This window comes from Roseibium sp. 10G30-5 (assembly GCF_055809635.1).
Window position 1 is genome coordinate 2,332,501 of record NZ_CM147918.1, and the last position, 230,686, is coordinate 2,563,186.

Consider the following 230,686-nt stretch of genomic DNA (forward strand, 5'->3'; position numbering starts at 1 on the left):
GGCTCGCTTTTGCCGATCGTTCGCTTCTTCGCCAAGTCCGCAGACATCTCCATTGGCACCATGGATATTTCGCTCGCTGGCCGTATCCTGGCGAATTTTTCCGACTATCTCACGGATGATCAGAAGCAGTCGGATGATCTGGCCGCTCTCGGCAAACTTGTGACGGCTCCGGAAGCCAATATCATCAAGTTGCCGAACATCTCCGCGTCTCTGTCGCAGTTGAATGCGGCGATCAAGGAGTTGCAGGGACAGGGCTATGCGATCCCGTCCTATCCGAATGATCCGCAGACCGATGAGGAAAAGAAGGTCCAGGCGATTTACAATTCCGTCACTGGATCGGCCGTGAACCCGGTGCTGCGCGAAGGCAACTCCGACCGCCGCGCACCGAAGGCCGTCAAGGATTACGCCAAGAAGCATCCGCATTCGATGGGCGAGTGGCTGCCGACGTCCAAGACCCATGTTGCGACGATGGGAAAAAACGATTTTCGCGACAACGAAAAGTCCCTCACCGTTTCGGCTGACCAGGTTGGTGCAGCCAAGATCGAGTTTCAGAGTGCTGACGGCACCATTCAGGTTCTGAAGAGCAATCTCGATTTGCAGGCGGATGAAGTCATCGACGCCACCATGATGAGTGTAAAGGCGCTGGATCGTTTCCTTCAGAAGGAAATCGCCGATGCCAAGGAACAAGGTGTTCTGTTCTCGGTGCATCTGAAGGCGACGATGATGAAGGTCTCTGACCCGATCCTCTTCGGCCATTGCGTACATGCCTTCCTGAAAGACGTCTTCGACAAGCATGCAGGCGTGTTCGCCAAGCTGGGCGTTAACCCGGACTACGGCATTGCCGATCTGGAAGCCAAGGTTGCGACCCTGCCAGACGCAGAGCGTCAGCAGATCGAGGCTGACATCAAGGCAGCACTCGATGCGGGTCCCGACATGTATATGGTCAACTCGGACAAGGGCATCACCAACCTTCATGTGTCCAGTGACGTGATCATCGATGCATCCCTGCCAGCACTGATCCGTGCCGGTGGCAAGGGTTGGGGCCCCGACAACCAGCAGCATGATGCAAAATGCGTGATCCCCGATTCCAGCTATGCGGGCGTCTATCAGGCTGTGATTGACTTCTGCCGCGAAAACGGCGCACTTGACCCAGCCAAGATGGGTACTGTCCCCAACGTTGGCCTGATGGCGCAAAAGGCGGAAGAATACGGCTCGCATCCGCAAACTTTCAAGGCAGCTTCAAACGGGTTCATCCGCGTTGTTGATGCCAAGGGCGAAACGCTGCTGGAGCATGCTGTTGAAGCGGGTGACATCTGGCGCATGTGCCGCACCAAGGACGCTCCGATCCGCGATTGGGTCAAGCTGGGCGTGACGCGCGCGCGTCTGTCCGGCACACCGGGCATCTTCTGGCTGGATCAAACGCGCGCTCATGACGCAGAGCTGATCAAGAAGGTCAACGCCTATCTGCCCGAGCACGACACCGCTGGCCTTGATCTGAAAATCATGGCTCCGGAAGAGGCTGCGAAGGTTTCTGTCGAGCGTATCGCGCGCGGCGAGGACACGATCTCCATCACCGGCAACGTGCTGCGTGATTATCTGACCGATCTGTTTCCGATCCTGGAAGTGGGCACCTCGGCGAAAATGCTTTCCATCGTTCCGCTGATGGCTGGCGGCGGCCTGTTCGAAACCGGTGCCGGCGGGTCTGCACCGAAACACGTTGAACAGCTGGTGGAGGAAAACCATCTGCGCTGGGATTCGCTTGGCGAGTTCTGCGCGCTCGGGGCCTCGCTTGAGCATATGAGCAACACTCGTGGCAATCAGAAAGCCGCTGTGCTGGCTGACGCGCTCGACAAGGCCATTGGCCAGCTGCTGGATGAAGACAAGTCGCCGCGTCGCAAGACCGGTGACCTGGACAACCGTGGCAGCCATTTCTACCTTGCTCGTTTCTGGGCGGAAGCACTGGTGGCACAGGACGTCGATGCGGATCTGAAGGCGCAGTATGCTCCGATTGCCAAGCAGCTTGCTGACAATACCGACAAAATCCTGGCCGAGCTGAACGGTGTTCAGGGCAAGCCGGTGGATCTTGAGGGCTATTATCATGCGGCCGACGAAAAGGTCTCCGCAGCCATGCGTCCGAGTGCCACGCTCAACAGCATCATCGCCTGAGTGGGCGATTGATCGGAATGACGTTTTGAGGCGGCTTCGGCCGCCTCTTTTCGTTTCGGCGCACAAACTCTGCTGTCGAGTTTGAAAGCAAGGAGTGGAGTGTACGACGACTTGCGCTCTGCCAACTTCGGTTTCAAGATAGTTCCCTTGAAAGGCCGCGACAATGACACCGAAAGAGTCTCTCTCTGACAGACAGCCCTCTGCGATAGAAGCGGATCCGCGATGGGCGCGGGTCGTGGCGCGGGATAAATCCGCCGATGGCACGTTCTGGTTTTCTGTTCTGACCACGGGGGTCTATTGCCGTCCATCTTGTCCTTCGCGCACAGCCAAACCGGAAAACGTGCAGTTGCATGACACGCTGGAAAGCGCGCGCGCAACCGGGTTTCGTCCTTGTCTGCGATGTAAGCCTGAGGGGCCCGGGGCAGATGCTGAACTGGCTCAAATGGTTGCACGGGCTTGCCAGCGTCTGGAGACGAGCGAGACAGAGCCAACACTGGAAGAGCTTGCCAGTTCCGCGGGGCGCAGCCCGGGCTACTTTCACCGTCTTTTCAAATCTCTGACGGGTTTGACCCCAAAAGCTTATGCGCGGGCGCATAGGGCCATCAGGCTGCGGAACGGCCTGCCGGCGAGTGCATCCGTCACTGAGGCGATGTATGAGGCTGGCTTTAATTCCAGCGGCCGCTTTTACGAAAATACCAACGACATGCTGGGCATGACGCCGTCGCGATATCGGCGCGGGGGTCTCGATGAGGAGTTGCGTTTTGCGATTGGCCAAACCACACTTGGCGCACTTCTGGTCGCCTCAAGCGCTCAAGGCGTGGTTGCGATCTTGCTTGGTGATGATCCAGACGTCCTTTTGCGGGATTTGCAGGACCGCTTTCCCAAAGCAACCCTGCTTGGGGCCGATGCCGCCTATGAGCAGCTTGTCGCGCAGGTGGTGGGGTTGGTGGAAGCGCCGAAGCTCGGCCTGAAATTGCCGCTGGATGTGCGCGGCACCGCCTTTCAGCAGCGTGTGTGGCAGGCGCTTCAGGATATTCCAGTCGGAGAAAAAGTGTCTTATTCAGACATTGCCCGGCGTATCGGCGCTCCTTCGTCTGTTCGTGCAGTCGCTGGAGCTTGTGCTGCCAATAAACTGGCAGTTGTCATCCCATGTCATCGAGTGGTGCGAAACGATGGTGCCTTGTCTGGCTACGCCTGTGGGCATCGAGCGCAAGCAGACCCTTCTAGAGCGCGAAGAGAAACAGGCTGTGTGAGAGATCTTGCGAGAAATATTCTGATTTCTGAACGCAGACGGGCGGACAGACGGTATGCAAAAGCCCGGGCGTTGAAGACTGCCCGGGCTCTCGTTTTGTTGTCGATTATAAGGTCTTAGTAGACGGTGACGTCGAAGCCAAACCACTTTTCAGACAGCTTTTTGATGGTGCCGTCCTGCTTGGCTGCGGTGATGGCCTTGTTGAACATGGCCTTCAGATCGTCAGAACCCTTGCGCAGACCGATGGAGCTGCCCATGCCAAGCATGCCGCCCTGGAAGCGGGGGCCCGCCTGGATGAGGCCTTTGTTGGCCGGATCCTTGGCAGCGGTCGAGATGTAGGCCATGGAGGCGACAACGGCGTCAATACGACCGGACAGCAGATCAAGATCGTGCTCCTGGGTCTTGCCGTATTCGCGGATGTCGGCCACATCAGAGAAATACTTTTGCAAGAAGCCTTCTGCGATAGAGGAAGACTGTACGCCGATGACCTTGCCCTTGAAGAAAGGCTTGATTTCGTCGATGGCCTTCTTGGCTTCTTCCGGGTTGGACGCCAGCGGGAATACTTTGCCCTTGAGTGGCATCTTGGCCAGCGAAGAGCCTTCCATCACTCCGAAGGTCTGACCTGTCGAGCCGTAAGGCTGCGTGAAGTCGATGACCTTTTCGCGCTTCTTGGTGTGCGACATGCCTGACATGATGGCGTCGAACTTGCCAGCCTGAAGTGCCGGAATAATGCCCTTCCAGGCCTGAACGACCCAGACGCATTTCACGTCCATGCGCTTGCAGAGATCCTTGCCAAGATCGATTTCAAAGCCTTCGAGAGAGCCGTCAGCCTTGGTCGAGTTCCAGGGAGGGAATGCGCCTTCGGTGCCGATGCGAACGGTTTTCCATTCCTTGGCCGCAGCCGGAACGGTCATGAGAGCGACGGCCGTCAGAGCAGCCCCCACCATACGGGTCCATGTTTTCATTGTGTATTTCCCCTTCTGTTATTCATTCCCGGCGCAATGACCGGGTGTGATCGCCAGCCGTGTTATGCGGCGATGAACTTCTGGAACCGCTCGGTTCCCTTGCCGCCAAAGAGATCGGCGGGGCTTCCTTCCGCATCAATCTGTCCCTGGTGCAGGAAGACAACGCGGTTCGAAACATCGCGGGCAAAGCCCATTTCATGGGTGACGACCAGCATGGTGCGGCCTTCGTCAGCCAGTTTGCGCATGACTTTCAGCACTTCCCCCACCAGCTCCGGGTCGAGCGCTGATGTCGGTTCGTCGAACAGCATGACGTCGGGATGCTGCGCCAGAGCGCGGGCAATGGCGGCACGTTGTTGTTGCCCACCAGAGAGATGCGCGGGATAGAAGTCGCGTTTTTCCGCAATGCCGACCTTGTCGAGAAGGTCTTCGGCTTCCTCGATGCATTCCTGCCTGTTGCGGCCCTGCACATGCACAGGTGCTTCGATGACGTTTTCAAGAATGGTCTTGTGTGACCATAGGTTGAACGACTGGAACACCATGCCGACGCGAGAACGAACTCTGTCGACCTGCTTGCGGTCGGCTGGCTTGACGCGGCCCTTGCGATCTGTTGTCAGGGTGATGCTTTCGTTGCCGACGGTCACCAGACCTGAGGTTGGCGTTTCTAGCATGTTGATGCAGCGAAGCATGGTCGACTTGCCGGAGCCGGAGGCGCCGAGAATGGAGACCACTTCGCCTTCATGGGCTGTCAGATTGACCCCCTTCAGGACTTCCAGTGCGCCAAAGGACTTGTGAAGATCTGTCAGGTTGACCGCGATCTTCGGGGTCGCCGTGCTTGAGTTGGTCACGTGCGTTCTCCCAGAGGTTCTCTTGTTGGCATGATCGTGCCCTCGTTGGGGCGTTCGCGCAGGTGTGGCGTGAGCCAATGTTCGAGCGCAAGGATGATCCGCGTCAGGATGAAGTTGATGGCCAGGTAGATCAGTCCGGCAACGGCAAAGACCTCGATGACCCGATAGGTTTCCGAGACGAGTTTTGCGGCCAGACCGGTGATCTCCATGATGGTAATGATGGAGGCGAGTGAAGTGGCCTTGACCATCAGGATCAGTTCCGTGCCATAGGCAGGCAGAGCCTGACGAATGGCCACGGGCAGTATGATGCGACGGAACAGCAAAATGCCGGACATGCCGCAGGCGCGCGCGGCTTCGATCTGACCATGCGGAACGGACAGAAGGCCACCGCGAATGACTTCGCTGGCATAGGCGCCCGTGTTCAGCGACAGGGCGATGATGGCGCACCAGAAGGGCTCGCGCAAAAGCGGCCAGATGAACGAGGCGCGCACTTCCGGAAACTGGCTGAGGCCATAGTAGATCAGAAAGATCTGCACCAGCAGGGGCGACCCACGAAAGGCAAACAGATAGGCGCGAGCAATCCAGTCCAACGGTTTGATGCCAGACAGCCGCATTATGGCCAGTGTCAGGGCGATCACCGCCCCAATCGCCGTCGACAGCAGGGCCAGCGCCAGTGTCATTGGTACGCCGGGCAGAAGAGTTTTCAAGGCTTCCCAGAGCAAAGGCGAAATCCATCAGCTTCTCCTCACGCCGCGATTATAGTGACCCTCGGCGGTGCGGAAGGTGAGGCTGGAGATGCTGGTGATCACCAGATAGAGCACGGCTGCGGCAAAGTAGAAGTCAAACGGCTGACGGGTTGACCCTGCGCCCACCTGGCTTTGCCGCAGCAATTCCACCACGCCTGTGACGGACACGAGCGCGGATTCCTTCAAGACGATCTGCCAGACATTGCCGAGACCGGGGAGGGCGTGTCGCAAAACGAGCGGTGCGATGATCCGCCGAAACCGCATGAACCGTGGCATGCCGGTGGCAACCGCAGCCTCGATCTCGCCCTTGGAAACCGCTGTGTAGGCACCGCGGAACACTTCCGTGTGCTGCGCGCCGGATGTAATGCCGATGGCGAGGGCGCCTGCAGCAAAACCCGGCAGTCCGATGAAGCCGTCCGAGCCGAACAGACGTCCGATCCAGGTGAGAAAAGCGCTGCCGCCGAAATAGAACAGATAGATGACCAGCAGGTCGGGGATGCCGCGCAAAACGGTGGTGTAGATGTCGGCCGCAATCCTTGCTGGTCGGTTTCCGGCAATCTTGGCATAAGCTGCCGTCGCGCCGAAGACCGAGCCGATGAGGAAGCCGCAGATGGCAAGCACAAGGGTCACGAGGGCCCCCGTGACCATCGCAGGTCCCCAGCCGCCGGGGCCAAAGCTCATCAGTTCATAAAAGCCCGGTTGTTGCATCTCTGGTCCGTGGCTCGTCTCCGGTATGCGGGAGATCGGTGAAAGGTAAGGGTGTCCGGAGGGTACCCCGGACACCGGAAGAATGCAGGTCCATGGGACCCCTGCCTAGTTGGAGGCGGACCCATCAGGTGTCAGGTCCAGCTTGCTCCACTTCAGCGACAATTTGCGGATGGTGCCATCCTTGGCTGCCGCATCGATGGCCTTGTTGAAGAGCGCCTTCAGATCATCGGATCCTTTACGGACCCCAAGCGCCACACGCGTTGCCAGCACCGACCCCTTTACCAGAGGCCCATCCATCTTCAAGTCATCATTGCCAGTTTTCGCCAGCATTGCCTTCTCATAGATGCCGCTGTCAAAGCCAACGTCGATACGGCCAGATTTCAGATCCAGGTCGCGATCACCCGAGCTTTGATAGGTGCGCACGGTAACTTTCTTGCCAAAATAGGCATTGATCAGACGCTCCTGGCTTGTCGAGCCGACGACGCCGACGATCTTGCCATCAATCATCTGCCCGATTTTGTCCATTACGGGGTCAGCTTTGGCCTTGTCGTTGAGGTCGAGTTTTTCACCGGTCATCGGCATTTCCGGGAAGGCTTTCGGCACAAGGAAAGAGGCGACCCCATTGGCATAAGGTGTCGTGAAATCGATGACTTTTTTACGCTTTTCATTGATGCCGATTGTCATGATGACATCGTATTTCCCAGCCTGAAGGCTTGGAACCATACCTTTCCAGGGGCCACTGATCAGTTCGCACTTCAAATCGACGCGTTTGCAAAGGTTCTTGATAAGGTCGACGTCAAAGCCGGCCAGCTTGCCGTTTGCGTCCATGGTGTTCCAGGGCGGAAAGGCGCCTTCGATACCAACCTTGACCGTGGTCCATGTCTTGGCATAGGCGGGGCCTGCGGCACAGCCCAGGACTGCCGTTGCCATTGCAGCCAGAATTCTTGCTGTCTTGTTCATGCTGATACTCTCCGGGTGATCGATGTCTTGTGCATCGTTGGTTTGATCTTTGATTGGATCATGCCGCATCGATCTCCCGACGTGCCTCTTTAAGGGCATGAGTCAGGCGATTGCGGGCACGCCGTGCGGTCACGGCCTGAAAGGGCTCATCAGGAGATCCTTTAGGCAAAGCTGCCAGCGCTTTGATCGGACCAAGGGCTGGCCATGCCGGATGCGGCAGCGCAGCGTCATGCACAAACCGGTCGCCGTGGGTGTAATTCAGCGGCACGAGGTGGCGCCCCGCACGCATCACAGCCTGATTGAACGTACTGGCAGCTTCAATTCCATTGATCTTTTTCGTGCGCTTGGCAAATTCAATCACGCTGGCGTGCAGAGCCTGCAATCTGCTTTGTGCCAAAGACAGGTCGAATCGGTCGCCCAGTGAGGCTTCGAGGTCAGACAGCACGACGCCAAGCGCATCGCAGTAGGGGCTATAATCAATCGGGAGGATCCGCGCGCATAGAAGTTCACGCAGTACGTCAACAACAATGCGCGTGTCACGGGTCAGATTGTCAGGATCGATATGGTCTGCCGTGTCATGTGGGGTGTGCCACCACCAACCAAGCGCGGTCAGCATTTTCACAGGACCCGGGGGCTGATGTGAAAGCGAGCCGAACATGGACGGAATACCAACGCCCCAAAAGGATTGATCCGCGGCGCGCCCTGGCGCCGCCCAGCGTGTAGCTGGCCGGTCTCATCTTTGATGGCGCGATGCGCCAGTGGCTGCAATTCGTCAATGACCCCGGAGTTGGTGAGGATCGTTGCGCCTTTGCCGCCGGTCGAATCGACATTCACGTGGGCGGCGCAATTGCGATCCAACTCGTCGAAATACTCCTCCGCGTACCATGCCGAGCCTGAATAACGACCGTGGGAATGGCCGGACCAGAAGCATAGACGTAGGTTGCGGGTCAACTGCTCCTTGTTGGCGGCGAATATCCGGGCAGCTTCCAGCATCGTTGCGTTGGCGCCGCCGTTGTCCATGACACCATAGTGCCAAGTGTCATGGTGACCAGAAAACAGGATAAACGGTGTTTCTGGATCTGCAACAAGGAGATCTGCTTGCAAGATAGGAGTCTTGCGCCAGCCTGTATCAACGTGGGTGTAAAGTGTTGCCGTGACCGTTTCACCAGCTCGGCAGCGCTGTCGTAAAGGATCACCATCCGCTTTGCGAATGGTGCAGATCGACGTCGTTGGAAGATCCTTTAAGGTTTCACTGGAGGGGCTTCCCCATACCGGTGACACACACATTTCATAGAGGTTTTCATTGGGGCTAATGTGAAGTTCACCAATGGCGCCACGACGGGATGCAAGGTCAGCGACGTCTTCCACAGCGATGCCGTCGACAAGCACGATTTTGCCATGCACATCCGTCGCATCGAAATCGGCTTGCGTGCCTTCTCCCACGTAGACCAAGGTCTGCAGTCAATCCCGCTTCTGGAGTGGGGCGGGCCATGGAGTGGGTGATGCAATCAAGCGGAGTTCCATCAATGGTGACGGAGGCATTGCCTGGAAGGCTGATATAGGCATCATGCAAGATCATGCGGGTTTGAAAGCCGTAGGCCGTCATTTGCTCTTGCAGATAAGCAAAGCTTTCCCGCTCTTCCTCGGTGCCAGACAGTTTGACCCGCTTGGAAAATTCACTGATGTGCGCCATCAGGCGATCACGGTCGACACTGTCTTTCAGGAGAGAAGAGAGGGAAAGGGTCATTATTCGGCAGCGTCCTTGAGGTCTTCTTCCGGCAGTTCCGGGTCGCAGTCGTGGGGGATCGGGTTGACGAAGGGGCGTCCGTTGAGGCGCTCTTTGAAGTCAGCCTTGGCCGCTTCGATCTTGGCCGGATCAAGGAATAATTCGGTAGCGGTTGCCGCCATCACCTTGGCAGCGTGCTCCATACCTTTGTGGGCGGCTGGCATTTTGCCCTGCGCTACAAGCTGCCAGGAGTGCCCCGGTGTGCCGATGGCATAGGTTGCACCGCGCATCTGCACAGTTGGCACCACCCAACTGACGGTGCCCACGTCTGTGGAACCGACATGCGTGCCATCGCCAGCGCCCAGCGGCGTAATGCTGTCGCATAGCGGCACGTCGAGTTTTGGCGTGCGACCAAAGCGTTTGTATGCGGCTTCGATGTCTTCCTGCGACAGGGTGCCTTGAATTTCCTTGGCGAAGGCACGATCCGCATCATCAAACTGTGGCGGGCCGAGGCGTTCCAGACACTGGTGCATCAACTCTTCCAGCGGAGCGTTGCCGATCAGGTTGGCGTCACCGCTGACGATCTTGCTGTCGACGCGGGTTTCTGTCATCAGGGCAGCGCCTGCGGCAACCTTTTCAACGCGCTTGACCAGCGATTGCATGGCAGGCAACTCGCGGTCGCGGACCAGATAGCGCACAACGGCGCGTGGCTGCACCACATTGGGGGCAACTCCACCCGCATCGATGACGGCATAGTGAATGCGTGCGGTCGACGGCATATGCTCGCGCATGTAGTTGACGCCAACGTTCATCAACTCGACGGCATCCAGCGCAGAGCGGCCCAATTCGGGCGATGCTGCCGCGTGAGCTGCGCGGCCATTGAAGGTGAAGAGCAATTCGTTACATGCCAGAGAGATCGGCTTGTTGACGCCAGCGAAAGGGGCCGGGTGCCAGGAAATAGCAATATCGACATCATCGAACACGCCTTCGCGCACCATGAAGCCTTTGGCCGAGCCGCCTTCTTCTGCCGGGCAGCCGTAATAGCGCACACGGCCCTTCATGTCGTTTGCCGCCAGCCAGTCCTTGACAGCTGCCGCTGCCAGCATGGAGGCCGAGCCGAGCAGGTTGTGCCCGCAGCCATGACCATTGCCATTGTCTTCAATCGGGCGCTTTTCGGCAACGCCGTGTTCCTAGCTCAGGCCGGGTAACGCATCATACTCGCCCAAAATGGCAATGACCGGACCGCCTTCGCCAGCTTCGCCCATGACGGCAGTTGGCAACCCGGCAACGCCTGCTTCGGTGCGAAAGCCGTGTTTTTCCAGCATGGCAAGATGTTCGCTGGCCGAGCGCTTTTCGGTGTAATTCAGTTCCGGCATGCCCCAGACACGATCGGCAAGGGCGCAGAAGTCCGGCGACAGAGTGTCGACGTTGGACCAGATCTTTTCGCCATTTTCCATCGGTGGACGTTTCCTCTTAAAACAGCACTGTTATTGTTTTCAGGTGAGTGTGTCGCGCCCCAAGAGGCGATCGCCGAGTGGGGCGAGGGCCTGAAGCAGGACTATACTTTCACCAAAATTGGTACCAATATACTGCACGATTTCTACAGTTGCGCAATCGTTAGGTTGGTCTAAATTTCAGGCAGCAACGCTGAAGGATCAGTCACCAGAGCGTCAGAGTGGAACGGGAAGCCCATGAGAGACAAACAGGACAAGGATGCCGTCGCCGAGCGTCTGGCGGCCGACATTCAGGCGGGACGGTTTTCGCCGGGGTCCTGGCTCAAGCAGATCGATTTGCAAAAAAGATATGACGCGTCGCGCTCAGGCATCCGCAAGGCTCTTGAAAATCTGGCAAGCAAGCGGCTGGTGCAATATGAGCCGAACCGGGGCTATTATGTGCATGAGGAGGATGGCGCGGCCGCGGATGAAATTCGCGATGTCCGCATCATGCTTGAGACGGCCGCCGCAGAATTCATGGTTGCCCATGCCAGTCAGGCGCAGATCCATGACTTGCGTCGTTGCGCTGACGCCTTTCTTGCCCTGCTGCCGGGCGGCACCATCATGGACATCTACGAGGCAAACTTACGGTTTCATACCGCCTTGCTTGCCACAACGGGCAATGCCAGTCTGGTTGAGCTGGTCGCTGATTTACGTTTGCGCACGCCGCCTGCGCCTGCATCGCAGTGGTCGACGCGTGAGCGGATCGAGCAGTCGGGTCAGGAGCATTTGCAAATGGTGGATGCTTTGGAGGCGCGCGATGCACAACGCCTTGAGGCAATCATTCGCCGCCACATCGTGCAGCCATCGGCTGAGGTCAGCCAATCTGCAAGTCGCATGGCGGTTGGCGGATGAGGCTCGATGCCGTGCCGCCTGCTGGGGTGACGCATAAAACCCCGGGCGCAGCAATGCACGTCCAGGGGAGTTGCTTCCGTATGGTCTGACCTGTCCGGAATAGCGTCAAATCGAGCGTGATACGGCTCTAGCTGTTGGCGCGGTAAGCGTCCGGAATGGTGAAAATCTCATCGGCGCGACCGTAGCCGCCGTCCTTGACTTCCTCGATAAGCACCATCGTATGCGGTCTTGCCGCTTCGCTCATGTACTCGACAAGCAGGTCGGTGGTGCGGTGCACGAGTTCTTCTTTCTGTGTTTTGGTAAGGGCGGCTTCCGGTGTCTTGATGTTGACGAACGGCATAAGTATTTCCTTTTGTTTAGGCCGTGGGATGGAGGAGGTCGGCAAGGCCAACCTGCGGCCGAGCGTCTGCTGACATCGCGCGCAAGTCGCTGGACGCGCCCGTAATGAGAACGCTTTTCATCAGACGACACCTCCATTTGCGCGCAGGGTCTGGCCATTGATCCAGGCAGACTGCGGGCTTGCGAGAAAGCGTACGACGTCGGCGATGTCATCTGGCTGGCCAAGACGACCGAAAGGATTCACCCCGGCGATTTTCGCAACCAGCTCGTCGCTTTTGCCGGTCATGAACAGGTCTGTCTGCACAGGGCCTGAGGGCAACGGTGTTGACGCAGATGCCACGAGACCCAAGCTCCTTGGCGAGGATTTTCGACATGGCCTCGATCCCGGCTTTCGTTGCGGCATAAACGCCGTACCCCGGCTGGTAGAGGCCAACCACGGACGACGAAAAATTGATCAGTCGGCCGCCGGCACGCAGACGTTTTGCGCCTTCGCGCATACCGCGAAACACGCCGCCAAGATTGATGGCAATTTGCTGTTCGAAAGCGTCGTCGGATGTCTCTGCAATGGGAGAGAGAGCCATCATGCCGGCGTTATTGACCAGAATGTCGACATCGCCGAAGGCTTCCTCGGCCGCATCGAATAGATGTGGCAAGCTCTCTGGTGTTGAAATGTCCGCTTGGACGGCCCGCGCGCGTCCGCCGAAAGCTTCGATATCGGCGACCAGCGCCTGCGCTGGCGCGACACTGCGCGCATAGTTGACGATGACGGCAATACCGTCCTCTGCGAGTTTGCGGGCAATCGCAGCACCAATGCCCTTGGAGGCGCCAGTCACGATGGCAACGCGAGATGTTTGATCAGTCATGGGGATCTCCTGTGTGTGCTCAGAAGATAGATCTTTGTAAAAATCAAACAATCACATGAAATTTGACATCAGAATTCGATTATGACTAACAATTAGGATGGACCGACTTGATCGCATGCAGTTGTTTGTCAGGATTGTGGAACTGGGGAGCTTCGCTCAGGCCGCCAGCGAATTGACGCTTGCCCGCTCCTCGGCGACGGCGGCCATCAAGGCGCTGGAAGCGGATCTTGGAACGCGGCTTCTGGCGCGGACGACCCGCCACGTCGCCACCACGCTGGACGGGGATGCCTACTACCAGCGCTGCCTGTCGATCCTTGCAGACTTTGACGAAGCGCACAGTGTCTTTCAACAGGATGCGCCACGCGGTCTCTTGCGAATTGATGCGCCCGAACGACTGACACGCACGTTTTTGTTGCCGCGCCTGCCAGCATTTCTGGAGCGCTATCCTGACCTGAGCCTGCACTTCGGACAGACGGACCGGTTGGTGGATCTGGTGCGCGAGGGGATTGATTGTGTCATCCGGGCCGGTCTGCCGGAGGACAGCAGCATGATCCGGCGCACACTGGGAGAGCTTGAGGAAGTGACCTATGCGAGCCCTGCTTATCTCGCGGCCTATGGAACGCCGAAAACACTGGAAGATCTGGAAGGGCACCAGATGATCGGTTTCGTGTCATCGCGCACCGGTCAGGTGATCCCGTTGGAGTTCACCGAGGGAGAGAACGTTGTGACGCGGATGTTGGCACACCGTGTGACGGCGAACAACGCCAATACGGTGGCAGAACTCTGCGCTGCTGGATTTGGCCTGATCCAGGCACCGCGTTATCGGTTTCAAGATGAACTGGCGCGCGGTGAAATGGTTGAGGTCTTGCCGGATATGCCGCCACAGCTAACGCAGCTGAATGCGATCTACCCGCAGAACCGACAATTGTCGCGCAGGCTGCGTGTGTTTCTGGATTGGGTACGCGAGATCTTCGTCGAAGCGTAAAGGGTCATGCGCCACGGTCTGTCTGGGGCTGTCCGGCAGGTTGATCCGCCTGTGATCCAAAACGCTCGCGCAACATGGCGATCAGTTGGCGCAAACCTGAAGGGGGTTGGCGGCGACTGGGGTAATACATCGCAAAGGGCGGGCCTTCGGAGGCCCATTCGGGCAACACCAATTCCAGCTGGCCCGATTTCAGGTCCGCCTCGACACGCCATTTGAGCGTATAGGCCAACCCGACACCGCCGACCGCTGCCGCAATGGTGTAGTCCGTGTCATTGGCGCTGAGGGGGCCGGTAACATCCAGATGCAGCATGTGCGGACCATTGCCCAACTCCCACGGGTAAGCGGTCCGGTCTCCAATGCGCATTTGGATGCAAGGATAGGTCAGCAGGTCTTGCGGCGTTCTCGGGCGACCAAGCCGGTCCAGCAGGGCTGGGGCCCCTACCACCACCCAGTCCAGTGGCGGTGTCAAGTTGGCAGCAATCATGTCGCCGGGGATATAGTCGTGGTAGCGGATGCCCGCATCATAACCGCCAGCGACAATGTCGACTGGATGATCATCAACGATGACATCCAGATGGATCTGCGGATAAAGTGCGGCGAAGTCGGGAAGCACGGGCGCCAGCAGCATGCGGGCCGCGTCATGCGGTACATTGAGACGCAAACGACCGACCGGATAGCGCCGATGGATATCCAGCGTGCCCAGGGCGTCGGCGATGGTCTCAAACCCTTTGGTCAAGCGTTCTGCCAATGCGAGACCCGCATCTGTTGGCACGACGGATCGGCTGGAGCGATTGAGAAGCCGAACCTCCAGCGTGGCTTCCAGCCGACGCATGCGGTGGCTCAGGGCCGAGGCGCTGACACCCAGCTCAATGCCCGCAGCGGTAAACCCACGGTGCCGCACAATGGCAAGAAACGCCTGCAAATCCGCAAGATCCGGACCGGATTGAAATGCCATTGGCTGCTTACTCCTCATCTCTACGTTGAGCAAAAATAAACGAAGAACCCCTTTCGCGGCAAGTTGGATGCAGTATGTTCAATCAAGTAATGATGACAGGACCTTGCAGGTCCTGTCAGAACGGACAATTTACCTCCCTGACACCTCACTTTGGAGGGTTTCATGATGCATCCAGCTATTCAAAAAAATCAGGTCGCAGTGATCACGGGCGGCGCCAGCGGTATTGGCCTTAGCCACTGCGCGTTCCTTGGCGCAGGCAGGTATGATTGTCCTGCTGGCGGACCTTCCGGGCAACAAATTGGATCAAACGTTGGCCGATTTGAATGCCGCGGGTCTCGCGGTGCATGCACAGCCAACCGATGTGTCTGATCGGGATCAGGTCGTCCGCCTCAAGGCCGCGGCGGATGCGTTGGGCCGCGTGTCTGTTGTTATGAGCAACGCGGGACGTGAAGGCGGCGGCTCTCTTTTTGCTGATGAAGACGTCTGGCGGGCCACACTGGACACCAATCTTTGGGGCGCACTGAATTGTATTCAGGCCTTCGTGCCGGACTTGATGGCAGCGGACTATCCCGCAGCGATCATCTGCACGGGGTCCAAGCAGGGTATTACGTTGCCACCGGGCGATACGGCCTACAATGTCAGCAAGGCAGCGTTGAAGGCTCTGACGGAATCCCTATCGCACGATCTGGTGCAGAAGACTGGTGATCGTGTGTCTGCTCATCTTCTCATTCCCGGCTTTACTTATACCGGCCTCACCCGTGCCAACGGTGCGACCGAGAAGCCTGCTGCTGCCTGTAGAGCCGGAGCAGGTTGCGGCCTTCTTGCTGGACGCAATGGCCAAGGGCGATTTCTATGTGCTGTGTCCTGACAATGAGGTCGACCGTGCGACGGATGTGGCACGTATGCGCTGGGCCGTGTCGGATATTGCTGAAAATCGCCCGGCTCTGTCACGCTGGCATCCCGATTATGCAGAGGCCTTCAAGCGCCATATGGACAGTGAGACCTAACATTTAGGAGCCGCCGCCTGATATTTGCATCCGCTATCGTGTCTCGGGCAAGGTGGCGGGTGGCATTTGCTAAGAACACAGAACACCTGGAGGAATTTCAATGAGTTATGTACCCGCCGACACTCGTTACGAAGCGATGCCTTATCGCCGTTGCGGCAATTCCGGTCTCATGCTGCCAGCTATCTCGCTTGGCCTTTGGCACAACTTTGGCCACGACACGCCGCATCAAACCAAGCGTGACATTTTGCACACTGCCTTCGACCATGGCATCACCCATTTCGATCTTGCCAACAACTATGGCCCTCCTGCAGGCAGTGCAGAAGAAGCCTTTGGTGACATTCTGCGCAAGGACTTTGCGGGCTACCGCGATGAACTGGTGATTTCGTCAAAGGCTGGTTACGACATGTGGCCGGGGCCCTATGGCAACTGGGGCAGCCGCAAATATTTGATCGCGTCTTGCGAGCAGTCTCTGAAGCGGATGGGGGTCGACTATGTCGATATTTTCTATTCGCACCGCGTCGACCCGGAGACGCCGCTGGAAGAAACCATGGGCGCACTGGATAGTCTGGTGAAACAGGGCAAGGCGCTTTACGTCGGCATTTCCAGCTATAATTCAGAGCGCACCCGTCAGGCAGCGGCAATCCTGAAGGATCTTGGAACACCGTGCCTGATCCATCAGCCGAGTTACAACATGATCAATCGCTGGGTTGAGCATGACGGTCTGAAGGAAACCCTGAGCGAGCTCGGCGTTGGGTCGATTGCCTTTACGCCCTTGGCGCAAGGCATGCTGACAGGCAAATATCTGAACGGCGTGCCGGAAGGCTCACGTGCGACACAGGGCAAGAGCCTGAAACCGAACATGCTGACGGATGAAGCGATCTCGCGGCTTAACAAGCTGAATGATATCGCCAAGCGTCGTGGCCAGACGCTGGCTCAGATGGCAATTGCCTGGGTGTTGCGCAACAACGGCATCACCACAGCTCTGATCGGTGCATCGCGGGCCGAACAGGTGATTGATTGCGTTGGCGCGACCAAGAACCTGGAGTTCACCGCCGACGAATTGGCCGAAATTGATACACATGCGGTCGATGAAGACATCAACCTTTGGGAACGCTCGTCCAGTTCTTAAGATCAAAAAGCTGCGGCATCTTTCGGTGCCGCAGCTTTTTTGTGTTGCTGACTATCTTGCAACGACGCAGGACGCTAAATCGGCGCGCCTTCTTGGACGTCAAAACCGCTGCGATCTGTGGGCGGCAGGGAGCTTAACCCGGTTAAGCCGCACTGGCAGGGTCGGCCGAGGACTGGTTGAAGAGCGCCATATGCGTGTCCCCCCAGTTTTTGAGAGCGTGCAGAATCGGCTTCAATTCAAGCCCCATGTCGGTCAGCGAGTATTCCACTTTGGGGGGCACCTGAGCGTAGACCTCGCGGTGAATCACGCCGTCAACTTCAAGTTCGCGCAACTGATTGGTCAACATGCGTTGCGTCACGCTGGGCATGCGACGGCGCAATTCGTTGAACCTGAGCGTGCCCTCATTCAGCAAGTGCCACAGAATCACTGATTTCCATTTGCCATCGATCAGACTGATGGCAGCCTCGACAGAACATCCGGGCGAGCAGTCAAAACGGCTGTGCGGCAGCTTGGTCATTTTACAGTATCCTTTTTGATACTATGTGCAATTTTTGTGCGTATTTCATTTTTATGAGAGTACTCTAAGTTATGTCCATCAGCAAATGGAGATGAAAATGAAAGCCGTTGCTTACAAGACACCAGGTGCCATCGAGCGCGATGACGCTCTGGTCGATGTGAACCTGCCAGATCCGACGCCATCTGGACGTGATATTCTGGTTGAAGTCCGCGCTGTGTCGGTCAATCCGGTCGATACCAAGGTCCGTATGCGGGCAGGCGCTGCGGATGGGGACTGGAAGGTGCTGGGCTTTGATGCCTCGGGCATGGTACGGGCCGTTGGCTCCGATGTGTCGGCCTTCAAACCGGGCGATGAAGTCTGGTACGCAGGCACTTTCAACCGTCAGGGCACCAACAGCGAATTGCATCTGGTGGACGAACGTCTCGTCGGTCACAAGCCAAAGAGCATCGGCTTTGCCGAGGCAGCGGCCATGCCTTTGACCACGCTGACCGCCTGGGAAATGCTGTTTGATCGGCTGGACGTGCGCAAGCCTGTAGCGGGAGCGGCCAACGCCGTTGTGATTATCGGCGGTGCGGGGGGCGTTGGGTCCATTGCCATTCAGCTTCTGCGCAAGTTGACGGATCTCACAGTCATTGCCACGGCATCACGCCCTGAAACGCAGGCTTGGGCCAAGGAGCTTGGCGCGCATCATGTGATCGATCACAGCAAGCCGTTGGCCGCCGAAGTCGAGGCCCTTGGCCTTGGAGCGCCGGGTTTCGTGTTTTCGACCACCAATACGGACCAGCATCTTGAGCAGATCGCCGAATTGATCGCGCCGCAGGGCCGTTTTGGTCTGATTGATGATCCTGGTGCCGTTGCAATCAACCCGTTCAAGACCAAATCGGTGTCCGTGCATTGGGAATTCATGTTCACCCGCTCGATTTTCGAGACGGCAGATGTGGCTGAACAGGCTGTGATCCTCAACGAAACTGCGAAGCTGGTCGATGACGGCAGCATTCGCACAACACTGGTCGAGACGATGGGGCGCATTGATGCGGCAACCCTGAAAAAGGCACATACCTTGATCGAAAGCGGCAAAGCGCGCGGTAAGGTCGTTCTTGAGGGGTTCTAAGGGGTATGCATCCTTGACGCTATAATGAGGTCAGAAAGCCGTGCCTTGCAAAACCAAGGCGCGGCCTTTGTCTCTGCGAGATATCGTCAGATCGGAACAGGCGCCACGACCACATTGAGACCCCGCGACAACATTCTGTCGATTTGGAGGGCAGGAAGACCGCTGTCGACCACGATCATGTCGAAGTCGGACAGATCGCCTGCTGCATAAAGTGCGCGATTGTCGAAGGCGGTGTGGTCGACAAGCAAAAAGCGCCGCGTCGCACTTGCCATCATGGCGCGTTTGGTTTCGACCGCTTCTGGTGTCGGCTGGAAGAACCGACCCTCGTAGATGGATTCCGCCGACATGATCACCACATCGGCCTGCAAGTTGGTAATCTCGCGCAGGGTTTCCGGTCCGTAGAAGCTGTCCTGCCAGAGTTGGTAGCGTCCTCCAAGGCCGATCAGGGTGATGTCGCTCAAACCTTTGAGCGTGTTCATCAAGGCCAGCGAATTGGTGATTGCAGTCATCGGAACATGGCTTTCCAGAAAGGTGGCCATCTCTTTCACGATTTCGGTATCATCGAGAAAGAGCGACAGACCGGGAGACAGAAATCCGGCAGCGGTCTCGGCAATGGCTATATGCCGCGTTCTGATATCGCTTGTTGCCGCGGCGGGATCGGCTATGGCGCTCGCCGGACTGGTGGCCGAAATAAGCCCGCGCGCCTTTGAAACCATGTCGCGGGCAACCAGATCGTCAATATCTCGATGTGCCGTCATGAGGCTGATGCCAAAGCGACGTGTAATCTCGTCAATGCGAACGGTTCCGGCGCGTTGCACCATGTCGACGATCAAATGCCGACGCGCAATCTGTCTTGCCTGACGGCTGTCCGTCGAAATGGGCAAGGGGCCCGGTTTGAAAAGGGGATCGTCGCCAGACACGTGAATGCTCGGTCCTTGTGGAAGCTCTTCTTCAGATACCCGTAATTGTCGTGCTTGTAAAAGAGCAAGACGACGGAGGGTGTTCCGGCATCTGCGCATCTCGCGAGACTTCAGCAATGTTTTAAATGACAACAGGGGCGCGATAACCGCGCCCCTGTTGCAGGTTTCCTTATGGGAAAGCTTACTTGGACAGCGTGAACGGTGCTGTGTACTTGTCGACGTTGTCCTTGGTGATCAGCAGGCAGTCGAAGAGCTGCTTTTCTTGATCAACACCGGTCTTGCCGGTCTTGATGAACTCGTCAGCTTCCTTCACGGCCTGGGCGGCAAAAACGGCAACTGGCTGCAAGACAGTGTACTGCAATTCACCCTTCTTGATGGCTGCAACTGCATCCGGTGAGCCGTCAAAGCCACCAACCTTGACCTGGTCGAGCTTGCCAGCTTCCTTCAGCGCGGCGATTGCGCCGAGAGCCATTTCATCGTTACCGGAGATCACGCCTTTGATGTCCGGATGAGCCTGGAGCATGGACTGCATTTTCTGGTAGCCCTTGGTGCGGTCCCAATCGGCCACTTCCTGAGCAACCTTCTTCAGGTCCGGATACTGGCTGAGAACGGTTTCATAGCCGTTGGAGCGGGTGGCCGCGTTGTTGTCCGAAGGATTGCCGAACAATTCGACGTAGTTGCCTTCTTCACCAACCGATTCAACCCACTGCTGTGCCCCGATAGCGGCTCCTTGTGCGTTGTTGGATACGAGCTGTGCCTTGGCCAGACCTTCCTGGTTGATTTCAGCGTTGATCAGGAACACCGGAATGCCGGCTGCAACGGCTTTTTTCACGGCACCAACGGAGCCATCGGCATTGGCTGGGTCAAGGATGATGGCCTTGGACTTGTTGGTGATGGCCGTATCGACCAGTGTGCTTTCGGTGTTGGTGTCGCCCTTGTGGGCGCTGACCTTGGCATCATAGCCGAGCTTTTCTGCCGTTGCCTTGGCCACTTTGCCCTCGGTAAACCAGTAGGGGTTTGCCGGATCGTTGACGATGATCGAAATCAGACCATCGGCAAAGGCAGGTGTCGCAGCCATGGAGCCGGCAATGAGCGGGGTTGCCGCTGCCGCTGCAATCAAGGCTTTTCTTGCAAGTTTAAACATTCAAATTCCTCCCTGGGGTGTTGAAGCCGCCGCTGTGGCGGAGTTTCCCGCTCCCTGTCTCCTCGCGGAGCGGGGAAAGTCTGCGGCATCAGCCCTTGCGAGCCTTGCCGCCGTATTGGATCGAGTTCATCAGCACGGCGAGAACGATGACCGCACCGGTAAAGACGGTTTGCCAGTAAGACGACACGCCAATGATGACGAGGCCGTCCGACAGAAACCCGATGACGAAGGCACCTAGCATCGTGCCGCGAATGGTGCCGCGACCGCCGGTCAGGGCCGCCCCGCCGATGACCACGGCCGCAATGGCGGTCAACTCGTAAGTCATGCCTGCCGTGGGCCCCGCCGATGTGAGCTGGGATGACAGCACCAGACCGGCCACAGCCGAAAGAATGCCTGACAGCGTATAGACGGAGATCTGCACACGCTTGACCGGAACGCCGGACAGTTCGGCAGCATGCGCATTGCCGCCGGAGGCATAGAGCCAGCGACCGTAGGCCGAGCGACTGAGCATCAGCCCCGCAATGATGGCCAGCACGATGAGCACCAAAACGCTGATTGGAATACCGCCGAGGCGATTGAAGCCGAGCCAGTCGAAACCAGTGTTGCCAAGCGCTGGATCACCGGAAAGATTGTTGTAGGTCAGGCCGTTGGTCATCAGCAGCGCGACGCCGCGCGCCACATACATCACCCCTAGCGTGGCAACGAAGGCGGGCACCTTGAACCAGGCGATCAGGACACCGTTGATGGCTCCGACGAATGCGCCAAGGACGCAGGTCAGAACAACAACCGCCCAGACCGGGGGATACAGTGTGTAGCCGAGCGCATCCAGCACGACACCCTGCATCTGAAAGCCCGCGACCACACCGGACAACGCCAGCGTTGATCCGACCGACAGGTCGATGCCGCCATTCAAAATGACCAGCAACATGCCAATGGCCAGGATCCCGTAGATTGCCACATGCGATGACATGATCAGGAAGTTGGACACGGTGAAATAGTGGGGCGACAGAAACGAAAAGACCGCGATGATGACGATCAGCGCAAAGAAGGCGCGGCCTTCCAGCAACAGAAGTCCGATATTGAGACCTTGAGATCGGGCTTTCTTTTCAGCCGGCGGAGTAGTGACGCTAGAATCCGTCATGGTCTGATCTCCATCAGGCGACCACGGCTTCGCCCGAGGCGGCCATGATCTTTTCTTTGGTTGTTGTTGAATCGAACTCCGCAACGATCTTGCCGCGGTGCATGACAAGGATCCGGTGGGCGATCGACAGGCACTCGCCAACTTCGGACGTGGAGTAGATGACGGCCAGGCCGTCGCGGGCACGCTCTGCCAGAATGCGGAACACCTCTGCCTTGGCACCGATGTCGATGCCGCGGCTGGGTTCATCCAGCATGATGACGTGCGGATGGGTCGCCAACACCTTGCCAATCACGACCTTCTGCTGATTGCCTCCGGAGAGTGAGCCTATCGGCGCTTCCGGCCCCGAGGTCTTGACGGTGACCTGACGGATGCTGTCATCAATCAGGTTGCCTTCAAGTTTGCGGGAGGTAAAAATTCCCCGGGTGAAATTCATGATCGAGGCAAGGGACAGGTTCTGGCCAACCGACATGGTTTGCACCAGACCGTCACGCTGGCGGTCTTCCGGGACAAGCGCGAGGCCATCGCGGATGCGCTCGGCGATGGTGTGGGAGGAGACCTCGTTCCCTTCCAGGAAGATCTCGCCGGAAGACTGGCGCAGCCGTCCGGCAACAGTTTCCAGAAGCTCAGTCCGGCCTGCACCCATCAATCCGTAGATACAGACGATTTCACCGGCCTTCACGTCAAGCGACAGCTTGTCGACGACATTATAGTCAGCTCCTGAAGGATCCGGCACCGTGAGATCGCGCACGGAGAGGGCGGTCTCGCCAAAGTCATAGCCGGTCGGTGGTGATCCGAGATCATAGTTGTCGCCCACCATGTTGCGCACGATCCACGCCAGATCAATCTCGGCGCGCGGCGCATAGGCGGTCATGGCTCCATCGCGAAGCACAACCGCATGATCGGTGATCTGCAATGCTTCTTCCAGATGGTGCGAAATATAGACGATCGACACGCCACGGTTGGTCAGGTCGCGGATGACCTTGAACAGCACTTCCACCTCACTGGCTGACAAGGCCGATGTTGGCTCATCCATGATCAGGATACGGCTTTCGTAGGAGATCGCCCGTGCGATTTCAACGATTTGCTGCTGGCCGAGACGCAAGTCCTCAACCGGGGTTCGCGGATCAATGTCTTCTTCGAGTTCGGCCATCAAGGCGCGTGTCTGGCGATCTTCCTCGGCATAATCGACACCGGTCGGCCCGGAGATCTCACGACCCATGAAGATATTGTCGCGCACCGGCAGATTGGGTGCCAGGCTCAATTCCTGATGGATGATCGAGATGCCGCGATCACGGGCCTCAGCGGCAGACGCGAAGGTTACTGGCGCGCCGTCCAGAATGATTTCTCCCGCAGTTGGCGTGGTGACGCCGGACAGAATGCGCATGAGCGTTGATTTGCCAGCGCCATTCTCGCCGAAAAGCGTCGTCACCTGACCACGGTGGATGTGGAAGTTAACACCCCTCAACGCCTTGATCGGACCATAGAACTTGGCAACATCACGGGCAGCAAGGACAACTTCGTCATCTGGTGTGACCGCTGGAATGGGATGGGTCATTGGACGCTCAGCTCCGTCGGCGTGATCAGCCAGTTTTTCGGATTGATCAGGCGGAAGGCTCCAGTGAGCTTGATGGTTTTGCCAGTCAGCGAGGAGCGGTCGAGATCGCTCAGAAGGGCTTTCTTCATGGCGCGATTGATGCCTGATGCAGCGTTCTGATATTCGATCTGGTTCTTGAAATCGCCAAAAGCGATATTGCCCGGGACATCGCGCAGGACCGTACCGTTGATGGCCGGACCCGTCTGGACCCGAATGCGCACCTTGTCTGGAACGCCGTCAACCTTGATGTAAAACAGGCCGGATTTCCCTTCACCGACGACGCCCGTCAATGTGACCGGAATAATCGAGCCGGTCGAAGAAGCGGTGCCATAGGTCTTGGCGAGTTTGGCCTTGTCCTCAAGCGCCAGTGGTCCGATCTTGCTGGCCTCAACCGCGTGGGCAGCAACGTATTTCTGAATGATCGGGAACTGCTTTTCACCATAGGCGTCAGGTGAGAAGCCTTGCTTGGCGACATCTTCCGCCGAACCGATCTTGACGGCGGTCGTGTCCATTGCAATTGCGCCAAGAACGGCGATGACCGCGACAATGCCGACGATCCGACCATATTTCGGGCGGGATTTTTTCGCACCGCCGAACCTGGTATCGGTCTGGGACATGGCTCTTCTCCAACGGCATTTCGGGACGAATGCGCCCGTTCAGGCGACTCGTATTGTTAGATTTGTGATAGAAGGACGGAGCTTTTTCGTCGGCTTGCACAAATGGCTGTCAGCCCACCTCAGGCGACAAAACACGGCAAGTCGGCGCAATGATGCGACCGCCTGTTCTATCGAGACGTGAAGATGGGAAAGGATGATTGTGCGACGCATGCCGCAACTCCGGCTGCGTTGCAATCCGTGTTGCGCAAGGCAAATGGTGTCATATCGATCCTCCCAGAACGCAGTAGCGTCCATTTTGCTTGGTTTTTCAGAGGGAAATGCCATTTGATGGCACCTCTCCCACCCTCTGAAGCAATCGGATTGCTTGGCGCAATCCTTTCGATTGATGTCACCTTATATGAAATAAATTACTGTGTCAGTAAAAAAATACATGCAAATGTGAAATCTATGTTATATATGATGAGGTCATTACCGGGAGCTTGCGCAGAACACGGAGGATGTTTGGCGAAGCCTTCATGGGGTCCGGGCGGCTGCGTCCGGTGGAGGATGAAATGTCAGTTGGTCAGAGCTTCTCAAGTGAAGATCTGACTGGCGATGGGAGGTCTCATGTCGACACCTGATATTGTGATCGGGATTGATTCCGGTACGTCCGTGGTCAAGGCCGTGGCCTTTGATCTGACCGGACAACAGCTTGCTGTTGCTTCGGTGGCCAATGTCTATGACACAGGCGATCAGGGTGCGGTAACGCAGAGTATGGCTCAGACTTGGGACGATTGTGCGGCAGCCTTACGTGCTTTGGCGGGCAAGGTCGACAATCTGGCGCAGCGCACTTCGGCAATCGGCGTCACGGCTCAGGGCGATGGAACGTGGCTGGTTGACGGTGACAACAAGCCTGTCGGGGATGCCTGGCTTTGGCTCGATGCACGCGCCGCGCCGACTGTCTCGCGCCTTGACGCAGGTCCGTTGAGCCGCCAGCGGTTTGAAAAGACCGGCACCGGTTTGAACACTTGCCAGCAGGGCGCGCAACTGGCGCATATGGACCGGCACATGCCAGAGCTTCTGGAACGGGCAAGCGTCGCACTGCATTGCAAAGATTGGCTCTATCTCAACCTGACGGGCGTTCGGGCAACGGATCCGTCGGAGGCGAGCTTCACCTTTGGAGATTTTCGCAAGCGCCAATACGACAGCACAGTCATCGAGGCACTGGGGCTGACGCATCGCCGCGCGCTCCTTCCGGACATCATTGACGGCACGGAGGTTGCTCACTCCTTGAGCGCCGAGGCCGCTGCGCAAACGGGTTTGCTTGCAGGCACTGCCGTGTCGCTGGGCTATGTCGATATGGTTATGACGGCGCTGGGGGCCGGGGTCTATACCGGCAGCACTGGCGTCGCGTGTTCCACCATCGGATCCACGGGTGTGCATATGTATGCGAAGGCCTCTGCCGATGTAACGTTGAATGACGAGGGAACAGGCTATGTCATCGCGCTGCCTGTGGCTGGTGTGGTGACACAGGTACAGACCAACATGGCTGCAACGCTTAATCTGGATTGGGTTCTTGGTCTGGCGGCAGATATTCTGTCACAGGTCGGCCAACCGGTAACGCCTCGCGATCTGCTCGGTCGTGTGGATGAGTGGTTGTCACAAAGCTGCGCTGGGTCTGTTCTCTATCATCCGTATATTTCCGAGGCTGGCGAACGAGGGCCCTTTGTCAACGCCAGCGCGCGCGCCGGCTTCATCGGCCTGTCTGCCGGCCATGGTTATCCTGATATGGTGCGGGCGGTCGTTGAAGGGCTCTGCATGGCGGCGCGGGATTGCTATTCGGCGATGGGCGATCTGCCGCGAGAGATCCGCCTCACTGGCGGCGCTGCGCGCTCCGCAAGCCTGCGCGCCATTCTTGCTGCCTCGATCAATGCCCCGGTGCGAGTGTCCGCCCGAGATGAGGCAGGAGCCGCCGGTGCGGCCATGATGGCTGCGGTCGGTGCCGGTGTTTATCCGGATATGCAAACCTGCATTTCCGACTGGGTGTCGCCGTTGCTGGGAGCTGCTGAAGCGCCTGACCCGGCGCTGGTGCCTCTTTATGACGATCTGTTTTCCGCCTTTTCTGACGCAAGGCATGGCCTTGTGACCACATGGGACCGGCTGGCCGAGCTGCGGCATTCCGCAGATGCCACGCCGTCGATGCCCGACACTGCCGTCCTGGGAGCATGACATGAGCACCGAAACACAGATGATCGACCTTTTGGTGATTGGTGGCGGCATCAATGGTGCCGGGATTGCCCGCGATGCTGCCGGACGCGGGCTCTCGGTCTGGTTGTGCGAGAAAGATGACCTCGCTCAGGGCACATCGTCGCGCTCCGGCAAATTGGTGCATGGCGGATTGCGCTATCTTGAGTACTACGAATTTCGGTTGGTGCGCGAAGCCTTGATCGAGCGCGAAGTGCTCATGAATTCGGCCAGCCACATCATCTGGCCGATGCGTTTCGTGCTGCCGCACAGCCCTGAAGATCGCCCAGCCTGGTTGGTTCGCCTCGGGCTGTTTCTCTACGATCACCTGGGTGGACGCAAGAAGTTGCTCTGGCACGCGCACGCTCGACCTGCGTCGCGACCCGGAAGGCAATCCGATCCTTGATAAATACACCAAGGGCTTCGAATATTCCGATTGCTGGGTGGATGATGCGCGGCTGGTGGTGCTGAATGCGCTGGGCGCAGCCGAGCGTGGCGCGCGCATCCTCACCCGCACAGCAGTTGTCAGCGCAAGGCGCGACGACGGTGCGTGGAGCATCACCATGCAAAATTCCCTGACCGGGGAAACCTCAATGGTGCGGGCAAAGTGTATTGTCAACGCGGCCGGTCCCTGGGTTTCCAATGTCATTCAGAATGTCGCAGGCTCCAATTCCGCGCGCAACGTTCGTCTTGTCAAGGGCAGCCATATCGTCGTGCCGAAGTTCTGGCAGGGTCAGCAGGCCTATCTGGTGCAGAACCATGACAAGCGGGTGATCTTCATCAACCCTTACGAGGGCGACAAGGCGCTGATCGGCACAACCGATATTGCGTATGATGGCAGGGCCGAAGACGTCGTGCCGGACGAGAGCGAGATCGACTATCTGATGACGGCGGTGAACCGTTACTTCAAGGAAAAGCTGCGCCGCGAGGATGTGCTCTACTCCTTTGCAGGTGTGCGTCCACTGTTCGATGATGGCAAGGGCAACCCGTCTGCGGTGACCCGCGATTATACCTTCGATCTGGATGAAACTGGCGACATTCCGCTGATGAACGTCTTTGGCGGCAAGATTACCACTTTCCGGGAACTGGCCGAGCGCTGTATGCACAAGCTGCATAAGGTGTTCCCGCAGATGGGCAAGGACTGGACGGTGAATGCACCGTTGCCGGGAGGTGAAATTCCCGGTGCTGACTTCGAGAGTTTCATCGAGACGGTGCGTGCCGCCTATCCCTGGATGCCGCGTGGCTTGTTGCGTCACTATGGCCGTTGTTATGGTGCGCGCACCGAGCGCGTGGTCGGATCGGCCTCTGGCATCGACCGGCTGGGCCGTCATTTCGGCGGACATCTGTATGAAGCAGAGGTGCGCTATCTGGTGTCGGTCGAGTGGGTCCTGAACGCTGAGGATGTCCTCATGCGCCGCACGAAGCACGGCCTGCATTTGAGTGAGACCGAAAAAGCCGCCTTCACGGCGTGGTTTGACGCCGAATTTGCTCAAACCGCCGCCTGACCCTCGCGCATTCGATCTGACTGGGACCCTGTTGCCATGCCCTTGACGTTATCGCTGAATACCAATCCGCTGGTGAACCGGTTTGCGGATCCCGATGATCTGATCGAGACGGTTGCGCGAGATCTGAAGATCCGCGACCTGCAATTGACGCATGAATTTATCAACCCAAGTTGGCCTGCGCCGGTGATTCGACGCCTGACCCGGCAAATGAACAGCGCTTTGCAGCGCACCGGTGTCAGGGTGACAAGCGGCATGACAGGCCCTTATGGCCGCCTCAACCATTTCGGCCATCCGGACAGGGATGTTCGTCGTTACTACGTCGATTGGTTCAAGACCTTTGCAGATATAACCGCGGACCTGGGCGGCACGTCGGTCGGTACCCAGTTTGCGATCTTCACCTATAAGGATTTTGACGATCCTGCGCGTCGGGAGGACTTGATCAAGATCGCCATCGACTGCTGGGCCGAAGTGGCGGACCATGCCAAGGTGGCCGGGCTGGAGTATGTCTTCTGGGAACCGATGAGCATTGGCCGCGAATTTGGCGAAACCATTGCAGCTGGCATGGCCCTGCAGGATCGCCTGACAGCAGCACGCCTGGCTATCCCCATGTGGATGATGGCGGATATTGATCATGGCGATGTGACGAGTCCCAACGCCGATGATTATGATCCCTTTGCTCTGGGCACGCGCCGTGCCCAGGTCTCGCCGATCATTCATATCAAGCAAAGCCTGCTCGACAAGGGCGGGCATCGCCCGTTTACGGCAGCATTCAATGCAAAGGGGCGCATCCACCCCGAGCCTTTGCTGAGCGCGCTGCATGAAGGCGGGGCGACGGACAACGAGATTTGTCTGGAACTCAGCTTCAAGGAGCGCGAGCCTAACGACCGCGACGTTGTTCCGCAGATTGCGGAAAGTGTTGCCTTCTGGGCCCCGCACATTGACACAGGCGCGCAGGATTTGAATATCTGACGCAAGGCTCTTCACGATCAGGCGCGAGCCGTTGACAGAAGAAATGACAGGCCCGGCAATCGGGTCGGGTGAACAGGATGGCAGGGATGGTGCGAAAAGTGAGGGAGATCGATCCGGAGGAGTCGCTTGCGACTCGTGCGGCGTGGCTTCACTACGCCGGAGGGCTGACACAGGCCGCCGTTGCCAAACGTCTTGGCGTTGCTTCGGTCAAGGCTCATCGTCTGATCCAGCGCGCCGTATCCGATGGCGTGGTCAAAGTGTCCATTGACGGCGCGATCATCGAGTGCGCCGAGCTGGAAGAGCGTTTGTGTGATCGGTTTGGTCTGGATTTTTGTGATGTCGCGCCGGATCTGGGCGAGACGGACATGCCGCTGCGGGCCCTCGGACAATCAGGAGCGGACTTCCTGCGCCGCGAAATCGAGCGCAAGGAACACAAGGTCATTGGTCTTGGTCACGGTCGAACCCTGTCCAACGCAGTGCGCCAGATGGTCCGTGTTGATGCCGGAGAGGGAGTGCAATTCGTTTCGCTGCTGGGGGGCTTACCCGCAACTATGCCGCAAACCCTTATGACGTGATGCACCGACTGGCAGAGAGAACCGCTGCGCGTGCCTACGTCATGCCAGTGCCTTTCTTTGCCAATTCGGCGGAAGATCGCGAAGTGTTGCTGGCCCAGCGTGGGGTGCGGGATGTGTTCGACATGGCGAATGCCGCGAATATCAAACTGGTGGGCATTGGCACGGTCAAGGCGGATGCGCAACTGGTCATGTCTGGCATGATCGAAGTGCGGGAGATTGAGGAAATCAAGGCAAGCGGCGGCGTTGGCGAAATGCTTGGTCATTTCTTCGACGCCAGTGGCCGTATTCTGGAAACGACCCTGACGGCACGCACGCTCGCAGCAGCTCTGGAAAGTTCCAGTGACAGCCATATCATTGCGATTGCTGGAGGCGCGGAAAAAGTTGAGGCGATCCGGGCGGTTTTGCGCAGTGGTCGCTTGCGCGGGTTGATCACCGACGAGGCGACGGCGCAGGCATTAACCTGCGACTGAGCGCCAGACACGGTAGGCAGATATATTTATGAAAAAGGCGGGAGTGATCCCGCCTTTTTTGTTTGATGTTTGGGGTTGGCGGGGGGCTCCTCGGCCTTAGCCTATGAGGGCCTTGGCACGCGCCACGATGGCCTGTTTGGTGATTCCGAATTCCTCATAGAGGCGTTCTGCCGGCGCCGAGGCGCCAAAGCCGTCGAGGCCGATGGCGTTGTCTTCGCTGCCGACATAGCGCGCCCAGCCAAGTTTGCCAGCCGCTTCAACGGAAATACGCGGTGCATCGCCCAGAACCTCGGCACGGTAGCTTTCCGGTTGTGCATCGAAGAGTTCCCACGACGGCATCGATACAACGGCAACTGACAGGCCTTGTCCGGCCAGCTCTTCGGCGGCTTCAATGGCCAGAGAGACTTCGGTGCCCGTGCCGATCAGCGTCACGTCGCGACCTTCGCCGAACTGGCGAATGACATAAGCACCCTTGGCAGTGAGGTTTTCATCACCGCTTTCCAGACGCAGCTGGGGTACGCCCTGACGCGACAACGCCAGCAAGCTGGGAGCTGCGGTTTCGCGCAACGCATAATCCCAGGCTCAGGGTTTCGACCGTATCGGCCGGGCGGAACACCATCAGATTGGGGATTGCTCGCAGAGACAGCATATGTTCGACCGGCTGGTGCGTGGGGCCATCTTCCCCAAGGCCGATGGAATCATGCGTCATCACATAGATCGTGCGGATCCCCATGAGTGCCGACAGGCGAATGGCGTTGCGGGCATAATCTGAAAATACCAGAAAGGTGCCGCCATAGGGGATAAGCCCGCCATGCAGAGCAAGGCCGTTCATGGCGGCGGCCATGCCGAACTCGCGGACACCGTAGCCAATGTATCGGCCCGCTGTTTCACGCGAAAACTGACTGTCCACGGCGGCAACGCGGGTCAGGTTCGATCCAGTCAAGTCAGCGGAGCCACCGATGAGCTCCGGCAGCGCCGGGGCGAGGGCCTCAAGCGCCATCTGGCTGGCCTTGCGGGTTGCGACCTTCTGCGGTTTGGCAAAGAGAGCTGCGCGAGCGGCTTTCACAGCGGCATCATAACCGGTCGGCAGATCACCCTTGATGCGACGGGAGAACGAGGCGCGCGTGTCTTCGCTCGTCTCGCTAAAGGCTGTTTCCCAAGCCTTGCGAGCATCCTGACCTCGTTCACCAATCTTGCGCCACTTAGCTTCAAGCTCCGCCGGGATCTCGAAGGGGGCTGCGGTCCAGCCAAGCGCTGCCTTGGTGGCTGCGGCTTCTTCTGTGCCAAGGGCCGAGCCATGGGCGGCTGCCGTACCAGCCTTATTGGGCGAGCCGAAGCCGATCACCGTCTTGAGGTCGATCAGGGACGGTTTGTCGGTCACTTGCTTTGCGGCGGTCAAAGCGGCATCAACTGCCGATGCATCATGTCCGTCACAACTCTGGACATGCCAGCCACAAGCGGCCAGACGGGCCGGAACATCGTCGGAGAAAGAAATCGAGGTCGGGCCGTCGATGGTAATAGAGTTATCGTCGTAGAGGACGATCAGCTTGCCCAGCCCCAGATGCCCGGCGAGGCTGATGGCTTCCTGACCAATGCCTTCTTCCAGACAGCCGTCACCCAAAAACACATAGGTGTGGTGGTCGACAAGCGTATCGCCAAACTCTGCGGACATGCGGCGCTCTGCCATCGCCATACCAACGGCGGTGGCGACGCCCTGACCCAACGGCCCGGTGGTCGTCTCGATGCCTTTGGCGTGGCCGTATTCCGGGTGGCCTGCGGTGATGGAGCCCCACTGGCGGAAGTTGCGCAACTGATCCGTCGTCATGTCTTCATAACCGGTCAGATGCAGCAAGCTGTAGAGCAGCATGGATGCATGGCCGTTCGACAGGACAAAGCGATCACGGTTGGGCCAGTCCGGGTTGCTCGCATCAAATCTCAGGTGATTGCGAAACAGAACCGTTGCGGCATCCGCCATGCCCATTGGGGCACCGGGATGGCCAACGCCTGCGGCCTCAACAGCGTCAATGGACAAGGCGCGAATGCAGTTGGCAAGAGCGAAGTTCTCAGGGTCGAGCGCCGCTTTCGACGCGACGAATGTGTCAGTGGGCATTGCAGGGTCCTCCACGTTGATGAGAAAGGGGTATCGAAGAATGTCACAAAATGAAATATAAAAATCACATAAAAAATTTGATTTTGTGACTTTTGATGTTAGAAAAATATCGCCCGGATGGGAGCGGGCCTCAAGGAGAAACTCGTGAAGCGCGACGATCGCAGACTGGCAATCATGGACATGCTCGTGGAGCACAGGGCTGTCGACCTCGATGAACTGGCGCAGCGATTTTCTGTTTCCCGGATGACCATCCACCGCGATCTGGATGAGTTGGAGCAGGCTGGTGTCTTGCGCAAGGTGCGCGGCGGTGCAACGGCTGATGCCGGCACCCAGTTCGAGAGTGACTTCCGTATTCGCGCCCGTCAGGATGGCGAACCCAAGGATCGCATGGCGCGTGCGGCGCTGGATCTGGTCGAGCCCGGCATGAGCATCATCGTCAATGATGGTTCGACTGCTGCCGTGCTGGGCGCGCGCCTTGTTGAAAAGCGTCCTCTCACCGTGATTACAAACAACGCCGCCGTGATCGATGCCTTGCGCGGTGAAACCGGCATTACGCTGCTGGCACTGGGCGGTCAGTATTCGGCCAAGTTCAATGCCTTCTTCGGTGTTGTGACGGAAGAAACCCTTGGCCGGCTCAAGGCGGATATTGCTTTTATTTCGACGCCGGCCGTGGCCGGTTTGCAAGCCTTTCATATGGACGACGATGTGGTGCGGGCCAAGCAGGCGATGATGGCTGCGGCCACACGCTGCTGTTTGCTGGTCAATCATGCCCGATTTGGGCGCACCGCGCTGCACCTTCTGTCCGACCTGTCACATTTCAACTGGATCATCACCGATGCGTCCCCCGATGCAGACGCCACGGCGGCGCTCAAGGCGGGGCAGATTGGTGTGACTGTCGCAAGGATCTGACCCATGGCTTCACTGCACACCAGCGCCCCCGACTTTTGGGTTGGGACAAGCTGGAAAATGAACAAGACGCTGGCCGAGGCGCGCCAGTTTGCCGAGCGTCTGGCTGCAACGGATGCGAAGCGTGATCCGCGGATCCAGCGGTTTGTCATTCCGTCTTTCACCGCCGTTCGGGAAGTGAAGGCGTTGCTTGGCGCGGCCTCGGTCAAGGTTGGTGCGCAAAACATGCATTGGGATGATGCGGGGGCACTGGACCGGCGAAGTCTCGCCCTTGATGCTGACCGATTGCAATCTGGATCTCGTGGAATTGGGTCATTCGGAGCGCCGCGAACACTTTGGGGAAACGGATCTCACGGTCGGGCTGAAAACCGAAGCTGCCGTGCGCCACGGTCTGACGCCGCTGATCTGCATTGGTGAAACACTGGCAGAGCGCGAAGCAGGCCGTGCCGCAGAGGTTTTGGAAACGCAGGTGCGCGGCGCGCTCGGAGCTTTGTCGGACGACCAGAAACAGGCCGAGATCCTGTTTGCCTATGAACCTGTCTGGGCCATTGGCGTCAATGGTATTCCGGCCTCGTCCGACTATGCCGATGATCGGCAGGCGGAGATTATCGCGGTGGCGCAAGACGTTCTTGGACGGCGCATTCCCTGCCTGTATGGCGGGTCGGTCAACCCCGGAAACTGTGAGGAATTGGCAGCCTGTCCGCATGTCGATGGCTTGTTCATCGGCCGGTCAGCCTGGGACGTCGAGGGCTATCTCGACATCCTGGCGTTGTGTTCTGCTAAACTTGGAGGAAAGTGACATGAAAATTGCGATTGCTGGCGACAGTGCAGGCGAAGGCCTGGCGAAAATCCTGGCCGATCACCTGAAAGGCACTTATGAGGTCGAGGAGATTTCCCGAACCTCCGAGGGGCCGGATGCATTCTATGCAACCTTGTCCGACCGTGTGGCGTCGCAGGTGGTGGAAGGTAAGTATGACCGTGCCATTCTTGTCTGCGGCACGGGCATTGGTGTTTGCATTTCCGCAAACAAGGTTCCCGGCATCCGTGCGGCCCTGACGCATGACACGTATTCTGCGGAGCGTGCAGCGTTGTCGAACAACGCCCAGATCATCACCATGGGTGCGCGCGTCATTGGGGCGGAAGTTGCCAAGACCATTGCGGACGCTTTCCTGAAAGAAACGTTTGATATCAAAGGTCGCTCGGCTGGAAATGTTGCAGCCATCGACGCCGTCGATGCAAAGTACCACGCAAGCTGACGGAGCCTCACTTCTCCGTAGCCGAAGACAGGGATCAAGGTCTGTTTTCGGCTGCGATCCGTCGGCTGTCTAATTCTGGAAGGCGGTTGCGATGCTGAAACTCCCCAATGATGAACCCTCGTCGGCAGAAACGCTGTCGGACTATCTGAAGCGTCAGACGCAGATGGCCGGTGTGGCCGAAATCGTTGCGGCGATCGCAGCCTCGCTTGGTCCAATTGCCGAACGGCTGGCTGTGGGCGGTCTTCCGGGCGATCCGGCGGCCATCGTTGGAACGAATGAAAGCGGTGACCGGCAAAAAGCGCTCGACCTTCAGACCCATGTCTACATGGTTGAGGTGTTGAAAAAAGCCGGTGTGCGGCAGGTTCTCTCTGAAGAAGCCGAAGACGTTATTCTGCTCAATGCGGATGGGGCCTTTGATGTTGCCATCGACCCGATTGACGGCTCGGGAAGCATTGGTACAGGCGCGCCACTCGGCACGCTGTTTTCCGTTCTGGCGGCAGATGATGCGGGTTTCCTGCGCAATGGGTACAGTGTTCTGGCGGCAGGGTACGCCTCGTTTGGTCATTCAGCTGACTTGGGGTTCAGCCTTGGCGAAGGGCTGTGTCTTGCCGTTTATGATCCGGCTGTTGGTGACTACCGCATGTGGCGGGAAGGGCAGATGTTGAAACCGGCGTCGCGTGCGCTGGCCTACAATGCGTCCAATCAGCGTCGTTGGTCCCCGGCCATGCAGCGTTACATTCAAGACGCACTGGCGGGCAGCGATGGACCGCTCGGCGGTGATTTCAACATGCGCTGGCTTGGCGCTGCCGTGGGCGATTTGCACCGCATTGTCTTGCAAGGCGGCATGTTTCTGTATCCCGGTGATAGCCGCCCCGGCTACGAGAATGGCCATCTGCGACTTGTCTATGAAGCGATTCCAATTGCCTTTCTGATGGCTCAGGCGGGTGGCAAGGCAACCGATGGCACTCAACCGATTCTTGAGCGTGTGCCCACAAGTCTGCATGAAAAAGTGCCGCTGATGTTTGGGTCGGCAGAGACGGTCGATACTTTGATGACTTACCTCGGTGGCGGCGTGTAACAGACTCTGCTCGCGCCTGATGTGCAGGGCACCATCATTGGGTTTCGGAGCAGACCATGATTATGCCGTTCTTGCGCTCGATATTTCACATTGGCTCAGGATCGCGGGTATCTGCTGTACGTGCTGAAAAGGTTGGCGTTGAGCCAAGCCTGCGATGATATTCAATGGGATGGGAGGCCCGCAGATGACGAAAACCCAGAAACTGATCAATGATGGCAATGCGGCCGTGGACGAAATGCTGGACGGTGTTCTGGCTGCTCATGCGGATCATTTGTGGCGACCGGAGGATGCGCCGCGTGCGGTGATCGCAAAGTCGGGTCCGCGGCCCGGCAAAGTGGCTGTGATCATTGGCGGCGGATCCGGTCACGAACCCTCATTCCTGGGGTTTGTCGGCAAGGGGCTTGCTGATGCGGCGGCTGTCGGCAATGTCTTCGCCTCACCACCGCCGCAGCCGATCATTGACGCCGCCAAGGCGGCCAACGGAGATGCCGGTGTGCTGTTCCTGTATGGCAATTACGCTGGCGATGTGATGAATTTTGACATGGCGGCGGAATTTCTCGAAATCGACGGGATTGAAGCCCGCACGGTGCTGACCACGGATGACATCGCCTCAGCGCCGGTCGATCAGGCCGGAAAGCGTCGCGGTGTTGCTGGCAATGTCTTCGTGTTCAAGGTAGCGGGTGCGGCGGCCGACAAGATGTATTCCTTCGACGAGGTCGAGCGTGTGGCGCGTCGTGCCAATGCGCGCACCTTCACGATGGGTGTGGCGCTGTCGCCCTGCTCCCTGCCGCAGACCCGCAAGCCAAATTTCGAATTGCCAGCCGGTGAAATGGAAGTCGGCATGGGCATCCACGGCGAGCCGGGCGTTCGCCGTGGTCCGCTGGGCAGTGCCAATGAGACGGTCGATGAAATGATGGACGCGCTGCTTGCCGAGATGAATCCCGCAAAAGGTGATCGCGTTGCTGTGCTGGTCAATTCGCTGGGCGCAACACCGCTGATGGAACTTTACATTCTTCATGCGCGTGTTGCTGCGCGGCTGAAGGCGGCGGGGCTTGCAGCCCATAAGGTTCTGGTCGGGCCATATTGCACCTCGTTGGAAATGGCAGGTGCGTCCATCACCTTGATGCATCTGGATGACGAGCTGACAGAGCTTCTCGATCATCCGTGTGACTGTGCCATGTTTCGGGAGGGTTGAAATGAGTATGTCTTCAGAGGATGTCAAAGCCTTGTTCGTAGCATTGGCCACGAAGATGAGCGAAGAGCGCGATCACCTGTGCCAGCTTGACGGCGTGATCGGTGACGCGGATCACGGCATTGCCATGGAACAAGGCATGACGGCAGCTTCCAAGGCCGCGTCGGAGGTAACCGAAGGCGGCTTGCAGGGCGTGTTTAATGCTGCCGCCAAGGCGTTTCTCAATGCGGTCGGAGCGTCCTCGGGGCCACTGTATGCAACCGCCATGCTCCGGGCGGGCAAGGTGGCCGGAACAGAAAGCTCTGCCCCCAAGGAACTGGTCGGCGATATGATCATCGCCATGCGCGATGGCATCCAGCAACGCGGCAAGGCGGAGCCTTGGCCAGAAAACCATGTTGGATGCCTGGGCTCCTGCAGCCGAGGCTGCCGCTTCGGGTGCATCTTTGCAAGAGATTGCCACAGCCGCTCAAAAAGGCGCAGACGCGACCACCGACATGGTGGCACAAATGGGTCGGGCGGCTCGTTTGGGAGATCGAAGCCGTGGCAACCCCGATCCGGGTGCCGTTTCCGCCGCCATGATCATCACCTGTATGTGCGAACACTTCGACCGTTGAGCCTTGAAGGGATGGCGGTCGTGGAGTTTGCCTTGGCAGGGACTGGTTCCCTGAAATTGGATGTGCCAATATATGCGCCGCACCATTAGGGAGCGCGTCTGTGCTTGTCCATCCGTTTGATGATCATCCTGATCGAGTTCATATGAAGGCACTGGTCACATTCGGTGGCCTGGTTGCCTGCAATATCGCGGCCTGGGTTTGGGTCTGGACCGCCTTTTCCGGGCATCCGGCCCTGCTGGGAACAGCGCTTCTGGCGTATATGTTCGGCCTGCGTCACGCCGTCGATGCGGATCATATCGCGGCCATCGATAATGTCGTGCGCAAGCTTGTGCAAGAAAAGAAACAGCCGTTTTCAACCGGTCTGTTCTTCTCGCTCGGCCATTCCAGTATTGTTTTCATTGCCTCATTCCTGCTGGCGATCACGGCAACAGCTATGCAGGGCGAACTGGAAGCGTTTCACCAGATCGGCAGCGTGATCGGCACCACGGTGTCCGCCGCTTTCCTCATGCTGATCGGGCTGGTCAACCTCGTCATTCTGATTGGCTTGTGGCGGACTTTTCGGCAGGTGTGCGGCGGTGCCCCTCTGGTGGACGAAGAGCTGGATACGCTGTTGTCTGGCCGGGGCTTTCTGGCGCGTCTGTTCCGGCCCATGTTCCAATTGGTGTCACGCTCCTGGCATATGTATCCAATCGGGTTTTTGTTCGGGCTGGGCTTTGATACGGCAACGGAAATCGGGCTTTTGGGCATTGCGTCCGCGCAGGCCGCGCAAGGCATGTCCTATTGGACAATCATGATCTTCCCGACCTTGTTCACGGTCGGCATGGCATTGGTCGATACGCTCGACAGTGCACTGATGACTGAAGCCTATGGGTGGGCGCGCATCAATCCGGTTCGCAAGCTCTGGTACAATCTGACGATGACCTTCGCCTCGGTCGTTGTGGCGCTTTTCGTGGGCGGCCTGGAAACCTGTGGCTTGTTGATCGACAAGCTGTCGTTGCAGGGCAGTGTCTGGGCGTTCATTGGCCACCTGAACGATGATATGGTCAACATCGGCTATGCCGTCGTTGGCCTGTTTCTGGCCAGTTGGGTGGTGTCTCTGGTCTGGTACAAGGTTCGGCGATATGGTGATCTGGGAACGGCGTCGCCGTCCTGATCGCGACATGCTGTGAGCGTCAGCATTCCACCACATTGACGGCCAACCCGCCGAGGCTGGTTTCCTTGTAGCGCTCATTCATGTCCAGGCCGGTCTGGCGCATGGTTTCAATGCAGGCATCAAGCGAGACAAAATGGCTGCCATCCCCCATGACGGCCAATGAGGCGGCGGTGACGGCTTTGACTGCGGCCAGCGCATTGCGTTCAATGCAGGGCACTTGTACCAGCCCGGCAATCGGGTCGCAGGTCATGCCGAGATGATGTTCCAGCGCAATCTCTGCCGCATTTTCCACCTGGTCCGGTGTGCCGCCAACAACTGCGGCAAAGCCTGCGGCTGCCATAGCCGAAGCTGACCCGACTTCCCCCTGACAGCCGACTTCCGCCCCCGAAATCGAGGCATTTGACTTGATAATCCCGCCGATGGCCGCAGACGTCAGCAAAAAGGTGCGAATGCCCTCGGCGTCGGCCCCCTCGTAAAAGCGACTGTAGTATTCAAGCACTGCTGGCACGACTCCAGCCGCCCCGTTGGTGGGCGCGGTCACGACACGACCACCGCCCGCGTTTTCCTCGTTTACGGCCATGGCAAAGACGGACATCCAGTCGTTGGCAAGCAGCGGATTGGCACGGTTGGAGCCTTCCTGCGCCTGAAGATGCTCTCGCAGCGCTTTGGCGCGGCGTTTGACCTTCAGGCCCCCCGGCATGATCCCGTCTTGCGTCATGCCACGGGCGACACAGTCATGCATTGTTTGCCAGATGCGGTCGATGCGGTCGTTCACGTCCTTGCGCGACAGATGCGCTTCTTCATTGGCGCGCTTCATTGCGGCAATCGACAAGCCGCTGTCGCGCGACATTTGCAGCATTTGTCTGGCGTTGGCGAAGGGAAACGGCACTGTTTCCTTGTCCTGACCGATGGGCAGCGGACCGGGTGCGTTCAGCTCCTCTTCGGAGACGACAAAGCCGCCGCCAACGGAATAATACACGCAGCGCAGGATGATCTCTCCTGTCGCGTCGAGCGCTTCGAAGGCCATGCCATTGGTATGACCTGGCAGCATCGTCTTGCGGTCCAGGAGAAGATCATGGTCGGGATCAAACGCATAAGCTGGATGGCCTGCGGGGTGCACCTGTTTGCTCTCTAAAGCCGTCTGGTAAATTGTCGCCATGTCATCGGGATTGATCGTGTCTGGAGCATAGCCGGACAATCCGAAGATCACGGCACGATCCGTCGCATGGCCGACGCCCGTAAAGGCCAGAGACCCATGCAGGGAGGCTCTCAGCCGTACGGCTTGTTGCGAGCTTGCGTGTTGTTTGATGGCGCTCAGGAACGTTGCGGCTGCGGTCATTGGGCCCATGGTGTGTGAGCTGGAAGGGCCGATACCGATTTTGTAGAGATCGAAGATGGACAGAAACACGTGGTTCTCCGTTCCCGGTAGGTCTCAAGAGGAGGGCTGCCCGCAGGCTTGAGCGTGAAAGAGGAGCCACTGGCGTGACACTAATCGGCCTGTACGTGCAAGAGCTTTCTGATGAAAAGTGGGCGTTTCCATCAGGTAGTGGCAGATTTGGAAACCGTGGTTTCCGAGTTTGCGTCTCTTCATGCCTCCTGCGAACGCATTTCTTGGTAAAACTAACAGTTATTCGTCAGATTCTTGTTTTCTGTGTTTTATGCAAGGAAAAGTGTCACAGGGAACCTTCGTTTTATATAAAGTTGTAAATCTTTTATTTGTAGATTTGGCGCGAGTGAAGGGCCTGTTCTTCAATTCGGCAGGCCGTGATTTAAGTATTTTATCGCGCTTTTTTTCAAGGGGAGTCTGTGAGCGAAATGGGGATGTTCCAGTTTTGCTTTTCTCCCGGCAATCGTCTTTAGCGTCGGGGGAATTATGCGCGCTTCAAGGCTTTCCATGCAAAAACGCATTCTTTTACTGATTATTGCCAGCGTGCTCGTCAGCACAACAGTGATCGGGGGAATGGCTGTTGAGCGAATTTATAATGTAACTTTTGCGTTGCAGCGTGAGAAGCTTGCCAGCCAGACCCGGTTGATGGCCCAGCGGTTTCAATTGTCCTATGATCAGGTCGGCAAAGACCTGAAGACGTTATATGGAACACCGTCCATTCAGGGGTTGATACGCTCAGCTGCGAATGGCGGTGTAGACCCGAAAGATGGTTCGACGACCGAGGAATGGACCCAGCGTCTGGAGACGATTTTTGTTTCTCTCTTGCAGAGCGAAGGCAGTTACTTCCAAATTCGCTTCATCAGTTTTGCCGATAACGGACAGGAGCTCATTCGCGTTGATCGCCGAGGCGAGCGGATCGTTCGCGTTATCACGTCGGATCTGCAGAACAAGGCCGGCGAACCTTATTTTTCACGCGCCCGTATGGCCCCGCCGGGTAAAGTCATTTTTTCTGATCTATCCTACAATCGGGAAGAAGGATCGCGAGACCCGCGCAACATTCCGACGATCCGCGGTATGATGCCTGTCTATACACCCAATGGGCGGGCGTTCGGGTTCCTGGTGATCAATGTGGATGATGAGCGGTTTTTGCAGGAGGCGTTGAAGACGATCTCTCCTGAAAAGAAGACCATCGTGGCGATCGGGGACCAGAGCTACATTGAATATGATCCAGAGGCGACGTCACCAGTCGGTCGGATGAAGTTGTCACAGGATCCTGACTTCAAGTTGCCGCCGGAATTGCAGATGATCGACAGCCAGTCACCTGAAGAAGGTCTGGTGCAAAAAGACGGGGTGACGTCATTTCATGTGCGAGTGAATGGTAACTCGCAAAACAACATCCCAAGCCTGACTGTTTTTTATGAAGAAGCGACGGGTATTTTTTACCGAAGCCTGCAAGAGGCGCGCCGCCTGATTGTCGAAGTCGGGCTCATTATGATCCTGGTGTTCGTGGTCATCGCCTTGATTGTTGCGCGACGCATGATGATGCCGTTCAAGAAGATGGTAGACATCATTCTCACCGCTCCGGACAATCGATTGGTCGACGAGTTGCCGGTGCAGCTCGATGACGAGGTTGGGGATCTGGCAAAATCGTTCAAGCGCCGCACTTTGCAGTTTCTGGAAAGTGAAGAGCGCGCGTTGACCATCGTCAACTCCGTGCATGATGGTCTGATGGTGTTTGATGAAAACGGCGTGATTACCCTGCTCAATCCGAGTTGTGAACGCATGTTCGATTGCAAGGCGGAAGATGTTGCGGGACAACGCTTGTCGGCATTACTGGTGAGTGAGCACATCGAGCAGGCCTTGCTGACGGACATCAGGGTTCTGGGACAGGGGGAAGGATCTTCCTTGCTGCGCGAGCTGGATATGACGACCCGAAGCGGCAATGACATTGCGGTTGAAATATCGGTGTCTCAGGTGGGGCTGAATGGAAGTCGGATCTACACCGCTATTCTGCGCGACATCCGGCAGCGACGCGAAATGGATCGGATCAAATCTGAATTTGTGGCAACAGTCTCGCATGAATTGCGTACCCCGTTAGCCTCCATTCGTGGATCGCTCGACGTGATTGATGGCATGATGGCAGATGATTTGCCCGCTCAGATGACCGGGATGTTCCAACTCGCGCGCAAAAACACAGAACGCCTTGTGACACTGGTCAATGACATTCTCGATTTTGAGAAGCTGGCCAGTGCCAAGATGGGGTATTCGCGCAGACTTGTAGAGTTGCACGAAGAGGCCGCGAAGACTGTCTCCATGTTGAAATGGGCCGAGGCCGAGACGGAAGTCCGACTGCTGTGGGACGAAACGGATGAGCGTGTTTTCGTCTTCGTAGACCCGGCACGCTTGCAGCAGGTTTTGACCAATCTGCTGTCCAATGGGTTGAAGTTTTCAGAAGATGCCAGTCGCGTTGATATTCAGATCAGGGTTCATAATGGTCGGGCACGGGTGCTGGTGACGGATGAGGGAATTGGCATCGCGGACGAATATCGGGATCGGATCTTCCAGCCGTTCTTGCAGATTGATTCCACAATCTCGCGTCAGCATCCAGGCACCGGTATGGGCCTGTCTATTGCCCGGCGTCTTGTTGAGGATATGGGCGGGGCCATGGATTTCGAGAGCACACCTTGGTGAGGGCTCATGCTTCTGGTTCGAGTTTCCGTTGGCAGATCCCGAAACGGTGCACATGCAGGATGTGGCAGTAACCGAGGCGTTGCAGGATGATCGCCGTCCTCGCGCGTTGCATCTCGAGGCGGATCCGGTTTTCTCAGACCTTCTTGCCAATGTCATGCAGCAAGACCTGAGGATTGTGAATGCCGCGAGCCTGGCAGCCGCGCGCGAACTCATGGCTGACAACGTGTATGAGGTGCTGATTTTGGGCGATGACCCTGCTGACGGGTCGTCTTTGGCCGTGCTGGATCAGGCAGGCAAGGCAAATGGCTTTATCGTCGTGTCGCTCGCCGACGCTCAGGAGCGCGATACGGACCTGCGCGTTGACCTCTTCCTGAGGAAGTCCTCGACAGAGTACAGCGAAATTCATCGCCGTTTGCAGGCGCTTCTGGCGGCGCATCATAACCCGGAAGATTCAGCCGCATAGAAAAGAACTGCCGTGGCGCATTTCTGTCAGCCAGCGCCTTAGGCACACACAATGGCGTCCTGTTCGGGGCTTGTGTGTACGGGACGGCGTGAGCCATTGGGCGGTTGTCAGGCGATCTGCCGGCCTTCCATCAGCTCCCGCACACGTTTGGCGAGATACATCGCCTCGAACGGCTTTTGAATAACCCCCAGAACGTCTTGCTGAGACAGTTCCTGAAGCTCGCTTTCGAGCACCTTTGCCGTGATGAAAATGACGGGCGTCTTGCTGGTTGCAGGGATCTTCTTGAGCTCTTTACGGGTGGTAATCCCATCCATCTTGGGCATCATGATATCCAGGAGAACGATGTCCGGGTGCCAGTCCGCGGCAACAGTCAGCGCTTCGTGGCCAGAGCAGCAATACCGAATGTCAAAATCGTCGTCTATACCGAGGCAGATGACGGCAATCGAACAGATATCTTCTTCATCATCGACATAAAGCACCTTCGTCGGCATGTAGGGATTTCCTTCCCGATTGTGCGGGCAAGTGCAATTGGCTGCCTTGCTCGGCGTAATTATAGATCTGCTGTCATATGACAGCAATTCCACATCTTGACATGAGGGATGTTGCGTACATCTCTGGGTTGCACCAATGTGTGTTGCGGTTATTTTCTAATCGTGTCCGCTTAAAAATGTGCCTTGACCAATATGCAGGCAAATTACTACGCTTTGATCTGAGACGCACAAGAGACGCAGACTGGTATGCATCTGCGCGCGATGTAAGCCGTTTCAGGTTTTGGCAGAAAGATCGGCGATCTTGGGTGGTTTGTTCGATGTTTGAAGGTCAGGGCCGTAACAGGAGAGGATTGGGGAATGGTTTGGGGTTCATTGAAGGCGTTAAGTTTGTCTGCGGTGCTGGTGGCAGGTGTTATGGCGCCGGCTCATGCGGCTGAGGACAAGCTGACGTTGCAGCTCAAGTGGGTCACACAAGGCCAGTTTGCAGGATATTACGTCGCCAAGGACAAGGGCTTTTACAAGGATGCGGGTCTGGACGTTACGATCAAGCCCGGTGGCCCGGACATTGCTCCACCTCAGGTGATTGCAGGAGGTGGCGCCGATGTGGTTGTTGACTGGATGCCGTCAGCCCTCGCATCACGCGAGAAAGGCGTTCCACTCGTCAATATTGCACAGCCATTCAAGAAGTCCGGCATGGAGCTGACGTGCCTGAAGGAAAGTGGCATCAAGACGCCGCAGGATTTCCCGGGGCATACTCTCGGCGTCTGGTTTTTCGGCAATGAATACCCGTTCCTGTCTTGGATGGCGCATTTGGGCATTCCGACGGATGGGGGCCCCAAGGGGGTCAAGGTCTTGAAGCAGGGGTTCAACGTTGACCCCCTGTTACAGAAGCAGGCCGATTGTATTTCCACGATGACCTACAACGAATATTGGCAGGTGATTGATGCCGGTGTTCCGGCCAGCGACCTCAAGGTCTTCAAATACGAAGACGAGGGTGTCGCAACGTTAGAGGACGGGCTCTATGTGCTTCAGGACAGCCTGAAAGACCCGAAGATGGTCGATAAGCTTGCCCGCTTCGTCAAGGCTTCCATGAAGGGATGGGCCTACACGGCAGACCATCCGGAAGAGGCGACCGACATCGTACTTGAGAATGATGCCACCGGTGCGCAGACGGAAGAAGTGCAGCTGCGCATGATCAAGGAAGTTGCCAAGCTGGTCGACGGATCAGATGGAAAACTGGACATGAAAGCCTACGAACGCACCGTCGACACGCTGTTGTCGGGCGGTTCGGATCCGGTCATCACCAAAAAGCCCGAAGGGGCCACCACTACGGTTGTGACCGACAAGATGTAACGGTGCCTCAATGGAGGGGGCAAAGGTGCATGCGGGTGTCTTGAAGAGAGCGGGGCCGTGACCGGTTCCGCTCTTTTTGTATTTCCAACAGTGCTGATCAAGTCGCCTTGGGCGGCTTTCGGGCATAAAAAAGGAGCGGCAGATGAACACTGCCGCTCCAGTCTGGCTGCTCTTTGCAGGCCTTGGGGTTACTCGGCAGGTTCGACTGCCATCGGGTTATTCGGGTGGGTTGTCCAGTTTGCGTAAGTCTCGCGCACCGGGATGTTGGTTCGCGGATCAACCGATCCCACCGGCATGGCTTCCATGGTGATGCAGTCTTCGACAGGACAGACGTTGACGCAAAGATTGCAGCCGACGCATTCTTCGTCCTTCACTTCAAAGTGACGAGCGCCCTCAACAAGATCCGTGATGGCCTGATGTGAGGTGTCTTCGCAGGCGATGTGACAGCGTCCACATTTGATGCAGAGATCCTGATTGATTTTCGCCTTGGCAATGTAGTTCAGGTTCAGGTGCTGCCAATCGGAGCAATTCGGAATAGCCCTGCCGACCACCTTGTCAACAGATGCGTAGCCCGCGCCGTCCATCCAGTCGCTCAAACCTTCGATCATGTCTTCGACGACCTTGAAACCATAGGTCATGGCAGCCGTACAGACTTGCACATTACCGGCGCCAAGGGCCATGAACTCGGCCGCATCCCGCCAGTTGGTCACGCCGCCGATGCCGGAAATAGGCAGGCCATAGGTGGCTGGATCTCTTGCGATTTCGGCCACCATGTTCAGTGCGATTGGCTTGACGGCAGGGCCGCAGTAGCCGCCATGGGCCCCTTTCCCGTCCACTGTCGGGGTCGGGGCCATCGCATCCAGATCCACGCCAACGATAGAGTTGATCGTATTGATCAGCGACACGGCATCGGCCCCGCCCGCGTTGGCGGCTTGTGCGGGCTTGCGAATATCGGTGATGTTTGGTGTCAGCTTGACGATGACCGGCATCCGGGTGTGTTTTTTGGCCCAGCGGGTGACCATCTCGATGTATTCCGGTACCTGGCCCACGGCAGATCCCATGCCGCGCTCGCTCATACCGTGCGGGCAGCCGAAATTCAGCTCCACGCCATCAGCTTCCGTGTCCTCGACGCGCTTCAGGATGGAAATCCAGCTGTCTTCCTCGCAAGGCACCATCAATGACACGACAAGTGCCCTGTCCGCCCACTTGCGCTTGACCTCCTTGATCTCGCGCAGATTGACCTCCAGCGGACGGTCGGTAATCAGTTCGATGTTGTTGAGGCCGATGAGCTGGCGATCCTTGCCATGGATTGCGCCGTAGCGAGGGCCATTGACATTAACGACGGGCGGATCTTCGCCCAGCGTTTTCCAGACGACACCGCCCCATCCGGCCTTGAACGCGCGTTCGACGTTATACGCCTTGTCGGTGGGGGGCGCGGAGGCCAGCCAGAACGGGTTGGGGGACTTGATGCCGATAAAGTTGCTTCTAAGGTCGGCCATTTCGAACTCTCCTGATGGACACCGGCTCAGGCCGAAAGATAGGTATGGATGGATTGTGCCGCAGTCTTGCCGTCCTGCACGGCGGTCACCGTCAGATCTTCGCCGCCGAGACTGCAATCGCCTCCGGCCCAGACCTTGTCGAGCGAGGTGCGGCCATCCGCGTCAATGCTCAGGCGTCCGGCAGAAAGCTCTGTCGATGTGGCGGATCCGTTCAGGTCTCCGGTTTTAAGTGCTTGTCCTACGGCTTTGAACACCATGTCGGCGGGCAGTCGGAGGATGTCACCGGTGCCTGTCAGGCGACCTGTGGCGTCCTCGGTTGTGCGTTCCAGGTCGATGGCTGTAAGGTGGTCCTTCTCACGGATCAGGGCATGTGGCTGCGCCCATGTCAGGATTTTGACGCCATTTGTTTGTGCCAGGTCTTGTTCATAGCCACTGGCGTTCATCCGGTCTTGTCCTCGCCGATAGGCGATGGTCACATCGTCAGCCCCAAGGCGTTTGATTTGCACGGCAATATCAACCGCTGTCATACCGCCACCGATGACGACCACACGACGCCCGACCGGCAGCTTCGACAGGTCATCGCTCTGGCGCAGCGTCTCGATGTAATCGACGGCATTGAGAACCTGTCCGAGGTCTTCGTCTTCCAGACCCAGCGCATTGACTGCGGCAAGGCCGATGCCCAGGAACACCGCGTCATAAGTGTCGCGCAGATGCGCCAGCGACAGGTTCACGCCCAGCGTCTTGCCGGTTTCGATGCTCATGCCGCCAGTCGCCAGAATGAATTCAACCTCACGGGCCGCGAAATCATCGACGGATTTATAGGAGGCTATGCCGTATTCGTTGAGGCCGCCGGCTTTTGCTCGCGCTTCGAACAGCGTGACGTCGTGACCGTGGACGGCCAGAGCGTGGGCACAGGCGAGACCGGCTGGACCTGCGCCAACCACGGCCACCCGCTTTCCTGTCGCTGGGGCGCGCTCAAATGGCGGGCGTGTGTGCCCATCCATGTAGTGATCTGTGGCGAAGCGCTGTAATTGGCCAATGCGAATGGGCTTGTCTTCTGCAACATTGCGTACGCAGACCTGTTCGCACAGGGTCTCTGTCGGGCAGACACGGGCGCACATTCCGCCCATGATGTTTTCCCGGAAGATCGTCTTCGCGGCGCCATCCGGATTGCCCGTTGAAATCTGGCGAATGAATTGGGGGATGTCGATGCTCGTCGGACAAGCCTGCATGCACGGTGCATCATAGCAAAAGTAGCAGCGGTCAGCTTCCACCAACGCCTCATGTGCATCCAGTCTTGGGTGCAGGTCGCTGAAGTTGTGAATGTACTCTTCGTCAGACAAACGCCCCGATGCGATGTCTGGAACTGCAGGTGTCTCGGCCATTTGACCTCCGGAAGAAAGGTGATGTCATCACGTTTCGCCCTCTTTCTTTGTGGTGAAGAGGATCTTGTCCGGTATTGGGAAATTTTTTGAACGACTAGTCAAATATTTTTATTTGCGAATATTATATGAATAAAATAATCATATTTTATTAGATAGGAAATTCAACAGGTTGTCACAAAACGAGCAGTTGCGTAAAATAATGGCACGCCTCAAAATTGCGCGGTAAACTGCCCCTCGCGCGTTTGTCACGCGCAAGGAATAAGATTTACGGTGTCGCGAAAATCACTCTGGTGGAAACCACAATCGCGCGCTGTCTGCGCCGCGATCAATGATGACGTGATGATTGGCGAAGACGCGATAGGGGTGGCTCCAATTGCCGTCGGGCCACCGAACACGGATTTGTGCACGCTCTGCCACGCCCAGACCGAAGTGGAGGAAGGTCATCTGGCCCGAGGCATGTCCGCCCCCAACCTGCACATCCCGCACGATGCTGCGGTTCCCGATCTTGACGCTCACCTTGGCGCCGACCGCATTCGGGTTGGGCGCGCGGGGTTGGTGCAATTCCACCGCCAGCCAATTGCCCAATGGCTTGGGGGTATCAGCATTGCCTGCACCGACATTGCGAAACAGGCTGGCACGATGAGACCGGTTGACCACGACAAGATCGAGCAGCCCATCCATGTTGAAATCGGCCAGCCCCGCGCCACGTCCCCGTGTTTTAAGGGCAATGCCGGCAATGTCGCCAACCTCGACGAACTTCTCGTTCCATTGGCCGAGCAGCAGGTTGTCCGGGTCATAGGCCGCAAAGTCCTGCATGGCTTCAACATTACCCTTGGCAATGAACAGATCCCATAAGGTGTCGTTGTTGACGTCCTCGAATTCGGAATGCCATCCGGTCGACGGGCGGAAGTCTTTGCCCGTGTAGGGGCGATGGGCGGTGACGCCGCGATCAAAGGCGATGTCCTGATAGACGGGCAGCACCTCGTCACTTTCATCGTCAAGCGTTTGCAGCTTGGTATCGCCCATACTGGTCAGCGCATATTCCGGGTAGCCGTCAACGTTGAGGTCGATGGAGGCAATGCCCATCCCCCAGATCTTGAGATGACGCCACCCGTCCGAGCGGCGATAGGGCCGCGGCGGGCGGCCTGGATGCACGGCCCAAAGCTGCTCTTCGCCACCGCGATAGTATTGACGATCATTGGAGACGCGCAGCGATGGCTCACCAGAGCGGTTCCAGTCGGTGAAGAGCATCGACAGACTGCAATAGCTCTGGGCTTAGGCGAAAGGGATCACTGTAGTCGGGCTCCTGTGCGTCCTTGGTTTGCGGCTGCGGGCGAAACAGATAATTGTCGCTGCAAGTGCCCCAGGGTGAACCGGGGGCGGAGCGGTCAACATAGTTGCCGATCGCAAGCGTCGGAAAGCTGTTGCCAGTTTCCCATGTGGCAGAGAACGCTGTCGTCCAGTCACGTCCACCGTCAAAATGGGCTGTACGATTGTCCTTGGCAAAGTGACAGGCACCATCGCCTTTCAACAGCAGGTTCTCGCCCAGACGCAACACGACCAGATCCATATGTCCGTCGTTATTGTAATCCAGAGGATAGGCGCCGAGCACCCGCGTCACTTGGCTTTCACTCAAGCCCGTCGGCGTTTCCTTGAATTTTAGCGCTCCACCAGTAGGGCTTTCATTGACGTAAAGCGCCGCCGGTGTGGTGCCGCCCGCCATGAACAGATCAGGCCGCCGGTCCCCATTGCAATCAAGAATGGCGACGCCCCCGCCAACAAAATATTCCCAGGGGCCGGTATAAGCGTGATCAATGCCAGCGGCGACCGCCTGTTCGACAAAATGCGGCACAGGTGCCTTCGAGACGGCGCGTTGCGCGCCCTTCTGGTCGGTTGCAGAGGCGGCCGAGATCAGGCCGCCAAGCAGCAGAGCCGCCATGGCAGTGGTTATGAAAAGGGGGCGAACGATCAAATAAAGCGGGGTCATTTTGCAATCTCCAGGGTTCTGAGAAATGCAATCATGCTTTGGCGTCCGTCTTCGCTCAGGGCTTCATAGGCATCCCGCGAGGCCTTGGCCTCACCGCCATGCGCCAGAATGACTTCGTTCAAGGTTGGCAGATCGCCACGATGCCCATAGGGCGCGGTGCTGGCCACGCCCCAGAGTTCGGCGGTCAGAAACACGTCGCGGGCGACAAATCTCTGGCTCAACAGTTCATTGCCCAAAATGTCATTGGCTGGATCGGTGATTTTGTGTCGCTTCAGATCGCCGTAAAGGGGAACAAGGATGCGGCCTTTTGCATCACGCGGCAGAGCCTTGACCCAATCATACTGCGCCAGATCAATACGGATCGGGGTCTTGACCTCACTTGAGCGCAAGGTTCCTGCGTTCTCGTAGGGGTTGGGATCGACAAACGTCAGGTTATCCAGCGGCAGGGTGGGCTTGTGACAGGCGGTGCAGCCGATTTCATCAAACCTTTGTTCGCCTCGCGCGGCCGCTTGTTTCCAGATCTCGGGCAGATCGGTCTTGCGGGTTGGTGCGGGCAAAGTGGCCTGCCAGGCCACCAGCGCGGAGACTTGCGCCGGGCTTAACTCGTCGTCGATGTGGTCACCGTCAAAGTCTTTTGTGCCGGTCCATTCTTCGCCGAACCTTTCGGTTGGCTCCATACCGGTGTGCTGATTCAAGGCATTCACCGTGAACTGGCGCAAGGAGCCGAATACGCCTTTTTGGCCAAAGGGCCGGATCATCAAATCAAGATCGACCCCGTCAAGCTGGCTGATGTCGACGGTGCCGTCAGGGTTAGCTGTCAGCTTTCCGAAGGACACGCCCTTGGAGGACAGCTTGATGACCACGCTCTTGTCTGTCGCGCGGGCGTCCTCCAGTCCTTTGCGGCGCTGGGCGCGCAGGTCCGCAGTCATTTCGCGGGCAAGCAACTCCACAAGGCCGGAACCTTGCAACGCGTTGGTGCCGCGTTCATTGGAAAATTGCGGATCGGTTGTGTCGAAGTCGGCGCTCTCGAATCCTTCGGAGACGAACACATTGGCGGTGAAATCCCCTGCGCCACCGGGCACGGGCACAGAATGACAACTGGCACAGGCGTTGGAGTCCGGGCCAGACAACCGCATGAACGGATGACGGGGCGGGCGTCGTCGCCTTGGTGGGAATAATCGCTTGTGTGGCGTTGGGGCGTCCAGCTCCTTCCTCGTGAGTGAACTTGCCCTCGAACAGGGTTTCACCCAGATCAAGCAAAGGCTGCGGATCCTTTGCCGCTTGTCGCGCCAGTGCGTCGAAATCCGGGTTCTGATGCAGCACTCTTTCATCCCAGGGATACATCTTGGACGGTGCCGGTACATCTGATGCGCCCGCTGTGGGAGCGGAGGCGGCAGGGCTTTCGGCTGCGGCGATCAGTGTCGATTGAGCCAGTGTAACACTGCAAAGCAAGCCCAGAATTGACTTGCTGACCCAACGTTTGGGCAAGGAAGGTGCCTGGATCATGAAGTCTCCTCCGCTGAAAGCGGGTCCGCCGCCTCTGGCGCAACAGTAACGCTGTGCGCGACCGCGCGTTGTCCCGTGTTGTCAAGGTGATCGAGCGCCCGAATGCGTAAGCCAAGGCCGATATAATCGTCCTCCCAGGGCATGACGTCGATTTGTCGGTTTTGGCGCAGATCCCTCACGAGCGCTTCCTCCAGATTCTTGCGCATCGAAGGTTCCATGAAGGCGTAAGCCTCGGTTACGGCCCCTGTCAGGACAACCCGTTCCGGGTCCAGAATGGCGATCAGCCGAGCGATACCATAGCCAAGCGCCTTGCCCGCCTGGGCAAAGGCATTGAGCGCACTTTCATTCCCGGCCCCGGCTTCGCGGATGAGTTTTTTCAAACCGGCGATGCCTGCTGGAATGTCATCGGGTGGCGTGGCATCCGGCAGGTTGAGCGCCATGCGCACCAGCCCGTAGTCCGAGAGATACGCTTCAAGGCAGCCGTCCTTGCCGCAGCGGCACCGCGCGCCGTCCGGCATGTGGTTGGCATGGCCGAATTCCGCCGCCATGCCATTGGCTCCGGAAAACAGGCGATTGTCGATGTAAAGGCCCATACCAACGCCATAGTCCAGCATGACCACGGCAAAGGTGCCTCTGTAACGCGCTGGATCACTCCAGTGCAGCGCTTCGGTGATCATATTGGTATCATTCGACAGGGTACAGCGCGCATTGAAGGCCCGTTGGACAGGCTCGACGATGGGAATCGGCCCGGAGTGCAGGGCAGGACTCCAGGTCACCTGACCGCTGTGTGTCTCCACAACACCTTGCGCTGCAATGCCGATTTCGCGGATGCACAACGGGTCGATCTTTGCGTCATCCAGAAACTGGTGAATGCAGGCCACAAGAGTGGCCGGGAAAGTGCCCGGGGTGGCTGAGGCGCTGGAAAATCCAACCGTCTCGCTGGACACGGTTGCACCTGAGTAATCCGCCAGATTGAAGTGCAGACGATTGACGGAAATGCGCAGGCTCAGCACATGAGCGGCTTGCGGGTTCAGGCGCAAAAGCGCGCGCGGACGCCCTCGGCTTTGCGGCAGTTTCGTCGGATTGTCCGGAATGGATTCAATCAGACTTTCGGCCAGCAGGTCCGATGTAATGGCGGTTATGGTCGCCGGGCTCAACTGCGTCAGGCGGCCCAGATCAATACGTGCTAAGGCGCCAAATCGCCTCAGGTTTTTCAGTATAATCTGTCTGTTCTTGCGCCTGATCAGGTCATGGTCAGTTCTTTGTGCCATTCCTCCCAGATCGCCTTGGTTTTCAAGACGACTCCTCCCCGAGATTATTTGCGTTTTGTTGCATTGCGAAATGAAACTGGCTTTTTATATTTCTGGCCAGAAGCAAATTCATGTTGACAGTTGCGGTTGTTTAGAGCAACTTTTTTTTGGGCATCGAAAAAAATAGATCGATTATGCCCGCTGGGATGACCTCGGCTCCCGAGGAGGTAAGTGGCGCCGGGTTAACCCAATTTGTATTGAGGAGGAGAATTCATGTTTAAGACGTCGACGATTTTGGCCGGTCTGATGCTTTCTGCCAGCCTTGTCTCCTATGCCCATGCCGCTGATTTGACGGTTGGCGTGAGCTGGTCGAACTTCCAGGAAGAACGCTGGAAGACAGATGAAGCTGCCATCAAGAAAGAACTCGACAAACTGGGCGCGAAGTATATTTCCGCCGATGCTCAGAGTTCATCTTCGAAGCAGGTCTCTGACGTTGAGGCCCTGATTGCACAGGGCGCAAACGCACTGATCATTCTGGCTCAGGATTCCCAAGCAATCGGCCCGGCTGTTCAGGCTGCTGCCGACGAAGGCATTCCAGTGGTCGGATATGACCGCCTGATCGAAGATCCGCGCGCCTTTTACCTGACGTTCAACAACACCGAAGTTGGTCGGATGCAGGCCCGCGAAGTTCTCAAGGAAGCTCCTGAGGGCAACTACGTGATGATCAAGGGCTCCCCGACCGATCCGAACGCAGATTTCCTGCGCAAGGGTCAGCAGGAAGTTCTTCAGGACGCCATTGATTCCGGCAAGATCAAGATTGTTGGAGAAGCCTACACCGATGGCTGGTTGCCTGCCAACGCGCAGCGCAACATGGAACAGATCCTGACGGCCAACGACAATAAGGTCGATGCGGTTGTTGCCTCCAACGACGGCACCGCCGGTGGCGCTGTGGCTGCGTTGACGGCGCAGGGCATGCAGGGCATTCCAGTGTCCGGTCAGGATGCTGACAAGGCCGCTTTGAACCGGATCGCCCGCGGCACACAGACCGTCAGCGTCTGGAAGGACTCGCGCGATCTCGGCAAGTCGGCTGCGGACATTGCAGTGGAAATGGCCAAGGGCAAGTCTCTCGCGGATGTCTCTGACTCCGAAGAGTGGACATCCCCGAGCGGCAAGAAGCTACGTGCTCGCTTCCTGAAGCCTGTGCCGATCACCAAGGACAACCTGAGCGTCGTCGTCGATGCAGGTTGGATTTCCAAGGATGAACTGTGCTCAGGGCGTCAGCAAGGGCCCAGCCCCTTGTAACTGATCACATCATTAGAATTGCCCGGCATGTGGCCGGGCAATTTTCATACTTGCAATACGACCGTTTCGGTCCGCCTTGTCTCACCCAGCCTAGTCTCTCGGGAGCCAGATTGTACTTGTGACAAGCGTCGCCGGGGCGCGACGGGTTTCCACTCAGGAGTTATCTGATGTCTGATCAGACCCTGTCAGGCAAGAAAAGCTCGACAGTCAGCAATTTCTTCTCCGCCCTTCAGATCGACACGCGCCTTCTTGGAATGATTGGTGCTTTCGTCGTGCTCTGTCTCGTGTTCAACACGTTCACGGACGGGCGGTTTCTGACCCCGCGAAATATCTTCAACCTGACCATCCAGACCGTTTCGGTCGCCATCATGGCAACCGGTATGGTTTTCATCATCGTTACCCGCCATATCGACCTGTCGGTGGGCTCGTTGCTCGCCACCGTGTCGGCCGTGATGGCCATGACGCAAACCCAGTTTTTGCCGAATACCCTCGGTCTTGGCATCGACAGCCCGATCTTGTGGATTGCGGCGATTGTTGCGGGCCTGGTGATTGGCGGACTGATTGGCGCCTTTCAGGGCTGGCTGATCGGGTATCTCGGCATACCGGCTTTTATCGTCACGCTGGGTGGCCTGCTCGTGTGGCGAAACGCGGCCTGGTTCATTACCGATGGTCAAACCATTGGCCCGCTTGACCCGACGTTCAAGAAGCTTGGCGGTATCGAGGGTACGCTTGGTGAAACCTGATTCCTGGGTGTTCGCCGTCGCGGCCTTGCTGATTGCGCTGGCGGCGCAATATTATTCGCGTCGGCGCAAGATGACGCATGGCTTTCCGGTCAAGCCGGCTTGGGCGGAGGCTGTCCTGTCGGCCTTGATGACATTCCTCATTCTGGGGTTCGTCTGGACCCTGACGGCCTATCAGATTCCGGCAGCGCGTTTGCGTCGTGTCTTTGCAGCGCATGGCGAGACCATGCCTGACGGCTACACCACCGGATACGGCATTCCTTATTCGGTGCTGTTGCTGATCGTCGTGGCTGTTGTGATGACGGTGGTGGCGCAGCGCACGCGCCTGGGTCGCTATATCTTCGCAACTGGCGGCAACCCGGATGCAGCCGAATTGTCGGGCATCAACACCCGCTTTCTGACTGTCAAAGTGTTTGCCATCATGGGGGCGCTTTGTGCTCTGGCAGGTGCTGTCGCTTCGGCACGTCTTGGCTTTTCCACCAATGACATCGGCACTCTTGACGAGCTTCGCGTCATCGCCGCCGCGGTGATTGGCGGTACGGCTCTGGCCGGTGGTGTGGGCACCATCTACGGTGCCATTCTGGGGGCCCTGATCATGCAGTCGCTGCAATCCGGCATGGCCATGGTGGGCGTCGATGCGCCCTTGCAGAACATTGTCGTCGGCATCGTTCTGGTTCTCGCCGTCTTCGTCGACATCGTTTACCGCAAGCGCACGGGAGACTGATCCATGACAACTCCTTTGGTTGAAATGAAAAATATGCGGATCTCCTTTGGTGGGATCCACGCGGTCGATGATGTGTCTGTCGATCTGTATCCGGGCGAGGTTGTCGGGCTTCTTGGTCACAATGGCGCGGGGAAATCCACGCTGATCAAGATCCTGTCCGGCGCCTACAAGGCCGACAGCGGCGAAATCCGCGTCAACGGCGAACCGGTGACCATCACCAGCCCGCGTGATGCGCGGGCCCTCAACATTGAGACGATCTATCAGACACTGGCTCTGGCAGATAATCTTGATGCGGCATCAAATCTGTTCCTCGGCCGTGAACTCGTCACCCCGATGGGGTTCGTCGATGATGACCGGATGGAAGCTGAAACCCGCAAGATCATGGGACGGTTGAACCCCAACTTCCGCAAGTTCCATACGCCGGTAAAAGCTCTGTCGGGCGGGCAGCGTCAGTCCGTCGCCATTGCCCGTGCGGTGTATTTCAACGCCCGCATCCTGATCATGGATGAGCCGACAGCCGCCTTGGGCGTCCATGAAACGCAGATGGTGTCGGAGCTGATTCAGGAACTGAAGAAGCAGGGCATTGGCATCTTCCTTATCAGCCACGACATCCATGACGTGTTCCAGTTGTGCGACCGTCTGGCGGTGATGAAGAACGGTCAGCTCGTCGGGTCTGCGAAGACAGGCGATGTAACCGATGATGACGTGTTGGGAATGATCATTCTCGGCAAGTGTCCGGCCAATGCGACGCCGGGCCCTGGTGCGTTGACGAGCAGCGACGCAACTGTCTGATAAGAATTATTGATGGCCCGATTTTGTCACGGTGGGTTTACTGCCTTGGCAAATCGGGCCATCAATTTGTCTGGATTTTCGCGAAGGGTCTGCGTGGATTCGACGATTTGACCGGCATTTCGGGTCGGTTGTGTTTCAGTGCTTCAAATGACCAAAGAAGAGACAAAGCATGTTTATCGGCCTCGATATCGGAACCAGTTCTGTCAAGGCAATCCTGATCGACCAGGATCAGCGCCTGATTGCCCGAGGCCACTGCGCCCTTGACCGTCGAGCGGCCAGCGCCGGGCTGGTCGGAGCAGGATCCAGATAGCTGGTGGACTGCCGTTGTCGATGTGATGGATCGCATTGCGGCTGAAGCGCTAGGCGAAATGGCTGCCGTGCGTGGTATCGGCCTGTCAGGGCATATGCACGGTGCAACGTTGCTTGGGGCTGATCACAAGCCGTTGCGTCCCTGTATCTTGTGGAACGACGGGCGGTCGTCCAAGCAGTGCATCGAACTTGAACAGCGGGAACCAAAATTCCTGACGCTGGGCGGCAATCGTGTCATGCTGCGCTTCACCGCGCCCAAGTTGCAATGGGTGCGTGAAAACGAACCGGACGTTTTTGGCAAGGTTGCCAAGGTCTTGCTACCGAAAGATTATGTTCGACTGTGTTTGACTGGTGAGTTTGCCAGCGACATGTCCGACAGTGCAGGCACGCTGTGGCTGGACGTTGCGCGTCGTGACTGGAGCGACGACTTGCTGGCCGCAACGGGTCTGACGCGCGACCACATGCCGCGTCTTGTTGAAGGGTCTGACGCAACCGGAACGCTTCTCGCCGATCTGTGCAGCCGGTGGGGGCTTGCAAAGGCCCCTGTCGTGGCCGGCGGCGGTGGCGACAATGCCGCGTCCGCGTGTGGCGTTGGCGCAACAAAACCCGGCTCTGCCTTCGTATCGCTAGGCACGTCCGGCGTGCTGTTTGTCACCAATGATCGGTTTTCGCCAAATGTCGACAGCGCGGTGCATGCCTTCTGCCATGCAGTGCCTGATACCCTAGCACCAGATGGGCGTCATCCTGTCGGCAACCGACAGCCTCAATTGGCTATCCAAGACGCTGAATGTCTCTCCGGCGGATCTGACGGGGGAACTTGGGCTGGTCACAGGCCCGTCCGACGTGGCTTTCATGCCCTACTTGGGCGGAGAGCGGACACCCCATAACGATGTGAACATTCGCGCAGGATTCTTTGGCATTGGTCATGAAAGTGATCGCAAAGTGCTGACGCATTCCGTACTGGATGGTGTGGCGTATGCCTTGAAAGACTGCCTTGTAGCGCTTCAGGCTGCGGGGTCCCGTGTTGATCGTCTGACAGCTGTGGGGGGCGGTGCCAGATCTCAGCTCTGGTTGAAAATCATTGCCAGTGTCCTCAATGTCAGCGTTGATGTACCCGCCGATGGCGATTTCGGCGGCTCGCTTGGCGCGGCCCGTCTTGGGGCCGCTGCTGCGGATGGATTTTCTCAGGATATTTTCACAGCTCCTCCCTTGAGTGCCAGCGTTGATCCAGAACCTGCTTTGGTCGCCGCCTATGAAGATGGCTATGCCAAGTGGCGGAGCTTGTATCCGGCGCTGAAACAGGCCGGTTTCTGATCTGAAACAAGGTTTGACAGTTTGGGCCCTGCCATGCATCGCGTGTGGCGGGGCTTTGTTTTCAAGACGACCTGAAACTGTGCTGAAAAGACAGGCAGTGCGCGGGATCGGGATTCGTTGGAGAGCCTTTCCCCTTGATTGCCGAGGTTGGATTGCCTAGTTGCTGTGCGAGTAGAGCCGTTGCGGATTTTTTTGTTCGCGAAACTTGGAAAAATGCTAACCGGCATCTTTTATCCTGCTGCCGGAGTACCTAACAATGGCGGATGATGACACTGTCTAAGCTCACGCCGGATATGGCGCTTTTTCTGGATTTCGATGGAACGCTGGTGGATTTGGCACCACGTCCCGAAGATGTGCATGTGCGCGAGAACCTCGTTGCTTCGTTGGGCCATGTTCAGCAACTCCTCGGCGGTGCCCTCGCGATTATTTCGGGACGGCCGATTGCCGAGATTGATGGCTTCCTGGCCCCCCTTCATCTCTCCGCTGCCGGACTGCATGGTCTTGAGACGCGCTCTCAACTCGATCATCCAGTTCAAAGCCGTCCGACTTCGCCTGAACTGCTTGATCTGAAACGAGCGATCACTGCGTCGGGGCTTTTGGAAAAAGGTGCGCGGCTCGAAGACAAAGGCCCGGCCATTGCAATGCATTTTCGTGCAGTTCCCGAGCTTGAGGGCGAGGTTTCGGCCTTTCTTCAGGAAACCATATCGCATTTGTCGGAGCTTCATCTGATCCACGGCAAGATGGTGATTGAGGCCAAGCCCAATGTGTCGGACAAAGGTGTTGCCTTGCGCTCGTTCATGAGCAGCGCACCATTCCAGGGCCGTCAGCCTGTGTTTATCGGCGATGATGTGACTGACGAGGATGGTATCAGGGCAGCGCAAGCCGAAGGTGGTTTTGGCATCAAGGTTGGCGATGGCCCCAGTGATGCGCATTACAGATTTAAGGACGTCGCAGCAGTTCACGAGTGGCTGGCTGCCCCTAATGACAGTTTAGTTTCGGAGATTTCGTGAATGGCTTGGACTGATCCCGTTCGCCATGGAGCCCTCGCTCGATCTGGCCATGATTGGCAATTGCTCTTTTGCCGGGCTTGTCGACAAGATGGGCAAGATCGTTTGGTGCTGTCTGCCAAGATTTGACGGCGACCCCGTGTTCCATTCGCTGCTTGGCACCAATGGTGAGGAAGGCGATGGCGCCTTTTCCATCGAGCTGGACGGCGCTGTGCGGTCTGAGCAGGAATACGTCCAGAACACGGCGATCGTGAAGACCCGCGTTTTCGATGCCAATGGCAACGGAATCGAGATCACCGATTTTGCACCGCGCTTTGTGCGCAACGGCCGGACCTTCCGCCCCAATGCCATTGTGCGCCGGGTGCATACACTCTCTGGTCATCCACGCATTCGTGTACGCTGTCGTCCGCGCTTCGCCTGGGGCAGTCTTGATCCGGAAGTTACCTTTGGTTCCAATCACATGCGTTGGGTTGGCGATGGTATGGCATTGCGTATGACGACCACCGCATCGGTGACGTATGTGCGTGAGGAAACGCCGTTCCTTATGGATGGCCCCTTGTCGTTCTTCCTCGGTCCGGATGAATCGCTGACCGATCATCCCGAGCGGCTGTGTCGTGATTTCGAGGAAAACACCGAGATCTTCTGGCGTCGCTGGACCCGTCGTCTCAGCTTGCCGCTGGAGTATCAGGAAGCGGTCATCCGCGCCGCCATCACGCTGAAGCTGTGCACCTACGAAGAAACCGGTGCGATCATTGCTGCAGCGACCACCTCCATTCCGGAAGCCGATGGCACCGAGCGCAACTGGGATTACCGTTATTGCTGGCTGCGAGATGCTTTCTTTGTGATTCGGGCGCTGAACTCTCTGTCGGAAATGGAAACGATGGAGAATTATCTGCGCTATCTGAACAACATCGTTGCTGTAACCCAAGGGGGCTATGTGCAGCCCTTGTTCGGCATCGGGCTGGAAGCAAAGCTGGTGGAATCTACCGTTGATCTGCCCGGTTACCGCGGCAATGAACCGGTACGTGTCGGCAATCAGGCCTATGAACATTTCCAGCATGATGTTTATGGCAATATCATTCTGGGCGCGTCGCAGGCTTATTTTGACAAGCGCTTGCTGCATCAGCCGGGTCTGGATGATTTCCAGCGTCTGGAACAGGTGGGCGAACGTGCCTTTGCCATGCATGACCAGCCGGATGCGGGTATCTGGGAGCTGCGGACCCGCGCGCGCGTCCATACCTCTTCGTCGCTGATGTGTTGGGCGGCCTGTGATCGTCTGGCGAAGATCGCTCATAACTTCGAGCTGGTCGACCGCGCGGCCTATTGGAAAGAGCGGGCCGAAACGATCCATGCGACCATCTGCAAGCGTGGCTGGAATGATGAGATCGGAGCCTTCGTCGAAAGCTTTGAAGGGTCCGACATGGATGCCTCGCTGCTGCTGATGGCCGAGGTTGGCTTTTTGCCCGCCAATGATCCGCGCTTCGTGGCAACAGTCGAAAAAATCGGCGAAGTGTTGCGTCGGGGCAATCATCTGTTCCGCTATCACGCTGCGGATGATTTCGGCACTCCCGACAATGCCTTCAACATCTGTACCTTCTGGTACATTGATGCATTGGCGCGGATCGGCCGAAAGGACGAGGCGCGCGAGATCTATGAAACAATGCTTGCCAGCCGAAATCATGTCGGCCTCTTGTCGGAAGACACTTCGCCCGGCACGGGAGAACTCTGGGGCAACTTCCCCCAGACATATTCCATGGTCGGTATCATTAATGGTGCAATGCGGCTAAGCTCGAGTTGGGGAGACGTCGTCTAAGGAGGATGATCGACTTCAGGCAGCTTTCGGCGCCTGTTCGGTTTTCTCTTTGATCCGTTGAACGGAACGCGTCGGCCCCGGTCGGCGCGTTTTTATTTTGCGTATCAAAGCAGGAAAAGGGGACAGTGTGAGCAGATTGGTGGTTGTGTCGAACCGTGTGGGTCCGATGAAAGACACCGGGCGGGCAGGTGGTCTTGCCGTGGCGCTTGTCGACGCCCTTCTCAAGACCGGTGGCCTCTGGTTCGGGTGGTCCGGAGATGTTTCGGAAGAAGGAACGTTCGGAGGGTTGCAGGAGCAGAAACAGCGTACCGTCCGTATGGTTCAACTGGACATGACACAGGCCGACTATGATGATTTCTATGCCGGTTACGCCAACAGAACTCTTTGGCCCATTCTGCATTACCGGCTTGATCTTGCTGTTTTTGATCGCCGCTTTGAGCAGGGCTACCGCCACATCAACAACCGCTTTGCGACGCGTCTGCGGCCCTTGCTGGAGCCTGACGATGTCATCTGGGTACACGACTACCATTTCCTGACGTTTGCTGCCGAATTGCGGCGCATGGATATCAACAATCCACTCGCGTTTTTTCTGCATATTCCTTTTCCTGCCCCTGAAATTCTGGCTGCATTGCCTAATGCAGCTGAGATCGTCAAGGATATGCTGGCTTACGATCTCGTCGGCTTTCAGACACGGCGTGATGCAGATAACTTTCGCCGCTTTGTGGTCGAGGAACTCGGCGGCCAGTATCTCGATGATGACACTCTGAAATGGGGAGATCGTGAAGTTCGGGCCAAGGCCTATCCCATCGGCATCGATGCTGATGGTTTTTCCAAATTCGCCATGTCGCCGGATGCCCGACGCCATTCGGCCCGTCTGGAAAAGCTTCTGGCAGGTCGTCAGCAGATCATCGGGGTGGATCGTATAGACTATTCCAAAGGACTGCCCGAACGCTTTCACGCCTATCAACGGCTTCTGGAAGAATACCCGGAAAACCGAGGTAATTTGTCTTTTATGCAGGTTGCACCGCCATCGCGGGCCGAACTGGACGCCTATATCGACATTCGCCGCGAGCTGGACGAACTGACCGGGCACATCAACGGGTTGTTCGCTGATCTTGATTGGACACCGATCCGCTTTCTGACCAAGTCCTTTCCGCGTCGTGCGCTGGCAGGTATTTACCGGGCCAGTCGGGTCTGTCTGGTGACACCCTTGCGGGATGGCATGAACTTGGTCGCCAAGGAGTATATCGCGGCACAGCGCGCGGAAGATCCGGGCGTTTTGGTCTTGTCACGTTTTGCCGGTGCGGCGGAACAGATGCCCGAAGCGTTGATTGTCAATCCGCATCATGCCACGGCAGTGGCTGGCGCGCTGCAGACAGCAATCAATATGCCGATGGAAGAGCGCCGCGCCCGTTGGCAGGCCATGTTTGACCGCTTGTGCGAGAATGATGCAATCGCATGGTCGGGCAGCATCATGGATGACGTGCGCCGGATCAAACGGTAAATCCGCTTTAGGCAGAGAGGCGCATAAATTGAAAACGGCGGCCCGAGAGCCGTCGTTTTCTGTTTGGACAAAGACATAATAGGACAAGACGGGCGTCAGACGCGGCGTTCGACCATCATCTTCTTGATTTCTGCAATTGCCTTGGCCGGGTTCAGACCCTTCGGACATGCCTGCGAACAGTTCATGATCGTGTGGCAACGATACAGGCGGAACGGGTCTTCGAGGTTGTCGAGACGTTCGCCGGTTGCTTCGTCACGGCTGTCAATCAGCCAGCGATAGGCCTGAAGCAGCACAGCTGGACCAAGATAGCGATCGCCGTTCCACCAGTAGCTCGGGCAGGACGTTGAGCAGCACGCGCAGAGAATGCACTCATACAGACCGTCAAGCTTGGCACGGTCTTCATGTGACTGAAGCCATTCTTTTTCCGGCGGGGGAGACACCGTCTTCAACCAGGGCTCAATGGAGCGATGTTGCGCATAGAACTGGTTGAGATCCGGGATCAGATCCTTCACCACCGGCATATGCGGCAGCGGGTAGATCTTGACGACCTTGCCCGAAATCTCGTCCATCCCTTTGGTGCAGGCGAGTGTGTTCGTGCCGTCGATATTCATCGCGCACGAGCCACAAATGCCTTCACGGCACGACCGACGAAATGTCAGGGTCGGGTCGATCTTGTTTTTGATGTAGATCAGACCATCCAGAACCATCGGCCCGCAATCATCCTTGTCGATGAAATACGTGTCGACTTTCGGGTTGGTGCCGTCATCGGGGTTCCAACGATAAATCCGGAATTCCCTCAAGTTGGTGGCATCGGCGGGTTTGTCCCAAACCTTGCCTTCCTTCACCTGTGAGTTCCGGGGAAGCGTCAGCTGAACCATTTTTCATCGCTCCGCGTTACGGCCCTGGTTTCGCGTCCGGGCCACATCACACCAATCTTCAAGCAGTAAGCTCGAAGACCGAGTTGTCATTTGTTTCACCAATCGATCGATACCCGAAGGCGCAGAGCGCCCCGGTACAGTCTTCCTGCCAAACCGACCGGCAATTTGTTTCGAGCATGATGACCGAGGGCCACAGAGACCGGTCGACACTGCGCAGATATGGCAGGATCACTCGGTCTTCGAAGCCTTCGACATCAATCTTCATTACGTCGATCCGGGCAATTGCGTGCTCGGAAATGACATCCGCCAGCGGGCGTACCTGAACCTCTTGCGGGGTCCATGTGCCTGTGGCCTGAGCATCCACCAGGTCCTGAACCACGGTAGCAAACCCGATATTGCTCTCTTCCAGCCACAAGGACAAAGTGCCTGCTGTCTCGCCAACGGCGATCAGGGCAAGCTTGACGCTGTGCTCCAGATCGTTGGCGGCCAGATTGAAAACCAGCTTTGCAGCCGTATCCGGGTTGGCCTCAATCGCAAGAACATCGGCGCCGGAGCGGGCTGCGAACAGACTGTAGCTGCCCACATTGGCCCCGACATCGACGAAGCTGCTGCCCTGTTTCAGAAACGGGCGCAGGAAGCCATGCTCGGCCCGTTCAGGCAAACGCCCCTTGGCCAGCATCTTGCGGTCGTCGTAGTTCTGACCCGGATAGAGGCGGAACCGAAGTCCGTCCGCCTCCAGGTCATATGGTCCCTTGAACAGCCGCGACACGACACCCCGGATGCGCAGGCGCAAAGACTGGGCGAGATCACGACGATCCGCCAGTGTCCAGGCCAGCCGGACCAGCCCGCCGGCACGATATGTGCCGAAGGGACTGACCGTATCCATGTTTGTCGCTTGTGCGTTCAAGACCGGACCTTTCCTTAGTAGACGCGCGCTTTTGGCGCGATCTTCTTGGGGTCGATGCCGCCGTCTTCGTGCTTCGTCAGCGGATCGATGACAACCGGACGGTAGTCCAGCTTCACGTCACCTGCTTCGTTCACCCAAGCCAGAGTATGCTTGCGCCATTCTTCGTCGTTACGGCCATCAAACGGACCGTCCTTGTAGTCCTCACGGGAATGCGCACCGCGGCTTTCCTTGCGAGCTTCCGCGCCATAGACCGTGGTGATGGCATTGGCCATCAGATTGTCAAGCTCAAGCGTTTCCACCAGGTCCGAGTTCCAGATCAACGAACGGTCGGAGACCTTGATGTCCTTCAATTCGCCCCATATGGCGGACAGGCGCTGACACCCCTGTTTCAGGCTTTCCTGGGTCCGGAACACAGCTGCATCATCCTGCATGGCGCGCTGCATCTTGTCGCGCAGATCTGCCGTCGGAATGGATCCGCTGGCATGGCGAACGCGGTCGAAGCGTTCCATGATCTTTTCGCAAGACGCTTCGTTCGGTGTCGGAACAGCAGCCTGCGGGTCGATGACTTCGGCGGCCTTGATGGCAGCAGCGCGGCCAAAGACCACCAGATCGATGAGCGAGTTGGATCCCAGACGGTTGGCGCCGTGGACCGAGGCACACCCGGCTTCGCCAACAGCCATAAGGCTAGTGCTGAATACGGTTGGGGTTCTCGGAATCGGCGTTAAGAACCTGGCCCCAATAGTTCGTCGGGATGCCACCCATATTGTAGTGAACCGTTGGCAGGACCGGGATGGGCTCCTTGGTCACGTCAACACCAGCGAAGATGCGTGCGGATTCGGAAATGCCCGGAAGACGTTCTGCCAGCAGGGCCGGATCCAGGTGATCCAGGTGCAGGAAGATGTGATCCTTGTCCTTGCCGACGCCACGTCCTTCGCGGATTTCCATGGTCATGCAGCGCGAGACAACGTCACGGGACGCCAGATCCTTGGCCGAAGGGGCATATCGCTCCATGAAGCGTTCGCCTTCGGCATTGACCAGATAGCCGCCTTCGCCGCGTGCGCCCTCGGTAATCAGACAACCGGAGCCGTAGATGCCCGTCGGGTGGAACTGAACGAATTCCATGTCCTGCAATGGCAGGCCTGCGCGGGCCACCATGCCGCCACCGTCGCCGGTGCAGGTGTGGGCCGAGGTTGCCGAGAAGAAAGCGCGACCATAACCGCCGGTGGCCAGAACGACCATCTTGGCGGAGAACCGGTGGATCGTGCCGTCATCGAGGTTCCAGGCGATCACGCCCTGACACACACCATCTTCCGACATGATCAGGTCGAGTGCGAAATACTCGATGTAGAACTCAGCGTTGTTGCGCAGCGATTGGCCGTAAAGCGTGTGCAGAATGGCGTGACCGGTCCGGTCGGCCGCCGCGCAGGTGCGCTGCACCGGGGGACCTTCGCCGAAGTTCTGCATGTGGCCGCCAAAGGGGCGCTGATAAATGCGGCCGTCCTCGGTGCGCGAGAATGGAACGCCGTAGTGTTCCAGTTCGTAAACCGCTTTCGGGGCTTCACGGGTGAGATACTCCATGGCATCGGAATCCCCGAGCCAATCTGAGCCTTTCACCGTGTCGTACATGTGCCATTCCCAGCTGTCCGGCGTCATGTTCTGCAAGGAGGCTGCGATGCCACCCTGAGCTGCCACCGTGTGGGATCGGGTCGGGAATACCTTGGTAATACAAGCTGTTCTCAGGCCCTGTTCGGCCATGCCGAGCGTGGCACGCAAACCTGCACCGCCAGCACCGACCACTACGACGTCGTACTTGTGTTCGACGAACTCATACGTCTTGGCCATTCGGGTTAGCCTCCAAAGCCGATTTTAAGCACAGCAAACATCGTGCCGAAGCCGACAAGCGCGCAGAAGAAGACGTTGCCCATCACGCAGAGAATTTTCATGCCTTCAGAGTGGATGTAATCCTCGATGACCACCTGCATGCCCAGCTTCATGTGATAGACGCCGGACAGAATAACCAGCAGCATGATGATCGCGATCAGGGGGTTGCCAAGCGTTGCCCGGACTTCTTCGTAGGTATCGCCCTGCATCGAAATAACGAGGATGACGAAAAAGGAAATCAGGAACACATTGGCCAGGGCCGTGAGACGCTGCATCCAGAAATGCGACGTTCCATCCTTGGCCGAGCCAAGCCCTTGGACCTTGGCGAGAGGGGTGCGCATATCGCTCATATCAATCTCCCTCAATGAACCATGAGTGCGATGACCCAGAGCAGGATCGTGATCACGACAGATGCGACGATGGTGGCCTTCGCCATCCATTCGCGCGTCTCGCGCTCAAATCCCTTGCCCATGTCCCACACGAAATGACGCAAGCCGCCAATCATGTGATGCACGAGAGCCCAGGTGAAACCGAACATGATCAGACGACCGATGATGGATCCATAGATCCCGTTGACGAACTCGAAATAATCGGGACCGCTGGCAAGGGCAATAAGCCACCAAGCCAAAAACAGTGTTCCGACATAGAGTGCGAGACCGGTGATCCGGTGAACGATCGACATAACCATTGTAAGAATTGGCTTGTAGATCTGAAGGTGGGGCGACAGCGGGCGATTGCCTCGCAGGTCGGCATTGGGCATTGGAAATCTCTCCCTCACAACACCATCTTACGTTTGCGTAAGCGTAAGCAAGAAAACGCGTTCTCTTGAGCGTTTCTAGCGCCAACACTGGTCGGCGTCAAAGCTTGATCATAAGGATTTTTCTACGAAAGAAGTTACAAAATCCAGAATCAGAGCAAACTCATTGGATTTCTGCGGGTTTTTGTGCTTCGCAGCGTAACACGAAAGATTTTGAAGGCGATGCACAAAGTCGATTTGACGTCGCGGTAGGGTGGGTTTCTTTAACGTGAACGTAAGGTTCAAGTTAAAATAACTGATTTGCTCTGCAGTTTCTTGAAGAGATGTACCATCAGAATTGTCGCGAAAATGGGCGTAATCAGGTTCAAAATGGGCACAGCCAGAACGGCGGCGATCAGTAGACCTGCCATGAACACGCTGCCGCTATGGCGCTTGCGCAGCAATTTGGCTTCTGCCGAGGTCATAAAGCGGGTTGCGGCAAATTCGAAAAATTCCCGGCCGAGCAGATAGCCGTTCACCGCAAAGAAGGCGATGAGATTGACGCCCAGGATGAACAAAAGCAGCAGTGCAAACAGGTTTCCGATAATGACGATGCCGGTAAACTTGATCGCCTGGACCATGCCGATCCAAATGGAGACGGGCGTGCCGGGCCGGTCCTGCGGATAATGCTGCTGCTCAACGATCTCGGCCACTTCATCCTGAAACAAACCGGCGAGAAGAGCCGAAATTGGCGCGACCAGAAAACTCAGCGCGAAAATCGCACCAATCCCCGTCAGGATGGTCAGCACCGTGGACAACCATGGGTAAGGCAGGACAACCAGCGAGGCGACAAGACCTTCCAGCAGAATCCAGATGACCACCAGAACAGCCAGCGTCGCTCCAAGAACCTTGAGAAAGATTTTGCGGAAGGGTGGTTCGAAAACCTGGGCGATGGAACGTAGGGCAATCGAGATCATGCAGCACTCTCGGGTCAATCAAGGGACGATAGCGAAGGTGGGGGGCTGGTGACGGCCTTGCAAGATCGACGCACCCCTTCCGTGTTGGTCAAAACCGCGTGCGGGCCTTCAACGCCTGCGACAATGTTCCCTCGTCAAGGTAGTCGAGTTCGCCACCAACCGGTACGCCATGCGCCAGCTTGGTGACATTGACATTCAATCCGTCCAGTTGATCCATAATGAAATGCGCGGTCGTCTGGCCTTCTACCGTGGCGCTGATCGCCAGAATGACTTCGGCAATATGCGGGGCGCGGCATCGTTCCACCAGAGAGGTCAAGTTCAGATCCTCCGGGCCAATGCCATCCAGCGGCGACAGCGTGCCACCAAGAACATGATAGCGTGCATTGAGCGCTGCGGCGCGCTCCAGCGCCCAGAGATCGCCGACATCCTCAACCACGACCAGCACGCTTTCGTCCCGCTTGGGATCGGAGCATATGGAGCAAGGATCCATTGTGTCGACGGTTCCGCAAACGGAACAGACACCGATGCTCTCGACCGCAACACTCATGGCCTCGGCCAGCGGCACCAGAAGCTGTTCCTTCTTCTTGATCAGTTGAAGGGCGGCGCGGCGGGCCGATCTGGGGCCGAGACCCGGCAATCGGGCCAACAACTGGATCAGCCGTTCAATTTCAGGACCGGCAACGGGTGTTTTAGCCATCGGGTCTCAGACCTGTCGTGACAGAATGCGGAAGGACAACGGGGACCCGCCGCGCTGCTGCGCCAGATCCGATTTCGCAGATGTCCGGCTCAGAACGGCAACTTCATGCCGGCTGGCAGGCCCATTTCACCCATCAGCTCCTGGGTCTTTTCCTGCATCATTGCTTCCGCCTTCACCTTGGCTTCCGCGTGTGCGGCGACAATCAGGTCTTCTAGAATCTCGACATCATTCTCGCTGAAAATGGACGGGTCTATTTTCAGGCCGCGCATATCACCCTTGCCGCCGAGGACCACGGTGACCATGCCGCCCCCCGAAGAGCCTTCAACCTCGATTTCAGCGAGGCTTTCCTGCAGGCCGCCCATCTTTTCCTGCATTTGCTTGGCCTGTTTCATCATTTTGAGGAAGTCCATGTCCGGTCCTTTCCAGTGTGCTTCTGCGGTGAAGGGGTGCGTCAAGCGCACCATCCCATGTGCTGTCTTTGGTGTTATCTTCGTCCGAGCGCGCTCAGCGTGCGGAGGTCGTCGCCTAACGCATCGGGGTATCAGAGATCGCTGTCGTCATCGTCGCCGAGTGCTTCTTCAAGAAGTGGATCATTCAACGGCATGTCGGCGAGATCATCCTCGCGGTGAACACGCACATCAACCACGCGTGCGCCCGGAAACTTGCTCAGAAGAGCCGCCACCGTTGGGTGCGCCTTGGCATTCGACAAGATCTGCTGCTGATTGGCTTCTTCTTCTTCGTGGATGGTTGGACGGCCGGGATGGCGGCTGACACTGACGATCCAGCGGGTCCCGGTCCAGTCGGTCAGCTTGCGGCCAAATTCGCCTGCGATGTCGGGGCCTGCGTCCTCAGTTGGCTGAATTTCAATGCGGCCCGGTTCAAATTTGACCAGCCGCATCTGCCGCATGATGGCGACTTTCATCGGCACATCACGCTTTTCCGAGGCGAGATCTGCACAATCGCGCAGGGTTTTGAGAACCGGCCCGGCAATGGGCACTTGTGCGGGCTTTTGCTGTCCGGGATCAGGACGTCGCTGCGGCTGCGCGGCTGCACCGCCTGCAATGGATTGCAAGCGCGGAGCATTGTCGAGAGGCCGCGACTGACCCATCTGGCTGGCTGCACCATGTGTAGATTGCGCTGTTGTCGGGCCTTGCCCGTTCGGCGCAGCATTTGGTCCCATATGCTGTGGTGCGCCGGTCGGTTGCTGTGCCACGGCCTGTGCGGCCTGCTGTGCGTTCCGTGTGCCGCCTCCCGAGGGGCCGCCAGAGATGCCGCCGCCGGATGGGCCTGCGGCACCACCGCCTGCCGGAGCACCGCCAGAGGTGGGCCCCTGCGGCAGAGTGCCGTTGCGCAACATCATCAGCGCTTCGCCGGGGTCGGGCAGGTCGGCAGCATAGGCGAGGCGTACCAGAACCATGTCGGCCGCTGCCAGTGGTTTCGGCGCAGTCTGCACTTCCTGAATGCCCTTGAGCAAAATCTGCCAAGTCCGTGACAGAATGCGCATGGAGAGCTTTTCGGCGAACTCCCGCCCACGCAAGCGCTCAGTCTCGGTCACGGAGACATCGTCGCCAGCTTGCGGCACAACCTTCATGCGGGTGACCAAATGGGTAAAGTCGGCCAGATCCGTCAGCACGACCGCCGGATCGGCCCCCACCGTATATTGCGCGGAGAGTTCGTTCATGGCGTCGGCGACATTGCCGGACATCAGATGATTGAACAGGTCAATGACACGAGCGCGATCGGCCAGCCCGAGCATGGAGCGCACATCGTCTGCCTCAATCGCACCGTCGCCATGCGCCATGGCCTGATCAAGCAGCGACAGGGAGTCACGCGCCGAGCCCTCTCCGGCGCGGGCGATCAGTGACAGGGCATCATCCGCGATGTTGATGTTCTCAGCATCGGAGATACGGCGCAAAAGGCCCACAAGCTTGCTCTGGTCGATGCGACGCAGGTCAAACCGCTGGCAACGTGACAGAACCGTCACCGGAACCTTGCGGATCTCGGTTGTCGCAAAAATGAATTTCACATGCTCCGGCGGTTCTTCCAGTGTCTTCAACAGACCGTTGAAGGCCGCATTGGAGAGCATGTGCACTTCATCGATGATGTAGACTTTATAGCGTGCCGTCGCAGGGCGATAGCGGGCGGCGTCGGTAATCTCGCGAATGTCGCTGATGCCGGTGTGGGAGGCGGCATCCATCTCGATCACATCGACATGGCGGCCTTCCATGATGGCGCGACAATGGACGCCTTCCTGTTCCAGGCGCACGGTTGGCTGATTTATTCCGCCCGGCACTTCGTAGTTCAGACCACGCGCAAGAATGCGGGCGGTTGTCGTTTTGCCGACACCGCGCACCCCGGTCAGCATCCAGGCTTGTGCAATCCTGCCTGTGTCAAACGCGTTTTCCAGCGTCTGGACCATAGGCTCCTGTCCCACCAGATCTTCAAAGGTCTGGGGCCGGTACTTGCGCGCAAGCACCCGATAAGCATTGTCTTGCGGGGTTTTAGGGCCGGTTACGGCGCCTGCGTCCGCTTGCGGAAAGCCAGTGTCATCCATGCGCGCAACATAGCGTTATTTGTAGGGGTCTGTCCCGCCTTGAAACCAGTTTTTTGTGAAAGTTCTTCGTGTTTGGACAAGGCATGCGTCCTTCAGGGAGCTGCCAGGATGCGGCTGCCGGACAAAGCGTACGAAGAGGCAAGAGAAAGGGTGGGAGGCTGGCACGATGACCCGTACCGAAGCTCGTTAGGGCTGCTTCCTTCCGGACCTGACCCGATTGGCGAGTGGTTCGTCCACCACCAACCTCCCGAGCGCCTTATATCAGCAACCACCCCATCTTTGGCAAGAGGGGTGATGAAAAACTTTCCGCGAGGTTGCGGCAGGACTGACAACTTGTGCAGGAGTCGTTGGCCTTGTCCCTTTGCGAAAGATGGCAGACAGAGAATTGGTGCGTCTTGCAGTGGTAACTTGGTGCTGGCTTTGCCATAGTCGAGAAAGCTGAAAGATGAGAAAAATCATGACTACATTTCAACTGGACTCACGTCTGGAGGTCGACAGTCTACCGGTCTCCGACCTTCCCTTGTGCAGCCTGCGCCTGATGCGCGACAGCACATTCCCATGGCTTCTTCTGGTGCCGCAACTGCCCAACCTTGAGGAAGTCATCGATCTGTCTGAGCCGGACAGGCAGCGCCTGATGGCCGAAATCAGTCAGACCAGCCAAATTCTGAAGGATCTGACGGGCTGCGATAAATTGAACGTCGGAGCCCTTGGCAACCATGGTCAGGCAGCTCCACGTTCATGTGATAGCGCGGTTTGAGAGGGACGCTGCTTGGCCGGGGCCTGTCTGGGGAGCAGTGACGCCCAAATCCTACGCACCCGATGCCGCCGACGATCTGATTGCGCGTCTCCGCGCAGCCCTTCAATCGTAAAGCAAAGCAGCCCTCGCCGAGGCGATGGGGTCGCAAACAAGGAAAAATGATGAGTTTGGGAGAGGAAATTGTGTCTGCCTCAATGAGTTTTGTCGATAACACCCTGGATCGGCAGGCCAACCGTCGCTCCGACAGTGTCTGGATGGCGGACCGTTTGCGCCAGCCAGATGCGCGGGTGATCCTGGAGACGTCTGGTCGGTTCCTGTTAGGGCCGGACTTGACCGACATTGGCTTTTCCCCGGCTCAGGCCGAAGCTCTGGGCGCTGATCTGGATGCCCTTGTCTTTCTGGGCCAAGGCAAAAACGCAACGCGCCCTTTGTTTGCCACTTCCGTTGTCATGGAAGACGAAGAGTTGGACGCGCGCAGTGATGTTGAGGCGTTCGATTTGCGACCGCTCGCCGGGCAGAACAACTTCTCGGTACAAGAAATCAGCCTTTTGGCGCAGGCGCGTTCGATGCTGCATTGGCACCGCACGCATCTCTTTTGTGCCCAATGTGGCCAGCCGACGAAGATGCAGGATGCGGGATACCGCCGCGGCTGCCCGTCATGTGAAGCGCAGCATTTTCCGCGCACCGATCCGGTTGTCATCATGCTGATTACCGATGGCGATCGTCTGCTGCTGGGCCGTCCGCCGCGCCTGTGCCGAAGGCGTCTTCACCACGCTCGCGGGCTTTATGGAGCCGGGGGAAACCATTGAACAGGCGGTGCGCCGTGAGACGATGGAAGAAGCCGGCATTGAGGTTGGCGAGGTTCAGGTGCTGGGCAACCAGCCTTGGCCGTTCCCGGCCAACCTCATGCTGGGGTGTATCGGTCGGGCAACATCAAGCGAGATCACGATGGATGAGGTTGAGATGGAAGCCTGTCGGTGGTGCTCACGGCAGGAAGTCAAACAGATGATTGATCGTACTCACCCTCAGGGCGACCACATTCCGCAGTCAATCTCCATTGCATCGTGGTTGATTCGCGGTTGGTCCGCAGGCACCTTCGACCTGTCTACGGACTGACTTGGCAATGAAAAATGCGGTTGGGGGCATCATGAAGAACGAACGAGCAATCGGAGAGCGCCGAGCGACGAGAAAGCTTTGCTGGAAAGCCGGAGTGCTGTCGCTGCTGGTTGTCTCATCTCCGACGTTGACCGTGCAGGCTGCGTCGGCATCGGCTTTGGACACAGCCTTCCATCGTTATCTCGAAAAAACGGTGCGACCGGATGCTCTCAAGGCTGGTGTCCAGCCGCAGATGCTGGACAAGGTTCTGAAAGGCCTGTCTTTGAATACACGCTTGCCCGGACTTGTCAGGCCGGGCGGCAAGGGACAGCCACCCAAAGTCAATTATCAGGCCGAGTTTCGGGAGCCAGAGCGGTATTTCCGCGACAGCCAGTTTCAAGCGCTGGTGGGGCCGGGCGTTGCCCTGAAACGCAAATATGCGATGACGCTCCGCCAGATCGAGCAGAAATACGGCGTTCCGGGGCGTTTTGTTTTGGCGGTCTGGGCGCGCGAATCCGCTTATGGTCGAGCCAGTATTCCATATGATGCGATTCAGGTGCTGGCGACCCGCGCCTTCATGGGGCAGCGTCCGAAGGTCTTTGAAAACGAGCTGATTGATGCTCTCAAAATCCTTCAGAATGGCGATGTAAAACGCGCCGATATGAAAAGCTCCTGGGGTGGTGCTATGGGACAACCGCAATTTTTGCCGAGTAGTTTTGACAGGTATGCCGTCGATTTTGACGGAGATGGTCACCGAGACATCTGGACCTCTGCGCCAGACATCATGGCGTCTATTGCCCATTTTCTGGCAGAGCACGGCTGGCAGCGCGGCAGCGACTGGGGCTATGAAGTGCGCGTTCCGGCCTCTGTGTCCTGCGCGGGCGAAGGCCCGGATCATCGTATGCCGATTTCAAAATGGCAGGCGATGGGCATCACGCGGGTGAAGGGGCGCCATTTTTCAAGTCACCAGCTTGGCGAAGACGCCAGCTTGCTGATGCCGGCTGGTCGATATGGCCCAGCCTTTTTGGCAACGCGCAATTTCTATGTGCTGAAAGAGTACAACGAGAGTGATACCTATGCGCTGTTTATCGGTCATCTGGCCGATCGTTACAGCCATAATGTTGGCTTCGCCGGGGATTGGAAATCGGTAAAGCCTGAAACTCGTGGCGCCGTGCGCGCGTTGCAGCTCAAACTGCAAAAGCAGGGTTATGACGTTGGTGGCGCCGATGGATTGATCGGCTTCAAGACGCGCCGGTCCATTGGCACGGCACAGCAAAAAGCCGGTCACGCCGCGACTTGCTGGATTGACTAAAGGCCTGCGTGGGGTACGGCATGCCCGCTGACAAGCCGTGGCGCGTGTAGGCGACATGCAGCATCATCCTTCAGCCATATCGTGCTGTTGCTTATTGGCTCACCACGGTGTCATCTTCGGTTGAAGTTGCTTCAAGATGCAGGGCAGCGGCCATTAGCGCCTTGGTGTAGTCGGTCTGCGGACGGTCAAAGATTTCGTCCGAAGGTCCTGCTTCGACCACCTTGCCGTTTTTCATCACCACCACGTCATTGGCGAGCGCGCGCACCACTTTCAGGTCGTGTGAGATGAACAGATACGCCAAACCATGGCGCTTCTGAAGGTCTCGCAGAAGATCGACAACCTGCGCCTGCACACTCATATCCAGCGCGGACGTTGGCTCGTCCAGCATGACGAACTTTGGTTCAAGCACCATAGCGCGGGCAATCGAGATACGCTGACGCTGGCCACCGGAAAATTCATGCGGATAGCGAAAGCGCGTGGCAGCATCGAGCCCCACTTCTTCCAGTGCCGCTGCAACTTTGTGGTCGCGTTCCCTGGATGACAGCTTGGGAAAGTGCACCTGCAACCCTTCGCCCACCACATCAGACACCGACATGCGCGGTGACAGAGCGCCGAAGGGATCCTGAAAGACGATCTGCATGTCGCGGCGCAAGGGCCGCATGTCCTTCCACGAGCGACCTTGCAAGGCATGATCGCCGAACTGGATCCGGCCTTCGGACGAAATCATTCGCAAAATCGCCAAGCCTAATGTGGTTTTGCCTGACCCACTTTCTCCAACAATGCCAAGAGTTTGTCCTTGCCGAACTGCAATGTCGATGCCGTCGACCGCCTTGACGTGACCGACCGTCTTGCGAAAGAAGCCTTTCTTGATCGGAAACCAGACCTTGAGGTTATCTGTCTTAAGAACGATCGGGCGGCTGTCGTCCGTGCGTGGTGGCTCGCCCTTTGGCTGTGCCGACAGCAGGTGCTGGGTATAGGGATGCTTTGGCGCATCAAAGATCTCGCGGACGTTGCCGCGTTCCACGATCTCGCCTTTGGTCATGACGCAGACGCGGTCGGCAAACTTGCGCACAATGCCAAGATCGTGGGTGATAAACAGCATTGCCATACCCTGCTCGGCTTGAAGGTCCTTCAACAGTTTGAGGATCTGGGCCTGCACGGTGACATCAAGGGCGGTTGTGGGTTCGTCCGCGATCAACAGGTCAGGTTCGTTCGCCAGTGCCATGGCAATCATGACGCGCTGTCTCTGGCCGCCAGACATCTGATGTGGATAGGACGCCATGCGGGTTTCCGGATCCGGGATGCCCACCTTGGTCAACAATTCCAGAACCCTTGCACGGGCCTGATTGGGGCGCATGCCTCGGTGCAGTTTCAGCACTTCGGCGATTTGCCGCTCCACCGTATGCAGTGGATTGAGCGAGGTCATCGGCTCCTGAAAGATCATCGAGATGCGATTGCCGCGTACCTTACGGATGGCCTTTTCGTCGGCATCAAACAGATCTTGCCCGTCAAACAGGATTTCACCGCTGGGGTGAGAGGCCATTGGATAGGGCAGCAGTTTCAGGATCGATTGGGCGGAAACGGATTTGCCGGAGCCGCTTTCTCCCACCAGAGCCAGTGTTTCGCCTCGGGCAATGTCGAAGGATACGTGATTGACGGCAAGCATGTCCGGGTTTTCCGCCTTGCCAAAGGCCACGGAGAGATCCTTGACGGATAGAAGGGGCGCATCGGTCATGGACTCTTCTCCTACTGAAAGTTCTTGCGGGGATCGAATGCATCACGCACCGCCTCGCCGATGAAAATCAGCAGACTGAGCATGATCGAGATCGCGAAGAAGCCGGTGATGCCCAGCCATGGGGCTTGCAGGTTGTTCTTGCCCTGGGCCAGCAACTCGCCAAGGGAGGGCGAGCCGGGAGGCAGACCGAAGCCGAGGAAGTCCAGCGCCGTCAGCGTCGAGATTGATCCGTTGAGGATGAAAGGCATGAAGGTAAGTGTTGCCACCATGGCGTTCGGCAGCATGTGTCGCCACATGATTACCTTGTTGGAAACGCCAAGCGCACGTGCGGCGGAAATATATTCGAAGTTTCGGGCGCGCAGGAATTCCGCGCGCACCACGCCCACAAGCGCCACCCAGGAGAAGGCAAGCAAAATGGTGAACAGCGTCCAGAAACCGGGCACCAGAACAGAGGACACAATCAGAATGAGGTAGAGCGTCGGGATGGACGTCCAGACTTCGATAAAGCGCTGAAACAGCAGATCAATCCAGCCGCCGTAGAAGCCCTGGACAGCTCCGGCCGCGACGCCGATGACCGAAGACGCAACCGTCAGGATGAGTCCGAAGAGCACCGACAGGCGGAAGCCATAGACAAGCCGGGCCAACACGTCGCGGCCCTGATCGTCGGTGCCCAGCCAGTTCCAGTTGCCCATGGTGCAATTGGGATCGTCAACGCCCTTGTCGTAATGCGAGCAGCGGGTCTGCTTGTCCAGCATCCAGGAGGGCGGCGCAGGGGCAGGCACCGGGATGGCATTGTTGACGGTGCCGTAGGAATAGCGAACCAGCGGCCAGAGCATCCAGCCGTGCGACTGGATTTCCGTCTGAATGAAAGGATCACGGTAGTCGGTGATCGCCAGGAAACCGCCGAATTTCTCTTCCGGGTAATCGACCAGCACCGGACTGAGCACTTCGCCCTTGTAATAAACGAGGAGCGGCTTGTCATTGACCCATAGCTCCGCCCCCAGAGTGACGATGAACAGGATCATGAAGATCCAGAAGGACCAGTAACCGCGCCGGTTGGCCTTGAAATTGGCCCAGCGACGCTTGTTGATCGGCGACAAGGCAAAGCGGCGGCCGGCTTCGCTGATCTCGGCACCGGGAACGGTCTGCTCGGTATATTCTGACATGCTCAGACCTCCCGCGATTCAAAGTCAATGCGCGGATCAATCCACGTGTAGGTGAGATCTGAGACAAGGTTCACGATCAGACCCATCAGGGAAAAGATATAGAGCGTTGCAAAGACGACGGGATAATCACGGTTCACAATAGATTCGAAGCTGAGCAGGCCGAGGCCATCCAGAGAAAAGATCGTCTCAATCAGCAGAGACCCGGTGAAGAACGATGTGATGAAGGCGCCGGGAAAGCCTGCGATGACGATCAGCATGGCGTTGCGGAACACATGCCCGTAGAGGATCTTGCGTTCGCTCAAGCCCTTGGCCCGTGCCGTCGTGACATATTGCTTGCGGATTTCGTCGAGGAACGAGTTCTTGGTTAGCAGGGTTGTTGTGGCGAAGGCCGAGAGGACCAGCGCTGTCAGCGGCAGTGCAAGGTGCCAAAAGTAATCGGCAATGCGCATTGGCCAAGACAGGGCTTGCCAATTTTCCGAAACAAGTCCGCGCAAGGGGAAGATGTCGAAGAACGACCCACCGGCGAACAGCACGATCAGCAGGATGGCAAACAGAAAGCTTGGAATGGCATAGGCAACAACGATGACGGTGGAGGTCCAGACATCAAACCGGCTGCCGTCTTTCACCGCCTTGCGAATGCCAAGCGGGATCGACACCGCGTAAGAAATCAGCGTCATCCAGATGCCGAGCGAGATCGAAACAGGCAGCTTTTCCTTGATCAGATCAATGACGCTGATGTCGCGGAAATAGCTTTTGCCAAAATCGAAACTGGCGTAATTGACCACCATGTCCCAAAAGCGCGTCAGCGGAGGCTTGTCGAAGCCGAATTGCTTCTCCAGTTTCTTGATGAACTCTGGATCAAGCCCCTGTGCGCCGCGATATTTGGAACTGGTGCCACCGCCCGCCGACTGAGCAGACATATCCTGTCCCAGCCCTTGCATGTCGCCGCCGCCGCCACCACCGATACGCGAGGTTGCCGACACATCCGTGCCGGAGAGCTGCGCAATCACACGTTCGACAGGACCACCGGGTGCAAACTGGATAATGATGAAGTTGATCGCCATGATGCCGATCAGGGTCGGGATCATCAGCAATAGACGTCTCAGGATATAGGCACCCATTTCGGGGTCATAGCCTCTCTTGCTTTACGGGTCAGGCCTTGCCGATTTTTTTCGCTTTTGCCTGGTCGAACCACCACAGGCTTTCAACGGGAAAGCTGTCGTATTCAGGTGGGCTGTCGGGGTAGCCGAACATATCCCACATGGCAATGGTGTGGATGGCCTTATGCCATTCGGGCACCCAGTAATGGCCAGCGCGCAGCACGCGATCCAGCGCCCTTGCAGCCACTGTCATCTTGTCTCGGGTGTCTGCCGTCAAGGCCGCGGAAATCAGGCTGTCTACGACCGGGTCCTTGATCCCGGCGTAGTTGCGGCTGCCCTTGGTTTGGGCGGCTTGTGTGCCCCATGTCTGGTACAGAGTATCAGACAGCGTTGCCCCTTGCATGTAGCGGGTGCTGATGATGTCGAAATCAAACTCTTCCAGACGAGACTGATATTGCGAAGGATCAACGAGACGATAAGTTGCCTCGATACCGAGTCGTTTCAGATTGTTGGCAAACGGCTGGATGATGCGCTCAAAGGCAGGCGTGTTGCTCAGGAATTCGATGGTGAATGGATCTCCGGCAGGGGTCAGTAGCTCTGATCCCTGGCGTTGGCAGCCAGCTTTTTCAAAAGCTCTGAGGCTTTGCGCAGAAGGGTCCGGTCAAAGCCCGAGCCATCAGAGACCGGCGGCATGACTGCTTCGCCGAAGACCGCATCTGGCACTTTGCCCCTGAAAGGCTCCAGCAATGCCAGTTCGGCCTTGGAGGGTTTGCCCTTGGCCATCATGTCGGTGTTTTCGAAATAAGATGTGGTGCGCTTGTATAGATCGAAGAACAGTGCCTTGTTCGACCACTGGAAATCAAAGGCATAGCCGATAGCTTCGCGCACCAGCGGGTCGGAAAACTTGGCTCTGCGGGTGTTGAAATACCAGCCTTGCGCGCCGGACGCCCGTTTGTCCGGCAACTGCATTCGCACAACCTTGTGCTCTGCCAAAGCAGGGAAGTCGTAATCCGTCGTCCAGATCTTCGAGCTGAATTCCTCCCTGTAGGTGATGTCCCCCTTCTTGAAGGCTTCAAAGGCCACCTGATGCTCGCGAAAGAAGTCGATGCGGATGTGATCGAAGTTTGCCTTGGCCTTTCATGACCGGCAGATCCTTGCCCCAATAATCCTCGACGCGCTCATAGGTGACATAGCGCCCGACAGCGTGATCGCCGACCTTGTAGGCTCCGGATGACAGGGGCGGGGTCAGGGTCGATTGATTGAAGTCGTAGGACGAATAATAGCGCTTGGAAAAGATCGGCAGTTGCGCCACCAGCAGAGGAACCTGCCGTGTCTGCTTGCCGGAAAAATGCAGCGCGACCTTGTAATCATCCACGACTTCGGCGGTCTCCAGTTCATGCAGATATTGCGCAATGACCGGATGGCCGTCCTTCTTCAGGGTCAGCATGGAGAATGCTGCGTCCTCGGCCATGAGTTTCGAGCCGTCGTGAAAATGCGCTTCCGGGCGCATTGTGAAGACATAGGTGTTGCCATCCGGCGAGATGTCGACAGCACTGGCGACAAGACCGTAGACAGCATCCGGCTCGTCCAACGCCCGGACCATCAGACTGTCAAAACACAGCTCCATGCGCGGCGGTGCGTCACCCTTCAAGATGAAGGAGTTGAAGGTGTTGAAGGTCTGCGGGCTCTGATTATAAGCCCAGCTTGGTACCGTGAAGGTGAACTGACCGGCCTTGGGCGCTTGCGGATTGACGTAGTCAAAGTGCGCAAAGTCGGCCGAATATTTGAGGTCTCCGAAAACGGATAGTCCGTGGCGTGCGACAGGCGGTGCGGCCTGCGCTGCCGTTTGCGTTGTCGTCGCAGCCGTGGCCTTGCTATCAAATCCGGACACCACACCGGGAAAGGCACTTGCCAGTCCGGCCAGTCCCGTTGCCTGCAAGAACCGGCGGCGAGTATGGTCAGGGTGTGACATCAGTGGGCAACCCCCGTCGTTTCGGCCTTGGCCTTGTCATACCACCAGATCTGCGGAAAGCCGGGCGTGTATTCCGGCATGTTTTTGGGATGTGAGAAGCGATTCCAGCGGGCGGTGCGATAGGCATCCAGATACCACTGAGGAATGACGTAGTCATGCGCCAGAAGCACACGGTCCAGCGCGTGTGTGGCTGCCACCAGCGTGTCGCGGTCCGTGGCATAGACCACCTTGTCGATCAACGCATCGACGCCGGGATCCTGAATACCGGCATAATTGCGCGAGTTTGGGTCGTTGGCAGAGGAAGACCCCCAGAAGCTGCGCTGTTCGTTGCCCGGCGACAGGCTTTCGGCCCACAGCAAGGTCGCCATGTCGAAATCGCGGGACCGGATGCGGTTGATGTACTGTGGGGTATCAAGCACGCGCATGGTGAGCTTGATACCAATGAGCTTCAGATCATCCGCATAAGGCAGCACATAACGTTCGGCGCTTGGATCCTGGGCAATGAAGTTGATGACAAAAGGCTCGCCTGTCTTTGTGTTGACCAACTGACGACCCTTCAGCTCATAGCCAGCTTGCTTGAGCAATTGCAGTGCCTTGCGCAGGTTCTTACGCAATTCTTGCGGCGAGCCTGCCATGGGATTTGTGTAGGGTGTGGTGAAGACGCTGGCCGGGATCTTGTCCTTGATCGAGTTGAGGATTTCCAGCTCCTTGCCCTTTGGCAAGCCCTCCGGGTGAGCCAGTTCGGTGCCGGCGAAATAGGAGTTTACGCGCTTGTACTGGCCAAAGAAAACGGTGCGGTTCAGCGTTTCGAAATCAAAGGCCAGGTTGAGCGCTTGGCGCACACGTTCATCCTGAAACTTCTTACGGCGGAGGTTGGGCACAAACGCCTGCATGACGCCCATGCTGTGGTTCGGGAACACCTGCGTGATGACCTTAGCCATTCTGCTCTGCCGGAAATTTGTAGCCGGTGGCCCAGTTCTTGGCCGAATTCTCCATCCGCCAGTCGTACTGGTCGCCCTTGAACGCCTGAAACTCGACAGTGCCATCCCGATAGGAATCATAGCGGATGGTTTCAAAATTATAGGTGCCGACACGCACCGGCAGGTCCTTGCCCCAATAGGTCGGGTCGCGCGTGTAGACCACGCGACGATCAAAGCTGAATTTCGTCACCTTGTACGGACCGGATCCCATCGGCGCTTCACGTAGGCCACTTGCAATGCTGCGCTTTTGGCCGTTGGCGTCCGTGCCTTCAAACCAGTGTTTCGGCAACACCATCAACTGTCCGAGAATATGGGGAAGTTCACGGTTGCCCGGTGCGTCAAAGGTGAAACGGACAATGCCGCCGGGTTCAACCTTTGCCGTCTTCACGTTGTGATAGTAAAACTTGTACTGCGGACTGAGCTCGGTTTCCTGCTTGAACGACCAGACGACATCCTCTGGCGTGATGGGTTTGCCATCCTGCCAGCGCGCCTTCGGGTTTATGCGATACTCCACCCACGCGTAATCTGCGGGGTAACGCATGGCATCCGCGATCAGCCCGTACATGGCGCTGGTGTTGTCTTCGTCCAGCGACGGCTCCATCAGCGGCTCATAGACCAGATTGATGCCGGGCGCGGGATTTCCCTTGGGCAGAATGGGATTGAATGTGTCAAATCCACCACTGACTGCCATGCGCACCAGACCGCCTTTGGGTGCGTCCGGATTGACGTAGTCAAAATGCTTGGCATCAGCAGTGTATTTTGGTTTGCCGGAAAGCGTGGTGGCATAGCGCCAGTACCGGAGGGGTGACCGTCGGGGCCGCCGATGAGCTGCTGTCTTGTGCGCTGGGGGCTTGTGACACCGGTGATGGTGTCTGGGCCTGCGCAACCTGGAAGCTGCCTGCGATCATGACACCGCAGAGGATTTGTCTCATTACCTGTTTGTGCAATGGGACATGCTTCATTCCGGCCTCCAGACTAGATGATCCTGAACAGATGGTGGCCGATGAGGGCCTGCAACACCTCTTGATGATTGATACTAGGGGAGAAAGTAAGGCAACGTCACCCGTTCAAGGGATCAATGGTAAAATTTGATTCCAAAATACAGTTTTTTTGAAATTCATACACAGTCCCCACCACACCTCCTGAGGGATGCGTGAGCAAAGGGCTTGATGCCCCTGATGTTATTCGCTGGCACCGTCCCCGGTCGAAGCGACAGGTTCTTTGGCAGCTTTCGGGTCGGGCAGGGCTTCCGGTGTGTCAGAAAGCGTGCGCAGGAAAGCGATCAGATCGGCCCTGTCATCCGGCTTTTTCAAGCCTGCAAAGCCCATCGTGGTACCCTTGACCTCATTGCGCGGCTTGGTGACGAATTCGTCCAGCAGTGCGTAGGTCCAATGATCATGGGTTTCACCGAATTTCTTCATGCCGGCGGAATAACCAAAGTCCGGTACACTGGCTGGATGGCGGTTCACAACATCCCAAAGATGCGGTCCAACCTTATTGCCACCGTCTTTGGTGACCGTATGGCAAGCCATGCATTTGCGGGCAATCTTTGCACCGTTCTCAGCACTTGCCGAGGCTAAGGCGCACGGCGATAGGTTCAACCTGCGGAGCGGCGCTGGCAGCGTCGCTGCCGTCTTCTCCGCCATGTTCGATCACCGCGATTTCGTAGCCCGGTTTATCCGGTGTCGCTGGATGAAAAATCACGTCCGACACGATGCCCAGTCCCATGGTCAATATCAAAACCAGCAGGACCGCGGTCGAGACCTTGGTCAGTGTAAAGGAATCCATGTCGGTTAAGCCCCAAAGTTAATTTATGCTCGAGCCCCTCCCTGGAGTTCAAAACGAACCCCGAGCTCATTAACTTCCCGCATGACGTCGACGGTACAAATTTTTTGACCTCTCTGTCCATAGGTATAAAAGGACAGCCGTAATATAGCCACGTGGTGAAAGACCCCTTTTGTAGAATAGGTGAACCCGGATGCCGTCAATCCTGACAATTATACCATCTCGTCTTGCTGCGAGCCGTTTGCCGAACAAACCGCTGGCCGATATTTGCGGCAAGCCGATGATCGTGCGCGTGCTGGAGCAGGCTGAAAAGGCTGGTATCGATGGACGCACTGTGGTGGCATGTGATGATGAAAAAGTGGCTGAGGCCGTGCGTCAGCATGGCGGCGAGGCCATCCTGACGCGGCCTGATCATGCCTCCGGGTCTGACCGTATCTATGAGGCTGCCTGTTTGGTCGATCCTGACGAGACATTCGATATTGTGCTTAACCTTCAAGGGGATGTACCCTTGATTGAACCTGCTGCCGTGCTGGCTGCGCTGGAACCCTTGTCGAACGGGAGCACAGACATTGGCACCATCATGACGGAAATCACCGATCCGCAATTCCGCGATGATCCAACCTTCGTGAAGGCCGTGACCACACCATTGAGCGAGAGCATCCACCGGGCGCTTTATTTCACCCGCGCCACCGCGCCGACCGGCCCGGGGCCGCTGTTCCAGCACGTCGGGGTCTATGCTTACCGCCGTCAGAGCCTGAAGCAGTTCGTTTCGCTTGCACCGTCAGTGTTGGAGCAGCGCGAAAAGCTAGAACAACTGCGCGCTCTTGAGGCGGGGATGCGTATTGATGTATCGATCATTCACAGCGCGCCGATGGATGTGAATACCCCCGGTGATCTGGAGCGCGCCCGCGCCGCATATGCTTGACAAATGCAATGAACAATTTGCTGTGACATCGGCGTGAAAGCTGCCGCAACAAAGGGAAGAAAATGCCCGAACTGAAAAAAATTGTATTCCAGGGTGAGTTTGGTGCGAATTCGCATATGGCTTGTCGGGACGCTTATCCGGACTATGAAGCGGTTCCCTGTGCCACCTTTGAAGATTGCTTTCATGCGATGGATGAGGCCAGGGCGGATCTGGCAATGATCCCGATCGAGAATTCTCTGGCCGGCCGCGTCGCGGATATTCACCATCTGTTGCCGCAGTCCAGTCTGCACATCATCGGCGAATATTTCCTGCCGATCCGCTTTCAGTTGATGGCTCCCAAAGGTGCGAAAATCGAGGACCTGAAGGTGGTCCAAAGCCATGTTCATGCGCTCGGTCAGTGCCGCAAGATCATCCGCGAGTTGGGGCTGACAGCAGTGGTGGGCGCGGATACCGCGGGATCTGCCCGTCAGATCGCGGAAAGGGGCGATCCGACGGTGGCTGCCCTTGCTCCGGAAATGGCCGCAGACATCTACGGTCTGGATATTCTGCGCCGCGACGTCGAGGATGCTGCCCACAACACGACCCGATTCGTCGTGCTGTCGCGCGAGGAAATGATCGCACCGAACGCCGGTTCACCGATCATCACCACCTGTGTCTACCGGGTGCGCAACGTTCCGGCCGCGCTTTACAAGGCACTGGGCGGTTTTGCCACCAACGGCGTCAACATGACGAAGCTGGAATCCTATCAGCTTGAAGGCCAGTTTTTCGCCTCCATGTTCTATGCCGACATCGAAGGTCATCCGGAAGACCCATCGGTGGCGCTAGCCCTTGAAGAGCTGCGGTTTTACTGTGCCGAGTACAAGACGCTCGGTGTGTATTGCGCCAGCCCTTTCCGTGAAAAGATCCGCGAGCCGGAGGCCAATCGCGCCCTGCGCCCGACGCCGGTTCTGTCCTGACACGACACTGCCCGCTTGGCTCCGCTGACATTCCATTCCGTTAAACCAGAGAGACTTGATGACAGACACCCGTTTTGATGCCCTGTGCATCGGCAACGCCATTTGCGATGTGTTCGCTCATGTCGAAGAAGATTTTCTTGTGCGTGAGGCACTTGTGAAAGCCTCCATGCGCCTGATCGACACGGAAGAAGCCGTTCGCCTGTATGATCACATGGGCTCCACCGTTCGCCTCTCCGGCGGCAGCGCGGGCAATACGGCTGCTGGTCTTGCGTCGCTTGGCGGCAAGCCTGCCTATTTCGGCAAGGTGGCAGACGATGAATTGGGCGCCAGCTTCCAGCATGACATGCGCAGCATCGGTGTGCATTTCGAGACGCAGCCTTTGAGCGATCAGGAACCGACGGCGCGTTGCATGGTGCTGATCACGCCGGATGGCGAGCGTACGATGAATACCTATTTGGGTGCTTGCACCCGGTTGGGACCGCAGGATGTGGATGCCAACATCGTCGCCGCCTCTGCCTTCGTCTATATGGAAGGCTATCTGTGGGATCCAGAAGCCGCAAAGACGGCCTTTCTGGAGGCCGCTCGCATCGCTCATGAAAACGACCGCAAAGTTGCGATCACTTTGTCGGATTCCTTCTGCGTTGAACGCTATCGCAGCGAGTTCCTGAAGATGATCGAAGATGGCACCGTTGATATCGTGTTTGCCAACGAACATGAGTTGAAGGCGCTGTATGAGACAGCCGATCTGGACACGGCGATTGATGCCATCAGCAAGACCAACGCGTTGACGGCGCTGACCCTTGGGGCCAAGGGTGCCATGGCTATTGACGGTGATCGCACTGTGGAAGTTCCCGCCGAAGCAGTTGACGACATTGTCGATCTGACCGGCGCCGGGGATTTGTTCGCGTCGGGCTTTCTGTTTGCGCTTGCGCGTGAAATGGATCTGGCTTCGGCCCTGCAACTTGGCTGTGCGTGTGCCGCGGAAGTGATCTCGCACGTTGGCGCGCGCCCGGAAAAGTCTCTCAAGGATGTTTTGGCACAACTTCAACTGGCCAGTTAACCCGGATTGCCCGGGCTCATGAAACAACAAAGGCGGCCATTGGCCGCCTTTTTAGTACTGATATCGCGCAGGTTGACGGGCTGCTGCCGTCAGCCAGTCAGGTCTTCAACGCTGAGAACCTTGCCGTCTTCCGACAGGCGGTAGACGATAGGCACGCCGGTGCCGAGTTCACGCTTCAGGATCTCGTCCGGTGTCAGGTTTTCCAGTTCCATGATCAGCGCACGCAGAGAGTTACCGTGTGCTGCAACCAGAATGCGCTTGCCAGAAAGAACCTGCGGCAGGATCTCTGCATGGTAGTACGGCAGAACGCGCTCGGCAGTCATCTTCAGGCTTTCGCCACCTGGAGGGGAACGTCGTAAGAGCGGCGCCAGATATGAACCTGTTCTTCGCCGAATTTCTCGCGGGCTTCATCCTTGTTCATGCCGGTGATGTCGCCGTAGTCACGCTCGTTCAGCGCTTGATTCTGCGTTGTCGGCAAATCTTCCTGACCGAGCTCCGCCAGGATCAGCTTCAGCGTGTTCTGGGCACGGGCGAGATCCGATGTGAAAGCCTGATCGAACTCGAGCTTCATTTCGTGAAGCTCCTTGCCAGCCTTCTTGGCTTCCGAAACGCCAAGTTCGGTCAGGTCCGGATTCTTCCAGCCAGTGAAGAGGTTCTTGAGGTTCCACTCACTTTGACCGTGGCGGACGAGCACCAGAAGGTGTTCCATGGTCGTTCTCCTAAAACGTTGTTTCACAAGTGTCAGTTCAGGCCGAGGACATCGGTCATGGAATAGAGACCGGGGTCCTTGTCAAACGCCCAGAGCGCCGCCTTGACGGCCCCCTTGGCAAAAAGCTTTCGATCTTCTGCGTAGTGGCTCAACTCAATGCGTTCTCCATCGCCTGCAAAGATCACGGCGTGTTGGCCGATCACCGATCCGCCGCGCAGAGTGGCAAAGCCAATGTCGCCCTCCTTGCGGGCGCCGGTGATGCCATCGCGTGCTCGCACCGAATTTTCGGCAAGATCAATCGCGCGGCCTTCCGCAGCTGCTTCGCCCAGAAGAAGTGCCGTGCCGGAGGGCGCATCGACCTTGTTGCGGTGATGCATTTCAAGAACCTCGATGTCGTATTCGGGGTCGAGGGCAGCGGCAGCCTTCTTGACCAGCGCCGCCAGAAGATTGACGCCAAGGCTCATATTACCCGATTTGACGATCCGTGCGGCCTCGGCAGACTTTGCAAGATCGGCTTCTTCGCTGGCTGTCCAGCCCGTTGTGCCGATGATGTGCATGATGTGGTGCTGTGCAGCCGCTTTTGCAAATGCCAGACTGGCTGCCGGAGCGGTGAAGTCGAGAACGCCGTCGCCCTTGGCAAAGGCTGCATGGACGTCGTCGGTGATGGCAATGCCAAGTGTTCCAAGTCCTGCCAACTCACCAGCATCCTTACCCAGATGCTCGGAGCCGTCGCGCTCGACAGCAGCCACAAGCTCGGCCTGCGGTGTTTCCGACACTTGACGGACCAAGGCGCGCCCCATGCGGCCACCGGCGCCTACAACGATCAAACGAATCCTGGACATTGCGCTTCCTTTAATCCCGTTCAGCACGGATATAGCAGTTTGAGAGGGGCTCGCAACAGTCAGATAAGTGGAATTGCTTGTCTGCAAAGACAAAAAGGGGCGGAAGTTGTCCTTCCGCCCCTTTGCATCAGTCTCGAAAATCAAGTCGCTTATTCAGCTTCTTTTTCGATTTCCTTGCCAGTTTCCTGATCGACGACCTTCATCGACAGGCGAACCTTGCCGCGCTCGTCGAAGCCCATGAGCTTGACGAAGACCTTGTCGCCTTCCTTGATAACGTCGGTCACCTTCGCAACCTTGCGCGGGGCAAGCTGCGAGATGTGGACCAGACCGTCCTTGGCACCGAAGAAGTTCACAAAGGCGCCGAAGTCAACGCACTTCACGACAGTGCCTTCGTAGATCACGCCAACTTCCGGCTCAGCCGCAATGGAGTTGATCCAGTTGATGGCAGCCTTGATGGCCTTACCTTCGGACGAAGCGATCTTGACCGTGCCGTCGTCTTCGATATTGACCTTTGCGCCGGTCTTCTCGACGATTTCACGGATGACCTTGCCGCCGGAACCGATGACTTCACGGATCTTGTCGACCGGAATCTGCATGACCTCAATGCGCGGAGCATGTTCGCCAAGTTCAGAGCGGGCTTCTGTCAGGGCGTTGGACATTTCGCCGAGGATGTGAACGCGACCATCCTTAGCCTGTGCGAGAGCGACCTTCATGATCTCTTCGGTGATACCGTCGATCTTGATGTCCATCTGCAACGACGTGATGCCATTTTCAGAACCAGCAACCTTGAAGTCCATATCGCCAAGGTGATCTTCGTCGCCCAGGATGTCGGACAGGACTGCGAAGCGATCGCCTTCCTTGATCAGACCCATGGCGATACCGGCAACCGGAGCCTTCAGCGGAACGCCTGCGTCCATCAGAGCCAGCGAGGTGCCGCAAACGGTTGCCATGGAGGACGAACCGTTGGATTCAGTCACTTCAGAGACAACACGCAACGTGTACGGGAACTCGTGGTGCGCCGGCAGCATCGGGTTGATAGCGCGCCATGCCAGCTTGCCATGACCGATTTCACGACGCCCGGGCGAACCCATGCGACCCGTTTCGCCGACCGAGTATGGCGGGAAGTTGTAGTGCAGCATGAAATGCGCCTTGTAGGTGCCTTCCAGTGCATCCACGAACTGCTCGTCTTCGCCTGTGCCCAGCGTGGAAACGACCAGCGCCTGGGTTTCGCCGCGGGTAAACAGAGCCGAACCATGAGCGCGCGACAGAATGCCGACTTCCGAAGAGATCGGGCGAACGGTCTGCAGATCGCGGCCATCGATGCGCGAGCCTGTGTCAAGAATGCCGCCGCGAACGATGTCCGCTTCCAGCTTCTTGAACTGGTCGCCGAGAACCGTTGCTTCCGGTGCAGCGTCTGCATCGGTTGCATTTGTGATCAGGGCTTCAACAACCTTGGCCTTGGCAGCGTCAACAGCGTTCTTGCGCTCGGTCTTGCTGGTGATGGCGTAAGCAGCCTTGAGGTCCGCCTGAACCATGTCCTTGATCTGCGCCTTGAGGGCGGAATGATCAGGGATGTTGAGTTCGCGGGGTTCCTTGGCAGCTGTTTCAGCCAGCTTGATGATCGCGTCAATTACCGGTTGGAAGCCACGATGACCGAACATCACAGCGCCGAGCATGGTGTCTTCGTCGAGTTCTTTGGCTTCGGATTCAACCATCAGAACAGCGTCGTTCGTTCCAGCGACGATGAGGTCCAGTGCGGACTCGGTCATATCGTCGACGAGCGGGTTCAGAACGAATTCGCCGTTGATAAGGCCAACGCGCGCGCCACCGATCGGGCCCATGAAGGGCACGCCCGACAGGGTCAGCGCTGCGGAAGAGGCAACCATCGCCAGAATGTCCGGAGCGTTTTCCATGTCGTGGGACAGCACTGTAATGACGACCTGAGTGTCATTCTTGTAGCCATCTGCGAACAGCGGGCGGATCGGACGGTCGATCAGACGCGATGTCAGCGTTTCATGCTCGCTCGGACGACCTTCACGCTTGAAGAAACCGTCAGGGATTTTACCGGCAGCATATGCCTTTTCCATGGTAGTTCACGGTCAGCGGAAAGAAATCCTGCCCCGGCTTCGGGGACTTGGCGGACACAACGGTCGCCAGAACCTTGGTTTCGCCATATGTCGCCAGAACAGCGCCATCGGCCTGACGAGCAATTCGGCCCGTCTCGAGTGTCAGCGGACGTCCGCCCCACTCAACTTCTACACGATGAGTATCAAACATCATGATTCCTTGCAGTAGCGTATTGACCACACCCGTCAAAGGCGTCTTCGATGTGGTCCATGTATCCCGATCGGCCCCGTACGGGCCGGTTACCGGATGGGACAAGCCACGGGCAAGACAACAGGCAACTCTGGCTCTCGGAGGGCTCCGAAGAGTAGCCGGCAATCCTGCCCCATGACTGTCACACGCCTTCCTATAGTAAAACGCGGCGGGTAAATCCACCCACCGCGTTTTTTGATCTCGCTTTAGCGGCGAATGCCGAGGCGCTGAATCAGCGTCTTGTAACGATCTTCGCTCTTGCCGCGGGCATAGTCCAGCAGCGAACGACGAGATGCAACCAGCTTCAGAAGACCGCGACGGGAATGGTTATCCTTGCCGTGGGACTTGAAGTGTTCGGTCAGGTTGGTGATCCGCTCTGTAAGAATAGCAACCTGGACTTCAGGCGAACCAGTGTCGCCTTCCTTGATTGCGTATTCCTTGATCAACTCAGCTTTGCGCTCAGGAGTAATCGACATCGTCATGTCCTTTCGAATAGGGGCCTTGCAGCCCGTTTTTAAGGTGCCGGAAAACCGGCGACTTCCTGCGGTGGCCAGAGCCGAGATGTCGGTCAGCAAAGGTCGCAGAAAGGGCACTTGAGCGTTTGCTCAATAGCGGCGGAATATGAAGGATCGCATACGATTTTTCCAGCGTTTTCTTGAAAAATCCCGCCGTGCGCCATTCAGCGCAGCGCGCACGCTCTGAATAGAGGGTATGTGACGGCGTGGAAGCGGCGGTAAATCAGAGGCTTGTCGTTGAAACCCGGCCGTCAGGATCCGACACTGTGTGCAGTCGCATAGCGGCCGCGCGGGCAAATCGCAGCGTCACGGCCTTCCGTGTCGCCGCTGTCAGGCGGTGTTCGGGAGCCTCTCTCAGCACATCAGCACCGTAGCGGTCCGCCATCATCAGGCCGGCGTCTTGCGGAAACAGATCGGCCGGAACCTCCGGGTGTGAGGCGAAGAAAAGGCGATCACAAAAGGCGCGGTAGTCCGGCCATTTGTTGTCGGCGCGTAAATCAGCCACCGACGACTTTATTTCGACGATCCAGATTTCCTGTTTTGGACCAATGGCGACAAGGTCTGCCCGACGGCCCGATTTGAGCACCAGTTCGGGCAGGCAGGCGAAATCAAGCGCACGCAGATGCCGGGCGACGCCGCGCCAGATGCGCAAGGCGGTCTCGGATTGTCGGCCATCTTCAAGAGGATTGTCCAACCGAATCCGGTTGGTGCCAGGCTCGTTTTGCATGGTGTATTACGTCGTTGCCCTGTCGCTTTTTGCAAGGGGAAACCCGAAAAATCGGTCGCGAAGATCACGAGGCTGGGCGATTGGACGACGGCACGGCGAGACCTGTTCTGGCACCAAGCGCCCGAAAAGCATCATCTGGCGGAAACCGTTTCAACGCTTCAGTCAGGTGATTGCGTGCATCCTTCAGGCGGCCATCTTCAAGAAGCCATTCAATACGTTGCAGCGGGATCTGTTTAAGCCATCGTTTCGGTAGTCCGGCAAGAACCGGGTCGGCGGAGATTTCTGCCTCGCAGCGGGTTAAACGATCGCAAGCCTCCGCGAGAGCGCCTTGCCGGGCGAGAAAGCGAGCGGTGAGGAGATCTATTCCAGGATTGGCCTCTTCTCCACTTGGTGGCTGGCTCGGTGGAAGTGACTCGCCTAGCGCATAGGCTTCTCCCATGTTTGCAAAATTACGCAGACCTGCATCGGAGAGGGTGCTGTGCAGGTTGCGGGCGGCCAGCTCTGTCTGCGGATCCCGGGCAAAAGTTCTGATGATCTTGCGAATGACGTTCAGCGCATAGAGGTGGTCGTGGCTGCCATGAGGGGAGCGCAATCGGTAGATGTTGGCCTGCGGTAGCGCCACCGCCGCCGCCAGCGCGCCTGCGGCATCAACCGGATCGAGAATGCCGAAATAAAGGTGCAGAGGAAATAGGGAATCATTGCCGAAGTCCCGAAAGTCGACAAGGCCCGGGTTGTCTGGGGACACACCGTAGCGGCTGCTCTGATAGCCGGGGCGCCCAGCAGCCAATTCGACCCCAAAAGCGTGGATCATGCCGTCTCTGCGTCGCAGTCCGGTGGCCAGCGCGGCATATCCGCCCATGGAAGATCCGTAGTGGATGATGCGCGTGGGCTGACACTGCAGCGTGGCAGCATCAATGGCCTGATCTATTGCGTCATGCAGTCCCAGATACCAGCCGTTGCGCGGATCGTTGAGAAAAAGGCAGGCATGTTGCGTCTGCCCGAAAAGTCGCTCCAGTCCGAACTTTCCATCCGGAACACGCACCTGGCTATAGACCACGGCAAGCGTTCCGGACGGGCTGACGACATCGCTCGGCGGGCGCAGACGGGTGCGGAGGAGATCGGAATGGATCAGGATAGGGCCCCGGTCTCAGTCTTTGATCGACTGCGCCAGCGACCAGAGATTGGTGCAGCGTGTACCCGTGCGGCAATAGGCGAAGACAGGCTTTGGCAGTTCGTCCATCAAGGCATTGAATTCGCGAGCCTCAGGCTCGCCAAGTTGACCGGGGACGATCGGCTGAAAGCGAATTTCAAGACCAGCGTCCTGTGCCGCCGCTTCGATTTCGGCGTAGTCCGGCTGGCCGGGGGCTTCCCCATCGGGACGATTGCAGATCACGGATTTGAAGCCCTGCGCGGCAATGTCCTTGATGTCGTCCGGGCCAATTTGCGGGCTGACAGTGAAGTCGGCTGTAAGCTGTCTGGCATCCATCGGTGTCTCCTTCGAAATGACATGCCCGCGCCTGGCGCAGGGTATGGGTATGATGTGGTCGCCAGTGAACCCAGAAGCGTGGCCCGCGTCAATTGTAAAGCGGTCTGCCAGTCAGCTTGGACGCCACAAGTTGATCGGTTGGTCTTGGTCAACGTCTTGCGCGTGCGCCCTGCAAGTGCGGGACTGGCGACAGACCATCATCCAGCAACAGCACCACATTCATGTCGTCGGTGCGGGTACGCACAACCGCTCCGTCCAGTTTGCGGATCGGGTTGTTGGCCAGACGCGGGGATTTGCGGTCGATCTTCGGTCCCGAAAATTCGCCCATGGGACGAACAATCTTCTCGTGGATAATGCTGCCAGTGAACAGTGGATACAGGCGGTTGTCTTTCAAAACGGCGTATTTGCTCGGCCACAGGCGCAGCACCCAGCGGCCGGTGCTTTTCGCAGAAGCGCTCTTGGTGTCTTTATCATCATCGTTATCTGGCGCTGTGGTCGAGGTCTTGCGCTCGGAAGCAGGGAGTTGAGCGGTTTGCCCAGGCTGTGGCTTATCCGTCTTGACGAGCGTGAGTACAGGTTGGCGGCCATTCTGCGTGCGGGGCAGAACGGGCAGCTTGTCGGGTGGGGTTTTGCCTTCAATGAAGCCCTGAGCGCTTGTCAGGCTCCATTTGGGCGACCGAATCCAGTCACTCGTTTCCAGTCGTTGCGCCAAAGTCTGGGGGTTGCCCGCAAACTGAATGACGAGCGGCTCATTCATGTCACCGCTCAGTTCGATACGCTTGCGCGGCACGCTCTGCCAACTTGTCTCAAGCCAGGCGCTGTAGGACAGCACCTGTCGTTGGTGGATTGGTGCATACACTTCCCGGGCGCTGGGATAATCCGTGTAGATGTGCCATGCACCGAACGCCGCAGTCACTCCGACGACAAGACCGGCCAGCGTCAGTCGGCCGACCTTTTCATTGCGGATGGGACCGAAAGTGAAGGCGAAAGCCGAAACCATGGCGGTGCCGAATAACAGTCCGGCCAACACATCGGAGGTCCAGTGCGCCCCCAGATAAACTCGTGAGAAGCTGATGGTAACGACATAGATGGCGGTGACGGTGAAGACAGCAGCCTTGCCCCAGCGCGATAGCCGATGAGCGACCAGAACAGCGCAGGCTCCAAACAGCACGGTCGTCAGGGTGGCATGGCCGCTTGGAAAGCTGAACGCATGTGCTCCCGTATAAAGATCCATGGGTCGGCTGCGCTCCAGCAGCGACTTGATCACCGGCACGAACAGGGCAGTGCCCGCCATGGCAATGACAAAGCCGCTGGCACGCCGCCATGCCTTGCGGGCAAAGAGGTACAGCGCAACGACCACCGTGACCACAGTAATGACAGAGCCATCACCAAGGCTCGTGACCGAGATCATGAAACGGTCGGCAATCGGGGTGCGCAGATCCTGAAACAGATTGAGGATGGCAACATCTGCCCGCACCAGCGGAGCGCCGGGGGCAAGCTGACCGACGACCCAGAAGAACAGCGGCATGGTGATCAGCAGGCCAAGGGCTGATACCAGCATGCCGACAGACCTTGGATGACGCGGATCAAATGTTCGTGCAATCCACTTGGACCCCCTGTCCGGGCGGCGCCGGAACCAGTCGATGACGAGGTGATGCGCGTTTGGAAACATCGGCATCACCGTCAGGATGATCCAGCGTCCCATCATGACGACCAGAAACAGCACGACGCAGAGCGCACCAAACACCAGTGCCAGACGCCCACTGATATGCCCAACCGCTTCCAGAGCACTCCCGGCGACGATGCCGGGGGCCAGATGCGCAAAACCTGCGGGCTATGGCCGAGACGATGTTGATGATTGTGAACCGCATGGCATTCATGCCGACCATGCCAGCAATGCCAGGCACTACGGCTTTTACACCGGGGACGAACCGACCGATGAAAACGCTTTTGCCGCCATGCAGCCGAAAGAACGCTTCGCCGCGGTCCAGTAGTTCCGGATAGCGCGACAACGGCCAGATCCTGCGCACCTGATCCTTGTAGAAATGCCCAAACCAATAGGAAACGGCATCGCCGACCACAGCCCCGCTGACTGTCCAGATGAAGATGGTCAAAGCGTCGAGTTTGCCCAGCCCGATGAAGGTTCCGGCTCCCACGAGCACCACGGTGCTGGGCACCACAAGGCCGATAATGAACAGGGCTTCTCCCATCGCGGCGCTGAAACAGATCACCCCGGCCAGCGATGGATTGTCTCCGATGAACTGAACCAGTTGATGGAGAATGTCGGTCAATGGGTTCAAGGCAGGAAACTCTGTCTCAAAAAGGGGTGTGCGCGGTGTCTGGTGTGCTGCGCTGTTCATATAGGTGTCGGCCGCAATGCTCAACAGACCATGCGAAGACGAAGCAAGGCAGCTCGTGATTGCGAGCCACTATCGCGGGCAAGTCTCTAAAAATGATTGATGTCGTGAAAATGCTGCCGACGGCAAGTCCTCATGTGGGCCTGCCGTCGGAAAAGGCATAAAAGCAGATCAGGCGACAGCATCTGCGAGATAGGAAATCGCGGCCTGAACGCCGCCTTCGCCGTGAGGGATGTTGAGTTTGCGGAGGCCCATCTCAATGGCCGACAAGGCGCCAAGCACGGTCACTGCGTTGATATGACCCATGTGACCAAGGCGAATGCCTTTATTGGTCAACTCGCCAATGGTGCCGCCAATGGTGACGCCGCAAACCGTCTGAGTGAACTCCCGGAGGGCGGCCGGGTTTGCATCGTGAATGCGAATGACCGAAACGCTGTCAGAGCGATGCTTCGGATCACTGACGTTCATCTCGATCTTGCCTTTCTCACCCCAGACGCCCACGGCACGGCGTGTGGCTTCGGCCAGAAGGGCATGGCGGTTCCAGACATTTTCCAGCCCTTCGCTGTCGATCATCCGCAAGGCGGCTTCGAAACCGAACAGCAGGTGTTCTGGCGGTGTGCCGCAATATTTCATGTAATGCTCTTCGCCGTCGCGGAACGTCCAGTCGAAGTAGTTAACCCTGAGGTCGGAGGTCTTGTGTGCTGCCAGAGCCTTGTCGTTTGCGGCAACGAACGACAAACCCGGAGGCGTCATGAGGCCCTTCTGCGACCCGGCAACCGTAACATCCACACCCCATTCATCCATTTCGTAGGGCAGGCAACCAAGCGACGCGATGGTGTCGACCATGTAAAGGGCCGGATGGTTTGCGGTGTCGATGGCCTTGCGGACGGCGGCCACATCGTTCCAGACACCGGAGGCCGTATCCACCTGTACCATCATCACGGCCTTGATGTCGTTTGCGGTGTCCTGCTTGAGGCGGGCCTCAACTTCGGCGGGGTTGACCGGTTCACGCCAATGCCCCGGCAACACCTCGATCTCAAGACCCAGCAGTTTGGCGGCCTCACCCCAGCCGAGGGCAAAGCGACCGGATTCGAGGATCAGCACCTTGTCGCCGCGCTTGAGCGTGTTGGTGAGCGCAGCATCCCAGGCACCATGGCCATTGGCGGCGTAGATGTAGGGCTTGCCGGTGGTTCTGAAGACAGCCTTGAGCTGCTCGTGGCAATAATGGGTGGTGTCCTGCAAAGGGCCGTCATAGATGTCGATTGCAGGTCTGTGCATCGCACGCAGAACTTCATCAGGCACATTGGTAGGGCCTGGTATCAGCAGAATTTCCTTGCCGTGGCGCAATGTCATTGGGGAATGTCCCTTTCGGAGGCTGGTCTTTGGGGGCCACGTTAAGGCGTTCTTCTGATTGGGGAAAGACAGAAAAAATGATGCATTCATGACCAAAATTGATGCGTGACCAAAGCGCGGGCATTTGCTGATGTTTCGCCTCTTTCCTGGTCAGTTTTCACGGAGGGCGACAGTTAATTGTGCGTTAAGATCTTTTGGGGTTTGGAGAAAAGGCAAATCAGGTAGACTAAGCGCGCTGGAGCGTAATGCGGGGGTGTCGCAGAATGTGGCCTGTTTATGGGTCCCCGTTGCGCGGCATGTTTCTTTTTGATCCGAACAGGACCCCACCCCGAAGGCGTCGCTTCTCAGGCCGTTATTCTGACGCGTCGTGGGTGTCTTTGCTTTTTCGCGACCGCAGACCGAGTGCCAAAGAATGATCATCGTCGAAAAGGGAAAGAGCCCTCTTGTTCTGTGTCTGCCGCACTGCGGGGTTGATATCCCGGAGTTTCTGGCACGGCGCATGAGTGCGACCGGGCACCTGCATGCCGATCTTCCCTAGCGTCTGGAACGGGTGATGGAGGTAGGGCGCGAGCTTGATGCGACCATTATCCGCAGCACTATTTCACGTTATGTCATCGACCCTGACCGAGCTCCCGACTGGGAAGTTCTGGATGCCGCGCGTGGCACGCTGGATCATGAACGGACCATGTGCCCCCTGACGACCTATGACGGCAAAAAGATCTACAAGCAGGGGCAGGAGCCGGGGCCGACCGAAATCAAGGAGCGTTCCTGGCTGTTCTATCAGCCCTTTCACGATGCGGTGCGCGCCGAAATCACCCGTCTGCGGGGCCGCTACGAAGACGTTGTCGTGTTGAATTGTCGGTCCTTGCGCTCCCGAATCAAGAATTACACCGATGCGAGCCTGCCGGTTTTCAATCTCGTGCAGTCCGAAGCGCAGGCCTATGACCCGGAGGTTCGCGAGCGACTTCTTGAACGGTTGATCGACCTTGAGGGTGTCACCGTGAACCCTGATGCGCCCTTTCCGGAAGGGTATGTATGCCAAGCCTATGGCGCGCCTCAAAAAGGCATTCACGCCATGTCTTTGGTAATGGCGCAATATGCTTATCTGCGTAGCGAAACGCCGCCGTTTGAGCCGGACCGGGTGCGCATGGCACGTCTGAAAACCATGGTGTCAGAGGGGTTGTCGGGCCTTATCGACTGGGCCCTGCTCAAGAGCGGACAACCGCTGGCTGCGGAATAGGCGGTCTGGTCCGCGCTGGAACGGTCGGTGCGTTTGAGAGGTAGGATATTACTGCGCCATGGCATCGCCTGGTGTCAGACAATATTCAGTTCATGCACCGTCGCCCGCTCAAAATATCGCTCGAGACCCAGCGGTGACAGATCCAGCGTCTGATAACTGCCAGTGACTATCAGCTCTGCAAGGCCTCGCCCGACGGCTGGGGCTTGTTGCAATCCATGGCCGGAAAAGCCTAGCGCGATGAAGGCATTGTCAGCGCTGGGCAGCGCTCCGACAAAGGCATTGTGATCAAACAGGTTCATGTCGTAATGCCCAGCCCAGGATGCGCCGGGACGAATGGCCTCAAAGGCCGGGATGCGGTTGGCCAGAATGGGCCAGATATGATCTTCAAAGAGCGTATGATCAACGTCAAAATCGTTGCAATCCGGGTCAGCGTCTGCTGCCGGAGCCGAGCCACAGAGATAACCCGTGCCTTCTGGCCGTACATAGGTTCCACTGGCGTCGATCAGCATGGGAAACCCTAGCAAGGGCGTCTTGCAGTCAAACGTAAAGATACAGCGCTTGCGGCTGTGGATCGGGATCTCAACTCCCATCAGGAGAGCGATTTGCGCTCCGCCACAGGCGCCTGCAGCATTGACGACAACGCCGGCCTCCAGCGTGTCTCCTGTTGACAGACGGACCATCCAGGTGTGGCCTGTGCGCGTGATCTCGGTCACTTGCGCAGAGACGTAGTCCACGCCCAGAGACCGGGCTTTGCCCCGAAACGCCTGCATCAGACTGTAGCCATCAAACCAGCCTTCGCCGGTACGACCAAAAGCGCCAAGCGCAATATCTTCGGTGGTCATCCAGGGAAAGCGGTCGTTGAGCGCTTCCCTGTCCATCAGCACAATGTCGGCGCCGGCGTCGGTTTGAACCTTGTGATTGCGCTGAAGGGCGGAGGCGGTTGCATCCGGGGCGAGGAAGAGATAGCCGCTTTCTGTCAGACCAAGGTGCGGAACGTCACCATCGACCGACAGATGATCGGCGAGATGACGCATATAGTCGATGCCGAACAGAGAGATTTCGACGTTGATGCGACTGGAATATTGCTGCCGGATCGAGGCCGCCGAACGGGCAGATGCGCATGTCTGATAGGAGGGATCTTTTTCGACCACAATAATCCGCCCCGTGAAATCAGAGCGTTGCGCCAGTTGACAGGCGATGGAGGACCCCATGACGGCACCCCCGACAACTAGCACATCTACAGTTTCAATGGAGGACATGCGCATTCTCACAGGAGCGTTGCGGTGCGTCGATGCGCAATCGCAGAGATTGGTTGGGATCAGAAGAAAGCTTGCAACCCGGTTTGTGCCCGCCCGAGGATCAGCGCATGCACATCATGGGTGCCTTCGTAGGTGTTCACAGATTCCAGGTTTTGAGCATGGCGCATGACGTGAAATTCTTCTGAAATGCCATTGCCGCCGTGCATGTCACGGGCAATACGGGCAATATCCAGCGCCTTGCCGCAGTTGTTGCGTTTCATCAGCGAGATCATCTCGGGCGCGACCTTGCCTTCGTCGAACAGACGACCGATACGCAGCGAGCCTTGCAGTCCAAGGGTGATCTCGGTCTGCATGTCCGCCAACTTCTTTTGAAAGAGCTGGGTCTGAGCAAGAGGGCGACCAAACTGGTGCCGGTCCAGGCCATATTGGCGCGCGCGCATCCAGCAATCTTCAGCTGCGCCCATCACCCCCAGGAAATGCCATAGCGCGCGCGATTAAGGCAGCCGAAGGGGCCCTTGAGGCCCGCGACGTTCGGCAATAAGGCCTCTTCACCAACCTCGACGTTGTCCATGACGATTTCGCCGGTGATCGAGGCACGCAGAGACAGCTTGCCGCCGATTTTGGGGGCCGACAGACCCTTCATGCCCTTCTCCAGCACGAAACCGCGAATAGCTCCGTCGTGGGCCTCTGATTTGGCCCACACTACGAAGACGTCGGCGATGGGAGCGTTGGAAATCCACATCTTGGAGCCGTTCAGGCGGTAGCCGCCGTTGATCTTCTGCACGCGGGTGCGCATTCCAGCCGGGTCTGAGCCAGCATCAGGCTCGGTCAATCCGAAACAGCCGACATATTCGCCGGTGGCAAGTTTGGGCAGGTACTTCTGCTTTTGCGCGTCGCTGCCATAGGCAAAAATCGGGTACATGACCAGAGACGACTGCACGCTCATCATGGAGCGATAGCCGGAATCAACCCGCTCGACTTCGCGCGCAACGAGTCCATACGCCACGTAGGAGGCATCCGCGCAGCCGAATTCTTCGGGCAGTGTCAGCCCGAGAAGGCCAAGCTCGCCCATCTCGGAAAAGATCTCTCGCTCAACCGTTTCATCACGATAGGCATCAGTCACTCTGGGCAGCAGCTTTTCCTGCGCATAGGCGCGGGCGCTTTCCATGATCAGAAGTTCGTCTTCTTCAAGCTGATCGCGCAAGTGAAACGGATCGTTCCAGTCGAATTTTCCGCCACCGGAGGGGGATGAATTGGCCGACATAGCAGAGCGTTTCCCGTTTTGGCTGTCCGGCGGGACGCTTGCGCCAGTTGATTGGCTGCCAAAAGAGGCTGTGCAAGGCGCGGACAGCAGTGTGTTTGGATAGGAAACATGATCTTGACGCTGCGAGGCCTTGCCAAAAAGCGATAACTTCTCTTTTAATCATGCCGAATTGGAATGAAGTTTAAGGAACAGGATTGTCCATGCGTCGCGCTTTCGTTCCACCTGCCGACACGTTGATTGCGTTTGAGGCAGCGGCCCGCCACTCAAGTTTCACGCGGGCTGCCGAGGAATTGCATCTGACACAAGGGGCCGTCTCCAAGCAGGTGCGCCAACTTGAAGACAGACTTGGTGTCGAGTTGTTCCGTCGTGTCCGTCAACGTATTATTTTGACGGATGCCGGGAGGCTTTATCTGCATGAAATTCGTGGGGCGCTGGAGCATTTGACCGCAGCAACGCGGCAGGTGATGTCCTATGCAGGTTCGGAAGATGTGTTGAACTTGGCGGTTTTGCCGACCTTTGGCACGCGCTGGCTGGCGCCGCGTCTGGCGGACTTTCAGCGCCTGCATCCTGGTGCAGGCCTTAATATCAGCGTTTGCCTGAGCCCGTTCGACTTTGACACGGCGCCATTTGATGGGGCGATCCACCATGGCGACCCCGTTTGGGCGGGCGCTATTGCCGAGCGCTTGTTTGATGAAGAGGCGATCCCTGTGGCGTCCCGCGGGTTTCGTGATCGGCACGACATTCGCGCACCAGCGGATCTGGCTCAGGTGCCCCGCCTGCAACTTTCGACACGACCGCTGGCATGGCGGCAGTGGTTCGACCTCACAGGCGTCGAAGCGGAGGGGCCTTGCAGGGCGCACGGTTCGATCAATTCGTCATGATGGCTGAAGCTGCCGTGCATCATGCAGGTGCTGCCCTGCTTCCACGCTTCTTCGTTCGGGATGAACTGACGTCCGGGCGACTGATACGCCTGTTTGATATCCCGTTGTCACAGAAGACGAGCTATTTTTTTGTCTATCCGGAAAACCGGACCCTGCGTCCGATCGTTTCCCGGTTTAAAACTTGGCTTTTGGAGGAAGCGCGTACGGAACGCGTGGATCGAGAAGCGATGTTGCCGGGTTAATACACAGACGCGTGGAAAATCGTATCGATTTTTCTGGTGAGGTTTGGGATCTGATGAACACCAAGACACAGCACATCCGGTTGATCTTGAATGGCAAGGCCGCAACCGATGTCATTCGGCAAGAGGTTACGCGACTCCGTGACAAGGGGCACACGGTCTCCGTTCGGGTGACGTGGGAGGACGGTGATGCGGATCGTCTGGCACGCGAAGCGCTGCGCGATGCGGAGAGCGATCAAATCGACACACTCGTCGCAGGCGGGGGTGATGGCACGCTGAACGCGGTTGTTTCTGCAGTGATGCTTGCCAAGACGAGCGATGTGCTTCCCTTCTCGCTCGGGGTTATTCCGCTCGGAACGGCCAATGATTTCGCTCATGGCATTGGCCTTGATCCACGCAATCTACATGATTGTTTCGCTGTCGCCGCCGGGTCTTCACCAAAGTCGACAGATGTTGGGCGCATAAACGATTGTTATTTCATCAATATGGCAACGGCGGGTTTTGGTGCTCGCCTGACCGTTGAGACACACCCATCACTGAAAAACCTTTTGGGCGGCGCGGCCTACCTGCTGACCGGACTGACACGGTTTTCCGAATTATCCGGGTCCGTGGCGCGTGTCACAGGTCCGGATGGCTTCGAATTTGATGGTGAGTTTCTGGCTCTTGCGATTGGCAATGGAACACGGGCTGGTGGCGGCGTCGAACTGTGCCCCGATGCGCTCTTGGACGATGGTATTCTTAACCTCACTATTGTGCCCAGTCAGGTGTCACAGGAAATGGGAGAGGTTATTTCTGATCTCATCGACAGGGGACCGGATGCCGTGCGCGAGCATGCAGTCCGGTGTCAGGGGACGCGGTTTACGCTGGAGGCGAAGGAGCCTTTGCAGATGAACCTGGACGGTGAACCAATGAGTGCCGAACGAATGGATGTTGAAATCTTTCCGGCGGCAGTAATGTTTCGGCGACCCTAATCGCAAATATGGCGTGCATGGATTCAGACAGACATGAAAAAGGCCGGAGCGGTGAAGCGCTCCGGCCTTTTCAGATCTTGGAAGGCGAAGTGCCTTACTGGGTCTTCTGACGGGCAAGCATCAGGCGGGGGCCTGTGTTCTTGTCCTTGACGACCGGCTTGGAGCTGTCCATCGCTCCATCCCAACCACCACCCAGCGCCTTGTTGAGCGAGATGTAGTAAGTGGCCAACAGAACCTGGCTTTGAATGAGTGCGTTTTCCGCTGTGTAAAGCGAACGCTCGGCATCCAGCACGTCAAGGAAGCTTTCCGAACCGGTGTCATACAGCGACTGAGACAGTTGAGCTGCCTGACGATAGGAACTGACCGACTTGTCGAGGCTACGGATACGGATACGCTCCTGGGTCAGGCCCACAACGGCATCTTCAACATCCTGCATGGCACCCAGAACGGCTGACTTATAAGCCAGATAATACTGATCGCGCGTTGCTTTGGAGGCATCTTCTGCTGCTTTGAGCTTGCCAGCGTTGAAGATCGGCACAGACAGCGACGGGCCGAAGGAGAAGCTAATGGACGAATCCTTGCCCAGATCGCTCATATCGGTTGCCGAGGTGGCAATCGCGCCAGTCAGGCTGACCGATGGATAGCGGGCAGCTGTTGCCTGACCGACCTGTGCGGTCGATTGGGCCAACTGACGCTCTGCAACGCGAACATCAGGACGCGACAGCAGAATGTTGGCCGGGACGCCGGTCGGGATCGGCAGACGCGGACGTGGAATGCGCTTGGCCTTCTTGAGGCGTGGCATAAGAGCGTTCGGGGTCTGTCCGGTCAGCACACTGAGGGCATGCACGGCTTGCGCGAAGTTTGTCGTCAGCGTTGGGATATCTGCTGCCGTGCTGGAGGCCTGGCCTTCTGCATTGGCAACATCGACGCCTGAAGCTGACCCAGCCTCAAACTGTGTCCGTGTCAGCTTGGCCGTTTCACCCTGAGAGTGGGCCGTGCGACGTGCAAGCGCCAGACGAGCCTGATAGCCGCGAGCTTCGACATAGTTGGTCGCAACGTCGCCGATCAGCGTCAACAGGGTAGAGCGAAGCTGTGCCTTGGCAACATCAACACCATATTTTGCGGCTTCCGACGCACGGCGATTGGCCCCGAAGAGGTCAAGTTCCCAGCTTGCGTCGAAGCCACCCTTATATAGATTGCTGACGGTACCGGTGTTGCCGGCTGCTTCGCTTGTCTTGCTGCGCGTGCCAGAGGCATCGCCCGTGAGCGAGGGGAACAGCGATGCATGTGTCTGACGATAGCTGGCGCGGGCCTGACGGATGACCGCCTGAGCCTTCTTGACGTCGAGGTTGTTTTCGACAGCCATACGGATCAGGTCATCCAGATCCTTGTCGCCAAGCTTGCGCCACCAGAATGCCAGATCCGTTGGGCGCGATGGCGTCACCGACGTGGTTTCACCCCATTTGTTGGGGAGCTGGAAATGCGGTGCTGCATAATCCGGTCCGACAGCACAAGCCGCCAGTGTCGAGCTGAGAAGCACGGCAGCAATCTGCCGCGTTCCCAGTCTGGAGCGCAATCCCCGACGTGGGGGAACAGTGGTCTCTGAAGTCACTTTAGAGCCTATGGTCATTTGCCTGTGTCCCCCAACTTATTCAGCTTTTTTAGTCTCGGTGTCCGGAACAGCTCCGGCAGGAGCCTTATCCGGATTCCGGCTGAACAGCCGTCGGACGATAATGAACAACATTGGCACGAAGAATACACCCAGGATCGTGGCGGAGATCATGCCGCCCATAACGCCGATACCAATTGAATTCTGTGCCCCGGAGCCTGCCCCTGTGGAAATGGCCAAGGGAAGCACGCCCAGTATGAATGCGAAAGACGTCATCAGAATCGGTCGCAGACGTTGTCGTGCCGCTTCCAGCGTGGCGTCTACAAGAGACAATCCTGTTGCCTGTCTTTCTATTGCGAATTCTACGATCAGAATAGCGTTTTTCGCCGCTAGACCGATTGTCGTCAAGAGGCCAACCTTGAAGTACACGTCATTTGACTGGCCAAACAGCAAGGCAGCGGTCAACGCCCCCAAGATGCCGATGGGCACACTCAACATGACTGCGAACGGAATAGACCAGCTTTCGTAGAGCGCAGCAAGGCAGAGAAACACCACGAGAACCGAGATGGCGTAAAGGTAGATTGCCTGATTGCCTGAGAGGCGCTCCTGGTAGGACAGCCCGGTCCACTCATAGCCATAGCCCGCAGGCAATTTGCTGATCAGCTTGGTGACCTCATCCATGGCTTCACCGGAACTCAGTCCGTTTGCGCCCGATCCCTGAAGCTCGACGGCAGAGGAGCCGTTGATGCGTTCAAGACGTGGCGACCCAAACGTCCAGTGTCCTGTCGCAAAGGTGGAGAAGGGCACCATGTCATTGTCCGAGTTGCGAACCTGCCATTTATCGAGGTCCGAAGGAACCATGCGATACGGTGCATCGCCTTGGATATAGACCTTCTTCACTCGCCCGTTATTGATGAAATCATCAACGTAGGAACCGCCCCAGGCTTGGGACAAAGTGCTGTTCACATCGGCAACACTCAGGTTGAAGGCACTGACCTTTGCCTGATTGATGTCGATCTTGAACTGCGGTGCATCTTCCTGACCGTTGGGGCGAACGCCTGTCAGCTTCGGATCCTGCGCCGCCATGCCCAAAAGCTTGTTTCGGGTTTCGATGAGTTTTGCGTGCCCATTGTTGGCAAGATCAGTCAGGTAAACTGAGAAGCCGCCGGTGCTGCCCAGACCACGAATAGCCGGTGGGTTTACCACAAAGACGCGTCCGCGGTTTTCGCCGCCCAAGGCACCCATGGCCCGGCCAGCAATGGCCGACGCGGACTCGGATGCTGTCGTTCGCTCGTCGAAGTCCTTGAGCCGGATAAAGACAAGACCGACATTCTGTCCCTGACCGCCAAAGCCAAAGCCCTGAATGGTGAAGACAGCCTGCACGACCTTCTTTTCTTTGGTCTCGAAGTAGTCGCGGATCGTGTCCAGAACGCGGTTGGTGCGGTCAGCTGTTGCGCCTGTCGGCAACTGCACGATGGCGAGAAGTACGCCCTGATCTTCACTCGGCAGGAACGAATTCGGCACCTTGTTGAACAGGAACACCATGCAGCCGACAAGGATAAGGAAGACGACAAAGAAGCGCTTGCTGCGTTTGATGATCGCCGATGAACTGCTGACGTAATGTCGCTGCGTCCAATCGAAGCCACGGTTAAACCAGCCAAACGGCCCACGCTTGGCATGATGAGCGCTTTTTTCATTCAGGATGGTGGCACAAAGCGCGGGCGTCAACACGAGAGCAACCATCACCGAAAGCAGCATAGCCGATACGATGGTGACGGAGAACTGACGGTAGATCACGCCGACAGAACCACCAAAGAAGGCCATTGGCACAAATACGGCCGACAGCACGACGGCGATGCCGACCAAGGCGCTGGTGATTTCCTTCATGGATTTGCGGGTCGCCTCCTTCGGAGACAGCCCTTCTTCTTCCATGACGCGCTCGACGTTTTCAACCACGACAATGGCATCATCCACGAGGAGCCCGATCGCGAGCACCATGGCAAACATGGTCAGCGTGTTGATCGAGAAACCGGCAATCGAGAGAACTGCGAAGGTGCCGAGCAAAACCACAGGCACGGCAAGGGTTGGGATCAACGTCGCGCGAATGTTCTGCAAGAACACCAGCATGACGAAGAACACCAGCACGACGGCTTCAAACAGCGTTTTGACGACTTCCTCGATCGATAGACGAACGAAGGGAGTGGTGTCGTATGGATAGACGACTTTGAGCGACTTGGGGAAGGCGCTCGAGAGCTCCTGAACCTTGGCCCGAACCCGCTCAGCAGTCGCGATGGCGTTTGCACCAGTTGCTGAGGCTCAGGCCGAGGCCTGTTGCCGGCTGACCGTTGTAACGCGCTGTCGATGAATAGGATTCAGCACCCAGTTCAATGCGAGCAACGTCATTCAACCGTACCAGAGAACCGCTGCTGGCGCTCTTCAGGACGATGTCCTTGAACTGCTGAACGGTTTGCAGCCGGCTGCTGGCCGTAACGGTCGCATTGAGCTGCTGTCCGTTGACCTGCGGTTGGGCGCCAAGCTGACCAGCAGAAACCTGGGTATTCTGTGCCTTGATCGCTGTGGCGACGTCGCTTGGCATCAGGTTGTATTTGGCCAGCTTGATCGGGTCGAGCCAGATGCGCATGGCGTAGTCAGAGCCGAAGAGGCGAGCATCACCGATCCCCTCGATGCGCTTCAGGCTGTCTTCCACATTCGAACTGACATAATCGGCGAGATCCGTCTGGTTCATCGATCCATCAGTAGAGATGAAACCGACCACCATCAGGAAGCCATCCGAGGACTTGGTAACGGTAATGCCCTGATCAACAACAGCAGTTGGCAGCTTGCTTTCGACAAGCTGCAGCTTGTTTTGCACTTGCATCTGAGCGACATCGGAATCGGTGTCGGCCTTGAAGGTCAACTTGATGGAAGCGCTGCCGCTCGAGGACGACGTCGACGTCATGTAATTCAGGTTGTCGACGCCTGTCATGTTCTGCTCGATGATTTTGGTCACCGAGTTTTCAAGCGTTTTCGCATCAGCGCCGGGGTAAGTGGCGTTAATGTTGACTGTTGTCGGAGCGATCTCGGGATACTGCGAGATCGGCAGGGAATTGATAGCCAGTGCCCCTGCCAGCATGATCATGATCGCGATCACCCAGGCAAAAACTGGCCGGTCGATAAAAAACGAGGACATCAGGTTCAGTTTCCGTCAGAGTTCTGGGTTTTTTGACCGCGAGACAGAACCTCGCCCGTGTTGTCGTCAATCGTGACTTCTACGCCGTTGGCTTCCTGACCCGGGCTCACGAACATGCTGCCTTCGACGATGATTTGATCACCGTCCTTAACGCCGCTTGTGACAAGCCAGTTGTGGCCAACGGAACGCCCGATCTCAAGCTTGCGCTTCTCGACCTTGCCGTCCTTGTTCAGGAAGAAGGCGTAAGGGTTGCCATCCTGATCACGATCTACAGCGCGCTGGGGAACGAGGAAGGATTTCTCGGCAATACCTTCTTCTACAAGTGCTGTGACATACATGCCCGGCAGCAGGAGGTGTTCCGGGTTGGGGAAATCGGCCCGTACCGTGTAGGTGCCTGTCGTTTCATCGACGAAGGCTTCCGAGAATTCGATCTTGCCTGTATGATTATAGATGTCGCCGGTTTCCAGTCGCAGCTTGACCTTGACGTTCTTGCCGCTCAACTTGATACGACCTTCGTTTACGGCCTTACGCAAGTTCAAAAGATTAGTACTGGACTGGGTCACGTCAACATAGATCGGGTCCAGGTTGCGGATCGTTGTCAGTGCAGTTGATTGGCCGGATGTGACGAGAGCCCCCACAGAGAGCGACGACTTGGCAATGCGACCTGTGATCGGCGCGCGGATGTCAGTGTGCTGCAAGTTGATCTTTGCAGTTTCAACGTCGGCCTGAGCCGCGGCGACATCCGCCTTGGCTTCAAGAAGCGAAGCGCGCGCGTCGTCAACATCCTGTTTGGAAATGGCGTTTTTCTTGATCAGGTCTTGATAGCGGTCCAGCTTGGTTTGGGCACTTGGCAAACTGGCCTTTGCTTTCTCAAGCTGCGCGACGGAGGCATCATAGGCGGCCTTATAGCTGGACGCATCAATCTTGTAGAGAACCTTAGCCCTCTTTAACTTCTGACCCTTCCTGATACAGGCGCTTCTGGATGATGCCATTGACCTGCGGGCGAACTTCTGCGTCCAGCGCGGCGGTCGTGCGACCGTTCAATTCGGCAGTGATTGCAACCGACTGCGGGTGCAGCTCGATGATGCCGACCTGAGGCTTGTTCGGCTTGCTTTGTGCCTGAGCGGACACGCCGCCAAACGCGGTTGCAAGGACAGCGATCATCGTGGCCGTCAGGAGGGTTCGGCCGTTTGAGCCGTTCGTGCCCAGAAAAAAGACGATTTCTGTGATGGACGAAAGATTGTTGTCATCTTGTTGCGCACTCGCGTCAGCGTTACATTTACAAAACTCACCAGTACCATTATTCTGCGCACGTAGAAACGTCAACGTCTTTTGGTGCCGGGAATGCCCTGGAGACAATAGCAGACAGAAGCAGATTTTGGGCCACTTTATCAGGTCCAGTTGGAGGTATCGTGAAGCTGGGAGAATGTCGGGGGAGGGGGCGTCCCAAAACCATTGATGATGAGACCCTTAAGGCAGGGATTATTCATCAAGCTTTGCAAATTTTCTATAAAAAACAGTATGATGGCACAACCATGAGTCTGGTGGCTGCTGCCTGTGGTATTTCCAAGCGCACCCTGTACCGCCTTTTCCCGTCCAAGCAGGATTTGTTTGCAGCGATCCTGTTGCAACAAGCCCGTGGTATTATTGCCCTTCCCGGCAATTATGATCATCTGCCTGTAGAAGAGGCGATCGCGCAAATTATGCGCATCGATCGGGACGACGAGGAATTCGGCGAGCATGCCTGCCTGATGCAGCTTTTCGTTATGGAGGCACAAAGCAATCCGGAACTGGACCAATTGCTTTACGAGCAAATAGGCACCAAGATTCATTGTCTTATCGCTCAATGGCTTGAGGCTCAAAAGGATAAGGGGCGTATTGCTATCGATGATCCGCGTCGCAGCGCCAATTTTCTGCTCGACCTGATGTTTGGTCTCTGTCTGGTGCCCCACGTGGGGCGCAACCCAATGTTGCCAGAGTTGGACCGTGCCTCCTACACCCGCGAGTGCATTCGTTTCTTTGTTCGTGGAGTGTTGCCGGTTGACGAAATCGTGAAGCGTGAGCACTTCTCTGATAACCTGAGAGCGGGTTGAGGGAATTGTGATCTAGATCAGGGGCCCTTCGTTTTCGGGCGAAGAATGTCGGGCATTAGTCTGGCGGAGATGCTGCCTGACAGTGTGCTTCGACATGCGGAAAGCCCGCCATCGCGGATGGCCCTTCGGCGGCGTGCCTGCTGTCAACCTTGGAGCACATTCATGTGGTCGGTTTCTGACAGATGGTGCGTTGCAAGTGACTGCTGTCGCGCCCGTTTCTTCTATCCAGCATGTCGAGGAATAGCCTGATGACGAATGTTTTTCAGACAAAGCGCCCGGTGATCATGAACCTTATTGCTAGCGGAGTTGTTGTGTTTTCCTGCCTGCCGGCACTTGCTGCCGCTACGAAGATGCCTCCCTTTCGGGATGACAGGTCAACTCCGACTGCGGTTCTTCAATCCTACTACAACGCAATCAATATGCAGCAATTGGTGCGTGCCTATTCCTATTGGGGCAATAGTCCGAATGTTCAGCCCTACAAGGCTTTTGAGCAAGGCTTCAAGTCTACAAAGCATGTGCGGGTTTTCATCGGCCAGATGACATCTGAAGGGGCCGCTGGCAGCGAATATTTTTATGTGCCGGTTGCATTGCGAAGTGTCAGCGCGGGCGGTACGGAAACAACTTATGCAGGGTGTTATACCTTGCGGCAAGTCAATCCGGACGTCCAGGCGGCACCTCCGTTCCAACCAACCCATATTGCCAAGGGCGATTTACGCAAGGTGACAGGTCCAGCGAAGGATGCGGTTCCAGCAACCTGTGGAGAGTGACCTGTTTGCCGTTTCAAACGGAGATTGGGCATCGGTGCTCAGATTAGGTTGTCGTCCGGGTCGTGGGTATGCCACTTGGGTTCAGAGGAGCATACTATTTGACCGACGCTGTCTTGGAAGCCGTATCTGGCAGAATGAGAATGGCGCGGAAGTCATTGATATTCGTCAGGGTGGGTCCTGTAATGACCTGTGCGTTCAATAGGCCGAAAACGGTGTGAGCGTCATTGGCGGCCAGGTGTTTCTTGAGATCCAGACCGAGTTTGTTCGCGTTGGAAAGGGTGTCGGGACCGATAACCGCACCGGCGACTTCCGCTCCTCCATCCACGCCATCGGTGTCGCAGGCGAGGGCATGAATGCCGGGTTTTCCGTCGAGTGCCAGGGCGAGAGCCAGACAGAACTCCGCATTTGGCCCTCCCGTCCCGTCTCCACGCCGTGTCACGGTCAGTTCCCCACCGGAAAGAATCAGTTGAGGCAGGTCCCCGGCGACCAGGTGGTCTGAAATTTCGATAGCCTGTTGCGCCTGACTGTAAGCAACGTCACGCGCTTCTCCTTCCAGGGTGTCGCCCAGAACATGGACAGTGCATCCAGCTTTGCGTGCCAGTTCTGCGGCGGCGTCCAGAGATTGTGATGGGGCAGCGATGATCCGGTTCTCAACGCGTGACAGGCGCGGGTTATCGGGAGCGATAACGCCCGTTGAGCGGTCAAGTGCAGAGCGCACGGAGTTTGGCAGGTCGAGCGCATACTCTGTAACGATTTGGCGAGCATCGGTGCTTGTTGAGGCTTCGCCTACAGTCGGCCCTGATCCTATGGAGGCGGGATCGTCGCCCGGAACATCGGAGATCATTAACGTCAGCATGCGGGCTGGATAGGCTGAGGCCGCCAACTGTCCGCCCTTGACGCGGCTGAGATGCTTGCGCAGACGGTTCATCTTGCCGATGGGGGCACCACTGGCAAGCAGGGCTGCATTGACAGCTTTCTTGTCTTCGAGACTGATGCCTGCGGACGGTGCGACAAGAAGGGACGAAGCGCCTCCGGAAATCAGGGCAAGTACAAAATCATTTTCGCCCAGACTGTCGAGAAGATCTAGTATTCGTAACGTGGCCTGAACACCGGCTTCGTCAGGGACTGGATGTGAGGCTTCGACGATTTCAATACCTGTACAGGGGCGGGCATACCCATAACGGGTGATGACGAGGCCTTCGCATGGTCCCCAGGCGGCTTCCACGGCTTCAGCCATTCGTGCGCTGGCTTTTCCCGCTCCCACGACCACGACGCGGCCGGCCGGTTTGGGTGGTAACTGGCTTGTCATAGAGCGCATGGGATCTGCAACTTCGACAGCCTTCTCGAAAAGACTGCGGAGAAACGTTGCAGGCTGGGCCGGGCCGGGAAACAGCATGATTTTGCCTCAAATCGAGAAAGAGAAGAGCTGTGACAGTACCACGGTATCGCCACAGCCTCATGCAGACGCATCAGGCAGGCGTCTTTTCCGCGTCCAGGAATTCCAGAACCATCGCTGCGGTCCAGGTGAAGCTGCCGCCACCACACGGGGTTCCGTCCGTGGGATCGTAGTATTCAGCAAAGCCGCCGGTGCGGATCAGATCCAGAGATGAGGATTTGATTTTCTCGGCCGTGTCCGGTGCAGCGGTCATCAGCCCATCCGCAATCATGAAATTGACGATAAGCCAGACGGGACCACGCCAGTAGCGACGGGCATCGAAGCGGCTGTCTTCCGGGTCGTGGCTTGGCACGAGATACTTGCTGCGAACGGCCAGCGCCTCGACCTTCTTCGCCAATCCGCGCAACCGTTCCGTGGGTAAGGGGGCAAAAGCCGCCATCAGCCCGCCCGAGGAAGCGCTGGCAACAAGCTCTCCGCTCACACGGTCCTTGCAGACATACTGGCCATGGAGCTCGCTCCAAAGCGTTTCCATGGCGGCAAGTCCCACCGCAGCCCAAGCCCGATTGCGGGCTGCGATTTCGGCTTCCCCTATCGCGTCCGCCACGACAGCCAGATCCTGGCAGGACCGGATGAGAATGGCGTTGAAACCCGGGTCAATGACCCGGAACGGTGAGGCGTCGTGCAGCTTGCTGTTGTCCCATCCAAGGCTGCGGAAATGTTCAACCAGCCAAAGGTAGCGATCATATTGTTCTTTCGTTGGGCGCATGGAGGCGTCCGCGTGATCCAGATCGCGTCTCTGATATGCTGAAATGCCCTCTGTGGGGACGCGTTCGAAAGCAATGTCCCAATCAATGGAATTGTCGCGACCAGATTCCCACGGGTGCAGGATCGCAACAAGCCCTTCTCCCTGCGGGTCGCGCGCCCTGAAAAACCAGTCGTGCCAGCGGTCAATGGCGGCGACCAGGCCACTTGCCCGGCGGTTTGCTTCACTTTTGTCGGTGGCGCGGTCGAAGAGACGGCGAACCGCAAATCCTGCGACAGGCGGCTGGGTAATCCCGGACGTGGCGACAGGGTGGCCTGTTTGCCAGACACTCGGGCCGGGGAAATACCCCTCATCGTCCTTGTGAAAGATGATGTGAGGAACCATGCCGTCTGGCCATTGATGGGCAAACAGTGTTTCAATCTCCCGCCAGGCCCGATCTTGGTCGAGACGGGCAAGGCCCAGCGCTGTCAGACAACTGTCCCAGTTCCATTGAAAGGGATAAAGGCCCTTCGTCGGCACCGTGTAGTCGCCACGGTCGTTCTCGCGCAGAATAGCTTTCGCCGCCGCCGCCAGCTCTAGAGTGTCAGAGTGCATTTCAGATGTCCTTTCAGGCTGGTACGGCAAGCCCGTTTTCAGCGTCAAACCAGCGGCACCGGCCCTCGACAGGGGCCAGTTTGATTGTGTCGCCAGCGGCGACTTTCGTGTTGTTGTCCAGTACGGCACGGAAGGAATGCCCATCGACGTCGCAAGTCACCAGAAGGTGCGGGCCAAGAGGCTCGACAATTTTTACGGTCGCGGGCAGTCCGTCTTCGGCCAGATGCAAGTCTTCTGGACGGATGGCAAATTCCAAAGGCGTGCTTGCCGAGGGGCCAGACATGGTCGTGCCTGCGACCTTCCAGTGATCGCCCTGCGGTTCCGCCGGCAGGAAATTCATCGGCGGATTGCCAATGAAGGAGCCCACAAATCGGGCCGCCGGATTGCTGTAGACGGAAATTGGATCGGAGGACTGAAGGATCTTGCCGCCATGCACGACCGAGATCCGGTCTGCCAGGCTCATGGCCTCCACCTGGTCGTGCGTCACGTAGATCGTGGTGGTCCTGGATTCGGCCAACACGCCTTTCAGCTCGGCTCGCATTTCCAGACGCAGCAGGGCGTCGAGATTGGACAACGGCTCATCCATCAGAATGACGTCCGGTTCCATGGCAAGGGCGCGAGCAACAGCTACACGTTGCCGTTGTCCGCCCGAGAGCTGGCCGGAATATCGTTTCAGCAACTGTTCGATGTGCATCAGTTCCGCAGTTCGATGGACGCGGCGCTCGACTTCAGCGTGTGGCATTTTTTGCATACGTAAGCCGAAGGCAATGTTTTCGAACACCGTCAGATGCGGAAACACTGCGTAATTCTGAAAGACCATGGCGATGCCACGGTCGCGTGGTGGCAAGTGATCGATTCGCCGGTCACCGATCCAAACTTCGCCCTCGCTGGCGGTTTCAAGCCCGGCAATGATCCGCAGCAGAGTGGTCTTGCCGCAGCCCGAAGCACCAAGCAGGACCATGAACTCCTGATCCGCAATCGTCATGTCGACGGAGTGCAGAGCAGTGAAGGCGCCAAATTTCTTGGCGACACCCTTGAGGATGATTTCAGCCATGACGGCTCCTATCGGTTGGCGATGCCCCACATCGCGAAGAGATATTTGCGCACCGCAAAAATGAAGATCAGCGCGGGCAGCACGAGAACGGCCCCCCGGCGAACTTCAACGGCAGTGGCGACACATCAAGACTGGTCAGAAGAAACGCGGTGAGTGTGCGATTCTGGACCGTGAGCACAGAGGCTGCGAAAACCTCATTCCACGAAATGACGAAGGCGAAGATCGCGGAGGCGGCAATGCCCGGCAACACCAGCGGTAAGATCACCTTGCGAAACCCTTGCCAGCGTGTGCAACCCATCGTCCAGGCGGCTTCTTCCAGCTCCAGCGGAATGCCTGAAAAGAGCGAAAAGGTGATCAATACGGCAAAGGGCAAGGCCAGTGTCGTGTGCACGAGGGCCAGACCGAAGGGGGTGTCGTCGATCCCGATACGCAGAAACAGAACGGCCAGAGGCAGTGCAAGCAATGGCAATGGAAAGGCTCGGGTCATCAGGACCAGAACACGGAAGCTCGTTTTGCCACGAAATTCGAAGCGGGACAGAGCGTAGCCTGCCGGCGCGCCGAAGCCGATCGACAGGACCATTGTGATGGTCGCCGTCAGGATCGAATTCCAAAGAGCCCAGGCCACGCCATCGAAGCCGGCGAAAAACTTCAGGCTTTCCAGATCGAAGCTCGGAATCCAGGCCTTTGGAAAGGCGTTGACGGCTTCCGGCGAGGATAGGGCGTTGAGGAAGAGAAGGTAGATCGGACCGATGACCCAGGCACATAGCAGCAGGACGGCGGCTCCTGTCAGCCGGCGGCCACGGCGTTTTAAAGTTGCTGTATTGCTCATAGCCCAGCCCCTTTTGGTACGCGCAGAAGGCGCAAGAAGACAAGCGTGAAACCGACGGAAATAGCCAGAATCACAATGGCAAGTGCAGCCGCCACATGCGTATCCTGCATGGAGAACTGCCACGAATAGACTTGCCCCATGAGAACGGGGAAATTGGTGCCGCCAAGCGTTGCCACCACTGCAAAGACCTCAAACGCCAGAATGGTTCGCAAAATGAGGGCTGTTTGAAGAGAGGGGCGCAGAAGCGGCAATGTCACCTTGCGAAACCGCTGCCATGGCGAGGCGCCAAAGACCTCAGCTGCTTCGCCGTATTCCTTCGGGATCAAGCCCAGTCCGGCAACAAGAATGACCAGCATGATGGCAGTCGCCCGCCAAATCTCAGCAATCATGACGGCAACAAAGATGATCCAGGGGTGTTGGTAGCCGAGCCAGATTTCCGGTTGCTGCTGCAAGCCAATTGCATGCAGGGCCGAATTCAGAAACCCGGTCTGATCAAATATCGCCAGCCAGATAAGCCCTGCTGCCAGGTCGGAAATACCCAGCGGAATGGTGAAGATATAAAGCGCGATGTCCCGGCCCCGCCGCAATTTGGTCACGAGAACCGCCATCGTCAGGGCGAGAACAGTTTGGATCGGGACAACGGCGACGGCCAGAATGACCGTGTTACGCAGAGCGACAGGGAACTTCCAGTAGTCAACCATCGTCTGGAAGTGCGCCAGTGTCAGCCCGCCCGGCCCACTGATTGCCTCCCAGGCGACCAGAATGAACGGGTAGATGAAAAAGATGCCCAGAAACAGCGTGGCGGGGGCCAATAAAAAATAGGGCAGTCCACGATTGGACATGGGGGTCTCCGGAAAAGGAATGACGGAGCGGGATGGCCCGGCGGGCCACCCCCTTATGAACAGGATGAGATTGTCTCGATCAATCGACCGGGCAGGCACCTTTGGATGGCTTATCCGGGGCCCAGCATGGCGCCTTCGACTTATCGATAATGCGGCGCATGGCACCAGCCTCATCCTTCAACACCTCCTTGATTGGCTGGCCGGCCAAAACGATGCGTTGGAAGCTGTCGAGGAAGATATGGTTGAACTGACCGCCGAGCTTGCCCAGACCGACCGGCAACAGGGCAGGCAGAGCATCCTTGGCACCGCTCATCTGGGAAATGGCAGCGCCCGACATCTTGACCGAAGCAGGCATGTCAGACGGCAGCTTAACGTTTGTCACGGGGAAAAAGCTTGTGGCTTTCAGCGTGGCAATCTGTGTCTTCGGCTGTAACATGTACTTGATCAGCGCTTCGGCCTTTGCCTTGTCCGGACCCGTTTTCGGAATGGCCAGCCCCGCGATCACAGGCATGAAGCCACGTCCTGCGGGCCCGGCCGGAGCCGGAAAGGCAACGAAGTCATCCGGATGCTTGTTGAAGGCATCGGCCAGACGCGCCGTGTGATCGAAGGCAACCCATACTTGCCCAGACTGAAGCGGGTCCTGCATGAAGGCATAACTGGTCGAGGCCGGGTTGGTGTATTTCCAGAGTTCTTTTAGCTTCGTCCATGCGGTGACAGCTTCGGGTGAATTGAATTTCGTCACCATGGAATGCGTGTAAGAAGGATAGAGATACCCCTCCAGGAAGCGGTGCATCAGACCTTTTGGACCCGCTGGGAAGCCCATTTTCGGCCCTCCCGTTTTTTCCGCCAGAGTCTTTGCCCAGGCGATCAGCTGATCGTAGGTGAGTGCGTTGATATCCGCCCCTTTCGGCAGATATTTCAGGGCCTTCTTGTTGGCCGCCATAATGTAGGTGGCCTGCATCCAGGGGATGTATTTCTGCTGATCGGTGTTGAGCGTGCCAAGCTTCATGAAGGATGGCTTTACCTTGACATCACCAAGATCGATCTTGGACAAATCCGCCAGACCGTCAGCGACGGAGCTGAGTTCTCCGTTCAGGCCGCCCAGCACATCAATGGTTCCCTTGCCCGCGCTGAGTTCAGCCTGCAAACGGGTGATCCACGGCCCCTGATCATTGGCCTGGTAGTTCACTTTGTCCTGAAAGCTGCCCAGAACATTGGAGCGCATGGCCTGCGTTTCTTCTACCGGTTTGGCCTGCGTGGACCAGAACAGAACGTCTGCCTGGGCCGGGGCATTGGCCATCACCAACAAGGCGCCAACCGCCGTGCATAATCCTTTGATTGAATTTTTCATGTCTTCCTCCCATGGTTGAATTAAGTGTCACATGATGGCGCCAGCCTGCGGACGTTCGGGGGCAGGGCCGTGACTGCCGCGCTCCACCAGCACGGCTTGCAGCAAGGCTGATGGCGGCTGCGCGCTCTGGTCGCGCAGTTGTGTCACCAGCATTCCGGCAATTTGTCGCGCGCTGTCGCGCGTTGATTGGTCGAAGGTTGTAAGGCCGGGCGTTGAAAACGCTGTCGTCGGCAGATTATCGAATCCTATGACCGAGATATCTTGAGGCACCCGCAGATTGAGCGCATAAGCCTCCTGCATCACCATCAGCCCAAGCTCATCAAACAGCGCCAGAAATGCGGTTGGACGATCCGGCTTCTGCAAAAGATCTCGGATGGCGGCGCGGCACGCTTGCGTATCGAAGCGCGGCATATGCAGTTCCGCAAGGGTGACCGAAGGGTCAGAGAGGGCCGTCATGGCCTGCCTGACACCTTGTTCACGGTGCAGTCGAAAGCTCATGCGTTCGGCAATGGAAACGAGGCCGAACGAGCGGTGTCCTAGACCGTGAAGCAATTGGAAAGCTTCCGAAAAAGCAGCAGCTCCATCCGTGTCGAGCCAGGAAAACGGCTCAGGTGCTTCCATACGACCATGGGCGACGAAGGGCACGTGCTGCTCGATCAGGAACCTCACGCGCGGATCTTGTTCCGCGATACGAGTGAGAACGATGCCGTCCGCACGCCCGGCCCGTACAACATGCTCAAGAACTTCCATTTCGGTTTGCCCCTGAGAGGCCGCCGCAATGAACAGATCCGAGCCGTGCTCCACGAGGCCTTCCCCAAGGCCCGTGACGAAATCGCCCAGAAAGCTATCAACAAAATTCGGTCCCCGAACCGGCAATACAAGGCCAACGAACCCCGTGCGCCCCGAGACAAGCATCCGCCCGGCCATGTTCGGCACATAACCAATTTTGTGAGCCAGCTCACGCACACGTTTACGCGTGCGCGGTGACACATCGTCATAGTCAGCCAATGCCCGCGAGGCAGTCGTGATAGACACCTCGGCGGCTTCAGCCAACTCTTTTAGGGTTCGTCGCTTGCTCATTTTTTTCCAAAACGTTTTGGGAGCGATTTTTAAGAGTCCTAAAACGTTTTGGATGACTGATCAAGAGAATTTGGGAAACCTGCGGAGCCGACTGTTTCACAAGGCTTCAATGAGACCACCTTGGTCTGAGAAATGAGATGGGCCGCAAGAGCGAGCCGGACGGCGGAAAATTCACTTCGAATCTCAGTTATTTACAGCGTGAAATTGCGATTGAGCCCATGTTGCACATTTAGAATTGAAAATCTGTGTTGACGGATCGATACGTATCAATGAGTATGTCGATACGTATCGATCAGAGGTTTTGAATGAAAAAGCGTCGGGTGACACAACGGGATGTTGCAGAAAGAGCGAATGTCGCTCAGGCGACAGTGTCGCTCGTTCTCAATGGCGGAGGAAGCAAGGTCGCGCCGGAAACGGCCGAGAGAATTGAGCAGGCGATTGCCGATCTTGGTTATCAACCCAATCGATTTGCACAGGCCCTGCGCACCAACCGGACCCACGTTATTGCCTGCGTTGTGCCCGATCTGGCGAACCCTTTTTATCCCTCCCTCGTCGTTGCGGTTCAGAAAATCGCGCGGGTTGCGGGATATGAAGTGGTGACCGTGGACACCGAAGGGCTCGTCGAGAATGAAACCCAGGTTTTGCAGGCCGCGCAACACGGTCGTTACGACGGTATTGTCGGTGTCTTTTTCAAGGTCACGGCGCGCGATATGGCCCCCTTGACCAAACTTCATGTTCCTGTTGTCCGGGTCGAAGTGACACGCAAGCAGGGCGGAGAACTGCTGATCGATGATCTTTTCATCGATAATGAGGCTGCGGCCTGCGCCCTGACCAAGCGCTTGCTGGAGTTTGGTCACCAGCGAATTGCGATGGTGACGGTTCCCGGTGGTCCGCAACGTGTGCGGTTGCAGGGCTATCTGAATGCCATGACCGATGCGGGGATCGAACCCATTGTCGTTGAGGCCTCAAGTTTTACTCTGGAGGCAGGGCGCGCGGTCGCTGATCGCCTTGCGGCCGGTCCGTTACGCGCAACAGCGGTAATCGCCGCGAATGATCTCATGTCGATCGGCGTCATGCAGGGGCTGACCGAGCGCGGGATTGTCATTCCCGATGATATTTCGGTGGCCGGCTTCGATAACATTCTAGCGTCGGCGCTTGTAACGCCGGCACTGACAACTGTCGCTCAATTTCAGGAAAAAATAGGCGCTCGAGCGGCAGAAGTGCTTCTGGACAGGCTGGACAATACCCGCACTGGACAGGGGCGCACGGAGGAAATGCCGTTTGAAATTATCAATCGGGAATCTGTTTCGGCTCCGGCGCGTTAGCTGGGGTCCTCAATGGGAGGAGTGGAGATGATTAAGGTCAGACTTTTGGCGGCTGCAGCCATTCTGGGAGGAATGGTTCACGCTGCCGCCGCACAGGAGCGCGTGACTTGGTGGTATGAACAGGCAACCCCAGCGCAGCAGAAACTGATTGCGCAGTACATCGTTGATCCGTTCAACACGCAAGACACGAAATACGATCTGAGGGTCGATTACCGTGGCAACGAGCTCGACAAGCAGCTTCGCGTTGCCATGCTTTCCGGCAATGGACCGGATGTCGTGTATACGCCTGGCCCCAGCTATGTTGCCCCTATGGCGCAAGCGGGTCAGTTGGCCCCGCTGGATCAATATGCTGCAAAATATGGATGGGACAAGAAGATCCTGCCTGTTTTCCTTCAGATGGGCCAATACAATGGCAAGCTCTATGCGTTGCCGAAAACGTATGAAACGCTTGGTCTCTTTTACAATAAAACGTTGTTTGAAAAGAATGGATGGCAACCGCCCAAGTCACTGGATGAGTTGGAGGCTCTTGCCGACAAGATGCTCAAGGCTGGCATCATTCCATTTGCAGCAGGCAATGCCGACTGGCGCGGCGCCAATGAATGGTTCGTCACGCTGGCGCTGAACGCGATTGCCGGGCCCGACAACCTGAACAAGGCGTTGCGTGGCGAGATTCCTGGACGGCAGAGCCTTTTCAAAAGGCGATCACCCGTCTGGGCCAATGGTGGCAGAAGGGCTATTTCGGCAAGAATTATTTCTCTCTGACCAGCAGTGAGCAGGTGGCGGATCTGATGGCGTCCGGCCGTGCGGGTATGATGCCAAGCGGAACGTGGCAGTTTCAGAACGTTGCGACCTATGCCGAGAAGGATCATTCCGAGGCAGGTTTCGTCGGGTTCCCAAGCGTAAGCGGCCCACCTGTCTTTCCCTTGGGCGTAGGGTCGACCTTCTCGATCGGCGCCAAGGCGCGAAACAAGGATGGGGCTGCCGCTGCAATCAACTTCATCTTCACGCCGAAAGTTTACGGCGAAATGAACTCCGCTTGGCAGGGCGAGTGGAACATTCCGCTGAAAGACCTGTCCGGCGTGAAGATGGCGTCGAATGTGACACCGCTGTTTACCAGCACCATGAAGCAGCTTTCCAACTCGGTAAACGAGGGGAATTACGGCTACACGACCTGGACGTTCCTGCCGCCTGCCACAGACAACTTCCTGATCAATGGCATCGAAGAGGTCTGGCTCAAGCGGACAACGCCGAAAGAGTTTCTGACCAAGCTGAACGCCACCTTCCAGAAGGAATTGAAGGCAGGCAAGGTTCCAGCCGTGCCGAAGCGCTGAGACTGAAACGGGTCTTCCGGACGGGCCGCGTGCGCTCGTCCGGAGATGACCTTCATTGAATTTCAGACAGAACCGGGCCGTTCAGGTCCGGCAGGGATACGTCATGCATCGCCTCTATGTGCTGCCGACATTTCTGATCAATCTCGTCATTATCGCCATACCCGCATTGCTGACGGTTTTCTTGGCATTTTTTGAATGGGATGGCATCAGTTCGCCGGTCTTCGTGGGTCTGGCCAACTTCCAGGATCTGTGGAACGACAGCGTCTTCTGGACGGCTCTGACCAATAACATTATCTGGACGCTCATCTTCCTGACGATCCCGATTGCCATGGGATTGCTTGCGGCAACGATGATGTTGGTTGCTCGCCGGGGGACCAGCTACTTCAGGTGATCTATTTTTTGCCCGTCGTGATTGCCACAGCCATTACCGGTCGCGTGTGGCAGGGGATGATTTATTCGCCGGTCACAGGCATTACCGGGCTGCTTCAGCGCACGGGATTTGATGTTACCAATCCGCTCACCCATGCCTCGACCGCGCTTTACGGCATCGCCGTCGTCGACCTTTGGCACTGGTGGGGCTTTCTGTGTGTGATCTTCTTTGCCGCCCTGCGACAGGTGCCACAGGAGCAAATCGAAGCGGCCCGTGTTGAGGGCGCGACGTTTCCGCAGATGATCCGCTATGTCCTTTTGCCAGGCATCAAGCCGACTATCACGCTGATGATGATCATGACCGTGATCTGGTCCTTCCTGGTGTTTGACTTTGTCTACATCCTGACGCAGGGCGGTCCGGCCTATTCCTCCGAGGTCCTGTCGACCTTTGCCTATCGGTCGGCTTTCTACAATCTGGCCGTTGGCAAGGCTGCTGCCATCTCGGTGGTAATCAGTCTTTTCGGGCTTGCTGCAACCGTATTTTACATTCGATCGCAAGCGAGGGAGTTCGACCAATGAGAATGACCGAAAGTCGTGTCACGCTGACACTCGTTTATCTGACGCTCGGCATCTTGCTGATCATCACCTTGTTCCCGATTGTTCTTCTGGTTCTGAATTCCCTCAAGCCATCGGCACAGATCGTCCAGAACCCGCTGGCCTTAGCCCTCGCAGTTTCGGTGGGACAATTTCACCCGTGCCTGGAGCGATGCAAACTTCGGTCGGACGCTTCTGAACTCAGCTTTGCTGACCGGCATGACGATCTTTCTGGTCTGCACCACAGGGTCTTTGACTGCCTACGTGCTTGCCCGCCGGAAAATCAAATCCTGGAAGATCCTGACGTTCTATCTGCTCGCCAGCACGACAGCTCCCATCCAGCTTTTCCTGTTTCCGCTCTACTTTGGGTTCGCCCGGCTCGGTCTCATTAACAATCCGATCGCGGTCGCCTTCATCTATACGGCGGTCTATTCGCCCTTCGCCATCATGCTTTTACGGACGTATTTCCTCGCGGTTCCGCGCGAACTGGAAGAGGCCGCCCTTATTGATGGAGCGACACACTGGCAGGTTTTTCGCCGGGTCTTCCTACCCATCGTCTCTCCTGGAATTCTGACCGTGGCTCTGATCATCGGACTGTATTCCTGGAACGAGTTTCTGATTGCGACAACCTTCCTGCAGGGTCAGGACCGTTTGACGGCAGTTGTTTCCTTCTTTCTTCTGTCCGGCCAGTACAGCTCCGACTGGGGCGAGATCATGGCTGCGGCGTTGATCATCATTCTACCTATCGTGGTCCTTTTCCTGTTGCTGCAGCGTCGCTTCATCGAAGGCATGGCTGGCGGCTCGGTAAAGGGCTGACAAGGAGCGTTTCATGACTATTCCTAATGACTACACGAACCGGGTATACGCAGGTGTTCTGGGCAAGCTGATCGGTGTTTATCTTGGCCGTCCTTTCGAAAACTGGCGCTACAAGGACATTCTCGAAAAGCTCGGGCCGATCACCTATTACGTTCATGACCGTCTCGGGGAGCCGCTGGTGGTCACCGATGATGATGTGGCTGGAACGTTCACCTTTCCGCGCGCCCTCGATGATTATGAAGCATCGGCCGACCTGTCGTCGGAGGACATTGGTCGCGCCTGGCTGAACTACATTATCGAGGAGCGTTCGATCTTGTGGTGGGGCGGCTCGGGAAATTCAACGGAACACACCGCCTGGCTCAATCTGGCCAAAGGGATCGCAGCCCCTGCCTCCGGGTCCATCGCGGTGAACGGCAGGACGGTTGCCGAACAGATCGGCGCGCAGATCTTTATTGATGGCTGGGCGCTGGTGTCGCCCGGCAGTCCCGCTCAGGCTGCAAAGCTAGCCCGGGCCGCCGCGACGGTCAGTCATGACGGAGAGGCGGTCAACGCAGCCATTCTTTGGGCGGCAATGGAAGCAGAAGCCTTTGTCAGCAAGGATGTGAACCATCTGATCGACAAGGGCCTGTCGTTCATTCCAGAGGACAGCCTGATCGCGAAGCTGATCGCGGATCTGCGACAGTGGACGTCTGGCAATGACGACTGGGAAGCAACCCGCCAAAAGATCGAGGACAATTATGGCTATGACCGATATCCGGGCAACTGCCATGTGATCCCCAATCATGCGGTGATGATCATGGCGCTTTTGCATGCCCCCGATGACTTCCAGCGCGGCCAGATGATCGTCAACACATCCGGATGGGACACAGACTGCAACGCGGGCAATCTCGGGTGTCTGCACGGCATCATGCTTGGTCTCGAAGGTCTTGAGGCTGGGCCGGATTGGCGCGGGCCTGTTGCCGACCGGCTTTACATATCGACCGCTGATGGTGGCCGCTCAATCACAGACGCCGTGGAAATTGCGTTGTGGCTGGCCAATATTGGGCGGAAACTTGCGGGTGAGAAAGAAGAGAAACCTCCTAAAAATGGTGCACAGTTCCATTTTTCGTTGCTAAGGGTCGGTTCAAGGGTTTCAGGTTCGCAACACAGCAACATCCATTGATGATTTTCGAATAAGCGGCACAGGAAGTGCTCTGAAGCTTGATTTTTCCGCCTTGGCCGCCGGTCGCGAAGCCGTTGTCACAACGCCTGTCTTTACACCGCAGGACGTGAAAGACATGCGGACTTATGACTTGATGGCAAGCCCGCGCCTTCACGCCGGGCAAACGGTGAGAGCCGTTTTGCGCGCAGACAAAGCGCTGACGTCCAACATTGATGTGAAATTACGTCTTCGCCATTACGACGGCAGTGACAGTCTGGTCGATCTGGATCAGGCTGCACCTGTAGGTCTGCACTCAGGGCGCAGCGTTTCACTGGAGTGGGTTGTGCCTGAAACGCACTTCCAACCCATTGCGGAGATTGGCGTGGTACTGACCTGTGCATCCGGCCGTGCTGACGGATGTGTTTTTCTGGAAGAAGTGTCGTGGAGCGGGTGTCCGCAGGTGACATTCCGCCGACCCGAAGGGGCTGGCGATTTCTGGCGCAAGGCCTGGGTCAGCAATGTTCATTTCTTCTCGAAGAATTTTCCGCAGGACTTCCGCATCAGTCAGGACCGCGGAGAGGGGTTGATCATGCAGGGTGGCCGAGATTGGCGTGACTACCGTGTGGAAGCGGATCTGATGTTTCATCTTGGAAATTATGGTGGGCTGGTCTTCCGGGCGGAGGGACAGCGTCGCTATTACCTCGCACGTGTCACGCGAGATGGGTCCCTCGACCTTGTCCTGCGCAAGGACGAGACGGAAACCGTGCTTGCGTCGACCCCCATGGCGCTAGAATTTGAAACCGGCTTCACGCTCGTTGTAACGGCGAAGGGAGATCATTTGAGTGCGACGATCGGCTCTGTCTCGGTCGAAACACAGGACAAGACCTTTGCCGGTGGCGCCGCCGGTCTTCTGGTGCATGAAGGAGCCCTGTCTGCGCGGTTCATTCGCGTAGGGCAAGCGTGAGGAGAGACGCCATGGCCAGTGTAACGATAGACAACCTCATCAAGGCCTACGGTGGCATGGAAGTCATCCACGGCATCAATGCAGCGATCAACGATGGCGAGTTCGTCGTGCTTGTTGGACCTTCGGGGTGCGGGAAATCGACACTTCTGAGGATGATTGCAGGGCTTGAAGATATTTCCGGTGGCCACATTTCAATTGGCGAACGCGTTGTCAATGATCTGCCGCCCAAGAGTCGGGACATCTCCATGGTGTTTCAGAATTATGCGCTTTATCCGCATATGACGGTTGAGGAGAATATGGCTTTCTCACTGACACTTGCGGGGGCGGACAAAGCCGAGAAAAAGCGGACAGTTCACGCTGCCGCCGAAATACTCGGCTTGACGCCGCTGTTGGATCGCAAGCCCAAAGCGCTGTCTGGTGGGCAACGCCAGCGCGTCGCGATGGGTCGTTCCATCGTGCGAAATCCTCAGGTTTTCCTGTTCGACGAACCTCTTTCAAACCTTGATGCCAAACTTCGCGTTCAGATGCGTGGGGAGATCAAGGCCTTGCATCGCCGTTTGGGCACGACCATGATTTATGTCACGCATGACCAGATTGAAGCGATGACAATGGCAGACCGCATTGTCGTCATGCAGGCCGGTCATATCGAGCAAATAGGGTCGCCTCTTGACCTGTATGACCGACCGGCCAATGCGTTTGTTGCCCAATTCATCGGTTCGCCGTCGATGAATCTGTTTTCGGCGGTGATGGATAACGGGGAGCTCGTGCTTCAGTCCGGAGAACGCACAGGCCTTCAGGTTCAGACAAATACGGTACGGCCAGGGCAGAAGGTGCAGGTCGGCAAGCGTCCCGAAGAAATCTGGCTCTCAAGGCAGTCCGGCATCATGGCGACTGTCGAGAACATTGAGCCAACCGGTTCTGAGACCTTCGTGGAGTTCAAGCTGCACGATATGACAATCTCGATTGTCCTCAGGGATCGTCCGGATTTTTCCATTGGTGACACCCTGGGTCTCAACCTCGACCGAGGCGCAGTGCATCTTTTCGACGCCGATACCGGCCAACGCTTCGAGGAGTGACTGCATAGTCGGGGCACGGGCAAACGAGGGGCGAGGTGCTCTTGCCAGTTGCGTTGGCAATTGTTTGATAGGACGGCCATGCTTTCTCGGTGTGGCCGTTCATGTGTGTGGTGATGAGATAAAGCGCTACGGACCTGTCGCTGTCGCTCAAATCCCCATCACAACTCAACCGCTGTAACCATTGCAGCTTCGCTTCACATCCCAAAACGCCCGATGCTCACTCACGAGCCGGCTCCCGAAGCAACCGCAGCTATTCGCAATGCAGACTTGGCTGTAGGAGGAAAGCAGGAAAATCAGGCATTTCTTGTACATACTGCGAAGAATGCCCTGGATGAGACATTAGTCGAGTTGGGTAAGATGCTAATTTTATGCAAGAAACTTGGTGCACCCGACAGGATTCGAACCTGTGGCCTCTGCCTTCGGAGGGCAGCGCTCTATCCAGCTGAGCTACGGGTGCATGATTGGATCTCTTTGATCACAATGCGTGACAAATAGCGGATCAAACCTGAGGCTTCAATTGGTTTCTTCGATTTTGGACAGATTGTGTGGGCCTCAGGTCACAGAGCGGGTTGTTGTGCGTCTTGTGACGACATGGTTGTGCTGATGGGGATGCTTTTCGGCAATAATATTTCAAAATCCTGCGGACTTTAGAGGTTTGAACGAAAAAAAACGCACGAGCCTTGCAGCCCATGCGTTAAAGTCTTTGTGCACATGGCCCCATCGACCATGGCGTGTACTGTACTGAATTGGGCGCTTTTTGTCATCACTGCGACCTATATTATTTTTTGATTTACTAAATGCGGACTCATTGGAATTCATGCTGGATCGGCCAGATCTACGCTGCGTGAGCCCGTGTGGTTTATATCTGGATGATTTTGGGCAGATATGGATAACTACCTATAAACACTCATAAAAAATTACTTCTGAAAATGTCCTGTATGAAAAGGCCAATGCGTTTGGAGTCGATTTACCAAATGAGAAGGCCGGACACATGGGGTGTCCGGCCTTCTCTCAAGAATGAAATAAGTATTCTTACTTAGATGTCCAAATTGGAGACATTCAGGGCATTTTCCTGGATGAACTCGCGACGTGGATCGACTTCGTCGCCCATCAGCTTAGTAAAAATATCATCGGCATCATCTGCTTCGCGTAGTTTTACTTGCAAGAGCGAGCGGGCGTTGGGGTCAAGCGTGGTTTCCCAAAGCTGTTCCGGGTTCATCTCACCCAGACCCTTGTAACGCTGCATGGAGATGCCCTTTTGGCCGAAAGTGAAGATCTGTTGCAGCAGGGCGCGGGGGCCCCGAATGTCATGGCGCGTGTCTTTGCGCCTCAGCTCGGCGGCTTTGCCATAGACTTCATTCAGATGGTCCGCATGGCCGTTGAGACGGCGGGCATCTGAGGAATCCAGCAATGCCTGATCGATGAAGGCGACTTCCTTCACACCACGCACTGTGCGGGTGAACTGCAAGCTGCCGTCTTCCCGAATATCACCAACCCAGCCGCGTTCGAATTCATCGGCCAGAATATCAAGACGACGCGCGACATAATCGGCAACTTCCTGAGCTTTCTCGGGATTGGCAAGGCTCTCCGGGTTAAGTGCCCCGGCAATAGCGGCTTGCTCAACGACATCGCGGTTGTAGCGCGAATGTAGGCCATCAAAGATACCTGAGATGGTGCGTGCCGTCACGATGGTGAGCCGCATGTCTTCACCGGTGCGCACTTCGCCCGTTGCAAGGGTCAGCGAGGCATCTTCCGTACCGGTGGCAATCAGATAGTTTTCGAGGGCGGCCTGATCCTTCAGATATTGCTCGGACTGCCCGCGCTTCACCTTGTAGAGCGGAGGCTGGGCAATGTAGATGTAGCCATTCTCGACCAAGGCGGGCATCTGACGATAGAAAAACGTCAGCAGCAAAGTCCGGATGTGGGCGCCATCGACATCAGCATCCGTCATGATGATGATCTTGTGATAGCGCAGCTTTTCCAGATTGAATTCCTCTTTGCCAATCCCCGTGCCAAGCGCTGTGATCAATGTGCCGATTTCATTGGACGACAGCATCTTGTCGAAGCGAGCGCGTTCTACATTGAGGATCTTGCCGCGCAGGGGCAGCACGGCCTGGTTTTTGCGGTGACGTCCCTGTTTTGCAGACCCGCCAGCGGAATCGCCCTCCACCAGGAAGAGTTCGGCTTTGGTGGCATCGCGCTCCTGACAGTCGGCCAGCTTGCCGGGGAGAGAGGCAATGTCGAGCGCGCCTTTGCGCCGGGTCAGATCGCGCGCCTTGCGGGCGGCCTCGCGTGCTGTGGCGGCTTCCACCACTTTGGAGGTGACAGCCTTTGCAGGGCCTGGATTTTCTTCCAGCCAATCCGATAGCGCGCTTGAGATCAGATTTTCCACGACCGGGCGCACTTCGGACGAAACCAGCTTGTCCTTCGTCTGGGACGAGAACTTGGGGTCCGGCACCTTGACGGAAAGCACACAGGACAGCCCTTCACGGCAGTCGTCGCCGGTGAGGCTGACCTTTTCGCGCTTCAAAAGGCCGGAGCTTTCAGCGTAGCCTGTGATTTGGCGCGTCAGTGACGCGCGGAAGCCCGCCAGATGTGTGCCGCCATCGCGCTGCGGAATGTTGTTGGTGAAACAGAGAACCTGTTCGTGGTAGCTGTCGTTCCACCACAGAGCGGCTTCCACGGTGATGCCGTCGCGCTCAGAGCGCACGACAATTGGAGCATCAATCAGCGGACGCTTGGCGCGGTCCAGGAAGCGAACGAAGGCTTCCAGGCCGCCTTCGTAGTGCAACTCCTCAACGCGCTCTTCGACGCCGCGGTTGTCAGTCAGGATGATAAAGACACCAGAGTTCAGGAAGGCCAGCTCGCGCAGGCGGTGCTCCAGTGTGTCGAAATCGAATTCGATCCTGGTGAAGGTCTCGGGCGAAGGCGTAAAGGTCACCTGAGTGCCTTTTTGGCCGTTGGCCGAGCCGACAACTTCAAGCGGCGCTACGGCATCGCCGTGGCTGAAGCGCATGAAGTGTTCCTTGTCATTACGCCAGATGCGCAGATCAAGCGTTGTGGACAAGGCATTCACCACCGAAACACCCACGCCGTGCAAGCCGCCGGAAACCTTGTAGGAGTTCTGATCGAACTTTCCGCCCGCGTGCAACTGAGTCATGATGACTTCGGCCGCAGAGACGCCTTCCTCGGTGTGCATATCCGTTGGAATACCACGCCCGTTATCGGAGACGGTCACTGATCCGTCTGCGTTCAGCGTAACGGTAACGCGGTCGGCATGCCCGGCAAGGGCTTCGTCGATGGCATTGTCGACCACCTCGTAGACCATGTGATGCAGACCGGACCCGTCATCGGTATCGCCGATATACATTCCGGGTCTTTTTCGGACAGCGTCAAGTCCCTTGAGCACCTTGATGGAATCGGCACCATATTCGGCCGATGCGTCAGGAGAATTGGGTTCGGAAGGTTCGGACATTGAAGTGTCGCTCATGCGAATCAGTCACCAGTCGATCTTTGCAGTAATGTTCTGTTATACGGTGTTCGACAGCGGGTTCAACCGCAGGAACGGAGACCCCGTGGAGAAACCGCTGATCTGGTAGAAAAACCACGAAAATCCGACGAATTTAAGGGACTTGTGGACCATTAAGAGGGGCTGTTCCTTCCTGCGTCACTTGCAGCACCTGTCCCTCTGCGGGCAGCTGTTCGAAAAGGGCTGCGTCTGTCCCTGTCATGAACACCTGTCCGCCTTGTGCAACCAGCCGTTCAAACAGGGCGAGGCGGCGTTGCGGGTCCAGATGAGCTGCCACTTCATCCAGTAAAAGCAACGGCGGCTTGCCGCTGACCGACCGGGTCAGATCGGCATGAGCAAGAACCAGCCCGATGAGCAAGGCTTTCTGCTCGCCAGTTGATGATTGCGCTGCCGGCATCGCCTTGGCGGCATGGCGAACGTTGAGATCGGAGAGGTGAGGGCCGGTCAATGTACGCCCTGCGGCCCGATCTTGTCGGCGACCATCATGTAGCAAACGACGATAGACGTCCTCCCGGTCAGTCGCGCTCAGGTGGCTTGTCTGCTCTTCAAAGGAACCCAGCAGTGTCAACTCAGCCTGCGGAAAAGGGCTTTCACCATCATCCTTCTTTTGGTCGATGGTACGGGCCAGCAGATTGGTGGTTTCATTGCGGGCAATGGAAACTGCAGTGCCCAGTTCGGCAACCTGTTGCTCGAGAGCGTCCAGATAACTGGCGCCTCCTTGTTCCAACAGTCGATTGCGTTGCCGCAGGGCCTTTTCGAAATTGGAGACCCGGCGACCATGTGTGGGGTCAAGGGAGAGGGTCAGGCGATCCAGAAATCGGCGACGGTCCGAGGCGGGCCCCGTGAACAGACCATCCATGCTGGGCACAAGCCACAACATGCGCAAATAATCGAGAAGATCTTCCGAGGAGCCAGCATCTTCTCCGTCGATGCGAACCTTGCGGCTGGCTTCTTGAGGTGCAAGGCCTGTGCCGATGCGGTGCACATACCCATCGCGGCTCAGACTGGCTGCCACTGCCCATCCGCCAGCGCCTTGCGTCCGTGCGACGCTTGCCAGTTTGGCACGACGTAAGCCGCGACCGGCAGTCAGGAATGAGATGGCTTCGAGGATGTTGGTCTTGCCAATGCCATTGGGGCCGACAAAAGCCACCAATGGACGCGAGAAGCTCGCGTCCATCTGGGTGTAGTTTCTGAAATCGGTCAGGGTCAGGCGCATCAGCGCCACCGGCAGGTTGCCAGTCATTCAGGCCTCGATCCGCGCGGCATCCGACGTTTTGGTCAGACTCGCATGGGCATGAGAACGAAGAGGCTGTCTTCGACTGCATTGTCCTGGATCAGCGTTGGCGATCCGGAATCCGCCAGCCTGAAGAGAGCAGTATCGCTGCTCAATTGATTGGCAATGTCCAGCAGGTAGCGCGAGTTGAAGCCGATTTCCATTGGGTCGGAATCATACTCGACCGCCACTTCTTCCGTGGCACTGCCGGAATCCGGATTGTTGACGCTGAGGACCATCTTGCCCTCGCTGAGGGCAAGTTTGACGGCGCGGCCGCGCTCGGACGAAATGGTCGACACACGGTCAACGGCTTCCTTGAACTCGTCGCGGTCGACACGCATTTCCTTGTCGTTGCCTTGCGGAATGACACGGCCATAATCGGGGAAAGACCCGTCAATCAGCTTCGACGTCAGAACGACAGGTCCGGTGTTGATGCGGATTTTTGTTTCCGACAGCTCGATCTGCACATCCGTGTCCGGGTTTTCGAGAAGCTTCTGGATCTCGCCAACGGTCTTGCGCGGCACGATGATGCCCGGCATGCCGACGCAGCCGGACGGCGCTTCGATCTCTGCCTGTCGCCAGGCGGTGCCCGTCGGTCGCGACAGCGCGGAACAGCGAGTCGCCGTCCGTCTCGACCGAATGGAAGAAGATGCCGTTCAGGTAGTAGCGGGTTTCTTCTGTCGAAATGGCGAACTGCGTTGTGTCGATCAGCTTCTTGAAATTGCGCGCCGGCAACTGGAAGTGATGCGAAAATTCGGCAGCGGTCAAATCGGGGAAATCGCTTTCCGGCAGCATTTGCAAGGCGAAACGCGAGCGCCCTGCCCGGATTTCCAGCGTTGCATTATCGCCGGTGGTTTCCAGAACGACCTGCGATCCTTCCGGCAACTTGCGGACGATCTCGTAGATCATATGGGCAGGCACCGTGGTGGCGCCAGGAACTTCGATCATCGCCGGAATGGTTTCCTGAATCTCCAGATCAAGGTCTGTCGCCTTCAACTGAAGATCACCTCCCTCGGCGCGCAAAAGCACGTTGGAGAGGATCGGAATGGTGTTACGGCGCTCGACAACCCGATGCACGTGGGTCAGGGACTTGAGTAGGTCGGTCCGCTCGAGGGTCGCTTTCATACGCTGAATCCGTACTTGAAACTCGGCCAGAAGGAATCCGGCAGATGGAATTAGATTAACACTCTTTAAATCAAAAGAGCGGGGAAACGAACTTGCCCCTAACGCGCTCCAAATGCAAGAGGAGCGCCGCGAGGCGCTCCTTTAAATGCTGTTTTTAGACAGGTGAAGAGTAGCCTGTCAGGAATCGAGCATGCGCTTCAGAAGCTCCAGCTCCTGCGACAGCGTCGTATCCTCCTTCGCCAGTTCCTCGATCTTGCGCACAGCGTGCAGCACTGTGGTGTGATCCCGGTTGCCAAAGCGGCGGCCGATTTCAGGCAATGACCGTGGGGTCATGACCTTGGCGAGATACATAGCGATTTGACGGGGGCGCACGATAGTGCGTGTCCGCCGCGCCGACAGGAGGTCGGCCTTGGTCACATTGTAATGCTTCGAGACAACCTTCTGGATGTCTTCGATCTTCACCCGGCGGGGCTCGCTCGACCGGATGAGATCCCGAAGGGTCATCTCGGCCATTTCCTGGGTGATTGGCTGGTTGGTCAGTTGGTTGTGCGCAATCAGGCGGTTCAATGCGCCTTCAAGATCACGTCCGGAAGAGGCAACGTGACGAGCGACGTAATCCAGAACCGGCTCTGGCACATCGAAGTTCGGATAGCTGCGGCGAGCCTGTCCGACGCGCGACGTCAGGATATTCCGGCGCAACGAGAAGTCCGGTTCATGAATGCCGACAACCAGACCGCCCGACAAACGTGAGCGAACGCGGTCGTCCAGCGTGTCCAGCTCTGAGGGGGCACGGTCTGCGGCCACGATGACCTGACGCGCGCCGTCGATGAGGGCGTTCAATGTGTGGCAGAATTCCTGCTGAACCTGTTTGCCATGCAGAAACTGCATGTCGTCGATCAACAGCAGGTCGATAGTACGCAATGTGTCCTTGAAGGCCAGAGCAGACTGGGCCTTGAGGGCGGAGACGAAGCGGTACATGAAGTGCTCGGCCGTCAGGTACAGAACCTTCCGTCCCGAAGCGCGCACTTTTGCAGCGACAGCCTGCATGAGGTGTGTCTTGCCAAGTCCAACAGCCGCATGAAGATAAAGCGGATTGAAGGTCACAGTGCCGCCGGAGGCAACCTGACGGGCGGCGGCGAGCGCCAGTGCCGTTGGAATCCCCTTCGACGAAAGTTTCAAAGGTGTACTTCGGATCCAGCGCGGCGCCCTGAAGGACGTCATGCGAACTTTCTGCAGGCATTGCACCGCGCGCAATTGCAGCCGTCGCTGACTGGGCTGCGCTGATCGGATGCCCGCCATCTGAAAACCCGTCAAGACGTGGGTCATTGGCAGGAGATTTGCTATGCGCGGGTGCCGCAATGGCACGTGGCTTGACGGCAGCCTGCGGTTGACGTGGGCGCATGGCGCCTCGAACGGTCAGCTCGATCTTGTGCACGCCTTCGCATTCGCGTTTCCAAAGGCCCATGAGGCGCTCATTGTAGTGCGACTGGATCCACTGTTTCAGGAAGCGCGTGGGAACGGACAGTCGGACGGTCCCCTCGTTGTGTTCTTCCAGATCAACGCGTGCAAACCAACTGGAAAACACATCGTCTCCCAGTTCCGCACGGAGCCGCTTTTTGACGCGGTTCCAGTGTTCAGAGCCTGTTGCCTCCTGAACCTGCATTATTTCGCCTCCTGTTCATGTGAGCGATCCGCCACAGTCGCTCTTATTGGTGTTGCACCCGCAACGTTCTTGTCCGCGAGGGACGCTTTTATTCCTGTCGACCTCTTTGGATCGACGCCCCATTTCAGGGGGAGCCTTGCGCCCGGTACAAGGATGCACACGTCAACAAACCTCCAGACAGGAAACCTGTCTGAAAACGCGGACGGTGAAGCCTTGCGATTGTCCGGTCGATCATTCTGGCGCGAACTGTTTCGCTGGCCTTCACCAAGAGGTCAGCCGCGAAAAATCCACGTTCACCGGAGCGGCACAAAAAGAAGATTGAGCCGTTTTGGTCAAGTCCTTTTGGCCATAATTTTTTCATCAGACGATCAATAAACAGCTTGACACGTCGCAGGTCTGCGCAGTTTCGCCCCATAGATTTGTCGATGCTTTTGACATGCAACGTGAAGGGGTAATGCGACGATATTACGTTCTCATGAGCGACCTTTTCTGATCGGGTCGCAAGAGGCGTTTCAGTCGCTGTTGGTGTCAAGTTGAAAAACTGCATAGCGTCGTTTTTTTCTTGTAGTTCAGTCACGACGTGACCGTTCCCAGCAGTAGAGCTGCTGTTCCTCATGCTTGCTGACGAAGTACATTAAAAGACCACACGCAGTAAAACTGCTATTCCATTTTTATGGAGACATAAGAAAAAATGAGAACCTGTTTGATACGCAAATTTACAGTCAAACTTGTCTCTCAATCCGGAACCATTGATGGTTTTTCGGATGAATTATTGCTTAACGCCCCATGAAGAGAACCATATACGTGAGCCCGGTTCCGGGCAATAGGCATTTCTGATCAAATGGATGGCATTGTCAGTGTGAAAACTGCGCTGTCTGTCGGACGGAATCCAGCGCCGGATCGTAAAAGTTCTTTTTTAAAAAGGGCTTCTTGGGTCGAGGTGCTTCGGCGTTTTGATGCATGCAAAGGCAAAAAAAATTACGTCTCTGGATTGCGGAGGCTGTTGTTCGTGGTTTGCTGTTAATGAAAAGTTAATATTGGCGCAGACTTCTGATTCCTAAAGCTTTTTCTTGACATATCCGGCGAAGTCGAAACCTGCGTATTGCTGCGTAGCTCGGAGGCGTGCGCAGGAAAAAGGCACAAAAAAACCCGGCGTGAGCCGGGTTTTTCAAAAGGCCTGGTGTCAGTCTTATGCGCTGAGCGCGCGAACGCGTGCGTTCAGACGGGACACCTTGCGAGAGGCAGTGTTGGCGTGAAAAACGCCTTTGCCTGCAGCGCGCATCAGCTCTGGCTGTGCGATCTTCAGCGCTGCGTTTGCAGCGGCCTAGTCGCCAGATGCGATGGCTTCTTCAACTGCGCGCAAGAAGGTGCGAACGCGGCTGCGACGGTTTTTGTTCGTGGCCGTCTGGCGGGCCATTTTGCGGGCCGCCTTCTTGGCCGAGGGTGTATTGGCCATGGGCTCAATCCTGATCCGTGAATGAAACTGGGTTCGGTTGAAATCAAAACAACGTCCCGGGGACATGCTTTGATCATAAACGAACGGCGGCAGAACGAGCCTGCCACCGGTTTGCTGGAGCTTATAGTGCGAGCTTCGCGTCACGTCAATGCCCGCAAAGCGCGCCAGTGCGCTTTTATTTGTTCGCGAATTGCGGCTTCCGTTTGTCGACGAAGGCGTCCATGCCCTCCTTCTGATCCTTGTTGCTGAAGGCGGCATAAAAACTGCGCCGCTCAAACCTGAGGCCTTCTGACAAGGGGGCCTCGAAGGCCATGTTGACGCATTCCTTGATCATCATTGTTGCCGGCAGCGAGAAGCTTGCAATCTTTTCAGCGGTTTTGAGCGCTTCGGCCAGAAGCTCCTCTGTGGTCAGCACACGGCTGACAAGTCCGCAGCGCTCAGCCTCTTGCGCATCAATCATACGTCCGGTCAGGCACATTTCCATGGCCTTGGCCTTGCCAAGCGCACGAGCCAGACGTTGCGTGCCACCGGCTCCAGGCAGAATGCCAAGCGTAATTTCCGGCTGACCGAATTTTGCCGTGTCAGCCGCCAGGATAAAGTCGCACATCATGGCCAGTTCGCAGCCGCCGCCCAGGGCATACCCTGCTACGGCCGCGATCAGTGGCTTGCGGGACCGCGCAACGCCATCCCAGGAACCGAGAAAATCAGACAGATAGGCAGACACGGCGTCATGGTCGCGCATCTCCTTGATGTCAGCCCCCGCCGCGAATGCCTTTTCCGAACCCGTCAGCACCACACAGCCAACACGCTCGTTGTTTTCGCAGGCTTCAAGCGCGTTGTTGAGTTCGGAGATCAGCTCGCCGTTCAAGGCATTCAATGAATCTGGTCGGTCCAGTGTGATCAATCCGACTTTGCCCCGGTTTTCGAGACGAATGTGTTCATATCCCATCAAGTTTCACTCCTGAAAGACAAGGCAGTGAGGCCTTTGATACAAGCGGTAAAGCCAAGCTGAACGCGATGCAACCGGTAACATGACGTGCACCGTGTGGGTTGCAGAATTGTCTCAATCACATCTCTTGCATCCCGGCTAGGTCTGGCAGAGAGGACAGTAGAAGGTAGAGCGTCCGGACTGGACAATGCGATGGATGGTGCCTGCACATGATATTCTCTTACAGGCTTCGCCTTCTCGTCCGTAGGCGGCAAAGGAATGCTGAAAATAGCCCATGGAGCCGTCAGCCTTGGTGTGGTCGCGCAAGGAGGAGCCGCCCGCTCGAATGGCATCTTCCAGAGTGAGGCGAATATCGGAGGCAAGTTGTTCGCTGCGTTTCGTGGCCCGCCCCTTGAGCGAGGCGACAGTGCCGGCCGCACGCTGTGGATCGAGCCTGGATCGCCAGAGTGCTTCGCAGACATAGATATTGCCCAGCCCGGCGATGAGCTGTTGATCGAGTAAGGCAGCCTTGAGCGGCGCCTTTTTGCCGGCAAACAGCGTTGCCAGTTTGAGGCCGTTCAATTCATTGCCGAGTGGCTCTATGCCGAGATTGCGAAACAGCGCATGCTCGGCAAGGCTGGCACGCTCGATCAAGGTCATGAAGCCGAAGCGGCGCGGATCATTATACCGAATGCGAGCCGATGTTCCTGCAGTCGTTGTCAGGTGAAAGACGACGTGGTCATGTTTTGTGTCCTTGGATTTGACATGGGCGAAGTCTCCTGGCTGAAAGCTGTCTGTGTCCTGCTCTATGCGAAAAGATCCTGACATCCCAAGGTGCATTACCAGCACAAGGTCGCCTTCGAGATCGACGAGAATGTATTTCGAGCGTCGTGACAGAGACAGAACCCGGCGACCGGTCAGTCGGGTCACGAAATCAACGGGGAAGGGAAAGCGCAGGTCCAGACGATTCTGGTCGATCTGCTCGATCAGGGCGTCTTCGAAAACGGGGGCGAGGCCGCGCTTGACAGTTTCCACTTCGGGCAGTTCTGGCATGAAGGCTCCGGGATGAGGCTGGGCCACCCACAGGATGGCCGCAGGAAAACGAATTGTCGTCTGGAACATAGCGCTCTCAGGCCGCTTGTACTATGGTCGCGCCAAAATGCCCCGGTGATCTTTTTGCAAGTCCCGGTTAAAGGTCTGAAGGATCTGGTTGCAAACACTCATGCAGCGTTGCCTGACGGCGGCGTGCAGGCACGTTGAGGAGTATTAAGTACATGTCGAACGAGGGACGATCCACGCAGAGTGCCTCTGTGCGCGCACCTGAAGATATGCCCACAAGCTTCGGTTTCGAAACCGTTGGTGTTGGCGAAAAGCAGGCCCGCGTCGATGATGTCTTCCACAAGGTGGCAGGTCGCTATGACCTGATGAACGATCTCATGTCGGGCGGTATGCATCGTGTCTGGAAGGATGCCATGGTGTCCCTCTTGGCTCCGCCAAAGACGCCCGCGCACCCGTGGAGGCTTTTGGATGTGGCCGGGGGAACCGGCGACGTGGCCACCCGGGTCGTGCGCCGGGGCGGTGAGGGCGTTAGTGCCGTTGTCTGTGACATCAACGGGTCTATGCTTGGTGTGGGACGGGATCGCGCTGAAACCGCGCATTTGTCCGACCGCATTGCCTTTCAGCAAGGCAATGCGGAAGAGTTGCCTTTCGAAGACAAGAGCTTTGACGCCTATACGATTGCCTTTGGCATCCGCAACGTGCCTGATATTCCCAAAGCCCTGCGTGAAGCGCATCGCGTGCTGAAGCGCGGCGGCCGGTTCCTGTGTCTGGAATTCTCGGAAGTGGACGTGCCGGGGCTGGACAAGGTCTATGATCTGTTCTCCTTCAACGTGATTCCGGCAATGGGCAAGCTTGTGTCGGACGACGCCGATTCCTATCGCTATCTGGTGGAATCAATCCGCAAGTTTCCGCATCAGGAGCGTTTTGCCGAGATGGTCCGCGAAGCTGGTTTCGAGCAGGTGACCTATCGCAATTACACGGGTGGCGTTGCTGCCTTGCACTCCGGTTGGAAGCTCTGATCCATGAGATTTGCCGTCGCGCCGTTGTTTCGGCTGGTTCGGGCCGGGTTTGTCATGGCCCGCGAGGGGGTGTTCGGGCTGGTGCATCTGCCCGATCTTCCTCCTGTGCCGCGCTTTGCTATCGCATGCGCTCGCCTTCTTGAGCGTCGCTCGGCGCGAGACAAGCGGGCAGATCTGCGTCTGTCTGATGCGTTGAACCGGCTCGGTCCATCCTATGTCAAGCTGGGACAGTTTCTTGCTACCCGCGCTGATGTGGTGGGTAAGGAAGCCGCGCGCGAATTGTCAGCCTTGCAGGACAGGGTGCCGGAGTTTCCTGACAGCATTGCGCGCGCCTCCGTGGAGGAGCGGCTGGGCCGCCCGATTTCTGAATTGTTCGTCGAATTCGGGAAGCCCGTGGCCGCAGCATCCATTGCGCAGGTTCACCCTGCCATTTTGCTGGATCATGAGGGTCGCGAGCGCAAGGTCGCCGTCAAGGTGTTGCGACCCGGTGTGGCACAGGGCTTTCGCCGCGATCTGGAAAGCTTTTATCTCGTTGCCCATCTGGCGGAGCGGTTTTTCAAACCAGCGCGTCGTCTGAAGCCGGTGGCCATCGTGGATACGCTGGCCCAATCTGTCGCCATGGAAATGGATCTTCGCCTGGAGGCGGCGGCTCTTTCGGAAATGAACGAGAATATTTCCGATGATGAAGGCTTTCGCGTGCCTGATGTCTTTTGGTCACGCACGGCCAAGGGTGTGCTGACCATGGAATGGATCGACGGGCGCAAACTGTCCGATGTTGAGGGTTTGCAGGCAGATGGTCATAACATGGAAGGTTTGGCGGCGGCGGTCATTCAGAACTTCCTGCGCCATACCCTTCGCGATGGTTTTTTCCATGCCGACATGCATCAGGGCAATTTGTTTGTCGAACCGGACGGGACGCTTGTCGCCGTGGATTTTGGCATTACGGGCCGCCTGGGCAAGCGTGAGCGCCGCTATCTGGCCGAAATCCTCTATGGTTTCATCACCCGCAATTATCGTCGGGTGGCGGAAGTGCATTTCGAAGCGGGCTATGTCCCCGCGCATCACGATGTCGATTTTTTCGCTCAGGCCATCCGAGCGATCGGTGAGCCGATCCATGGGCATGAGGCCAGCGAAATCTCGATGGCACGGCTTCTGACGCAGCTTTTTGAGGTGACAGAGCTGTTCGAGATGAGCACTCAGACCCAACTTATCATGCTGCAAAAAACCATGGTCGTCGTCGAAGGTGTTGCGCGTACGTTGGACCCGCGTTTGGATATGTGGCGGACGGCCGAGCCGGTGGTTGGTCATTGGATCCGCAATCACCTGGGGCCGGTGGGCAAGATGCAGGACGCTGGTGAAGCGTTTGTCGCGCTTGCAAAACTGGCAACGGACTTGCCGCTCTTCGCTGATCGCATCGGCCACATGTCGGAAGAGCTGGAGCGAATGGTGCAAAAGGGACTGCGTTTCGACGTCGAGACGGCAACGGAGATTGCCAAGGCGCAGTCACGGCTGGCGCGGTCCGGGCGCATTGCTCTCTGGGTGATTGCTCTGTCCGCTCTGATATTTGCCATAACGCATAGCTGAGACGGTGGCCGGTGGCTGTCGCTGGTGCTTCTCATTTGAGGGCAATAGCGGGGCATGATCAGGCTGGCGTAACGCGCCGAAGGGTCAGATTGATCCGACCGCCGCTCTTCAGCAGGGTCGATGTGTTTTTCAAGATGCGGTCAACGCCGTGATAGGCCAGTCGTGCTTCTCCTCCCAGTACGATGACATCACCGGACGTCAGTCGCAGGGAATGCGTTTTCCCGCCTCGTTCTGTGCCGCCGATGCGAAATGTTGCGGTATTTCCAAGCGAGACCGATACGACTGGCGCATCGAACGTCGCTTCATCCCGGTCCTGATGCAGCCCCATCTTGGCCGTGTCCTCATAAAAATTGATGAGACAGGCCTCGGGTGGCGGGGCCTTCGGCGCCATCTGATGCCAGAGATCTGTCAACATGGATGGCATCTGTGGCTAGGCGCGCCCGGTGACGGGGTGGGTTGGCTGGTAGCGATAGCCATTGACATCAGCAACCCACCCCAAAGTACCGCAATTGCTCATTTGAACGGAAAAGGGCTTGCCTGTTCGCGGCATTCGCGGGCGGAACAGCGGCGCATCGCGGATGATGTCACGGAGGGCTTCAGGAGCAGGCGCTGGGCGACTGCGTCAAAATGGCCCGGGCACAGGCGAAATCCATCGGGAAAATGGGCAGGAGTGGCAGACTTAGGCACGAAAACAAGCTCTTCTTGCAAGGGATAAGCCTGAATTCTGAAAGTTTTCTGCCTAATACACAAGGGGGAGCCCCGGAGGCTTCGTGAGTGTCTTGCGGGTCACGTTTTGAGCACCTATATAGCTTTCGAACGCCGCGAATGACGCGGTTTTGGGCTGCTTGTTTGGCCAATATTTTATGTAAAAGGAACCGGAGGGATGCCGTAACGGGTCGTTCCGGTTTGCTAGAAGGAGAGGCAAATATGGCAAAGGTCATTGGTATCGACCTCGGCACGACCAATTCGTGCGTTGCTGTCATGGACGGCAAAGACTCCAAAGTCATTGAAAACTCGGAAGGTGCACGTACCACCCCTTCCATGGTTGCATTCAGCGAAGACGGCGAGCGCCTTGTTGGCCAGCCGGCCAAGCGTCAGGCTGTAACCAACCCGACGAACACCCTGTTTGCGGTGAAGCGCCTGATCGGCCGGCGGTTCGAAGATCCGACCGTTGCCAAGGACAAGGACCTGGTTCCCTACAATATCGTCAAGGCAGACAATGGCGATGCGTGGGTCGAATCCAGCGGGGAAAAATATTCTCCGTCGCAGGTATCCGCTTTCATTCTTCAGAAGATGAAGGAAACGGCAGAGAGCTATCTTGGCGAAACCGTCACGCAGGCTGTCATCACCGTTCCGGCATACTTCAATGATGCCCAGCGTCAGGCCACCAAGGATGCAGGCAAAATTGCCGGTCTTGAAGTTCTGCGTATCATCAACGAGCCGACCGCTGCCGCACTCGCGTATGGCCTCGACAAGAACGATGGCAAGACCATTGCTGTTTACGATCTTGGCGGTGGTACGTTTGACGTGTCGGTTCTGGAAATCGGTGACGGCGTGTTCGAAGTGAAGTCCACCAACGGGGATACTTTCCTTGGTGGGGAAGACTTCGACATGGTGCTCGTCGACTACCTGGCGACCGAGTTCAAGAAGGACCAGGGTATTGACCTGAAAAAGGACAAGCTGGCTCTGCAGCGTTTGAAGGAAGCCTCTGAAAAGGCCAAGATCGAGCTGTCGTCCTCGTCGCAGACCGAAGTGAACCTTCCGTTCATCACGGCTGATGCGTCTGGCCCCAAGCACATGAACCTGAAGCTGACGCGCGCCAAGTTTGAATCGCTTGTCGAAGCGCTCGTCAAGCGCACGATCGAACCGTGTAAGGCTGCTCTCAAGGATGCCGGTATTTCTGCTGGCGAAATTGATGAAGTGGTTCTCGTCGGCGGCATGACCCGTATGCCGAAGATTCAGGAAACCGTGAAGAACTTCTTCGGCAAGGAGCCACACAAGGGTGTGAACCCGGACGAAGTGGTCGCCATGGGCGCGGCTATTCAGGCAGGGGTCTTGCAGGGTGACGTCAAGGACGTTCTGCTGCTCGACGTGACCCCATTGTCGCTGGGTATCGAAACGCTGGGCGGTGTCTTCACGCGCCTGATCGAACGCAATACGACAATCCCGACCAAAAAGGGTCAGGTGTTCTCGACTGCCGAAGACAATCAGACGGCCGTGACCATCCGCGTGTTCCAGGGCGAACGCGAAATGGCTGCGGACAACAAGATGCTTGGTCAGTTTGACCTTGTTGGTCTGCCGCCCGCACCGCGCGGCGTGCCGCAGATCGAAGTGACATTCGACATTGATGCCAACGGCATCGTGAATGTTTCGGCCAAGGACAAGGGGACCGGCAAGGAACAGCAGATCCGTATTCAGGCATCTGGTGGTCTGTCGGATGCTGACATCGAGCAGATGGTTAAGGACGCTGAAGCCAACGCGGATGCAGACAAGGTGCGCCGGGAAATGGTCGAAGCCAAGAACCAGGGTGAATCCCTTGTTCATTCGACCGAGGCCTCGCTCAAAGACTATGGCGACAAGGTCAGTGCAGAAGACAAGGGTGCGATTGAAAGCGCTCTGGAAGGTCTGAAGTCTGCCCTTGAAGGTGACGACCTTGAAGACATCAAGGCCAAGACACAGGCACTTGCCGAAGCCTCGATGAAGCTGGGCGAAGCGATGTATAAGTCTGCTCAGGCCGAAGGTGGTGCCGAGGACGGCGACGCTGAAGGTCCTGCCGACGACGATGTCGTCGATGCCGACTTCGAAGAGGTCAAGGACGACGACGACAAGAAGTCGGCCTAATCTCAAATGACCGAAGGCCTGCGGAGCATCCGCAGGCCTTCAGCCTATGTGACCGGCGGTTTTGATGCCGCTTCTGCTTCAGGATAGGGCCGGATGAATGTCCGGCTTTTGCGCTGTTTGGAAACTTGCGAAGCCATGCAATCTGGCGCGCAATGACAGGCTGTGCGGAGACTGTCTTTGCACCGGAACATACGTTCATTCCGGTGCCAGGTGGAGAATCGAAGCCGGCCGGATAGAAACGAGTGACCACGAATGGCCAAACGCGATTTCTATGAAGTCTTGGGTGTTTCCCGCGATTCTGACGAGAAGGTCCTGAAGGGCGCTTATCGCAAGATGGCGATGAAGTATCATCCCGACCGCAATCCGGGAGATGCAGAAGCTGAAGCGATGTTCAAGGAAGCCAATGAGGCTTATGACACCTTGAAAGACCCGCAGAAGCGTGCCGCTTACGACCGCTTCGGTCATGCTGCCTTTGAAAATGGCGGGTTTGGCGGAGGTGGCCAAGGATCTGGCGATTTCGGCACAACCATGTCCGATATCTTCGAAGAGTTCTTCGGCATGGGCGGCGGCGGACGTCGTTCTTCAGGTCGCGAGCGCGGCGCGGACCTGCGCTACAATCTCGATATTTCCCTTGAGGATGCCTTCCACGGCAAGACCGTGGAAATTGAAGTTCCAACCAGCATGACCTGCGACAATTGTTCCGGGTCAGGTGCCAAGCCGGGCACGCAACCGCAAGCCTGTCGCACTTGCGGCGGGGCAGGGCGAGTGCGCGCTGCCCAGGGGCTGTTCACGCTGGAGCGCACCTGTCCGACGTGTCAGGGGCGGGGGCAGGTGATCACTGATCCCTGTTCTGTGTGTGGTGGAACGGGCCGGACGACCGAAGAACGGACGCTCTCCGTCAATATTCCGGCAGGCATTGAGGATGGCACGCGCATTCGTCTTGCTGGCGAAGGCGAGGCGGGTCTACGGGGCGGGCCATCAGGGGATCTGTATATCTTCCTGTCGCTGAAGCCGCATGAGCTGTTCCAGCGCGATGGCGCCGATCTTTATTGCCGCGTACCGATTTCGATGACGACAGCCGCACTTGGCGGTCAATTCGAAGTGCCCAACGTTGAGGGGGCAACCAGCCGCGTCAAGGTGCCGGAAGGCACACAGGCTGGCCGGCAGTTCCGCCTGAAAGGCAAGGGCATGCCGGTCATGCGCTCTTCGCAGCACGGCGACATGTACATTCAGGTGACGGTTGAAACGCCAACCAATCTGAACAAGCGGCAGCGCGAGTTGCTCGCGGAGTTCGAACAAGAAGGCAGTGGAGCCAACCACCCTGAATCCACAGGCTTCTTTTCGAAAGTCAGAGATTTTATCGATAATCTCGGTTCGTGACGTGATTGGGACACACCGCTCTTGAAAGATATCTCCCACACGCCTTAGTTTAGTGGTGCTGTGGGAGATATACATGCAGAATGACCCGTCGACTGAACCCTCAAATTTTCGCCGCCGTTGCGGTTCAAAAGGTTCGGCGTTCAAGAAAAAGCCCTTGATGAGGTCCGCTTCTTCCGTTCCTGACTTGAAAATCCACTGAAAATTGGTGCCGTCAGTCCCTCTGGGCCTGATCTGGCGCGGGCAATGGCTGCTCATATCGATGTTCGCCCGACAACGCGCGTTCTGGAGCTTGGCCCCGGGACAGGCGTCGTGACGCAGGCTATTCTCAGCCGCGGTATTGCACCAGGAAATTTGATGTCGGTCGAGTACAGCTCGGAGTTTTATGAGGTTCTGACGCGGCGTTTTGAAGACGTCGTTTTTGTTCAAGGCAACGCTTATGATCTGGATGGTCTGCTGAGTTCTGGTAACGGTCGCCTGTTCTCTGCAGCAGGTCTGGACGGGATCGTTTCCAGTCTGCCGCTTCTGTCACGCCCCGAGGCAGAGCGCGCGGCATTTTTGGCCAAAGCCATGTCTTTCATGAAGCGTGGTGCTCCTTTCGTACAGTTCTCCTACGGATTTCAGCCACCAATCAGGTCGGTGGAAGAGGATGTGACTGTAACCACATCGCAATGGATCTGGAAAAATCTGCCTCCGGCCCGCGTGTTTGTGTATCGCAAAGCGATTCAGTAACACTGGGAAGACACCATATGGGCGGGCAAGGTGGCAGCAGGTGAAGTGCCCACCGTGTCACCCTGATCGAAAAGGGGCTGCAATGCGTTTGCCAAGAGTTCTTGTCTTTTCCGGTTCGGTCCGCTCTGGATCCTACAACACACGTCTTGCGGCCTTGATGACAAAACATCTTGCCCTGGCAGACGCTGACGTCACCCAGATCTCTCTGGGGGACTATCCCTTGCCGATTTTTGATGCCGATCTGGAAGATGACAAGGGTCTGCCGGAGAACGCGCGCAAGCTCAAGAAGCTCGCCTTGCAGCATGACGGCGTTTTTATGGCTTGCCCTGAATACAACGCCGGTATCACGCCGCTGTTGAAGAACACGCTTGACTGGATGTCCAGAACGCATGAGCGCAACGAAGTGCCCGGAGCTGTTTTCAGGAACAGGGTTTTTGCATTGGGAGCCGCGTCGCCCGGCGCGTTTGGTGGCATGCGCGGTCTGATTGGTGTGCGCACCATTCTGGAAGTGGGACTGGGGGCGGAAGTGCTGCCTCAGATGGTGGTGGTTCCCGATGCGGCTGCCGGATTTACCAGTCAGGGGGATTTGGCCAGCGAACGGTCGATGGCACAAGTCAGTGGCCTTGTGCGCACATTGATTGAGCGTAGCCGCCTGAATATCCGCACCCTCTGATCTGCGTCCCCGCCGCCTTCAATGCCGATCCCGTGCGTCGACTTTACATGGGGGATTTTGATACGGCTGGCTTTGATCAGGATGACTTTGTCGCGCATGACTTGGAAACCCTTGGAGACCTGATTACATAAGAGGCTAACGCTAGGCCCCTTAGGTGGCTCGGTTCAATTGAAGAAACAAAGACAAGAGGTCCTCATGAGCGACACCCGTGATCCTGTAAGCTGGCATGGCACCACAATCGTCACTGTTCGCAAGGGCGGCGAAGTGGTTGTGGCTGGAGACGGTCAGGTGTCCCTCGGGCCGACCGTTATCAAGAGCACGGCCCGTAAGGTCCGCCCGCTGGCCAAGGGCGAAGTCATTGCTGGGTTTGCGGGGGCAACGGCGGATGCCTTCACGCTGTTCGAGTTGCTGGAAACCAAACTTGAGCAATATTCCGGACAGCTCATGCGGGCCTGTGTGGAATTGGCCAAGGAATGGCGGACAGATCGCAACTTGCGTCGCCTGGAGGCCATGATGATCGTGGCCGACAAGGAAGTGTCGCTGGTGCTCACCGGCAATGGGGATGTGCTGGAGCCGGAAGGCGGCATTATCGGGATTGGCTCTGGCGGCAATTACGCGCTGGCTGCGGCGCGCGCATTGGCTGACAGCGATCATGACGCCGAAACCATCGCCCGCAAGGCCATGGAAGTGGCTGCAGAAATTTGCGTTTACACCAATGGCAATGTCCGCGTTGAGAAACTGGAGAGCATCACGTGATCCAGACGAACGGTCTTGATCCTCAGCGTCTGGATGCTGCCGTGGGAGAAGGTATTCTGTCGGTGGAGCAAGCTGACAAGTTGCAGGCTTTCTGGCAGGCTCCGGTAACAACAACCGCAGCCGACGCGGATGTTCCCGTCTCGCGTGTGGATGCGGAAGAGGTCCGCTTTGTCCGGGGCTTCCATGATGTGTTCATTGCCATCGGCATTCTGATTTTTCTCGTCGGTGTCACGTATGGGCTGCGCAGCGCAGGCGCACCCGGATCGACCGCGGTTCTGGCCGCTGTTTTGGTTTGGGGCTTGTCGGAAATCTTTGCGCGCCGTCTAAAGCTGGCTCTGCCTTCTTTTCTGCTGACAGTCTGTTTTGCGCCTTTGTTTTTCTTTGGTGTGGCGGCATGGTTCGTGCAATCGCAGAACCCCTTGGCGATGGGCCTGCAGCACCTTCTGACGACTACATCGGCGAATGATCCTGCTGCATTAATCGTCCCGAGCCTCGTGGCGATAGTGGGTGTGGTGCTGCATTACTGGCGGTTTCGGGTGCCCGTGGGGGTGGCGCTGATTGCCGCCGTTCTTGTCGTGCTTGCGGCCCTTGTGCTTGATGCCGTCTTTCCCTCGCTCTTCGAGTATCAGGCCGACTGGTTCTTTCTGGCTGCTGGCTTGTGTCTGTTTCTGGCGGCCATGGTCTTTGATAGCCGCGATCTGCAACGACAGACCGTGCGTACGGACAAGGCCTTCTGGCTGCATCTGATGGCCGCACCCATGATCGTGCATTCGTTGCTTTTGCTGTTTGTCGGAAAATTTTATGGCGTGACCTCGGCGAATGCGCCGGTGGTCATTCTGTCGCTTCTTGTGCTGGCCTTGGTGGCGATTGTTGTTGATCGTCGTGCCTTGCTGGTCTCCGGTCTGTCCTACTTCGGAATTGCGCTGTTCACGCTGATCAGAAGCAGCGCTTCGCTCAACCTCGAAACATCGGTCGCCGTGGCTCTCGTCGCCCTCGGCTTGTTCATGCTCGTGCTGGGATCTGCCTTGGCACCCGATCCGCCGTCTAGTGGTTCGCCCCGTCTCATCGACGGGTCTCATGCGTTTCATCCCGGCTGTTGACTGACCGATTGAATAGAAAGAAAACAATGACTGATTTTTCCCCTCGTGAAATCGTATCGGAACTTGATCGCTACATCGTCGGTCAGAAAGACGCCAAGCGCGCTGTCGCTATTGCGTTGCGTAATCGCTGGCGTCGCCAGCAACTGACCGGGCAGATGCGCGAGGAGGTTCTGCCAAAAAATATTCTCATGATCGGGCCGACGGGTGTCGGTAAAACCGAGATCGCCCGCCGTTTGGCTCGTCTTGCACAGGCGCCTTTCGCCAAGGTTGAAGCGACCAAATTCACCGAGGTTGGTTACGTTGGTCGTGATGTCGAGCAGATCATTCGTGATCTGGTTGAGGCTGGCATTTCCATGGTGCGGGTGTCCAAGCGAGAGGAAGTGAAAGCCAAGGCGCATGTGCAGGCGGAAGAACGTGTGCTTGATGCGCTGGTGGGCAAGAATTCCAGCCCCGCGACCCGTGACAGTTTCCGCAAGAAGCTGCGTGAAGGTGAGATGGATGACAAGGAAATTGAAGTCGAGGTCCGGGCTCAGTCCCAGATGCCGAGCTTCGATGTTCCGGGCATGCCGGGCGGTGGCAGCATTGGCGTCATGAATATGTCGGACATTCTTGGTAAGGCCTTTGGTGGCCAGACCAAGAACAAGCGGACGACGGTGAAGGATTCATACGGTCTGTTGATCGAGGAAGAATCTGACAAGTTGCTGGACGAGGACAAGATCGTTCAGGAAGCCATTTCTCTGGTCGAAAACTCCGGGATTGTTTTCCTTGATGAGATTGACAAGATCTGTGCGCGAGAAGGTCGGTCAGGCGGCGACGTCTCGCGGGAAGGTGTGCAGCGTGATTTGCTGCCGCTTATTGAGGGCACTGTCGTGGCCACCAAGCATGGTCAGGTGAAGACGGACCACATTCTCTTCATTGCCTCGGGTGCATTCCATGTTGCCAAGCCGTCAGATCTGCTGCCGGAATTGCAGGGTCGCTTGCCGATCCGCGTTGAATTGCGGGCGCTGACACGCGAAGACTTCCGGGCAATTCTGACCGAGCCTGAAGCCAGTTTGATCAAGCAGTACATCGCATTGCTGGAGACAGAAAACGTCACACTGTCCTTCACGGAAGACGCCATTGACGAAATCGCCAGTGTGGCGGTGGATCTGAACTCGAGCATTGAAAATATTGGTGCGCGCCGCCTGCAGACGGTGATGGAGCGTATTCTCGACGACGTTTCGTTCAAGGCAACCGACATGTCAGGGGAAGCCTTTGAAGTGAGCGCTGAGTATGTGCGCGATAATATCGGTGAGCTTGCGAAGAACACGGATCTGTCCAAGTTTATCCTCTGATGGCTCGAGAGGGTCTGCCGAAGCGGGAGCTTCAGGTAAGATTTTCTATCCGGGCAGGGTGTCACGAGGGCAGTTCTGCTTGCGGTCTTTCTCCGACGATGGCAGCATGCGCGCATGGTAGCAGTTAGAAAAAGCAATGAGGAAGGCCACCGCCGCAAGTTTCTCGTGGTCGTGGACGATACGCCCGAATGTGATCGGGCAATCGTCTATGCCGCAAAGCGGGCCGCTCGGACGGGCGGTGTGGTTATTCTTCTGGCGGTTATCGCCACGGGAGACTTCCAGCATTGGCTTGGTGTCGAAGACATCATGCGGGCCGAGGCGATGGAAGGAGCTGAGGCGACTTTGGCCAAGGCGTCAGAGCGCGTTCGCGAAGTTGCGCGCACGGAACCCGAAACGGTTATTCGGGAAGACGGTAAGGCCGAGGCTATTCTTGAGCTGATTGAGAATGACGCTGATATTGCCATTCTTGTCCTGACTGCTGGCATTGGCAACGAAGGACCTTATCCCTTGGTCACGCAGATCGCCAGCAAGGGGGTTGGTCCTTATCCGATCCCCGTGACCATTGTCCCTGGTAATCTTGACGATGAGTCAATCGCAGCCTTGGCTTGAAGAGCGAATGCTGGCTAGATTCAGGACTCTCAAGTCCCCCGGCGGTGGCGCTAGGGCTTGTTCCTTCTGAAATAGAGATTATCTTAAGGGCAAAGCTCAACTTTCAATATTCCTTTTGGGCATCTGCGGCTTTCTGACAAGCTGGGCCTTTGGATATTGGCAACTCAGGATTCAATCATGTTCATCCAGACCGAGGCGACGCCGAACCCGGCGACCTTGAAGTTCCTGCCCGGACGGGTTGTTCTTCCCGAGGGTACCTACGATTTTCGCACTGAAACCGATGCGGCGGTGTCGCCATTGGCGCAGAAGATCTTTGCTGTGCCTGGCTGTTGCGGCAGTCTTTTTCGGCATGGATTTTGTCACAGTGACCAAGACCGAAGAGAACGACTGGCAGCACATGAAGCCAGCCATTCTGGGTGCGATCATGGAAACCTTCATGTCGGGCCAGCCGATCATGATCAATGACGACAGTGATGAATCGCTTGGCGGCGAGTTCTTTGAAGCCGACGACGAGGAAACAGTGACGGTCATCAAGGACCTGATTGAAACGCGTGTGCGTCCGGCTGTTGCGCAGGATGGCGGTGACATCACCTTCAAGGGTTTCAAGGAAGGTGTGGTTTATCTCTCGATGCGGGGTGCGTGTGCCGGGTGTCCGTCGTCCACAGCGACGCTGCAGCATGGCATCCAGAATCTGTTGCGTCACTTCGTGCCAGAAGTTGAAGAAGTTCGGCCGATCTGATTGACCGCATTTCCTTGCGACTGATTGACGTTTGGCTATAACGTGTTGAAAATTCAGTGCCGACGCACCCATGGTGGCGTCGGCACTGTTTTGTCTGGGCCACACACGACAGGTTTCGGCTGTTGGAATGCCCCTTCGGCTGGACAATTTCCCTTAGTCGCCTTACTGCACGAGACCATGCGAATTCTTGCCCTTGATACAGCTCTTGCGAATTGTGCCGTTGCCGTTGTCGATACGGAGGCAACCACGGTGTGTCTTGCTCGGCGCGAAGACGAGATCGGGCGTGGACATGCAGAGCGCTTGGTGCCGATGATCGAAGAGGCCATGGCCGCCTCTGGTCTGGCCTTCGGTGATCTGGACCGCATTGTCGTCACTGTAGGGCCAGCGTAGCTTTACCGGACTGCGGGTCGGTCTTTCTGTTGCGCGTGGCTTTGGCGTGGTGCTGGACATTCCAGTCGTTGGGGTGTCCACTTTGCAGGCCCTTGCCAGTGAGGGATCGACTCCGGCCGGTGATACTCTTCTGCTGGTCGCGTTGACGGGTAAGGGCGACGAAATCTACTCGCAGGTTTTCGATGGCGATGGCGCAGCTCACTCAGAGCCGCAGGTGCGTCGGCTGCCGGATCTTGCGAGTGAACTCGGGGCGGATGTCCGTCTGCTGGGATCGGCTGCTGCTCAGGCCGCGCAGGTTTTGGGCAGTCCGGCTGATCATATTCTTGCAGAGACAGTTTTCCCGGATATTGAACTTATTGCCAAGCTTGGTGCAGGGCTGGACCCTGAAAGGCACAAGCCGGTGCCGATGTATCTGCGTTCGGCGGATGCCAAGCCACAAAAGAATGGTCGGATTTTACGTCGATGAATGCCTGGTGGAATTGGACCGTTGAACCGGTCGTCGAAGAAGCGCAGGCAGATGATCTGCCGCGTCTTGCGGATGTTCATGCTGCCTCTTTTGCTCACCCATGGGCCGAGCATGAGATTGCCAGCCTGACGGCTCAGGACGGCGTCGTCTGCCTGCAAGCCCGGCTTCCGGGCGAGCGTAATGGTCGCACGCCGATGGGCTTTGTGCTTTACAGGGCGGCAGCGGGGGAAGCTGAATTGCTCACCGTTGCCGTAGAGCCGCAGCATCGTGGGCGCGGAATTGCTGGAAAATTGATGAAGGAAGCAATCTTCCGGCTTTATTCGGATCGCTGCGAGTGCATGTTTCTCGAGGTCGATATGGCCAATCAGGCGGCTTTGAAACTCTACGAGCGGTTCGGTTTCAAGAAAGTGGGCGAACGCAAGAGCTATTACAGCGCCAGCAACGGGGATGGAACGGCTCTGGTCATGCGTATCAATTTGCGCTAATCCGGCTGTGTCTGCACTGCATCATGATATGCGATGACCGGCGGACCGGGAGTATGACGACGTGATTGCCACCGTAAGAGCCGTGCTGTGTCTGCTGTTGTTGACGCTGATCACGCTGGTGCTCATCCCACCGCAATGGGTGGCCGTGAAATTCAACCTGCCCATACGCCGGGCCCTGCCCTGGTGGTGGCATCTGGCCGCCACCCGTCTGATCGGCATCAAGGTGCATGAGGTCGGGCGTCGTGAAACGAAGCGGCCGCTGCTGATCACCTCCAATCACGTTTCCTGGGCCGACATTACCGTGCTGGGTTCGGTCATGCCGTTGTCTTTCATCGCCAAGTCGGAAGTGTCCGGCTGGCCGATCTTTGGGCTTTTCGCACGGTTGCAACGCACTGTCTTTGTCAATCGCACCAGGCATGGTCGGAAACCGGACAGGTGGCGGATGTGATTGCCGAGCGCTTGTCGCAAGGCGATGCGATGGTGTTGTTTGCGGAAGGGACATCCAGTGATGGTGGCTATGTGCTGCCGTTTCGCTCGGCCTTGCTGGGGGCGGCGACCCGGGCGCTTGAAGCGGGCGAAGCTGTTTGGGTGCAACCCCTGTCGCTTGTCTACAACCGGCTGCATGGTCTGCCAATTGGCCGCAATTGGCGCGCCCGGATTGGCTGGTATGGCGATATGGAGTTGGCGGATCATCTTTGGGCCGTTGTCCGCGATGGCGCGCTGGATGTGACCCTGGTATGGGGAGAACCGGTGTGTGTGACACTGGAGACAGACCGCAAGGCATTGACGCGACAACTGGAAGACCGGGTACGTGCCGGCGTGGTGTCGGTTCTTTCCGGCGACGTGAGCGATCCGCATGGGGTCCGCCGCAAGGCCGAACGACCCACTGGCGACGGCGCGATTGAAAAGATGCGGCCATGACACGCTGATAAACTCTTTATTGCAGCTATTCTCAAGCGACAAGAAACACGCTAAAGCTGCGCTCAAGCCAAGGGAAGACCCTTGGGAAATGATCGGATTTCCGTCATATCTGGACGCTCTCCCTCAAACAGGGAGCAAGCGAGCTAGGTTGCCTCGTTCGCCAGAAGAACGATGTCGTGAACCTTGGGCGGCCTATGCTGCCTTGTGCGACCGGTCAGTCAGACACACATGAAGCTTGCCTTTCAGCGGGATGCGCTTCGGGCAGCCACGGATATTGAGGGACTTATGACGCAAGGCCAGGACACCGCCATTGTGGACGAGACCAATACGGACACCAAGTCGCCGGTCGCAGTCAAGCGCAAGGTTTTCATGCGTACCTATGGCTGCCAGATGAATGTCTATGACAGCGAGCGCATGAATGATGTGTTGGGCGCGCAAGGCTATTCCGCGACCGAAAGCATGGATGATGCCGATCTGGTCATCCTCAATACGTGTCATATCCGGGAGAAGGCTGCGGAAAAAGTCTATTCCGAGCTGGGTCGTATTCGTAAGTTCAAGGAAGAACGCGAGCGCAATGGCGGCAAGTCGATGATGGTTGGTGTTGCTGGCTGTGTGGCTCAGGCTGAAGGCGAAGAAATCTCGCGCCGCGCACCGATCGTCGACCTTGTCTTTGGTCCGCAGAGCTATCACCGTCTTCCGAAACTGTTGGACGAAGCCTCTGCAGGGCGCAAGGTCGTTGAGACAGAGTTCGACATTGACGCCAAGTTCAAGGATCTCTCGGAAAAGACACGCATGGCGCCGAAAGTCAAACGGCCACCGGCAGCCTTTCTGACGGTTCAGGAGGGATGCGACAAGTTCTGCACCTTCTGTGTCGTGCCTTATACGCGCGGCGCGGAAGTGTCGCGCTCGGTGGCGCAGATTGTCGAAGAAGCGCGCACGATGACGGCTAACGGCGTACGCGAAATCACGCTTTTGGGGCAGAACGTCAACGGTTGGCACGGTGAGGCGCCAGATGGCTCGTCGTGGAGCTTCGGACGGCTGTTGCGGCATCTTGCGGACGTCGATGGTCTTGAGCGTTTGCGTTACACCACCAGCCACCCGCGTGACATGGATGATGATCTCATCAATGCACATCGTGAGTTGAAAGAACTTATGCCTTATTTGCATCTGCCGGTGCAATCAGGATCAGACAAGATCCTCGCCGCAATGAACCGCAAGCATACGCGCGACGACTATTTCCGATTGATTGACCGCATCCGGGAAGCGGACCCGGATATTGCCCTGTCGTGCGACTTCATTGTTGGCTTCCCGGGTGAGACGGATCAGGACTTCGAAGACACGATGGATCTCATTCGTCGTGTGGAATATGGTTCTGCTTTCTCTTTCAAATATTCGCAGCGTCCCGGAACTCCGGGGGCTTTGATGGACGATCAGGTCCCTGAAGATGTGAAAAGCGCGCGACTGGCCGAGCTGCAAAAGCTGGTGCTGGAGCAGCAGACCGCTTTCAATGCGTCGCGCAAGGGAATGACCTGTGATGTGCTGTTTGAGCGCAAGGGACGCAACGCTGGCCAGATCGTCGGCAAGTCGCCGTGGTTGCAGCCTGTTGCTGTGGAAGCCCCGGAAGATCTCATCGGAACGATTCAAGCGGTGGAAATCGTTGAAATCGGAAGCAACTCTCTATTCGGTGACTTGAAGGACGGGCATCATGAAGGGGCGGGATTGGATCCCGTTGCCATAAAGGAGGCCGCATTTGACGCGTGACAGCCAGTATTCGGCTCGCAAGTTACCGGCTGCGTCCAGCTCGGGGACGCCAGCATCAGACATGACGCATATCGTTCTGGCCTTTGATGATAATCGCCTCATTGGTGATCTGTTTGGACAGTTCGATCAGAATCTCGCAGTTATCGAACAGAAACTCGGCATTGAAGCCATCGCTCGCGGAAATCAGGTCACTCTGAAAGGCGAGAGTTCGGCCTGTGGTCAGGCGCGCGCCGCGCTTGAAGGTCTGTATCAACGCCTTCTCAAAGGGCAAGATATTCAACCTGCAGATGTCGATGGCGCCCTGCGCATGGCAGCGGCTGCGGAACAGCAGCTTCCCCTACCGACGCTGGAGCCAAAATCGCGCATGGCTCTTGCCCAAATCTCCACCCGTCGCAAAACTATTGTAGCCCGCACACCAACGCAGGATGCCTATATCCGTGCCATGGACCGGGCCGATCTGGTGTTCGGAACGGGACCAGCCGGAACGGGTAAAACCTTTCTTGCTGTCTCCTATGCGGCAGCTCTTCTGGAACGCGGTGATGCGACCCGTTTGATCCTGTCGCGTCCAGCCGTTGAAGCTGGTGAGCGGCTTGGCTTCCTTCCAGGTGACATGAAGGAAAAAGTCGATCCCTACCTGCGGCCGCTTTATGATGCGCTCTATGAGATGATGTCGCCGGAAAAGGTCGATCGCGGACTGGCGTCCGGTCAGATCGAAGTGGCTCCCTTGGCATTCATGCGTGGTCGAACCCTGTCGAACGCCGTCGTGCTGCTCGATGAGGCGCAGAACACCACCTCGATGCAGATGAAGATGTTTCTGACGCGCCTTGGTGAAGATTCCAAGATGATCGTGACCGGGGACCCCAGTCAGGTTGACCTGCCCTCCGGTCAGGTGTCAGGTCTGCGTGAGGCTCTGGGCTTGCTTGAGGGTGTTGAAGGGGTTGCCGCAGTGAAGTTCAACGAACAGGACGTGGTGCGCCACGAACTCGTTGCTCGCATTGTAACGGCCTATGACAATGCGTCTCGTGATGCCTTGCAGGCCAAGGAACGCCGTCGCGATATGGCTGGTCAGGCTGCGGCCCGTGCCGTGGAAGATCGTGCCGACAGATGATGGGCCACTGAGAATGTCGAGCCCGACCGAGATGATCGGCAAGCTGGATATTGAGGTGTCGGTGCAAAACGACGCCTGGGGTGATGAGGCCGAGTTGCAGGCGCTTTGTTTGCGTGCTTTGACGGCGGCCTTCGCTTTGGCTCCTCTCGAAATTGTCGAGGGGAGCGAGGTCTCGCTTGTTTTCACAGACGACGCGGCGGTGCAGGAACTTAACCGAACCTGACGCGACAAGGACAAGCCCACCAACGTTCTGTCGTTTCCGGCAAGCGATCCGAATGGGGATCTCTATGGGCCGTTGCTTGGCGATATTGTGATGGCTTTCGAGACGGTGTCGCGCGAAGCAGAGGAGATGGGAATTGACTTCCGCGACCATCTCACCCATCTCGTGGTTCATGGAATTCTTCATCTTTTTGACTACGATCACCAGGATGATGAAGAAGCGGAGGTCATGGAAGGTCTGGAGCGCACAATTTTGGCGCGCCTCGACATCGCTGATCCGTATGCGGACAGTCCCTTGATTGCGGATCGTGATTGACATTGAAGCGTGAGAAATCCGGCAACAGACGATGATGACAGAACCAGAAACTCGAAGTAGCGACACCCCGTCCTCGACAGGGGAGCAGTCGAGTGGCCAACAAGACGAAGACGGGTCTCGACGGAGACCTGAAACGAGACCACCCGCCTTTTGGGATCGGGTGAGAGGTTTGTTTTTCTCGCGTCAAAGCGGCAGCAGCCTGCGCGAGAACCTGCAAGACGAACTGGCACGTGAAACCGCAACAGATGCGGCCTTCTCGCCAGAAGAGCGGTTGCTGCTTGGCAATATTCTGCGCTTGAGAGAATTGCGCGTCGATGACGTAATGATTCCGCGGGCCAATATTGAAGCCGTCGACAGTGCCACCCCGCTTGGACGTCTCATGGAGATTTTCCAGGAGAGCGGTCATTCCCGTATGCCTGTCTATGAAGAAACGCTCGATGATCCACGCGGCATGATCCACATCAAGGATGTGGTCGGTCTGATGGTTGAAGAGGGAACCGCAGACATCGAAGGCCCAAGCGAAAAACCTGCGCAGGGCTCTGCGGGCGAGGACATTGCCGCTGGGACTGACGAGCCTGCTGCAGGTATTGGCCATAATTCTGAAACGCAAACTCTCGACCTTTCGCGTGTCGCTTTGTCGACGCCACTGAAAGATACCGGGCTTGTCCGAAACTTGCTGTTCGTCCCGCCCTCCATGCCCGCGACCGATCTGATGGCCACCATGCAGGCGGGCCGCATTCAGATGGCTCTGGTCATTGATGAATATGGTGGAACCGATGGCCTTGTGTCGCTTGAGGATCTGGTAGAGGAAGTCGTCGGTGACATCGAAGACGAGCACGACGAGGAAGAAGACAATCTGCTGAAGATGGTCTCTGAAGGCGTGTGGACGGTAGATCCGCGCATTCCGCTGGAAGATCTCGATGAAGAAATGGGCACTGATTTGGCTTCCATCGAAGCCAGTGAGGATGTCGATACGCTCGGTGGCCTGCTGTATGTCTCGGTCGGTCGTGTGCCTGTGCGCGGTGAACTGGTGCTTGTCAGCGATCTGCCGGGGTTCGAATTCGAGATTCTGGATGCTGATCCACGCCGCATCAAGCGCCTTGGAATTCGCCGTCGTCGCGCCGCCGATATTCGTCATGTGGAGCAACGTCGCCGTGTGCGCAGGCCCTCTTCGGAAAATGAGGGTGGCGAGGCCTCAGAGACATCCCGTGATGACCGCTGACATGTACGGACGTACGCAGAGGCATGCCTGACATCGTAAAACCGTAATCACGCAGCCACTTTGGCTGCGTGCGTGTCTCAGGCTTGACGCGCCCCTTATTCCGTCGCAAATGCATGTAAGCCGTGTTGAAGCTGGGACTTTTTCCATGAAACAGATTTACGATGCGTTGTTGGCCGTGCCGAATGGTTGTCTTCTGGCATGGGGCTGGCGTCGCAGAGGGATCGCGTTTCTGATCGGACTGGTCTCTGCGCTGGCACTGCCGCCAACGGGTTATTGGCCGTTGCTGCTGGTCACACTGCCGTGCCTCGTCTGGCTCATGGATGGGGCGTTGGATGCAGGCAAAGGAACGTGGGGCGGGCGCTTCAGACGCGGCTTTTCGTTGGGCTGGTGGTTCGGCTTTGGCTTTTTTCTCGCGAGTCTGTGGTGGATTGGGTCGGCCTTTCTGGTCGATGCAGACCAATTTGCCTTAGCTTATGCCGCTTGCCGTGTTGTGCATGCCCATGGGGCTGGCTCTGTTTCCGGGTCTTGCGCTGGCGCTGGCGGCGCTTGTCTGGCCCGAAAACCCTTCCCGCTTGCTGATCTTTGCGTTGGCAATGACGGGTGCCGATTATATCCGGGGGCATGTCCTGACAGGCTTTCCTCGAACATCTTCGGATATGCGTTTTCGGACAGCTTGCCGCTTTTGCAGGGGGCGAGTGTCATTGGCATCTACGGCGTTGGTCTCTGCGTTCTGCTGATGTGTTCTGCGCCTGCCGTGCTCGGCGACACTTTGCCCGCACGGCGTAAGGTCCATGTCTTGTCCATGGCGGGTGTGTTGCTTGTTGCGTTGCTGGCATTCGGCTACTGGCGACTGGATGTGATGCCGGATGCAGGTCTCAGCAATACGGATGTGCGGTTGGTGCAGCCAGATGTGTCGCAAACCGAAAAGTGGCGGCCGACAAACCGCGAACGGATCTTCAATGAGTATTTGCAACTCAGCAGTCGCCCTCTGTCGCATGCTGCGCGCAAGGATGCGCATCGTTTGTTGGTGTGGCCGGAATCCGCTCTGCCGTTTCTTCTTAGCCGGGATGAGATCGCGCTGTCGCGGATTGCGGAATTGCTGGATGGGAAGATGGCGCTTGCGACCGGAGCCATCCGAGAGGATGAATCCACTGATCCGCCCAGCTATTACAATTCGATCTTCCTGTTAAACGGACAGGGCGTTATCGAGGGTGCTTACGACAAGGAGCATCTTGTTCCTTTTGGCGAGTATTTGCCGCTCTCCGATTTCCTTGAAAGTCTTGGCCTGTCGAAGCTTGTCGCGTTGCTCTGGTGCTTTTCATTCGGGTGCAGATCATCAAATCATGACACCAACGGGCGGGATCCCCTCCTTCTGGCCATTGATCTGCTATGAGGCGATCTTTCCATCGCTTGCGGCTCCGGGGACACCGCGCCCCGGGTTTCTGCTCAACGTCACGAATGACGCCTGTATTTGGCAATACGCCTTGCCCGCATCAGCATCTGGCGCAGGCTCGGGTGCGCTCCATCGAGCAGGGGCTGCCGCTCGTCAGAGATGCAAATACCGGCGAATCTGCGGTCTATGATGCCAAGGGGCGTGAGATTGCGCATCTCGGTCTTGAACGGCGCGGCGTTATCGATGCGCCTTTGCCAAACCCGCTACCGGCCACGATTTATGCACGAACTGGCGATTGGCCATTCGCCGGTTTTGTTGGCCTGATTGCGCTAATCTTCTTGATTTGTCGATACAACCTTGACTCGCGTAAAAATTGAAAAGACAGCTTGGGTCAATAAAACACTTGTGTTAAAAGCCGCCGGTCGTTCAGCGGAAACGACAGAAATCGCTGTGCTGCGGCGGTTGCAAAAGCATTGATGGTTTTATCGATGCCCACAGAGACCTGAAAAATCAATAATAACGGCGGGTGCGCTGTTGCAAGAAAAAGAAAGACAAAGAGATGCCGAGTAAAAAGGCTCCTAATCCCATTGATATTTACGTTGGAAGCCGTGTTCGCTTGCGTCGCATGATGTTGAGCATGAGCTAGGAAAAGCTCGGCGAAAGCCTGGGCATCACCTTTCAGCAGATTCAGAAATACGAGAAGGGCACCAACCGTATCGGCGCCAGTCGTTTGCAGCATATCGCCACGATCCTGAAGGTGCCGGTCGCCTTCTTTTTCGAAGATGCGCCAGGTACCCCTGAGGAAGCAAACGGCATGGGCGAAGGCCAGCCTGCGTCTTATGTTGTCGATTTTCTCTCGTCTTCGGAAGGCCTCGCGCTCAACAAGGCCTTTGTTCGGATTGAGGATCCCAAGGTACGGCGTCGCATCGTCGACCTCGTCCGGGCAGTCGCCGGCGACGACTAATCCGACGAAGGGCTTGATTTTCTGTAATTCTTCTTAGATTGATGTGAGCGGAGCGGTGACATGGTCACCGCTCCATTCTTTGTCATTCCCAGAAGGACGCTAGCCAATGGCCCGTCAAGAGTACCTGTTTACCTCTGAATCCGTTTCAGAGGGGCATCCGGACAAGGTCTGTGACCGTATTTCCGATGCCGTCGTGGACGCCTACCTCAGCCAGATGCCGGAAGCACGTGTGGCCTGTGAAACACTCGCCACCACGAACCGCATCGTGATTGCTGGCGAAACGCGCGGCCCGGCCGATATCACTAAAGACTATATCGCTCATCTGGCCCGTATGGCCGTCAAGGATATCGGCTACGAACAGGACGGTTTCCATTGGGAAAATTGCGACATCTCCGTCTATCTTCATGCTCAGTCCGCGCACATCGCGCAGGGCGTTGATGCAAAGGATAACAAGGACGAGGGCGCGGGCGATCAGGGTATCATGTTCGGCTATGCCTGCCGTGAAACAGAAGAGCTGATGCCGGCTCCTATCCTGTTTTCGCACAAGATCCTGAAGACGTTGGCAGATGTGCGTAAATCCGGTCAAGAGCCGCTTCTGGGGCCTGACGCCAAGAGCCAGGTCACGGTGCGCTATGAAAACGGTCAGCCTGTTGGTGTCAGTTCCATCGTTCTTTCGACCCAGCACCTTGATGCGCAGTTGACGTCCCATGACGTGCGGTCGATCGTTGAGCCGTATATCCTTCAGTCCTTGCCGGACGGTTGGATCACGGACGAGACGGTTTGGCACGTCAATCCGACGGGTGCTTTCGTGATTGGCGGTCCGGACGGCGATGCTGGTCTGACAGGTCGCAAGATCATTGTTGATACCTATGGTGGTGCGGCCCCGCATGGTGGGGGGCGTTCTCTGGCAAGGATCCGACCAAGGTTGACCGCTCTGCGGCCTACGCCTCGCGTTATCTGGCCAAAAACGTCGTTGCCGCTGGCCTTGCTCGATCGCTGCACTATTCAGTTGTCCTATGCCATCGGTGTGGTTGAGCCTCTGTCGGTTTACGTCGATTGTCATGGCACAGGTCATTGCGATGAAGCCCGCCTCGAAAAGGGTTTGCGTGATGTTATGCGCCTGAGCCCGCGTGGCATTCGGGAGCATCTGGACCTCAACAAGCCGATTTATGAGCGCACCGCAGCTTATGGCCATTTTGGCCGGACTCCGGACGCTGATGGCGGTTTCAGTTGGGAAAAGACAGATTTGGTTGACGCATTGCGGTCAATTGCCGGATAAGGCCGGTCCAATCCAAATCAACGGAGTAGATCGTCGGCTGCGGCCGACGATCCGCAAATGACCATGAATGATCATTACGAAGGCTCGTTCTACGGCCGCCGCAAGGGCAAACCCCTCAGCCCGACGCAAACGCGTCTGATGGACGAGGAACTGCCAAAACTCTCGCTAAACCTCCAGTCACCGCCGCCTGAGAGCTTGTTCGACCTCTTCGAGGTGCCTGTGCGCGAAGTCTGGTTGGAAGTCGGTTTTGGCGGTGGTGAGCACTTGCTGCATCGGGCGCGCGAAAATCCGCACGTCGGGCTGATTGGTGTGGAGCCTTTTGTCGGCAGCATGGCCAAGGTGTTGACGACGGTTCACGCCGAAGGCATCGGCAACATTCGTCTTTATGATGATGACGCTATTAATGTACTGGACTGGTTGCCTGAAGCGTCGCTCGATCTGGCTTATCAACTGTATCCAGACCCGTGGCCCAAGCGTCGCCACTGGAAGCGCCGGTTCATCAATTCGCAAAATCTGGATCGGTATGCACGGGCACTTAAGCCGGGCTGCGAATTTCGGTTTGCCAGCGATATCGACACATATGTTGATTGGACTTTGCGAGAGTGCCGCAACCATCCGGCTTTCGAATGGCAGGCGGAAAGTCGTGCCGATTGGGTCGAGCCGTGGTCCAATTGGCCAAGCACCCGCTATGAGGCAAAGGCTCTGCGGGAAGAGCGTGTTCCACGCTATCTGACCTTCCTGCGCGTCTGAGCCGACGCATCTTTGCGGGAAGGCAAGGCTTTGCTCTTGCCTTTGAATGGGGTTTGCATATATATAGCCAGTGTTTCCTTCTCAAACGGCTGATATGCGGTATTGAGAGTGGGTCTGCTCGGACCCGCTCTTTTTTGCATAGGCCGATGAGATCGACTGAGACAACCGGCCTTTGGCCGATGGGTCCAACAGGAGTTGAGTGTGAGCGCACACGAAGAGCGTACCATCAAGGAACAGGGCCTCGAAGCGCGCGTGGCTGTTATTATCGAGCCGGTCATTGAAGACCTGGGCTTTCGATTGGTGCGTGCCAAGATCAGCGCGGCCAATGGCTGCACGCTGCAGATCATGGCAGAGCGCCCGGACGGCACGTTTGCGATTGAGGATTGTGAGGTTGTCAGCCGTGCCGTTTCTCCGGCACTTGACGTCGATGATCCGATTGATCGCGCCTATCATCTTGAGGTGTCATCGCCTGGTATCGACCGCCCGCTGGTGCGCGTCGGTGATTTCCAGCGCTGGGCCGGGCATGTAGTGCGCATTGATATGGCGGTCATGCATAACGGTCGGAAGCGGTTTCGTGGTATCCTGATCGGTGCTGAGGATGGCAATGCCATCGTCCGATTGCCGGATGGGCGGCCCGAGGATGATGATACCGTGACCCTTCGAATTGAAGACATCGGCGAGGCCAAGCTGGTTTTGACGGATGATCTGATTGACGCGGCGCTGAAAGCGGAAAAGGCGGCTTTGGTCGCTCGCTCCGATGGCGACGCAGAAGATGAAACACACAAGCCGAACTGACCATCAAGTGTCATGAGGTTGCGAAATGCGCTGAACATGCTTGAAGGTGGCGCAAGAGGAGTGGATTAAATGGCTATCAGCGCTAACCGGCTGGAACTGTTGCAGATCGCTGATGCGGTGGCTCGGGAAAAGTCGATTGATCGCAACATTGTCATTGGTGCAATGGAAGATGCGATTCAGAAGGCAGCCCGGTCCCGTTATGGTACCGAGACGGAAGTCCGCGCCGAGATCCATCCGAAAACCGGTGAAATTCGGTTGCAGCGCCTGCTTCAGGCTGTGGAAGTCGTTGAAAACGTTTCGACGGAAATCGCGCTTGAAGATGCGCAGAGCCGTAATCCGGAAGCAGCCTTGGGCGACTTTATCGCCGAACCGTTGCCGCCACTGGACTTCGGCCGTATCGCAGCTCAGTCTGCCAAGCAGGTCATCGTTCAGAAAGTGCGCGAAGCCGAGCGTGATCATCAGTACGAAGAATTCAAGGATCGCGTTGGCGAAGTCGTCAATGGCGTGGTCAAGCGGGCCGAATACGGCAATGTGATCATCGATCTGGGTCGTGGTGAAGGCATCGTTCGTCGTGACGAGCTGATTCCGCGTGAGGCATTCCGCACGGGCGACCGCATTCGCGCTTACATCTATGATGTGCGTCGCGAGCAGCGTGGCCCGCAGATTTTCCTGTCGCGCACGCATCCGCAGTTCATGGCCAAGCTGTTTGCTCAGGAAGTGCCGGAAATTTATGACGGCGTCATTGAGATCCGCTCGGTTGCGCGTGATCCGGGCTCTCGTGCGAAGATTGCGGTCATCTCCCGCGATTCCTCAATCGACCCGGTCGGAGCCTGCGTTGGGATGCGCGGTAGCCGTGTTCAGGCGGTCGTTGGTGAGCTTCAGGGCGAAAAGATCGACATCATACCTTGGAACGACGAGCCCGCGGCCTTCATTGTGAATGCCTTGCAGCCCGCGGAAGTGGCCAAGGTTGTTCTGGATGAAGAATCCGAGCGCATCGAAGTCGTTGTGCCTGATGAGCAGCTCTCGCTTGCCATTGGTCGTCGTGGTCAGAATGTGCGGCTGGCGTCCCAGCTCACGGGCTGGGCCATCGACATCATGACCGAGCACGAGGAATCCGAGCGTCGCAACAAGGAATTCCAGGAGCGCTCCGCGCTGTTTATGGAAAGTCTTAATGTTGACGAGATGGTTGGACAGCTTCTGGCAACGGAAGGCTTTGACTCCATCGAGGAAGTCGCCTACGTCGAGAACGATGAAATTGCGTCTATCGAAGGTTTCGACGACGAGACGGCTGAAGAGATTCAGGCGCGTGCTCGTGACTTCCTTGAGGAACGCGAAGCGAAGATGGATCAGGAACGTCGTGATCTGGGTGTCGCCGACGAGCTTTTGACGATTGATGGCATCACAGTTGCGATGCTGGTTGCACTTGGCAAGGACGATGTTAAAACCGTCGAAGATCTTGCAGGGTGCGCAGCGGATGATCTTGTGGGTTGGACTGAGCGCAAGAATGGTGAAACCAAGCGTTTCGACGGCAGCTTGAGCGCGTTCAATCTTTCTCGCTCCGAAGCTGAAGCGATCGTCATGGCGGCCCGTGTGGCAGCCGGATGGATCACGGAAGAAGAACTGGCCGCTCAGAGCGATGATGCTGGCGAAGAAGAGCTGGACACCGAGACGGAAGAAGATGTCGAGGAAGTCGAAAGCGTTGCCACCGAAGGCTGAAGCCCCGGTGACAAGGGATTTGCTGGAGGTGATTGAGTGCCAAGGAAAAATGAACCGACCGAGCGGCAATGCGCCGTCACGCGGGAGGTTCTTCCTGTCGATCGCCTCCTGCGTTTCGTCATGGACCCTCAGGGACATGTCGTTCCCGATTTAAAACGTGAATTGCCTGGGCGTGGTGTCTGGGTTACTGCCAGTCGGGAAATCATTGAGCTGGCGGAGAAAAACAGAAAAAAGGTGTTCGGACGCGGCTTCAAAACAGAAGCACACGTCGAGGACGGACTTGCAGAGCGGGTTGATGCTCTGCTGGAACGGTCAGCGCTTGCATCCTTGTCAATGACACGCAAGGCAGGTGAGCTGGTGACCGGTTTCTCCAAGGTTGAGGCTGCATTGCGACGCGAAGGCGTTGTTGGCCTCATCCATGCCTCGGACGCAGCCGAGGATGGAATTCGAAAACTGGCGCGGGTGACCGCTAGCCGGGATGAAATTGCAACCGGACTATCCGTTGTCCGTTTGTTCGATTCGACTCAATTGGATTTGGCATTGGGTCGGTCAAATGTGATACATGCTGCACTGCTTGCGGGTCGGGCGAGTGAAAACTTTATGGCGAGAACACGCGCCCTCGAGGTTTTCCGGTCGAATTCCGCCAAAGAGGACACAGGCAGCGCGAACAGTGCAGTTGCGCAGGACTGAAGGCAATATGAGCGACACGAAAAATCCAGGCTGACAAGACAATCAGTGTCGAGCGTAAAACGCTCGGCCTCAAGCGAGGCGGTGGTGGTGACCAGGGTACGGTCCGCCAGTCATTTTCGCATGGCCGGTCAAAGGCCGTCGTCGTGGAGAAGAAAAAGCGTCGCGTTGTGGTTCCAGAGTCAGGAAACGAAGCCCGAACAACCGGCTTTGAAAACGCAGCGCCTCGACAAACCGAGTGAAGTTGCACCGCGTAAGCCTACTCCGGCTCCTCAGCCGGCTGCCAAGGGTGGTAACCGCCAGAAGGGCGGCAAGCTCCTGAAGACGCTGACCAAGGAAGAGGCAGCTGCACGTGCCGCGGCCTTGAAGATGGCACAGGCGCGCGCGGTTGAAGAAAAGAAGCAGGCGGAAATCGACGCAAAACGTCGCGCTGAAGAAGATGCACGGCGTGCGGTTGAAGAAGCCGAACGTCTGCGCCAGGAAGAAGTCGAGCGCCGTGAGCGCGAAGCTGAGGAAGCTCGGCTGGCTGCGCAGCGTGCGGCTGAGGCGCCCAAGGTTGAAGCGGCGCCTGCTGCTCCTGCACGTGACAAGCCGGCTGCTCGCTCTGATCAGCGGTCTGGCACGGCGCGTCCGGGCGGTAATCGTTCGACGGCTGCCAATGCTGCGGCTCCTGAAAAGGCTGGTATCCGTCCTGCTGCGCGTCCGGGTGAAGATGAAGAGCGCAAGCCGGTACGTGGTGCCGGTGCTCCGAACAAGCGCGGCGGCAAGCCGGGGAATGCAACCCCCACGCCGAGCCGCCCACGCACAGGGGATGATCGTCGCCGTTCCAAGCTGACGATCTCGTCGGCAACCGGGGATAATGATGAAAACCGGTCACGTTCGCTGGCGTCTCTGCGCCGGCGTCGTGAAAAGGAGCGTCGTGGCAATCAGCAGGTTCCACGTGAAAAGATCATTCGCGAAGTAACCTTGCCGGAAGCGATTACCATTCAGGAACTCGCCAACCGTATGGCCGAGCGCGCTGTTGATGTGATCAAGCTTCTGATGAAGCAAGGTCAGATGATGAAGATCAACGACGTCATCGATGCTGATACGGCCGAATTGATCGCCGTAGAAATGGGCCACACGGTCAAGCGCGTGTCTGAAGCTGATGTGGAAGAAGGTCTCTTCTCCATCGAGGATACGTCCGACAACCTTCAGGATCGTCCGGCAGTTGTCACGATCATGGGTCACGTTGACCACGGTAAGACGTCGCTGCTGGATGCGATCCGCAATTCCAAGGTTGTGACGGGCGAAGCCGGTGGCATTACCCAGCACATTGGCGCTTATCAGGTCGAACAGGCTGGTCACAAGATCACCTTCATTGATACGCCGGGCCACGCCGCCTTCACGCAGATGCGTGCTCGTGGTGCCAAGTCCACGGATATCGTGATCCTGGTGGTTGCTGCTGACGACGGTGTCATGCCGCAGACCAAGGAAGCCATTGCGCACGCCAAGGCCGCTGACGTTCCGATGATCATTGCGATCAACAAGATCGATAAGCCGGGTGCTGATCCGAACCGCGTTCGGACAGAACTGCTTCAGGACGGCATCGTCGTGGAAGCCATGGGCGGTGAAGTGATCGACGTTGAAGTTTCGGCCAAGGCTGGCCAGAACCTCGACAAGTTGCTCGAAATGGTTCTGCTGCAGTCGGAAATCCTTGAACTCAAGGCCAATCCGGAACGCACCGCAGAAGGCATTGTCATCGAAGCACAGCTCGACCGCGGTCGTGGGCCTGTTGCTACGGTTCTGGTCCAGAAGGGCACCTTGCGCCCGGGTGATATCCTGGTAGCAGGCTCCGAGTGGGCTCGTGTTCGTGCCATGATCGATGAAAACGGCAAGCATGTTGATGAAGCTGGTCCGTCCAAGCCTGTTGAAGTCCTGGGCTTCAACGGCACGCCGGAAGCTGGTGACATGGTCGCCGTCGTCGAGAACGAAGGCCGGGCTCGCGAGATCGTCGAGTATCGTCAGCGTCTGCAGCGTGAACGGGCATCGGTTGTTGCCTCGGGCACACGTGGCTCGCTGGAGCAGATGATGAACCGTCTGAAGGAAACGGGCCGTAAGGAATTCCCGTTTGTCCTCAAGGGCGACGTTCAGGGTTCTCTGGAAGCGATCAACTACGCGGTCGGCGAATTGGCCACCGACGAAGTTGCAGCGCGCATCCTGCTCTCCAATGCCGGTGGCATCACGGAAAGCGACGTGACGCTGGCAACCGCTTCGAAGGCGCCGATCTTCGGCTTCAACGTTCGTGCCAACCGTCAGGCGCGCGACGCAGCACAGCGTGAAGGCATCGAAATCCGTTACTACAACGTGATTTACGATCTGGTCGACGACATCAAGGCAGCAATGTCTGGCCTCCTGTCGCCGGAACGTCGTGAAACGTTCCTCGGCAACGCCGAAGTTCGCGAGGTGTTCAACATCTCCAAGGTCGGCAAGATCGCTGGCTGTCTGGTCACCGAAGGCGTTGTACAGCGTGGCGCAAATGTCCGCCTGATCCGCGATGACATCGTTATCCACGAAGGCAAGCTGGGGACGCTCAAGCGCTTCAAGGATGAAGTCAAGAGTGTCGAATCCGGTCAGGAATGTGGCATGAACTTCGTCAACTATCAGGACATGCGCGCTGGCGATGTGATCGAGTGCTTCCACGTCGAAGAGATCGCAAGAACGCTCTGATCGCCGGTCAGATACGAAACAGCATTACGCCGGCGCCGTCAGAAAGACAGCGCCGGCTTCTTGTATTTCGGACCTGATCGAAGCTGAAAACGGATAGAAAAAACATGGCAAAACACACCGGACAAAGCGCCAAGGGCCCTTCGCAGCGACAGTTGCGCGTTGGCGAACTCGTGCGTAAGGAAGTTTCCGATATTCTGACCCGCGGCGAAGTTGCGGACCCGGAACTGGAAGGGGTTATCGTAACGATCCCTGAAGTTCGCATGACGCCGGACCTGCGTCTTGCAACCTGCCTGTTCATGCCGCTTGGTGGCGTGGATGGCGCGGGTGTGGAAAAGGCATTGAACCGTTGTGCAAAATTCCTGCGGGGCTCGGTCGCCCGGCGGCTGACGATGAAATATGCCCCTGATCTTCGGTTCGTGCTCGACACACGGTTTGACGATGACGATCGCATTGAAGCGCTGCTGCACTCGCCGGATGTCAAGCGCGATCTCGACGATGAGACCGATAGCGTCGACGGAAACGATGACGACCGCGACCAGTAAAGCGTCCGTTCTCACGCTTTTTCAGATTTTGAAGACACGAGATTGCAATGGCACCTCAACGGGCTAAGAAACACCGCAATGCCATCGACGGCTGGCTTGTTCTTGACAAGCCATATGGCATTACATCGAATGATGCTCTGAGCAAAATCAAGCGCATTCTGCATCCTGAAAAAGTGGGTCATGCCGGCACACTTGATCCGCGTGCCTCCGGGTGCCTGCCGCTGGCGTTTGGCGAAGCCACCAAGACGGTGTCTTGCATCATGGATGGGCGCAAGGTCTATCGGTTTGAGGTGACCTGTGGCGCTCAGACCAACACCGACGACACCGAAGGCGAGGTCGTCGCCACGTCCGATGTGCGCCCGGATGCAGATGCGATCCGCGACGTATTGCCCGAGTTTCATGGCACGATCATGCAGGTTCCGCCCGCCTTTTCTGCGATCAAGGTGCAGGGCGAGCGGGCCTATGATTTGGCACGCGATGGTGCGGATGTGGAACTTGAGGCACGGCCCATTGATGTGCATCGCCTCGACCTGGTTGAGATGCCGTCAAGCGATACGGCCGTCTTTGAGGCAGAGTGCGGCAAAGGCACTTATGTCCGTGCACTCGCGCGCGATCTCGGGTTGCGCCTCGGAACTTGCGGGCATGTGACTGAGTTGCGCCGACTTCTGGTTGGCCCCTTCGGCGAGGAAGACATGGTCACCCTCGATGAATTGATTGAAGCGGCAGAGGCTTTGGAAGAAGGCGCGGGCATTGATCCGCTCATGGAGTTTATCTTGCCGGTGCGCGAGTCCATGGAAGCCCTCGTAGAGGTGCCAGTGTCTCTTGAGGACGCCGCAAAGCTGCGCCGCGGCATGGCCATCCTTCTGCGCGGTCGCGAAGCCCCTCTCAATTGCGAAGAGGCCTTCGCCAGCCATGCCAGCGTTCCCGTTGCTTTGGGTGCTGTCGAAAAAGGTCGCTTTCAACCGAAGCGTGTTTTCAAACTATAAGTCGAGATCCTGACGCTTCTGATCTCCAAGCCCGGCAACGCTCTCAGCGTCTGCCGGGCTTTTTCTTGCTATGTTTGGACTTGGGAAACTTCGACCGTGTTCGTGTGGATCGCTTAAACACCAGCCTCAAAAGCTTCCACAAGATCGATGAAGGCTTCACCGTAGCGGTCGAGTTTGGATTGACCGACGCCTGTGACCGCGAGGAGCGCATGGTCGCTCGTCGGGCGGGCTTCTGCGATGCCTGCGAGCGTCGTGTCGGGGAAGACGAGATACGGCGGGATTTCGTTTTCCTGGGCGATCTGGCGCCGGAGCCGGCGCAACCGCTCAAAAAGAAGCCGATCCTCTTGCTCCATATCATCTGTAACGCTGGAATGGTGTGCCGCCCTGCCTTTGCGCAAGGTCGAAGCCGCGCGATCTTTGCGCAGCAGCACCTGTGTCTCGTTTCGCAACACGGTGCGTGAGGCTTCCGTCAAGACCAATGCACCGAACTGGCGGTGGTCCGCATCCATATAGCCAGCCGCAACCAACTGGCGCGCAACGGATTGCCAGACGCGGCCGTTGTGCTCCTGCCCGATGCCGAAGACGGACAGACTGTCGTGCTTGAACTTGGCGACCTTTTCGGTGTCCTTACCCAGTAACACATCAATGATATGGCCGGTGCCAAACCTCTGGCCGGTACGATAGACCGCCGACATGAATTTCTGTGCGGCTTGTGTCCCATCCCAAGTTTCCACTGGTGACAGACAGGTATCGCAATTGCCACAGGGGTTGGGGTAGACTTCGCCAAAATGGGCAAGCAGTGCCTGACGGCGGCAGCCGGACGTTTCACAAATCCCCAGAAGGGCATTGAGTTTGCCTATTTCGGCACGCTTGATTTCGTCTGGTGCGTCACTTTCGGTGATCATACGGCGGCGTTGCATCATGTCGGCCATGCCATAAGCCATCCAGGCTTCGGCCGGGGCGCCATCACGTCCGGCTCTGCCTGTCTCCTGATAATAAGCCTCAACCGAGGAGGGCAGATCCAGATGGGCAACGAACCGCACGTCCGGCTTGTCAATTCCCATGCCAAAGGCGACGGTTGCGACAAGGCAAAGGCCTTCTTCCAGCAGAAAAGCGTCCTGGTTCGCCGCGCGTTCTGCCGCAGGCAGTCCTGCATGATAAGGACGCGCCGCGATGCCCTTGGTATTGAGCCATTCGGCGATGTCTTCGACCTTGGCCCGTGACAGGCAATAGACAATGCCACTTTCATCCTTGTGGCGCTTCAGGAAATCGAGAAGTTGCTGCCGCTGGTTGGCGCGCTCAACGATTTCATAGCGGATGTTCGGGCGGTCAAAACTGGTGGAGAAGATCTCCGCATTTTCCAGACGCAGACGCTCGATAATGTCCTGCCGGGTATGGGCGTCAGCGGTCGCCGTGAGCGCGACACGTGGGACGCCCGGATACCGGGTCGCCAGATCGGCGAGCGACAGGTATTCCGGGCGAAAATCATGCCCCCACTGGCTGACGCAATGGGCTTCATCAATGGCAAAAAGCGCAATCGGGAGACTGTCGAGAAAACGGCGGAACGGCTCCTGCGACAGGCGTTCCGGTGTGACGTACAGCAGCTTGATCTTGCCATCGCGCACCTTGGCGCGCACCTCGGATTGCTCATCCGCTGTGAGTGATGAGTTGAGGGCCGCAGCCTCTACCCCAGCACCGAGAAGGCTGCCAACCTGATCTTTCATCAAGGCAATCAGGGGCGAGATGACAATGCCAACGCCCTCACGACAAAGCGCCGGAATTTGAAAGCACATGGATTTGCCAGCCCCGGTGGGGAACAGCACGACAGCGTCTTTGCCGTCCAGCAACGTATCGACAACCTCACGCTGACGGCCGCGGAAATCGGAGAACCCGAAAACCGAACTCAGCACCTTGCGCGGGTTCTTGTGCTTATGTGTGTCCGTGTGGTGGGCACGCGGCGGCGATGACAGCATGAAAATGAGGATCCCTGGCAGGAGGTTGCGCAGCTGGCCTCAGGAAAAGCGCTCACGAACCACCTGCATTTTCTCTTATTCGCTCCCGCAGGGCAATTGCACCTGTGGATGAAACGCCGCATCTGGAGGGTTTGTAAGGGAAAAGTGTCGCTAGAGGTGAAATTCGGCGTCTGGATTGTGAGCCAGCGTCTCGGCGCAATGTACCCGCAGCTTGGCGGTGCCTTCGTTGAGGTCGCCTTGTAGCAGGGCCGGGTCAATCGGCTTGCCAAAATGAACGCGGAAGGGTGCGTGCCGCTTGTTCAAAAGTTCGTTGAAGATCGTCATATCGCGCAATTCAGTGGAGATGCGAGACAGGAAGTAGAACAGGCCGGAGTTGCGCCCGCCCATGTGCATGGGAATGATTGGCGCGTCATTGCGCCGGGCAAGAGCCAGCGCCGATGTCATCCAAGGTCGCTCCGTCAATTTCCCCTCGTTCCAATAGGCCAGACGCCCTGAGGGGAACAGCACGACGCATCGTCCTTCCCGAAAGGCCTTGGCGGAGAGAGACAGGGTTTCCCGGGCTTTTTCGCGGGATTTGAATTCATGCCGCCACTCCACCGGAACAATCATGTCAGCAAGTCGCGGGCTTACGCGAATGGCATCACGATTGGCAAAAATGGAGAGATCAGTGCGGCGCTGGCGAATGGCATCAAACAGAACCACACCATCTGCGATGCCGGTTGGGTGATTGGAAACAAGCACCATTGGGCCTTCGGCGGGCACGTTATCCAAGCCCTCGACGGTCACATGCATTTCCAGAAGATCACTCAGATATTCAAAGACTTCAATCGCCGACATACCAGCGATTTCGTCTGACATCTGAAGCGCTTGCCGGTATCGCAAGACACGCAGCGCCAACGGGCGAACAAGCGGCCACCAGGGCCGGGACATGACTTTCTCACCGCGTTCGATGATCAGCGTATCAACAATATGGTCTTCGGCAGTACCGGTCAGGGCCTGTGCATCCTTGCCCAGAGACGTAGACGGCGGGTTTACATACGCCACGGGAAGTCCTTCAAGATTTTGAGTTCGGCGCCCAGTTAAACGTAGATACTTCCACCTTGTTTCGCAATGGAGCAGCTCCAGATACGCCAGATTTCACTTATTCGTCACACGCTCCAGAGCGGGCTGGTGAAGATGCCAAGAGTGCAGAGAAAGCCGACCATCCAGGAGAGGGATCGCGGGGTCGCCCGGTTGGCGTAATAGCAACCAATGTAAATAAGACGCATGGCGATAAAAAGTTCCGCCAGCTTGTTGATCCACTCCGCATTGCCGCCTTGCCAAAGTCCAATGATCACCGCGACAGCGAAGAATGGGAAGGCTTCGAAGCCGTTTTGCTGAGCGCCCATGGCGCGCGCGGGGAAGCCGCCTTTCCAATAGTCCGGGTCGCGTGGGTTGGCATTGTCGAAGCTCTTGTTTGCCTTGGCCGGAAAGGCGCTGAGCGCGGGGAGAATGGCTGCAATGAGAACACACCAGAGCGCGATGGACATGGAAAACTCTCCAGTTGGGCGCGGGCCGGACTGACGGCACATCGCGGAGCGGATAATTCACAAGCCCAATTAAGCCGTTCGCATGAGATGATCAATGCACAAGACATGAAAAGCCTCTGGACGTCGCATGGCGCTCCGGTTTTTTGACAATGGAACCAACCGGGGATGAATGGGTTAAGTCTCCGATTGGGTGGTGCATCTGTCATAAATGTGTTGGTCCTCAGCGCTACAAGGTGGCCAGCGTTAGGGTGTGTCCGCCGAGTGGCAGGAGAAAAAAGTGCCAAAGACGACGATCCTCTTTATTTGTCCCGATAATACGTTGCTTGGTCCATTGGCTGAAGCCTATGTCAATGCAACGGGTCAGGGGCTTGTGCGCGCTTTTTCTGCAGGCGTGGAGCCGGGCGATGTTTTGCATCCGGCGGTCACAAAGTTGCTTTCGGCAAAGTCGATCAGCAGCGAAGGTTTGCAGCCCAAGAGCGCCGACGTCTTCTGCATGCCATATGGGCCAATCGTTCCGGACCGTGTGATCTATCTGTCTCGAATGGCTCCTTTGCCACTGCCACGTGATTGGCGTGGCACTACGTTTGAAGATCATTGGCATGTGGCGGGCGTTCGGCCTTTCCCGCAGTCTTTTGAGGCCGCAAAAGAATATTTCCGGCGCATTCGGCAGGCGGTGGATCAGGTGCTAGGTGCGGATCAATATCGCGCGGGTCCGGATCTCGAAGTTGCCTGAGGGGTCGGTGTCCGGTTGGCTCGCACGTTAGATGCAAGAAGGCGCACGGATGTTTCTGCGCCTCTTGCGTCATCAAGCGGCTCATTGCACTTGTATAGCCGTCTTTCTTTGTCGTTTTTAACCAGATCTTCGGCCCCTTCTCCTCACAATTCTCCATGTCTCACTTTTGTTTTCGGGCAAGTATCGTTAACACTAGGGATGAAACGTTGCCCGTCTTGACCGGGCGACCTTGGCGAGAAAACATTACAGCGGTTGCAAGAAGGGTTCATTGCTTATGAAGAGCGGTGTCATTTTGACGAGCATCATGTGTCTGGCGGTGGGAGTCGCAGGCTGTCAGCGTCTCTCTGGCCAGCCGGATTATTCCGCGCCTTCGCTGCCGGCCGCTCCGACACAACCGATTCAGGGCGGGCAGCTTGCGCCGCTTGATTCTTCCTCTCCTCCTCCCTGGCACAACCATCACCAATTCCGATCAGGCGTCTGCGATGAGTGGCACGATGGGCGGTGACCGTATGGGGGATGCAGGCGGGCAGTCTTCTATGCAGGTGGCCTCGTTGCCGGAGCCGGGAACGGCGCAGGATATCAACCGCAGTGAGATGGGCGGGGGCTGGAAATTGCAGTCGTCCAGCGAAACCTGCATGGCGTTCATGGCGCTGACGTCTTGGTCGGGTGGCTACCGGGCCAACTCGCGTGGGTGTACGTCGCCAACCCTCGCAGGCATTTCTGCCTGAATATCGAAGGCAAGAAGCTGGTGTTGAAAAGCGCCAGCGGTGATGTTCTCGTTCAGCTTTACTCGGTCGGCGGGCAGCAATTCAGCGGCACGACAGCATCGGGCAAACAGGTCACGATGCATCGTTAAGTCAGCGTTTCGGCACGGCTTGTGAAACAAGATAGGGGCCTTATGGGCCCTTATCGCGTTTTTGCAGTGCGATGAGCCTTGGAAGCGTGCAAACCCATTAGGGGATTTTATTTCTCCGGCGCCTTCAGGTTGCATCGCGAAAATTCTAACTATTTGATTTCGCAAGGTGAGTGAGATGTGCTCATTTGCTTTGCTTGCATCTGCGTGATTTTAAGCTTATGCGAAGGTCATTGTGCGACATTTCACCGCGGCACTGACCGGGATGAGGTGTCCAACTGACAACGGAGCGTTCCGAAGTTGAAAGTCGATGCACCCATCAGTCATGCTCTAAGACATCGCTACCAGTCGATGGTGGCGGCGGGAAAGATCAGTGATGATCCGTTGCAGCGTGAGGTGGTCAATAAACTGGATGCTCTCAATGTGCGTTTGTCGGAAACCAGGCTTGCGACGAAAAAGAGCTCTCTCGGGTGGTTGTTCAGCAAACGCACGAAAGACCAGCCTCGGGTGAAAGGGCTTTACGTCTGGGGTGGAGTAGGGCGTGGCAAGACCATGCTGATGGACCTGTTCCTTGACGTGGCGGTTGTTCGCCGTAAGCGCAGAACACATTTTCATGAATTCATGGCCGATGTGCATGAGCGCATTTTCCAGCATCGGCAGGCGTTGAAGCGCGGTGAGGTGAAAGAGGATGATCCTATTCCTCCGGTCGCGCGCCAGATCGCGGACGAAACCCGGCTTTTGTGTTTCGACGAATTTTCCGTAACAGATATTACCGACGCCATGATTCTGGGGCGCTTGTTCACCCAGTTGTTCGCCCTTGGTGTCGTGGTGGTGGCGACGTCGAACGTCGAGCCAAACAATCTCTATAAGGACGGCCTCAACCGTCAGTTGTTTCTCCCCTTCATCGATCTTCTTCAACAGCACGTTGACGTGCTCTGGCTCGACAGTCCGACGGACTATCGCCTGGAGAAGCTTGGCGGGGCACCGGTGTATATTTCACCGTTGAATGACCATGCCGAGGAGCGCATGGACGATGCATGGCGAAAGCTGGTCAATGGATCGCCCGTTTCAAAAGATTTGATTGAGTACAAGGGTCGCAAGATCGAGGTGCGTGCTGTTGCTGATGGCACCGCACGCTTCACGTTTGAAGAGCTCTGCATGCAGCCGCTAGGCGCGGCCGACTACCTGCAAATTGCCGAGAAATACCGCACCATCTTTTTGGAGGGCGTGCCGGTGTTGTCTCGTGAGCGCAGAAACGAGGCAAAGAGGTTCATCAATCTGATCGACACCTTGTATGATAATCACGTGCAGCTTGTTATCTCGGCGGACGCCGAACCCACGGAGCTTTATGTTTCGACCGAGGGGACGGAAGCGTTCGAGTTTGACAGGACAGCTTCGAGGCTGATCGAAATGCGGTCTGAAGCTTACCTAAAGGGAAAGGGGAGGGGCGGTCAGTCGACCAATAAACCTTCCTAGAACGTTAACTGGAGGTCGTTAAAGGTCTCGGTCTTCGGTTTGTTCGCCTTCTTGGTTTGAAATGGTTGCGCCATAGGCGCAAAGGGAGTAGTGCCAACAGCGTCATGCTGAATGGCACAGGGTTCCATCTTACGTAAAGGGAAACTTTCGGATATGGCTCGGAACAAAATTTCTTTGATTGGCTCAGGTCAGATTGGTGGCACGCTTGCACATCTGGTTGGCTTGAAAGAGCTCGGAGACGTCGTTCTTTTCGACATCGCTGAGGGCACTCCGCAGGGCAAGGCTCTGGATCTCGCCGAATCTTCTCCGGTTGACGGCTTCAACGCCAAGATGTCCGGCGCAAACGACTATGCTGCGATCGAAGGCTCTGATGTCATCATCGTCACCGCTGGTGTTCCGCGCAAGCCTGGCATGAGCCGCGACGATCTGCTGGAAATTAACCTGAAGGTTATGGAGCAGGTTGGCGCAGGCATCGCAAAGTATGCCCCCGACGCATTTGTCATCTGCATCACCAACCCGCTCGACGCGATGGTTTGGGCCTTGCAGAAATTCTCCGGTCTGCCGGCCAACAAGGTTGTCGGCATGGCTGGCGTCCTCGATAGCTCGCGGTTCCGTTATTTCCTGACCGACGAGTTCAACGTCTCGGTTGAAGACGTCACCGCCTTCGTTCTTGGTGGTCACGGCGACAGCATGGTGCCGCTGGCACGCTACTCCACTGTGGGCGGTATTCCGCTGCCGGACCTGGTCAAGATGGGCTGGTGCACGGACGAGCGTCTGGAAGAAATCATTCAGCGGACCCGCGATGGCGGCGCAGAAATCGTCGGTCTTCTCAAGACCGGTTCGGCTTTCTACGCTCCTGCTGCATCCGCAATTTCGATGGCTGAAAGCTATCTCAAGGACAAGAAGCGCGTTCTCCCATGTGCTGCTGCTCTCGACGGCCAGTATGGCCTCAAGGACACCTACGTTGGTGTGCCTGTCGTGATCGGCGCTGGTGGTGTTGAGCGTGTGATCGAGATCGAACTGAACAGCGACGAAAAGGCAGGCTTCGACAAGTCTGTCGCGTCTGTGTCTGGCTTGGTCGAAGCTTGTAAGAAAATTCAGCCTGCTCTGGCTTGACGCCAGACGCTGAGACTTCCGAAACTCCGCTCCTGACCCTCAGGGGCGGATCTCCGAAAACGGGGGAAACCAATGAACATTCATGAGTATCAGGCCAAAGCGGTTCTGAAAGCATACGGCGCGCCGGTTGCCGAAGGTGTAGCAATTTTTTCTGCTGATGAAGCAGAAGCTGCTGCAAAGAAGCTTCCTGATCCGCTCTGGGTCGTCAAGTCCCAGATCCACGCCGGTGGCCGCGGCAAGGGCAAGTTCAAAGAACTTGCTGCTGATTCCAAGGGTGGCGTGCGTCTCGCATTCTCGCTCGACGAAGTCACGGCACACGCCAAGGAAATGCTTGGCAACACGCTGGTGACCAAGCAGACCGGCGATGCAGGCAAGGTCGTCAACCGTCTCTATATTGAAGACGGTGCTGACATCGACCGTGAATTGTACCTGTCGATCCTCGTTGACCGCACCGTAGGCCGTCCGGCTTTCGTTGTGTCGACCGAAGGCGGCATGGACATCGAAGCGGTTGCAGAAGAAACACCGGAAAAGATCGTCACTCTGCCGATTGATCCGGATACAGGCGTGACCGACGCCGACAGCGCGAAGCTCTCCGACGCTTTGAAGCTCGAAGGTGAAGCACGCGAAGACGGCGCAAAGCTGTTCCCGATCCTTTACAAGGCGTTCGTCGAAAAGGACATGAGCCTTCTCGAAGTGAACCCGCTGATCGTTATGGAAAATGGTCGCCTGCGCGTTCTTGACGCCAAGGTGTCCTTCGATGGCAACGCTCTGTTCCGTCACGAAGACATTGTTGCTCTGCGTGATGAGACCGAAGAAGATGCCAAGGAAATCGAAGCATCCAAGTACGATCTCGCCTATGTGGCTCTCGATGGTGACATCGGCTGCATGGTGAATGGTGCTGGCCTCGCAATGGCCACCATGGACATCATCAAGCTGTACGGCTCCGAGCCGGCAAACTTCCTCGACGTTGGTGGCGGTGCCTCCAAGGAAAAGGTTACAGCTGCGTTCAAGATCATCACGTCCGATCCGAACGTGAAGGGCATTCTGGTCAACATCTTCGGTGGCATCATGCGCTGCGACGTGATCGCAGAAGGCGTTGTTGCTGCTGTGAAGGATGTGGGACTTCAGGTTCCCCTCGTTGTGCGCCTTGAAGGCACCAACGTTGAGCTCGGCAAGAAGATCATCAACGAAAGCGGTCTGAATGTGATCGCCGCTGATGACCTTGATGACGCCGCCCAGAAGATCGTGAAAGCCGTCAAGGAGGGCGCGTAAATGTCGATCCTCGTCAATAAAGACACGAAAATCCTCGTTCAGGGCCTGACCGGCAAGACCGGCACATTCCACACGGAACAGGCGCTCCAGTATTACGGCACCCAGATGGTTGCCGGCGTTCACCCCAAGAAGGGTGGCACGAACTGGACATCTGGCGTTGATGCTTCCGCAGAGCTGCCGATCTACGCCAGCGTTGCCGAAGCCAGGGACGCAACCGGTGCAGACGCCTCTGTGATCTATGTTCCGCCTGCAGGGGCCGGTGCAGCAATCATCGAAGCGATCGACGCTGAAGTGCCTTTCATTGTCTGCATCACGGAAGGTATTCCGGTTGCCGACATGGTCAAGGTCAAGGCTCGCCTCGAAAAGTCCAAGTCACGCCTTCTCGGGCCGAACTGCCCAGGTGTTCTTACTCCTGAAGAGTGCAAGATCGGCATCATGCCGGGCTCCATCTTCAAGAAGGGTTCCGTCGGCGTTGTTTCGCGCTCCGGCACGCTTACATATGAAGCAGTGTTCCAGACGTCGCAGGCAGGCCTCGGCCAGTCTACGGCTGTCGGTATCGGTGGTGACCCGGTCAAGGGCACCGAGTTCATCGACATCCTGCAAATGTTCCTGACTGACGACGAAACCGAATCGATCATCATGATCGGTGAAATCGGTGGCTCGGCTGAAGAAGAAGCAGCTCAGTTCCTCAAGGACGAAGCCAAGAAGGGCCGTAAAAAGCCGATGGCTGGCTTCATCGCCGGACGTACGGCTCCTCCGGGCCGCACCATGGGTCACGCAGGTGCCGTGATCTCCGGCGGCAAGGGCGGCGCAGAAGACAAGATCTCTGCCATGGAAAGCGCAGGCATCAAGGTGTCTCCTTCCCCGGCAAAGCTTGGCGAAACGCTTCTCGAAGTCTTGAAGGGCTAAAAAGAGAAAACTTCTAGCGTCCAAACTTAAAATCTTTACGGTTTGAGACCTAGGGTACAAGAAAGGCCAAGACGCTCCGTGTCTTGGCCTGTTTCGAGGGGCTGGTGTCTGACACTGGCCGAACTGAGGATCCCGGGACGGGTCTTTACGATCCGCCTCTAAACACAAGGGCGGGATTTCCCGCTAGATGGATATGGCACGGCAGGAAGCGAACAGCGTATTCGCACTGACGTCGTTGCTTTACGGCGCCAACGCAGCCTACATTGAAGACCTCTATGCGCAGTACACGGAAAACCCTGCCTCGGTCTCTGCCGAGTGGCAGGATTTCTTTGCTGCCTTTCAGGATGAAAAAGAAGACATCCTGAAGGAAGCCCGGGGAGCCCCGTGGAAGCGCAAGGACTGGCCAGTTGAGGCCAGCGGAGATCTGATCAATGCCTTTGATGGCAACTGGGCGCCGATTGAGAAAAAGCTCGGCGACAAGTTGAAAGATAAGGCAGAGGTCAAGGGTGAGGCCCTTTCGGAAACGGAAGCTCATCAGGCGACACGCGATTCCATTCGCGCGCTGATGATGATTCGGGCGTACCGCATGCGCGGTCACCTGCATGCCGATCTGGATCCTTTGCGTCTGTCTCCTCCAGGAGACCACGAGGAACTCCACCCGTCGAACTATGGCTTCACGGAAGCCGATTACGACCGCAAGATCTTCATCGACAATGTTCTGGGTCTCGAATATGCGACCATCCCGGAAATGCTGGAGATCCTCAAGCGGACGTATTGTTCGACGATTGGATACGAATTCGTTCATATCTCGGATCCGGCCGCAAAGGCCTGGATTCAGGAGCGGATCGAAGGGCCGGGCAAAACCATTGATTTCACGCCGGAAGGCCGCAGTGCCATCCTGAACAAACTGATCGAGGCCGAAGGCTTTGAGAAGTTCCTTGATGTGAAATATACCGGCACCAAGCGCTTTGGCCTTGATGGTGGTGAAGCGTTGATCCCGGCGCTTGAGCAGATCATCAAGCGTGGCGGTCAGTTGGGTGTCAAGGAAATCGTGTTTGGCATGGCTCACCGTGGCCGCCTGAACGTGTTGTCACAGGTGATGGGCAAGCCCCACCGCGCCATTTTCCACGAGTTCAAGGGCGGGTCTTACACGCCGGATGATGTGGAAGGCTCGGGCGATGTGAAGTACCATCTCGGTGCGTCCTCCGACCGTGATTTCGACGGCAACAAGGTTCACCTGTCGCTGACAGCCAACCCGTCTCACCTGCAAATCGTCAACCCTGTCGTGCTTGGGAAGTCCCGTGCAAAGCAGGATCAGCATTCTGCTGTTGACGGGGAATGGGTGGAAACGACGGAAGTTGACCGCACCAAGGTTCTGCCGCTGCTGTTGCATGGCGATGCAGCCTTTGCTGGTCAGGGCGTCGTTGCCGAATGTTTCGGCTTGTCTGCTCTGCGCGGTCATCGCACAGGCGGTTCGTTGCACGTCATCATCAACAACCAGATCGGCTTTACGACGAACCCGCGTTATTCGCGCTCTTCGCCGTACCCGTCCGATATGGCCAAGGTGATCGAAGCTCCGATCTTCCACGTGAACGGCGATGACCCGGAAGCAGTTACGCATGCGGCCAAGATCGCTATCGAGTTCCGCCAGAAGTTCCGTCGCCCGGTCGTGATCGACATGATCTGCTACCGCCGCTACGGTCACAACGAAGGCGACGAGCCTGCGTTCACACAGCCGATCATGTATCGCAAAATCCGCAAGCATTCCACAACCCTGCAGATCTATTCGGATCGTCTGGTCAAGGATGGCGTTCTGACAGCCGACGAGGTTGAGGCACGCAAGGCGGATTGGCGTAAGCATCTGGACGCCGAATTCGAAACCGGCCAGAGCTTCAAGCCGAACAAAGCCGACTGGCTGGACGGTAAGTGGTCGGGTCTGAAGCGGGCTGATGACGAGGAAGATCCGCGCCGCGGTTCAACCGGATTGTCGGACGAGGCACTTGAGGAAATCGGCAAGGGTCTGACGACCGTGCCGGATGGCTTTAATGTGCATCGCACCGTTGGCCGCTTCATGAAGAACCGTGCCAAGATGTTCGAAACCGGCGAAGGCTTCGACTGGGCAACGGCAGAAGCCATGGCGTTTGCCGGGCTGCTGCGCGAAGGTCACCCGGTGCGTCTCTCCGGTCAGGATTGCGAGCGCGGAACGTTCTCGCAGCGTCATTCGGTCCTGTATGATCAGGAAAACGAAAACCGCTATATTCCGCTCAACAACCTGAAGAACGGACAGGCGCGCTACGAAGTCATCAACTCGATGCTTTCGGAAGAAGCCGTGCTCGGGTTTGAATACGGCTACTCGCTGGCTGAACCGAACGCGCTCACTTTGTGGGAAGGCCAGTTCGGTGACTTTGCCAACGGCGCGCAGGTCATCTTCGACCAGTTCATCTCTTCGGGAGAACGCAAGTGGCTGCGCATGACCGGTCTGGTCTGCCTGTTGCCGCATGGCTACGAAGGCCAGGGTCCTGAGCATTCCTCGGCTCGTCTGGAGCGCTATCTCCAGATGTGTGCGGAAGACAACATGCAGGTTGCCAACTGCACAACGCCTGCAAACTACTTCCACGTGCTGCGCCGGCAGTTGAACCGCGATATTCGCAAGCCGTTGATCCTGATGACGCCGAAGTCGCTTCTGCGTCACAAACGGGCCATTTCCAAGCTTTCGGAAATGGGCGAAAACAGCACGTTCCACCGCTTGCTTTGGGATGATGCCGAGCATGGCGGGCAGACGGATGTCAAGCTGGCTCCTGACGACAAGATCCGGCGTGTGGTGATGTGTTCCGGCAAGGTCTATTATGATCTTCTGGAAGAGCGCGAAAAGCGTGGCATCAACGATGTCTATCTGCTGCGTCTGGAACAGTTGTATCCGTTCCCGAAAAAGGCACTGATGGCAGAGATGAAGCGTTTCAAGAATGCCGACGTCGTCTGGTGTCAGGAAGAACCCAAGAACATGGGGGCTTGGTTCTTTGTCGAGCCTTACATCGAATGGGTCCTGGAGCAGGTTGGCGCCAAGGTCACACGGCCTCGTTACGCTGGTCGCAAGGCTTCGGCCTCCACTGCAACGGGCCTGATGTCGACGCATCTGGCACAGTTGCAGGGCTTCCTCGACGAAGCGTACTCTGAATCATGATAGTTTGAGGGCCGCAGCCGTGGCCCTCTCACCCATCCGGAACTGGCTAAGGCAAACTTAAGAGAAGGCGACCATGGCAACCGAAATTCGCGTACCCACTCTGGGTGAATCCGTATCAGAAGCCACCATTGCACAATGGTTCAAGAAACCCGGTGATGCCATCAAGGCAGATGAGCCGATCGTTGAGCTTGAAACCGACAAGGTGACAGTTGAAGTCCCAGCTCCCGCATCGGGAACTCTGGAAAGCATTTCTGTCGCCGAAGGCGAAACCGTCGAGGTTGGCGCACTTCTGGGTCAAATCGCAGAAGGTGGCGAAGCTGCTGCATCTGCACCGGCTGACGCGCCGAAGGCTGAAGATGCTCCGAAGTCTGACGACAGCGGTGATGCCAAGAAGGACCTGATTGACGTTCTCGCGCCAAGCGCTGGTGAATCCGTCACCGAAGCTGAAGTCGGCGAATGGAGCGTCAAGGTTGGCGACACCGTCAAGGCTGACGATACACTCGTTGAACTGGAGACTGACAAGGCCGCTCAGGAAATTCCGTCTCCGTCAGCAGGCACAATCGTCAAGGTTGTTGCGCAGACGGGTGATACGGTTGAGCCGGGCAGCCTGCTCTGCCAGATTGATCCCTCCGGCGCTGCTGCACCGGCTGGGGATAGTGCCCCCAAGGCAGACGCTGCGTCTGCTCCGGCCGCTGCCCCTGCCCCTGCTGCTTCCGGTTCGTCCATGCCAGCGGCCCCGTCCGCGTCCAAGATGATGGCCGAAAACAACTTGTCTTCGGATCAGGTTGCCGGTTCTGGCAAGCGCGGTCAGGTCCTCAAGGAAGATGTGATCAACGCTCTCGCATCGGGTGCAACCACTCAGCAGGCAGCCCCCAAGGCGGCACCGCGCGGGCCGGTTGTTGCAGATGACGAAGCGCGTGAAGAGCGTGTTCGCATGACCAAGCTGCGTCAGACGATTGCACGTCGCCTGAAGGATGCGCAGAACACGGCCGCCATGCTCACCACCTACAATGAGGTGGATATGGGGCCGGTCATGGAACTGCGGTCCGAGTACAAGGATCTCTTCCTGAAGAAGCATGACGTGAAGCTTGGCTTCATGGGCTTCTTCACCAAGGCGGTCTGTCATGCTCTCAAGGAAGTTCCGGCCATTAATGCCGAGATCGACGGCACAGACCTGATCTACAAGAACTTCTGCCACATCGGTGTGGCTGTTGGGACGGAGAAGGGCCTGGTTGTTCCTGTCGTACGTGACGCCGATCAGATGTCGATTGCCGAGATCGAAAAGGAAATCGGAAATCTGGCGCGCAAGGCACGTGACGGCAAGCTGGGTATGGGCGACATGACCGGCGGTACGTTCTCGATCACCAATGGTGGTGTTTACGGTTCGCTGATGTCCTCGCCGATCCTGAACGCACCGCAGTCTGGTATTCTTGGCATGCACAAGATCCAGGAACGCCCGATGGCCGTGAATGGCAAGGTTGAGATCCGTCCGATGATGTATCTGGCTCTGTCCTACGACCACCGCGTTGTCGATGGCAAGGAAGCCGTGACGTTCCTGGTTCGCGTCAAGGAATGTCTGGAAGATCCGCGTCGCCTGATCCTGGACCTCTGAGACTGACGAACTGATTGGGAGCCGGGACAATGAGTCTCGAATATCTGATTGCCGCGTTTGTGGTCGTGCTGGTTCCGGGAGCTGGCGTTGTCTATACCGTGGCAATCGGATTGGAGACTGGGCGATTGGGCTCGGTGGCGGCAGCCTTTGGTTGTACACTGGGCATCGCTCCCTCTGTCCTGGCTGTCCATTCTGGGTATGTCGGCTCTTCTCAACACAAGCGCCTTCGTGTTTCAGATCGTGAAATTCGCAGGCGCAGCCTATCTACTCTATCTCGCGTGGCAAACGCTGCGCCAACGTGGGGCTCTCGCCCTGTCCGCGCGGAGCCCTGACCAGCCGAGAAAAACGGCGGGCGCGATCGTTCGGACCGGCTTTCTCATCAATACTCTGAATCCGAAGCTTACCGCTTTCTTTCTGGCGTTTCTGCCGCAATTCGTTGATCCCGCGTCTGCTGATCCGCACTTGGACATGCTGGCGATGGCTGGCGTTTTCATGGCAATGACCTTTGTGGTCTTTTGCGTCTACGGAACTTTTGCCGCAGTCTTCGGAGAACATGTCTTGCGCAGCAAACGCGTTCTGTTCTGGATGCGCCAGACGGTTGCGTTGACGTTCGCGGGATTTGCGGCCCGGTTGGCGCTGTCGACTCGTTGAGGTCGGTGGTGAGGTGATGGAACCGGCCGCAGTGGCGGGCTGACTTGAAATTTGATGGGCGTGATGCCCGTGTCGACGACAGGCCCTGGCGCCATGGTCGACGTGATGAAAACTTTGAAAAGGTAAAAGGCGACCGAAATGTCCCAATATGATCTTGTTGTCATCGGCACAGGCCCTGGCGGATATGTGTGTGCAATCAAGGCTGCCCAACTCGGCCTGAAGACTGCCGTCGTTGAAAAGCGGGCCACTCATGGCGGTACCTGCCTGAACGTCGGTTGCATTCCTTCCAAGGCATTGTTGCATGCATCTGAGATGTTCGAAGAAGCCGGTCACGGCTTCGAAAAGCTCGGCATCAAGGTCAGCAAGCCGAAGCTCGATCTCGACACGATGATGAAGCACAAGGCTGACACCATCGATGCCAACGTCAACGGCGTTGCGTTCCTGTTCAAGAAGAACAAGATTGATACGCATCAGGGTACAGGCAAGGTCCTGTCAGCCGGCAAGGTCGAAGTCACTGCGGAAGACGGGTCGACGTCAGTTCTTGAAGCCAAGAACATTGTCATTGCAACCGGCTCTGACGTTATGTCCGTTCCGGGCATCGAGATTGACGAAAAGCATGTTGTTTCCTCGACCGGCGCTCTGGAGTTGGACAAGGTGCCGGGCAAAATGGTTGTTATCGGTGGCGGCGTCATCGGTCTGGAGCTCGGTTCGGTGTGGAGCCGTCTTGGTGCGGACGTCACGGTCGTCGAATACATGGACAAGATCCTTGGACCGATGGACGGTGATGTCTCGAAGAACTTTCAGCGTATGCTCAAGAAGCAGGGTCTTCAGTTCAAGCTCTCCTCAAAGGTCACGGGTGTGAGCAAGAAGGGCAAAGGCGTTGAGGTTTCTGTCGAACCGGCTGCCGGTGGCGAGACCGAAACCATCGAGGCCGATGTTGTGCTGGTGTCGATCGGTCGCAAACCCTACACCGCCGGGCTTGGTCTCGAAGAGGCTGGCGTTGCGCTGGACGAGCGCGGCCGTATCAAGACAGATGGGCATCTGAAAACCAATGTTGACGGCATCTACGCCATCGGCGACGTGATCGTTGGCCCGATGCTGGCTCATAAGGCTGAAGACGAAGGCATCGCGGTTGCGGAAATGCTCGCAGGCCAGGCTGGCCATGTGAACTATGACGTTATCCCGAGTGTCGTTTACACGCAGCCTGAGGTTGCTTCCGTCGGCAAGACCGAGGAAGAGCTGAAGGCTGGCGGTGTGACCTACAAGACCGGCAAGTTCAACTTCTCGGCCAATGGCCGTGCTCGTGCCATGAACCACACCGATGGTTTTGTGAAAGTTCTGGCTGATGAGAAGACCGACCGGGTTCTTGGTGTTCACATCGTTGGCTTTGGCGCTGGCGAGATGATCCATGAAGCCGCTGTGCTGATGGAATTCGGCGGGTCGTCGGAAGATCTCGGCCGCACCTGTCACGCGCATCCGACGATGTCGGAAGCCGTGAAGGAAGCAGCCATGGCAACCTTTGCCAAGCCGATCCACTCGTAAACAGATACGAGCGCTTTGCCCGGTTTAAACCGGGCAGGCCGAACAAAAAAAGCCCCGTTCTCAGCGCGAGAGCGGGGCTTTTTCTTTGATTACGTTCTGCCCATGCCAACCGTGCTCACGGCGTTGGTACGGATGCATGTTGGTGATCGTGTTCACTCATGCAGTGTGAGTGGTCACCAAAGGCCTTGAGGACATTGCAGTCGGAAACGGGATGGTGGCCATCGCAACTGTTCGAGATCCTCAACAGTTCTGTTTCCAACTGCTGAAGTTGCGCGATGCGTTGACGGATCGAGGTGAGTTGGGTCTTGGCGATCTGGTCGATATCAGCGCAAGGCCGATCCGGGTGATGCTCGCTCAAATCCAGCAACATGCGGATTGCGGGCATCGGAAGACCCAGGTCACGCGCATGTTTGATGAAGGTCAGTCGGGACAGGTGATCCGCGTCATAGCGTCTCTGATTGCCCTCGGTGCGTGGGGGAGCACTGAGGAGACCTTCTTTTTCATAATAGCGAATGGTGGGCACCTTGACGTTGGTGCGTTTTGAGAGGTCGCCAATGGAAAAAAGCATGGGTTAGCCCTTGAAGCTATAGTCGCTATAGCAACTATATGGGGAAGACACGCAGAGAATTCCAGTGCTGCCGTATGTGCAGCCAGACTGAAAAGGAGAGCCTCATGGGTGTCGGATGTGGACATCACCATCACGAGACGCAGTTCGATGGCGTCTCTGCCAGTTACAAGCGCCGTTTGTGGCTTGTGATCTTTCTGAACCTCGGCATGTTCGCCGTCGAAATGTTTTACGGTCACCGCGCCGGATCAAAGGCACTGCAAGCGGATGCGCTCGATTTCCTCGGCGACGGCATGACATACGGCCTCGCGCTTGCAGTGATCGGTGCCAGTCTGCAACTGCGCTCTCGCGTGGCGCTGGTCAAGGGTGGAAGCCTGTTGATCATGGGCGTCTGGGTGTTTGGCTCGACCATCTACCAGTTTCTGGTTTCCGGTATGCCTGAGCCGCAGGTGATGGGGGTGGTCGGCGTCATGGCGCTTGCAGCCAATGTGATCAGCGTGGTGGTGCTGATGAATTACAAAGATGGTGATGCAAACGTCCGCTCTGTCTGGTTGTGTTCGCGTAATGATGCCATTGGGAATGTCGCGGTGATGTTTGCGGCGCTGGCTGTCTGGTTCACTACGTCTGGCCTGCCAGATCTGATTGTGGCGCTGTTGATGTCGTTCCTGTTCCTGACATCATCATTCCAGATCATGACGCAGGCCCTGCGGGAATATCGTCAGGGGGAGTCGCACGACCATGATCACGCAGATCATCACGGTCATGCGCATCCGCCTCATCACTGATCCTTGATGTGATCTGGTTCGGTTGACGGCGGGGCTCTGGGTGGTTCCGCCGTTTTTGCGTGAAGCAGAGGGGGAGGCGATACGCGCTCGCATTTAGCGATGATGCAGGATATAGCTCTCGGTGCTGTTAGGCGGAACCTTGCCGCTATGGGGCAGGGGCGTCACATAGGCATTGAGACTGGTGCCATCCAGGCTTTTCATGTCAATCAGCTTGTCGTCGAAAAAACCGCGGAAGATCACGCGGATACCGCCGTTATCGTTCGAGAGAATGTGTCCCAGCGTCCAGCCCCATTTGCAGTTGGCGGGCGAACATTTGGTGAAGGCACGCGCACGAATGAGCACTTTGTTGTCCTCGCACTTGGCGACGATTTGCAGGCGGATGATTTGTTTGAAGTGGGCAGAGGGGTTAACCCAGATGCCATCTTCGGGCAGCGGGCAATATATACGCTTCGGCGCGGCCTGTGCGGACGCAATCCCGATGATCAGACTGGCAAGGGTTAAAAAAATAAAGCGCATACCGTCAACTCCTTAGAGGGACAGAATGCGCCTGCATGCTTACAATTCGGTAAAATTGTTTTAACCTGAAATGATCGGTTCCACGTTCGGCCAAGGCCGGATGTGGAACCGGATCAGGTCGGGCATACCGCCATATTGCGGATATGCCGAAAGGCCGTGATGACCTCGTGTCCGATTAGCGGCGGTGCCCAGCGGACAGGCCTTCGCGCTGAGCGAGCTTACGTGCAGCCTTGCGGGCGCGACGGACAGCTTCACCCTTTTCGCGGGCACGCTTTTCAGAGGGCTTTTCGTAAGCACGACGAGTCTTCATTTCACGGAAAACACCTTCGCGCTGCAGCTTTTTCTTGAGGACACGAAGGGCCTGGTCGACATTGTTGTCGCGGACGAGTACTTGCAAGATAACTCCTTTGTCGATTTCGTTCGTGCACGACGCAAGAGACTGAGCAGTCGATAAGCTGTCGGGCAATGGATGGATAGCATGGCACATCGCAACAGCGGGCCAAGGTGTCGGGACACTATCAAATTTCTCAGAGATTGCACCCCCAAAAAGGTAACTAATTCGGCTCTGAGGGCGCTTTTTTGCCTGTTTGGCGTCTTTAACGCCGTGGATGGGTCTTATCGTAGACGTCCAGCAGACGCTTATTGTCAATCTCTGTATAAATTTGCGTGCTCGACAGGCTTGCGTGACCAAGCAACTCCTGAATGGTTCTCAGATCTCCGCCGCCCGCCAGAAGGTGAGAGGCGAAAGAATGCCGCAAGGCATGCGGCGTTGCGCTGGCTGGTAAACCCAGAGCCCCGCGCAAGCGTTCCATGGCAAGTTGTATCATGCGCGGATTGAGTGGACCGCCTTTCGCTCCGAGAAAGAGCGGCCCCTTGTCTTCTATATGGTAAGGGCACTGCGCCTTGTAAAGCGAGATCGCCTCACCGACGGCGGGCAGCAACGGCACGATACGGTCTTTGCCGCCCTTGCCGGTGATCATGAGCGTACGTGTCTCCGCGGACGGCGCCTTATCGCCGGTGAGCGACAGGGCTTCTGCCAATCGCAGACCGCATCCATAAAGCAGGGTCAGAACGGCGGCATTGCGCGCTTCGATCCAGGCTTCGCGCTCCATATCGAGCTGGCCGCTGGTGATGTCCAGTGCATCCTGCGCGGAGACGGGCTTGGGGAGAGAAGCGGGCTGGCGTGGCGGCCGAACGGCTGCGGCGGCAGCTGCATTCACCTCGCCGCGGTTTTCCAGAAAATTCAGAAACGACCGGATTCCGGCCAGCCCCCGAGCAAGGGATCTGCTGCGGGCACCGCCTGATCGGCGTGTCGCCAGTAACGCACGGAAATCTGCGGGTCGCAAACCGGCGAGATCTTTAAGGCAGGGCGGTCCACCCATATGTCCGGTCAGGAAGTGGAGAAATTGGCGCACGTCACGCTCGTATGCGATCAGCGTCTTGTCGGACAATCGGCGTTCGTCACCCAGATGATCGAGCCATAGAGTGATTCGGTCATTCACATCCGGTTGCGACGTGATCAGAAAGGCATCTTTTTGGGAGGTGCCGGTAGAGCTTTTGGACTGTGCAGGGGCCATGCCATGACAATGAGCGAGAAGTGCATTTTTTTCGTTAATGCGTCTTCATCATAAAACGGCCCGGCGCAGGGCCGGGCCGTTTCAACGTTTAAATACCGATTGAAGACGGCAAAATCAGAGGATCGACTGACCCGTGTTTGCCCAATCCTTCAAGAACGCATCAAGGCCCTTGTCGGTCAGCGGATGCTTCACGAGGCTCTTCAGCGTTGCCGGCGGCACGGTGACAACATCGGCACCGATGATGGCGCAATCCTTGACGTGATTCGGTGTGCGAATCGACGCTGCGAGAATCTGCGTATCGTAGTCGTAGTTGTCATAGATGGCGCGAATTTCGCGGATCAGCTCCAGGCTCATCCATGTGGATGTCGTCCAGACGGCCGATGAACGGCGAAATGAAGGTTGCGCCAGCCTTGGCAGCCAGAAGAGCCTGATTGGCAGAGAAGCACAGGGTGACGTTGGTCTTGTGACCGGCGTCTGTCAGAGCTTTACATGCCTTCAGGCCGTCAAAGGTCAACGGCAGCTTGATCACCACGTTATCGGCGATCTTGGCAAGAACCTCTGCTTCCTTCATGATCTGGTCGAAGTCGGTCGCAGCCACTTCGGCAGAGACTTCACCATCGGTGATCTTGCAGATCTCGGCGATGACTTCCTTGAAATCGCGGCCAGATTTTGCGATCAGGCTCGGGTTGGTCGTAACACCGTCCAGAAGACCAGTTTCCGCCAGTTCCTTGATCTCGGCGGTATCGGCCGTATCAACGAAAAATTTCATGAGCTTTTGCTCCCTAAACTCAACCCAGAATGGGCACCTGTTCTTAGTTCCCCGCGCTGGCGTGCCAGTCACGATTTGAAACTTTTACGTAGGTCTGTTTACCTGAGGATGAACCCAATAAGAACCCCTGATCTCGTACTCGAATGTAACGTATCACTCGGGCCGTGCGTCGAAAGCTCCTCATTCATCCATGCGCGATCAGTTGAACCTTGTCTGCGGACGCCTGCCTGAAAGGCATTGGGCCTGTGCTTTTTGAAGACCCTGACAGTTCCGAAGAAACCATTGCCAGCGTACTCGTACCGGTCGCTGTTCCAGCGCCATATACGTACAAGGTCCCACTCGGTGTAGATGTGCAGCCAGGCGACGATTGTGCAAGTCCCGTTGGGCGCGCGCCAGGCTCTGGGAGCCGTGTGGGATACTCAACCTGACGCGGGCATCAATTCCAAGAAACTCAAGGCGATCTCTCATGTCTACGAGCAGGCGCCCTTGGTTGATGCCGATCTGCGTCGCTTTGTCGACTGGGTAGCCAACTGGACGATTTCGCCGCCCGGCATGGTCTTGCGCATGGTGTTGCGGTCGCAGGAGGCGCTGGAACCCGAGCCGCCGATCCGAGGTGTGCGGCTGAGTGGTCAGGACGCGCCCGTCCGCCTGACGCCTGCCCGTGCGCGCGTTCTCCAGTGTCTGGCGGAAACGTCTTCACGTCCCCGTCTGGAGTTGGTCAAGGCTGCCGGCGTCAGTGCCTCGGTTGTTGACGGACTTGTGAACCAGGGTGCTTGAGGCGGTGCAACTGGCGGCGGGGCGTTTGTTTGCAGCGCCGAAGGTGGACCTGGATCACCCTCCTTTGACGCCGACACAGCAGATTGCCGCCGACGGCCTTCTTGCAAGCTTCGACAAGGGATCTGCTGTCAGTCTGATTGACGGTGTCACAGGATCGGGCAAGACAGAAGTTTATTTCGAGGCCATTGCAGAGGCTTTGCGACGCGGACGTCAGGCCCTTGTTCTCCTGCCGGAAATCGCGCTGACAGAACAGTTTTTGCGTCGTTTCGAGGTTCGCTTTGGCGTGCCGCCCGCAGAATGGCATTCCGAAATCTCGACCAAGAGCCGTGCCCGCGTGTGGCGTGGTGTGGCAGATGGCAGCGCCCGTGTTGTCATTGGTGCGCGCTCGGCGTTGTTTCTGCCATTCCGCGAATTGGGTCTTATAATTGTCGATGAAGAGCACGACGGCGCGTTCAAGCAGGATGATCGGGTGCCTTACAATGCGCGGGACATGGCTGTGGTGCGCGGCCATATCTCGCGGTTCCCGGTGGTTTTGGCGTCGGCAACCCCTTCGGTGGAAAGCCGAGTGAACTCCGACAGTGGCCGGTATACTCGGTTTGAACTGCCAGAGCGGGCAAGTGGGGCTGCGATGCCGGATCTCAAGGCTATCGACATGCGCCAAAATGGGCCGGAACGGGGGCGTTGGATCGCCCCGGAGCTGCTGGCGCAAATGAAAGAGATCCTGCATGGAGGGCGCGCAGTCGCTTCTGTTTCTCAATCGCCGTGGTTATGCGCCTCTGACGTTGTGCCGCAAGTGCGGTCATCGCTTTCAGTGCCCGCATTGCAGCACATGGCTGGTGGAGCACCGTTTTCAAAAGCGTCTGGCGTGTCATCATTGCGGCTATTCACAGGCTATCCCCAAAACGTGTCCGAGCTGTGAAGGCGTCGAGACGCTTGCGGCTTGCGGGCCGGGGGTGGAGCGTGTGGCCGAAGAAGTCGAGGCTCTTTTCCCAGAGGCGCGCACGCTTGTTCTCTCTTCGGACTTGCCGGGCGGGGCAGAGCGCTTGCGGCGGGAGATGAAGTTGGTGGAAGAAGGCAAGGCGGATATCGTCATCGGCACGCAGTTGGTCGCCAAAGGGCATAACTTTCCCAAAATGCGGTTGGTTGGGGTGGTTGATGCCGATCTGGGGCTGTCGAATGGGGATCCGCGGGCGGCGGAAAAAACCTTTCAGCTTCTGGCTCAGGTGACCGGGCGTGCCGGTCGCGTCACGGGCGGCGGCCGGGGGTTCTTGCAAACCTATGCGCCAGAGCATCCGGTTTTGCAGGCGTTGATCGCGCATGACCGGGAAGCCTTCTATACCGCGGAAATTGAGGCGCGTCGTCATGCGGGTTTGCCACCATTTGGGCGGTTGGCTGGTGTGGTGATTTCGGGCAGTGATCGGGCGGAGGCGGAAGGCTATGCTCGTGCATTGGTCCGCCATGCTCCGGTGGAGCAGGCCGTCAGCATTCTGGGGCCGGCAGAAGCAGCGCTGGCGATGGTGCGGGGGCGGTATCGGTATCGCCTGCTGGTCATGACGGTGCGACAATTTGACCTGCAGGGCTTTATTCGCCACTGGTTTTCTCAGGCACCAAAGCCGCGTGGCAACCTGCGTGTGCAAGTTGACGTCGATCCGCAGAACTTTTTCTAGAGAGGGCCTTACGCCTCGGTAAATATGCTATGTTGCGATGACAAGTTTGTGAACGCGATTGTTTGGACTACCGTAGAAGCAGTGCAGTGTATGGAATAGGTTTACTTGTGGCCTGAAAAAGAATTTCCTCTGCTTGAGAAAATGTGTTTGTTTCAGATAAGCTGCGCTGGAATTCGGGAGGGGCGAGAGCAGTTTAGCTTCGTCATCAGTGCGGAATTGGACCGGAACACCACAGTCTGGCGGCCGCAAGTCTGAACCGCTTCGAGGTTTCGGCTTGGAAAATTGGGAGGACATTGTGCAGTTCAAAGATCATTGCGAGAAAAAACACCTTGAAAGAGATCTTCGCTCAAGCGTGGCGACGTTGCGCATGTGCAATGCCTGTGCTAATTGAACCACGACTTTTGGGAGGAAGGGCTTTCATTTTTTCTCTCAATCTTGAATTTAATCATCATTTCAAAGGCTTGGTGTTCTTTCGGGGACTTCGGGCGGTTGAAATACGTCAGAGAGCTTGAATCTGGTGACTGACAAAGAATCCTTAGTATCCGGTGTTGCGGCGCGTTATGCGACGGCCCTTCTCGACCTGGCGGTTGAGAAGAATGTCGTTTCGGATGTCGAGCGGGATCTTGACGCACTTGATCGCTTGCTGATCGAGAGTGACGATCTTTTGCGTCTTGTACGCAGCCCTGTCTTTAGCTCGGAAGAGCAGTTGAAGGCGCTGGGCGCCGTTCTGGACAAGGTGCAGATTTCCGGTCTGGTTGCCAACTTTGCCAAGCTGGTTGCCCGCAATCGCCGCCTGTTTGTCCTTCCGGACATGATCCGGTCTTTCCGCGCACAGCTCGCCGAGCAGCGTGGTGAGCAGACCGCTGAAGTCGTGTCGGCCGTTGCGCTGTCCGATGATCAGGTTGCTGCTCTGGAGGAGGCTCTGTCGTCTTCTTCAGGCAAGACAGTTAAGATTGCAGCGAGTGTTGATCCTGACTTGATTGGGGGGCTTGTCGTAAAGATGGGGTCCCGCATGGTCGATACGTCACTGCGTACGAAGCTCAACTCACTTAAGTTTGCGATGAAAGAGGTCGGCTGATGGATATTCGGGCCGCGGAGATCTCCGCTATCCTCAAGGACCAGATCGAGAATTTCGGCGATGAAGCCGAAGTGACCGAGGTTGGTCAGGTGCTGTCCGTCGGTGACGGCATTGCCCGTGTTTACGGTCTTGACAAGGTTCAGGCCGGCGAAATGGTCGAGTTCCCTGGTGGTATTCAGGGAATGGCGCTCAACTCGAAGAAGACAACGTTGGTGTTGTGATCTTTGGGTCTGACCGTGGCATCAAGGAAGGTGATACGGTCAAGCGGACCGGCGCCATCGTTGAAGTTCCGGTTGGCAAAGAGCTGCTGGGTCGCGTTGTCGATCCGCTCGGCAATCCGCTGGATGGCAAGGGGCCGATCAACGCTACGGCGAAAAGCCGTGTTGAGGTCAAGGCTCCGGGCATTTTGCCGCGCAAGTCGGTGCACGAGCCGATGTCCACCGGCCTCAAGGCGATTGATGCCTTGATCCCGATCGGGCGTGGTCAGCGTGAGCTGGTCATTGGTGACCGCCAGACGGGCAAGACGGCAATCCTGCTGGATACCTTCTTGAACCAGAAGTCTTTGCAGGCCTCTGAAAACGAGCACGACAAGCTGTACTGCATTTATGTCGCTGTGGGTCAGAAGCGCTCAACGGTTGCTCAGTTCGTGAAGGCTCTGGAAGATGCCGGTGCGCTTGAGTATTCGATCGTGATTGCCGCAACGGCTTCCGATCCGGCGCCGTTGCAGTTCCTCGCTCCTTTCGCTGGTTGTGCGATGGGTGAGTTCTTCCGCGACAATTCCATGCACGCCGTGATCGGCTTTGACGATCTGACCAAGCAGGCCGTGGCCTACCGTCAGATGTCCTTGCTGCTGCGTCGTCCGCCAGGACGTGAAGCTTTCCCGGGGGATGTCTTCTACCTGCACTCCCGTCTGCTGGAGCGTTCGGCAAAGCTCAACGAAGAAAACGGTCTTGGTTCCCTGACGGCTCTGCCGGTCATCGAAACACAGGGCAACGACGTTTCGGCGTTCATTCCGACCAACGTGATTTCAATCACTGACGGTCAGATCTTCCTGAAAACAGACCTGTTCTATCAGGGTGTCCGTCCGGCTGTGAACGTTGGTCTGTCGGTATCGCGCGTTGGGTCTTCGGCTCAGATCAAGGCGATGAAGCAGGTGGCTGGTGCCATTAAAGGCGAGCTTGCCCAGTATCGTGAAATGGCTGCTTTCGCGCAGTTCGGTTCCGATCTGGATGCAACGACCCAGCGTCTTTTGAACCGTGGTGCCCGTTTGACCGAGCTGCTGAAGCAGCCGCAGTTCTCTCCGTTGAAGACGGAAGAGCAGGTTGCGGTGATCTTCGCGGGCGTGAACGGCTATCTGGACAAGATCGCTGTCGAGCAGGTGCGTGACTTTGAAGCCGGGTATCTTCTTGTTCTTCGCAATGAGCACCAGGATCTGCTGGACGCCATTTGGGAAAAGAAGGCTCTTGATGATGACCTGAAGGGCAAGCTTTCTGCTGTGCTCGACAAGTTTGTCAAGAATTTCGCCTGAGAACGCTGTCGGGATAAGGAGCAGGGGCGGCCATGCCGAGCCTGAAGGACTTACGAAACCGTATCGCTTCCGTGAAAGCGACGCAGAAGATCACCAAGGCCATGCAGATGGTTGCGGCGGCGAAGCTGCGTCGTGCTCAGGAGGCTGCGGAGGCCGCACGGCCCTATGCTGAACGCATGGACGCGGTGCTCGCCAATCTCGCGGTTGCCTTTGAGGGCCGTGATGATGCCCCGGCGCTGATGTCCGGAACTGGCAGCGATCAGGTACATCTTCTGATCGTCGTCACCTCCGAACGTGGGCTCTGTGGTGGCTTCAACGTCAATATTGCCAAGCAGGCACGCCTGATGGCACGCCGCCTTCTGGCTGAAGGCAAGACGGTCAAGATCATTTGCGTTGGCAAGAAGGGCTATGATGTTCTTCGTCGCGAATTCGGCGGTCTGATCATCAAGACGGTCGATTTGCGTCACGTGAAGAACGTCGGCTTTGCCGATGCCCAGAAGGTCGGGCAGGACGTTTTGAAGATGTATGCAGACGGAGAGTTCGATGTCTGCACGCTCTTCTACTCGCAGTTCAAGTCGGTGATTTCTCAGGTTCCGACCGCACAGCAGTTGATCCCGGCCGATTTGTCGGTGGCAGACACTGCCGATGAGGCATCGGACAACACGGCTGTCTACGAATATGAGCCAGACGAAGCGGAGATCCTCAATGATCTTCTGCCGCGCAACATCTCCGTCCAGATCTTCCATGCGCTGCTGGAAAATGCTGCCAGCGAGCAGGGGGCCCGGATGTCCGCGATGGACAATGCGACGCGTAATGCCGGTGACATGATCGACAAACTGTCGGTCACCTACAATCGTCAGCGTCAGGCTCAGATCACGACGGAACTGATTGAAATTATTTCGGGCGCCGAGGCGCTTTGATTGGATCGAGATGAGGATTAGGGATTATGGCTGACAAGCAAGTCGGGCGGATTACCCAGGCCATCGGCGCCGTTGTCGACGTCAAGTTCGATGACAACCTGCCGCTGATCCTGAACGCACTGGAAACATCCAACAACGGCAACCGCCTGGCTTTGGAAGTTGCTCAGCACTTGGGTGAAAACACGGTTCGCACCATTGCCATGGACGGGACCGATGGTCTCGTTCGTGGTCAGGAAGTGACGGATACGGGCGCTCCGATCGCCGTGCCGGTTGGCGCAGGCACTTTGGGTCGCATCATGAACGTCATCGGTGAGCCGGTCGACGAAGCAGGTGAGATCCCGGCTGAAGACCGTCGTTCCATTCACCAAGGGAGCCCCGTCTTTCGTCGAACAGTCGACGGAAGCTGAAATTCTGGTCACCGGCATCAAGGTTGTCGATCTGCTGGCGCCTTACTCCAAGGGCGGCAAGATCGGCCTGTTCGGCGGTGCTGGCGTTGGCAAGACCGTGATCATCATGGAATTGATCAACAACATCGCCAAGGCGCATGGTGGCTATTCCGTGTTCGCTGGTGTTGGTGAGCGGACCCGTGAAGGCAACGATCTTTACTGGGAAATGATCGAATCCGGCGTGAACAAGGAAGGCGGCGGTGAAGGCTCCAAAGCCGCTTTGGTTTACGGCCAGATGAATGAACCCCCGGGAGCTCGTGCTCGCGTTGCACTGACCGGTTTGACCGTCGCAGAGCATTTTCGCGATCAGGGCCATGGACGTTCTGTTCTTCGTTGACAACATCTTTCGCTTTACGCAGGCGGGTTCGGAAGTGTCGGCGCTCTTGGGCCGTATTCCTTCTGCTGTGGGCTATCAGCCGACACTTGCCACCGACATGGGCGGCATGCAGGAGCGGATTACCACGACGACCAAGGGATCGATCACCTCGGTTCAGGCCGTTTACGTGCCTGCCGATGACTTGACCGATCCGGCACCGGCTTCGACCTTTGCTCACCTTGATGCAACGACGGTTCTGAACCGGTCGATCGCTGAAAAGGGCATCTATCCGGCCGTGGATCCGCTCGACTCAACGTCGCGCATTCTCGATCCGCGTGTCATTGGTGACGAGCATTACGAGACAGCCCGTGCCGTTCAGCAGACGTTGCAGCGCTATAAGTCCTTGCAGGACATCATTGCCATTCTCGGCATGGATGAACTGTCGGAAGAAGATAAGCTCACCGTGGCGCGTGCGCGTAAGATTGAACGCTTCCTGTCTCAGCCGTTCTTCGTGGCTGAAGTCTTCACCGGCGCTCCGGGCAAGCTCGTGTCTCTCGAAGACACGATCAAGGGCTTCAAGGGCCTCGTTGAAGGTCAGTATGATGACCTGCCGGAAGCGGCTTTCTACATGGTTGGATCCATGGACGAAGCTATCGAGAAAGCAGAACGTCTGGCCGCGGAAGCAGCCTGATTTGATTGACCGGGCACCTGTCGCGAGACAGGTGCCCGAGCTCTATGTCGCGCGGTCGCTCGGGAGTCTCCCGATGTCGCAGACAGCATTTGTTTAAGGGGCACGCCAGATGGCTGAGTCATTCCAGTTTGAGTTGGTCTCTCCGGAGCGCCTTCTCATGTCAGAGCAGGTCGCCGAAGTCATTGTGCCGGGCACAGAGGGCGAGTTTGGCGTTCTCAAGGGCCACAGCCCACTTCTTTCGACACTGCACCCCGGACTTCTCAAGGTACGTCGGAGCGAGGGCGGTGATCTGGACGAATATTTCGTTCGTGGCGGCTTTGCTGATGTGACGCCGGAAGGGCTGTCGGTTCTGGCCGAGCTGGCTATTCCGGTCGGAGAATTGAAAGCGGACGAGATCGCGCAGCAGATCAAGGACGCTGAAGAAGACGTTGCCGATGCCAAGGACGACGAAACGCTTCGTCGTGCTGTGGAAACGCTGCAGAAGCTTAAGGAATTGCAGGACGCGCTCAAGGCGGCTTGATAGGTCGGCGAGCCGACTGATGGATGAGATTTCTTTCAAGGCGCGCTCCGCATGGGGCGCGCTTTTTTTGTTGCTGCGTGACGCAGGCAACACAGACTTTAACGGGAGCGCGCACGAAAAAAACCCGGCAGAGCCGGGTTTTGAAAGGTGTTTGAACCTTAGTCTCATGCGCCAGGATCAGGCAGCAATGCGACGGAAAGAGGTATTCATGCCACCAGAGCGCGAACGACGACGTTCTTCCGGCGGGATGTAGACGATTGCATGATGGTCGTCACAGTAGGAGATACCGGATTCAACCCGGTTCTTGCAAGGGAAAACGTAGTTTCCCGAATCACCTTCGGCCCATTTGCAACAACCAGGGCGGGGCAGGCTCAAATCGTTCATCTTTTTATTCCTTCTTAGGTCAACAGCAAACGCAAACACTTTCGATCATCCAGCGCGTGGATCCGAAATGCACCTGCGTTATTTGGGGGTCTCTTGCGCCTGTCGTGGGTCAAAGGAGAGCGATCTCCAACGACAACCTCACAAGCACATGGATTAATTAAGCGATGTGTCATTAAAATGCAATACGTGGAATCGCTCTATCGATGCCGCAGCTTGCATAATGGGGATTTTAGTTAAAAGAAGCTCAGTCGGGTTGCTTGTTAAATGCTAATAAAGTGTTTGCAGGTGGAGCCGCATTTGGCAAAGCCTGTTCGACACAACTGATTAGATCTTGTGCCAGATCTTTCACGGGCACTGGAACTAGCCAAAGTGCCTGTCAAATGATTGGGCGTGCCGCAGTTTTGGGCAGGAGCGAGCGGCGAGACCTTGGGCAAGAGGCAACTCGCCCAAGGGGTGGATTTTGAATCTTTGCATCGGAGCAGTGGGTTATCAGCCTCTTTGCAAAGCAGGTCCAGCGCCCCGAACGTCCTCCCCCACATGGGCTTCAAAGGCCTCGAAATTCTTTCTGAACAGCTCCGCAAGCTGCGTGGCAGCGGCGTCATACCGCGCGCTATCTGCCCAGGTCCGGCGTGGGGTCAGGACATCGGATGCGATCCCGTCAACCGCTTCGGGGACCTGAAAGCCGAATGTCTCGTCCATGCGACAGACGGCGTGTGACAGGCTGCCGCGCAGAATGTCCGTCAATAATTTGCGTGTCACGCTCAGAGGAAAGCGACGGCCTTCGCCATAGGGTCCTCCAGTCCAACCAGTATTGAGTAACCAGACACTGGCGTTGCTTTGCGCAATGAACTTTTGCAACAGGTCACCGTAGACGCTGGGGTGTCGCGGCAGGAAGGGTGCGCCGAAGCAGGCGGAAAACGTTGCCTGTGGTTCTTTTACGCCGCGCTCGGTGCCAGCAACCTTGGCTGTGTATCCAGATAGAAAATGGTAGGCCGCCTGCGCCGGCGTCAGGCGAGCCAGCGGTGGCATGACTCCATAGGCATCCGCCGTCAGCAGGATAATCGTCTGCGGTGGTGGGGAAACGGCGCTGGTCGTGGCGTTGAGAATGAAGGTCAGCGGATAGCAGGCGCGGGTGTTTTCGGTCTTGCTGTCATCTTCGAAATCGGGCACGCCGCTGGCATCGACCACGACGTTTTCCAAAATCGTGCCGAAGCGTTGTGTGGTGGCGAAAATCTCCGGCTCGCTCTCTGGCGTCAGGTGAATGGTCTTGGCATAACAGCCACCTTCGAAGTTGAAGACGCCGTCCTCGCTCCATCCATGCTCATCATCACCAATCAGGATGCGCGTCGGGTCCGCGGAAAGTGTCGTTTTGCCAGTGCCGGAGAGACCGAAAAAGATGGCGGTATCGCCCTTGTCACTGGTGTTGGCTGAGCAGTGCATGGGCAATACGTTTTTGTCGGTCAGGAGAAAATTCAGCAGGGTGAAAACGGATTTCTTGATTTCACCAGCATAAGCGGTGCCGCCGATGAGAACGATCTTGCGGCTGAAATCACATGCGATCACAGTTTCACAGCGCGTGCCGTGGCGGGCCGGATCACATTGAAACGACGGAAGATCAATGATGTGAGCGTCGGCGACAAACTTTAGCAGTGCGTCCGGGGTGGGGCGCAGCAGCATGTTGCGGATGAACAAGGCCTGCCAGGCGCATTCTGTCTGCACACGCACAGAAAGCTGGTGTGCCGGGTGCGAACCGCCATAGAGGTCTTGAATGAACATGTCCTTGTCGCGCGCATGGGCTTGGAAGTCGGCCAGCAGAAGGTCGAATGCGGCGGGCGTCATGGCAGAGGTGTTCTCCCACCAGACTGTGCCGTCTGTCAGATCATCGCGAACAATGAATTTGTCCTTGGGGGAGCGGCCAGTGTGTTTGCCGGTTTCTGCGAGCAGCGCCCCGCCAGCTGTGAGTTTCGCTTCACGTCGCGCAAGTGCTTCTTCGTAAAGTCGTGGCGCTTGCAAATTGGAGTAACGTCCATCCACCTTGCCCAGGCTGCTCAGGATGTCGTTCGTTGCAAGTCGCTTAGTAACTTTACCATGGGCGCTCATCAGTCTACTCCTGAATATGTCCGATGATTTCAATGCTGCTTAAAGCGGTTTCGGACAGTAATGAGGGTAGGCTAGGGTCTATAAATATCAGGTTCAATAATAGAAGAAATTTCTCTTTGTTTTAATCGATTTACTTTCAGGTCAACTTTCTCTTCTGCTGTATAAACCTTTCGATTTCTTTCATTCGAAACTCGAACGCGCCTTAGGGCGTGGGTCTGGCGCCTCAGGCACGCCAGAAGGGTTTTGCGGCTTCGGCAAGTCGGTCGGCTTCGCTCATACCGATGTCCGCGAGTTGTTCGCTCGGCAGTCGGCGCAGGTCTCGCCGGGTCACGAAATTCCGATGCCAGTCGTGTATCAGGCTGCTCAAGAGAGGAAGAAGCATGGGAATTCTCCAAATCCTTTTATGTGAGTTTTTGTGTTTGAGTGTAAAATGGCATAATAAAAATCGTTAGGAAAACGACGTTTTCTCAAATTCAATGTGAGAAAAATGAACATGAAACGCGGCGTCTTGCCCTTGAATGCCCTGCGCGCCTTTGAATCGACCGCGCGTCTGGGGAAAATGACGCTGGCGGCGGATGAACTGGGTGTGACGCACAGCGCCGTCAGTCGCCAGATCAAGAGCCTGGAGGAGGTTCTGGGGACTGCGCTGTTCGAGGGAGCGCGCAATCAGTTGCAGCCAACGCGGGCTGCTGTGGAGCTTTTGCCAGACTTGACGCGCGCGTTTGATACTCTGGAAAAGGCCGTCTCCCGGGTTAACGCAGCGGAGCGGCGGGTGCTTGATGTACATTGCTATGGCACGTTTGCGATGCGGTGGCTGATCCCGCGCCTATATAATTTTCAGGATCTCTATCCCGAGATCGAGGTGCGATTGACCTCGGATCGCCGCTTTAGCGAAGCACATCGGTATGATGTGATGATCCGTGCAGTCAAGGATGCGCCGATTGAACCGAACGAGATCTGGTTCTGGGATGAAAAGGTCGGATTGGTGGTCAGCCCGTCGCTGCTGGACGGTCGGGGCGTGTCCGATTTCTCAGACCTTGCCACGCTGCCGCGGCTGCACACGAAGACGCGGCCAACTGGCTGGCAGGAATGGGCCGAAGCGTGTGGCCTCAGCCTGGGCATGGATGCAGAATCGCGCACCTTCGAACACTTCTATTTTTTGCTGGAGGGTGCCACGGCCGGATTGGGGCTGGCCATTGCACCGGATATTCTTGTTCGCGACGATCTGGCTGCCGGACGCCTTGTGGCCCCCTTCGGTTTCGTGCCCAGCAACCGTGCGTATACCATGATGATGCCAACTGCGCCGCAGCCCGATGCTGAAACATTTACACAATGGCTGCTCGATCGTATATCGCTTTAGGGGTGCTGCCGAAGGACAAAAGCATCATGATATCGCCGTGAAAACTGTTCACAGCTCTGAAATTAGGTCGTGGCTCTGGAACCTTTATGTGGCAATACCTATTTCATTCTATTGAAATGCCTTAATTTATGCGTATTTCCCGGCGCAATAAACAATGACACAATTGGATGTCAGCCATCGCAAGGCGACCAACAAGGAAACTGGACACAAGAGTATGCCGACAATCGCGCTCGTGGATGATGACAGAAACATTTTGACTTCCGTTTCGATTGCTTTGGAGTCTGAAGGTTACCGCGTACAAACCTACACGGAAGGCACATCAGCGCTCGACGGGTTGCAAAGCGATCCGCCCGATCTGGCGATCTTCGACATCAAGATGCCACGTATGGATGGCATGGAGCTGTTGCGTCGGCTGCGCCAGAGCACCGATTTGCCAGTGATCTTTTTGACGTCGAAGGATGATGAGATCGACGAGTTGTTTGGCTTGAAGATGGGTGCCGACGACTTTATCCGCAAACCGTTTTCGCAGCGTTTGCTGGTGGAGCGGGTCCGTGCGGTTCTGCGGCGCGCACAGCCCCGGGATCCGTCGACGGCACGCGACAGCTCCGACAAGCTGCTGGAGCGCGGTCAACTGGTTATGGATCAGGAGCGCCATACCTGTACATGGAGTGGCAAACCTGTCACGCTCACGGTGACCGAATTTCTGATCCTTTCGGCGTTGGCGCAGCGGCCTGGGGTCGTCAAAAGCCGTAATTCTCTCATGGATGCTGCCTATGACGATCAGGTTTATGTTGATGATCGCACCATCGACAGTCATATCAAGCGGCTGCGGAAGAAGTTCAAGATGGCCGATGACGAGTTCGACATGATCGAAACGCTTTATGGTGTTGGCTACCGCTTCAAAGAGGTCTGATCATTCGCTGAATGTCTGGTGAAAGTGGTAAATCAGAGCGTGAGCGCGCTGCGCAGGGCGTTCCCTCTGAACGGTCGCAACTTCGACGCCTGGGAAACAGGCGCGTGCGTCGCCGTATGTTCTATCACTTCGGTCGGCTGTTCAGCACTTATGTGCTGTCATCGCTGACGCGACGTATTATCGCGATCAATCTTGTCGGGTTGATCGCTTTGATGATGGGCAACCTCTATCTCAATCAATTTCGCGCCGGGCTGATTGACGCCAAGGTGCAAAGTCTGCTGACGCAAGGCGAGATCATCGCCGGTGCCATTGCGTCATCGGCCACCGTCGACACCGGCGCCATTACCGTTGATCCGGAAAAGCTTTTGAAGCTTCGGGCTGGTGAAAGCGTGTCGCCAAAAGACGATGATATGGACAGCCTCGATTTTCCGGTCAATCCGGAGCGGGTCGGGCCTATTCTGCGTCGTTTGATTTCTCCCACCAAGACACGGGCGCGGATCTATGATCCGGACGGCACGTTGATCCTTGATTCTCGGCACCTTTATTCGACCGCGCAAATTCTTCGGTTCGATCTGCCACCGCCTGCCAATGAAACAGAAAGTTGGCTGTCGCGGATCTGGCAGTCGATCAAGCTTTGGCTGCGGCGTGGCGACATGCCGCTTTATCAGGAGGCCGGCGGCGGCGACGGGCGGATTTATCCCGAGGTCAAGGCCGCATTGAACGGCTCTCCGGCCAGCATCGTGAGGGTCTCGGAGCGCGGCGAGCTGATTGTTTCCGTTGCGGTTCCCATTCAGCGTTTCAAGGCTGTTCTCGGGTCGTTGATGCTGTCCACGCAAGGGGGGGATATCGACAAGATTGTCAGTGCCGAGCGCATGGCTATCCTGCGTGTTTTCCTGGTGGCGGCTACGGTTACGATCCTCTTGTCCATCTTGCTGGCGGGCACCATCGCCGGTCCGGTGCGCCGTCTGGCTGCGGCCGCTGAACGGGTGCGGCGCGGCACCAGTTCCCGTCAGGAGATTCCGCAGTTTTCGGATCGGCAGGATGAAATCGGCAATCTGGCGCGGGCCTTCGCCGACATGACGAATGCGCTTTACAACAAGATCGATGCGATCGAGCAGTTTGCCGCCGATGTGGCGCATGAATTGAAAAATCCGCTGACATCGCTGCGCAGCGCCGTGGAGACCCTGCCGCTGGCCCGCAGTGAAGAATCGCGCCACCGCCTGCTGGAGGTGATCCAGCATGATGTGCGCCGTCTCGACCGGCTGATTTCGGATATTTCAGATGCTTCGCGTCTGGATGCGGAACTGGCGCGCATTCAGTCGGAAGCCATCGATATGCATGATTTGCTTGGCAACATTCGCGATAGCGTCAATGCGCGATGCGAAGAAGGTCAGCCGAATGTGGTGCTGAATGTTGCGGAAACCTCGGAAGACACCGGTTACCGCGTGCTGGGACACGATATTCGTCTCGGTCAGGTCATTACCAATCTACTCGATAACGCACGGTCGTTTTCGCCGCCAGACAGCAGTGTGCGGATTTCCCTGTCGCGTCAGAAGGACTGGATTGAGATCCTGGTGGACGATGAAGGTCCGGGCATTCGCGCAGAAGACACGGACCGGATTTTCGAACGCTTCTACACTGACCGCCCGGAAGGCGAGGGCTTCGGCAACAATTCGGGCCTTGGCCTTTCCATCTCGCGCCAGATCATCGAGGCGCACGGTGGGCGGATTACGGCATTCAACCGCACCAGCGAGACGCCGAGCGGTGAGGCGCAGATTGAGGGCGCCCGTTTCGTCATCCTGCTTCGGCCGGAGAAGAAATCGTGAGGCAGGTCTCTTGCCATGCAGGCTGCGTTTTGCTGGCCACGCGTGGCGTGCTCATTCGGGGGGCATCCGGGGCGGGGAAATCCATGCTTGCAGATGCGTTGGTTGAAGCGGCGCGCGCAAAAGGGCATCTCGGCTGTCATATCAGCGATGATCGCACGATTTTGACCCGGTCCGGTGATTTGTTGGTTGCAGAGGCCCCCAAGGCCCTTCACGGGCTTCTTGAAATCCGCGGTATCGGCATCGTAAAACCGGCTGCCGTCGAGACACAGGCCCCCGTCGACCTTGTCATTGATCTGGCGCATCCTGATGAAATACAACGACTTCCGGAGCCTGAGCTGGCCACCACAGAGATTGAAGGTGTCGCGCTTCCGCGCCTTTTGGCGGCGCAAACCGCAGTGCTTGCCACCATTGTGCAAACCAGATGGGTTCTTCGTGGGCTTTTCCCCAACAGCCCGGACTACATTTGATCGCGAACCTTCGATTTCGCTTGAAAGTCGCTCGGCAGTTGCCGACAGTGCAACATCAAGCTATGGCCAGATAATTGGCGCGCAACGGACATTCGGGTCACGAAACGTATGATCGGACTAGTACTTGTCACTCACGGACGCCTCGCTGAGGAGTTCAAATCTGCTTTGGAGCATGTCGTTGGACCGCAGGAGCAGGTCGAAACGATCTGCATCGGGCCTGACGATGACATGGAGCAGCGCCGACAGGACATCTTGTCTGCTGTCGAGACCGTCAATGACGGCAAGGGGGTTGTCCTTCTGACTGATATGTTTGGCGGAACCCCTTCCAACCTTGCCATCTCGGTGATGGACGGTAAGTTCGTCGAAGTGGTTGCAGGGGTGAACTTGCCCATGCTGATCAAGCTGGCCAGCGTCCGGGCAGATCGTGAATTGGCGGCAGCTGTTGACGAAGCACGTCAGGCAGGCCAGAAATACATCTCTGTTGCGAGCCAAGGTTCTGTCTGGACAGGGATAGGCAGACACTCTTTGACTGATACGAAACTTGTCAGGGATCTGACGATCGTCAATCAGCGCGGGTTACACGCGCGGGCCAGTGCCAAGCTGGTGAAACTGGTCGAAACCTTCAGGTCCGACGTGCGCGTGTCCAAGGACGGGCAAACGGTGGGGGGCACCTCTATCATGGGATTGATGATGCTGGCGGCAAGTCCCGGCTGCTGTATCAATATCGTGATAGAAGGGCCTGACGCCGACGTGGCCATGGCAGCTGTTGTTGATTTGGTCGAAGACGGTTTTGGCGAAAACGACTGACACTCTCTCTTCCTGCTTTCTCGACCATCACCTGACAAAGTTGCGCTGTTGTCCGCGTTGAACCGTGGCCAGCGATAATCGTTCTTTTTCTGTGCGGATCTTGCGATGAGGAAAGTGCAGTCTTATTGATATAAAGAATTCTTTATATCTGCATTGCTTTGACTCCTTTGTCGCGTTATAACTCGTTCGCAGATGACAAGAGACATGCGCCCGTCACGCGAGGATGGGCAGGGCAATTTGCAACACGGTCTGGCCATGCTGACCAGATCGTCAAAATCAGGATATTTTCATGGCTGACTACATCGTCAAGGATATCGGACTGGCCGGTTGGGGTCGTACCGAAATTGAAATCGCTGAACACGAGATGCCGGGTCTGATGGCCTGCCGCGCCGAGTTTGGTGAAAGCAAGCCGCTCAAGGGCGCGCGTATTGCTGGTTCGCTGCATATGACGATCCAGACTGCTGTGCTGATCGAGACGCTGGTTGAGCTTGGCGCTGAAGTCCGGTGGGCGTCGTGCAACATCTACTCCACCCAGGATCAGGCAGCTGCTGCAATCGCTGACGCTGGCATTCCAGTGTTCGCAACCAAGGGTGAGACCCTTGAAGAATATTGGACCTACGCTGACAAGATCTTTGATTTCGCCGATGGCGCGAACATGATTCTGGATGATGGTGGCGATGCAACGCTTTACATTCTCCTGGGCGCGCGCGTTGAAGCGGGTGAAACCGATCTGATTGAAAACCCTGAATCTGATGAAGAAACTTGCCTCTTCGCGCAGATCAAGAAACGCATGGCGGCAAATCCGGGCTGGTTCACCAAGCAGCGCGACCTGATTCAGGGTGTTTCCGAGGAAACAACCACGGGTGTTCTGCGTCTCTACGAAATGCAGAAGAAGGGGCAGCTTCCTTTCCCGGCCATCAACGTCAATGACAGCGTCACCAAGTCGAAGTTCGACAACCGTTATGGGTGTCGTGAATCCTTGGTAGACGGTATCCGTCGCGGCACCGATGTCATGATGTCCGGCAAGGTTGCGGTAGTTTGTGGTTACGGTGATGTTGGCAAGGGGTCGGCTCAGTCTCTTGCAGGCGCTGGTGCCCGCGTAATTGTGACCGAAATCGACCCGATCTGTGCGTTGCAGGCTTCGATGGATGGCTATGAAGTCAAGACCATCGAGCAGGCTCTCCCGGAGGGGGATATCTACGTCACGGCAACCGGCAACAAGGACATCATCACCTTCGACCACATGCGTGGCATGAAGGATATGGCGATTGTCTGTAACATCGGGCACTTTGACAATGAAATTCAGGTTGCTGCGTTGAAGAACACCAAGCTGCGTCCGGTCAAGGACCAGGTTGACATGTATGAGTTCCCGGACGGCAAGCGCATGATCCTTCTGTCGCAGGGCCGTCTGGTCAATCTCGGCAATGCAACGGGTCATCCGAGCTTCGTGATGTCGGCAAGCTTCACTAACCAGGTGCTGGCTCAGATCGAGCTCTTTACCAAGGGCGACGCTTATCAGAATGACGTCTATGTGTTGCCGAAGCACCTTGATGAAAAGGTGGCGCGTCTGCATCTGGAAAAATTGGGTGTAACCTTGACCGAACTGTCGGACAATCAGGCTGATTATCTGGGGATTAACAAGGCCGGTCCGTTCAAGTCCGAGCACTATAAATATTAAGAAATACGCGAACGGCCACTAGATATAGTGGCCGTTCCTCTCTCGACCATCGTAAAATGCATTAAGGTATTTTAACGTTTCAAGGCTTTTTATTAACTTTTTAGCAAGGGACTCTTCTTCGCAGATTCCAAAAAGGTTATGTTCTTCACGAATCAAACGGTCACCCAAGTGTTTTGATTCTGAACCGGGATTCCCGGGCAGGATGCGGCTTTAAGAGGATCATGACATGCCGGCAAGCGGCTCAAACGGCGCGCCAAACAGCGCGACGTTGCGAGGAAGGATTCGAGCGCAACTGACTTTGTCAGCCGCCAGCGCTCTGGCAATGCTTGTCGGAACCTCCTCAGCATGGGCTGAAGGATCTGTCACTTTGCCAACGTTTGGAGCGGAGGCTGGTTCCATGGTCTGGCTTGCAGCCTTTGGTGGCGTGTCGGTTTTTGCCGTGACCGCAGCCTGGGCCTATGCTCGCATCAAGCGCAGATCTTTTATGCAGCTTGCAACGCTCAAGCGCGATCGCAGCAATCTCAAGGTTGAAGTTGACCGTCTTGAAGCGATCCTCAACACGGATGGCCAGCGCGTCGTTGTGTGGTCAGGATCCGGTGCCGAGCCAAGCATCTGGGGTGTCTTGTCCGAAGAATCCGGTGTGCCGCGCTCTGAGGCACAGCTTCTGGCTTTTGGGTCCTGGCTGACCTCCAAAGGGGCCACGGATCTGGAGCGGTTCCTTGACCGGTTGTTCAACACCGGCGAAGCGTTCTCTCTGACTTTGAAGACCATTGCGGGAACCTATGTCGAGGCGACAGGCCGCACGACCGGCAGCGCCGTTGTGTTGTGTCTGCGTGATCTGACGGGCGAGCGCCAAGTGCAGGCTGAGTTGTCTGCTCGCAACGCGCGTATTTCCGGCGAACTGCATATTCTGCATTCTCTGCTCAATGCCATGCCTGCGCCTGCCTGGCAGCGTGATGCGGAAGGCGCCATGATCTGGGCCAACCGCGAGTATGCACGTGCTGTGGAAGCGGCTGATGCCACGTCTGCGGTGCGTGATGATATCTCTTTCCTCGATGCAGCCGCGAAGGATGCGATGACACGGGGTCGTGACGATGATGGCCGTTTCAGTGCGCGCATGCCGATTGTCGCTGCCGGCCAGCGCAAACTGTTTGAAGTCACAGACGTTGCGGCGAATATGGGGTCTGCCGGTCTTGCTGTCGACATCAGCGAGTTGGAGCAGGTCCGTAAGGAACTCCACCGTATGGAGGATTTTCACGGTCGCACATTGGATCAGCTTGCAACCGCGGTCGCCATTTTCGGCGGTGATCGCAAGCTCCAGTTTTACAATGCGGCCTTTCGGCAGCTTTGGGATCTCGATCCGCATTTTCTCGAAGGCCATCCCGAAGACGGGGAATTGCTGGATACGCTGCGCGCCGGTCGCAAACTGCCGGAACAGGCCGACTACCGCACGTGGCGCAAGAGAATGCTGGGCAACTATCAGTCTCTGGATGCCAGCGAGAACTGGTGGCATCTGCCGGACGGTCGCACCTTGCGTGTCATCGCCAATCCGCATCCTCAGGGCGGCGTGACCTATATCTACGAGAATGTCACCGAGCAGCTTGATCTGGAAAGCCGCTATAATGCGCTGGCAAGGGTTCAGGGAGAAACGCTCGACAATCTGTCGGAGGCCGTTGCGGTGTTCGGCTCGGATGGTCGTCTGCGCCTTTGGAACCCTGCGTTTAGTCTGATCTGGAACCTTGAGACCGATCAACTGGATGGATTACCGCACGTCAACAATGTGGTTGAAGCCTGCGTTGTGTCTGATGTGGAGCGGGAAAACTGGAAAGAACTGGCGGAAAAGGTCACTGGCTTTACCGAGAACCGGACACAGGCGGCTGCGCGCATGGAACGCACAGATGGCACTGTGCTGGATTATGCGACGGTCCCTCTGCCGGACGGCGGAACGCTGGTCACCTTCGTCAATGTGACCGACAGCGTGAATGTCGAGCGGGCGTTGACGGACAAGAATGCGGCGCTTCAGGAAGCTGATCAGCTCAAGAATGCCTTCATTCAGCATGTGTCGTATGAGCTGCGCTCGCCGCTGACAAACATCATTGGCTTTGCTCAACTGTTGTCGGATCCCAAGTTTGGCGACCTGTCGGACAAGCAGGGCGAATACGCCAATTACATTATGTCGTCGTCTCATGCGCTGCTGGCTATCATCAACGACATTCTCGATCTGGCGACGCTTGATGCGGGGATCATGGAGCTGGAAGTCGGTGAAGTCGATGTGGCCAACACCGTTGATGCCGCTGTCGAAGGTCTCAAGGATCGCCTGACCGAAGCACAGATCTTGCTGCGGACGCATGTGCCGGATGATATCGGCACCATGTTTGCCGATGAAAAACGCCTGCGGCAGGTTCTCTTCAACCTGATTTCCAATGCGGTACGTTATTCGGACGAAAACGGCACCATCGACGTGAGCTGCCATCGTCGTGATTCCGAGGTGATCTTTGTGGTCAAGGATCATGGCTGTGGCATCCCGGAAGACATTCTGGCACAGGTCTTCAACCGTTTTGTCGGGCATGGCGTGGGGGCCAAACGGCAAGGCGCAGGCTTGGGTCTGGCCATCGTCAAAAGTTTCGTCGAGCTGCATGGTGGACAGGTTGACATCGACTCCATAGAAGGGAAGGGAACGACAGTGACCTGCACCTTCCCGGCCAAGCCTGAAACAGGACGTCTGGCCGCCGAATAATTCAGTAGATGGCTTCATGAGCGGTGACGTTCTCCGACCGATCCAGATCGCAGATCGTGTCCTCTTTCTCGCCGATGAACAGGCGACCATTTCTTTCGCAGAAGACCTGAGCAGCAAGTCTGCGTCCCGGCGATCTTATCTGCCTGTCAGGCGATCTTGGGGCAGGCAAATCCACCCTGGCGAGAGCCTTGATCCGCACGCTGGCCGACCAGCCGGATCTGGAAGTGCCCAGCCCGACTTTCACACTGGTCCAGACCTATGATTTGCCGCGGTTTGCCGTGTCGCATCTTGATTTATACCGGCTCGAAGACCCGGAAGAAATCGAGGAATTGGGGTTGGAAGAGGCGCTGGAGACAGGTGTAGGGCTGGTCGAGTGGCCGGAAATGGCGCAAGACTTTCTTCCCGCTCGCCGTCTGTGGATCCACCTTGAAGAAGATCTTTCTGCTGAGGTAGGTGCCGCCGATCCTCGTAAGGCGTCCGTGTTGATCGAAGGTGACGGGTGGGGAAATCGCCTTGATCGCTCGCTGGAGATGCGCCAATTCCTTGATCTTGCGGGCTGGTCTGGTGCCCATCGACGGCATCTGAAGGACGATGCGTCGCTGCGAACCTATGAAAGGGTGCATCGGGACAATGGCGCGACGGCCGTCTTGATGAACGCGCCTGCCGTGGATACGCAAAGGTTTTCGGAAGCGGTTTGCGCGTATTTCGACAAGAGCCACCTGGCACGCGATCTGCGGCCGTTTGTGGCGATCGACCGGGAGTTGCGTCGGCAGGGCTTTCGTGCCCCCGAGATCCTGGCGCTTGATCTGGAGCAAGGCTTGTTGCTGCTGGAAGATCTGGGTCACGACGGAGTTCTGCAAGGTGACGGTCAGGTTGATCCTGCCCGCTATCAGGCGGCGGTGGCCGTTTTGGCGGAAATGCACGCCGGCGCCTGGCCGCATGTCGTTCCGGTCGACGAGACGCAATGTTTTGCGCTTCCGCGCTATGACCGGGATGTGCTCTTGGCTGAGGTGGATCTGTTTCTGGACTGGTATGTGCCGCATGTCACGGGCGAGGAGGCAACGTCGGTGTTGCGTCAGGAATTTGAGACCCTTTGGACAGCGGCACTCGCCTGTTGTGAGGGGCACCATGACGGCTGGGTCTTGCGCGATTTTCACTCGCCCAATATCTTGTGGCAAGCTGCCGCAACGGGCCCCGGTCGTATTGGTCTCATCGACTTTCAGGACACTCAGATCGGACCTGTGGCTTACGATCTGGCATCACTGACTTTTGATGCCCGCGTTGATGTGCCGGCAACCCTTGAGAAACGTCTCTTTGAAGATTATCTGGCCCTGAGACAAGCTCGCGATGCCGAGTTTGATCGTGAAACCTTCGAAATGACCTATGCTGTCATGGCGGCGCAACGCATCACCAAGATACTCGGGATCTTCGTCCGGTTGGCCCATCGGGATGGGAAGCCGGGTTACCTGGCGCATCTTGCGCGCATGAACCGGTATCTTGACCGCGCACTGGAACATCCGGGTCTTGCCGATCTCAAGGCCTGGTTTTCACGCAATCGGCCATAATGGCATATTTGTTTTCGACCTGATTGAGTAATCGGAAAAGTAATGAGCACCGAGAAATTTCGCCCGTCCCACGCCATGATCCTCGCGGCAGGCCGCGGCAAGAGAATGCGCCCCTTGACGGCGATGACCCCCAAGGCCCTGATCGAAGTGAACGGTAAGGCTTTGCTTGACTATGGCATGGAGCGTCTGGCGGCTGCTGGCGTGAAAACCTGCGTCGTCAACGTCCATTATCTCGCCGATCTTGTGGAGGTTCATGTCTTGCGCCGCACGGACATTGAGGTGAAGATTTCGGACGAACGGGCCAAGCTTCTGGACACCGGCGGCGGCATTCGCAAAGCCTTGCCGCTTCTGGGGGACGAGCCTTTCTTCCAGTTGAACGCCGATACCTCTTGCTGGGTGGAGGGCGTCAAGCCTAACCTCGAGCACATGATTGATGCTTGGGATGGTGATCGCATGGATGCGCTGTTGCTGATGGCGGAAACGGTCTATGCCGTGGGCTATCACGAGAAGGGAGATTTTCTGATGTCCAAGGAAGGTGTGTTGACGCGCCGCCCTGAACGCGGTGTCTCTCCCTATGCCTATGCAGGGGCCGCCTTGTTGCATCCGCGTCTTTTCGATGGCACCCCTGAGGGAGCCTTCTCGATGAATACGCTGTTTGACAAGGCCATGGAAAACGACCGTCTGTACGGTGTCCAGATGGAGGGCTTGTGGTTGCACGTTGGAACGCCTGAGGCCATTGACGAAGCTGAGCACGCCGTGCGCGAAAGTGCTGCCTGATATGCCGGAGGGGAGGGGCAGCGAAAGGATCTTCACCATTCCGTCGTCGGTTTCATTTCTCGAAACGCTGGCGGAAACCCTTGTTGAAGGCACGCTTGTTCCGGGGTTTAGGCCTCTCGACAGCCCGCTGTTGCTCTCTCAGGTTACGCTTTATCTGCCAACGCGCCGCGCTGCCCGCCTTCTGCCTGATATTTTCCTGAAGCTTTTTGACGGCAAACCGGTGCTGTTGCCCGCGATCCGTCCCATCGGCGATGTCGACGAAGAGACGCTGCAGTTGCGCGGGGGTGATGATCTGGAGGCGTTGCCTCCCGAAATGCCGCTGTTGACGCGCCATCTGGCCATGACCCGGTTGGTGATGAGCTGGAAGGGTGCGCTTCGGCGTGAGGTGCTGGATTTGCGCCTTGATGAGCCGTTGGGCGTGCCCGCCTCGTCTGCTGATGCCGCATGGCTTGCGGCTGACTTGCTGACGCTGATGGATGAGATTGAAACTGACGAGGCCGATTGGTCGGCAGTTGGCGGGCTGGTGCCGGAGGATCACGCGCGTTACTGGCAAATTACGCTGGATTTCCTAAAGATCGTGCAGCAGGCTTGGCCAGCTTTTCTGGCTGAGCAACACCGCATGGACCCAAAGGCGCGCCGCTCTGCTCTTATTCGTCGCGAGGCCGAGCGTCTGGCCGCACTCCCTGTTCGTGGACCGGTGATTGTTGCGGGTGTCACCGGGTCCGTTCCTGCCACGGCGGAAGTACTGAAGACGGTCGCCCGTTTGCCGCAGGGCGTCATCGTGTTGCCGGGCCTTGATCAACATATGGACCAGGCGTCATGGGAGGCGCTGGGCACCCGTCAACTGCACATGCAAGATCGCAAGGTGCAGAGTGTTCCGGGCCATGCGCAATACAGCTTGAAGCAACTCCTGCATACGCTGGATGTTGAACGGTCGCAGGTGATCCCCTTGCGTTCTGCGGCCACTACGGCGCTTAAGGACCGTGAGCAGTTGGTTTCCGAGGCCATGCGTCCGGCGGAGACATCAGATGGATGGGTCGGCTTTCTCAAGACCTTCGCCGAGGAGCGTCGTCGGGTCGCGTTGGCGGATGTGGGTGTCATCACGGCCACGAACGAGGGCGAAGAGGCACTTGCCGTCGCCATTGCCCTACGGGAAGCGCTGGCCAATGGTGAAAGTGTCGCGTTGGTGTCGCCAGACCGCCTTCTGGCGCGGCGGGTGGCCAATGAACTGGCGCGTTGGAAAATTCAGGTCGACGACAGTGCTGGGCGTCCTCTCGACCAGACACCTCCTGCCATTGTGGCGTTGCTCAGTGCGCGGGTAGCGTTAAGGGGCGCGGATCCAGTCGATCTGCTCTCGCTGCTCAAACATCCGCTGACGCGGCTGGGGTGGACGGTGCGCGATATTCGTTCAGCCGCCCGCTCGTTGGAGCGTGGTGTGCTGCGCGGTCCGCGGGCTCTGCCGGGCACGGCGGGTCTGCGCATGGCGGTCAAGGCCAGTCGCAAGGCCGCAGAAGAGGGACGTACACCACCGCGTTGGAAAAAACTGCGCGATGCAGACTGGGATGCCGTTGCGGAGTTGGTGGAGCGTCTGGCGCGCGCACTGGCACCGCTTGAGGCGCTGGCCGAGCAGAGCGAGCCTGTCCCCGTTGAGCAATTGGCACGGGCGCAGGCCGACGTTCTGCATGTGCTTGGAAGTGACGAGATCGGGTCGGACGCAGAGTTGTACTCTGGCGAAACCGGGGATGCGCTGGCCTTGCTGCTCTCCGGCCTGATGGAGGGGGAGACAGTGGTCTGACGCTGAAGCCGTCTGAATGGCCGGCAGTCTTTGCAGCCTTCATGTCCGGATCGTCGGTGCGCTCAAAACTGCCGGCCGATCATCGTATTCAGATCCTCGGTCCGATGGAAGCACGGCTTCAGTCCCCAGACGTAATGATTCTTGGCGGCTTGAACGAGGGCGTGTGGCCACCGCGCACCCGCAATGACCCCTGGTTGAACCGCCCCATGAAACGAGACCTTGGCTTGGAACCACCCGAGCGGCGCATCGGGGCGGGGGCGCATGATTTTGCACAAGGGCTTGGGGCAAAACGTGTGCTTCTGACAAGGGCCGCCCGGGCGGGTGGCGCGCCGTCGGTGGCCTCGCGCTGGTTGCAGCGGTTGCAGACGCTGGCGGGAAAGACTGTGGCTGCCGAGATGGAAGCGCGCGGTCAGCGCTTTGTGCAATTGGCGGCCTGCCTCGATCAGCCTGACGGTCCTGTCCGTTCCATTGATCGGCCCATGCCGGTTCCTGCAATGGCAGCACGTCCCAAGAGTTTGTCTGTGACGGAAATCGAGCGTCTTGTCCGCGATCCCTATGAGATCTATGCCCGTCATGTGCTTGATCTGTCGCCGGTTGATCCCATTGGTGGAGAGCCGGATCTGGCAGAGAAGGGCACCATCATTCACGATGCTCTGGCAGAGTTCCTGAGCACCTGGACCGGCCCCTTTGATGATACTGCCGTGGCAAGTCTGGTTGAGGTTGGAGAGGATTACTTTGCCTCCCTTGATGCCTTCCCTGCCATCCGTGCTTTGTGGTGGCCACGTTTTCTGCGCATCGCCCAGGGCTTTGTGGCGTTTGAAGCGCGTCGGGCTCCTCGGGTTGACCGGCGGTTTCTGGAAGTTGCAGGCGGCGTTGAAATGACATTGCCGGGTGTTGAATTCCGGTTGCGCGGTCGGGCCGATCGCATCGACCTGATGACGGACGGAACGATCTCTGTCGTTGATTACAAGACCGGACAGGTCCCCTCTGGCAAACAGGTTCAAACTCTGTTGGCCCCTCAATTGCCCTTGGAAGCCGCCATGATCCAACGTCTTGGTTTCAAGGACGTCCCCGGCTCTCATCCGATTTCCGAATATCTGTATTTGCAACTCAAAGGGGGGCAGACCCCGTCATCGAAGCGCCTCGCAATCCCAAGGATGTGGATTTGAGCGATCTGGCCGATGATGCATGGACGCAGCTTGAAAAACTGGTGGCGCATTACGCTTTGCCTCACACGGGCTATCTGTCGCGGTCGCGCGTGATGATGGAAAACAGCCGTGATGGTGATTTTGACCATCTGGCCCGTGTGCAGGAGTGGTCTGTCGGTGGCGAGGGAGACGACGAATGAGTGCTGGTGCGCCACAAATTCCCGCTCTGACATTGGAGCGTCAGGATCGAGCGTCGCAGCCGCAGGCCTCGGCGCTGGGTGAGTGCCAATGCGGGGTCGGGCAAGACTTTCGTGCTGTCGCGCCGTGTGGTCCGCCTGCTTCTGGACGGGGTGGATCCAGCCCGCATCCTCTGCCTGACCTTTACCAAGGCGGCGGCGGCAGAAATGGCCAGCCGCGTCTTCCGCATTCTTGGCGACTGGGTCACCATGGATGATGAGCAGTTGCTAGCGGAGCTGGCGTCCATTGATGGTCAGCCACCTTCGGCCGCGCGTCAGGCTTTGTCGCGGCGGTTGTTTGCGCGGGCGCTGGAAACGCCGGGTGGTCTGAAGATCCAGACCATCCATGGCTTTTGTGAAGCCCTTCTGCATCAGTTTCCGCTGGAAGCCAATGTTGCCGGGCACTTCACCGTTCTGGATGACCGGCTGGCGGCAGAGCTTATGGCAGACGCCCGCGCCCATGTGTTGCAACACGCCGAAGTGAATCCGAAAAGCGACTATGGCGTTGCGGTATCGTCATTGATCAATCTGATGCCGGATGCGACGGCGGAAAAGGCGCTGGATGAGGTGATTGCGCGCCGTGACGCCATGGCGCGCTGGCTGGACGAGGCCGGCGGGCTGTCTCAGGCGCTCAAGGCGTTGGCCGATGATCTGGGTGTTGCACCGGGAGAAACGGTTACCACGCTCGATGCTCGCGTCTTCAGTGAGTGTTCGGTCGATCTCAATGCGGCCCTGTCCTACAAGGAAGCCTATGACACCGGCACCAAGACGGATCAGGAGCGGGGCAACAAGCTCGTCGAGGCGGTGCGCAGCGGTGACCCTCTGGTCTTTCGGCAAATGTGGCTGGATATTTTCCTGACCGCAAAGCTGGAGCCGCGCAAGTCGCTGGCGACCAAGAGTGTGACCCAGACCTTTCCCGCCATGATGGCTGTCATGCAGGATGAGCAGCAGCGCATTCTTGATCTGCTGGACCAGCGCAAGGCTCTCGTCACGCTGGAAGGGACTGCGGCTTTGCTGCGGTTGGCGGACGGGATTTTGACGCATTATGAAAAGGCGAAGCGCACGGTCGGTCTCCTCGATTATGAAGATCTGATTGTGCGCACCGCCAAGCTCTTGTCCCGTTCGGAAAGCGCCAAGTGGGTGCAGTACAAGCTCGATCAGGGTCTGGACCACATTCTGGTCGATGAAGCGCAGGACACCAGCCCGCGGCAGTGGGAGGTCATTCAGGCCTTGGCCGAGGAGTTCTTTGCCGGGAACGGTGCACGCGAAGAGGTGCGCACTATTTTTGCGGTGGGCGATGAAAAGCAGTCAATCTATTCGTTCCAAGGAGCTGTACCGGCCTATTTCGACCAGATGCGCCGCAGCTTTGCGCGGCAATCCGAGCAGGCCGGTCGCCTGTTTCATTCCATTGATTTGCAGCTGTCTTTCCGTTCAACACCGGATGTACTCGGGGCTGTTGATACGGTGTTTCAGCGTCCCGACGTTCATAAGGGCTTGTCGCAGGAGGTGCGCGCGCCGGTCCATGAAGCCATCCGCAAGGATCCCGGTGTTGTCGACATCTGGCCGCTTGAAAAGCACGATGTGGTCGAAGACGACGCGGATTGGCTGGCCCCGTTGGACCGTGTTGGCAACAACTCTCCGCGCCTGAAACTGGCGCGGCGTATCGCACGGACCATTCGAAGCTGGATTGATCAGGGCAGGGCAAAGCCCGGCGAAATCATGATCCTCGTGCGCAAGCGCGATGCTTTTATTGATACGCTGAACCGCGAAATGAAGACGCTGGCCATTCCTGCCGCGGGAAGCGACCGGTTGGTCCTGACGGATCACATCGCGGTCAAGGATCTGGTGGCGCTGGGCCGGTTCATGTTGCTGCCTGAAGATGATCTGTCGCTGGCGAGTATCCTCAAGAGCCCCTTGATGGGGCTTGAGGATGACGACCTGATGGAAATTGCCCGTGAGGGCGCGGACCATCGGCGACGTGCCGGAACGCTGTGGCAGGCGTTGGTGAAGATGGCTGAAGCGTCCGGTAAATGGCAGCGCGTACGCGAGCGTCTGGAAGGCTGGCGTGATCGTGCCGACTTCATGCCGCCGTATGAATTCTATGCCCGCCTGATGACGGTGGACGGCGGCCGGCGCGCTTTCCGCGGCCGGTTGGGCGTTGAGGTAGATGATGTTCTGGACGAATTTCTCGATCTGGCCATGTCCTATGAGCAGACCGATGTGCCCGGGCTTGAGGGTTTCCTTCAATGGATTGACAGTGCTCCGACGGAGATCAAGCGCGAATTGACCAACTCGCGCGGGATGGTGCGTGTCATGACAGTGCATGGATCAAAGGGGCTGGAGGCAAAGATTGTCTTCCTGATTGATCCGGGCGGAAAGCCGGTGAATGCGCACCATGATCCGGCCTTTGTGGCGCGACCACGTGGGGCTGACATTACTGCGCCTCCTGCTCTGGTCTGGTTGCCGACCAAGGCAGACCGGATGGAATGGCATACAGACGCCATTGAAACCTTGCACGAGGGACAGGAAGAAGAATATCGGCGCCTGCTTTATGTGGCGCTGACGCGAGCGGAAGATCGTCTTGTTGTCTGTGGTTGGGAGCCTAAAAGCGGTGCCCATGAGCGCTGTTGGTTCAATCTGGTTCATGATGCACTGGTGCCGGAGGCGCAGGAGTTTCGCAATGCGGCTGATGAAATCATCGGCTGGCGTTGGCAGCACAAGCGCGCCGAGCCGACCGCCTTTGAAGAACCGCCTGTTGAGGTGCGGGCAGAAGGGGGCGTCGCGTCGCCTTCAGGCATGGAGTCTGGCGAGGCCGTCGCACTGCCTGAGTGGATGACGAGTCGGGTGCCTGCCTTGAAACGCAAGGTGCGCCTGCGTCCCTCGCGTGTGTTTGAGGAAATGGAAGCCAAGGACAGTGTCGTTCCGGTGCCCGGACATGCGCGGCTGGAGGCTCACTGCCAGCCACAGGCATGGCCGTTGGTGCGTGGCAACCTCATGCACAGGCTTTTGGAATTGTTGCCGGAGGTGCCTGTTGCCGACCGTGATACGGCAGCGCGACGTTATGTCGAGCGCATGTTGCCGACAGAATTTGCGCAATCTGCCGACGAGGTTCTGGCTGATGTGGCGGCTATTGTGAGCGGGCTTGAGTTCGCCCCCTTGTTTGAGGAGACTGCGCGCGCAGAAGTTCCCATCGCTGGCACCTTGCGCATGGCGGAGGGGACTGAAGTGTCCGTCTCGGGTCAGATTGACCGACTGATTGTTGATGCAGATCGCATTCTGATTGTCGATTACAAGACCAATGCGGTGCCGCCCGTTCACACGCGGGATATTCCGCAAGAGTATCTGGCGCAGCTCTGTGTCTACCGTCGCATGTTGCAGGAGATTTACCCCGGACAACCCGTGCATGCGGCGCTTTTATGGACTGCAATACCGTCTTTGATGCAGGTTCCTGACGCACTTCTGGAAGAAACGTTCAAGGAGCTGCGACCAGAGGGCGCGCTTGCTTGACGTTGGCCGTCCGGCTTCCTACTTTCTGGTCAACAGGCGCGAACACCTCCAGTGTTCGCCACAGAGACGAAAGTGAGATTGAAGATGGCAACTCAGACAATTACCGATGCCAGCTTTGAACAGGACGTTCTCAAGGCTGAAGGCCCCGTGGTCGTGGATTTCTGGGCTGAATGGTGCGGACCGTGCAAGATGATCGGCCCGGCTTTGGAAGAGCTGTCCGACGATATGTCCGGTCAGGTAACAATCGCCAAGCTGAACGTCGATGAAAACCCGGAAATCGCCACCAAGTATGGCGTGCGCTCCATTCCCTTCCTGCTGATGTTCAAGGACGGTGAACCGATGGCACAGCAGATCGGTGCAGCGCCCAAGGGCAAGCTTGAAGACTGGATCAAAAGCGCTCTTTAATCCAACAAAAATCTTGGCCCGTCTGGCGCAAGGCTTGACGGTTGGGGGTGGGTGTGCATTAGGGCTAGTCTGAAGCACGCTCACCCGAATTCTATGAAAATGGATGTCAACGGACCAATATGACCGACGAAAACAAGACACCGTCCGAGCAGGAACCGGATCTCAGCCCGAATGCTGCCGAAGCTGAAGCTAACGCTGCTGCCAGTGCTCCCGATGCCGAAGCGCAGCCAGAGGCCGTCGATCCGATTGAGGCGCTGAAGGCTGAAAATGCCGAGCTGAAGGACCGCGCGCTGCGCACCATGGCGGAAATGGAAAACCTGCGTCGCCGCACAGAGCGCGAAGTCAAGGACGCGCGCACCTATGCGGTTGCCAATTTCGCGCGCGACATGCTGACCGTCAGCGACAATCTGCGCCGCGCCCTCGATTCTCTGCCGGCTGACGAGCGCGCAGCCGTGGAAAGCAACATCGCGTCGTTGATCGAAGGCGTCGAGATGACCGAGAAGGATCTTCTGCGTCAGCTCGACAAGAACGGCGTTTCTCAGTTGATCCCGACTGGCGAAAAGTTTGATCCGAACTTCCATCAGGCGATGTTTGAAGTGCCTGATACGGAAGTGCCGAACAATACGGTCGTTCAGGTGGTACAGGCCGGTTACAAGATTGGCGAGCGCGTATTGCGCCCGGCGATGGTTGGTGTGTCCAAGGGGGGGCCCAAGGAAGCGCCAGCCGCAAGTGATGCGGCGGCTGACCATAAGGTTGACAAGACAGCCTGATCCGTCAGTCTTGGCGCATCAGACATAAAAACGCCTCGGCGCCAACAGAGGTGCCGGGGCGTTTTCAATGATCATCCTGCGTCATCGGTGCACCTTGTCATGATGACAGGTTCACATAAGCTCAGTTTCAGGCGGCGTCGCGCTTGCCGAGCGAGGGCAGGCCGCGTGGTTGCTCTTCATCTGGCTGGGTCAGTTCGCGCAGCTGTGAGGCCTCCCGGTGCAAACTGCGCGCCTCCCGACGGCGTACCCGGGCTTCCTTGCGCCACTTACCCTGAGCGGGTCCAGGCGCCGATACCACCCAGAATGATGCCCGCGGCCAATCCGCCGAAGATCACCCAGAACAACGGCACCTGCGTCAATGTCAGGTTCGGATCGGTCGGGTTGAAAGGGTTAAGCGACAAGGACACGGTGTGCCGGTTGGCAACCGAGAGCGCGATGAAAATCACCCCGACGAGGATGAGAATCAGGTTTTTGACAAATCGGATCAAGGTCATTCTCCCGGTTTACCCATCGGCTGCGCTGAAGCGCAAATCAGAAAGACAGTTTAGCGGGCTTCCGCGAAACCGCAAAGGGATCTGGTGGGCTTAGTCGTCGATAACCTTGCCGCGTCCTCAATCTGATGGGGCATTGACATGGAAACGAGCAAGGGGCGACTAAAGTTCACAGTTCTATCTATCCTTGGGGCCCCTGCCACTTTTACGCCCATAAGCCATCGTGATCGGCTTCGGATTCAGATCGCAAGATTATAAAAGCGGGTCCGTTAAGAGGCAGAGACTTTGCAACGGGGGGCAGTAACGCGATCAGTTCATGGATCGTGTCGTTTGGGCGCGCCTTGCCAAGGGGGAACAGGAAGGGCAATCTTCGCCCGGCATCTGACATCAAGCATCGGCTAAAATACGAAATAGAGACGTCGCACGTCTGAGGTCGCAGACGACGTCTCCCATCTCGTTAAGCATTTGGCCAACCGGCAAAAGCAGATGTTGGCCAAGCCGTGCCCGCTGCTTTTCTGCCGATCATTTGTTGTGCCGCGCGGCATTCACGCACACCTGAGCCTGTATCAAGCCCTCGAGCGGCCTGATTGTCGGTCAGTCCTCGCCGTGGTCTACGCCGTCGTTCAGCCGCAGTCGCATTTCCTTGCCGGTCTTGAAGAAGGGAACATGCTTTTCCTCGACTTCAACCTTTTGACCGGTTCGAGGATTGCGTCCGACGCGCGCCGGGCGGTTTTTCACCGAGAAAGCACCGAAACCGCGCAGCTCGACCCGGTCACCCCGCATCATGGCTTCCGTGACTTCATCAAGTATTGCGTTTACGATATTCTCAACGTCGCGCTGATAAAGATGCGGATTTTGTTCAGCAATACGTTGCACAAGCTCAGATTTTATCATTATTGATCTCCAAGACCTTCCTCAGACGATGCTTTCCTTTCGGAAGCGTGCCAAACGGACTGAAGCCCGTCAAGCGCAAGAGCGGGAGAAATCAGTGCTTTGGCGCTCCCAATTTCGTGTGTGACGCCTTTTGCAAGCCCATGGCCGATATCTTGGGCCATTTTGATTGCAAACGGAAACCGTCTTTCCTTGGACTGCGGTGACCAGTTGATCACTGGCAGATCCTTGTTCAACTTGCCGGTCTTCTCCAGCCATGCAACAGCGGTGTCTTCGCCACCAATCTCGTCGATCAGACCGTTTTCTTTTGCTTCATGGCCTGAATAGATCCGGCCATCTGCAAGCGACTGGGCCTTGTCCTTCGACATGTCACGCCGCTCCGCAACAAGGCCAACGAACCACTGAAAGCTGTCGTTTACGAGATCCTGAAGCACAGCTTTGGCAGCTGGGGTTGGTTTTGAGTAGTAATCGGGTTCGGCTTTCAAAGGAGCGCTTTTGACAGCTTCCATTTCAACGCCGACCTTCTTCATCAGTTCCGCAGCATTGCCAAACTGGAACAGAACCCCAATGGATCCGGTGATGGAGGTGTAACGTGCCACGATGTGATCAGCCGCCAGCGCTGTCATATAGCCCGCAGAAGCGCCCAGAGTGCCGATTTCAGCGACTACGGGTTTTTTCTTGGCCAGCTTGCGGATGGCATTATAAAGACCTTCACCACCTGCGGTGCTGCCCCCGGGCGAGTTGATCGAAATGATGACACCTTTGACCGCGCTATCGTCACCGATCCGCTTGAGCATCAGCAAGCGCTGGCGATCATCGCTGATGATCCCTGTAATGGGAACGCGGGCAATGTGGGCCGATGCCTTGGGATTGGTAAAGCCTCTCAGGCTGAAGACTATGCGCAGGGCCGCGAGGACCAAAATGACCACTGCCAGCGCGCGCCAGAACGTCAGTTTACGCCGCATGCGCCGCCGGTCGATCAGCATCTCCGTATCGAAATTCATATTGGAAAGAGGCTCCTCATCGCAAATCTTGCAAGCAATTGACTTTGATACAGGAAATTACGTCAATCCTGAGATGGGTTGCGGCATTTCACGCTCATTGAAGAGTTATACGTCCGCAAAACAAGGGGAACCGATAAAATGGCTTCGCTGCAATAAAAAAGATCACTTTCCAGTGAAAGGCGCTACTGAAAATCAAAAACCAGACTGGAAGAGCCTATCTCAATCCGAACTGCCTTTGAAGGGCAATTCTGTCTGGCTGCCGCGACAAGCCCTTGTTTGGATTGAGGAGAGCGGCACTGGCTGCATCTCCTAGCGCTGAGATGAGGTGCGGAGTTATTGCTGGCGCAGACATGGCTCTGCCATCGCGGCACCTCAAAAGAGTGGGGTGCGGACAGAGCCGGAATGCAAAAGACCGAAGGCATGGTCTCCCCTGCCTTCGGTCTTAAAAACTCAAAGCCTGTCTCTGCCTCAGTCGATGGCAACCAGCGCAATGTCAAAGTTCAGGTCTTTGCCTGCCAGCGGATGGTTGGCATCCAGCACGACCTGCTCTTCGCCAACTTCAGCAATCGTCACCGGCATGGTCTGGCCATTCTGGGTCTGAACCTGAAGCTGTACACCAACTTCCAGCGGAATGTCTTCCGGGAACTGGCTTTTCGGCACGGGCTGCATCGCCTGCGGATTGACTTCGCCATAAGCCTGTTCGGCAGGGATTGCGACGGTCTTTTCTTCGCCAACCTGCATTCCCGGCAGGGCGCTGTCGAGACCTGCAATGATCTGACCGGAACCAACAGTGAATTCAAGCGGATCACGGCCCTCAGAACTGTCAAATACGGACCCGTCGTTGAGGGTGCCCTTGTAATGGATACGAACGCTGTCGCCGGTTTTGACTTCGGTCATTAGCGTGTCTCCTAACTTCTTCTATGGAGATTTATGCACACCAAAGGTCGCCGCTGACCTTCGTATGCGCGCGAATTACGATCACCTCTAAACATAAGCACTCAGGCACAAATGTAAACCGAGGCCCACAAAACGATAAAACAGGCTTAAAACGGCGATATTATGCCAGTTTTCCAAAACTCTGATCGAGATTGAGGTTTGTGTCGGAGGTTTGCTTTCAGCCTTGTGCGTTTCGTCCTTGAAATTCGAAATATCTGCAAAGCATAGCGCCGGAAATCATGTGTACAGCCTGGCCCGTATGCCTCTCTGTGCATTTGGCACAGGCGGGCGGTGCTTGTGACCAAACAAAAAAGCCCGCCAGGGTGGCGGGCTTTCTGCAACTGAACCAATGCCGGAAAAACCGGCTGGGTCTGTCTTACTCGTCGTCGCCGGCCTGCTTCAGGGCTGCGCCCAGAATGTCGCCGAGGGACGCGCCGGAGGCGGAAGAGCCGTACTGTGCAACTGCTTCCTTCTCTTCTGCAATTTCCAGAGCCTTGATCGAGGCGGAAACGCGACGGGTCTTCTTGTCGAACTGGGTGATGCGCGCATCGAACTTGGCACCGACCGCAAAACGGTCCGGACGCTGTTCTTCACGGTCACGGGACAGATCCGAACGACGGATGAAGGCAGTCACATCGCTGTCTGCGATCTTAACTTCCAGGCCGTTGTCCTTGATCTCGATCACTTCACAGGTGACGATAGCGTTCTTGTGAATGTCGCCAGCTGCTGCTGCGTCCATTGGATCGCCGCCGAGCTGCTTGATGCCGAGGGAAATACGTTCCTTCTCGACGTCAACATCCAGAACGACAGCCTTGACGACGTCGCCCTTCTTGAACTCTTCGATAACCTGCTCGCCCGGACGGTTCCAGTCGAGGTCGGAGAGGTGAACCATGCCGTCCACATCGCCGTCGAGGCCGATGAACAGACCGAACTCGGTCTTGTTCTTGACTTCGCCTTCCACTTCCGTGCCAGACGGATACTGTTCGGCGAAAGCTTCCCATGGGTTTTGCAGGGTCTGCTTGAGGCCCAGGGAAATACGACGCTTGACCGGATCGACTTCCAGGATCATCACTTCCACTTCCTGAGAGGTGGAAACGATCTTGCCCGGATGAACGTTCTTCTTGGTCCGGGACATTTCGGACACGTGGATCAGGCCTTCGATGCCCGGCTCCAGCTCGACGAATGCACCGTAATCGGTGATGTTCGTCACGCGGCCCGTGAACTTGGCGTTGACCGGGTATTTGGCTTCGATGCCATCCCACGGATCAGCTTCAAGCTGCTTCATGCCCAGGCTGATGCGATGCGTTTCCTGGTTGACACGGATGATCTGCACCTTGACGGACTGGCCGATGGTGAGAACTTCCGACGGATGGTTGATGCGGCGCCACGCAATATCGGTGACGTGCAGCAGGCCATCGATGCCACCGAGGTCGACGAACGCACCGTAATCGGTGATGTTCTTGACGACACCTTCCACGACCTGACCTTCTTCCAGGCTCTGAACCAGTTCCGAACGCTGTTCGGCACGGGTTTCTTCAAGAACGACACGACGCGAGACAACGATGTTGCCACGGCGCTTGTCCATCTTGAGGATCTGGAAAGGCTGAGGTGTGTGCATCAGCGGGGTCACATCGCGCACAGGGCGGATGTCAACCTGCGAGCGCGGCAGGAAGGCAACGGCACCATCCAGATCGACGGTGAAACCACCCTTGACCTGGTTGAAAATCTGGCCGGTAACCTTTTCGTTCGCTTCGAAAGCAACTTCCAGACGGATCCAGCTTTCTTCACGACGGGCTTTTTCGCGCGACAGAACAGCTTCGCCAAGAGCGTTTTCTACGCGCTCGAGGTAAACTTCAACTTCGTCGCCGACAGACATTTCGCCGTCGCGGCCTTTGGCGCCGAATTCCTTCAGCGGCACGCGGCCTTCAACCTTGAGGCCCACGTCGATAACGGCGAGGTCCTTTTCGATTGCAACAACAGTACCCTTAACCACGGCACCTTCGTAAAGGTCGTGTTTGGTAAAAGACTCTTCGAGAAGAGCTGCAAAATCCTCGGTAGAGGGATTCAGATCAGACATACAATCTCCTGTTGCCATGAGAGGCAACGCGCCGGCGGGTTCGTGTTTCCAATAAGGATCCATCGCTTCCCGGAACTGCATGACCAGTTCTGCCGCTTCAAAAAAAGCGGGCCGGCGGGCGAAAAACGTCGGATCCTGTTCTTTTGGGTTCTTCAGGTTCAGGGGCGTGCCCTGTGCCGGAGAACCAAGTCGCAAGAGGGCTGGAACCGAGATCGGTTCTCCCTCTTGAAAATCTCGCGTTTTCCAGGGATCTGCAAATCTTTGGCCCAAGCCCTCTAGACCATGTTTGTGGCCCAAAACAGGGAGATCCAGCGCGGTGCTTGCCCAGGCAAGGCCGCAGCCAGATCAGGCTTTCGCGCGCGAAATGATATTCACAGCCGTCTGGAATGCCGTTTCTATATCCATTTCCGTAGTGTCAAGCAAGTGTGCATCCTCTGCTTGTTGCAGGGGAGCTGCTTTTCTTGTCTGATCACGGGCATCGCGGCGCTTCAAATCTTCGAGAACGTCGTCAAAGTCGGCTTCCTGGCCTTTTGACTGGATCTCCGCTGTGCGGCGCTTGGCGCGCGCGTCAGGTGATGCAGTGACGAACAACTTCACATCGGCATTGCGACACACGACTGTACCGATGTCGCGTCCGTCGAGCACGGCGCCTAGGGCCTTGTTGGCGAACTCGCGTTGAATACGGACCAGTTCTTCGCGCAGTCCCGCCATCACCGCAACACGGGAGGCCGCTTCACCGACTTCATGGGCAGACAAGGCGCCTTTTTCCATTTTCGTCAGATCAAGGTGATGTGCCATCTGAATGGCAATCGCTTCATCGCCCAAGGGAAGGCCTTGCGCCAACAGCGCAGCCGCAACGGCACGATAGGTCAAACCCGTGTCGAGATGGTTGAGGCCGAAGTGAGCAGCCAGACGTCGGGCAAGTGTGCCCTTGCCGGAGGCTGCCGGTCCGTCGATTGCGATAATCATGCCGCCTCGCTGTCCGTCTTGTCGATCTTTGCGCCCATGGTGGTGAAGAGGGTGATGAATGTCGGGAAGCTGGTTTGAATGACGGCGCCGTCATCCACGGTGACGGGCTTGTCTGCGGCCATGCCGAGAACGAGAAACGCCATGGCAATGCGGTGATCCAGGTGGGTGACGACTGTGCCGCCGCCAATTCCGCTTGCGCCGCCGGTGACGGTCAGTGTGTCTTCGGTTTCAACGCAGGGCACATTGTTGGCTTCCAGGCCGCGGGCAACAGCCGCAAGACGGTCGGATTCCTTGACGCGAAGTTCGTCGAGACCCGGCATGAAGGTGTCGCCCTCAGCAAAGGCTGCTGCGACCGCCAGAACCGGATATTCGTCAATCATCGACGGCGCGCGCTCAGCCGGCACGGTGATGCCCTTCAGCTTGCTGGCACGCACGCGAATGTCGGCGACCTCTTCGCCGCCCGCGCTGCGCTTGTTCGTCAACTCGATGTCGCCGCCCATCTCGATCAATGTGGTGATGAGGCCTGTGCGGTGCTCGTTGAGCATGACATTTTCGACCGTGATATCGGAGCCCGGCGTGATCAGGGCCGCTACAATCGGGAAAGCGGCGGACGACGGGTCCGATGGCACATCGATGTCCTGAGGCTTCAATTCAGGCTGGCCTTGCAGGGTGATGACACGCTCGCCAGCGTCATTGAGTTCAACGGAAATATCCGCACCAAAGCCGGCCAACATCTTTTCCGTGTGATCGCGCGTGGCGATTGGTTCGATTACGGTGGTCGTGCCGGGGGCATTCAGGCCAGCCAGCAGCACGGCAGATTTCACCTGTGCCGATGGCATAGGCACGCGATAGGTCAGCGGTGTTGCCTGCTTGGCCCCGCGAATGGAGGCGGGCAGACGATCGCCGGAGCGGGCGACAACAGCTGTGCCCATCTGGCGCAAGGGATCCAGCACGCGGCCCATCGGACGCTTGGACAAGGATGCATCACCGACAAAGGTGGCAGCAATGTCATGCGAGCCGAAAATGCCCATTGTCAGACGCACGCCGGTGCCCGCATTACCAAAGTCGATCACGCCTTCCGGCTCGAGCAGCGAGCCAAGGCCAATACCATCAACGGTATAACTGCCATCTGCGGTTTTTTCGATCTTGGCACCAACGGCGCGCATGGCCTGGCCTGTGGCCAGCACATCCTCAGATTCCAGAAGTCCACGCACGGTCGTCCGGCCAACGGCCAGAGCACCAAACATCAGCGAGCGGTGAGAAATGGACTTGTCCCCGGGCACGCGAACAGACCCTTTCAGCGGGCCTGCCTTGACTGATGACAACGGGGTGGGCAGCGAACCATGCGACATATCTAAAGGATCCGAACCTTGCTTGCGGCGAATTGGGTCTTATTAGCTAGCATGTGGATTTGCGTTCGTCATCTCTCCTTCGTCTTGAAATTTTAATCGTCTCGTGCAGAACTTCAGCTTGAACTGAAAATTTCGACGATTTGGCTTTGACATCGGGGTGCTTATCCGGCTATGGGGCGCCTCAATCTCTGATAGACGAAGGGTTAGCGCAGTGGCAAAACCTGAACTTGGCACGAAGCGGTTGTGCCCGAGTTGTGGCGCAAAATATTACGATATGAATCGGACACCGATCACCTGTCCGAAGTGCGGCTCCATCTTTGAAGCCGTGGCGACAACTTCGCGGGCAGCCAAGGCTGCCAAGGCGAAGGCCGCCAAGGTAGAAGAAGATCAGGAAGACGATGACGACGCACCAGAAATGGTGAGCCTTGAGCAGGCTGACGCTGAAGCAAGCGGCGAGACTGACGAGGATGTGCCGGACATCGACGGTGAAGATGTTGATCTGGATGATGACAGCGATGACAGCGACGACGTTTTCATCGACGAAGACGATGACGACGATGAGTCCGTTCCCGGTCTTCGTGTTGCCGTTGAGGACGATAGCGATCACTAAGGCGCTGTTTTAAAAGCTATAGTTCGGCTTTAAAATTATCCACAGAGGGGTTTTGGTTTCTCCAAAATCCCTCTTGATCGATCAGGGCGGTGCGACTATGTTCCGCTCCACACCATGACCGGCGTCTAAGACGGTCACCAGAAAGATGGGGCTATAGCTCAGTTGGTAGAGCGCTTGAATGGCATTCAAGAGGTCAGCGGTTCGATTCCGCTTAGCTCCACCATCTTTCTCTTTTTTTCAAAATTTTCTTTGTAATAATTGATCGTCCGGGTTTTTCCGAGCGTTGGGCGCTTTCGTTTTTCGCATCTGTCGTGATCGACGTGCGTCGAGACGGTTCGGATTTATCGCTTCGGGGTCGCGTTGGCCTTTTTGTGGGTTCGTACCCTAGCCCGCGGCGCAGCGTCGTTTGGTTTCAGCAGCCACGGCCATGGGTTTTCCGATAAAATATCCTTGAGCGCGATCAATTCCGAGGTCAGTCAAGCACTGCAACTCGGCTTTTTTCTCGACCCCTTCCGCAATGATCATGCAGGAAATCGACTTGGCAAAGGTGGCCAGCGACAGGCCGAGCGCGCGTTTGGCCAGATCCTTGTGAATGTCACGGACCAGCGAAATATCGAGTTTGATGATGTCAGGTCGCAGTCGCAGGATATGTTGGAAGCTGGAATAACCGGCCCCTGCATCATCCACGGCAATGCGCAGGCCCTTGTGGCGCAGCATATTCGTGCGCGCGATCAATGCGTCGTAATCCTTGACTTCCTGATGCTCAGTCAATTCCAGCACGATCCGGTCTGCCGGGTAGGGCGCAAGAAGTCGTAGCAAATCGTCTGACAGCACCAGAGACGGAGACACGTTTAGGGAGAGACAGCCCCCTCAGGCAATAGGGAGGCCGCTGTCAACGATTTGTGCAGGCACGCCAGCTCCAACGCGCGGCCCATGCCAACTTCGTCTGCCTGTTTGAACCAGAGATCGGGGGCCATGTGGATACCGGGATAGTGAAACCGTGTCAGGGCTTCGAAGCCGACTGTCTGCCTGCTGGCAAGATTAAGAATCGGCTGGAATACCGGCGTAAACATCTGATCCTCCAGAATATGAAGGATCTGCCGCTCACGCTCGCGGACCGCCACCAGTTGGCGTTCGTCATTCTCGATCAGGGAACTGGCGACATCCGCCAGCGCCTGCAGAAGCGCGAGATCGCGTTCGTCCAGCGTTCCTTTGTTGCACCGGGAGTAACAACAGAATGTGCCGAAAGTGCTGCCATTCGACAGGACAATGGGCGTGCCAATGTAGCTGCGGATACCCAGGGCGCGGGTCACATGCATGTTGGCTGTGATATGATTTCTATGTGTGTCTGGGATGACTTCCGGCAGTTCGCCAGTCAAAATCTTGTGGCAGTAGGTGTCATCAAGAGGATCTCCGGCTCCAACGGTGGGGCAGTGACCGGCGCAGTCACAGGCGTCCACGTCTGTGAAGAGACGCTGATGGCTGGTGACGCAGGAAATAAAGGCGACCTCCATATTCAGATGGGAACGGGCTGTCTTGAGGACCGTCTGAAGGTTCATGTGCGGCACAAGACTTCGAGCACTACCCGATGCCAGTGCCTTAAGTGCGCTGAGACTTGCCAGAACATCGGAGGTCTGTTGTCGCCCGGAGGAACCTAAAGTCATGAGAAAATACGTGCCCAGTTGAATGTTTGATTTTATTGGTGCCAATAATAACACTATAGATCGTTTTAAGATTGTTAATTTTACTTATAAAGAATCGTGACAGGAGCTTACGCGCTTCTATCGTCTTTATTTGGATGACATACGTTGGTGTCAGGCGGTTTCTGACGGACGATAAAAGCCGCTCCGTTTGTACGAAGCGGCTTTCTGATCGGGTCTCATTTGAAGTCAGGGATGATGAGATCGAGCGTTAGTTGGAAGACTGTCCAAGCCCGGCAACAAAGCGATCGACCTGAGCTGAGAGTTCGCTGGTCTTGCCAATCATCGTTTCAGACACCTGCGTCAGGGCGCGCGCTGTGGCGCCCGATGCCGATGCTGCTTCACCAAGCGTGACAATGGTCCGAGCCACTTCGCCGGTGCCTGTTGCGGCGAACTGAGTGCTTCCGGCGATTTCTTGCGTGGCGTCACCCTGCTGGCCAACAGCGCCGACGATGGAGTCGGTGAATTCGCGCACTGCGCCAACCGCGTTGACGATGGCCTCGATCTTCTGCACCGAAAGGCCGGTGGCCGACTGGATCTCGGAGACAATTTCCGAGATGTCCTGCGTGGCTTTGGTAGTCTGGGATGCAAGATCCTTGACTTCCGCAGCAACGACCGAAAAGCCGCGGCCCGCCTCACCGGCGCGTGCTGCCTCGATGGTGGCATTCAGCGCGAGGAGGTTTGTCTGTTCTGCAATCTCTGAGATCAATTTGACGACATCGCCGATCTTGGCGGCCGCAGTCGAAAGCTCGTTGACGGTCTGAGCCGTGTCCGAAGCAATGTTGGAGGCCTCCAGCGTCATTGATGCGGAACGCTCAATCTGGTCACTGATTTCACCGATTGAGGTGGCCAGCTCTTCACTGGCAGCGGCGATGGATCTCGACGTTGCTTGATGCCTGCTGCGCAGCCTGTGACGCACCAGAGGTCTGATTCTGAGTTTCGCCCGCGGTCTCTGTGACCTGTCGTGCGGAAGTGGCCACTTCATGCGCCATGGCCTGAAGATCTGTCGCAATCTGCCCCATCTCGGCCTTGAAGCGGCGGGCAATGCTGGCGCGTTCCTCCGCAAGTCGCTCAGATGCTTTCACTTCACTGAGTTTGTGCTCTTCTTCCTTGGCCAGTGCTTCTATCTGGCGTGTTCGGAAAACTTCTAGTGCTGTTGCGATCTCACCGATTTCATTCTTGGAGCTTGTATGTGCCGACTTGGATTCCAGATCACCAGCGGCCACGGCCTTGACGGCGCGGATCACTTTGGTCAACGGACGACTGACGAAGAAGAAAACATAGGCGGTAGCGGCCAGGCCAAACAGGAACATGGCAGCGGCGGCGCTGCCCAGCGTCCAGTTGGAGGTCTTGAAGGCTCTGTCGGACAGCTCGGCAGTCTTCGAGGCGATGACATCATTCATGTCGCGCAACGCGGACATATTTTTCTGCAACTCGCCGTATTTCGTCTTCATCTGGCCAATGAACATGTCCGTGGCCAGCTGGAAATTACCTGTCTCATCCAGCATGGTGAACTTGCCGTGCAGGTCTTGATAGGCTTTCCAGTTTGTCTCGACGGCATTGATCATGTCGACTTCTTCCGGCGTTGCCGCCAGTTTGCGGAAGGCGGCAATCCGTGCGTCGAGATCTGCCTTCGCGGCTTCCGTGCTTTCTGCGGCGCTCTTCTTGGTGTCCGGATCAAGCGCGATCAACGCGATGGATTCACCAAGTCTGTATTTGGCCATCTGTTCGGAAATGCCGCCCAGAGCTTGCTGCGTGGGGATGCGCTGCTCTTGAAGATCATGCACGGAGCCATTCATTGTATTGATCTGAATGAAACTCAGAATGCCCTGACCAACGCCGAAGGCAGTCATGACAATGAATAGAAACAGCAGGGCGTGTTTGATCGTGATCTTCAAGGTCTTCACTCATGCTTGAGTTTGCGATGCTCAAAAGATGGACCGTGTGACTAAATTTTGGGTAAAGAAAAGAACCGCATTGGCCTGCCGGACCCTACGTAAAAGGGCTGATATTTCCTAAGTCTTTGTTGGAGAACAAGAAAACAACTGTAAGAACTGACAGGCGTAATAAGAAGCAATGTTAATAATCATCTTGCCGGGTGTGTGGATGCTCTGGCCGGGCTGAGAGGATCAGTCGGCTGCTCTGGCTCCTGCGCTTTTGCGCGCGTCATAAACCGTGAAGCCATAGATGATCAGCCCGGTAACGGCCAGGCCAAAGCCGATCAAGCCGGACGAGGCAGGGAGACCCCAGC

The 230,686-nt window shown here is 57.1% G+C and carries 183 protein-coding genes, 2 tRNA genes, 1 other RNA gene and 33 pseudogenes (2 of these 219 running past the window's edge); 117 read left to right on the forward strand and 102 right to left on the reverse strand.

Going from position 1 to position 230,686, the window contains the following annotated elements:
* Both AC0L7U_RS11870 and ada read left to right on the forward strand, forming a co-directional pair.
* Window positions 1-2,166, forward strand: the 3' portion of a protein-coding gene (locus AC0L7U_RS11870) for an NADP-dependent isocitrate dehydrogenase (protein ID WP_473690919.1). It extends 66 nt beyond the left edge of the window; the window shows 2,166 of its 2,232 coding nt (coding positions 67-2,232); the start codon falls outside the window, past its left edge; the stop codon is at window positions 2,164-2,166.
* Window positions 2,167-2,329: 163 nt separating this feature from the next.
* A pseudogene (gene ada, locus AC0L7U_RS11875) lies at window positions 2,330-3,419 on the forward strand (bifunctional DNA-binding transcriptional regulator/O6-methylguanine-DNA methyltransferase Ada).
* Between the two features lie 115 nt (window positions 3,420-3,534).
* Here the strand turns inward: ada and AC0L7U_RS11880 are convergent.
* The 8 genes and pseudogenes from AC0L7U_RS11880 to AC0L7U_RS11915 form a co-directional block, all read right to left on the reverse strand.
* Complete coding sequence (locus AC0L7U_RS11880; protein ID WP_473690920.1) at window positions 3,535-4,383, reverse strand: transporter substrate-binding domain-containing protein; 849 nt, start codon at window positions 4,381-4,383, stop codon at window positions 3,535-3,537.
* Window positions 4,384-4,445: 62 nt separating this feature from the next.
* Entirely contained in the window at window positions 4,446-5,228 is a 783-nt protein-coding gene (locus tag AC0L7U_RS11885; protein WP_473690922.1) for an ABC transporter ATP-binding protein, read from the reverse strand.
* Window positions 5,225-5,908: an ABC transporter permease gene (locus AC0L7U_RS11890; RefSeq protein ID WP_473695786.1), complete on the reverse strand. Its 684-nt coding sequence runs from the start codon at window positions 5,906-5,908 to the stop codon at window positions 5,225-5,227. The genes AC0L7U_RS11885 and AC0L7U_RS11890 overlap by 4 nt, the downstream gene beginning before the upstream one ends.
* Before the next feature lie 54 nt (window positions 5,909-5,962).
* Window positions 5,963-6,682, reverse strand: coding sequence for an ABC transporter permease (locus tag AC0L7U_RS11895; RefSeq protein ID WP_473690924.1), 720 nt, complete (start codon window positions 6,680-6,682; stop codon window positions 5,963-5,965).
* A 105-nt stretch (window positions 6,683-6,787) separates the two neighbouring features.
* Complete coding sequence (locus AC0L7U_RS11900; RefSeq protein ID WP_473690926.1) at window positions 6,788-7,642, reverse strand: transporter substrate-binding domain-containing protein; 855 nt, start codon at window positions 7,640-7,642, stop codon at window positions 6,788-6,790.
* 58 nt (window positions 7,643-7,700) lie between these two features.
* Window positions 7,701-8,258 (reverse strand): hypothetical protein, encoded by a 558-nt coding sequence (locus AC0L7U_RS11905; RefSeq protein ID WP_473690927.1) that lies wholly within the window; start codon window positions 8,256-8,258, stop codon window positions 7,701-7,703.
* Window positions 8,259-8,260: 2 nt separating this feature from the next.
* The gene (locus AC0L7U_RS11910) at window positions 8,261-9,085 is read right to left on the reverse strand and encodes a M28 family peptidase (RefSeq protein ID WP_473695788.1); all 825 of its coding nucleotides are present in this window, start codon (window positions 9,083-9,085) and stop codon (window positions 8,261-8,263) included.
* Between the two features lie 303 nt (window positions 9,086-9,388).
* Window positions 9,389-10,825: pseudogene (locus AC0L7U_RS11915) on the reverse strand (M20 family metallopeptidase).
* Window positions 10,826-11,059: 234 nt separating this feature from the next.
* On the opposite strand from AC0L7U_RS11915, the gene AC0L7U_RS11920 reads away from it, so the two are divergent.
* Complete coding sequence (locus AC0L7U_RS11920; RefSeq protein ID WP_473690929.1) at window positions 11,060-11,716, forward strand: GntR family transcriptional regulator; 657 nt, start codon at window positions 11,060-11,062, stop codon at window positions 11,714-11,716.
* Between the two features lie 127 nt (window positions 11,717-11,843).
* On the opposite strand, the gene AC0L7U_RS11925 is transcribed toward AC0L7U_RS11920, so the two are convergent.
* On the reverse strand, window positions 11,844-12,056 hold the full coding sequence (locus AC0L7U_RS11925) for a tautomerase family protein (RefSeq protein ID WP_473690931.1): 213 nt from the start codon (window positions 12,054-12,056) through the stop codon (window positions 11,844-11,846).
* Window positions 12,057-12,176: 120 nt separating this feature from the next.
* Window positions 12,177-12,918 (reverse strand): annotated as a pseudogene (locus tag AC0L7U_RS11930) (SDR family oxidoreductase).
* A 97-nt stretch (window positions 12,919-13,015) separates the two neighbouring features.
* Here AC0L7U_RS11930 and AC0L7U_RS11935 point away from each other — a divergent pair.
* Complete coding sequence (locus AC0L7U_RS11935; protein ID WP_473690933.1) at window positions 13,016-13,903, forward strand: LysR family transcriptional regulator; 888 nt, start codon at window positions 13,016-13,018, stop codon at window positions 13,901-13,903.
* 4 nt (window positions 13,904-13,907) lie between these two features.
* Here the strand turns inward: AC0L7U_RS11935 and AC0L7U_RS11940 are convergent, their stop codons facing one another.
* A complete protein-coding gene (locus AC0L7U_RS11940; protein ID WP_473690935.1) occupies window positions 13,908-14,858 on the reverse strand; it encodes a LysR substrate-binding domain-containing protein in 951 nt (316 codons plus the stop codon).
* Between the two features lie 162 nt (window positions 14,859-15,020).
* Between AC0L7U_RS11940 and AC0L7U_RS11945 the strand changes: the two are divergent.
* Window positions 15,021-15,865: pseudogene (locus tag AC0L7U_RS11945) on the forward strand (SDR family NAD(P)-dependent oxidoreductase).
* 100 nt (window positions 15,866-15,965) lie between these two features.
* The gene (gene mgrA / locus AC0L7U_RS11950; RefSeq protein ID WP_473690937.1) at window positions 15,966-16,994 is read left to right on the forward strand and encodes an L-glyceraldehyde 3-phosphate reductase; all 1,029 of its coding nucleotides are present in this window, start codon (window positions 15,966-15,968) and stop codon (window positions 16,992-16,994) included.
* Window positions 16,995-17,136: 142 nt separating this feature from the next.
* Here mgrA and AC0L7U_RS11955 read toward each other — a convergent pair whose 3' ends face one another.
* Window positions 17,137-17,511: a winged helix-turn-helix transcriptional regulator gene (locus AC0L7U_RS11955; protein ID WP_473690939.1), complete on the reverse strand. Its 375-nt coding sequence runs from the start codon at window positions 17,509-17,511 to the stop codon at window positions 17,137-17,139.
* 97 nt (window positions 17,512-17,608) lie between these two features.
* Between AC0L7U_RS11955 and AC0L7U_RS11960 the strand changes: the two genes are divergently transcribed.
* Window positions 17,609-18,622 carry a zinc-binding alcohol dehydrogenase family protein gene (locus AC0L7U_RS11960; protein ID WP_473690941.1) on the forward strand — a complete coding sequence of 338 codons (1,014 nt, stop codon included), beginning with the start codon at window positions 17,609-17,611 and terminating at the stop codon, window positions 18,620-18,622.
* An 86-nt stretch (window positions 18,623-18,708) separates the two neighbouring features.
* Here the strand turns inward: AC0L7U_RS11960 and AC0L7U_RS11965 are convergent, their stop codons facing one another.
* From AC0L7U_RS11965 to AC0L7U_RS11985, 5 genes are all read right to left on the reverse strand, one after another.
* Entirely contained in the window at window positions 18,709-19,542 is an 834-nt protein-coding gene (locus AC0L7U_RS11965) for a DeoR/GlpR family DNA-binding transcription regulator (RefSeq protein WP_473690943.1), read from the reverse strand.
* 181 nt (window positions 19,543-19,723) lie between these two features.
* Entirely contained in the window at window positions 19,724-20,686 is a 963-nt protein-coding gene (locus tag AC0L7U_RS11970; protein WP_473690944.1) for a substrate-binding domain-containing protein, read from the reverse strand.
* Window positions 20,687-20,774: 88 nt separating this feature from the next.
* A complete protein-coding gene (locus AC0L7U_RS11975; RefSeq protein ID WP_473690946.1) occupies window positions 20,775-21,827 on the reverse strand; it encodes an ABC transporter permease in 1,053 nt (350 codons plus the stop codon).
* Between the two features lie 13 nt (window positions 21,828-21,840).
* Window positions 21,841-23,382: a sugar ABC transporter ATP-binding protein gene (locus tag AC0L7U_RS11980; RefSeq protein ID WP_473690948.1), complete on the reverse strand. Its 1,542-nt coding sequence runs from the start codon at window positions 23,380-23,382 to the stop codon at window positions 21,841-21,843.
* On the reverse strand, window positions 23,379-24,038 hold the full coding sequence (locus tag AC0L7U_RS11985) for a DUF2291 family protein (RefSeq protein ID WP_473690950.1): 660 nt from the start codon (window positions 24,036-24,038) through the stop codon (window positions 23,379-23,381). Before AC0L7U_RS11985 ends, AC0L7U_RS11980 begins: the two co-directional genes overlap by 4 nt.
* Window positions 24,039-24,644: 606 nt before the next feature.
* Here AC0L7U_RS11985 and AC0L7U_RS11990 point away from each other — a divergent pair.
* From AC0L7U_RS11990 to AC0L7U_RS12005, 4 genes and pseudogenes are all read left to right on the forward strand, one after another.
* Entirely contained in the window at window positions 24,645-26,246 is a 1,602-nt protein-coding gene (locus AC0L7U_RS11990) for an FGGY family carbohydrate kinase (protein ID WP_473690952.1), read from the forward strand.
* Between the two features lies 1 nt (window position 26,247).
* Window positions 26,248-27,766: pseudogene (locus tag AC0L7U_RS11995) on the forward strand (glycerol-3-phosphate dehydrogenase).
* Between the two features lie 36 nt (window positions 27,767-27,802).
* Complete coding sequence (locus AC0L7U_RS12000) at window positions 27,803-28,735, forward strand: TIM barrel protein (RefSeq protein ID WP_473690954.1); 933 nt, start codon at window positions 27,803-27,805, stop codon at window positions 28,733-28,735.
* 86 nt (window positions 28,736-28,821) lie between these two features.
* Window positions 28,822-29,780 (forward strand): annotated as a pseudogene (locus AC0L7U_RS12005) (sugar-binding transcriptional regulator).
* A 96-nt stretch (window positions 29,781-29,876) separates the two neighbouring features.
* On the opposite strand, the pseudogene tkt reads toward AC0L7U_RS12005, so the two are convergent.
* Window positions 29,877-31,890, reverse strand: a pseudogene (gene tkt, locus AC0L7U_RS12010) (transketolase).
* 144 nt (window positions 31,891-32,034) lie between these two features.
* Between tkt and AC0L7U_RS12015 the strand changes: the two are divergent.
* The 7 genes and pseudogenes from AC0L7U_RS12015 (at window position 32,035) to AC0L7U_RS12045 (ending at window position 38,089) form a co-directional block, all read left to right on the forward strand.
* Window positions 32,035-32,799 (forward strand): DeoR/GlpR family DNA-binding transcription regulator, encoded by a 765-nt coding sequence (locus AC0L7U_RS12015; protein WP_473690956.1) that lies wholly within the window; start codon window positions 32,035-32,037, stop codon window positions 32,797-32,799.
* Between the two features lie 3 nt (window positions 32,800-32,802).
* A pseudogene (locus AC0L7U_RS12020) lies at window positions 32,803-33,595 on the forward strand (triose-phosphate isomerase).
* Between the two features lies 1 nt (window position 33,596).
* Window positions 33,597-34,052 (forward strand): D-erythrulose-4-phosphate isomerase, encoded by a 456-nt coding sequence (gene derI, locus AC0L7U_RS12025; protein ID WP_473690958.1) that lies wholly within the window; start codon window positions 33,597-33,599, stop codon window positions 34,050-34,052.
* A 91-nt stretch (window positions 34,053-34,143) separates the two neighbouring features.
* A complete protein-coding gene (locus AC0L7U_RS12030; protein WP_473690960.1) occupies window positions 34,144-35,130 on the forward strand; it encodes a class 1 fructose-bisphosphatase in 987 nt (328 codons plus the stop codon).
* 184 nt (window positions 35,131-35,314) lie between these two features.
* Window positions 35,315-36,325 (forward strand): dihydroxyacetone kinase subunit DhaK, encoded by a 1,011-nt coding sequence (locus AC0L7U_RS12035; protein WP_473690962.1) that lies wholly within the window; start codon window positions 35,315-35,317, stop codon window positions 36,323-36,325.
* A 1-nt stretch (window position 36,326) separates the two neighbouring features.
* A pseudogene (gene dhaL / locus AC0L7U_RS12040) lies at window positions 36,327-36,936 on the forward strand (dihydroxyacetone kinase subunit DhaL).
* Between the two features lie 100 nt (window positions 36,937-37,036).
* Window positions 37,037-38,089: a HoxN/HupN/NixA family nickel/cobalt transporter gene (locus tag AC0L7U_RS12045; protein WP_473690964.1), complete on the forward strand. Its 1,053-nt coding sequence runs from the start codon at window positions 37,037-37,039 to the stop codon at window positions 38,087-38,089.
* A 19-nt stretch (window positions 38,090-38,108) separates the two neighbouring features.
* Here AC0L7U_RS12045 and AC0L7U_RS12050 read toward each other — a convergent pair whose 3' ends face one another.
* A complete protein-coding gene (locus AC0L7U_RS12050; protein ID WP_473690965.1) occupies window positions 38,109-39,497 on the reverse strand; it encodes an L-serine ammonia-lyase in 1,389 nt (462 codons plus the stop codon).
* A 486-nt stretch (window positions 39,498-39,983) separates the two neighbouring features.
* Between AC0L7U_RS12050 and AC0L7U_RS12055 the strand changes: the two genes are divergently transcribed.
* Window positions 39,984-42,167, forward strand: coding sequence for an ATP-binding protein (locus AC0L7U_RS12055; protein ID WP_473690967.1), 2,184 nt, complete (start codon window positions 39,984-39,986; stop codon window positions 42,165-42,167).
* 28 nt (window positions 42,168-42,195) lie between these two features.
* On the forward strand, window positions 42,196-42,630 hold the full coding sequence (locus tag AC0L7U_RS12060; protein ID WP_473690969.1) for a hypothetical protein: 435 nt from the start codon (window positions 42,196-42,198) through the stop codon (window positions 42,628-42,630).
* A 107-nt stretch (window positions 42,631-42,737) separates the two neighbouring features.
* Here the strand turns inward: AC0L7U_RS12060 and AC0L7U_RS12065 are convergent, their stop codons facing one another.
* A complete protein-coding gene (locus tag AC0L7U_RS12065) occupies window positions 42,738-43,121 on the reverse strand; it encodes a response regulator (protein WP_473690971.1) in 384 nt (127 codons plus the stop codon).
* 357 nt (window positions 43,122-43,478) lie between these two features.
* Between AC0L7U_RS12065 and AC0L7U_RS12070 the strand changes: the two genes are divergently transcribed.
* A complete protein-coding gene (locus AC0L7U_RS12070) occupies window positions 43,479-44,474 on the forward strand; it encodes an ABC transporter substrate-binding protein (protein WP_473690973.1) in 996 nt (331 codons plus the stop codon).
* 188 nt (window positions 44,475-44,662) lie between these two features.
* Here the strand turns inward: AC0L7U_RS12070 and preA are convergent, their stop codons facing one another.
* The 6 genes from preA to AC0L7U_RS12100 form a co-directional block, all read right to left on the reverse strand.
* A complete protein-coding gene (preA, locus tag AC0L7U_RS12075) occupies window positions 44,663-45,973 on the reverse strand; it encodes an NAD-dependent dihydropyrimidine dehydrogenase subunit PreA (RefSeq protein ID WP_473690976.1) in 1,311 nt (436 codons plus the stop codon).
* A gap of 26 nt (window positions 45,974-45,999) precedes the next feature.
* Entirely contained in the window at window positions 46,000-47,358 is a 1,359-nt protein-coding gene (locus tag AC0L7U_RS12080; RefSeq protein WP_473690978.1) for an NAD(P)-dependent oxidoreductase, read from the reverse strand.
* Window positions 47,359-47,640: 282 nt separating this feature from the next.
* Window positions 47,641-48,609 (reverse strand): CRTAC1 family protein, encoded by a 969-nt coding sequence (locus AC0L7U_RS12085; RefSeq protein ID WP_473690980.1) that lies wholly within the window; start codon window positions 48,607-48,609, stop codon window positions 47,641-47,643.
* Complete coding sequence (locus AC0L7U_RS12090; RefSeq protein WP_473690982.1) at window positions 48,578-49,345, reverse strand: FG-GAP repeat domain-containing protein; 768 nt, start codon at window positions 49,343-49,345, stop codon at window positions 48,578-48,580. Before AC0L7U_RS12090 ends, AC0L7U_RS12085 begins: the two co-directional genes overlap by 32 nt.
* Complete coding sequence (locus AC0L7U_RS12095; RefSeq protein WP_473690984.1) at window positions 49,342-50,481, reverse strand: di-heme oxidoredictase family protein; 1,140 nt, start codon at window positions 50,479-50,481, stop codon at window positions 49,342-49,344. Before AC0L7U_RS12095 ends, AC0L7U_RS12090 begins: the two co-directional genes overlap by 4 nt.
* 366 nt (window positions 50,482-50,847) lie before the next feature.
* Window positions 50,848-52,122: an ROK family protein gene (locus tag AC0L7U_RS12100; RefSeq protein WP_473690986.1), complete on the reverse strand. Its 1,275-nt coding sequence runs from the start codon at window positions 52,120-52,122 to the stop codon at window positions 50,848-50,850.
* 252 nt (window positions 52,123-52,374) lie between these two features.
* On the opposite strand from AC0L7U_RS12100, the gene xylF reads away from it, so the two are divergent.
* The 7 genes and pseudogenes from xylF (at window position 52,375) to AC0L7U_RS12135 (ending at window position 61,606) form a co-directional block, all read left to right on the forward strand.
* Window positions 52,375-53,403, forward strand: coding sequence for a D-xylose ABC transporter substrate-binding protein (gene xylF, locus AC0L7U_RS12105; RefSeq protein ID WP_473690988.1), 1,029 nt, complete (start codon window positions 52,375-52,377; stop codon window positions 53,401-53,403).
* A gap of 167 nt (window positions 53,404-53,570) precedes the next feature.
* Window positions 53,571-54,867 (forward strand): annotated as a pseudogene (locus AC0L7U_RS12110) (sugar ABC transporter permease).
* A gap of 3 nt (window positions 54,868-54,870) precedes the next feature.
* Complete coding sequence (locus AC0L7U_RS12115) at window positions 54,871-55,659, forward strand: ATP-binding cassette domain-containing protein (RefSeq protein ID WP_473690990.1); 789 nt, start codon at window positions 54,871-54,873, stop codon at window positions 55,657-55,659.
* A gap of 169 nt (window positions 55,660-55,828) precedes the next feature.
* Window positions 55,829-57,282: pseudogene (xylB, locus tag AC0L7U_RS12120) on the forward strand (xylulokinase).
* A 263-nt stretch (window positions 57,283-57,545) separates the two neighbouring features.
* Entirely contained in the window at window positions 57,546-58,292 is a 747-nt protein-coding gene (gene otsB / locus AC0L7U_RS12125; RefSeq protein WP_473690992.1) for a trehalose-phosphatase, read from the forward strand.
* A 25-nt stretch (window positions 58,293-58,317) separates the two neighbouring features.
* Window positions 58,318-60,102: a glycoside hydrolase family 15 protein gene (locus tag AC0L7U_RS12130; RefSeq protein WP_473690994.1), complete on the forward strand. Its 1,785-nt coding sequence runs from the start codon at window positions 58,318-58,320 to the stop codon at window positions 60,100-60,102.
* 127 nt (window positions 60,103-60,229) lie between these two features.
* Window positions 60,230-61,606: an alpha,alpha-trehalose-phosphate synthase (UDP-forming) gene (locus AC0L7U_RS12135; protein WP_473690996.1), complete on the forward strand. Its 1,377-nt coding sequence runs from the start codon at window positions 60,230-60,232 to the stop codon at window positions 61,604-61,606.
* 95 nt (window positions 61,607-61,701) lie between these two features.
* Here the strand turns inward: AC0L7U_RS12135 and AC0L7U_RS12140 are convergent, their stop codons facing one another.
* The 10 genes and pseudogenes from AC0L7U_RS12140 to ffs form a co-directional block, all read right to left on the reverse strand.
* On the reverse strand, window positions 61,702-62,484 hold the full coding sequence (locus AC0L7U_RS12140; protein ID WP_473690998.1) for a succinate dehydrogenase iron-sulfur subunit: 783 nt from the start codon (window positions 62,482-62,484) through the stop codon (window positions 61,702-61,704).
* Window positions 62,485-62,542: 58 nt separating this feature from the next.
* A complete protein-coding gene (locus tag AC0L7U_RS12145) occupies window positions 62,543-63,391 on the reverse strand; it encodes an FkbM family methyltransferase (RefSeq protein WP_473691000.1) in 849 nt (282 codons plus the stop codon).
* A gap of 14 nt (window positions 63,392-63,405) precedes the next feature.
* Window positions 63,406-65,233: pseudogene (sdhA, locus tag AC0L7U_RS12150) on the reverse strand (succinate dehydrogenase flavoprotein subunit).
* A gap of 5 nt (window positions 65,234-65,238) precedes the next feature.
* Window positions 65,239-65,622, reverse strand: a complete 384-nt coding sequence (sdhD, locus tag AC0L7U_RS12155; protein WP_473691001.1) for a succinate dehydrogenase, hydrophobic membrane anchor protein — start codon at window positions 65,620-65,622, stop codon at window positions 65,239-65,241.
* A gap of 11 nt (window positions 65,623-65,633) precedes the next feature.
* The gene (gene sdhC / locus AC0L7U_RS12160; protein WP_473691003.1) at window positions 65,634-66,032 is read right to left on the reverse strand and encodes a succinate dehydrogenase, cytochrome b556 subunit; all 399 of its coding nucleotides are present in this window, start codon (window positions 66,030-66,032) and stop codon (window positions 65,634-65,636) included.
* 278 nt (window positions 66,033-66,310) lie between these two features.
* Window positions 66,311-66,985 carry a sulfate transporter family protein gene (locus AC0L7U_RS12165; RefSeq protein ID WP_473691005.1) on the reverse strand — a complete coding sequence of 225 codons (675 nt, stop codon included), beginning with the start codon at window positions 66,983-66,985 and terminating at the stop codon, window positions 66,311-66,313.
* Between the two features lie 88 nt (window positions 66,986-67,073).
* On the reverse strand, window positions 67,074-67,682 hold the full coding sequence (gene recR, locus AC0L7U_RS12170) for a recombination mediator RecR (protein ID WP_473691007.1): 609 nt from the start codon (window positions 67,680-67,682) through the stop codon (window positions 67,074-67,076).
* Window positions 67,683-67,771: 89 nt separating this feature from the next.
* Window positions 67,772-68,092 carry a YbaB/EbfC family nucleoid-associated protein gene (locus AC0L7U_RS12175; protein ID WP_473695790.1) on the reverse strand — a complete coding sequence of 107 codons (321 nt, stop codon included), beginning with the start codon at window positions 68,090-68,092 and terminating at the stop codon, window positions 67,772-67,774.
* A gap of 131 nt (window positions 68,093-68,223) precedes the next feature.
* The gene (locus AC0L7U_RS12180; protein WP_473691009.1) at window positions 68,224-70,236 is read right to left on the reverse strand and encodes a DNA polymerase III subunit gamma/tau; all 2,013 of its coding nucleotides are present in this window, start codon (window positions 70,234-70,236) and stop codon (window positions 68,224-68,226) included.
* Between the two features lie 150 nt (window positions 70,237-70,386).
* An RNA gene (gene ffs, locus AC0L7U_RS12185) (signal recognition particle sRNA small type) lies at window positions 70,387-70,484 on the reverse strand.
* Between the two features lie 209 nt (window positions 70,485-70,693).
* Here ffs and AC0L7U_RS12190 point away from each other — a divergent pair.
* The 4 genes and pseudogenes from AC0L7U_RS12190 (at window position 70,694) to AC0L7U_RS12205 (ending at window position 73,400) form a co-directional block, all read left to right on the forward strand.
* Window positions 70,694-71,105 (forward strand): annotated as a pseudogene (locus AC0L7U_RS12190) (HIT domain-containing protein).
* Window positions 71,106-71,187: 82 nt separating this feature from the next.
* On the forward strand, window positions 71,188-71,802 hold the full coding sequence (locus tag AC0L7U_RS12195) for an NAD(+) diphosphatase (protein ID WP_473691011.1): 615 nt from the start codon (window positions 71,188-71,190) through the stop codon (window positions 71,800-71,802).
* Window positions 71,780-72,109, forward strand: coding sequence for an NUDIX domain-containing protein (locus AC0L7U_RS12200; RefSeq protein ID WP_473691012.1), 330 nt, complete (start codon window positions 71,780-71,782; stop codon window positions 72,107-72,109). Before AC0L7U_RS12195 ends, AC0L7U_RS12200 begins: the two co-directional genes overlap by 23 nt.
* Window positions 72,110-72,140: 31 nt before the next feature.
* A complete protein-coding gene (locus AC0L7U_RS12205) occupies window positions 72,141-73,400 on the forward strand; it encodes a lytic murein transglycosylase (RefSeq protein ID WP_473691014.1) in 1,260 nt (419 codons plus the stop codon).
* A 91-nt stretch (window positions 73,401-73,491) separates the two neighbouring features.
* Here the strand turns inward: AC0L7U_RS12205 and AC0L7U_RS12210 are convergent, their stop codons facing one another.
* The 10 genes and pseudogenes from AC0L7U_RS12210 to AC0L7U_RS12255 form a co-directional block, all read right to left on the reverse strand.
* A complete protein-coding gene (locus AC0L7U_RS12210; RefSeq protein ID WP_473691016.1) occupies window positions 73,492-75,135 on the reverse strand; it encodes an ABC transporter ATP-binding protein in 1,644 nt (547 codons plus the stop codon).
* A gap of 11 nt (window positions 75,136-75,146) precedes the next feature.
* Window positions 75,147-76,301: an ABC transporter permease gene (locus AC0L7U_RS12215; RefSeq protein WP_473691018.1), complete on the reverse strand. Its 1,155-nt coding sequence runs from the start codon at window positions 76,299-76,301 to the stop codon at window positions 75,147-75,149.
* A gap of 2 nt (window positions 76,302-76,303) precedes the next feature.
* Complete coding sequence (locus AC0L7U_RS12220; protein ID WP_473691020.1) at window positions 76,304-77,422, reverse strand: microcin C ABC transporter permease YejB; 1,119 nt, start codon at window positions 77,420-77,422, stop codon at window positions 76,304-76,306.
* Window positions 77,423-77,453: 31 nt separating this feature from the next.
* Complete coding sequence (locus tag AC0L7U_RS12225; RefSeq protein WP_473695916.1) at window positions 77,454-77,804, reverse strand: hypothetical protein; 351 nt, start codon at window positions 77,802-77,804, stop codon at window positions 77,454-77,456.
* Window positions 77,805-77,807: 3 nt separating this feature from the next.
* Window positions 77,808-78,484 (reverse strand): annotated as a pseudogene (locus AC0L7U_RS12230) (ABC transporter substrate-binding protein); the annotation flags it as partial.
* Complete coding sequence (locus AC0L7U_RS12235; RefSeq protein ID WP_473691021.1) at window positions 78,474-79,373, reverse strand: ABC transporter substrate-binding protein; 900 nt, start codon at window positions 79,371-79,373, stop codon at window positions 78,474-78,476. The gene AC0L7U_RS12235 and the pseudogene AC0L7U_RS12230, both read right to left, overlap by 11 nt.
* Window positions 79,373-80,314, reverse strand: coding sequence for an ABC transporter substrate-binding protein (locus AC0L7U_RS12240; protein WP_473691023.1), 942 nt, complete (start codon window positions 80,312-80,314; stop codon window positions 79,373-79,375). Before AC0L7U_RS12240 ends, AC0L7U_RS12235 begins: the two co-directional genes overlap by 1 nt.
* On the reverse strand, window positions 80,307-81,239 hold the full coding sequence (locus AC0L7U_RS12245; RefSeq protein ID WP_473691025.1) for an ABC transporter substrate-binding protein: 933 nt from the start codon (window positions 81,237-81,239) through the stop codon (window positions 80,307-80,309). Before AC0L7U_RS12245 ends, AC0L7U_RS12240 begins: the two co-directional genes overlap by 8 nt.
* A gap of 295 nt (window positions 81,240-81,534) precedes the next feature.
* The gene (locus AC0L7U_RS12250; protein WP_473691027.1) at window positions 81,535-81,885 is read right to left on the reverse strand and encodes a c-type cytochrome; all 351 of its coding nucleotides are present in this window, start codon (window positions 81,883-81,885) and stop codon (window positions 81,535-81,537) included.
* Window positions 81,886-81,913: 28 nt separating this feature from the next.
* Window positions 81,914-82,141 (reverse strand): hypothetical protein, encoded by a 228-nt coding sequence (locus AC0L7U_RS12255; RefSeq protein ID WP_473691028.1) that lies wholly within the window; start codon window positions 82,139-82,141, stop codon window positions 81,914-81,916.
* A 190-nt stretch (window positions 82,142-82,331) separates the two neighbouring features.
* Between AC0L7U_RS12255 and AC0L7U_RS12260 the strand changes: the two genes are divergently transcribed.
* The 3 genes from AC0L7U_RS12260 to AC0L7U_RS12270 all read left to right on the forward strand — a co-directional run bounded on the left by AC0L7U_RS12260 (window position 82,332) and on the right by AC0L7U_RS12270 (window position 85,079).
* Window positions 82,332-83,063, forward strand: coding sequence for a 3-deoxy-manno-octulosonate cytidylyltransferase (locus AC0L7U_RS12260; RefSeq protein WP_473691029.1), 732 nt, complete (start codon window positions 82,332-82,334; stop codon window positions 83,061-83,063).
* Between the two features lie 62 nt (window positions 83,064-83,125).
* Window positions 83,126-84,019 (forward strand): prephenate dehydratase, encoded by an 894-nt coding sequence (locus AC0L7U_RS12265; RefSeq protein WP_473691031.1) that lies wholly within the window; start codon window positions 83,126-83,128, stop codon window positions 84,017-84,019.
* Window positions 84,020-84,077: 58 nt separating this feature from the next.
* Window positions 84,078-85,079, forward strand: a complete 1,002-nt coding sequence (locus tag AC0L7U_RS12270; protein WP_473691033.1) for an adenosine kinase — start codon at window positions 84,078-84,080, stop codon at window positions 85,077-85,079.
* Between the two features lie 89 nt (window positions 85,080-85,168).
* On the opposite strand, the pseudogene AC0L7U_RS12275 reads toward AC0L7U_RS12270, so the two are convergent.
* The 10 genes and pseudogenes from AC0L7U_RS12275 to AC0L7U_RS12320 all read right to left on the reverse strand — a co-directional run bounded on the left by AC0L7U_RS12275 (window position 85,169) and on the right by AC0L7U_RS12320 (window position 95,384).
* Window positions 85,169-85,788, reverse strand: a pseudogene (locus tag AC0L7U_RS12275) (2,3-bisphosphoglycerate-dependent phosphoglycerate mutase).
* A gap of 32 nt (window positions 85,789-85,820) precedes the next feature.
* Window positions 85,821-86,630: a 4-hydroxy-tetrahydrodipicolinate reductase gene (gene dapB, locus AC0L7U_RS12280; protein ID WP_473691035.1), complete on the reverse strand. Its 810-nt coding sequence runs from the start codon at window positions 86,628-86,630 to the stop codon at window positions 85,821-85,823.
* Between the two features lie 149 nt (window positions 86,631-86,779).
* Window positions 86,780-88,907, reverse strand: a pseudogene (pnp, locus tag AC0L7U_RS12285) (polyribonucleotide nucleotidyltransferase).
* Between the two features lie 245 nt (window positions 88,908-89,152).
* Entirely contained in the window at window positions 89,153-89,422 is a 270-nt protein-coding gene (gene rpsO, locus AC0L7U_RS12290; RefSeq protein ID WP_473691037.1) for a 30S ribosomal protein S15, read from the reverse strand.
* 262 nt (window positions 89,423-89,684) lie between these two features.
* Window positions 89,685-90,188 carry an MmcB family DNA repair protein gene (locus AC0L7U_RS12295; RefSeq protein WP_473691039.1) on the reverse strand — a complete coding sequence of 168 codons (504 nt, stop codon included), beginning with the start codon at window positions 90,186-90,188 and terminating at the stop codon, window positions 89,685-89,687.
* Window positions 90,189-90,252: 64 nt separating this feature from the next.
* Window positions 90,253-91,245, reverse strand: coding sequence for a hypothetical protein (locus AC0L7U_RS12300; protein ID WP_473691041.1), 993 nt, complete (start codon window positions 91,243-91,245; stop codon window positions 90,253-90,255).
* 90 nt (window positions 91,246-91,335) lie between these two features.
* Entirely contained in the window at window positions 91,336-91,674 is a 339-nt protein-coding gene (locus AC0L7U_RS12305; protein WP_473691043.1) for a protein tyrosine phosphatase family protein, read from the reverse strand.
* 148 nt (window positions 91,675-91,822) lie between these two features.
* Complete coding sequence (locus tag AC0L7U_RS12310) at window positions 91,823-93,379, reverse strand: phosphatase PAP2 family protein (RefSeq protein ID WP_473695793.1); 1,557 nt, start codon at window positions 93,377-93,379, stop codon at window positions 91,823-91,825.
* Window positions 93,261-94,058, reverse strand: a complete 798-nt coding sequence (locus AC0L7U_RS12315; RefSeq protein ID WP_473691045.1) for a DedA family protein — start codon at window positions 94,056-94,058, stop codon at window positions 93,261-93,263. The genes AC0L7U_RS12310 and AC0L7U_RS12315 overlap by 119 nt, the downstream gene beginning before the upstream one ends.
* Window positions 94,059-94,202: 144 nt before the next feature.
* Entirely contained in the window at window positions 94,203-95,384 is a 1,182-nt protein-coding gene (locus AC0L7U_RS12320) for a pyridoxal-phosphate-dependent aminotransferase family protein (protein WP_473691047.1), read from the reverse strand.
* Window positions 95,385-95,937: 553 nt separating this feature from the next.
* On the opposite strand from AC0L7U_RS12320, the gene AC0L7U_RS12325 reads away from it, so the two are divergent.
* Window positions 95,938-96,624, forward strand: a complete 687-nt coding sequence (locus AC0L7U_RS12325; RefSeq protein ID WP_473691049.1) for an N-formylglutamate amidohydrolase — start codon at window positions 95,938-95,940, stop codon at window positions 96,622-96,624.
* A 74-nt stretch (window positions 96,625-96,698) separates the two neighbouring features.
* On the opposite strand, the gene AC0L7U_RS12330 is transcribed toward AC0L7U_RS12325, so the two are convergent.
* Complete coding sequence (locus AC0L7U_RS12330; RefSeq protein WP_473691051.1) at window positions 96,699-97,883, reverse strand: NAD(P)/FAD-dependent oxidoreductase; 1,185 nt, start codon at window positions 97,881-97,883, stop codon at window positions 96,699-96,701.
* Between the two features lie 59 nt (window positions 97,884-97,942).
* A pseudogene (locus AC0L7U_RS12335) lies at window positions 97,943-99,147 on the reverse strand (acyl-CoA dehydrogenase).
* 200 nt (window positions 99,148-99,347) lie between these two features.
* On the opposite strand from AC0L7U_RS12335, the gene AC0L7U_RS12340 reads away from it, so the two are divergent.
* The 3 genes from AC0L7U_RS12340 to yegS are packed head-to-tail and all read left to right on the forward strand — an operon-like array spanning window position 99,348 to window position 101,238.
* Window positions 99,348-100,028 (forward strand): LysR family transcriptional regulator, encoded by a 681-nt coding sequence (locus AC0L7U_RS12340; RefSeq protein ID WP_473691053.1) that lies wholly within the window; start codon window positions 99,348-99,350, stop codon window positions 100,026-100,028.
* Window positions 99,995-100,270 (forward strand): LysR substrate-binding domain-containing protein, encoded by a 276-nt coding sequence (locus tag AC0L7U_RS12345; protein WP_473691055.1) that lies wholly within the window; start codon window positions 99,995-99,997, stop codon window positions 100,268-100,270. The genes AC0L7U_RS12340 and AC0L7U_RS12345 overlap by 34 nt, the downstream gene beginning before the upstream one ends.
* An 11-nt stretch (window positions 100,271-100,281) precedes the next feature.
* The gene (gene yegS / locus AC0L7U_RS12350) at window positions 100,282-101,238 is read left to right on the forward strand and encodes a lipid kinase YegS (protein ID WP_473691057.1); all 957 of its coding nucleotides are present in this window, start codon (window positions 100,282-100,284) and stop codon (window positions 101,236-101,238) included.
* A 94-nt stretch (window positions 101,239-101,332) separates the two neighbouring features.
* On the opposite strand, the gene AC0L7U_RS12355 is transcribed toward yegS, so the two are convergent.
* The 4 genes and pseudogenes from AC0L7U_RS12355 to AC0L7U_RS12370 form a co-directional block, all read right to left on the reverse strand.
* Complete coding sequence (locus AC0L7U_RS12355; protein WP_473691059.1) at window positions 101,333-102,868, reverse strand: efflux transporter outer membrane subunit; 1,536 nt, start codon at window positions 102,866-102,868, stop codon at window positions 101,333-101,335.
* A gap of 18 nt (window positions 102,869-102,886) precedes the next feature.
* Window positions 102,887-106,037 (reverse strand): annotated as a pseudogene (locus AC0L7U_RS12360) (efflux RND transporter permease subunit).
* A 5-nt stretch (window positions 106,038-106,042) separates the two neighbouring features.
* Entirely contained in the window at window positions 106,043-107,029 is a 987-nt protein-coding gene (locus tag AC0L7U_RS12365) for an efflux RND transporter periplasmic adaptor subunit (RefSeq protein WP_473691061.1), read from the reverse strand.
* A complete protein-coding gene (locus tag AC0L7U_RS12370) occupies window positions 106,974-107,201 on the reverse strand; it encodes a hypothetical protein (protein WP_473691063.1) in 228 nt (75 codons plus the stop codon). The genes AC0L7U_RS12365 and AC0L7U_RS12370 overlap by 56 nt, the downstream gene beginning before the upstream one ends.
* A 248-nt stretch (window positions 107,202-107,449) precedes the next feature.
* Between AC0L7U_RS12370 and AC0L7U_RS12375 the strand changes: the two genes are divergently transcribed.
* Together AC0L7U_RS12375 and AC0L7U_RS12380 are read left to right on the forward strand one after the other, a co-directional pair.
* Window positions 107,450-108,130, forward strand: a complete 681-nt coding sequence (locus tag AC0L7U_RS12375) for a TetR/AcrR family transcriptional regulator (protein ID WP_473691065.1) — start codon at window positions 107,450-107,452, stop codon at window positions 108,128-108,130.
* A 248-nt stretch (window positions 108,131-108,378) separates the two neighbouring features.
* Complete coding sequence (locus AC0L7U_RS12380; RefSeq protein WP_473691067.1) at window positions 108,379-108,897, forward strand: hypothetical protein; 519 nt, start codon at window positions 108,379-108,381, stop codon at window positions 108,895-108,897.
* A gap of 94 nt (window positions 108,898-108,991) precedes the next feature.
* Here AC0L7U_RS12380 and AC0L7U_RS12385 read toward each other — a convergent pair whose 3' ends face one another.
* The 7 genes and pseudogenes from AC0L7U_RS12385 to AC0L7U_RS12415 all read right to left on the reverse strand — a co-directional run bounded on the left by AC0L7U_RS12385 (window position 108,992) and on the right by AC0L7U_RS12415 (window position 116,806).
* Window positions 108,992-110,293, reverse strand: a complete 1,302-nt coding sequence (locus tag AC0L7U_RS12385; protein ID WP_473691069.1) for a glycerate kinase type-2 family protein — start codon at window positions 110,291-110,293, stop codon at window positions 108,992-108,994.
* A 73-nt stretch (window positions 110,294-110,366) separates the two neighbouring features.
* Window positions 110,367-111,650, reverse strand: a complete 1,284-nt coding sequence (locus AC0L7U_RS12390) for an amylo-alpha-1,6-glucosidase (protein WP_473691071.1) — start codon at window positions 111,648-111,650, stop codon at window positions 110,367-110,369.
* A 13-nt stretch (window positions 111,651-111,663) separates the two neighbouring features.
* Window positions 111,664-112,704: an ABC transporter ATP-binding protein gene (locus AC0L7U_RS12395; protein ID WP_473691073.1), complete on the reverse strand. Its 1,041-nt coding sequence runs from the start codon at window positions 112,702-112,704 to the stop codon at window positions 111,664-111,666.
* Between the two features lie 8 nt (window positions 112,705-112,712).
* Window positions 112,713-113,533 (reverse strand): annotated as a pseudogene (locus AC0L7U_RS12400) (carbohydrate ABC transporter permease).
* Complete coding sequence (locus tag AC0L7U_RS12405; RefSeq protein WP_473691075.1) at window positions 113,530-114,375, reverse strand: carbohydrate ABC transporter permease; 846 nt, start codon at window positions 114,373-114,375, stop codon at window positions 113,530-113,532. The pseudogene AC0L7U_RS12400 and the gene AC0L7U_RS12405 overlap by 4 nt, the downstream one beginning before the upstream one ends.
* A 79-nt stretch (window positions 114,376-114,454) precedes the next feature.
* Window positions 114,455-115,726: an ABC transporter substrate-binding protein gene (locus AC0L7U_RS12410; protein WP_473691077.1), complete on the reverse strand. Its 1,272-nt coding sequence runs from the start codon at window positions 115,724-115,726 to the stop codon at window positions 114,455-114,457.
* Window positions 115,727-115,753: 27 nt separating this feature from the next.
* The gene (locus AC0L7U_RS12415) at window positions 115,754-116,806 is read right to left on the reverse strand and encodes a LacI family DNA-binding transcriptional regulator (protein WP_473691079.1); all 1,053 of its coding nucleotides are present in this window, start codon (window positions 116,804-116,806) and stop codon (window positions 115,754-115,756) included.
* Window positions 116,807-117,111: 305 nt separating this feature from the next.
* On the opposite strand from AC0L7U_RS12415, the gene AC0L7U_RS12420 reads away from it, so the two are divergent.
* The 9 genes from AC0L7U_RS12420 (at window position 117,112) to AC0L7U_RS12460 (ending at window position 124,422) form a co-directional block, all read left to right on the forward strand.
* Window positions 117,112-118,131, forward strand: coding sequence for a LacI family DNA-binding transcriptional regulator (locus tag AC0L7U_RS12420; RefSeq protein WP_473691081.1), 1,020 nt, complete (start codon window positions 117,112-117,114; stop codon window positions 118,129-118,131).
* Window positions 118,132-118,158: 27 nt separating this feature from the next.
* The gene (locus AC0L7U_RS12425) at window positions 118,159-118,893 is read left to right on the forward strand and encodes an ABC transporter substrate-binding protein (RefSeq protein ID WP_473691083.1); all 735 of its coding nucleotides are present in this window, start codon (window positions 118,159-118,161) and stop codon (window positions 118,891-118,893) included.
* The gene (locus tag AC0L7U_RS12430; RefSeq protein ID WP_473695795.1) at window positions 118,890-119,462 is read left to right on the forward strand and encodes an extracellular solute-binding protein; all 573 of its coding nucleotides are present in this window, start codon (window positions 118,890-118,892) and stop codon (window positions 119,460-119,462) included. The genes AC0L7U_RS12425 and AC0L7U_RS12430 overlap by 4 nt, the downstream gene beginning before the upstream one ends.
* 55 nt (window positions 119,463-119,517) lie before the next feature.
* A complete protein-coding gene (locus tag AC0L7U_RS12435; RefSeq protein ID WP_473691085.1) occupies window positions 119,518-119,853 on the forward strand; it encodes a carbohydrate ABC transporter permease in 336 nt (111 codons plus the stop codon).
* Window positions 119,850-120,410, forward strand: a complete 561-nt coding sequence (locus tag AC0L7U_RS12440) for a carbohydrate ABC transporter permease (RefSeq protein WP_473691087.1) — start codon at window positions 119,850-119,852, stop codon at window positions 120,408-120,410. The genes AC0L7U_RS12435 and AC0L7U_RS12440 overlap by 4 nt, the downstream gene beginning before the upstream one ends.
* A 234-nt stretch (window positions 120,411-120,644) precedes the next feature.
* On the forward strand, window positions 120,645-121,241 hold the full coding sequence (locus AC0L7U_RS12445; RefSeq protein WP_473691088.1) for a carbohydrate ABC transporter permease: 597 nt from the start codon (window positions 120,645-120,647) through the stop codon (window positions 121,239-121,241).
* Window positions 121,242-121,254: 13 nt separating this feature from the next.
* Window positions 121,255-122,403, forward strand: coding sequence for an ADP-ribosylglycohydrolase family protein (locus tag AC0L7U_RS12450; protein ID WP_473691090.1), 1,149 nt, complete (start codon window positions 121,255-121,257; stop codon window positions 122,401-122,403).
* A 115-nt stretch (window positions 122,404-122,518) separates the two neighbouring features.
* Complete coding sequence (locus tag AC0L7U_RS12455) at window positions 122,519-123,346, forward strand: hypothetical protein (RefSeq protein WP_473691091.1); 828 nt, start codon at window positions 122,519-122,521, stop codon at window positions 123,344-123,346.
* Window positions 123,347-123,357: 11 nt separating this feature from the next.
* Window positions 123,358-124,422, forward strand: a complete 1,065-nt coding sequence (locus tag AC0L7U_RS12460) for an ABC transporter ATP-binding protein (RefSeq protein ID WP_473691093.1) — start codon at window positions 123,358-123,360, stop codon at window positions 124,420-124,422.
* Window positions 124,423-124,802: 380 nt separating this feature from the next.
* On the opposite strand, the gene AC0L7U_RS12465 is transcribed toward AC0L7U_RS12460, so the two are convergent.
* The 9 genes and pseudogenes from AC0L7U_RS12465 to mutM form a co-directional block, all read right to left on the reverse strand.
* Window positions 124,803-124,879 (reverse strand) — tRNA-Arg (locus AC0L7U_RS12465).
* 579 nt (window positions 124,880-125,458) lie between these two features.
* The gene (gene gyrB / locus AC0L7U_RS12470) at window positions 125,459-127,912 is read right to left on the reverse strand and encodes a DNA topoisomerase (ATP-hydrolyzing) subunit B (RefSeq protein WP_473691095.1); all 2,454 of its coding nucleotides are present in this window, start codon (window positions 127,910-127,912) and stop codon (window positions 125,459-125,461) included.
* Window positions 127,913-128,045: 133 nt separating this feature from the next.
* Complete coding sequence (gene recF / locus AC0L7U_RS12475) at window positions 128,046-129,194, reverse strand: DNA replication/repair protein RecF (RefSeq protein WP_473691097.1); 1,149 nt, start codon at window positions 129,192-129,194, stop codon at window positions 128,046-128,048.
* A 35-nt stretch (window positions 129,195-129,229) separates the two neighbouring features.
* Window positions 129,230-130,349 (reverse strand): annotated as a pseudogene (gene dnaN / locus AC0L7U_RS12480) (DNA polymerase III subunit beta).
* Between the two features lie 177 nt (window positions 130,350-130,526).
* Window positions 130,527-132,012: pseudogene (dnaA, locus tag AC0L7U_RS12485) on the reverse strand (chromosomal replication initiator protein DnaA).
* Between the two features lie 124 nt (window positions 132,013-132,136).
* A complete protein-coding gene (locus AC0L7U_RS12490) occupies window positions 132,137-132,589 on the reverse strand; it encodes a hypothetical protein (RefSeq protein ID WP_473691099.1) in 453 nt (150 codons plus the stop codon).
* Window positions 132,590-133,201: 612 nt separating this feature from the next.
* Window positions 133,202-133,468: pseudogene (rpsT, locus tag AC0L7U_RS12495) on the reverse strand (30S ribosomal protein S20).
* Between the two features lie 175 nt (window positions 133,469-133,643).
* Complete coding sequence (locus tag AC0L7U_RS12500) at window positions 133,644-134,417, reverse strand: enoyl-CoA hydratase (RefSeq protein WP_473691101.1); 774 nt, start codon at window positions 134,415-134,417, stop codon at window positions 133,644-133,646.
* Window positions 134,418-134,555: 138 nt separating this feature from the next.
* Entirely contained in the window at window positions 134,556-135,449 is an 894-nt protein-coding gene (gene mutM / locus AC0L7U_RS12505; protein ID WP_473695797.1) for a bifunctional DNA-formamidopyrimidine glycosylase/DNA-(apurinic or apyrimidinic site) lyase, read from the reverse strand.
* Window positions 135,450-135,670: 221 nt separating this feature from the next.
* Here mutM and ubiE point away from each other — a divergent pair, with 221 nt between their 5' ends.
* Window positions 135,671-136,474 carry a bifunctional demethylmenaquinone methyltransferase/2-methoxy-6-polyprenyl-1,4-benzoquinol methylase UbiE gene (gene ubiE / locus AC0L7U_RS12510; RefSeq protein WP_473691103.1) on the forward strand — a complete coding sequence of 268 codons (804 nt, stop codon included), beginning with the start codon at window positions 135,671-135,673 and terminating at the stop codon, window positions 136,472-136,474.
* Window positions 136,475-136,477: 3 nt separating this feature from the next.
* Window positions 136,478-138,058 (forward strand): 2-polyprenylphenol 6-hydroxylase, encoded by a 1,581-nt coding sequence (ubiB, locus tag AC0L7U_RS12515; RefSeq protein WP_473691105.1) that lies wholly within the window; start codon window positions 136,478-136,480, stop codon window positions 138,056-138,058.
* A 58-nt stretch (window positions 138,059-138,116) separates the two neighbouring features.
* Here ubiB and AC0L7U_RS12520 read toward each other — a convergent pair.
* A pseudogene (locus AC0L7U_RS12520) lies at window positions 138,117-138,745 on the reverse strand (alpha-ketoglutarate-dependent dioxygenase AlkB family protein).
* Between the two features lie 240 nt (window positions 138,746-138,985).
* Here AC0L7U_RS12520 and dnaK point away from each other — a divergent pair.
* The 29 genes and pseudogenes from dnaK (at window position 138,986) to truB (ending at window position 166,928) form a co-directional block, all read left to right on the forward strand.
* Window positions 138,986-140,899, forward strand: a complete 1,914-nt coding sequence (gene dnaK, locus AC0L7U_RS12525) for a molecular chaperone DnaK (protein ID WP_473691107.1) — start codon at window positions 138,986-138,988, stop codon at window positions 140,897-140,899.
* Between the two features lie 252 nt (window positions 140,900-141,151).
* Window positions 141,152-142,279, forward strand: a complete 1,128-nt coding sequence (gene dnaJ, locus AC0L7U_RS12530) for a molecular chaperone DnaJ (RefSeq protein ID WP_473691109.1) — start codon at window positions 141,152-141,154, stop codon at window positions 142,277-142,279.
* Window positions 142,280-142,522: 243 nt separating this feature from the next.
* Window positions 142,523-143,008, forward strand: a complete 486-nt coding sequence (locus AC0L7U_RS12535) for a class I SAM-dependent methyltransferase (protein ID WP_473691110.1) — start codon at window positions 142,523-142,525, stop codon at window positions 143,006-143,008.
* 82 nt (window positions 143,009-143,090) lie between these two features.
* A complete protein-coding gene (locus AC0L7U_RS12540) occupies window positions 143,091-143,681 on the forward strand; it encodes an NADPH-dependent FMN reductase (protein ID WP_473691112.1) in 591 nt (196 codons plus the stop codon).
* Between the two features lie 195 nt (window positions 143,682-143,876).
* The gene (hslV, locus tag AC0L7U_RS12545; RefSeq protein ID WP_473691113.1) at window positions 143,877-144,437 is read left to right on the forward strand and encodes an ATP-dependent protease subunit HslV; all 561 of its coding nucleotides are present in this window, start codon (window positions 143,877-143,879) and stop codon (window positions 144,435-144,437) included.
* The gene (locus AC0L7U_RS12550) at window positions 144,434-145,537 is read left to right on the forward strand and encodes a hypothetical protein (protein WP_473691116.1); all 1,104 of its coding nucleotides are present in this window, start codon (window positions 144,434-144,436) and stop codon (window positions 145,535-145,537) included. The genes hslV and AC0L7U_RS12550 overlap by 4 nt, the downstream gene beginning before the upstream one ends.
* A 26-nt stretch (window positions 145,538-145,563) precedes the next feature.
* Complete coding sequence (gene hslU, locus AC0L7U_RS12555) at window positions 145,564-146,871, forward strand: ATP-dependent protease ATPase subunit HslU (protein ID WP_473691118.1); 1,308 nt, start codon at window positions 145,564-145,566, stop codon at window positions 146,869-146,871.
* Between the two features lie 114 nt (window positions 146,872-146,985).
* A complete protein-coding gene (locus tag AC0L7U_RS12560) occupies window positions 146,986-147,480 on the forward strand; it encodes a universal stress protein (protein ID WP_473691120.1) in 495 nt (164 codons plus the stop codon).
* 177 nt (window positions 147,481-147,657) lie between these two features.
* Window positions 147,658-148,219: pseudogene (locus AC0L7U_RS12565) on the forward strand (NifU family protein).
* A 177-nt stretch (window positions 148,220-148,396) separates the two neighbouring features.
* Window positions 148,397-148,609: a tRNA threonylcarbamoyladenosine biosynthesis protein TsaB gene (locus tag AC0L7U_RS12570; RefSeq protein WP_473691122.1), complete on the forward strand. Its 213-nt coding sequence runs from the start codon at window positions 148,397-148,399 to the stop codon at window positions 148,607-148,609.
* 49 nt (window positions 148,610-148,658) lie between these two features.
* Window positions 148,659-149,075 carry a tRNA threonylcarbamoyladenosine biosynthesis protein TsaB gene (locus AC0L7U_RS12575; protein ID WP_473691124.1) on the forward strand — a complete coding sequence of 139 codons (417 nt, stop codon included), beginning with the start codon at window positions 148,659-148,661 and terminating at the stop codon, window positions 149,073-149,075.
* Window positions 149,072-149,560, forward strand: a complete 489-nt coding sequence (rimI, locus tag AC0L7U_RS12580; RefSeq protein WP_473691126.1) for a ribosomal protein S18-alanine N-acetyltransferase — start codon at window positions 149,072-149,074, stop codon at window positions 149,558-149,560. The genes AC0L7U_RS12575 and rimI overlap by 4 nt, the downstream gene beginning before the upstream one ends.
* A 61-nt stretch (window positions 149,561-149,621) precedes the next feature.
* Window positions 149,622-150,481: pseudogene (gene olsA, locus AC0L7U_RS12585) on the forward strand (lyso-ornithine lipid O-acyltransferase).
* 285 nt (window positions 150,482-150,766) lie between these two features.
* Window positions 150,767-152,242: a tRNA (N6-isopentenyl adenosine(37)-C2)-methylthiotransferase MiaB gene (miaB, locus tag AC0L7U_RS12590; RefSeq protein WP_473695799.1), complete on the forward strand. Its 1,476-nt coding sequence runs from the start codon at window positions 150,767-150,769 to the stop codon at window positions 152,240-152,242.
* A gap of 61 nt (window positions 152,243-152,303) precedes the next feature.
* Window positions 152,304-153,350: a PhoH family protein gene (locus AC0L7U_RS12595; protein ID WP_473695801.1), complete on the forward strand. Its 1,047-nt coding sequence runs from the start codon at window positions 152,304-152,306 to the stop codon at window positions 153,348-153,350.
* A 34-nt stretch (window positions 153,351-153,384) separates the two neighbouring features.
* Window positions 153,385-153,885, forward strand: a pseudogene (ybeY, locus tag AC0L7U_RS12600) (rRNA maturation RNase YbeY).
* 31 nt (window positions 153,886-153,916) lie between these two features.
* Window positions 153,917-155,107 carry a transporter associated domain-containing protein gene (locus AC0L7U_RS12605; RefSeq protein ID WP_473691128.1) on the forward strand — a complete coding sequence of 397 codons (1,191 nt, stop codon included), beginning with the start codon at window positions 153,917-153,919 and terminating at the stop codon, window positions 155,105-155,107.
* Window positions 155,108-155,252: 145 nt separating this feature from the next.
* Complete coding sequence (gene lnt, locus AC0L7U_RS12610) at window positions 155,253-156,500, forward strand: apolipoprotein N-acyltransferase (protein WP_473691130.1); 1,248 nt, start codon at window positions 155,253-155,255, stop codon at window positions 156,498-156,500.
* A gap of 65 nt (window positions 156,501-156,565) precedes the next feature.
* Window positions 156,566-156,877 carry a hypothetical protein gene (locus AC0L7U_RS12615; protein ID WP_473691132.1) on the forward strand — a complete coding sequence of 104 codons (312 nt, stop codon included), beginning with the start codon at window positions 156,566-156,568 and terminating at the stop codon, window positions 156,875-156,877.
* Window positions 156,878-157,059: 182 nt separating this feature from the next.
* Window positions 157,060-157,464, forward strand: a pseudogene (locus AC0L7U_RS12620) (helix-turn-helix domain-containing protein).
* A gap of 106 nt (window positions 157,465-157,570) precedes the next feature.
* A complete protein-coding gene (metK, locus tag AC0L7U_RS12625) occupies window positions 157,571-158,743 on the forward strand; it encodes a methionine adenosyltransferase (protein ID WP_473691134.1) in 1,173 nt (390 codons plus the stop codon).
* A 63-nt stretch (window positions 158,744-158,806) separates the two neighbouring features.
* On the forward strand, window positions 158,807-159,493 hold the full coding sequence (trmB, locus tag AC0L7U_RS12630; RefSeq protein ID WP_473695803.1) for a tRNA (guanine(46)-N(7))-methyltransferase TrmB: 687 nt from the start codon (window positions 158,807-158,809) through the stop codon (window positions 159,491-159,493).
* A 201-nt stretch (window positions 159,494-159,694) separates the two neighbouring features.
* On the forward strand, window positions 159,695-160,288 hold the full coding sequence (gene rimP / locus AC0L7U_RS12635) for a ribosome maturation factor RimP (protein WP_473691135.1): 594 nt from the start codon (window positions 159,695-159,697) through the stop codon (window positions 160,286-160,288).
* Between the two features lie 69 nt (window positions 160,289-160,357).
* Window positions 160,358-162,004 carry a transcription termination factor NusA gene (nusA, locus tag AC0L7U_RS12640; RefSeq protein WP_473691137.1) on the forward strand — a complete coding sequence of 549 codons (1,647 nt, stop codon included), beginning with the start codon at window positions 160,358-160,360 and terminating at the stop codon, window positions 162,002-162,004.
* A 36-nt stretch (window positions 162,005-162,040) separates the two neighbouring features.
* Entirely contained in the window at window positions 162,041-162,694 is a 654-nt protein-coding gene (locus AC0L7U_RS12645; protein ID WP_473691138.1) for an RNA-binding protein, read from the forward strand.
* 41 nt (window positions 162,695-162,735) lie between these two features.
* Entirely contained in the window at window positions 162,736-162,933 is a 198-nt protein-coding gene (locus AC0L7U_RS12650) for a translation initiation factor IF-2 associated domain-containing protein (protein WP_473695806.1), read from the forward strand.
* Window positions 162,860-165,400: a translation initiation factor IF-2 gene (infB, locus tag AC0L7U_RS12655; RefSeq protein ID WP_473691140.1), complete on the forward strand. Its 2,541-nt coding sequence runs from the start codon at window positions 162,860-162,862 to the stop codon at window positions 165,398-165,400. The genes AC0L7U_RS12650 and infB overlap by 74 nt, the downstream gene beginning before the upstream one ends.
* Window positions 165,401-165,504: 104 nt before the next feature.
* Window positions 165,505-165,942, forward strand: coding sequence for a 30S ribosome-binding factor RbfA (rbfA, locus tag AC0L7U_RS12660; RefSeq protein ID WP_473691142.1), 438 nt, complete (start codon window positions 165,505-165,507; stop codon window positions 165,940-165,942).
* Between the two features lie 47 nt (window positions 165,943-165,989).
* Window positions 165,990-166,928, forward strand: coding sequence for a tRNA pseudouridine(55) synthase TruB (gene truB / locus AC0L7U_RS12665; protein ID WP_473691144.1), 939 nt, complete (start codon window positions 165,990-165,992; stop codon window positions 166,926-166,928).
* Between the two features lie 113 nt (window positions 166,929-167,041).
* Here truB and recQ read toward each other — a convergent pair whose 3' ends face one another.
* From recQ to AC0L7U_RS12680, 3 genes are all read right to left on the reverse strand, one after another.
* A complete protein-coding gene (gene recQ / locus AC0L7U_RS12670) occupies window positions 167,042-168,901 on the reverse strand; it encodes a DNA helicase RecQ (RefSeq protein WP_473691146.1) in 1,860 nt (619 codons plus the stop codon).
* Window positions 168,902-169,051: 150 nt separating this feature from the next.
* Complete coding sequence (locus tag AC0L7U_RS12675) at window positions 169,052-169,945, reverse strand: 1-acyl-sn-glycerol-3-phosphate acyltransferase (RefSeq protein ID WP_473691148.1); 894 nt, start codon at window positions 169,943-169,945, stop codon at window positions 169,052-169,054.
* Window positions 169,946-170,049: 104 nt separating this feature from the next.
* On the reverse strand, window positions 170,050-170,430 hold the full coding sequence (locus tag AC0L7U_RS12680; protein ID WP_473691150.1) for an MAPEG family protein: 381 nt from the start codon (window positions 170,428-170,430) through the stop codon (window positions 170,050-170,052).
* 277 nt (window positions 170,431-170,707) lie between these two features.
* Here AC0L7U_RS12680 and AC0L7U_RS12685 point away from each other — a divergent pair, with 277 nt between their 5' ends.
* The 11 genes and pseudogenes from AC0L7U_RS12685 (at window position 170,708) to lpdA (ending at window position 183,775) form a co-directional block, all read left to right on the forward strand.
* Window positions 170,708-171,163 (forward strand): arsenate-mycothiol transferase ArsC, encoded by a 456-nt coding sequence (locus tag AC0L7U_RS12685; RefSeq protein ID WP_473691152.1) that lies wholly within the window; start codon window positions 170,708-170,710, stop codon window positions 171,161-171,163.
* A 413-nt stretch (window positions 171,164-171,576) separates the two neighbouring features.
* Entirely contained in the window at window positions 171,577-171,891 is a 315-nt protein-coding gene (locus AC0L7U_RS12690) for an AprI/Inh family metalloprotease inhibitor (RefSeq protein WP_473691154.1), read from the forward strand.
* Between the two features lie 20 nt (window positions 171,892-171,911).
* Complete coding sequence (locus AC0L7U_RS12695) at window positions 171,912-172,019, forward strand: hypothetical protein (RefSeq protein WP_473691156.1); 108 nt, start codon at window positions 171,912-171,914, stop codon at window positions 172,017-172,019.
* Between the two features lie 348 nt (window positions 172,020-172,367).
* The gene (gene zapE, locus AC0L7U_RS12700; protein ID WP_473695808.1) at window positions 172,368-173,492 is read left to right on the forward strand and encodes a cell division protein ZapE; all 1,125 of its coding nucleotides are present in this window, start codon (window positions 172,368-172,370) and stop codon (window positions 173,490-173,492) included.
* Between the two features lie 153 nt (window positions 173,493-173,645).
* On the forward strand, window positions 173,646-174,608 hold the full coding sequence (gene mdh, locus AC0L7U_RS12705; RefSeq protein WP_473691158.1) for a malate dehydrogenase: 963 nt from the start codon (window positions 173,646-173,648) through the stop codon (window positions 174,606-174,608).
* 72 nt (window positions 174,609-174,680) lie between these two features.
* Window positions 174,681-175,880: an ADP-forming succinate--CoA ligase subunit beta gene (gene sucC, locus AC0L7U_RS12710; protein ID WP_473691160.1), complete on the forward strand. Its 1,200-nt coding sequence runs from the start codon at window positions 174,681-174,683 to the stop codon at window positions 175,878-175,880.
* The gene (sucD, locus tag AC0L7U_RS12715) at window positions 175,881-176,789 is read left to right on the forward strand and encodes a succinate--CoA ligase subunit alpha (RefSeq protein WP_473691162.1); all 909 of its coding nucleotides are present in this window, start codon (window positions 175,881-175,883) and stop codon (window positions 176,787-176,789) included.
* 193 nt (window positions 176,790-176,982) lie between these two features.
* The gene (locus AC0L7U_RS12720) at window positions 176,983-179,970 is read left to right on the forward strand and encodes a 2-oxoglutarate dehydrogenase E1 component (RefSeq protein WP_473695810.1); all 2,988 of its coding nucleotides are present in this window, start codon (window positions 176,983-176,985) and stop codon (window positions 179,968-179,970) included.
* Between the two features lie 73 nt (window positions 179,971-180,043).
* Window positions 180,044-181,582 (forward strand): 2-oxoglutarate dehydrogenase complex dihydrolipoyllysine-residue succinyltransferase, encoded by a 1,539-nt coding sequence (gene odhB / locus AC0L7U_RS12725; protein ID WP_473691164.1) that lies wholly within the window; start codon window positions 180,044-180,046, stop codon window positions 181,580-181,582.
* A gap of 29 nt (window positions 181,583-181,611) precedes the next feature.
* Window positions 181,612-182,233: pseudogene (locus tag AC0L7U_RS12730) on the forward strand (LysE family translocator).
* Between the two features lie 138 nt (window positions 182,234-182,371).
* Window positions 182,372-183,775 (forward strand): dihydrolipoyl dehydrogenase, encoded by a 1,404-nt coding sequence (lpdA, locus tag AC0L7U_RS12735; RefSeq protein WP_473691166.1) that lies wholly within the window; start codon window positions 182,372-182,374, stop codon window positions 183,773-183,775.
* Between the two features lie 115 nt (window positions 183,776-183,890).
* Here the strand turns inward: lpdA and AC0L7U_RS12740 are convergent, their stop codons facing one another.
* Window positions 183,891-184,343 carry a MerR family transcriptional regulator gene (locus AC0L7U_RS12740; protein WP_473691167.1) on the reverse strand — a complete coding sequence of 151 codons (453 nt, stop codon included), beginning with the start codon at window positions 184,341-184,343 and terminating at the stop codon, window positions 183,891-183,893.
* Window positions 184,344-184,447: 104 nt separating this feature from the next.
* Here AC0L7U_RS12740 and AC0L7U_RS12745 point away from each other — a divergent pair, with 104 nt between their 5' ends.
* A complete protein-coding gene (locus AC0L7U_RS12745; RefSeq protein ID WP_473691169.1) occupies window positions 184,448-185,125 on the forward strand; it encodes a cation efflux transmembrane domain-containing protein in 678 nt (225 codons plus the stop codon).
* 93 nt (window positions 185,126-185,218) lie between these two features.
* On the opposite strand, the gene AC0L7U_RS12750 is transcribed toward AC0L7U_RS12745, so the two are convergent.
* The 4 genes and pseudogenes from AC0L7U_RS12750 to fsa all read right to left on the reverse strand — a co-directional run bounded on the left by AC0L7U_RS12750 (window position 185,219) and on the right by fsa (window position 187,987).
* A complete protein-coding gene (locus AC0L7U_RS12750) occupies window positions 185,219-185,641 on the reverse strand; it encodes a serine/threonine protein kinase (RefSeq protein ID WP_473691171.1) in 423 nt (140 codons plus the stop codon).
* Window positions 185,642-185,816: 175 nt separating this feature from the next.
* Window positions 185,817-186,107 (reverse strand): 30S ribosomal protein S21, encoded by a 291-nt coding sequence (rpsU, locus tag AC0L7U_RS12755; protein ID WP_473691173.1) that lies wholly within the window; start codon window positions 186,105-186,107, stop codon window positions 185,817-185,819.
* 130 nt (window positions 186,108-186,237) lie between these two features.
* Window positions 186,238-187,218 (reverse strand): tyrosine recombinase XerC, encoded by a 981-nt coding sequence (locus AC0L7U_RS12760; protein WP_473691175.1) that lies wholly within the window; start codon window positions 187,216-187,218, stop codon window positions 186,238-186,240.
* A gap of 114 nt (window positions 187,219-187,332) precedes the next feature.
* Window positions 187,333-187,987, reverse strand: a pseudogene (fsa, locus tag AC0L7U_RS12765) (fructose-6-phosphate aldolase).
* Between the two features lie 245 nt (window positions 187,988-188,232).
* Between fsa and AC0L7U_RS12770 the strand changes: the two are divergent.
* From AC0L7U_RS12770 to AC0L7U_RS12795, 6 genes and pseudogenes are all read left to right on the forward strand, one after another.
* A pseudogene (locus tag AC0L7U_RS12770) lies at window positions 188,233-190,431 on the forward strand (primosomal protein N').
* 517 nt (window positions 190,432-190,948) lie between these two features.
* Complete coding sequence (locus AC0L7U_RS12775) at window positions 190,949-191,509, forward strand: F0F1 ATP synthase subunit delta (RefSeq protein WP_473691177.1); 561 nt, start codon at window positions 190,949-190,951, stop codon at window positions 191,507-191,509.
* Window positions 191,509-193,037 (forward strand): annotated as a pseudogene (gene atpA, locus AC0L7U_RS12780) (F0F1 ATP synthase subunit alpha). The gene AC0L7U_RS12775 and the pseudogene atpA overlap by 1 nt, the downstream one beginning before the upstream one ends.
* A 32-nt stretch (window positions 193,038-193,069) precedes the next feature.
* On the forward strand, window positions 193,070-193,957 hold the full coding sequence (locus AC0L7U_RS12785) for a F0F1 ATP synthase subunit gamma (protein WP_473691179.1): 888 nt from the start codon (window positions 193,070-193,072) through the stop codon (window positions 193,955-193,957).
* A 26-nt stretch (window positions 193,958-193,983) separates the two neighbouring features.
* Window positions 193,984-195,410 (forward strand): annotated as a pseudogene (atpD, locus tag AC0L7U_RS12790) (F0F1 ATP synthase subunit beta).
* 109 nt (window positions 195,411-195,519) lie between these two features.
* Window positions 195,520-195,930, forward strand: a complete 411-nt coding sequence (locus tag AC0L7U_RS12795) for a F0F1 ATP synthase subunit epsilon (RefSeq protein ID WP_473691181.1) — start codon at window positions 195,520-195,522, stop codon at window positions 195,928-195,930.
* A gap of 177 nt (window positions 195,931-196,107) precedes the next feature.
* On the opposite strand, the gene AC0L7U_RS12800 is transcribed toward AC0L7U_RS12795, so the two are convergent.
* From AC0L7U_RS12800 to AC0L7U_RS12810, 3 genes are all read right to left on the reverse strand, one after another.
* Window positions 196,108-196,314, reverse strand: coding sequence for a hypothetical protein (locus AC0L7U_RS12800; protein ID WP_473691183.1), 207 nt, complete (start codon window positions 196,312-196,314; stop codon window positions 196,108-196,110).
* Between the two features lie 489 nt (window positions 196,315-196,803).
* On the reverse strand, window positions 196,804-198,414 hold the full coding sequence (locus AC0L7U_RS12805) for a phosphoenolpyruvate carboxykinase (RefSeq protein WP_473691184.1): 1,611 nt from the start codon (window positions 198,412-198,414) through the stop codon (window positions 196,804-196,806).
* A gap of 223 nt (window positions 198,415-198,637) precedes the next feature.
* Window positions 198,638-198,796 carry a DUF1127 domain-containing protein gene (locus AC0L7U_RS12810; protein ID WP_473691186.1) on the reverse strand — a complete coding sequence of 53 codons (159 nt, stop codon included), beginning with the start codon at window positions 198,794-198,796 and terminating at the stop codon, window positions 198,638-198,640.
* Window positions 198,797-198,907: 111 nt separating this feature from the next.
* On the opposite strand from AC0L7U_RS12810, the gene AC0L7U_RS12815 reads away from it, so the two are divergent.
* From AC0L7U_RS12815 to grpE, 16 genes and pseudogenes are all read left to right on the forward strand, one after another.
* A complete protein-coding gene (locus tag AC0L7U_RS12815; protein ID WP_473691188.1) occupies window positions 198,908-199,774 on the forward strand; it encodes a LysR substrate-binding domain-containing protein in 867 nt (288 codons plus the stop codon).
* Between the two features lie 214 nt (window positions 199,775-199,988).
* Window positions 199,989-200,687 carry a response regulator transcription factor gene (locus tag AC0L7U_RS12820; RefSeq protein WP_473695812.1) on the forward strand — a complete coding sequence of 233 codons (699 nt, stop codon included), beginning with the start codon at window positions 199,989-199,991 and terminating at the stop codon, window positions 200,685-200,687.
* An 11-nt stretch (window positions 200,688-200,698) separates the two neighbouring features.
* Complete coding sequence (locus AC0L7U_RS12825; protein ID WP_473691190.1) at window positions 200,699-202,513, forward strand: stimulus-sensing domain-containing protein; 1,815 nt, start codon at window positions 200,699-200,701, stop codon at window positions 202,511-202,513.
* Window positions 202,510-202,980, forward strand: a complete 471-nt coding sequence (locus AC0L7U_RS12830) for an HPr kinase/phosphorylase (protein ID WP_473691192.1) — start codon at window positions 202,510-202,512, stop codon at window positions 202,978-202,980. The genes AC0L7U_RS12825 and AC0L7U_RS12830 overlap by 4 nt, the downstream gene beginning before the upstream one ends.
* A 108-nt stretch (window positions 202,981-203,088) precedes the next feature.
* Window positions 203,089-203,494: pseudogene (locus tag AC0L7U_RS12835) on the forward strand (PTS sugar transporter subunit IIA).
* An 11-nt stretch (window positions 203,495-203,505) separates the two neighbouring features.
* Entirely contained in the window at window positions 203,506-203,787 is a 282-nt protein-coding gene (locus AC0L7U_RS12840) for an HPr family phosphocarrier protein (RefSeq protein ID WP_473691194.1), read from the forward strand.
* Between the two features lie 289 nt (window positions 203,788-204,076).
* A complete protein-coding gene (gene ahcY, locus AC0L7U_RS12845) occupies window positions 204,077-205,465 on the forward strand; it encodes an adenosylhomocysteinase (protein WP_473691196.1) in 1,389 nt (462 codons plus the stop codon).
* A gap of 397 nt (window positions 205,466-205,862) precedes the next feature.
* Window positions 205,863-208,202 carry a sensor histidine kinase gene (locus AC0L7U_RS12850; RefSeq protein WP_473691198.1) on the forward strand — a complete coding sequence of 780 codons (2,340 nt, stop codon included), beginning with the start codon at window positions 205,863-205,865 and terminating at the stop codon, window positions 208,200-208,202.
* Between the two features lie 176 nt (window positions 208,203-208,378).
* On the forward strand, window positions 208,379-209,767 hold the full coding sequence (gene tsaE / locus AC0L7U_RS12855) for a tRNA (adenosine(37)-N6)-threonylcarbamoyltransferase complex ATPase subunit type 1 TsaE (RefSeq protein WP_473695814.1): 1,389 nt from the start codon (window positions 208,379-208,381) through the stop codon (window positions 209,765-209,767).
* A gap of 42 nt (window positions 209,768-209,809) precedes the next feature.
* Entirely contained in the window at window positions 209,810-210,544 is a 735-nt protein-coding gene (locus AC0L7U_RS12860) for a nucleotidyltransferase family protein (protein WP_473691200.1), read from the forward strand.
* On the forward strand, window positions 210,504-212,339 hold the full coding sequence (addB, locus tag AC0L7U_RS12865) for a double-strand break repair protein AddB (protein ID WP_473691201.1): 1,836 nt from the start codon (window positions 210,504-210,506) through the stop codon (window positions 212,337-212,339). The genes AC0L7U_RS12860 and addB overlap by 41 nt, the downstream gene beginning before the upstream one ends.
* A 41-nt stretch (window positions 212,340-212,380) precedes the next feature.
* Window positions 212,381-213,508, forward strand: coding sequence for a PD-(D/E)XK nuclease family protein (locus AC0L7U_RS12870; protein ID WP_473691203.1), 1,128 nt, complete (start codon window positions 212,381-212,383; stop codon window positions 213,506-213,508).
* Complete coding sequence (locus AC0L7U_RS12875; RefSeq protein ID WP_473691205.1) at window positions 213,505-213,687, forward strand: hypothetical protein; 183 nt, start codon at window positions 213,505-213,507, stop codon at window positions 213,685-213,687. The genes AC0L7U_RS12870 and AC0L7U_RS12875 overlap by 4 nt, the downstream gene beginning before the upstream one ends.
* A gap of 78 nt (window positions 213,688-213,765) precedes the next feature.
* The gene (addA, locus tag AC0L7U_RS12880) at window positions 213,766-217,230 is read left to right on the forward strand and encodes a double-strand break repair helicase AddA (RefSeq protein ID WP_473691207.1); all 3,465 of its coding nucleotides are present in this window, start codon (window positions 213,766-213,768) and stop codon (window positions 217,228-217,230) included.
* An 84-nt stretch (window positions 217,231-217,314) separates the two neighbouring features.
* On the forward strand, window positions 217,315-217,635 hold the full coding sequence (gene trxA / locus AC0L7U_RS12885; protein WP_473691209.1) for a thioredoxin: 321 nt from the start codon (window positions 217,315-217,317) through the stop codon (window positions 217,633-217,635).
* 119 nt (window positions 217,636-217,754) lie between these two features.
* Window positions 217,755-218,405 (forward strand): nucleotide exchange factor GrpE, encoded by a 651-nt coding sequence (gene grpE, locus AC0L7U_RS12890; protein WP_473691211.1) that lies wholly within the window; start codon window positions 217,755-217,757, stop codon window positions 218,403-218,405.
* 266 nt (window positions 218,406-218,671) lie between these two features.
* Here grpE and AC0L7U_RS12895 read toward each other — a convergent pair whose 3' ends face one another.
* From AC0L7U_RS12895 to aroA, 7 genes are all read right to left on the reverse strand, one after another.
* Window positions 218,672-218,893, reverse strand: coding sequence for a hypothetical protein (locus tag AC0L7U_RS12895; RefSeq protein ID WP_473691213.1), 222 nt, complete (start codon window positions 218,891-218,893; stop codon window positions 218,672-218,674).
* Window positions 218,894-219,490: 597 nt separating this feature from the next.
* Complete coding sequence (gene ihfB / locus AC0L7U_RS12900; RefSeq protein ID WP_473691215.1) at window positions 219,491-219,790, reverse strand: integration host factor subunit beta; 300 nt, start codon at window positions 219,788-219,790, stop codon at window positions 219,491-219,493.
* Window positions 219,790-220,791, reverse strand: coding sequence for a signal peptide peptidase SppA (gene sppA, locus AC0L7U_RS12905; protein ID WP_473691216.1), 1,002 nt, complete (start codon window positions 220,789-220,791; stop codon window positions 219,790-219,792). The genes ihfB and sppA overlap by 1 nt, the downstream gene beginning before the upstream one ends.
* 468 nt (window positions 220,792-221,259) lie before the next feature.
* A complete protein-coding gene (locus tag AC0L7U_RS12910) occupies window positions 221,260-221,688 on the reverse strand; it encodes an FKBP-type peptidyl-prolyl cis-trans isomerase (RefSeq protein WP_473691218.1) in 429 nt (142 codons plus the stop codon).
* A gap of 415 nt (window positions 221,689-222,103) precedes the next feature.
* Window positions 222,104-223,804 (reverse strand): 30S ribosomal protein S1, encoded by a 1,701-nt coding sequence (gene rpsA / locus AC0L7U_RS12915; RefSeq protein WP_473691220.1) that lies wholly within the window; start codon window positions 223,802-223,804, stop codon window positions 222,104-222,106.
* A 345-nt stretch (window positions 223,805-224,149) separates the two neighbouring features.
* On the reverse strand, window positions 224,150-224,773 hold the full coding sequence (cmk, locus tag AC0L7U_RS12920) for a (d)CMP kinase (RefSeq protein ID WP_473691222.1): 624 nt from the start codon (window positions 224,771-224,773) through the stop codon (window positions 224,150-224,152).
* Window positions 224,770-226,125: a 3-phosphoshikimate 1-carboxyvinyltransferase gene (gene aroA / locus AC0L7U_RS12925; protein WP_473691224.1), complete on the reverse strand. Its 1,356-nt coding sequence runs from the start codon at window positions 226,123-226,125 to the stop codon at window positions 224,770-224,772. Before aroA ends, cmk begins: the two co-directional genes overlap by 4 nt.
* A 211-nt stretch (window positions 226,126-226,336) precedes the next feature.
* Between aroA and AC0L7U_RS12930 the strand changes: the two genes are divergently transcribed.
* Window positions 226,337-226,735: a TIGR02300 family protein gene (locus AC0L7U_RS12930; protein ID WP_473691226.1), complete on the forward strand. Its 399-nt coding sequence runs from the start codon at window positions 226,337-226,339 to the stop codon at window positions 226,733-226,735.
* 147 nt (window positions 226,736-226,882) lie between these two features.
* A tRNA-Ala gene (locus tag AC0L7U_RS12935) sits at window positions 226,883-226,958 on the forward strand.
* A 161-nt stretch (window positions 226,959-227,119) separates the two neighbouring features.
* On the opposite strand, the gene AC0L7U_RS12940 is transcribed toward AC0L7U_RS12935, so the two are convergent.
* The 5 genes from AC0L7U_RS12940 to AC0L7U_RS12960 form a co-directional block, all read right to left on the reverse strand.
* Window positions 227,120-227,584 carry an EAL domain-containing protein gene (locus AC0L7U_RS12940; RefSeq protein ID WP_473691228.1) on the reverse strand — a complete coding sequence of 155 codons (465 nt, stop codon included), beginning with the start codon at window positions 227,582-227,584 and terminating at the stop codon, window positions 227,120-227,122.
* Window positions 227,585-227,586: 2 nt separating this feature from the next.
* Window positions 227,587-228,399 carry a GAF domain-containing protein gene (locus AC0L7U_RS12945; protein ID WP_473691229.1) on the reverse strand — a complete coding sequence of 271 codons (813 nt, stop codon included), beginning with the start codon at window positions 228,397-228,399 and terminating at the stop codon, window positions 227,587-227,589.
* 247 nt (window positions 228,400-228,646) lie between these two features.
* Window positions 228,647-229,354 carry a methyl-accepting chemotaxis protein gene (locus AC0L7U_RS12950; RefSeq protein ID WP_473691231.1) on the reverse strand — a complete coding sequence of 236 codons (708 nt, stop codon included), beginning with the start codon at window positions 229,352-229,354 and terminating at the stop codon, window positions 228,647-228,649.
* A complete protein-coding gene (locus AC0L7U_RS12955) occupies window positions 229,293-230,333 on the reverse strand; it encodes an MCP four helix bundle domain-containing protein (protein WP_473691233.1) in 1,041 nt (346 codons plus the stop codon). Before AC0L7U_RS12955 ends, AC0L7U_RS12950 begins: the two co-directional genes overlap by 62 nt.
* A gap of 231 nt (window positions 230,334-230,564) precedes the next feature.
* Window positions 230,565-230,686 carry the 3' portion of an MFS transporter gene (locus tag AC0L7U_RS12960; RefSeq protein WP_473691235.1) on the reverse strand. The gene runs 1,078 nt beyond the window's last position, so the window shows 122 of its 1,200 coding nt (coding positions 1,079-1,200); its start codon lies beyond the right edge, outside the window; it ends in the stop codon at window positions 230,565-230,567.

Excerpts from the sequence above, each read along its gene's own strand:
- AC0L7U_RS12850 (WP_473691198.1), top strand. The coding sequence starts at position 205,863 with ATGGTCTGGCTTGCAGCCTTTGGTGGCGTGTCGGTTTTTGCCGTGACC.
- AC0L7U_RS12395 (WP_473691073.1), bottom strand. The coding sequence starts at position 112,704 with ATGGCTGAAATCATCCTCAAGGGTGTCGCCAAGAAATTTGGCGCCTTC.
- AC0L7U_RS11935 (WP_473690933.1), top strand. The coding sequence starts at position 13,016 with ATGGACCGACTTGATCGCATGCAGTTGTTTGTCAGGATTGTGGAACTG.
- AC0L7U_RS12740 (WP_473691167.1), bottom strand. The coding sequence starts at position 184,343 with ATGCTTTTTTCCATTGGCGACCTCTCAAAACGCACCAACGTCAAGGTG.
- trxA (WP_473691209.1), top strand. The coding sequence starts at position 217,315 with ATGGCAACTCAGACAATTACCGATGCCAGCTTTGAACAGGACGTTCTC.
- AC0L7U_RS11955 (WP_473690939.1), bottom strand. The coding sequence starts at position 17,511 with ATGACCAAGCTGCCGCACAGCCGTTTTGACTGCTCGCCCGGATGTTCT.
- AC0L7U_RS12250 (WP_473691027.1), bottom strand. The coding sequence starts at position 81,885 with ATGGCTTGCCATACGGTCACCAAAGACGGTGGCAATAAGGTTGGACCG.
- recQ (WP_473691146.1), bottom strand. The coding sequence starts at position 168,901 with ATGCTGTCATCGCCGCCGCGTGCCCACCACACGGACACACATAAGCAC.
- AC0L7U_RS12090 (WP_473690982.1), bottom strand. The coding sequence starts at position 49,345 with ATGACCCCGCTTTATTTGATCGTTCGCCCCCTTTTCATAACCACTGCC.
- AC0L7U_RS11940 (WP_473690935.1), bottom strand. The coding sequence starts at position 14,858 with ATGGCATTTCAATCCGGTCCGGATCTTGCGGATTTGCAGGCGTTTCTT.
- AC0L7U_RS12365 (WP_473691061.1), bottom strand. The coding sequence starts at position 107,029 with ATGGCATCATCCAGAAGCGCCTGTATCAGGAAGGGTCAGAAGTTAAAG.
- sdhD (WP_473691001.1), bottom strand. The coding sequence starts at position 65,622 with ATGAGCGATATGCGCACCCCTCTCGCCAAGGTCCAAGGGCTTGGCTCG.
- AC0L7U_RS12425 (WP_473691083.1), top strand. The coding sequence starts at position 118,159 with ATGATTAAGGTCAGACTTTTGGCGGCTGCAGCCATTCTGGGAGGAATG.
- derI (WP_473690958.1), top strand. The coding sequence starts at position 33,597 with ATGAAAATTGCGATTGCTGGCGACAGTGCAGGCGAAGGCCTGGCGAAA.
- AC0L7U_RS11890 (WP_473695786.1), bottom strand. The coding sequence starts at position 5,908 with ATGACACTGGCGCTGGCCCTGCTGTCGACGGCGATTGGGGCGGTGATC.
- AC0L7U_RS12795 (WP_473691181.1), top strand. The coding sequence starts at position 195,520 with ATGGCTGAGTCATTCCAGTTTGAGTTGGTCTCTCCGGAGCGCCTTCTC.
- AC0L7U_RS12415 (WP_473691079.1), bottom strand. The coding sequence starts at position 116,806 with ATGAGCAAGCGACGAACCCTAAAAGAGTTGGCTGAAGCCGCCGAGGTG.
- AC0L7U_RS12405 (WP_473691075.1), bottom strand. The coding sequence starts at position 114,375 with ATGTCCAATCGTGGACTGCCCTATTTTTTATTGGCCCCCGCCACGCTG.
- AC0L7U_RS12265 (WP_473691031.1), top strand. The coding sequence starts at position 83,126 with ATGCCCGAACTGAAAAAAATTGTATTCCAGGGTGAGTTTGGTGCGAAT.
- nusA (WP_473691137.1), top strand. The coding sequence starts at position 160,358 with ATGGCTATCAGCGCTAACCGGCTGGAACTGTTGCAGATCGCTGATGCG.
- ubiE (WP_473691103.1), top strand. The coding sequence starts at position 135,671 with ATGTCGAACGAGGGACGATCCACGCAGAGTGCCTCTGTGCGCGCACCT.
- AC0L7U_RS12165 (WP_473691005.1), bottom strand. The coding sequence starts at position 66,985 with ATGATCTCGATTGCCCTACGTTCCATCGCCCAGGTTTTCGAACCACCC.
- AC0L7U_RS12320 (WP_473691047.1), bottom strand. The coding sequence starts at position 95,384 with ATGACATTGCGCCACGGCAAGGAAATTCTGCTGATACCAGGCCCTACC.
- truB (WP_473691144.1), top strand. The coding sequence starts at position 165,990 with ATGGCACCTCAACGGGCTAAGAAACACCGCAATGCCATCGACGGCTGG.
- lpdA (WP_473691166.1), top strand. The coding sequence starts at position 182,372 with ATGTCCCAATATGATCTTGTTGTCATCGGCACAGGCCCTGGCGGATAT.
- AC0L7U_RS12535 (WP_473691110.1), top strand. The coding sequence starts at position 142,523 with ATGGCTGCTCATATCGATGTTCGCCCGACAACGCGCGTTCTGGAGCTT.
- preA (WP_473690976.1), bottom strand. The coding sequence starts at position 45,973 with ATGGCCGACCTTAGAAGCAACTTTATCGGCATCAAGTCCCCCAACCCG.
- AC0L7U_RS12570 (WP_473691122.1), top strand. The coding sequence starts at position 148,397 with ATGCGAATTCTTGCCCTTGATACAGCTCTTGCGAATTGTGCCGTTGCC.
- AC0L7U_RS12380 (WP_473691067.1), top strand. The coding sequence starts at position 108,379 with ATGACGAATGTTTTTCAGACAAAGCGCCCGGTGATCATGAACCTTATT.
- rpsO (WP_473691037.1), bottom strand. The coding sequence starts at position 89,422 with ATGTCGATTACTCCTGAGCGCAAAGCTGAGTTGATCAAGGAATACGCA.
- AC0L7U_RS12945 (WP_473691229.1), bottom strand. The coding sequence starts at position 228,399 with ATGACTTTAGGTTCCTCCGGGCGACAACAGACCTCCGATGTTCTGGCA.
- AC0L7U_RS12225 (WP_473695916.1), bottom strand. The coding sequence starts at position 77,804 with ATGCAAGGGGCAACGCTGTCTGATACTCTGTACCAGACATGGGGCACA.
- AC0L7U_RS11975 (WP_473690946.1), bottom strand. The coding sequence starts at position 21,827 with ATGACGGATTCTAGCGTCACTACTCCGCCGGCTGAAAAGAAAGCCCGA.
- hslU (WP_473691118.1), top strand. The coding sequence starts at position 145,564 with ATGACTGATTTTTCCCCTCGTGAAATCGTATCGGAACTTGATCGCTAC.
- recR (WP_473691007.1), bottom strand. The coding sequence starts at position 67,682 with ATGGCTAAAACACCCGTTGCCGGTCCTGAAATTGAACGGCTGATCCAG.
- AC0L7U_RS12390 (WP_473691071.1), bottom strand. The coding sequence starts at position 111,650 with ATGCACTCTGACACTCTAGAGCTGGCGGCGGCGGCGAAAGCTATTCTG.
- AC0L7U_RS12030 (WP_473690960.1), top strand. The coding sequence starts at position 34,144 with ATGCTGAAACTCCCCAATGATGAACCCTCGTCGGCAGAAACGCTGTCG.
- AC0L7U_RS12785 (WP_473691179.1), top strand. The coding sequence starts at position 193,070 with ATGCCGAGCCTGAAGGACTTACGAAACCGTATCGCTTCCGTGAAAGCG.
- zapE (WP_473695808.1), top strand. The coding sequence starts at position 172,368 with ATGGTGGCGGCGGGAAAGATCAGTGATGATCCGTTGCAGCGTGAGGTG.
- AC0L7U_RS12810 (WP_473691186.1), bottom strand. The coding sequence starts at position 198,796 with ATGCTTCTTCCTCTCTTGAGCAGCCTGATACACGACTGGCATCGGAAT.
- AC0L7U_RS12215 (WP_473691018.1), bottom strand. The coding sequence starts at position 76,301 with ATGTCAGAATATACCGAGCAGACCGTTCCCGGTGCCGAGATCAGCGAA.
- rbfA (WP_473691142.1), top strand. The coding sequence starts at position 165,505 with ATGGCAAAACACACCGGACAAAGCGCCAAGGGCCCTTCGCAGCGACAG.
- AC0L7U_RS12235 (WP_473691021.1), bottom strand. The coding sequence starts at position 79,373 with ATGTCACACCCTGACCATACTCGCCGCCGGTTCTTGCAGGCAACGGGA.
- AC0L7U_RS12220 (WP_473691020.1), bottom strand. The coding sequence starts at position 77,422 with ATGGGTGCCTATATCCTGAGACGTCTATTGCTGATGATCCCGACCCTG.
- mgrA (WP_473690937.1), top strand. The coding sequence starts at position 15,966 with ATGAGTTATGTACCCGCCGACACTCGTTACGAAGCGATGCCTTATCGC.
- AC0L7U_RS12750 (WP_473691171.1), bottom strand. The coding sequence starts at position 185,641 with ATGCGCTTTATTTTTTTAACCCTTGCCAGTCTGATCATCGGGATTGCG.
- AC0L7U_RS12340 (WP_473691053.1), top strand. The coding sequence starts at position 99,348 with ATGCGTCGCGCTTTCGTTCCACCTGCCGACACGTTGATTGCGTTTGAG.
- AC0L7U_RS11985 (WP_473690950.1), bottom strand. The coding sequence starts at position 24,038 with ATGTCCCAGACCGATACCAGGTTCGGCGGTGCGAAAAAATCCCGCCCG.
- AC0L7U_RS12760 (WP_473691175.1), bottom strand. The coding sequence starts at position 187,218 with ATGGCCCCTGCACAGTCCAAAAGCTCTACCGGCACCTCCCAAAAAGAT.
- AC0L7U_RS12680 (WP_473691150.1), bottom strand. The coding sequence starts at position 170,430 with ATGTCCATCGCGCTCTGGTGTGTTCTCATTGCAGCCATTCTCCCCGCG.
- AC0L7U_RS12410 (WP_473691077.1), bottom strand. The coding sequence starts at position 115,726 with ATGAAAAATTCAATCAAAGGATTATGCACGGCGGTTGGCGCCTTGTTG.
- AC0L7U_RS11925 (WP_473690931.1), bottom strand. The coding sequence starts at position 12,056 with ATGCCGTTCGTCAACATCAAGACACCGGAAGCCGCCCTTACCAAAACA.
- AC0L7U_RS12080 (WP_473690978.1), bottom strand. The coding sequence starts at position 47,358 with ATGGCCGAGACACCTGCAGTTCCAGACATCGCATCGGGGCGTTTGTCT.
- AC0L7U_RS12210 (WP_473691016.1), bottom strand. The coding sequence starts at position 75,135 with ATGACCGATGCGCCCCTTCTATCCGTCAAGGATCTCTCCGTGGCCTTT.
- AC0L7U_RS12055 (WP_473690967.1), top strand. The coding sequence starts at position 39,984 with ATGCAAAAACGCATTCTTTTACTGATTATTGCCAGCGTGCTCGTCAGC.
- AC0L7U_RS11905 (WP_473690927.1), bottom strand. The coding sequence starts at position 8,258 with ATGCTGACCGCGCTTGGTTGGTGGTGGCACACCCCACATGACACGGCA.
- AC0L7U_RS12805 (WP_473691184.1), bottom strand. The coding sequence starts at position 198,414 with ATGAGCGCCCATGGTAAAGTTACTAAGCGACTTGCAACGAACGACATC.
- AC0L7U_RS12370 (WP_473691063.1), bottom strand. The coding sequence starts at position 107,201 with ATGATCGCTGTCCTTGCAACCGCGTTTGGCGGCGTGTCCGCTCAGGCA.
- AC0L7U_RS12095 (WP_473690984.1), bottom strand. The coding sequence starts at position 50,481 with ATGCGGTTGTCTGGCCCGGACTCCAACGCCTGTGCCAGTTGTCATTCT.
- metK (WP_473691134.1), top strand. The coding sequence starts at position 157,571 with ATGGCCCGTCAAGAGTACCTGTTTACCTCTGAATCCGTTTCAGAGGGG.
- AC0L7U_RS12035 (WP_473690962.1), top strand. The coding sequence starts at position 35,315 with ATGACGAAAACCCAGAAACTGATCAATGATGGCAATGCGGCCGTGGAC.
- AC0L7U_RS12355 (WP_473691059.1), bottom strand. The coding sequence starts at position 102,868 with ATGACCATAGGCTCTAAAGTGACTTCAGAGACCACTGTTCCCCCACGT.
- AC0L7U_RS12240 (WP_473691023.1), bottom strand. The coding sequence starts at position 80,314 with ATGGCTAAGGTCATCACGCAGGTGTTCCCGAACCACAGCATGGGCGTC.
- otsB (WP_473690992.1), top strand. The coding sequence starts at position 57,546 with ATGATGACACTGTCTAAGCTCACGCCGGATATGGCGCTTTTTCTGGAT.
- sucD (WP_473691162.1), top strand. The coding sequence starts at position 175,881 with ATGTCGATCCTCGTCAATAAAGACACGAAAATCCTCGTTCAGGGCCTG.
- AC0L7U_RS12085 (WP_473690980.1), bottom strand. The coding sequence starts at position 48,609 with ATGCTCTTCACCGACTGGAACCGCTCTGGTGAGCCATCGCTGCGCGTC.
- AC0L7U_RS11980 (WP_473690948.1), bottom strand. The coding sequence starts at position 23,382 with ATGACCCATCCCATTCCAGCGGTCACACCAGATGACGAAGTTGTCCTT.
- AC0L7U_RS12605 (WP_473691128.1), top strand. The coding sequence starts at position 153,917 with ATGATGACAGAACCAGAAACTCGAAGTAGCGACACCCCGTCCTCGACA.
- AC0L7U_RS12560 (WP_473691120.1), top strand. The coding sequence starts at position 146,986 with ATGGTAGCAGTTAGAAAAAGCAATGAGGAAGGCCACCGCCGCAAGTTT.
- AC0L7U_RS12540 (WP_473691112.1), top strand. The coding sequence starts at position 143,091 with ATGCGTTTGCCAAGAGTTCTTGTCTTTTCCGGTTCGGTCCGCTCTGGA.
- AC0L7U_RS12815 (WP_473691188.1), top strand. The coding sequence starts at position 198,908 with ATGAAACGCGGCGTCTTGCCCTTGAATGCCCTGCGCGCCTTTGAATCG.
- AC0L7U_RS11960 (WP_473690941.1), top strand. The coding sequence starts at position 17,609 with ATGAAAGCCGTTGCTTACAAGACACCAGGTGCCATCGAGCGCGATGAC.
- AC0L7U_RS12825 (WP_473691190.1), top strand. The coding sequence starts at position 200,699 with ATGTCTGGTGAAAGTGGTAAATCAGAGCGTGAGCGCGCTGCGCAGGGC.
- AC0L7U_RS12305 (WP_473691043.1), bottom strand. The coding sequence starts at position 91,674 with ATGGATGCCAGACAGCTTACAGCCGACTTCACTGTCAGCCCGCAAATT.
- AC0L7U_RS12910 (WP_473691218.1), bottom strand. The coding sequence starts at position 221,688 with ATGACCGAAGTCAAAACCGGCGACAGCGTTCGTATCCATTACAAGGGC.
- AC0L7U_RS12500 (WP_473691101.1), bottom strand. The coding sequence starts at position 134,417 with ATGGGATATGAACACATTCGTCTCGAAAACCGGGGCAAAGTCGGATTG.
- AC0L7U_RS12295 (WP_473691039.1), bottom strand. The coding sequence starts at position 90,188 with ATGCAAAACGAGCCTGGCACCAACCGGATTCGGTTGGACAATCCTCTT.
- AC0L7U_RS12325 (WP_473691049.1), top strand. The coding sequence starts at position 95,938 with ATGGAGGTAGGGCGCGAGCTTGATGCGACCATTATCCGCAGCACTATT.
- dnaK (WP_473691107.1), top strand. The coding sequence starts at position 138,986 with ATGGCAAAGGTCATTGGTATCGACCTCGGCACGACCAATTCGTGCGTT.
- AC0L7U_RS12720 (WP_473695810.1), top strand. The coding sequence starts at position 176,983 with ATGGCACGGCAGGAAGCGAACAGCGTATTCGCACTGACGTCGTTGCTT.
- AC0L7U_RS12745 (WP_473691169.1), top strand. The coding sequence starts at position 184,448 with ATGGGTGTCGGATGTGGACATCACCATCACGAGACGCAGTTCGATGGC.
- sucC (WP_473691160.1), top strand. The coding sequence starts at position 174,681 with ATGAACATTCATGAGTATCAGGCCAAAGCGGTTCTGAAAGCATACGGC.
- AC0L7U_RS12615 (WP_473691132.1), top strand. The coding sequence starts at position 156,566 with ATGACGCCTGTATTTGGCAATACGCCTTGCCCGCATCAGCATCTGGCG.
- AC0L7U_RS11895 (WP_473690924.1), bottom strand. The coding sequence starts at position 6,682 with ATGCAACAACCGGGCTTTTATGAACTGATGAGCTTTGGCCCCGGCGGC.
- grpE (WP_473691211.1), top strand. The coding sequence starts at position 217,755 with ATGACCGACGAAAACAAGACACCGTCCGAGCAGGAACCGGATCTCAGC.
- AC0L7U_RS12820 (WP_473695812.1), top strand. The coding sequence starts at position 199,989 with ATGCCGACAATCGCGCTCGTGGATGATGACAGAAACATTTTGACTTCC.
- AC0L7U_RS12200 (WP_473691012.1), top strand. The coding sequence starts at position 71,780 with ATGGAGCCGGGGGAAACCATTGAACAGGCGGTGCGCCGTGAGACGATG.
- AC0L7U_RS12065 (WP_473690971.1), bottom strand. The coding sequence starts at position 43,121 with ATGCCGACGAAGGTGCTTTATGTCGATGATGAAGAAGATATCTGTTCG.
- AC0L7U_RS12140 (WP_473690998.1), bottom strand. The coding sequence starts at position 62,484 with ATGGTTCAGCTGACGCTTCCCCGGAACTCACAGGTGAAGGAAGGCAAG.
- AC0L7U_RS11970 (WP_473690944.1), bottom strand. The coding sequence starts at position 20,686 with ATGTTTAAACTTGCAAGAAAAGCCTTGATTGCAGCGGCAGCGGCAACC.
- AC0L7U_RS12255 (WP_473691028.1), bottom strand. The coding sequence starts at position 82,141 with ATGGATTCCTTTACACTGACCAAGGTCTCGACCGCGGTCCTGCTGGTT.
- AC0L7U_RS12800 (WP_473691183.1), bottom strand. The coding sequence starts at position 196,314 with ATGAACGATTTGAGCCTGCCCCGCCCTGGTTGTTGCAAATGGGCCGAA.
- AC0L7U_RS12595 (WP_473695801.1), top strand. The coding sequence starts at position 152,304 with ATGACGCATATCGTTCTGGCCTTTGATGATAATCGCCTCATTGGTGAT.
- AC0L7U_RS12100 (WP_473690986.1), bottom strand. The coding sequence starts at position 52,122 with ATGGCACAAAGAACTGACCATGACCTGATCAGGCGCAAGAACAGACAG.
- trmB (WP_473695803.1), top strand. The coding sequence starts at position 158,807 with ATGAATGATCATTACGAAGGCTCGTTCTACGGCCGCCGCAAGGGCAAA.
- AC0L7U_RS12385 (WP_473691069.1), bottom strand. The coding sequence starts at position 110,293 with ATGCTGTTTCCCGGCCCGGCCCAGCCTGCAACGTTTCTCCGCAGTCTT.
- lnt (WP_473691130.1), top strand. The coding sequence starts at position 155,253 with ATGAAACAGATTTACGATGCGTTGTTGGCCGTGCCGAATGGTTGTCTT.
- recF (WP_473691097.1), bottom strand. The coding sequence starts at position 129,194 with ATGACTGGCAACCTGCCGGTGGCGCTGATGCGCCTGACCCTGACCGAT.
- AC0L7U_RS12455 (WP_473691091.1), top strand. The coding sequence starts at position 122,519 with ATGCGGACTTATGACTTGATGGCAAGCCCGCGCCTTCACGCCGGGCAA.
- hslV (WP_473691113.1), top strand. The coding sequence starts at position 143,877 with ATGAGCGACACCCGTGATCCTGTAAGCTGGCATGGCACCACAATCGTC.
- AC0L7U_RS12310 (WP_473695793.1), bottom strand. The coding sequence starts at position 93,379 with ATGGGACGCTGGATCATCCTGACGGTGATGCCGATGTTTCCAAACGCG.
- rpsA (WP_473691220.1), bottom strand. The coding sequence starts at position 223,804 with ATGTCTGATCTGAATCCCTCTACCGAGGATTTTGCAGCTCTTCTCGAA.
- aroA (WP_473691224.1), bottom strand. The coding sequence starts at position 226,125 with ATGTCGCATGGTTCGCTGCCCACCCCGTTGTCATCAGTCAAGGCAGGC.
- ihfB (WP_473691215.1), bottom strand. The coding sequence starts at position 219,790 with ATGATAAAATCTGAGCTTGTGCAACGTATTGCTGAACAAAATCCGCAT.
- AC0L7U_RS12130 (WP_473690994.1), top strand. The coding sequence starts at position 58,318 with ATGGAGCCCTCGCTCGATCTGGCCATGATTGGCAATTGCTCTTTTGCC.
- AC0L7U_RS12270 (WP_473691033.1), top strand. The coding sequence starts at position 84,078 with ATGACAGACACCCGTTTTGATGCCCTGTGCATCGGCAACGCCATTTGC.
- AC0L7U_RS12330 (WP_473691051.1), bottom strand. The coding sequence starts at position 97,883 with ATGTCCTCCATTGAAACTGTAGATGTGCTAGTTGTCGGGGGTGCCGTC.
- AC0L7U_RS12450 (WP_473691090.1), top strand. The coding sequence starts at position 121,255 with ATGACTATTCCTAATGACTACACGAACCGGGTATACGCAGGTGTTCTG.
- AC0L7U_RS12860 (WP_473691200.1), top strand. The coding sequence starts at position 209,810 with ATGAGCACCGAGAAATTTCGCCCGTCCCACGCCATGATCCTCGCGGCA.
- AC0L7U_RS11880 (WP_473690920.1), bottom strand. The coding sequence starts at position 4,383 with ATGAAAACATGGACCCGTATGGTGGGGGCTGCTCTGACGGCCGTCGCT.
- AC0L7U_RS12260 (WP_473691029.1), top strand. The coding sequence starts at position 82,332 with ATGCCGTCAATCCTGACAATTATACCATCTCGTCTTGCTGCGAGCCGT.
- xylF (WP_473690988.1), top strand. The coding sequence starts at position 52,375 with ATGTTTAAGACGTCGACGATTTTGGCCGGTCTGATGCTTTCTGCCAGC.
- odhB (WP_473691164.1), top strand. The coding sequence starts at position 180,044 with ATGGCAACCGAAATTCGCGTACCCACTCTGGGTGAATCCGTATCAGAA.
- AC0L7U_RS11920 (WP_473690929.1), top strand. The coding sequence starts at position 11,060 with ATGAGAGACAAACAGGACAAGGATGCCGTCGCCGAGCGTCTGGCGGCC.
- cmk (WP_473691222.1), bottom strand. The coding sequence starts at position 224,773 with ATGATTATCGCAATCGACGGACCGGCAGCCTCCGGCAAGGGCACACTT.
- AC0L7U_RS11990 (WP_473690952.1), top strand. The coding sequence starts at position 24,645 with ATGTCGACACCTGATATTGTGATCGGGATTGATTCCGGTACGTCCGTG.
- AC0L7U_RS12205 (WP_473691014.1), top strand. The coding sequence starts at position 72,141 with ATGAAGAACGAACGAGCAATCGGAGAGCGCCGAGCGACGAGAAAGCTT.
- sdhC (WP_473691003.1), bottom strand. The coding sequence starts at position 66,032 with ATGCCCAATGCCGACCTGCGAGGCAATCGCCCGCTGTCGCCCCACCTT.
- sppA (WP_473691216.1), bottom strand. The coding sequence starts at position 220,791 with ATGAATTTCGATACGGAGATGCTGATCGACCGGCGGCGCATGCGGCGT.
- ubiB (WP_473691105.1), top strand. The coding sequence starts at position 136,478 with ATGAGATTTGCCGTCGCGCCGTTGTTTCGGCTGGTTCGGGCCGGGTTT.
- AC0L7U_RS12175 (WP_473695790.1), bottom strand. The coding sequence starts at position 68,092 with ATGGACTTCCTCAAAATGATGAAACAGGCCAAGCAAATGCAGGAAAAG.
- rimI (WP_473691126.1), top strand. The coding sequence starts at position 149,072 with ATGAATGCCTGGTGGAATTGGACCGTTGAACCGGTCGTCGAAGAAGCG.
- AC0L7U_RS12195 (WP_473691011.1), top strand. The coding sequence starts at position 71,188 with ATGAGTTTTGTCGATAACACCCTGGATCGGCAGGCCAACCGTCGCTCC.
- mdh (WP_473691158.1), top strand. The coding sequence starts at position 173,646 with ATGGCTCGGAACAAAATTTCTTTGATTGGCTCAGGTCAGATTGGTGGC.
- AC0L7U_RS12070 (WP_473690973.1), top strand. The coding sequence starts at position 43,479 with ATGGTTTGGGGTTCATTGAAGGCGTTAAGTTTGTCTGCGGTGCTGGTG.
- AC0L7U_RS12000 (WP_473690954.1), top strand. The coding sequence starts at position 27,803 with ATGCCCTTGACGTTATCGCTGAATACCAATCCGCTGGTGAACCGGTTT.
- miaB (WP_473695799.1), top strand. The coding sequence starts at position 150,767 with ATGACGCAAGGCCAGGACACCGCCATTGTGGACGAGACCAATACGGAC.
- dapB (WP_473691035.1), bottom strand. The coding sequence starts at position 86,630 with ATGTCCAGGATTCGTTTGATCGTTGTAGGCGCCGGTGGCCGCATGGGG.
- AC0L7U_RS12180 (WP_473691009.1), bottom strand. The coding sequence starts at position 70,236 with ATGGATGACACTGGCTTTCCGCAAGCGGACGCAGGCGCCGTAACCGGC.
- AC0L7U_RS12445 (WP_473691088.1), top strand. The coding sequence starts at position 120,645 with ATGACGATCTTTCTGGTCTGCACCACAGGGTCTTTGACTGCCTACGTG.
- AC0L7U_RS11900 (WP_473690926.1), bottom strand. The coding sequence starts at position 7,642 with ATGAACAAGACAGCAAGAATTCTGGCTGCAATGGCAACGGCAGTCCTG.
- dnaJ (WP_473691109.1), top strand. The coding sequence starts at position 141,152 with ATGGCCAAACGCGATTTCTATGAAGTCTTGGGTGTTTCCCGCGATTCT.
- AC0L7U_RS12115 (WP_473690990.1), top strand. The coding sequence starts at position 54,871 with ATGACAACTCCTTTGGTTGAAATGAAAAATATGCGGATCTCCTTTGGT.
- gyrB (WP_473691095.1), bottom strand. The coding sequence starts at position 127,912 with ATGAGCGACACTTCAATGTCCGAACCTTCCGAACCCAATTCTCCTGAC.
- mutM (WP_473695797.1), bottom strand. The coding sequence starts at position 135,449 with ATGCCAGAACTGCCCGAAGTGGAAACTGTCAAGCGCGGCCTCGCCCCC.
- AC0L7U_RS12420 (WP_473691081.1), top strand. The coding sequence starts at position 117,112 with ATGAAAAAGCGTCGGGTGACACAACGGGATGTTGCAGAAAGAGCGAAT.
- AC0L7U_RS12460 (WP_473691093.1), top strand. The coding sequence starts at position 123,358 with ATGGCCAGTGTAACGATAGACAACCTCATCAAGGCCTACGGTGGCATG.
- AC0L7U_RS12870 (WP_473691203.1), top strand. The coding sequence starts at position 212,381 with ATGTCCGGATCGTCGGTGCGCTCAAAACTGCCGGCCGATCATCGTATT.
- ahcY (WP_473691196.1), top strand. The coding sequence starts at position 204,077 with ATGGCTGACTACATCGTCAAGGATATCGGACTGGCCGGTTGGGGTCGT.